This window comes from Microbacterium sp. CIAB417 (assembly GCF_022788845.1).
Genome location: NZ_JAHZUT010000004.1, coordinates 562378 through 730051, shown reverse-complemented (window position 1 = coordinate 730051; position 167674 = coordinate 562378). Strand labels below are relative to the sequence as shown.

Annotated in this window: 143 protein-coding genes (1 of these 143 cut by a window edge); 56 read left to right on the top strand and 87 right to left on the bottom strand. The window is 69.7% G+C overall.

Translation table 11 applies throughout. The features are described 5' to 3' along the window. Positions 1-200: 200 nt before the first annotated feature. The 3 genes from KYX17_RS20845 to KYX17_RS20835 form a co-directional block, all read right to left on the bottom strand. Positions 201-770, bottom strand: a complete 570-nt coding sequence (locus tag KYX17_RS20845) for a DNA-3-methyladenine glycosylase I (RefSeq protein WP_243229180.1) — start codon at positions 768-770, stop codon at positions 201-203. 34 nt (positions 771-804) lie between these two features. Continuing rightward, positions 805-2859, bottom strand: a complete 2055-nt coding sequence (locus KYX17_RS20840; protein ID WP_243229178.1) for an acyl-CoA dehydrogenase — start codon at positions 2857-2859, stop codon at positions 805-807. Between the two features lie 144 nt (positions 2860-3003). Further along, positions 3004-4437, bottom strand: coding sequence for an MFS transporter (locus KYX17_RS20835; protein WP_243229176.1), 1434 nt, complete (start codon positions 4435-4437; stop codon positions 3004-3006). A gap of 87 nt (positions 4438-4524) precedes the next feature. Here KYX17_RS20835 and KYX17_RS20830 point away from each other — a divergent pair, with 87 nt between their 5' ends. Next, positions 4525-4941 carry an OsmC family protein gene (locus KYX17_RS20830; protein WP_243229174.1) on the top strand — a complete coding sequence of 139 codons (417 nt, stop codon included), beginning with the start codon at positions 4525-4527 and terminating at the stop codon, positions 4939-4941. On the opposite strand, the gene KYX17_RS20825 is transcribed toward KYX17_RS20830, so the two are convergent. The 6 genes from KYX17_RS20825 to KYX17_RS20800 all read right to left on the bottom strand — a co-directional run bounded on the left by KYX17_RS20825 (position 4934) and on the right by KYX17_RS20800 (position 14078). Continuing rightward, positions 4934-5932, bottom strand: a complete 999-nt coding sequence (locus KYX17_RS20825; RefSeq protein ID WP_243229173.1) for an HTTM domain-containing protein — start codon at positions 5930-5932, stop codon at positions 4934-4936. The genes KYX17_RS20830 and KYX17_RS20825 overlap by 8 nt on opposite strands. Further along, complete coding sequence (locus KYX17_RS20820) at positions 5919-6713, bottom strand: DUF5819 family protein (protein WP_243229171.1); 795 nt, start codon at positions 6711-6713, stop codon at positions 5919-5921. Before KYX17_RS20820 ends, KYX17_RS20825 begins: the two co-directional genes overlap by 14 nt. Positions 6714-6810: 97 nt before the next feature. After that, complete coding sequence (locus KYX17_RS20815; protein ID WP_243229169.1) at positions 6811-9903, bottom strand: choice-of-anchor G family protein; 3093 nt, start codon at positions 9901-9903, stop codon at positions 6811-6813. A 237-nt stretch (positions 9904-10140) separates the two neighbouring features. After that, positions 10141-10950 (bottom strand): histidine phosphatase family protein, encoded by an 810-nt coding sequence (locus KYX17_RS20810; RefSeq protein WP_243229167.1) that lies wholly within the window; start codon positions 10948-10950, stop codon positions 10141-10143. Between the two features lie 48 nt (positions 10951-10998). Further along, entirely contained in the window at positions 10999-12780 is a 1782-nt protein-coding gene (locus tag KYX17_RS20805; protein WP_243229165.1) for a glycoside hydrolase family 3 N-terminal domain-containing protein, read from the bottom strand. Then, complete coding sequence (locus KYX17_RS20800; protein ID WP_243229163.1) at positions 12780-14078, bottom strand: MFS transporter; 1299 nt, start codon at positions 14076-14078, stop codon at positions 12780-12782. The genes KYX17_RS20805 and KYX17_RS20800 overlap by 1 nt, the downstream gene beginning before the upstream one ends. Positions 14079-14219: 141 nt before the next feature. Between KYX17_RS20800 and KYX17_RS20795 the strand changes: the two genes are divergently transcribed. After that, positions 14220-15500 carry a TetR/AcrR family transcriptional regulator gene (locus KYX17_RS20795; protein WP_243229162.1) on the top strand — a complete coding sequence of 427 codons (1281 nt, stop codon included), beginning with the start codon at positions 14220-14222 and terminating at the stop codon, positions 15498-15500. 330 nt (positions 15501-15830) lie between these two features. Here the strand turns inward: KYX17_RS20795 and recQ are convergent, their stop codons facing one another. Further along, positions 15831-17825, bottom strand: a complete 1995-nt coding sequence (recQ, locus tag KYX17_RS20790; RefSeq protein ID WP_243229160.1) for a DNA helicase RecQ — start codon at positions 17823-17825, stop codon at positions 15831-15833. An 85-nt stretch (positions 17826-17910) separates the two neighbouring features. Between recQ and KYX17_RS20785 the strand changes: the two genes are divergently transcribed. Next, positions 17911-18213, top strand: a complete 303-nt coding sequence (locus KYX17_RS20785; protein ID WP_243229158.1) for a GNAT family N-acetyltransferase — start codon at positions 17911-17913, stop codon at positions 18211-18213. Then, complete coding sequence (locus KYX17_RS20780) at positions 18210-19118, top strand: pirin family protein (RefSeq protein ID WP_243229156.1); 909 nt, start codon at positions 18210-18212, stop codon at positions 19116-19118. The genes KYX17_RS20785 and KYX17_RS20780 overlap by 4 nt, the downstream gene beginning before the upstream one ends. A gap of 89 nt (positions 19119-19207) precedes the next feature. On the opposite strand, the gene KYX17_RS20775 is transcribed toward KYX17_RS20780, so the two are convergent. The 7 genes from KYX17_RS20775 to KYX17_RS20745 form a co-directional block, all read right to left on the bottom strand. Continuing rightward, entirely contained in the window at positions 19208-22240 is a 3033-nt protein-coding gene (locus tag KYX17_RS20775) for a S8 family serine peptidase (protein WP_243229154.1), read from the bottom strand. Positions 22241-22331: 91 nt separating this feature from the next. Next, the gene (locus KYX17_RS20770; RefSeq protein ID WP_243229153.1) at positions 22332-23789 is read right to left on the bottom strand and encodes a cation acetate symporter; all 1458 of its coding nucleotides are present in this window, start codon (positions 23787-23789) and stop codon (positions 22332-22334) included. Continuing rightward, positions 23786-24172 (bottom strand): heavy metal transporter, encoded by a 387-nt coding sequence (locus KYX17_RS20765; protein WP_243229151.1) that lies wholly within the window; start codon positions 24170-24172, stop codon positions 23786-23788. The genes KYX17_RS20770 and KYX17_RS20765 overlap by 4 nt, the downstream gene beginning before the upstream one ends. Beyond that, complete coding sequence (locus KYX17_RS20760; protein WP_243229149.1) at positions 24169-24888, bottom strand: LytTR family DNA-binding domain-containing protein; 720 nt, start codon at positions 24886-24888, stop codon at positions 24169-24171. The genes KYX17_RS20765 and KYX17_RS20760 overlap by 4 nt, the downstream gene beginning before the upstream one ends. 4 nt (positions 24889-24892) lie before the next feature. Further along, on the bottom strand, positions 24893-26080 hold the full coding sequence (locus tag KYX17_RS20755; RefSeq protein WP_243229147.1) for a sensor histidine kinase: 1188 nt from the start codon (positions 26078-26080) through the stop codon (positions 24893-24895). A gap of 36 nt (positions 26081-26116) precedes the next feature. Beyond that, complete coding sequence (locus KYX17_RS20750) at positions 26117-26320, bottom strand: YbdD/YjiX family protein (RefSeq protein WP_374208977.1); 204 nt, start codon at positions 26318-26320, stop codon at positions 26117-26119. Positions 26321-26363: 43 nt separating this feature from the next. Further along, complete coding sequence (locus tag KYX17_RS20745) at positions 26364-28646, bottom strand: carbon starvation CstA family protein (RefSeq protein ID WP_243229143.1); 2283 nt, start codon at positions 28644-28646, stop codon at positions 26364-26366. A 149-nt stretch (positions 28647-28795) separates the two neighbouring features. Here KYX17_RS20745 and KYX17_RS20740 point away from each other — a divergent pair, with 149 nt between their 5' ends. The 5 genes from KYX17_RS20740 (at position 28796) to KYX17_RS20720 (ending at position 33520) form a co-directional block, all read left to right on the top strand. Then, complete coding sequence (locus KYX17_RS20740) at positions 28796-29341, top strand: ECF transporter S component (RefSeq protein WP_243229141.1); 546 nt, start codon at positions 28796-28798, stop codon at positions 29339-29341. Positions 29342-29409: 68 nt separating this feature from the next. After that, positions 29410-31242: an ABC transporter ATP-binding protein gene (locus KYX17_RS20735; protein WP_243229140.1), complete on the top strand. Its 1833-nt coding sequence runs from the start codon at positions 29410-29412 to the stop codon at positions 31240-31242. Then, the gene (locus KYX17_RS20730) at positions 31239-32072 is read left to right on the top strand and encodes an energy-coupling factor transporter transmembrane component T (protein WP_243229137.1); all 834 of its coding nucleotides are present in this window, start codon (positions 31239-31241) and stop codon (positions 32070-32072) included. Before KYX17_RS20735 ends, KYX17_RS20730 begins: the two co-directional genes overlap by 4 nt. A 9-nt stretch (positions 32073-32081) precedes the next feature. Next, entirely contained in the window at positions 32082-32957 is an 876-nt protein-coding gene (locus KYX17_RS20725) for a siderophore-interacting protein (RefSeq protein WP_243229135.1), read from the top strand. After that, entirely contained in the window at positions 32954-33520 is a 567-nt protein-coding gene (locus tag KYX17_RS20720) for an ECF transporter S component (RefSeq protein WP_243229133.1), read from the top strand. Before KYX17_RS20725 ends, KYX17_RS20720 begins: the two co-directional genes overlap by 4 nt. A 41-nt stretch (positions 33521-33561) precedes the next feature. On the opposite strand, the gene KYX17_RS20715 is transcribed toward KYX17_RS20720, so the two are convergent. From KYX17_RS20715 to KYX17_RS20665, 11 genes are all read right to left on the bottom strand, one after another. Beyond that, complete coding sequence (locus tag KYX17_RS20715; RefSeq protein WP_243229131.1) at positions 33562-33927, bottom strand: type II toxin-antitoxin system PemK/MazF family toxin; 366 nt, start codon at positions 33925-33927, stop codon at positions 33562-33564. Then, entirely contained in the window at positions 33924-34145 is a 222-nt protein-coding gene (locus KYX17_RS20710; RefSeq protein WP_243229129.1) for a ribbon-helix-helix domain-containing protein, read from the bottom strand. Before KYX17_RS20710 ends, KYX17_RS20715 begins: the two co-directional genes overlap by 4 nt. Before the next feature lie 90 nt (positions 34146-34235). Further along, a complete protein-coding gene (locus KYX17_RS20705; protein WP_243229127.1) occupies positions 34236-35000 on the bottom strand; it encodes an ABC transporter permease in 765 nt (254 codons plus the stop codon). Then, on the bottom strand, positions 34997-35797 hold the full coding sequence (locus KYX17_RS20700) for an ABC transporter ATP-binding protein (protein ID WP_243229125.1): 801 nt from the start codon (positions 35795-35797) through the stop codon (positions 34997-34999). Before KYX17_RS20700 ends, KYX17_RS20705 begins: the two co-directional genes overlap by 4 nt. After that, a complete protein-coding gene (locus KYX17_RS20695) occupies positions 35794-36165 on the bottom strand; it encodes a DUF1048 domain-containing protein (protein WP_243229124.1) in 372 nt (123 codons plus the stop codon). The genes KYX17_RS20700 and KYX17_RS20695 overlap by 4 nt, the downstream gene beginning before the upstream one ends. 1 nt (position 36166) lies before the next feature. Then, positions 36167-36523, bottom strand: coding sequence for a PadR family transcriptional regulator (locus KYX17_RS20690; protein WP_243229122.1), 357 nt, complete (start codon positions 36521-36523; stop codon positions 36167-36169). A 155-nt stretch (positions 36524-36678) separates the two neighbouring features. Continuing rightward, positions 36679-37143 (bottom strand): hypothetical protein, encoded by a 465-nt coding sequence (locus KYX17_RS20685; protein WP_243229120.1) that lies wholly within the window; start codon positions 37141-37143, stop codon positions 36679-36681. Between the two features lie 101 nt (positions 37144-37244). Beyond that, on the bottom strand, positions 37245-38912 hold the full coding sequence (locus tag KYX17_RS20680; RefSeq protein ID WP_243229118.1) for a helix-turn-helix transcriptional regulator: 1668 nt from the start codon (positions 38910-38912) through the stop codon (positions 37245-37247). 170 nt (positions 38913-39082) lie between these two features. Continuing rightward, entirely contained in the window at positions 39083-45019 is a 5937-nt protein-coding gene (locus KYX17_RS20675; RefSeq protein ID WP_243229117.1) for a hypothetical protein, read from the bottom strand. A gap of 242 nt (positions 45020-45261) precedes the next feature. Next, positions 45262-46425, bottom strand: a complete 1164-nt coding sequence (locus tag KYX17_RS20670; protein WP_243229116.1) for an acyl-CoA dehydrogenase family protein — start codon at positions 46423-46425, stop codon at positions 45262-45264. A gap of 139 nt (positions 46426-46564) precedes the next feature. After that, entirely contained in the window at positions 46565-47485 is a 921-nt protein-coding gene (locus KYX17_RS20665) for a M15 family metallopeptidase (protein WP_243229115.1), read from the bottom strand. A 109-nt stretch (positions 47486-47594) separates the two neighbouring features. Here KYX17_RS20665 and KYX17_RS20660 point away from each other — a divergent pair, with 109 nt between their 5' ends. The 3 genes from KYX17_RS20660 to KYX17_RS20650 are packed head-to-tail and all read left to right on the top strand — an operon-like array spanning position 47595 to position 50355. Further along, positions 47595-48620, top strand: coding sequence for a zinc-binding dehydrogenase (locus tag KYX17_RS20660; protein WP_243229114.1), 1026 nt, complete (start codon positions 47595-47597; stop codon positions 48618-48620). Next, a complete protein-coding gene (locus tag KYX17_RS20655; protein ID WP_243229112.1) occupies positions 48617-49375 on the top strand; it encodes an SDR family oxidoreductase in 759 nt (252 codons plus the stop codon). Before KYX17_RS20660 ends, KYX17_RS20655 begins: the two co-directional genes overlap by 4 nt. Then, positions 49360-50355: an aldo/keto reductase gene (locus tag KYX17_RS20650; protein ID WP_243229110.1), complete on the top strand. Its 996-nt coding sequence runs from the start codon at positions 49360-49362 to the stop codon at positions 50353-50355. The genes KYX17_RS20655 and KYX17_RS20650 overlap by 16 nt, the downstream gene beginning before the upstream one ends. 38 nt (positions 50356-50393) lie before the next feature. Here the strand turns inward: KYX17_RS20650 and KYX17_RS20645 are convergent, their stop codons facing one another. Genes KYX17_RS20645 through KYX17_RS20610 form a run of 8 tightly spaced genes read right to left on the bottom strand, consistent with a single transcriptional unit; the run spans position 50394 to position 59434 of the window. Next, positions 50394-51908, bottom strand: a complete 1515-nt coding sequence (locus tag KYX17_RS20645; RefSeq protein ID WP_243229108.1) for an aldehyde dehydrogenase (NADP(+)) — start codon at positions 51906-51908, stop codon at positions 50394-50396. Further along, on the bottom strand, positions 51905-53083 hold the full coding sequence (locus KYX17_RS20640; RefSeq protein ID WP_243229106.1) for a fumarylacetoacetate hydrolase family protein: 1179 nt from the start codon (positions 53081-53083) through the stop codon (positions 51905-51907). The genes KYX17_RS20645 and KYX17_RS20640 overlap by 4 nt, the downstream gene beginning before the upstream one ends. Positions 53084-53113: 30 nt before the next feature. Further along, positions 53114-53896: an enoyl-CoA hydratase/isomerase family protein gene (locus tag KYX17_RS20635; RefSeq protein ID WP_243229104.1), complete on the bottom strand. Its 783-nt coding sequence runs from the start codon at positions 53894-53896 to the stop codon at positions 53114-53116. After that, complete coding sequence (locus KYX17_RS20630; RefSeq protein ID WP_243229102.1) at positions 53893-55020, bottom strand: hypothetical protein; 1128 nt, start codon at positions 55018-55020, stop codon at positions 53893-53895. Before KYX17_RS20630 ends, KYX17_RS20635 begins: the two co-directional genes overlap by 4 nt. Then, the gene (locus KYX17_RS20625) at positions 55017-56246 is read right to left on the bottom strand and encodes a CaiB/BaiF CoA-transferase family protein (protein ID WP_243229100.1); all 1230 of its coding nucleotides are present in this window, start codon (positions 56244-56246) and stop codon (positions 55017-55019) included. The genes KYX17_RS20630 and KYX17_RS20625 overlap by 4 nt, the downstream gene beginning before the upstream one ends. Positions 56247-56262: 16 nt before the next feature. After that, on the bottom strand, positions 56263-57327 hold the full coding sequence (locus tag KYX17_RS20620) for a Gfo/Idh/MocA family protein (RefSeq protein ID WP_243229098.1): 1065 nt from the start codon (positions 57325-57327) through the stop codon (positions 56263-56265). Then, positions 57324-58280 (bottom strand): MBL fold metallo-hydrolase, encoded by a 957-nt coding sequence (locus KYX17_RS20615; RefSeq protein ID WP_243229096.1) that lies wholly within the window; start codon positions 58278-58280, stop codon positions 57324-57326. Before KYX17_RS20615 ends, KYX17_RS20620 begins: the two co-directional genes overlap by 4 nt. Continuing rightward, positions 58280-59434 (bottom strand): mandelate racemase/muconate lactonizing enzyme family protein, encoded by a 1155-nt coding sequence (locus KYX17_RS20610; protein ID WP_243229095.1) that lies wholly within the window; start codon positions 59432-59434, stop codon positions 58280-58282. Before KYX17_RS20610 ends, KYX17_RS20615 begins: the two co-directional genes overlap by 1 nt. Before the next feature lie 110 nt (positions 59435-59544). On the opposite strand from KYX17_RS20610, the gene KYX17_RS20605 reads away from it, so the two are divergent. The 7 genes from KYX17_RS20605 (at position 59545) to KYX17_RS20575 (ending at position 67861) form a co-directional block, all read left to right on the top strand. Continuing rightward, positions 59545-60294, top strand: coding sequence for a FadR/GntR family transcriptional regulator (locus tag KYX17_RS20605; protein ID WP_243229093.1), 750 nt, complete (start codon positions 59545-59547; stop codon positions 60292-60294). 174 nt (positions 60295-60468) lie between these two features. Then, complete coding sequence (locus KYX17_RS20600; protein ID WP_243229091.1) at positions 60469-61731, top strand: ABC transporter substrate-binding protein; 1263 nt, start codon at positions 60469-60471, stop codon at positions 61729-61731. A 4-nt stretch (positions 61732-61735) separates the two neighbouring features. Further along, the gene (locus KYX17_RS20595) at positions 61736-62692 is read left to right on the top strand and encodes a carbohydrate ABC transporter permease (protein WP_243229089.1); all 957 of its coding nucleotides are present in this window, start codon (positions 61736-61738) and stop codon (positions 62690-62692) included. Then, complete coding sequence (locus KYX17_RS20590; RefSeq protein ID WP_243229087.1) at positions 62692-63519, top strand: carbohydrate ABC transporter permease; 828 nt, start codon at positions 62692-62694, stop codon at positions 63517-63519. Before KYX17_RS20595 ends, KYX17_RS20590 begins: the two co-directional genes overlap by 1 nt. 3 nt (positions 63520-63522) lie before the next feature. Then, positions 63523-65667: a right-handed parallel beta-helix repeat-containing protein gene (locus KYX17_RS20585; RefSeq protein WP_243229085.1), complete on the top strand. Its 2145-nt coding sequence runs from the start codon at positions 63523-63525 to the stop codon at positions 65665-65667. Next, positions 65573-67279, top strand: coding sequence for an Rv2578c family radical SAM protein (locus KYX17_RS20580; protein ID WP_374208975.1), 1707 nt, complete (start codon positions 65573-65575; stop codon positions 67277-67279). Before KYX17_RS20585 ends, KYX17_RS20580 begins: the two co-directional genes overlap by 95 nt. 42 nt (positions 67280-67321) lie before the next feature. Next, positions 67322-67861: a YaeQ family protein gene (locus tag KYX17_RS20575; protein WP_243229081.1), complete on the top strand. Its 540-nt coding sequence runs from the start codon at positions 67322-67324 to the stop codon at positions 67859-67861. Between the two features lie 82 nt (positions 67862-67943). Here the strand turns inward: KYX17_RS20575 and KYX17_RS20570 are convergent, their stop codons facing one another. Then, a complete protein-coding gene (locus KYX17_RS20570) occupies positions 67944-70064 on the bottom strand; it encodes a DEAD/DEAH box helicase (protein ID WP_243229080.1) in 2121 nt (706 codons plus the stop codon). A 235-nt stretch (positions 70065-70299) separates the two neighbouring features. Here KYX17_RS20570 and KYX17_RS20565 point away from each other — a divergent pair, with 235 nt between their 5' ends. Then, complete coding sequence (locus KYX17_RS20565; RefSeq protein WP_243229078.1) at positions 70300-71196, top strand: aldose 1-epimerase family protein; 897 nt, start codon at positions 70300-70302, stop codon at positions 71194-71196. A gap of 125 nt (positions 71197-71321) precedes the next feature. On the opposite strand, the gene KYX17_RS20560 is transcribed toward KYX17_RS20565, so the two are convergent. The 4 genes from KYX17_RS20560 to KYX17_RS20545 form a co-directional block, all read right to left on the bottom strand. After that, positions 71322-74846 carry an efflux RND transporter permease subunit gene (locus KYX17_RS20560; protein ID WP_243229076.1) on the bottom strand — a complete coding sequence of 1175 codons (3525 nt, stop codon included), beginning with the start codon at positions 74844-74846 and terminating at the stop codon, positions 71322-71324. Positions 74847-74930: 84 nt separating this feature from the next. Then, positions 74931-75311 carry a CrcB family protein gene (locus KYX17_RS20555; RefSeq protein ID WP_243229075.1) on the bottom strand — a complete coding sequence of 127 codons (381 nt, stop codon included), beginning with the start codon at positions 75309-75311 and terminating at the stop codon, positions 74931-74933. Continuing rightward, positions 75308-75679, bottom strand: a complete 372-nt coding sequence (locus KYX17_RS20550) for a CrcB family protein (RefSeq protein WP_308220923.1) — start codon at positions 75677-75679, stop codon at positions 75308-75310. Before KYX17_RS20550 ends, KYX17_RS20555 begins: the two co-directional genes overlap by 4 nt. 90 nt (positions 75680-75769) lie before the next feature. Continuing rightward, positions 75770-76549, bottom strand: coding sequence for a MerR family transcriptional regulator (locus KYX17_RS20545; protein WP_243229073.1), 780 nt, complete (start codon positions 76547-76549; stop codon positions 75770-75772). A 157-nt stretch (positions 76550-76706) separates the two neighbouring features. On the opposite strand from KYX17_RS20545, the gene KYX17_RS20540 reads away from it, so the two are divergent. Both KYX17_RS20540 and KYX17_RS20535 read left to right on the top strand, forming a co-directional pair. Beyond that, positions 76707-77546: a DUF4097 family beta strand repeat-containing protein gene (locus tag KYX17_RS20540; RefSeq protein ID WP_243229072.1), complete on the top strand. Its 840-nt coding sequence runs from the start codon at positions 76707-76709 to the stop codon at positions 77544-77546. Then, a complete protein-coding gene (locus tag KYX17_RS20535; RefSeq protein WP_243229070.1) occupies positions 77543-78163 on the top strand; it encodes a PadR family transcriptional regulator in 621 nt (206 codons plus the stop codon). Before KYX17_RS20540 ends, KYX17_RS20535 begins: the two co-directional genes overlap by 4 nt. A gap of 43 nt (positions 78164-78206) precedes the next feature. Here KYX17_RS20535 and KYX17_RS20530 read toward each other — a convergent pair whose 3' ends face one another. Then, positions 78207-78749, bottom strand: a complete 543-nt coding sequence (locus tag KYX17_RS20530) for a universal stress protein (protein WP_243229068.1) — start codon at positions 78747-78749, stop codon at positions 78207-78209. A 147-nt stretch (positions 78750-78896) separates the two neighbouring features. On the opposite strand from KYX17_RS20530, the gene KYX17_RS20525 reads away from it, so the two are divergent. Both KYX17_RS20525 and KYX17_RS20520 read left to right on the top strand, forming a co-directional pair. Then, positions 78897-79088: a DUF3073 domain-containing protein gene (locus KYX17_RS20525; RefSeq protein ID WP_243229067.1), complete on the top strand. Its 192-nt coding sequence runs from the start codon at positions 78897-78899 to the stop codon at positions 79086-79088. 92 nt (positions 79089-79180) lie between these two features. After that, positions 79181-80005, top strand: a complete 825-nt coding sequence (locus KYX17_RS20520) for an MOSC domain-containing protein (RefSeq protein ID WP_243229065.1) — start codon at positions 79181-79183, stop codon at positions 80003-80005. A gap of 51 nt (positions 80006-80056) precedes the next feature. On the opposite strand, the gene KYX17_RS20515 is transcribed toward KYX17_RS20520, so the two are convergent. From KYX17_RS20515 to purM, 3 genes are read right to left on the bottom strand one after another with little or no spacing between them, the layout of a single operon-like run. Beyond that, on the bottom strand, positions 80057-81364 hold the full coding sequence (locus tag KYX17_RS20515; protein WP_243229063.1) for an MFS transporter: 1308 nt from the start codon (positions 81362-81364) through the stop codon (positions 80057-80059). Then, positions 81361-82833 carry an amidophosphoribosyltransferase gene (purF, locus tag KYX17_RS20510; protein ID WP_243229061.1) on the bottom strand — a complete coding sequence of 491 codons (1473 nt, stop codon included), beginning with the start codon at positions 82831-82833 and terminating at the stop codon, positions 81361-81363. The genes KYX17_RS20515 and purF overlap by 4 nt, the downstream gene beginning before the upstream one ends. Before the next feature lie 6 nt (positions 82834-82839). Further along, positions 82840-83955, bottom strand: a complete 1116-nt coding sequence (gene purM / locus KYX17_RS20505; protein WP_243229059.1) for a phosphoribosylformylglycinamidine cyclo-ligase — start codon at positions 83953-83955, stop codon at positions 82840-82842. Between the two features lie 76 nt (positions 83956-84031). Here purM and KYX17_RS20500 point away from each other — a divergent pair, with 76 nt between their 5' ends. Then, on the top strand, positions 84032-84637 hold the full coding sequence (locus tag KYX17_RS20500; RefSeq protein WP_243229057.1) for a zinc-binding alcohol dehydrogenase: 606 nt from the start codon (positions 84032-84034) through the stop codon (positions 84635-84637). A 2-nt stretch (positions 84638-84639) separates the two neighbouring features. On the opposite strand, the gene KYX17_RS20495 is transcribed toward KYX17_RS20500, so the two are convergent. From KYX17_RS20495 to KYX17_RS20485, 3 genes are read right to left on the bottom strand one after another with little or no spacing between them, the layout of a single operon-like run. Further along, positions 84640-84978 carry a potassium transporter Trk gene (locus KYX17_RS20495; protein WP_243229055.1) on the bottom strand — a complete coding sequence of 113 codons (339 nt, stop codon included), beginning with the start codon at positions 84976-84978 and terminating at the stop codon, positions 84640-84642. A gap of 43 nt (positions 84979-85021) precedes the next feature. Next, positions 85022-85390 carry a sterol carrier family protein gene (locus tag KYX17_RS20490; protein WP_243229053.1) on the bottom strand — a complete coding sequence of 123 codons (369 nt, stop codon included), beginning with the start codon at positions 85388-85390 and terminating at the stop codon, positions 85022-85024. Between the two features lie 40 nt (positions 85391-85430). Beyond that, a complete protein-coding gene (locus KYX17_RS20485) occupies positions 85431-87125 on the bottom strand; it encodes a hypothetical protein (RefSeq protein WP_243229052.1) in 1695 nt (564 codons plus the stop codon). Between the two features lie 127 nt (positions 87126-87252). Between KYX17_RS20485 and KYX17_RS20480 the strand changes: the two genes are divergently transcribed. Both KYX17_RS20480 and purD read left to right on the top strand, forming a co-directional pair. After that, positions 87253-87933, top strand: coding sequence for a CoA pyrophosphatase (locus tag KYX17_RS20480; RefSeq protein ID WP_243229050.1), 681 nt, complete (start codon positions 87253-87255; stop codon positions 87931-87933). 60 nt (positions 87934-87993) lie between these two features. Next, positions 87994-89271: a phosphoribosylamine--glycine ligase gene (purD, locus tag KYX17_RS20475; protein WP_243229048.1), complete on the top strand. Its 1278-nt coding sequence runs from the start codon at positions 87994-87996 to the stop codon at positions 89269-89271. A 90-nt stretch (positions 89272-89361) separates the two neighbouring features. On the opposite strand, the gene KYX17_RS20470 is transcribed toward purD, so the two are convergent. From KYX17_RS20470 to KYX17_RS20460, 3 genes are all read right to left on the bottom strand, one after another. Then, positions 89362-89892, bottom strand: a complete 531-nt coding sequence (locus tag KYX17_RS20470) for a GNAT family N-acetyltransferase (RefSeq protein ID WP_243229047.1) — start codon at positions 89890-89892, stop codon at positions 89362-89364. A 170-nt stretch (positions 89893-90062) separates the two neighbouring features. Further along, entirely contained in the window at positions 90063-91559 is a 1497-nt protein-coding gene (locus KYX17_RS20465; RefSeq protein WP_243229046.1) for a DHA2 family efflux MFS transporter permease subunit, read from the bottom strand. Continuing rightward, positions 91556-92179: a PadR family transcriptional regulator gene (locus tag KYX17_RS20460; RefSeq protein WP_243229045.1), complete on the bottom strand. Its 624-nt coding sequence runs from the start codon at positions 92177-92179 to the stop codon at positions 91556-91558. The genes KYX17_RS20465 and KYX17_RS20460 overlap by 4 nt, the downstream gene beginning before the upstream one ends. 80 nt (positions 92180-92259) lie before the next feature. Between KYX17_RS20460 and KYX17_RS20455 the strand changes: the two genes are divergently transcribed. Beyond that, entirely contained in the window at positions 92260-93123 is an 864-nt protein-coding gene (locus KYX17_RS20455) for a phosphoribosylaminoimidazolesuccinocarboxamide synthase (RefSeq protein WP_243229044.1), read from the top strand. Positions 93124-93214: 91 nt separating this feature from the next. Further along, a complete protein-coding gene (locus KYX17_RS20450; RefSeq protein ID WP_243229043.1) occupies positions 93215-94555 on the top strand; it encodes a uracil-xanthine permease family protein in 1341 nt (446 codons plus the stop codon). A 91-nt stretch (positions 94556-94646) separates the two neighbouring features. Here the strand turns inward: KYX17_RS20450 and KYX17_RS20445 are convergent, their stop codons facing one another. The 10 genes from KYX17_RS20445 to KYX17_RS20400 form a co-directional block, all read right to left on the bottom strand. Continuing rightward, on the bottom strand, positions 94647-96197 hold the full coding sequence (locus tag KYX17_RS20445; RefSeq protein ID WP_283818203.1) for an urea amidolyase family protein: 1551 nt from the start codon (positions 96195-96197) through the stop codon (positions 94647-94649). Between the two features lie 79 nt (positions 96198-96276). Then, a complete protein-coding gene (locus tag KYX17_RS20440; RefSeq protein WP_243229040.1) occupies positions 96277-97047 on the bottom strand; it encodes a LamB/YcsF family protein in 771 nt (256 codons plus the stop codon). Then, complete coding sequence (locus tag KYX17_RS20435; RefSeq protein ID WP_243229039.1) at positions 97047-97628, bottom strand: TetR/AcrR family transcriptional regulator; 582 nt, start codon at positions 97626-97628, stop codon at positions 97047-97049. The genes KYX17_RS20440 and KYX17_RS20435 overlap by 1 nt, the downstream gene beginning before the upstream one ends. Positions 97629-97878: 250 nt before the next feature. Beyond that, positions 97879-98505, bottom strand: a complete 627-nt coding sequence (locus KYX17_RS20430; RefSeq protein WP_243229037.1) for a response regulator transcription factor — start codon at positions 98503-98505, stop codon at positions 97879-97881. Further along, positions 98502-99773: a sensor histidine kinase gene (locus tag KYX17_RS20425; protein ID WP_243229036.1), complete on the bottom strand. Its 1272-nt coding sequence runs from the start codon at positions 99771-99773 to the stop codon at positions 98502-98504. Before KYX17_RS20425 ends, KYX17_RS20430 begins: the two co-directional genes overlap by 4 nt. Before the next feature lie 79 nt (positions 99774-99852). Continuing rightward, positions 99853-100851: a LacI family DNA-binding transcriptional regulator gene (locus KYX17_RS20420; protein ID WP_243229034.1), complete on the bottom strand. Its 999-nt coding sequence runs from the start codon at positions 100849-100851 to the stop codon at positions 99853-99855. 71 nt (positions 100852-100922) lie between these two features. Beyond that, the gene (locus KYX17_RS20415; protein WP_374208974.1) at positions 100923-102365 is read right to left on the bottom strand and encodes a glycoside hydrolase family 1 protein; all 1443 of its coding nucleotides are present in this window, start codon (positions 102363-102365) and stop codon (positions 100923-100925) included. After that, positions 102362-103252, bottom strand: coding sequence for a carbohydrate ABC transporter permease (locus KYX17_RS20410; protein ID WP_243229031.1), 891 nt, complete (start codon positions 103250-103252; stop codon positions 102362-102364). Before KYX17_RS20410 ends, KYX17_RS20415 begins: the two co-directional genes overlap by 4 nt. Beyond that, positions 103249-104295 carry a carbohydrate ABC transporter permease gene (locus tag KYX17_RS20405; protein ID WP_243229029.1) on the bottom strand — a complete coding sequence of 349 codons (1047 nt, stop codon included), beginning with the start codon at positions 104293-104295 and terminating at the stop codon, positions 103249-103251. The genes KYX17_RS20410 and KYX17_RS20405 overlap by 4 nt, the downstream gene beginning before the upstream one ends. A 97-nt stretch (positions 104296-104392) precedes the next feature. Continuing rightward, positions 104393-105700 (bottom strand): ABC transporter substrate-binding protein, encoded by a 1308-nt coding sequence (locus tag KYX17_RS20400; RefSeq protein ID WP_243229027.1) that lies wholly within the window; start codon positions 105698-105700, stop codon positions 104393-104395. Positions 105701-105878: 178 nt separating this feature from the next. Here KYX17_RS20400 and KYX17_RS20395 point away from each other — a divergent pair, with 178 nt between their 5' ends. The 3 genes from KYX17_RS20395 (at position 105879) to purQ (ending at position 107434) form a co-directional block, all read left to right on the top strand. After that, a complete protein-coding gene (locus KYX17_RS20395) occupies positions 105879-106409 on the top strand; it encodes an adenine phosphoribosyltransferase (RefSeq protein ID WP_243229026.1) in 531 nt (176 codons plus the stop codon). 72 nt (positions 106410-106481) lie between these two features. Next, on the top strand, positions 106482-106730 hold the full coding sequence (purS, locus tag KYX17_RS20390; protein WP_243229024.1) for a phosphoribosylformylglycinamidine synthase subunit PurS: 249 nt from the start codon (positions 106482-106484) through the stop codon (positions 106728-106730). Beyond that, positions 106727-107434 carry a phosphoribosylformylglycinamidine synthase subunit PurQ gene (purQ, locus tag KYX17_RS20385; RefSeq protein WP_243229022.1) on the top strand — a complete coding sequence of 236 codons (708 nt, stop codon included), beginning with the start codon at positions 106727-106729 and terminating at the stop codon, positions 107432-107434. Before purS ends, purQ begins: the two co-directional genes overlap by 4 nt. A gap of 169 nt (positions 107435-107603) precedes the next feature. Here the strand turns inward: purQ and KYX17_RS20380 are convergent, their stop codons facing one another. Further along, complete coding sequence (locus tag KYX17_RS20380) at positions 107604-108032, bottom strand: DUF1761 domain-containing protein (protein ID WP_243229020.1); 429 nt, start codon at positions 108030-108032, stop codon at positions 107604-107606. 74 nt (positions 108033-108106) lie between these two features. Between KYX17_RS20380 and KYX17_RS20375 the strand changes: the two genes are divergently transcribed. The 10 genes from KYX17_RS20375 to nhaA all read left to right on the top strand — a co-directional run bounded on the left by KYX17_RS20375 (position 108107) and on the right by nhaA (position 119544). Next, entirely contained in the window at positions 108107-109039 is a 933-nt protein-coding gene (locus KYX17_RS20375; RefSeq protein ID WP_243229019.1) for a 2-hydroxyacid dehydrogenase, read from the top strand. Positions 109040-109106: 67 nt separating this feature from the next. Next, positions 109107-110768 carry a glycoside hydrolase family 13 protein gene (locus KYX17_RS20370; RefSeq protein WP_243229017.1) on the top strand — a complete coding sequence of 554 codons (1662 nt, stop codon included), beginning with the start codon at positions 109107-109109 and terminating at the stop codon, positions 110766-110768. A gap of 102 nt (positions 110769-110870) precedes the next feature. Beyond that, complete coding sequence (locus KYX17_RS20365; protein ID WP_243229014.1) at positions 110871-111875, top strand: LacI family DNA-binding transcriptional regulator; 1005 nt, start codon at positions 110871-110873, stop codon at positions 111873-111875. A 68-nt stretch (positions 111876-111943) separates the two neighbouring features. Beyond that, positions 111944-113410 carry a sodium:alanine symporter family protein gene (locus KYX17_RS20360; RefSeq protein ID WP_243229012.1) on the top strand — a complete coding sequence of 489 codons (1467 nt, stop codon included), beginning with the start codon at positions 111944-111946 and terminating at the stop codon, positions 113408-113410. Positions 113411-113551: 141 nt separating this feature from the next. Then, positions 113552-114559: an ACR3 family arsenite efflux transporter gene (gene arsB, locus KYX17_RS20355; RefSeq protein WP_243229220.1), complete on the top strand. Its 1008-nt coding sequence runs from the start codon at positions 113552-113554 to the stop codon at positions 114557-114559. Next, complete coding sequence (locus KYX17_RS20350) at positions 114556-115542, top strand: metalloregulator ArsR/SmtB family transcription factor (protein ID WP_243229010.1); 987 nt, start codon at positions 114556-114558, stop codon at positions 115540-115542. Before arsB ends, KYX17_RS20350 begins: the two co-directional genes overlap by 4 nt. Before the next feature lie 24 nt (positions 115543-115566). Continuing rightward, complete coding sequence (locus KYX17_RS20345) at positions 115567-115974, top strand: arsenate reductase ArsC (protein ID WP_243229008.1); 408 nt, start codon at positions 115567-115569, stop codon at positions 115972-115974. Between the two features lie 117 nt (positions 115975-116091). After that, positions 116092-117456: a TrkH family potassium uptake protein gene (locus KYX17_RS20340; RefSeq protein WP_243229006.1), complete on the top strand. Its 1365-nt coding sequence runs from the start codon at positions 116092-116094 to the stop codon at positions 117454-117456. Positions 117457-117477: 21 nt separating this feature from the next. Further along, positions 117478-118176: a TrkA family potassium uptake protein gene (locus tag KYX17_RS20335; protein WP_243229004.1), complete on the top strand. Its 699-nt coding sequence runs from the start codon at positions 117478-117480 to the stop codon at positions 118174-118176. 81 nt (positions 118177-118257) lie between these two features. Further along, positions 118258-119544 carry a Na+/H+ antiporter NhaA gene (gene nhaA, locus KYX17_RS20330; RefSeq protein WP_243229002.1) on the top strand — a complete coding sequence of 429 codons (1287 nt, stop codon included), beginning with the start codon at positions 118258-118260 and terminating at the stop codon, positions 119542-119544. Between the two features lie 16 nt (positions 119545-119560). On the opposite strand, the gene KYX17_RS20325 is transcribed toward nhaA, so the two are convergent. Both KYX17_RS20325 and KYX17_RS20320 read right to left on the bottom strand, forming a co-directional pair. After that, positions 119561-121093 carry a multicopper oxidase family protein gene (locus KYX17_RS20325; RefSeq protein WP_243229000.1) on the bottom strand — a complete coding sequence of 511 codons (1533 nt, stop codon included), beginning with the start codon at positions 121091-121093 and terminating at the stop codon, positions 119561-119563. Next, entirely contained in the window at positions 121090-121473 is a 384-nt protein-coding gene (locus tag KYX17_RS20320) for a hypothetical protein (protein WP_243228997.1), read from the bottom strand. The genes KYX17_RS20325 and KYX17_RS20320 overlap by 4 nt, the downstream gene beginning before the upstream one ends. Positions 121474-121634: 161 nt before the next feature. Here KYX17_RS20320 and KYX17_RS20315 point away from each other — a divergent pair, with 161 nt between their 5' ends. Then, the gene (locus KYX17_RS20315; protein WP_243228996.1) at positions 121635-122771 is read left to right on the top strand and encodes a sensor histidine kinase; all 1137 of its coding nucleotides are present in this window, start codon (positions 121635-121637) and stop codon (positions 122769-122771) included. After that, positions 122768-123430 (top strand): response regulator transcription factor, encoded by a 663-nt coding sequence (locus KYX17_RS20310; RefSeq protein ID WP_243228994.1) that lies wholly within the window; start codon positions 122768-122770, stop codon positions 123428-123430. The genes KYX17_RS20315 and KYX17_RS20310 overlap by 4 nt, the downstream gene beginning before the upstream one ends. Before the next feature lie 119 nt (positions 123431-123549). On the opposite strand, the gene KYX17_RS20305 is transcribed toward KYX17_RS20310, so the two are convergent. Genes KYX17_RS20305 through fdxA form a run of 4 tightly spaced genes read right to left on the bottom strand, consistent with a single transcriptional unit; the run spans position 123550 to position 126426 of the window. Further along, positions 123550-124176 carry a superoxide dismutase gene (locus tag KYX17_RS20305; RefSeq protein WP_243228992.1) on the bottom strand — a complete coding sequence of 209 codons (627 nt, stop codon included), beginning with the start codon at positions 124174-124176 and terminating at the stop codon, positions 123550-123552. Between the two features lie 29 nt (positions 124177-124205). Next, a complete protein-coding gene (locus tag KYX17_RS20300) occupies positions 124206-124724 on the bottom strand; it encodes a flavin reductase family protein (RefSeq protein ID WP_243228990.1) in 519 nt (172 codons plus the stop codon). Then, positions 124721-126103 carry an FAD-dependent oxidoreductase gene (locus tag KYX17_RS20295; RefSeq protein WP_243228988.1) on the bottom strand — a complete coding sequence of 461 codons (1383 nt, stop codon included), beginning with the start codon at positions 126101-126103 and terminating at the stop codon, positions 124721-124723. Before KYX17_RS20295 ends, KYX17_RS20300 begins: the two co-directional genes overlap by 4 nt. Beyond that, complete coding sequence (gene fdxA / locus KYX17_RS20290) at positions 126100-126426, bottom strand: ferredoxin (RefSeq protein WP_243228986.1); 327 nt, start codon at positions 126424-126426, stop codon at positions 126100-126102. The genes KYX17_RS20295 and fdxA overlap by 4 nt, the downstream gene beginning before the upstream one ends. 69 nt (positions 126427-126495) lie before the next feature. Between fdxA and soxR the strand changes: the two genes are divergently transcribed. After that, positions 126496-126963, top strand: coding sequence for a redox-sensitive transcriptional activator SoxR (gene soxR / locus KYX17_RS20285; protein ID WP_308220921.1), 468 nt, complete (start codon positions 126496-126498; stop codon positions 126961-126963). 270 nt (positions 126964-127233) lie between these two features. Here soxR and KYX17_RS20280 read toward each other — a convergent pair whose 3' ends face one another. Beyond that, positions 127234-128739 (bottom strand): SulP family inorganic anion transporter, encoded by a 1506-nt coding sequence (locus tag KYX17_RS20280; protein WP_243228984.1) that lies wholly within the window; start codon positions 128737-128739, stop codon positions 127234-127236. 92 nt (positions 128740-128831) lie between these two features. Here KYX17_RS20280 and KYX17_RS20275 point away from each other — a divergent pair, with 92 nt between their 5' ends. Further along, entirely contained in the window at positions 128832-129191 is a 360-nt protein-coding gene (locus KYX17_RS20275; protein WP_243228983.1) for a MerR family transcriptional regulator, read from the top strand. A gap of 39 nt (positions 129192-129230) precedes the next feature. Here the strand turns inward: KYX17_RS20275 and KYX17_RS20270 are convergent, their stop codons facing one another. From KYX17_RS20270 to KYX17_RS20245, 6 genes are all read right to left on the bottom strand, one after another. Beyond that, entirely contained in the window at positions 129231-131465 is a 2235-nt protein-coding gene (locus tag KYX17_RS20270; protein ID WP_243228981.1) for a glycoside hydrolase family 3 N-terminal domain-containing protein, read from the bottom strand. After that, entirely contained in the window at positions 131462-132550 is a 1089-nt protein-coding gene (locus KYX17_RS20265) for an ABC transporter permease (protein WP_374208973.1), read from the bottom strand. Before KYX17_RS20265 ends, KYX17_RS20270 begins: the two co-directional genes overlap by 4 nt. A 2-nt stretch (positions 132551-132552) precedes the next feature. After that, a complete protein-coding gene (locus KYX17_RS20260) occupies positions 132553-133632 on the bottom strand; it encodes an ABC transporter permease (RefSeq protein WP_243228979.1) in 1080 nt (359 codons plus the stop codon). Beyond that, positions 133629-134438 (bottom strand): ABC transporter ATP-binding protein, encoded by an 810-nt coding sequence (locus KYX17_RS20255; RefSeq protein ID WP_243228977.1) that lies wholly within the window; start codon positions 134436-134438, stop codon positions 133629-133631. The genes KYX17_RS20260 and KYX17_RS20255 overlap by 4 nt, the downstream gene beginning before the upstream one ends. Then, on the bottom strand, positions 134435-135259 hold the full coding sequence (locus tag KYX17_RS20250; protein WP_243228975.1) for an ABC transporter ATP-binding protein: 825 nt from the start codon (positions 135257-135259) through the stop codon (positions 134435-134437). Before KYX17_RS20250 ends, KYX17_RS20255 begins: the two co-directional genes overlap by 4 nt. Before the next feature lie 68 nt (positions 135260-135327). Continuing rightward, positions 135328-136995, bottom strand: a complete 1668-nt coding sequence (locus KYX17_RS20245) for an ABC transporter substrate-binding protein (RefSeq protein WP_243228973.1) — start codon at positions 136993-136995, stop codon at positions 135328-135330. Positions 136996-137147: 152 nt separating this feature from the next. Here KYX17_RS20245 and KYX17_RS20240 point away from each other — a divergent pair, with 152 nt between their 5' ends. Both KYX17_RS20240 and KYX17_RS20235 read left to right on the top strand, forming a co-directional pair. After that, entirely contained in the window at positions 137148-137795 is a 648-nt protein-coding gene (locus tag KYX17_RS20240) for a TetR/AcrR family transcriptional regulator (protein WP_243228971.1), read from the top strand. Between the two features lie 26 nt (positions 137796-137821). Continuing rightward, positions 137822-139036: an amidohydrolase gene (locus tag KYX17_RS20235; protein WP_243228969.1), complete on the top strand. Its 1215-nt coding sequence runs from the start codon at positions 137822-137824 to the stop codon at positions 139034-139036. Between the two features lie 19 nt (positions 139037-139055). Here the strand turns inward: KYX17_RS20235 and KYX17_RS20230 are convergent, their stop codons facing one another. From KYX17_RS20230 to KYX17_RS20220, 3 genes are all read right to left on the bottom strand, one after another. After that, the gene (locus tag KYX17_RS20230; protein ID WP_243228967.1) at positions 139056-139754 is read right to left on the bottom strand and encodes a GTP pyrophosphokinase family protein; all 699 of its coding nucleotides are present in this window, start codon (positions 139752-139754) and stop codon (positions 139056-139058) included. A gap of 124 nt (positions 139755-139878) precedes the next feature. Continuing rightward, the gene (locus KYX17_RS20225; RefSeq protein ID WP_243228965.1) at positions 139879-142986 is read right to left on the bottom strand and encodes a DUF11 domain-containing protein; all 3108 of its coding nucleotides are present in this window, start codon (positions 142984-142986) and stop codon (positions 139879-139881) included. A gap of 167 nt (positions 142987-143153) precedes the next feature. After that, positions 143154-144260, bottom strand: a complete 1107-nt coding sequence (locus KYX17_RS20220) for a VanZ family protein (RefSeq protein ID WP_243228963.1) — start codon at positions 144258-144260, stop codon at positions 143154-143156. 82 nt (positions 144261-144342) lie between these two features. Between KYX17_RS20220 and KYX17_RS32110 the strand changes: the two genes are divergently transcribed. Genes KYX17_RS32110 through KYX17_RS20190 form a run of 7 tightly spaced genes read left to right on the top strand, consistent with a single transcriptional unit; the run spans position 144343 to position 152219 of the window. Beyond that, positions 144343-144471 (top strand): hypothetical protein, encoded by a 129-nt coding sequence (locus tag KYX17_RS32110; protein ID WP_283818189.1) that lies wholly within the window; start codon positions 144343-144345, stop codon positions 144469-144471. Continuing rightward, complete coding sequence (locus tag KYX17_RS20215) at positions 144468-144557, top strand: potassium-transporting ATPase subunit F (protein ID WP_243228961.1); 90 nt, start codon at positions 144468-144470, stop codon at positions 144555-144557. Before KYX17_RS32110 ends, KYX17_RS20215 begins: the two co-directional genes overlap by 4 nt. Beyond that, on the top strand, positions 144557-146236 hold the full coding sequence (gene kdpA, locus KYX17_RS20210; protein WP_243228959.1) for a potassium-transporting ATPase subunit KdpA: 1680 nt from the start codon (positions 144557-144559) through the stop codon (positions 146234-146236). Before KYX17_RS20215 ends, kdpA begins: the two co-directional genes overlap by 1 nt. Before the next feature lies 1 nt (position 146237). Continuing rightward, positions 146238-148379: a potassium-transporting ATPase subunit KdpB gene (kdpB, locus tag KYX17_RS20205; RefSeq protein ID WP_243228957.1), complete on the top strand. Its 2142-nt coding sequence runs from the start codon at positions 146238-146240 to the stop codon at positions 148377-148379. Between the two features lie 20 nt (positions 148380-148399). Beyond that, positions 148400-149011, top strand: coding sequence for a potassium-transporting ATPase subunit KdpC (gene kdpC, locus KYX17_RS20200; protein WP_243228955.1), 612 nt, complete (start codon positions 148400-148402; stop codon positions 149009-149011). 17 nt (positions 149012-149028) lie between these two features. Further along, complete coding sequence (locus tag KYX17_RS20195) at positions 149029-151551, top strand: ATP-binding protein (protein ID WP_243229215.1); 2523 nt, start codon at positions 149029-149031, stop codon at positions 151549-151551. Next, the gene (locus KYX17_RS20190) at positions 151548-152219 is read left to right on the top strand and encodes a response regulator (protein ID WP_243228953.1); all 672 of its coding nucleotides are present in this window, start codon (positions 151548-151550) and stop codon (positions 152217-152219) included. Before KYX17_RS20195 ends, KYX17_RS20190 begins: the two co-directional genes overlap by 4 nt. A gap of 366 nt (positions 152220-152585) precedes the next feature. On the opposite strand, the gene KYX17_RS20185 is transcribed toward KYX17_RS20190, so the two are convergent. The 5 genes from KYX17_RS20185 to KYX17_RS20165 form a co-directional block, all read right to left on the bottom strand. Further along, positions 152586-154637: an iron ABC transporter permease gene (locus KYX17_RS20185; protein ID WP_308220920.1), complete on the bottom strand. Its 2052-nt coding sequence runs from the start codon at positions 154635-154637 to the stop codon at positions 152586-152588. Continuing rightward, complete coding sequence (locus KYX17_RS20180) at positions 154634-155668, bottom strand: iron-siderophore ABC transporter substrate-binding protein (RefSeq protein WP_243228951.1); 1035 nt, start codon at positions 155666-155668, stop codon at positions 154634-154636. Before KYX17_RS20180 ends, KYX17_RS20185 begins: the two co-directional genes overlap by 4 nt. 8 nt (positions 155669-155676) lie before the next feature. Further along, positions 155677-156537 (bottom strand): ABC transporter ATP-binding protein, encoded by an 861-nt coding sequence (locus KYX17_RS20175; RefSeq protein ID WP_243228949.1) that lies wholly within the window; start codon positions 156535-156537, stop codon positions 155677-155679. Between the two features lie 96 nt (positions 156538-156633). Next, complete coding sequence (locus KYX17_RS20170; protein ID WP_243228947.1) at positions 156634-159462, bottom strand: AAA family ATPase; 2829 nt, start codon at positions 159460-159462, stop codon at positions 156634-156636. A gap of 62 nt (positions 159463-159524) precedes the next feature. Beyond that, positions 159525-159908 carry a hypothetical protein gene (locus tag KYX17_RS20165; RefSeq protein WP_243228945.1) on the bottom strand — a complete coding sequence of 128 codons (384 nt, stop codon included), beginning with the start codon at positions 159906-159908 and terminating at the stop codon, positions 159525-159527. A gap of 143 nt (positions 159909-160051) precedes the next feature. Here KYX17_RS20165 and KYX17_RS20160 point away from each other — a divergent pair, with 143 nt between their 5' ends. Continuing rightward, entirely contained in the window at positions 160052-160726 is a 675-nt protein-coding gene (locus KYX17_RS20160) for a rhamnogalacturonan acetylesterase (protein ID WP_243228943.1), read from the top strand. 10 nt (positions 160727-160736) lie between these two features. On the opposite strand, the gene putP is transcribed toward KYX17_RS20160, so the two are convergent. From putP to KYX17_RS20135, 4 genes are all read right to left on the bottom strand, one after another. After that, positions 160737-162272, bottom strand: a complete 1536-nt coding sequence (putP, locus tag KYX17_RS20155) for a sodium/proline symporter PutP (RefSeq protein WP_243228942.1) — start codon at positions 162270-162272, stop codon at positions 160737-160739. A gap of 198 nt (positions 162273-162470) precedes the next feature. Then, on the bottom strand, positions 162471-165221 hold the full coding sequence (locus KYX17_RS32105) for a glycosyl hydrolase 53 family protein (RefSeq protein WP_283818188.1): 2751 nt from the start codon (positions 165219-165221) through the stop codon (positions 162471-162473). Positions 165222-165251: 30 nt separating this feature from the next. Next, positions 165252-166160 carry a sugar ABC transporter permease gene (locus KYX17_RS20140; protein WP_243229209.1) on the bottom strand — a complete coding sequence of 303 codons (909 nt, stop codon included), beginning with the start codon at positions 166158-166160 and terminating at the stop codon, positions 165252-165254. A 5-nt stretch (positions 166161-166165) separates the two neighbouring features. Continuing rightward, positions 166166-167674 carry the 3' portion of an ABC transporter permease subunit gene (locus KYX17_RS20135; RefSeq protein WP_243228941.1) on the bottom strand. 108 nt of this gene lie beyond the right edge of the window, so only the last 1509 of its 1617 coding nucleotides appear in the window; its start codon lies beyond the right edge, outside the window; its stop codon occupies positions 166166-166168.

Genomic DNA, 167674 nt, shown 5'->3' with positions numbered 1-167674 from the left:
CGCCGCGACCGTGACGGCGGCTGCCGAGGCCAGCGTCTTCGGGCGCGCACGGACCCAGCTCAGCACCTTCATTCGGCTGGTTCCCCCCTGGGACAGTTCGGTCGTCATCGAACGCGGCGCGTTCGCTCTGGGCGCGGACATGCCCCGGCCATCTTAACCAGGGCTCCTGGGAACGCGGATGGGGAGAACTGCCCACCCGATCAGGCGGCGCGCCAGCAACCCTCGACGTGATCGTCGACCATGCCGGACGACTGCATGAGCGCGTACATCGTGGTCGCTCCGACGAAGCGGAAACCGCGCCGACGCAGTTCCTTGCTCATGGCGGTCGATTCGGGTGTCACCGCCGGGACGTCGGCGAACTCCCGCGGGCGCGGTCTCGGCGCCGGGGCGAACGACCACATCAACGCGTCCAGTTCCCCGTCGGCCATGGAGGCCACGAGCCGGGCGTTGCCGATCGTGGCCTCGATCTTGGCGCGGTTGCGGATGATGCCGGCGTCCCCCATCAACCGCTCGACGTCCTCGTCGTCGAACAGCGCGACGCGCTCGGGCTCGAACCCGGCGAACACCTCGCGGAATCGGGGACGCTTGCGCAGGATCGTGATCCAGCTGAGTCCGGCCTGGAACCCCTCGAGCGACATCTTCTCGAAGAGCGCGCGATCGCCGTGCAGCGGCCGCCCCCACTCCTCGTCGTGGTAGCGCTCGTACTCGGCATCCGATCCGACCCAGGCGCAGCGTGTCCGGCCATCGGATCCGGAGATGAGCGAAGTCATCCGCCCACGCTATCGCGCACAGCAGGACCGGGAGTCAGCGCTTCTTCGCCTTCAGCGCCTTCTCGGAGATCGGGGCACGACCGGATGCCTCGAGCTCGGCGTAGTACGCGCGGGCCTCGTCCTGACGCTGCTGCTCTGCGCCGGACGCGATGGGCGCGCGGACGTGCTCAGGCTCGTACCCGAACGCGTCGACCAGGTCCAGCGCATGCGGACGCAGCCGTGCGCAGAGCCGGTCGATGTAGCTCGACACGGCGGCGGCGCGCTGCGTCGAGAGGCGCCCGTTGATGAGGTGCCAGGACAGGTGCTTCTCGATCAGGTGCAGGCCGAACAGGTCCCGCAGCCACGTGAGCACCTGCCGGGTGCCCTGATCGGTGACGCCGTGCACGGCATCCGTGAAGGCCTCCCACTGCAGGAGCTCGCCGTGCGCGCGAGCCGCTTCGATCAGCTCCGCCTGGTTCTCGTTGAACAGCTTCTCGCCGAGCGCCTTGTCCTTGCCGGCCGGACGCAGGCGCCCGGCGATGTCGGCCACCATCTGCTGCACGCGTTCGGTCAGCAGCTGGTGCTGCTGCTCCTCCCGCAGCCCGAGCTCCACCGAGCGCGCCGTCGAACCGAGATCGGCGACGGCCTGCCCGAGCGCGCGCAGTCCCGCGCCGTGGAAGACCTTCCCCGCGGTCTGGCCGACCGCGTACTTGGCGAGCGCCGCGGCATCCTTGCCCTGGAACTGGCGCGCGTAGTCGGTGAGGAGGCGCTTGCCGACCAGTTGCAGCAGCACGTTGTTGTCGCCTTCGAAGGTGACGTAGATGTCGAGGTCAGCACGCAGTCCCACCAGACGGTTCTCGAACATGAACCCGGCTCCGCCGCACGCCTCGCGCGCCTCCTGGAGCGTGTCCAGCGCGTGCCACGTGGACAGCGGCTTGAGGGCGGCGGCGAGGGTCTCGAGGTCCTCCCGGTCGTCCGGGGTGTCGGTGCGCCCGGAGAAGACGCCGTCGAACTTCTGCAGGAACTCGTCATGCGCGAAGATCTGCGCATAGGTCGTCGCAAGACGCGGCAGCAGGCGCCGCTGGTGCTTCCTGTAGTCGAGGAGCACGACCTCCTGCCCGTCGGCGCCGTCGAACTGCCGGCGCTGGGTCGCGTAGGTGATCGCGATCTTGAGCCCCAGTGCGGATGCCCAGGACGACGCTCCGTCCAGGGAGACGCGTCCCTGGACGAGGGTCCCGAGCATCGTGAAGAAGCGGCGCCCGGGGCTGTCGATCGAGCTCGTGTAGGTGCCGTCCGCGGCGACGTCGCCGTACTTGTTCAGCAGGTTGGTGCGCGGGATGCGCACCTGGTCGAAGCTGAGGCGGCCGTTGTCGATGCCGTTGAGTCCGCCCTTGAGGCCGTCGTCCTCACGTCCGATGCCGGGCAGGTCCTGGCCGTCCTCTCCGCGCAGCGGGACGTAGAAGCAGTGGACGCCGTGGTTGACCCCGTTCGTGATGAGCTGGGCGAACACGGTGGCGGCGATGCCGTGCAGCGCCGCGTTGCCGAGGTACTCCTTCGTCGCACCGCGGAACGGCGTGTGGATGACGAACTCCTCGGTGTCCGGGTCGTACGTCGCCGTGGTGCCGACGGCCGCGACATCCGACCCGTGCCCGATCTCGGTCATCGCGAACGCGCCGGGGATCGTCAGGTCCATGACGCCGGGCAGCCACTTCTCGTGATGCTCGGCCGTGCCCAACTGCAGGATGGCCGAACCGAAGAGCCCCCACTGCACTCCCGACTTGATCTGCAGGCTGGGATCCGCGGCGACGAGCTCCTCGAAGCCGGCGATGTTGGCGCCGTTGTCCTCCTCGCCGCCGAACCGCTTGGGGAACGCGCGGTGCACGGCGCGGTTCTCGACGAGCAGGTGCAGCTGGCTCAGCACCCGCTCGCGGTGCTCGTCCTTGCCGAGTTCGTCCTTGCGCCAGAAGGCCGAGTCCTTGATCATCTCGCGGGCATGACGTCGGGTGTCGGCCCACGTTCCGAGCAGCAGCTCGTTCACACCCGGGATGTCGATGCGCGGGGCGTTCTCATCGGTGGGAGCGGTCTGGGGGCGGACGGCGGCGTCGACCATGGATCTTCCTCTCGGAGGCAATCAGGATGCTTCGATGGTAGATCTGCGACAACGACCACGGAACTCGGCTGTGGATTTGGTCCAACCGGGACGCCCCGCGAGGTCGGCAGGCGTTGTCGCGTCCCCACAGATGCCGACGGATGCTCAGTCGAGCGCGTCCTCGGCGTCGACGTCCTTGCCGGTGGGATCCCAGGTGATGACCAGCAGGGCGATGAGACCCGCCAGCGGTGCGAGCGCGACGATCCAGAACACGCCGGTCGACAGCGCCGCAGCCAGCACGGGGAAGAACACCAGCGAGGCGATGGAGAAGACGCGCTTGACGGCCTCGTTGAAACCGACGCCGACGCCGCGCAGTCGCGTCGGGTAGGACAGCGTCGCATAGCTCATCAGGTTCGCGCCGGGTCCGCCGGCCTGGGCGAACACGAAAGCCGCGAGCATAGCGATCGAGATCATCACCAGGGCGCCGGTCGGGATGCCGACGATCGCGAGCGTGATGAGCGACGCCGCCTGGATCGCGAATCCGATGATCGTGAGTCGCCGGGCGCCGAGACGGTTGACCAGGCCGACGCCGAGGATGCCTCCGGCCGCACCGAAGCCGAGATTGATGACGAGAGCCGAAAGGATGGTGACGAGCGGACCCTGCTGGAAGAGCATCGAGATGATCAGCGGCGTGCCGTACGCCACCGCGTTGTACCCGAAGGTCGAGAACACCGACACGCACAGGGCGGCGATCGTGCGCAGCCGGTAGCGGGCGGCGAACAGCTCGCCGTACTGCCGCCAGTGCCCGGTGCGCGCCTTCGTGGTGCGGGTGGTGTCGGCACCCTCGGCGAGCTCGACGTCGAGGCCGTGGTGCGAACGCATGACGTCCACGGCACCGCGCAGGTCTCCCTGGTCGGCCAGCCACTGCGGCGACTCGGCCATGTACTTGCGTCGCACCAGCAGCACGATGATCGCCGGCACGGCACCGAAGCCGACCACGACGCGCCACAGGATGCCGTGCTGCGCGACCGGAAGCAGCAGGAACACCGTAAGCACCAGCAGGTAGCCGAACCCGGTGGCGATGTACCAGGCCGGAGACCACGCGTTCACGCGCTGCGACCGGCTGCCGGAGCCGCGCAGCTTGGAGAACTCAGCGAGGAAGGCCATGGCGACGGGAAGGTCGAGGCCGACGCCGATGCCCATCACGAAGCGGAAGAAGATGAGCACCCATTCGTTCGGTGCGAGGGCGCAGCCGATCGCGGCGACGACGAAGAACGCCATGTCCGCCATGAACAGCTTGTAGCGGCCGAACCGGTCGACCAGCATGCCGCCGAACACGGCACCGACCACCGAGCCCACCATGATGGCGGCGTTCACGATGCCGGTCATCAGCGGGTCCAGGCCGAACTCCTCCTTGACGGCGGTGATGCCGAAGGCGAGGGAGGAGAAGTCGTAGGCGTCCATGAAGATGCCGCCCAGGGCGAGCACGATGATCGCCTTCGTCTTCGTGCCCTGGGATCCCTTCTCCGCGAGCAGCGCGTGCACGTCTCGCGCCGTGCGGATGACCGCGGGCGCGGTGGTCGTCTGGTCGAGGCTCATGATCGCCAACGCTAGGACGCCGTGCGTCGATCGACGTCATCGGGCGTCACGAATCGTCATGCCCGTTCGGCGTCGTACGGTGGGAGCATGAGCGCCGTGTACCGCACCGAGGCCGTCAACCGCACCGGAGCGGACGGGGTCAGCGCCGTCTCCGGTGGACTCGCCGTCGCGGTCTCCTCACCGTTGGGGACCAATCGGGATGCCGAAGCCACCGATCCGGAGCAGCTGCTCGCCCTGGCGTGGGCGACCTGCCTGAACGGCACGGCTCAGGTGATCGTCGCCGGGGCCCGGCGCACGGCGGTGCGCGTGGAGGTCGAACTGCACCCGGCCGTGCCGGGACCGGGCTACGAGTTCCGCGTCGACGGCTACCTGTCGATCGAGGGAGCCTCGGATGCCGAGGCGCACGAGATCCTCGCGGCCGCGCACGCGCGCTGCCCCGTCTCGAAGCTGCTGCGCGACGCCGCGACAGTGCACGTGCACACGGAGGCGTACGCGATCAGCTGATCGGAACTGATGCAGCAGTGTTCGTCTTCGTCGCTCTGCGCCTGCCCCGCCACCGCATGAGGCGCGACCTCATCCAGCCATCCAATCGCACCCAGCTGGAATCGCGGATGAACAGCATGTCGAGGGCGATCATCGCCAGCGAGAACGGCCACAACCCGAGCAGCACCGCGATCCCGAGGTGCATGAACATCAGGGTGAGGAGCACGGCGATGCGGGAGGGGCGCCACAGCAGCGCGAGCGGGAAGAGCGTCTGCGCCCACAGAGCGATGAACGTCGCGACGTAGATGAGCAGCGAGGACTGCCACAGCAGTTCGTTGAACGCGGGGTACGCCATGAACGCATCGATGCGGAGGGAGTAGAAGAGTGCGGTCCCGGCCGGCCAGTCGTCCCCCGTGAGCTTCCATATGCCTGAAACGACATACACGACGATGATCTGAAAGCAGCACAGGATCAGCGCGGCATTGTGAGCACTGTTGACGACGTGTCCCGGCGCCAGAGTGCGGCGTCCTCCCGCGGGCTCTCGCCGGCGCGACGCGAGCCAGGCATCCACGGAGAAGTGGGCGCTGAGGTTCGCGAACACGAGGAAGAGCAGCGTGATCCGGTAGAGGGTGTCCCCTCCGTTGAGGACGTACGGGTTGTTGGACTGCAGTGACACCAGCATGATCAGCATCACCGGCGTCACGAAACGCGTGGCGAAGCCGACCGTGAACAGCAGCACCAGGGCGACGAGAGCGAAGAAGGCCACATCGAACAGCACCGGATCGCTCTTCGAGATCAGCACGTCGAAGGTGATGTAGCCACGCCGGCGCGCCTCGGGATCCACCCAGAACGAAGCCGGACCCCACAGGTACGAGCGGTCGGGGATGCTCGGGACGAGGGTCAGCAGGAGGCCTGCGCCGAAGATGATGCGCAGGATCGAGAAGCTGCGCAGGTTGTGCTGGGTGGCAGTGAGCCATCGCAGCCATCCGTCGAATCGCTCATTCAGCGACATCAGCGGCCTCCTCGAACCAGTCCGCGCCGTGGTAGCGCTCGATGATGCCGCGGTAGGTCTCGACGACCTGCGCGTCGATGGCGACGTCGGACTGACGCCATCCGTATGTGGTGACGGCGGTCTCGAACTGCGCCTCGTCGTCGAAACGATGGGTGAAGTCGTTGGGGCGCTCGCCGACCGTGCGCCATTGCACGCGCTCGATGTCGCGTCCGAATCCCGCGGTCGCGTAGAGCGTGGACAGACGCATCAGCATGTAGTCGAGCCGGAGATAGCGGATCACATCCGGGTCATCCGTTCCGATCTCCTCGATGAGCTGCTCGACGGGGATCGGCTGGAAGCCGTCGCCCTCGACCTCGATGAACGTGTCGCGCACCCGCTCGCGCTGCTCTTCGTCGAGCGCGTTGTAGCGCTTGATGAGCTCCGCGGTCGCGTTCCAGGTCGCCTTCTGGATACGCGAGGGCGCCGTGTTGCCAGTGACGGTGCGCTGCTCGAGCTCGGTGATCGGAACCCAGCCGGACTTGACCAGATCGCCGTTCTCATCGCGCCACTGAGCGCGGATCTCGAGGGTTCGATTCGACTTGAGGATGCCGGGGGCGAACACGCGCCAGGTCTGGCCGAAGTACGGCAGGGCGACGGATCGGACTTCACTGCGCAGCGGTGTGCCGGACGGAGTCAGCACGAGCACGGTCACGACGGCGATGACGAGGGCGATCACGGTGGCGACGATGCCCGAGGCACGCGCGCCCCGGGACAGGTCGGTTCGCGAGGACTTCTTCTGCAACGGATTCCTTCGAGCGGGTGAGCCGGTCGAGCCGGGGACGCCGGAGGTGACCCCGCCGTGCGGCGGGATCACCTCCGGTCATGGGTGACAGGATGCGTCAGGCGGTCAGCTTGCGACGACCGATGACGATGCCCGCGGCGCCGAGAGCGGCCAGGACGATGCCGATCGGGACAGCCAGACCGGTGTCGAGACCGGTTGTGGCGAGTCCGTCGGCGACCACGCGGAACGTGTCGCTGTCAGAGCCGGACTCGGCGCCGGACAGCGTCACGCTGTGCGTTCCGAGGTCGGTTCCTGCAGGGATCTTCCACGTGAACGTCACCGTGCCGTTGCTGTCCGCGACCTGCGTACCGAGAGCCAGCGGGTCCGAGTTCATCGTTCCCGTCACGGTCTCGCCGGGCTGGAATCCGGTGCCGACAGCGGTCTGCGTGTCGCCGACCTCGAGGACCGGAACCTGTGCCGTGACCTCGATCTCGACAGCCGTGCCGTCGTCGGTGGCGTCAGCGTCGGTCGCGTCCGCGTCCGCTGCATCGGCGTCCGTCGCATCGGCGTCCGTCGCATCGGCGTTGACGTCCGTCGCGTCCGCATCGGTCGCGTCGGCATCGGTGGCATCCGTGGCGTCCGCATCCGTGGCGTCCGCGTCCGTCGCGTCAGCGTCGGTCGCGTCAGCGTCGGTCGCGTCAGCATCGGTCGCGTCAGCATCGGTCGCGTCAGCATCCGTCGCATCCGTGGCGTCCGCGTCCGTCGCATCCGTGGCGTCAGCATCCGTCGCGTCAGCATCCGTCGCGTCAGCATCGGTCGCGTCAGCATCCGTGGCATCCGCGTCCGTCGCATCCGTCGCGTCAGCATCCGTCGCGTCAGCATCGGTCGCGTCAGCATCCGTGGCATCCGCGTCCGTCGCATCCGTGGCGTCAGCATCCGTCGCGTCAGCATCGGTCGCGTCAGCATCCGTGGCATCCGCGTCCGTCGCATCCGTGGCGTCAGCGTCGGTCGCGTCAGCATCGGTCGCGTCAGCATCCGTGGCATCCGCGTCCGTCGCATCCGTGGCGTCCGCGTCCGTCGCGTCAGCATCGGTCGCGTCAGCATCCGTGGCATCCGCGTCCGTCGCATCCGTGGCGTCCGCGTCCGTCGCGTCAGCATCCGTCGCATCCGTGGCGTCAGCATCCGTCGCGTCAGCGTCGGTCGCGTCAGCATCGGTCGCGTCAGCATCCGTGGCATCCGTGGCGTCCGCGTCCGTCGCGTCAGCATCGGTCGCATCCGTGGCATCCGTCGCGTCAGCATCCGTGGCATCCGCGTCCGTGACATCAGCATCCGCGTCGGCAGCGGCATCGACCTCGACGATCACGCCGACAGTGTCGGTGCTCCCGCCGTCCTGCGTGGCCGTGATGGTGTGCTCGCCCACGGGAACCGCGGGGAACGTGACGGTCCAGTTGCCATCGACGTCCACGGTGGTCGTCTGGTCGCCGACCCCGGGGATCGACACCGTGATGCTCGCGCCGGGCTCACCGGTGCCAGTGACCTCGAGCGGCGTCGTGGCGTCAGCGGTGTCGACCGTGATCGTGGTTCCGTCGCTCGGCGAGGTGATCGCGACCTCGGCGACCGCCTCGGCACGCACCGTCGCCGAAGCCAGCGACAGCTGGAGCAGAGGAGTCGACGCGGCCGGCAGCAGTGTCAGCTGCAGCGCGCGCTGGGTGAACGAGCCTTCGTCGAAGCCAGCGGCGTCGGTGAAGTCTCCCGGGTTCTCCTGCACGTTCGCGGTAAGGGACAGCAGGTTGTTCGTGACGAGCCCGAACAGCGGCTGGAGTGCCGTGTTCGCCGTCTCGACGATCGGACGGAAGATCGTGTCCAGCGTCCCCTCGTCGGTGATCGCGCCGGACAGCGGCGTGACGAGGGCCGGCAGGATCGTCCCGGTGACCGTCTGGAGGATCGGCTCGAGAAGCGTGCCGACCGGGAGGCCGACGACACTGGTGCCGTCCGTGTCGACGACAGGCGCCTGCGATCCTTCTGCACCGACGAAGTCGCCGAGCGTTCCGGAGAGCTGGATGTCGACGTCACCGATCGATCCGAGCAGGCTGCCGATCTCACCGGTGATCGCGACGTTCACGTCCGCCGCGTGCAGCGCGTCGGTCACCACGTTCACGAGAAGCGCCGGGATCTGGTCGAGCGTGCTGCCGATGGCCCCGTCGAGGGTCGCCTGGACGAGATCGGGGTCGAGCAGCTCGGTGTTGACCGGCAGCCCGTTGAGGGTGCCGTCGTAATCCCCGCCCTGCGTGTCAGCCACGAGACGCGCCAGGTCGACGCTCACCGTTCCGGTCGACAGGTCGATCGTCAGGACGCTGTCGTCCGAGGTGAGCGGCTCCGCGAGCGCGGACTGGACGGCGGATTCCAGGTCGAGGTCCACCGTCGCGGTCACACCGAGGTCATCGACCGAGCCGATGCCGAGCAGCAGCGTGTTGAGCGTCTCGACCAGCGGATCCAGCAGCGGATCCACGGTATCGGCGATGACACCGTCAGCACCGGCGAGCGCGTTGATCGGGTCGGAGACCTGACCCAGCGTACCGACGAGCTGGCCGGAGAGACCCGCGAGAGTCGGACTCGTCAGCAGAAGCGTGCCGTTCGCGATCTGGTAGTCACCGGTCGGCTCCCCCGCCTCGGTGGTGGCCAGTGCTGAGATCGCTCCGAGCTCCAGGCGCGCATCGTCGAGCAGCGCGTCGAGGCCGGCCCCCGCGAGGATCGGGCCGAGATCGACGTACGCATTCTCGGACGGATCGCCGGTGCCGACGGCGATGCTGCCGTCGGCGTTGACCAGGCCGGCGGACGCGAGCGGAGCCGCGCCCTCGGCCGTGCTCGCGAACTGTCCGAGCGCACCCACACCCACGATGCCGTTCTCGCCGAACAGCTGCAGTCCGTCTCCGAGATCGATGTCCAGAGCATTCAGGATCTCGGCCGACAGCGGGTGATTCACCTCACCCGGAGCACTCGGGTCGGCGCTATAGGCGCCGGCCAGTTCGACGACAGAGTTCAGGTCGAGCGCGGAGGTGTTCCCCGTGATCAACCGGCCTTCTGCCTCGGAGTTGTCGGACTCAGCACCGAACGCCGCAGTGGCGCCGAGCACGTGTCCGACGATCAGCGCACCGACTGCGCCGACCGCCAAGGCTCTGCGCTTGCGCAGAGCTCTCCCCTTGTTTTCCATATACAGCCCTCCCGTGATGCGGATCTCTCCGCGCCACAAGACCCTCCCCAGGCGTCGACACCTCGTCGACAAGGCTCGTGTTCACGAGTCAGTATTTCGGTATGTCGGCTGAGAAGTCCAGACGACATGTCGAAGTGATGACATTTGTGACGGAAGCCGCGAAGACCGAAAGAGGGCGTGATCCGCGAATTCCCGCGGATCACGCCCTCAGATGAACGCTCGGAGAATTTCTCCGGTTCAGTCTCCCGCCCCGGCCTCGACGTAGCTCAGATCGTTGACGGTCTCGACCGTCCATTCGCCGTCCTCGTACACGAGCTCGCTGACAGCGGCGTTCTCGATCCCCGCGGTCACCCCGCTCAGGTCGGCGCCCAACGTCCCGAGTGCGACCATGATCGTGATCCCACTGGAGACGACGAGCACGTTCCCGCCGCCGTCCTCGGCCGTGGACTCCGCGATGTCCTCGAGCGCGGCAACCGCCCTTTCGCCGACCTCGGCCGCCGTCTCGGCCGTCAGATCCGAGCCGTCGGATCCCGCCGCGATCGCGTCGAGCGCCTCGAGGAACGCCCCGTCGCCGAGCATGGATCCCGCATCGCTGTACCCGAGCTCGGATGCCGCGAACGACCACATCTCCTCGTTCGCGGCCCCCTCGAACCGGCCGAAGGACACCTCCCGGAGACGTTCGTCCCGTATCGGATCGAGGTCGGAGCCCGCTGTTTCCAGGGCGATGGTCGCCGTGCTGAAGTGCCTCACCATGTCGGCCGAGTAGGCGGCCGTGAACTCCACGCCCGCCTCGGCCAGCCCCTCGCCGAGATCCGCCGCCACCTCCTCACCGGCGCCGACGAGCGGACTGTCGGACCAGCCCTGCACGCGATCCAGCTCGTTGAGCATGGTCTCTCCGTGCCGGGTCAGATAGATCGTCACCGTGTCGGCTCCCGCCTGCTCCTCCGGCTCAGACGGAGCGCTGGATGAGCAGGCGGCGAGCGACGCGGCGAGGACGAGTGTCGTCGCCACGGTGACGGAGCGCGGTGAATGCAGGCGTGCGGACATCAGGGATTCTCCTTCGAATCATCACATGCAGAAAACGGAATACGATCGTCAGATGACCAGACCGTGCCCGAACCGGAACAGCGGGTCGGCCGTGTCGAACGGCACGTCGGGCCGCGACGCCTCCACGGCCGCCATGGATCGCGGGAGGTCGAACGGCAGCCGCCCCCGAGCCTCGGCTGCGCCGGTGAGCACGTCCAGCAGCGCCGCCGCGGAGGCACCCCAGTTCACCGTCACCGCGGCGGCCGCCTCCGCGATCTCGGTGAGGATCGCCGGACGGTCGACGAGCACGTCGACGACGGTCGGGACCGCCGCCGCGACGGCGCGAACGTGCGCGATGACGTCATCGCCGAAGGCGAGAGAGCCCGCGTGGAAGAAGTTCTCGAACGCCGTCTCCCGTTGCTCGTAGGGAGCCTTCAGACGCAGGATCGCCACATCCGCCTCCTCCGGGCTCGAGGCGACCTCGCCGTACTGCGCGGCGGTCTCCGGCTCGATCCCCTCCACGTACACCTTCCGCCCCGAGGCGACCGGCAGCGTGCCGTCGTTCGTCAGCACGGTGACGGACGCGCGCTGCGCGGCCTCACCGGCGGCACGGAAGTCCGACCGGCCGACGATCTCGTCGGCGGCGTCCTCGTCCACGTACGGATTCTCGAACAGTCCGAGTTCGAACTTCTCGCGCAGGATGCGCGCGGCCGACACGTCCAGGCGCTCCTCGGAGACCGCCCCGTCCGCGACGAGTTCGAGCAGCAGGTCCGGGCAGGCTTCCCCGCCGAACTGGTCGGCCCCGGCATCCAGGATCTTCCGCATCCTCTCCTTCGGAGACAGATGCTCGACACCCCAGGCGCGCGCCGGGTGGGGATCGCCGAAGATCTCGGCATCCGTGATGAGCCCCCAGTCCGTGCAGACCAGACCGTCGAAGCCGAAGCGCTCCCGCAGGAGCCCGGTGATGACCGACTTGTTGAACCCGAATCCGACCTCCTCGTACTCGGTGCCCACCGGCATCCCGTAGTACGGCATGATCTGCCGCGTGCCCGCCTCGAAGGCCGCTGCGAAGGGCTTCAGGTGCAGCTCGAACCGCCCGCCCGGATAGACCTGCTCGCGACCGTAGGCGAAGTGCGGATCCTCGCCGTCCTTCTGCGGGCCGCCGCCCGGGAAGTGCTTCGTCATGGTCGAGACGGATCCCGGTCCGAACGACTGCCCCTGGAAGCCGCGGATGTACGCCGCGCCGAGGCGCCCGGCCAGCTCGGCGTCCTCGCCGAACGTCGCGGTCTGGCGCGCCCAGCGCGGTTCGGTCGCGAGATCCACCTGAGGATGCAGCGCCACGCGCAGCCCCACGGCGGTGTACTCCTGACGGGCGATGTCGCCGAAGCGCTCGACGAGCTCCTCGTCGCGGATCGCCGCGAGACCGAGCGTCTCGGGCCACTGCGAGAAGGGCCCCGCCATGATCGCCGCGCCGGGATTGTCGCTGAACGAGTGACGCGGATCAGTCGACAGCGTCACGGGGATGCCGAGCCGGGTGGATGCCGCGAGCCGCTGGATCTCGTTCTGCCAGGCGGCGATCTCACGGCCGGTCGGCGCAGCGCCCAGCAGATTGAAGTGCGTCATCTTCCGGCCTTCGACGAACTCCCGCGCCGACGGCAGACCGAAGGCGGCGTTCGGCTCGTCGACGTCCGCGATCGCGATCATGGTGTGGAAGAAGAGCCCGACCTTCTCCTCGATCGTCATGGCGTCCAGCAGGAGACTCACGCGCTCGTCGACCGGCAGGCTCGCGTCGAGCCAGGGGCGGTCGGTCACAGCAGCCGTCTCGGCCGTCCGGTTCGCGACATCCGTCATCACTTGACTCCCTTGATCCGATAGACGAGGACGGCACCGGCCAGCGCCACTAGGGCGCCGAAGAGGTACCAGACCGTGTAGCCGCCGAGCGGCGTCGCCGCACCGATCGCGATGATCGCGGGGGCGATGGCGGGCGCGATCGACTGCGGCAGCGCGTTCGCCATGTTCAGCACGCCGAGGTCCTTCGCGGTGTCATCCGGGTTCGGGAGCACCTGCGTCGCCAGCGCGAGATCGACCGACAGGAAGGACCCGGCGCCGAAGCCGATGATGGCCTGCGCGATGATCACGACCGCGATGCTCGGCGCGGTCGCGAGCAGCACCAGTCCGAATACCATGACCACACCCGCGACGGCGACGAACGGGCGGCGCTTGCCGAACCGGTCGGACAGGATTCCGGCGATCGGGGACGAGACGACCATGGCCAGGGTCGACGCGATGTTGGCGAAGAGGATCGTGGTGACGGCCTCCTGCTCCCCCAGCGCGAACTTCGCCTGGAGGTAGTACGGCAGGTAGGTGGCGATGCCCGCGTAGCCGAACATGACGAAGAACTTCGTCAGCCACGTCCACCCGAAGTCGGGGTTCTTGCGCGGGTTGAACACGAACGAGCTGAAGAACATGCCGATCGTGAACCGCTCGGCGGGCTTCTGCTCGAGCCGGCGATCCTTCAGGACCAGCACGAACACGATCGCGAGGATCGTGGCGATCGCACCGGGGACGACGAAGCGCTCGAAGTCGCCGGGCAGGAAGTTGACGATGAAGCTTCCCGCGAGGATGCCCAGCGGGGTCGCGATCCCGACGACGCCGGACACCTTGCCGCGGCTCGCCACCGGCGACTGGTCCGGGATGGTCGCGTTCGCCGCGGCGAGCACGGCGTTCATGGCGCCCTGCACGAGGCACCAGGCCAGCAGCACGACCCAGACGGACGTCGCTGCACCGATGATGACGAAGCCGCCGAGCCCCACCAGGGACCCGCCGAGGATCCACGGCCGGCGCATGCCCCAGCGCGACGTCGTGCGGTCGGAGAGACGCCCGACCAGGGGGTTGCAGATCAGGGCGAAGAAGGCGCCGACGCCGAGGACGAGTCCGAGGTTGGCGTCCGCGTTCGCGGCATCCAGGTGCTGGATCTTGAACGCCATGGCGACCATCACCGGCGTCAGCAGCGCCAGATAGACGCCGAAGTTCACTCCGGCCAGGGCCGGCGTGTAGCCGCGCGGAGTCTTCGCCGGCGTTGTCCCCGGCGCCTTGAATCCGGTCGTTCCGACGGCCGCGGCGCTCGCGGCGGATGACATCTCTGTCATGGGAAATAGGTCCTCTCGGGTGTGCCGCTTGTCCTCTGCGACGCGGCTGCATCCATGAGAATACATCAAACCCGACCGTTTGGTAACTGAAAGCAGTCTGATTGGTAACTGCACCTCGGTAGACTGCCGGAGGAGGACCGGATGATCGTCGCTGTACCGAAGCCTCGCCAGGCGAGCACGGCGCAGACGCGCGCCCGGATCGTGCACGCCGCGCGAGAGATGTTCATCGCGTACGGCTACCGATCGACCTCGTTGCGCAGCATCGCCGTGACGGCGGGCGTGAGCCATCCGGGGCTGCTCAAGCACTTCGCGTCCAAGGACGAGCTGCTGGCCACAGTCGTGGACGGCCTCGAGGACGCCAACGTCGAGTTGTACGACGGGGTCGTCGCGGCGAGCGAGCCCGGCGCGCTGCCGTTCGTCGAGATCGCGCGGCAGAACGAACGCACCCGCGGGTACCTGGCCCTGTTCGCCGCCCTGACCGGGGAGGCGTCGACGCCGTCGCATCCCGCCCACGACTTGATGCGTGCCCGGTACGCCCGCGTCACGGCGATGTCGACGGAGGTGATGGAGGACGCCGTCCTGCACGGAACCGTCTCGGACGATCGCGACCCTCACGGCGAGGCGATCCGGACGGCCGCGGCCTGGGACGGGCTGCAGTTGATCGAGCAGTACCTCCCCGACCGTGTCGACGTCGTGACGATGCTCGAGGAGCGCGAGGCGTCCTGGGCGCTGCCGGTGGGATGGCGCGATCCCGAGGGGGAGACCCCGGATGCCGAGGCCGGCGTCTTCCGGCCGATGGTCGACATCGTGCCCGCCGAGGACGAGATCGGCTACGCCTCGGGACGACGCAAGCGCGCGAAGATCCTCGCCGACGCGATGGCACTGTTCGCCGCCGAGGGCTACGGGGACACCAGCCTGCGGGAGATCGCCGAGAAGGTGGGCGTGTCCAAGTCGACGCTCATGCACCATTACCCGACGAAGGAGGCGCTGCTCGGCGCCGTCCTCGCCGAACGCGATCGGACCATCCAGTCGCGCGCGTCCTACGTCCCGGCGGACACGGCGACGGCGGAGCTTCTCAGCCTGCCCGCCGGCGCCGCCGACAACGCCGCCACCGCGCCGGGGCTCATCGAGGTGTACGCGGTGCTGTCGTGCGAGGCCGTGCCCGCCTCGCACCCTGCGCACGGCCACTTCCAGGCGCGCTTCACCCACGTGATCGACCGGTTCGCCGAGCTCTTCCGCGGCGCCCAGCGCGAAGGATCGATGCCGGCGCACCGGGATCCCGAGCACGAGGCGATCTGGCTCGCCGCCCTGTGGGACGGGTTGCAGTACCAGTGGCTGTACGACCGGGATGCCGTGGACGTCGCCGAGCATCTCGCCGCGCACCTGGCGGACGTATTGCCGGGGCGCCATCCCGCTCGTTGAGCGAGGACGACACAGTCGAGACGTTGGCCCGTTTCGACTCGCTCCGCTCGCTCAACGAACGACGGGAAAGGGAAGGCGCCCCCCCGCTCGTTGAGCGAGGACGACGCAGTCGACCGAGTCGAAACGGGCTCACGACTGATGCACTCCGGATGGAGCGCGTTTCGACTCGCTCCGCTCGCTCAACGAACGACGGGAAAGGGAAGGGGCGAGCCGCCACCACCCCGCTCGTTGAGCGAGGACGACGAAGTCGACCGAGTCGAAACGCACCCACGCGGCCCGGACGCGAGCCCGTTTCGACTCGCTCCGCTCGCTCAACGAACGGCGGGGGCGTCAGGCGGCGGCGATCACGGCGAGGACCGCGTCCCCGTAGGCCTCGCGCTTCTTGGCTCCGATGCCGGTGATGCCGTCGAGATCCGCGAGCGATGCCGGCCGGTGCTCGGCGAGCGCGCGCAGCGTCGCGTCGCCGAAGACGATGTACGCCGGCACGCCCTGCTCGCGCGCGGTCTCGGCACGCCACGAGCGCAACGCCTCGAACAGCCCGCGGTCGCCTTCGCCGAGCGTGTCGGCCGCCGACGCCTTGCGCGCGCGACCGGCGCCGCTCACGCGCCCCATCGTGTCCTTGCGCAGCGGGACCGGGGTCTCGCCGCGGAGGACGCCGGCCGCGGCATCCCCCGGGGCGAGCGTGCCGTAGTCGCCCTGAGCCACGAGAATGCCGCGCGCGAGAAGCTGACGGACCACGCTGCGCCAGTCCTGATCGGAGAGGTCCGCCCCGATGCCGTAGGTCGCGAGCTGATCGTGACCGAACTTGCGGACCCGGTCGTTCGACGATCCCCGCAGGATGTCGATGAGGTGACCAGCTCCGAAGGCCTGATTGCGCTCGCGCTTGAGCCGTACGACCGTCGAGAGCAGCTTCTGCGCCGGGATCAGGCCGTCGAACGTCTCCGGCTGCTCGAGGCACGTGTCGCAGTTGCCGCAGGGCTGCGAATCCTGGCCGAAGTAGCCCAGGAGGTTCTGCCGGCGACACTGGACCGTCTCGCACAGCGCGAGCATGGCGTCGAGATGCTGCCCCATCCGCATCTTGAAGGTGCGGTCACCGGGACTCTGATCGATGAGCCGGCGCTGCTGGACGACGTCGCCGAGGCCGTAGGCCATCCACGCGACGGATGCCTCTCCGTCACGGCCAGCGCGGCCGGTCTCCTGGTAGTAGCCCTCGACGGACTTGGGCAGGTCGATGTGCGCGACGAAGCGGACGTCGGGCTTGTCGATGCCCATTCCGAACGCGATGGTCGCGACCATCACGACGCCGTCCTCGCGCAGGAACCGCGCCTGATTCGCCGCACGCACCTCGGCCGGCAGACCCGCGTGGTACGGCAGCGCGTCGAATCCCTGCGCGGCCAGATAATCGGCGGTCTGCTCGACCGACTTGCGGCTGAGCGCGTACACGATGCCCGCGGCGTTCTCGGGCTGCGACCGGATGAACGCCACCAGCTGCTTGCGCGGGTCGATCTTGGGGACGATGCGGTACTGGATGTTGGGGCGGTCGAAGCTCGCTACGAAGTGCGCCGCGCCGTCCAGGTGCAGTCGCTCGGTGATCTCCTGATGCGTGGCCCGCGTCGCGGTCGCGGTGAGCGCCATCCGCGGCACACCGGGGAACCGCTCGCCCAGGTCACCGAGGGCGAGGTAGTCGGGACGGAAGTCGTGGCCCCACTGGGAGACGCAGTGCGCCTCGTCGATCGCGATGACGCTCAGCGTCCCGCGCTGCAGAAGGGCGGTCGTGGCCGGACTCGAAAGCCGTTCGGGGGCGACGTAGACGAGATCGAGCTCGCCAGCGACGTACGCCCGCTCGACCTCGCGCCGCTCGTCGATCGACTGCGTGGAGTTCAGGTAGGCGGCCCTGACACCGTTGGCCCGCAGCGCGTCGACCTGATCGTGCATGAGCGCGATGAGCGGGCTGATCACGAGCCCGGTGCCCTCGCGCACCAGCGCGGGCACCTGATACGTGATCGACTTGCCGCCGCCGGTCGGCATGAGGACGACGGCGTCTCCGCCGGAGATCACCTGATCGACGATCGCCGCCTGGTCGCCCCGGAAGGCGTCGTACCCGAAGACCGTGTGCAACGCCTCCAGCGCTGTCGGATAGCGGCTCGGAGTCGCGGCCGGAGCGGGCGCCGGCACGGCAGTCGCGGGCCCGGGCCCCCAATCGAGCGGGGGCTCCCAGCCGTCCGCGGGCGGCTCCCAGTCCATGGGCTCCGGCGGGTACGCGTTGTCCCACGGCTCGTCCGGGAAGGGCAGGTCCTCGTACGGGTCACGGGGATTCTGCGGCATCCCCCCAGCGTAACCGTCGGCGCCGACACTCGCCCGGGTCCTCCACAGGCGTCCTAGTCTGGACGCAGACGGAAAAGGAGCCGCGATGACCGACACCGCAGTCACCCGCAACGACGAGGCCTCCCGCTACGAGATCCGCCTCGGCGACACGCTCGCCGGGTTCGCCGAGTTCGAGCGCCGCCCCGGAGAAATCCGTTTCACCCACACCGAGGTCGACCCCGCCTTCCAGGGCAAGGGGCTGGCCGGCGTCCTCGCGTCCGCCGCGCTCGCGGATGCCTCGGCATCCGGCGACACCATCGTGCCGTACTGCCCCTACATCGCGAAGTACCTCGAGACGCACGAGGTCGCGGGCGCCGAGATCCGCTGGCCGCAGGTGCCGGGAGCATGATCGGACGACGCCGCATCCCGCTCGAGCCGCGCGAGGTGCCGCTCGGAGGAGTCCGTGCCATGAACGTGCTGCGGACCCTCCCTCACAAGGACCTGCCCACGGTCGGCGCATGGTGCTTCCTCGATCGCTTCGGTCCGGGGCCGGTGCGCATGCGCGTCGAGCCGCACCCGCACATCGGGCTGCAGACCGTGACCTGGCCACTCGTCGGCGACATGCGTCATCGGGACTCGGTCGACAGCGACGTGACGCTGCGCCGCGGTCAGCTCAACCTCATGACCGCTGGAGACGGCATCTCGCATTCGGAGTACTCGCTCGGCGAGGATCCGATCCCGCTCGACGCTCTGCAGTTCTGGGTCGTCCTTCCGGAGTCCGCACGGCACGGCCCCGGCGGGTTCGAGCAGCACACCGAGCTGCCGACCGCCCCTCTGGACGAGGGGGCCGTGGCGACCGTGGTCCTCGGCGAATTCGCCGGGGTACGATCCCCGGCGACCGTGCACACGCCGATCGTGGGCACCGAGATCTCGGTGCCTGCGGGAGCCCGCGCCACACTGCCGCTGAGGCCGGAATGGGAGCATGCCGTCGTGCTCGTCGAGGGCGATGCGGCGCTCGACGGCGAGACGCTCGACCACAACGGCATGCTCTATCTCGGCGACTCGCAGGAAGCCGTCCGCGTCACGAGCGAAGAGGGAGCGCTGCTCTTCCTTCTCGGCGGCGAGCCGTTCGAGGAGGATCTCGTGATGTGGTGGAACTTCGCCGCGCGCACGCATGACGAGATCGTCGAGGCCCGTGAGGACTGGGAGTCCGGCTCCGGGCGGTTCGGCCACGTCATCGCGCACGGCGACGAGCGCATCCCGGCTCCCGAACTGCCCCACGTGCGGCTGATGCCGCGGCGTCGCCGGATCTGACCGCGCGGCTTCCGCGGGAACGTCCGGATCGATGCGGCATCCCCGGAGGGACACTCGCACCGATCCGGACGTCGGATCGGATGCAGCGGCTACTGCGCGTCGACCGTCACGATCGTCCGCACCGCCGAGTCGCCGTACTGCACGACCCCGAGATACTCGGTGCCCGCCGTGAGACCCGACCACGACAGGTCGTAGCTCGTCGGCTCACCGCGCACGGCATCCAGCGGGTTCGGCGTCGCCGTGAACGCTCCCTCGCCCTCCGGCTGCACGTTGGCGTAGGTCATGTCCCACGTCATCGGGCCGGTCGTGGAGTACATGTTGGCGACGACGAGGTACGTCCCTGCCGTGGGGGCCGGGATCGTCACCCGCTCGTCCGCGGACGCCGTCGCCGACTGCCACACCTGGTAGTAGCGCAGGTCCTCGGGGCTGACGACGCGGTACACCGTCAGATCCAGGTCGCTGCCCTCGTCGTCCGACGAGTCCAGGTCGAAGCGCGACAGGGTCGTGCCCTCCGGCACGTCGACGATCCAGGACACGTCCTTGTTCGCGTCGCCGGAGTTCTCGTCGCCCGAGTGCCCCTCGACGGGGTTGGCCTCGTCGACGAGGAGCTGGAACGGCGTGAGGCCGGCCAACGCGAGAGGCAGCTCGCCGGTGAGGCCCGGTGTGACCTCGACGGTCGCGCTGCCCTCGACTCCGGTGCCGGAGACCTCGGCCGGAGCATCCGCCGTGACCGGGAACACCGCGATCGGCGACCGGACCTCTCGGTCCTCGCCCGTCCAGGTGAGCGAACCGGTGGCCCATTCCTCGACCGGGGCGTCGACGTTGTCGATCGTGACCGTGAAGGTCGCCGTCTCCCCCGCCGCGCCGAACGTCAGCGTCGACGGCTCGACGGTGATGTCGAGACCCGGCACCTCCGCGGACGCGGTGTACGTGCCGGGTCCGGTCGAGGTGACCGTGCGGGTCACCGTCTGCTCGCTCGTGAGCGTGCCGATCGAGATCGACGCGAGGTTCAGGTCGCTGCCGTCGATCGGGTCGATGCCGTCGAACTCCGCGAGCTGCTTGCCCTCGAGGAAAGCGGCCCAGTCGGACGGCCCGTTCAGGTACAGCATCCCCGGCTCGAAGAACCGGGTCGACTCGACCTGACCGGCTCCCTGCGCGAAGGGATCGGTGATCTCGGCGCCGGATGCATCCACCGTGTTCGAGGCGGTCGTCATCATCGCCGACTTGATCTCCGCCGGAGCGGTGTCCGGCCGCTCTGACAGGTAGAGCGCACCGAGGCCTGCGATGTGCGGTGCGGCCATGGACGTGCCGGACAGGATGCCGAAGGTCGGCTCCGCCTTCCGGGCGTTGTGCGTCGCCGCGAGGATCGCGACGCCGGGGGCCGCGATGTCGGGCTTGATGACGTCCGAACCGTCGGCGTTCATAGGACCACGGCTCGAGAAGCCGGCGATCTGCGGCGTCGGCGTCACGTCGTCGGTGGTGTTCTCCCCCACGAGCGTGATGGGCCGGTCTGTGCCGCCCTGGACGTACGCCAGCACCGCCTCGCGGTGGGCGGCGGCCAGGTGGACGGTCGGCACGACGTGGAAGTCGTTGTCGAGGGAGTCCGCTCCGCCCGGCACGTTCACGAGCACCATGCCGATGCCTCCGGCATCCTTCACGACCTGCGACTTCTCGGCGCGCGCGTTCTCACCGCGGTCGCACACCACGATGCGTCCCGCGACCGCGGCAGGGTCCAGGCTGCCCGGAAGGCACAACGCGGCGCCGTCGGCCGCTGCGGCGTCGCCGGCGTAGGTCGACGGCCCGGTGACGCTCTCGCCGAACGGGACGGACACGCTGGCGCCCGCTTCGGCGAAGCCCTCGAACGCGACCGTGCCCTCCCACGTGGGGATCGTCGATGCGGCCACCGTGGTGTACCAGGGCGATGCGTGGTCCGCGGTCGCGGCATCCGGGCCGTCGTTGCCGGCGCTCACCGAGACGAAGACGCCCGCCGCGGCCGCGTTGAAGAACGAGATGTCGTCCGGCGCGAGCACGGTCGTGGCCGAGCCGCCGCCGATCGAGTAGTTGATCACGTCGACGCCATCGGCCACGGCCTGGTCGATGGCTGCGATCAGGTCGCTCAGGGCGCAGATGTCGTCCGTGGTCACCAGGGGATCCGGACCCACGTAGCAGGCCTTGTAGGCGGCGACCTTGGCCGCCGGCGCGACCCCGGAGACCGTTCCGAAGTCGATGCCCTCGACGGATGCCTCGACACCGAACTCGCCCGCGGCCGTACTGGCGGTGTGCGAGCCGTGTCCGTCACCGTCGCGGGGCGACAGGTAGTCGTACTGGAAATCGAATCCGGCTGCTTCCGCACCGGCGGAGAAGTACTGTCCGCCGACGAGCTTGGTGGAGTACGCGTGCTTGTTCCAGTCCTGACCCTCGACGATCGCACTGCGGAACGTCGCTCCGTCGGACTTGTCGAAGTAGACGTAGGAGCCGTCCGTGTAGGGCTGCCCCTTGCTCTTCTTGTGGTCCTTCTTCTTCAGCTTGTCGCCGTCGAAGGAGGGATGCTCCGGGGCGATGCCGGTGTCGATGACTCCGACGACGACGCCCTCGCCGGCGTGCTCCACGCCGCCGGTCTCCTCCCACACGCCGCCCTTGCCCTTGCGGTCGTCGCCGAGCCCGAGGAACTCGGTGGACGTCACGGCGTCCGGATGCCGGATCTCGTCGGCGAAGACGCCGAACACGTCCTTCGATGCGCGCAGCTTGTCGACCTGTTCACCGGTGAGATCGGCGCTGAACCCGTTGAGCGTGACCTGATAGGTCGTGTCCGGCGTCACACCGGCGTCCTGCGCGAGCTTGCGCTGCTCGTTCTTCAGGTGCGCGATGTACTTCTGCGAGTTCGCGGAGCGCGCGTCGAGCTGCTCGCCGGTGTCGGGCTTGGTGCTGCGCAGACCCTTGACCTCACCGGTGTACGTCGCGAGGGGATCGCCCTTCATCACCACGATGTAGTGGCCCGGCGTTCCTTCGACGGGTGCGGGATGCGTCACCTCCTCCGTCGCGTGCACTGCGGTGGCTGTGGATCCGACGAACAGGACGGCCAGGGTTGCGGCCGCTGCCAGTCGGAGACGGGTTCGTCCCATGTCTCTCTCCCGACGGTCGACGGTGCGACGTCGTTGCCGCACCGTCGATCACGGTAGTGCGAACCGCAGTCCGCGCACCATGGACGAATGGCTACACTCGCTCCGGCGTGTGCAGCCGGTCCAGGTAGCGGTCGGCGCGGGGCGGAGCACCGCGCGTGTCGAGCAGCGACACGGTCACCGTGACGGCCGTGGCGAGGGGAACGGCCCACGCCGCCGGCTGTGCCAGCAGCGGCGCCGCCGCGCCCACGCCGTTCACGGCCCCGTGCACGAGGAACGCGAGGGCGCACGACGCGCCGCCGGTCACCATGCCCGCGACGGCACCGCGCGCCGTCAGGCGGCGCCACCACACACCGAGCAGGACCACCGGCGAGAGACAGGATGCCGCGAACACGAAGACGATCCCGACGCTCGAGCCGAGCCCCGCCGGGATCGTCAGCAGCGCGAACGCCAGCGGCACGGCGCTGCACAGGAGTGCGGAGAGCCGGAAGGAACGCACGGACCCGGAGAAGACGTCCTGGCTCACGACGCCGGCAAGCGACACCACGAGCCCGGCCGAGGTCGCGAGGAAGGCGGCGAACGCACCCGCGACGATCAGGGCGGTCAGCAGTTCGCCGACCGGCCCCGGCAGCACGCGCGACGGCAGCACGAGCGCCGCGGTGTCGGCGATGCCCGGCAGCGCGAGATCAGGAGCCGCGATGCGCGCCAGCAGCCCCATGGCGCTGGAGACGGCGTAGAACGCGCTGACCATGACGATGACGAGGACCGTCGTGTGCCGAGCCGACACGCCGGTCGGACTCGTGTAGAAGCGTACGAGCACATGCGGCAGGCCCATGGTTCCCAGAAGCAGCGCCACCATCAGGGACACGGTCTCGTACGCGTCGAAGCCGGCTGGGCCCGCCTCGGCGGGGAACACCATGGCCGGGTCGATGTCGTGCGGTCCGCCGGTGAGCGCGAACGCGATGACGAACACGGGGATGAGCAGCGCCACCAGCTTCAGCCAGTACTGGAACGCCTGGACGTAGGTGATGGCCCGCATCCCGCCGGCGGCGACCGAGACCGCGACGAGGACGGCGATCGACACCTCGCCCACCCACTGCGGCAGTCCCGCCACCACGACGAGCGTGATGCCCGCGCCGTGCAGCTGCGGCACGATGTAGAGCCATCCGATGATGAGGACGGCGAGACTCGTGACCCGCCGGGCCCTGCGGGAGTCCAGCCGGGCCTCGACGAAGTCGGGGATCGTGTAGGCACCGCTGCGACGGAGCGGCGCCGCGGCGAACACGAGCACGAGCAGGTACCCGGCCGCATAACCGATCGGAAACCAGAAGCCGCGGGACCCGTCCAGCAGGACGAGCCCAGAGAGGCCCAGGAACGTTCCGGCCGAGAGGTACTCGCCGCTGATCGCCGATGCGTTCCAGACCGGCCGCACGGTCCGTGAGGCCACGAAGAAGTCGCTCGTCGTGCGGGACACCCGTAGCCCGTACACGCCGATCAGAAGGGTCGCGATCACGACCGCCGCGATGCCGATCACATCCAGCACGGGATTCATCCGCGCTCCCGCAGGGCGCGATACCGCCGTTCGTTGCGCGCGGCCCCGCGCGCGTACAGGATGCCGAAGGTCACGATGATCGGATAGAACGCAAATGCGTGCAGCAGCCACGACAACGGCAACCCCGCCAGGACGATGCCGTCGATCTCGGGGACGAGAGCGAGCACGAGGGTGAGCGCGGTAGCCACGACGACGAACCCCGCCACCGTCCCCAGCGCGAGCCTGAGCTGGCTGACGCGCAGCGCCCTGGCGTACACCGCGTCCGCATCGTCCGCAGCTGTGCCGGGGAGCGCGATCCCGCGGGTCGCCGCCGATCGCGGCGCGCGCACGGGCGCGGACGGGGCCGTGACACGCACGCGTCGAGGTGGCCCCTGCCCCGTCATCGCGTCATCCCCTGGCGGACGAGCGCCTCGCGGACCGCGGACAGCAGCCTCCGGCTGACCGGCAGCACGATCGCGCCGACCGACACCTGCGGCTCGGGTCCGGACAGGCGTGCTTCGGTGACGGCATCCCCTGCGACGAGATACGACCGGTGCACTCGGAGGAACCCGGCATCCGCCCAGCGCTGCTCCAGTTCCGAGATCGGGATGCGGACCAGATGCCCGAACCCGTCGCCGGTGTGCAGACGGGAGTAGTCGCCCTGTGCCTGCACCCAGCGGAAGTCCGACCGATGCACGAAGCGCACGGCGGCCCCGACCGTGACCGACAGGACCTCGTCGGCGGCGGGCGCCGCGGTCTCTCCGAGTTCGAGCACCCGGTCGACCGCGCGGCGGAGGCGTTCCGCCCGCAGCGGCTTGAGCAGATAGTCCGCGGCTCGCAGGTCGAAGGCGTCGACCGCTCGCGCGTCGTCCGCGGTCACGAAGACGATCGCGGGTGGTTCGGAGAGAGCCGACACGGCGCGTGCGAGCTCCATCCCGTCCAGCCCGGGCATGTGGATGTCGAGGAACGCGATGGCGACCGTCCGCTCGGACAGGAGGGCGAGCGCCTGGGCACCGGAGGCCGCCGTGAGGACCTCGCCGATGCGGGGATCCGGCCGGAGGAGATGGACGATCTCGTCCAGCGCAGGACGCTCGTCGTCGGCGACGAGGACGTCGATCATGGCCTCATCCCGCTTCCGCATCGTGCAGCGGCTGAGACTTCGGGATCCGCATCCGCACCAGCGTACCCGCGCCGACGTTCGTCTCCACCACCAGGCCGCCGTCGGGACCGTACAGCTGACGCAGGCGCGTGTCGACGTTGCGCAGGCCGACGTGCGCTCCGTCATCGGCCGCGCCGAGCAGAGTCCGCAGGGCCTCCGGATCCATGCCGACGCCGTCGTCCTCGATCGTGATCTCGGTGTGGGTCATGGCGTCGTTCGCCGAGATGCGGATCGTTCCGCCGCCCTCGCCGGGTTCCAGCCCGTGGCGCACGGCGTTCTCGACGAGCGGCTGCACCGAGAGGAACGGGATCACGGTCGCGAGCGTCTCCGGGGCGATGCGCAGCGTCACCTCGAGCCGGTCGCCGAATCGGGCGCGTTCGAGCGTGAGGTAATGGTGGATGCTGCCGAGCTCCTCCGCGACGGTGGTGAACTCGCCCTGCCGCCGGAACGAGTAGCGGGTGAAGTCGGCGAAGTCGAGCACGAGTTCGCGGGCTCGGTCGGGATCGGCATGGATGAAGGAGGCGATCGCGGTGAGCGCGTTGTAGATGAAGTGCGGCGAGATCTGCGCCCGCAGCGATCGCAGTTCCGCCTCGGCGAGCGCGGTGCGCGAGGCATCGAGCCCGCCCAGCTCGACCTGGGCAGAGCACCACTCGGCGACCTCGGCGGCGGCCCGGACGAGAGCGGCGCGCACCGGCGCGGCGAAGGCCACCACGACGCCGATCACGCGGCCGTCCACCGTGATGGGCGCGCCGACCGCTTCGAGGTCGTCCTCGGCGTCGTCGCGCTTCGGGAACACCTGACGCCGCCCCGTGTCGCGCACTCGCTGCGCGATGCGCACGGCGGCGGACTCCAGCCCGTCCGACGGGCCGTCGAAGGCGACGGCCCCGCTGTCGTCGACGAGGGCCACGGCGGGGCTGCCGAGCAGCACCCGCAGATGCCGCGCCGCGCGCGCGGCGTCCGGCGCGGCCAGCCCGCCGCGCAGATGCCGTGCGGCGAGGCTCGCCTGGTGAAGGGCCTGATACGCGGCCTGCTCCGCCTCGCTGCCGAGTTCCGCACCGCTGCGGGCGAGTCGCCGGGCCAGCAGGAGCAGCACGGTCAGGACGACGCCGCCGACCACGCCCAGCAGGGCCGCGAGGACGACGGCGTCGGTCATGGAAACAGCCTAGGCTCGGCGCCGGCGCGAGTGCGCTCAGCAGCAGCGGGCACCGGGATTGCGGTCCTGATCGTCCATCTTCTGCCGCCAGAACTGCCGCTCGGTCAACGGCTCCTCTCCCGGGTGCCGCCGACGCTGATGGGCGACGTACGTCGCGTAGGCGCTGTCGCCCATCAGGTTCGTGACGTACCAGCGGATGCCGCGGCCGACCCGCCCGATGAACGCGAGGACCGCGGTCATCGGGCGGGGTGCGGCACCCGCCGGCGTCAGGGAGTCGGCCATGTCAGTGCCGCACCGCCCTGCGCTCCTCCGCGAGGATCGGCTCCCACTGCTTCTCGAGCTCCCGTTCGGCGGCCGTGGGGATGAAGCCGGCCGGCGCGTATCGCCGCGAGGCCACCGGTGCGTCCTCGGTGTTCTCTCCGCCGCCGTTGATGATCGCCTTGACCGCGACGGTGATCGCCACGACCATCACGATGATCGTCAGCACCACGAAGATGATCGACAGCGTGCCCTGCACGGCCGTGTTGCGGATGACCGCGTCCACGACCTCGGGTGCTCCGAGTGAGTCGTCACCGGCATCCCGCGCCGCGACGTACTTGAAGTGGTTCGCCCAGTACCCGATCGCCGGAACGGGCGAGAAGATCTTGTACATCGAGGCCGTGATCGTGATGACCGCCGTGAAGGCGAGCGGAAGCGCGATGATCCACAGCCACTTCACGTAGCTCCTGCCGCGCTTCGCGACGATCGCCAGCACCACGGCGAGCGCGATCGCCGCCAGAAGCTGGTTGGCGATGCCGAACAGCGGGAAGAAGGTGTTGATGCCGCCCAGCGGGTCGGTGACGCCGAGGATGAGGATCCAGCCCCACCCGGCGACCATGATCGCCGTGCAGATCCACACGCCGGGACGCCAGGACACGTCCCGGAACTTCGGAACCCAGGCCCCGATCGTGTCCTGCAGCATGAAGCGCGCCACACGCGTTCCCGCGTCGACGGCGGTGAGGATGAACAGCGCCTCGAACATGATCGCGAAGTGGTACCAGAACGCCATCAGCGCCTGACCCCCGAGCGCCTCCTGCATGATGGTCGCGAGACCGAGGGCGAGCGTCGGCGCACCGCCGGTGCGTGACACCACGGACTCCTCACCGACACCGGCCGCCGTGTTCGTCAGCATCTCGGGGGTGATGTTCACTCCGGTCAGGCCGAGCGAGTTGACGAAGGCCACCGCTCCCTCCACGGTGCCGCCGGTGAGCGCGGCAGGGGCGTTCATCGCGAAGTAGATGCCCTGGTCGATCGAGATCGCCGCGACCAGCGCCATGATCGCCACGAAGGACTCCATCAGCATGCCGCCGTAGCCGATGAAGCGCGTCTGACGCTCCTTCTCGACGAGCTTGGGCGTCGTGCCGGACGAGATCAGCGCGTGGAAGCCGGAGAGGGCACCGCACGCGATCGTGACGAACAGGAACGGGAACAGCGGACCGGAGAACACCGGCCCGAGGCCGTTCTCCCCGAAGATCGTGACCGCCGGGACCGAGATCTCCGGACGCACGAGGACGATCGCGCCGGCGAGCATGACGATCACGCCGATCTTCATGAAGGTCGACAGGTAGTCGCGCGGTGCGAGCAGCAGCCACACCGGCAGGATCGCCGCGATGAAGCCGTACACGATGATGCCCCACGCGATCACCTCACGGTCGAGGTGGAACATCGCGACGCCCCAGTCGGTGCTCGCGACCCAGCCGCCGGCGATGATCGCGCCGATGAGCAGCACGAAGCCGATGATCGAGACCTCGGTGACCTTGCCGGGGCGCAGGAACCGCAGATAGACGCCCATGAACAGCGCGATCGGGATCGTCATCGCGACCGAGAACACGCCCCACGGGCTCTCTCCCAGAGCGTTCACCACGACGAGCGCGAGGATCGCCACGATGATGAGCATGATCAGCAGAGACGCGATGATCGCGGCGGATCCGCCGATCTTGCCGAGCTCCTGACGCGCCATCTGACCGATGGTCCGGCCGCCTCGGCGCATCGAGAAGAACAGCACCGTGTAGTCCTGGACCGCACCGGCGAGCACGACGCCGACGATGATCCAGATCGTGCCGGGCAGGTAGCCCATCTGGGCCGCGAGGACGGGACCGACGAGCGGACCGGCGCCGGCGATGGCGGCGAAGTGGTGACCGTAGAGCACGCGGCGGTCGGTGGGGACGTAGTCCTTGCCGTCCTGCTTGACCTCCGCGGGGGTCGCCCGCTTGTCGTTGGGGCGGGTGATGTACCGCTCGATCACCTTCGAATAGAAGCGGTAGCCGATGAAGTAGGTGCAGACCGCGGCGAACACGAACCAGATCGCGTTCACGGTCTCGCCGCGGACGATGGCGAGCATCGTCCACGCGACGGCTCCGAGCAGCGCGATGGCCGCCCAGAGCACGATCTTCGGCCAGGTCCAGCGGGCCGCCTTGGCGTCCTGCTCCTCGGTGAGCGAGACCGGCGGGAGGGACGGATCGGTGATGATCTCGGGTTCGTCGTCGACGACGCCCGTGCCGCTGGATCGCGGCTGGGATGCAGACATGGTTCTCCTCGGGGGTGCGCGTCTTTGCGTGACCCCACGCTAGGAGCACGGCGGATGCCGCGGCATCCGTGATCCGGTCGGCTGCGACGAGCGGTGCCGGCCGAGCGACGAGCGGCGCCGAGGAGACCTGCCGCCGATAGGCTGGATCGGTGCCGAAGAGTTCCGCCCTGCCCACGCGCGTGCTGCTGGTCTGCGCCGCGATCGGGGTCGCGACCGGCATCCTGGGCGGCGTCGCCGGCCTCATCACTCCCGTGGTGCTGATCACGGCTCCGTGGGCGTACGGGCTCGTGCTCGGATCGCACGTGATGCCGGGGATCATCGCGCAGGAGGTGCTGCGCCGCCCGTTCGTCGCTCTCATCACGCATGTGTTCGCGGCTCTGATCTCGAGCGCGTTCAACCCGGCCTGGGCACTGCGCTTCCTCGGCACCGCTCTGCTGTTCGGCGCCATCCAGGAGGGAGTGGCCGCGCTCACGCGCTATCGCTCCTGGGGCCCGTGGCGGTTCTTCCTCTCGGCCGTCGTGATCGGGGCCATCGTCGCGGTGGTGGTGTTCTTTGCCGTCGATCTGGGCGCGATGGCCGGGTGGGCGCAGATCGCCTATCTCGTCATCAGCGTCTTGGGTCCGGTCGCCTGGACCGTCGTGGGACTGGGCATCGGCGATGCCCTGCGACGAGCCGGAGTGGCACAGGTCCGCTGAGCGGATGCGACTCAGGTAAGGCTGGGCTAAGTTAGAGGGGTATCGATCACCGACCCCGGGGTTCCGCCGTGCGCACACCCGCGCCCCTGCTTCGCGTGCGTGACCTCTCGCTCACCCACGCCGGAGCCGCGCACCCTTCGCCGAGCGACATCTCCTTCGACGTCCGGCGCGGCGAGGTCGTCATCGTCCTCGGTCCGAGCGGCTCGGGGAAGTCGACGCTCACCCTCGCACTGAACGGGCTGATCCCGCAGTCCGTGCCGGCCGAGATCACCGGCACCGTCGAGGTCGGCGGACGCCCCACGTCCTCCACTCCGGTGGCCGAACTCAGCACGGACGTCGCGATGGTGTTCCAGGACCCGGATGCCCAGCTCGTCACGGGCACCCTGCTCGACGAGGTCGCCTTCGCCCTGGAGAATCTGCTGCTGCCCGTGCCCGAGGTGCTGTCGAGGGCGGAGGACGCGCTGCGACGCGTCGGATTGTGGGAGCGCCGGGGATGGAACCCCGACCGGCTCTCCGGCGGCGGGCGTCAACGGCTCGCGATCGCCTGCGCCCTGGCGATGGGCTCTGCGCTCATCGTCCTGGACGAGCCGACGGCGAACCTCGATCCCCAGGGCATCGACGACGTGTACGACGCCCTCGGCGATCTCGTGGCGACCGGCGACCGTGCGGTCGTGCTCGTCGAGCACAACCTGGACGCCGCGATGCGCTTCGCGACGCGCGTGCTCGTTCTCGATCGCGCCGGCGCGCTCGTGTTCGACGGCCCGGTCGAAGAGGTGCTGCGTCAGCACACCGAGGAACTGGTCGCCATGGGCGTCTGGCTTCCGGCAGCCACGCTGGCGGGCAGGATGCTGCGCGAGCGCGGCGTGCTCGACGTGGGTGCCCCGCTGCCGCTGACGCCGGAGGAGCTCGCGGCGGCGGTGCCGGTGTCCTCGGTGGGCGAGGGACGGGGTGCTGACGGAGTGGAGGGGGTGCTTGCGGTGGGAAGCCGCGTTTCGACTCGCTCCGCTCGCTCAACGAGCGACGGGGGCGTTTCGACTCGCTCCGCTCGCTCAACGAGCGAAAGAGGGGAGGCCCGCTCGGCGAGCGAAGGAGAGGAGGCCGGCTCAACGAACGAAGGGGGCGACGCGGACTCGATCATCCGGGCGCGTGGTCTGACCGTCCGCCGCGGGGCCGCCGAGATCCTGCATGGCGTCGATCTCGACATCCCCACTGGGTCGCTCACAGCGATCGTCGGCGCGAACGGCGCCGGCAAGACCACCCTCATCCAGTCGCTGGCCGGTGTGGTGCCGCCCCCGAGGCGGCAGGTCGACGTCGACGAGCTGGATCCCGCGACCGCCTCTCCGCGCGACCTCGCCGCGCGGATCGGATTCGTGTTCCAGAATCCGGAGCACCAGTTCATCGCGCACACCGTCTTCGACGAGCTCGCGCACGGACTGCGGCTGCGCCGGGCCCCGGACGCCGAGATCTCCGCACGCGTCGGAGCGATGCTCGAACGCTTCGGCCTCGAGCACAAGGCGGACGTGCATCCGTTCCTGCTCTCCGGCGGGGAGAAGCGACGGCTGTCCGTCGGCACGGCGCTGATCTCCCGACCGCGTGTGCTCGCTCTCGACGAGCCCACGTTCGGCCAGGACCGCGCCCGCGCCGCCGAGCTGCTGGGCCTGCTCGCCGACCTGCGCGACGCGGGGACGACGATCGTCATCGTGACGCACGACCTGCAGCTCGTCGCCGACCATGCCACGCACACCGTGATCCTCGCCGACGGGCGTGTCCATGCCGCGGGGCGGACAGCCGACCTGTTCGCCACGGACGGCCTGTTCGAGAACGCCGGCCTGCGCCTGCCGGCGTTGCAGCGCGCCCTCCCGGCCGACCTGCGGCGACTCGTCACCGAGGGGGCACGATGACCGCGACGACAGCCCCCACGCCGGCCATCGACCCGTACGCCGCGGTGGCTCCGGCATCCGCTCGGTTCTTCCTGCACCACCTCAACCCCCTCTCCAAGATCGCCGGGGTGCTGCCGGCGATGCTCCTGCTCGTCTTCGTGCGGGACCTCGCCACCCCGGCATCCTTCCTGCTGCTCGGCTACGCCCTCATCGTCTTCGGCGCACGGATCACGCGGCGCAGCGCCCTGCTGCTGTTCCTCGCAGTGCCCGCCGGCATCGTCCTGATCGGGGTCGGCTTCTCACTCTGGGTGGATGCCGCAGGCGTGGACACCACGGCCCCCGTGCTGCGGATCGGCGCCTGGACACTGTACGCCGGCGCGCTCGAGGTCGGCTTCGCGACCGCCCTCCGGCTGGGCGCGATCCTGGCCCTCGCGCTCATCGGCGGACTCACCACCACGGGACCGGACCTCGTGCGCGCAAGCGTCCAGCACCTGCACGTGCCGTACCGGATCGGCTACACCGCCCTCGCGGCCTATCGCTTCGTGCCCCGCTTCGGGCACGAGCTCGCCGTCATCCGGGCCGCGCACCGGGTGCGCGGACACCACGGCGGCCGTGGACCATTCGCGCGCATCGCCCGTGCATGGGGCTACGTCGTCCCCCTGCTCGCCGGCGCGATCCGGCACGCCGAGCGCGTCGCCCTCGCGATGGACTCCCGCGCCTTCGGAGCCCATCCCACCCGCACCGAGCGGCACCTCGTCCCGTTCCGCGCGCGCGACGTCGTCTTCATCGCCGCGGTCCTCGCGGCATCCGCGGTGCTCTTCATCGCGTTCTTCCCCTGGCAGCTGAACTGAGAGGAATCCATGGCCTACTCCAAGATGGTCAAGCCCGCGAGCGCGGAGCTCATCCACCTCACCGTGCTGCGCACGCAGCGCCTCGCCCCGCATTGGATCCGCGTGACCCTCGGGGGCGGCGAGATCGGCGGCTTCACGCCGATGGGCTACGACCAGTGGTTCCGGCTCTTCCTGCCGATCGGCGGCGAGGCAGGCCTCGAACGCGTGCCCGCCAAGGCCAACAAGGCGCTCGGCTACCTGAAGTTCCTGCGCATCCCGGACGGCGAGCGCCCCGTCATGCGCAACTACACCGTGCGCGCCTACCGTCCGGCGACGCCGGAGTCGGATGCCGAGATCGACGTGGACTTCGTCCTGCACGGTTCGGCCGCCGACGGCACGGCGGGCCCTGCATCCCGCTGGGCGGAGACCTGCCGTCCCGGCGAGAGCGTGCTGATCATCGACGAGGGGCTGACGTTCAACCCCGAGCGCGGAACCGACCGCGTCCTGCTCGTCGGCGACGAGACCGCCCTTCCGGCCATCGCCGGGATCAGCGCCTCTCTTCCCGCCTCAGCCACCGGCACGGCGATCATCGAGGTGCCGTCCGACGAGGACGCGCTCGAGTTCCCGCGTCCGCCCGGGCTCGAGGTCGTCTGGATCATCCGTCCTCACGGCACCGCTCCAGGTGAACTCGCGCTGGCGACCCTGCGCGACACCGACCTGCCGAGCGTCCCGTTCCACGCCTACGGAGCCGGCGAGCAGGCACTCGCCTCCGGCGTGCGCAAGCAGCTCGTCGGCGAACGCGGCGTCGACAAGGGTCAGGTCAGCTTCTGCGGGTACTGGAAGATCGGTGCCGCGTCGCCCGCCTCCAAGGCGGCGCGCGAACAGGCCGCGGAGCCGCTGGCATGACGGGCCAGGACGCCGCGTCGCCGGCGGAGCGGCGACGGTTTCCGACGGCGCTGCTGCTGACCTGCGCGGCACTCGGCGTCGCCGGCGGCCTGGTGCTCGCTCCCGCGAACTGGATCTCGACCGCGCTGAGCGGAGGGCTGCCGTTCGCGAGCATGGCGCTGGCGGGGTTCTGGCTGCTGCCGTCGGTGATCGCGCTGCGACTGCTGCGGCGCCCGCTGGTGGGGATGCTCGTCGCGCTCGTCGCCGGGCTCGTGCTCGTGCCCTTCTCCGGCTACGGGTTCTCGGCGATCCTCACCAACCTGTGGTGGGCCGCCTTCACGGAGCTGCCGTTCCTGTTCGTCGCGTGGCGCTATTGGGGCACGTGGATGCACTATCTCGGCGCCGTGGTCGCCGGCGTCGTCTATCCGATCTCGGCGTGGGCGTGGTTCGACCTCGGCGCCCTGTCGATATGGGCTCAGGGAGGGTTCTTCGCGATCACGATCGTCAGCTGCGTCGCCGCGACCGCTCTCGGGATCGTCATCGCCGATCGGCTCCAGGCCGCGGGCGTCGGCCGGCGCCGCTGAAGCGGGCTGGACCGCGCCGTCCGGACGGGCGCAGGCGACGGCTACAGCGCCAGATGGATCCGGAGAGCCTCGTCCAGCGCGCCCATGAGCTCGGCAGGCACCCATCCCACAGGGCGCACGATCCGCGAGACCGCGATCGTGCGCACCTGTTCGGCCTGCGCCTTGACATCACGCTCGAGACCGGTGTCTTCCGACGGCAGTCGGACCTGGAACGGGAACACTCTGGCGAGGTTCGAGGTGAGCGGCACGACCGTCACCGTCGCGCGGTCTGTTCGCGCTGCGACCGCGTTCGCTGTGTTGTTGCTGACTATCACGGCCGGACGGGTCTTCCTCGCCTCGGATCCGACGCCCGGGTCGAGGGACGCCAGTACGATCTGGCCGCGCCGGAGGAGGATCGACGCGGTCATGCGCTGGCGAGTCCGTCGTCCGACGCGAGGTCCCAGGCCTCGTCGTATCCCTCCGCATAGGCTTCGGCATAGGCGTCCGCGAGTCGGCTCTCGCGCAGCATCCGCACCGCGTCCTGGACGGCGGCCGAGCGCGAGGGGTATCGCCCCTCGCGAGTCTCGGTGTCGAGGAATGCGAGATCGACCTCATTGAGACTGAGGCTGATCTTGGTGTGGGTCATGCCGTGATCCTACCCACATGCTACCAATTCTGCTACCGGCGCACGAACGACCGGCCATCCCGAAGGACGGCCGGTCGTTTCCGTGAGTGCTCAGCGCAGCTTCTTGCGGTAGACGGCTACCGCCCCGAAGTAGGCGACCACCAGGATGCCGACGAGCCATGCCAGCGCGACCCAGATGTCGGACCCGACCGGCTGCTCGGCGAACAGCGCCCGGATCGTGTTGACGATCGAGGTGACGGGCTGGTTCTCCGCGAACCAGGCGACCGGCCCCGGCATGGTGTCCGTGGGGACGAACGCCGAGCTGATGAACGGAAGGAAGATCAGCGGGTAGCTGAACGCGCTCGCACCGTCCACCGTCTTGGCCGACAGACCGGCGATCACAGCCACCCAGGTCAACGCCAGGGTGAACAGCACGAGGATTCCCGCCACGCCCAGCCACGCCGCGAAGGACGCCCCGGTGCGGAAGCCCATGAGCAGCGCCACGCCGATCACGATCGCGATCGAGACGAGGTTCGACACCAGCGACGTGAGCACGTGGGCCCACAGGACGCTGGATCGGCCGATCGGCATGGACTGGAACCGCTCGAAGATGCCGCCCTGCATGTCCAGGAACAGCCGGTACGCGGTGTAGGCGATGCCCGAGGCGACCGTGATCAGCAGGATGCCGGGGAGCATGTAGTTGATGTACGACTCATCGGAGCCGGTGTTGATGGCACCGCCGAACACGTACGTGAACAGCAGCATCAGCGCGACGGGCGTGACCGCCGTGGTGATGATGGTGTCGGGGCTGCGCAGGATGTGGCGCAGCGAGCGACCGGTCAGGACGCCGGTGTCGCTCAGGACGTGCGTGGTCATGACGCGCTCCCTTCCGTGGATGCCGCCGAGGCGGAGTCGGTCTCGCCGGTCTCTCCGACGAGGGCGAGGAAGACCTCCTCGAGGGTGGGCTGCTTCTCGACGTACTCGACGGTGGCCGCGGGAAGCAGGCGCTTGAGCTCGTCGAGCGTGCCGTTCTGGATGATCGTGCCCTTGTGCAGGATCGCGATGCGGTCGGCGAGCTGTTCGGCCTCGTCGAGATACTGGGTGGTCAGCAGCACGGTGGTGCCGCCCTTCGCGAGCTGGCGCACCGTGTCCCAGACCTCGATGCGCGACTGCGGGTCCAGGCCCGTGGTCGGCTCGTCGAGGAAGATGATCGGCGGGTTGCCGACCAGGCTCATGGCGATGTCCAGTCGCCGGCGCATCCCGCCGGAGTACTCGCCCGCCTTGCGTCCGCCGGCATCCGTGAGCGAGAACCGCGCGAGCATGTCGTCGGCGATCGCTCCGGGATTCTTGAGGTGACGGAGCTTCGCGATGAGCACGAGGTTCTCGCGTCCGGTGAGCACCTCGTCGACGGCCGCGAACTGCCCCGTGAGGCTGATCGACTCGCGGACGTCGTTCGGTGCCGACGCGACGTCGAAGCCCTGGACGGATGCGGTTCCGGCATCCGCCTTGAGCAGCGTCGAGAGGATGCGCACCAGCGTCGTCTTGCCGGCTCCGTTCGAGCCGAGCAGGGCGAAGATGCTGCCGGAGGCGACGTCGAAGTCGACGCCGCGGAGCACCTCGAGGTCCTTGAAGGACTTGCGGATGCCGCGCACCTGGATGGATGCGGTGGTCATGATCGGGTCTCCTTTCCGATGGCCTCGTCGAACGCCTTGTTCAGACGAGCGCGCTCCTTGTCGATCCATTCCTTGCCGCGGTAGGACTTGGCGAACGTCTCGGTGAAGTCCACCGGGTCGTCGCCGACGATGTCCCGGACCGGCGTGCCGTCGACGGCCGCCCGCTCCCAGAGGTCGGCGAGGTCGGTGAACATCGTCATCATCGTGTCGCCGTCGACGATGCCGCCGTAGTACAGGAAGTACCGGTGCATCGCGGTGGCCGCGGTGCGGTAGGGCTCCGGCAGAGCCTCGATCCGCGCCTTGTCCTGCCGGTACTGCTTCTTCTGCTCGAGCGATCCGGTGAGCGCTTCGATCCACTTCGCTGCCATTTCAGTTCCCTTCGGTCGTGCTGCTGTCGTTGCTGTCGATGTGGTGGAGCTGTTCGATGCGGTCTGCGAGGAAGCTCCAGGTCCTCCAGAACTCGGCGAGCTGGTCCCGCCCCTGCGCATTCAGCGAATACACCTTGCGCGGCGGGCCCTTCTCGGACGGGACCTTCTCCACGTCCACGAGGCCCTTCTGCTCGATGCGCACGAGCAGCGCGTACACGGTGCCTTCGGCGATGTCCGAGAAGCCGCGGTCCCGCAGCCACGAGGTGATCTCGTAGCCGTAGGCCGACCTCTCCGCGAGGATCGCGAGGACGATGCCCTCGAGGGTGCCCTTGAGCATCTCCGTCATCTGGCTTGCCATGCGATCACCTCCTTCTACTCAGTGATGTTGACTACCAGTAGAAAGTAACACTGAGTACCGGTACTTGGCAACACTGAATAGCAAAAGAGTTCCACCAGCGCCGTGCGGACGCGAAGAAGCCCCGGTCGGAGGACCACAGGGCTCGTGAAGGGGGCTCAGCGGGAGCGCACGCCGACTCTGCGGAGCCCTGCGCTCAGCGCGACCGCAGCGCCGGCCGCCGCGCCTTCGCCGAGGACGCGCGCGGCCAGAGTCGCGGTGAGGATGAAGGGTGTCAGATGAGCCGAGGAGAAGACGGGCAGCGAGACCACGAACAGGGCTGCGGCCGCGCACGCCGCGGCGGCTGCGAGGCGCCCCCGGCTCGGGACGCCGCGTCGTCGGAGGACGAGGTCGAACACGCTCGATCCGACGACGAGCACGATCAGCACGAGCGGGCCGACGGCACTGAACGGCCAGATGAGCACCCCGGCGATACCCGACGTGATGGTCGCCGTCCATGGCGTTCCTGTGAGCACCCGAGCCAGGAACGGCATGAGACTGTGGACGGCGGCGAGAAGCGCATACGCCGGCGGGAACACCGCGGCGGCTCCGGGCGAGAGCGCCGAGAGGGAAGCGGACAACACGGTCTGGACGGCGGCGAGCGCACCGCAGACCATAAGCGTCCGGGTCGTGAGGCCCGTGCCGCCTGATCGCGGAGCGGTACCTCCGCCCGACATCCGGTCCGTCACCGATCGACCGGCGGCGAGAGGAGGTGGTGGTGGAAGGCGGCCGCGAGCGCCTCCTCCCTGTTGCGCGCCCCGAGCTTCTTGTAGAGACGCTTCAGGTGGCTCTTGACGGTGTTGACGGAGACGAAGAGCTCCCCCGCGATCTCGCTGAGCACCCCGGATCGCGACAGGGCGTTGAGCACGGCCTGCTCACGTCCTGTGAGCTGCGGTCCGTCGGTGTGCGCCAGCAGCGGCTGAGGCGCCCACCTCCTGGTCAGGTCGTGAGCGCCTTCTGCCGTGAGGGCATCCGCGAGCACCAGGGCGTCCTGGGGCGGAACGAGCTGGATCGCGATCCGCTGGTCGGTCTGGCGCATCATCGCGATGAGCTGCTGCAGGACGGCACCGGTCCGACGATCACGACCGGTGCGAAGGCCGGCCGCCGCCTCGATCGCGAGGGCTTCGAGATGAGTGCGGGCGCTCTGCGGCGACCCGGCGATCGACCTCAGCTCCTTGAGCGCTTCTCCGGTGCGATCCGTCGCCAGGGCCAGGCGCGCCCGGTCGACGTGGTCCTGCGGCCGCTTGCCGGCATCGGTGCGCAGGATCCTCTCGGCAGCGGTGTAGTTGCCCAGCGCGACATGCAGAAGGCTTCGCGTCGAGGAGAGCCGCTGTCGCACGGCTCGCGGGTCGCCGTCCCCCTGGCGGAGCGCGGAGTACTCTTCGAGCTCCGCGAGCCCGAGCGAGGGATCACCGCCGAGCAGTCTCGCCAGCCCCTGCACGCGCACGATCGCGGTCCAATGCTCGATGCTCCGGCGGTCGTGCTCCATCGTGTCGAGGTGCGTCTGCGCTCCGGTCGTGTCGGCGTCCTCCAGGGCGAGCATCGCCTCGGCGAGTCGATAGAACGTACCCGGGTACATCCGCCGCTGCTCGTCGGTCCAGGGCTCGCCCCGCGCCAGGAGCACGAACTCGCGGGCTTCCGCGAGATTGCCGCTGAGCGCATGGATGCCGGCGGACATCGACAGGTTCCCGAAGCTCGACCGGTCGGAGGTACCGGCTTCGGCATACCCCCGCGCGAACACGCGCAACGCCTCGTCCTCCTGGTCGCCGTAGAAGAGACTGATCCCCAGTTGGGAGTAGACCCGCGGAAGGTAGCCGATGAGCGCGGCCCGCTCCTCGCGCATGCCGTCCAGGGTCTTCACTCCGGCCCTGGCCGAGCTGACCGACAGAGCATGCTTGCCGATCAGCCGCAGCGCCGAGCTCTCGCTCGCGAGGACCAGTGCCCGCTCCGCCGGTGACAGACGGGTGGGAAGCGAGCGCACGCCGGTCGCGGCGAGACCGAAGTAGTGGACGGCCTTGGATCGCCGGAAGCCGTCGCCGTTGATGGCGAGTCCGAGCGCCATCGCCAGGAGCGGGTGGGACATGAGCTGCGCGGCGCTGAGGCCTTCGAGGGCGTCGATCACGTGCGAGCGGTGGACGTCCTTGAGCAGATCGAACCAGCCGACCCGGAGCACGTCGACCGCCAGATCGAGATCGCCTCGCTCGATCGCCACGATCAGCGCTTCACCGAAGGCCCCTACCCGCATCAAAGTGAGAATGTGCTCGCCGGCGTGCTCGGGCAGGCTGTCGAGCAGTTCCCGTGAGGGTGCATAGGTCTCGTTCGACGTGTCCGAGGGTGGGTCTGCGATCGTCATGTCTCTTGGGGGGTCGGTGGTTTTCGGCCACCCCCAGGCTGACCTCTCTCTGATGCTAGTCGGCGCCGCGACCACGGCGGACCGGCTGGCGCGATCTGCGCCAGGTCTGGCACGTTCTGCCGGAGCGCGTCACCTCCGCATGCTGCGGGGGCGACGCGCTCCGGCACGGGTCAGTCGACGACCAGGGTCTCCCGCTCACGACGACGGATACCGAGCAACAGCGCTCCGCCGATCAGGAGCACGCCGGCCAGACCGGCGACGCCCCAGGCGATCGCTCCACCGGTGACCGCGAGCGGCGGTGCCGGAGGCACCTCGTGCGTGGTGGCGCAGGCACCGTCCGGATCGCAGATCGCCCGCTCGTCGGGGCTCGTGACCACGTTGCGGAGCTCGGCCGGACCGGCAGCGGTGACCGTGACGGAGTAGGTGATCGTTGCCGTCTCGCCCTGCGCGAGGTCTCCCGTCCAGGTCAGCGTGTTCCCGTCGCGGGAGACGTTTCCCGCCGACGCTTCGGCATCGTCGTTCCAGCGGGCGTCGTCGAGCACCTCGGTGAGGTCATCGGTGACGATCGCGTCCGTCACAGCACCGTCACCGCGCTGGGTCACGGCGACCGTGTACGTCACGGTCTCGCCGGCGCTCACCTCGGTTCCGGATGCCGGATCGGAGGTCTTGGAATACACGTACCCGCCGGTCTTGTGAACCGTGCGGCATCCCTCCGTGCCATCCTCCGCCGTCACGCACTCGCCCCCCGGCGACGGAGACGTCACGACGTTCGCCAGGGTCGTGTTACCCGCACCCGTCACCGTCACGGAATACGTGATCGTCACGGATTCACCGGGAGCCAGATCTCCGTTCCAGGTGAGCGTCGGCCCGTCGACTGCGGCCGTTCCGGCCGTGGCCGCCACGTCGCCGTTGTAGTCGGCGTCGTCGATCACGTCGGACAGGTCGTCGACCAGCGAACCCGCGACAGCGGCCGGGCCCTGCTGCTGGACCGTCACCGTGTAGGTCACGACATCTCCCGCCTGCACGTCGCTGTTGTGGATCGGGTCCGCCATCTTCGAGAAGGTGAACCGACCCGTCTGATGCGTGGTCGTGCAATCCGGGTTCTCATCCGCGGCCGGCACGCACTCGCCGTTCTCACCCGGCGTCACGACGTTCGTGAGCGTCATGTCGCCCTCGCCCGTCACGGTCACCGAGTAGGTGATCGTCGCCGTCGCGCCGACGGCCAGGTCGCCCGACCAGCTCAGTGCCGTGCTGTCGGCATCGAACGCCGCCTCGCCGGCGGACGCCGCGAGGTCGTCGTTCCAGGTGGCGTCGTCCAGCACCGCGGACAGGTCATCGTCGAACGAGGCATCCGCGACCGCTCCGGCACCGCGCTGGGCCACCGTGACGGTGTAGGTGATGGTGTCGCCGACGGCGACATCAGATCCCGGAGCGGCGACCGCGGTCTTCGACACGGAGTAGTCGCCGGTCCGGTGCGTGGTCGTGCACCCGTCCTCCGCACATCCGTCGCTGGTCACGACGTTGGTGAGTTCGGTGTCCCCGGCGCCGGTCACCGTCACCGAGTAGGTCACGGTGACGACGTCATCCACCCCGAGATCGCCGGACCAGGAGAGGATCGGTGCGCTGAAGTCGACATCGCCCGCGGACGCCGCGAGGTCGTCGTTCCAGGTCGCGTCGTCCAGCACCGCGGACAGGTCGTCGGTGAACGAGGCGCCCTCGACGGCCGCCTCCCCGACCTGGCTGACCGTGACCGTGTAGTCGATCGTGTCGCCGATCTGCACGTCGGAACCGGATGCGGGATCCGACGTCTTCTCGGTCTCGTACCGGCCCGTGAGGTGCTCGGTCGCGCAGTCGCCCGCGGTCTCGCAGCCCGGAGACTGCACCGTGTTGCCGATGAGCGTGTCGCCGGCCGCCGTCACCGTCACCGAGTAGGTCACCGTCGCGACGTCGCCGGGGCCGAGGTCTCCCGTCCAGGCGATGATCCCGTTCTCGTACGTGAACTCACCTGCGGATGCGGCAATGTCATTGTTGAATGTGGCGTCATCGAGCACGTTGGCCAGGTCGTCGTTGAAGAACTGACCGACCACGCGCCCCTCGCCCGACTGGGTCACGGTCACCGTGTACGTGATCACATCGCCGACCTGCACGGCCGAACCGGATGCCGGATCCGCCGTCTTCACGGTCGTGTACGTCGCGGTGTAGTGATCGGTGCTGCACGCGCCCTCCGAGGCGCAGCCTTCGCTGCTGACCACGTTGCGCAGATGCGTGTCGCCCTCACCCGTGACGGTCACCGTGTAGGTGATCGTCACGACGTCGTCTACCGCGAGGTCGCCCGACCATGTCAGCGACGCCGTGGCGGCATCGAAGTCCGCCGTGCCGGCCGAAGCACCCAGATCGCCGTTCCACGTCGCGTCGTCCAGCACTCCCGACAGATCATCGACCAGCGACGCACCGTCGAACGACGCTTCACCGATCTGCGTCACCGTCACGGTGTACTCGATCGTGTCGCCGATCTCGACGTTCGATCCGTCAGCGGGATCGGAGGACTTCTCCACGGAATAGTCCGCGATGAGGTGCTCCGTGCTGCACGCGTCCACGCAACCCGGGCTCGCGACCTGATTGCCGACGGTGTAGTCGCCGTCCGCCGCGAGGGCTGCCGAGTCCTTCACCGTCACGGAGTACGTCACCGTCGCGACCTCGCCGACCGGCACCGTGCCGGTCCACGACAGCACGCCGTCGGTGACGGATGCCGTGCCGATCGATGCCGACACGTCGCCGTTGTACACGGCGTCGTCCAGCACCGCCGACAGGTCGTCGCTGAACTGCGCGACGGCAGGAACGTCGCCCTGCTGGGTCACGGTCACGGTGTAGGTGATCGTGTCGCCGGGCTCCACCGTCTCACCCGAGGCCGGGTCGGACGACTTCTCCGTCTCGTAGTTCACGACCTGCACACCGGCCGGATCGCAGAGGATGGTCGGGGCCGCGGCGTCCGGCGGCGTGTCTGCCGTGCCGCACGCCGTGTTCACGACGGTGCCCCCGCCGGTCATCGTGACCGTGTACTCGTGCACGTCCTGCTCGCCGCGCGCCAACTCCTCGACGACGAAGGAACCCTCGGGGAAGAGGTCGTCCGTGATCTCGAGGTTGGTCAGCGTCCCCTGACCGATGTTCTCCACCACGATCCGGTACGAGACCTCGTCACCGACCCGGTAGGTCGGGAACTCCGCGGTGCTGTTGGCGTCCACCCACTCGCCGTCGACATCCTGCACGTACTTCTTCAGGTCGACGCCGTAGCAGTTGGCGATCTGCATGACCGCGGAAGACAGCATCGGCAGGGCCGTGTGCTCCGCCCACGAGCTGGCCGTGTTCACCAGGATCTGGCCCGGCTTGTTGTCGTCCTCGGCGGGAGCCTGACAGCTCGATCCCGCGGGAGTCTCGAACCCGATGCGGACGATCTGGCTCGCGCCCGGAGCGAGCTCCGGTCCGACGATGCGGATCGCCGTCGGATGATCGACGGGAGTCGTCGACCACCCGACCGTGTTGCCGCTGACCGACCCCGGCGTCCCGCCGTTCGACGCATCACGCGGGTCCGTGCTGAGATCGGCGAGCGGTGCCGTCGAGTAGTACACCGTCGCTCCCGCCGGCGCATCGACGCCCGTCACGGTGTACGTGCCGTCGATGTCCGTCCCGCGTCCGTCTCCGACAGCGGGCAGGATGTCGATCGTGTCGGTGAAGTCGCTCGCGACCGGGTCCTGGGAGTTGATCGTCAGCACCCACGCCGAGCTGTCGCCGTCGAAGGACAGCACGTTGGCTTCGGCGGACTTGCCGAACATCGTGGCGGATGCGCTCGGGACGGTGACCGTCGCCGTGGCGGTGCGACCCGGCGTGGTGGCCGGTCGATTGTCGCCGGGCACGTTGATCACCGCGGTGTTGACGAGGTTCGTGCCGGGCGCGATCACGCTGTCGGCGGGGCGCTGCGCCTGGTATCTGATGTTCTGGAACACGTTGGCCTCGACCCCGTTGAAGTTCCAGGTCAGGGTGCGACCGTCCGCGCTCACGCTCGTGGGGGCCGGCTCACCGGACCCGGCGACGTACTCCATCCCGGCGGGGAGGGTGTCCACGACCGAGAACGACACCGGAGGCGGACTCGTGACGAGGTTCTGCGCCTGTGCCCGCAACGAGTACGTCACCGGCACCCCCGGTTCGGCCGTCGTGCTCGAGACCGCCTTCTCCAGCAGCCCCATCGGACCCTGCAGCCGGAAAGCGTCTCGATACCCCTGCATATTAGGGCCGTAGGTGCTCCCCGGAAGGTTGACCCCGCCCGGCGTCGTGCTGATGTTCACCCAGTTGTTGAGGTTCGGATAGCCGGGCCAGGTGGTCGCCGGGTTGTTCGGCGAGTTGAAAGCACCGGCCGTCCACCCCTCACCGCTTGTCGGGGCGTCCTCGTCGATGGGGCCGAGTGCTCGCACGAAGGCGTAGCCCTGGGCAGTCCGCTGCCGGTCAACGGTCGGGTCCCAGGTCATCTTGACAGCAGTGACCCCTGCCGGGAGCTGCATCAGGATGCCGCTCCCGATGCGCGGGTCGGTCAACTGACCGTCCGGCGGCACGACCTCGATCCACTTCGAGCTCGGGGCGGCTTCACCGCACGTCTCCGTCTTGGTGTCGATGGGGGCGGTCGTGTAGTAGAACCGCGCCGTCGTGTAGTGGAGGTATCCCTGGCCGGCATCCCAGCCACCGCCGTCGAACCAGGTTGGCACGAACACCGGGTTCTGGCTCATCGTGCACAGACCCGCCAACTGCGCCCCTCCGGCCCCTTGATAGCCGTTCCACATCGCCGAGTTGGCCTGCATGTACAAGGGCAACCGGTCGATGGTGCCGTCCGCGATGGCTGCGTAATAATCGTCCAGGTCGTCGATGCCCGGCTGGGGCAGCTCGACGCCCGCGCCGGTACCGGGACTGACCCACAGGTTCGTGTCCCACGCCGAGCGAGAGGCGGCGACGTCTCCGGCCCAGTGGTTGGTGAAGCCGCCCGGGGGCACGAGAGTCGTGTTCGAGGAGTTGTTCGCCGCGTCCCCGTCGGAGCGCGTGGTGCCGTCGGCGAATGTGAACACACCCGGCGCGGCGGTGAACGTGACGTTGGTCACCTGCGTGACAGGGGCCGGAATGCTGAACCGCACGGTGCCCGAGGCGATGTAGGCGCCGTTGCCGGGCAGGGGCTGCCCCAGGCTGTCCTTGGTGGGCGTGTTGACCAGCGTGTAGTCCAGGTCCGACAAGGACACCGTGTAACTGGTGCCGGATCCGCTCACCGCACAGGACGGGAAATTGGTGCGGTCACTCTGCGCGGGATCGGAGTAGGGCTGCCCCGTTGCCGGGGAGCTGGTGCCGATCGGCGCACAGCCCTCCCACTGCAGCCCGTTGAGCGCGCCCGCGACGTTCGTGCCGAGCGTGACGGGGAACGAGTACGTCGCGGGTCCGGGCACGCTGCCCGCCGCGAGGATCAGCGAGTAGTTCATCGACACGAACGTGCGATCGCCACCCGTTCGACTCGGCCCGGTGCCGCCCTGGTATGCCTGCCCAGGTGCGGAGTTCAGCGAGAGGTCCATGCCGTATGTGTAGGTGATGGGAAGCGGCCCGGGATCGGCGGGACCGGCCTCATCGACGGCCGTGTCCGATGTCGCCGTGCCGACGACCGTCAGCTCCCCGCCATCCGCGGAAGAAGCTCGCAGAGGGGTCTGGATGACGGTCGAGGTGCCTTCCTCAACCGTCCCGAGGTTGCACAGCAGCGTCGTCCCGTCTTCCGAGATCTCCGAGACCGGCGTGACGTCGCGGACCAGACAGACCGACGGGATGCTGGTGAAGACGCCGTTGCCGGCGGTCAGCGTCGCACGGACGTTCTCGACCGGCTCGTTCGAGAAGGGGTCGCTCGAGTCGTTCGTGTTGACCCGCCACTCGGCCCTGACCGGCTGTCCGAACGGCGCCTCGGTCGGCGCGGGATCTCCGGCCCAGGTCGCGGTGATCTCATGCGTCGACTGCGGCGCCGCGGTCGCCGCCATCGCTGGGAACAGCGACAACGTCAGCGACGAGATCACGGCGGCGACGCCCAGTCCCATCGCCCTCCGCGAGGAGCCGAGCAGAGTGCGCTCGCTCTCATTCCTCCGGCGTCTTTCGGGCAACCACGATCGTCCCACGAATATCCCCTCCCACACTGCGGACAGAGCAGTCCAGGACCATTCCTATGCGGTTTCGATGCCCGCCGGAGCCGATTTCACCCCGACTTCACCCCGGGCGACCGCCTGTGGGCATGACGAAGGCCGCCCGCATCCGATGCGGACGGCCTTCTCGGGTCAGCGCGTCAGCGCTTCCCGGCGATCTGACGGCTCACGATGTCGCGCATGATCTCGTTCGTACCGCCGTAGATGCGGTGCACCCGGGCATCCAGGAAGGCGCGCGCGATCGGATACTCGGTGATGTAGCCGTAGCCTCCGTGCAGCTGGACGCCGATGTCGAGAACCTCCCACTCGCGCTCGGTCGCCCAGAACTTGATCTTCGCGGCCTCTTCGGCCGAGAGCTTCTTGTCCTTGTACGCCAGCAGCGCGCGGTCGATGTACGCCCAGAGCGCGTCGACCGTCGCGGACATGTCGGCGATCTTGAAGCGCGTGTTCTGGAAGTCGATGACGCGCTCCCCGAACGCCTCACGATCCTTCGTGTAGGCGACGGTCCAGTCGAAGGCGGCCTGGGCGGCCGCCGCGCCGGCGACCGCGATCGACAGGCGCTCGAGAGGGAGGTTCATCATCAGCTGGATGAACCCCTGTCCCTCCTGGCCGCTGATCAGGTTCTCGTCGGGGACGAACACGTCGCTGAACGAGAGCTCGGCGGTGTCGTGGCCGTGGAAGCCCATCTTGTTGAGCTTCTTGCCGTGGTCGAAGCCCTCCATGCCGTTCTCGATCAGCACGAGGCTGAAGGCGTCGGGGCGGTTGCCCTCGCCGGTCTTGACGAACGTGACGACGAGGTCGGCGGTCTTCCCGGAGGAGATGAACGTCTTCGCCCCGTTGACGATGTAGCCGCCGTCGACCTTCTTCGCGGTGGTCTTGATGCCCCGCAGGTCGCTTCCGGCGCCCGGCTCGGTCATGGCGAGCGCGCCGATGATCTCACCGGTCGCCATGCGCGGCAGCCACTTCTCCTTCTGCTCCTGCGTGCCCATGTGCACCAGGTACGGCACGGCCAGATCGTCCTGGATGCCGAAGGCGCCGGCGAGGGAACCGGCACCGGCCGCGATGATCTCCTCGTTCACGATGGCGCGGAACCGGTAGTCCTGCAGCATCCCCGCGCCGCCGAACTCCTCGGGAACGCTCAGCCCGATGATTCCGGCCTCTCCGGCAGCGAGCATCGTCTCGCGGTCGACCTCGCCCGCGGCATCCCACCGCTCGATGGCCTCATTCGTGACGTAGCGCTTCACGAAGTCCTTCACGAGATCCCGGAATGCCTCGTGGTCCTCTTCGTAGATGTCGCGTTCCATGCCGTCCTCCCGAACGTGTCGTGCGTCGTTGCTGCCGCGATTCTATGCCGACGCCCGATGCCGCCCCAGCCGATTGTGGAATGCGTTCCCACATTCAGTGAGACCGGGTACCGCCGTTGTGGGGTGGGACCAGATGCGCTCAGCCGGCGTAGTCGGGGGCGGCGGGGAGCCCGAAGAACTCCTCGAGCGTCGTGTATCCGCCGGCGTGATACGCGGCGGCGAGCTCCGGACCGATGTAGCGCAGGTGCCAGGGCTCCGGCGAATACCCGGTGACCGAGGTCTCGCCGTCGAGGTAGCGGACGATGTACCCGTACTCCCAGGCGTGCTCGCTCACCCAGTCGCTCTCGCGCGTTCCGCCGAAGTCGTGGATGCCGCCGCACCCGTTGCCGCAGGACACGACGTCCAGCGCGAGACCGGTCTGATGCTCGCTGTATCCGGGACGCGCGGAGACCTCGTCGGCGGCGTTCTGGCCGGTGGCTGCGACGTGCTGCCGGTAGGTGTTCTGCTGCATGCCGTACGACCGGTACCCGTTGTTCATTCCGAGGCGGCCGGCGCCGGCATCCGACAGCGCTCCGGCGAGCGCGTCGATCGCCTCCGTGGCCTCGGCGCGCATCGAACCCGCCGTCGTCGTGGTCTGCAGAGCCGTGTCTACCAGACCCGTCGGCGTGAAGTCCGCGTCGAGCGGTCGAGCCTTGTTGACCACCACCCAGATCCGATCGGGGTCGGTGAGCGAGATGCACGGCGCGTTCCCGGCGGCGACCGCCGCACGGAAAGCCTCGCCGCCGCCGAACGCCGCGATCGTCGCCGCGTCGTCGCCCGAGGCCACGGCATCCTGCACGGCCGCCTCCGCACACGGGTCGACGGCGACTGTCGCCTCGACGTCCACCGGAGGCAGGTGGAGCGCGACGGCGGGGACGGGCTGCTCGACGGGCGCGGGAGCCGGGACGTCCGCCAGCGCCCACAGCGCCCCGATCGCCGTCACCGCGACGCCGATGGGCAGCGCGATGGCCAGGGTCCGGGGTCGCGGTGCGGCGTGTCGGGGTGCCGTCGCCTCGCTCATCCGTCCATTCTCTCCTGCCCGGCTGAGCGCTGACCCGCCGGCCAGGAACCCAATTGATCATTCATCATACGTCCTAGTAATCTGGAGCTTCACGAGTGAGGAGCATTCAGTGCTGACTGCGAACTATGTGGGCGACCGCACCATCGACATCCGCGAGGCCGAGCCCGAACCGCCTGCCCGAGGCGAAGTGCAGATCGCTGTCGCCTACACCGGTTTGTGCGGCACCGATCTGCACATCCTGCATGGGCACATGGATGCCCGTGTCCGGACGCCGCTCGTCTTCGGTCACGAGATGAGCGGAATCGTCTCCGCTCTCGGCGACGGCGTCTCGGGATGGTCCGTCGGCGACAAGGTCACGGTCATGCCCCTCGCCTGGGACGGCACGTGCCCTGCCTGCGTCGCCGGCAACCAGCACATCTGCCAGAACCTGGACTTCATCGGAATCGACTCCCCCGGATCGCTCCAGGGGCGATGGAACGTCCCCGCCGCCGCCCTCGTCGCGGTCCCGAGTGCTGTGCCGCTGGATCATGCCGCCCTGGTGGAACCCGTGGCCGTCGCGGTGCACGACGTGCGACGCTCGGAGCTCACGGCGGGCCAGAAGGCCGTCGTCATCGGTGGCGGTCCGATCGGCACTCTGATCGCGACGGTCGCCCGGCACGCCGGCGCTGACGTCACTCTGATCGAGATCGACGGCGAACGCCGTGCACAGGCGGAGGGTCTCGGATTCACGACCCTCGACCCGTCGACCGTCGACCAGGTCGCGTGGGTCGACGAGTGGACGGGTGGGGCGGGAGCCGACGTCGTGTTCGAAGTGTCCGGCGCAGCGGCGGCCGTGCGCGGCATGACCGCGCTGGCCAAGGTGCGCGGGACGATCGTGGTCGTCGCGATCCATCCGACGCCGCGTGAGGTCGACCTGCAGCGCGTCTTCTGGCGCGAACTCCGCCTTCTCGGGGCGCGCGTCTACCAGCGCGACGACTTCGAGGCAGCCATCGAGCTGATCGCCGCAGGGGTGATCCCGACCGATCTCGTGATCAGCCGGGTCGTGCCGCTCACGGAGACCGCGGCCGCGTTCGCCGAGCTCGAGGCCGGACGGGCGATGAAGATCCTCGTCGACGTGCAGGCGGGCACCCGATGAGCGGGCCTTTCGACCTGACAGGTCGTCTCGCCGTCGTGACCGGCGCGAACCGCGGCATCGGCTTCGGCATCGCCACCGCTCTCGCGGACGCCGGCGCTGACATCATCGCGGTGAGCTCTCGCATCCCGGATTCCGGCAGCGAGATCGAGGCGGAGGTGAGAGCGAGGGGGCGCGAGTTCCGGGCGGTCCGGTGCGACCTCGCGGACGCCGACGCCGTCGCCGCCCTCGGCGCCGAGCTGCGCACGAGCGACGTGGACATCCTCGTGAACAACGCCGGGACCATCCTGCGCGCCCCGGCCGCCGAGCATCCGATGGAGTGGTTCGAACGCGTCCTCCGGATCAACCTCACGAGCCAGTTCGCGCTCGCGCAGGCCGTCGGAGGACGGATGCTCGAGCGCGGACGCGGGAAGATCGTGTTCACGGCGTCGCTGCTCAGCTTCCAGGGCGGGATCAACGTGCCCGGTTATGCCGCGGCCAAATCGGGGCTGACCGGGGTCGTCAAGGCGCTGTCGAACGAGTGGGCAGGGCGCGGGGTCAACGTCAACGCCATCGCCCCCGGATACATCGCGACCGACAACACGCAGGCCCTGAGGGACGACCCTGAGCGCTCGCGAGCCATCCTCGACAGGATCCCCGCCGGACGATGGGGCGAGGCATCCGACCTCGGCGGAGCCGCGGTGTTCCTGTCGTCCCGCGCCTCCGACTACGTCGACGGCGTCGTGCTGCCGGTCGACGGCGGATGGCTGGGCCGCTGATGCAGGCCACGGCCCTCCGAACCGGTACCAGGCTCACGCGATTCGGGCTCGGCGGGGCCCAGCTCGGCAACCTCGGACGCGTCACGACGGACGCGCAGGCGCACTCGGCGGTGGAGGAGGCCTGGAACCGCGGCGTGCGCCTGTTCGACACCGCACCCCACTACGGGCTCGGATACTCCGAGCGGCGGCTCGGCGCACTGCTGGCGGACCGGACGCGCCACGACTACGTGCTGTCGACGAAGGCCGGTCGCACTCTCGTCCCGCAGGATCACGCCACGGGGCAGCTCGATGACGGCGGATTCGCCGTGCCGGCCGCCTTCCGTCGCGCCTTCGACTTCTCGCGCGACGCGATTCTGCGCGGAGTCGAGCAGAGCCTGGAGCGGCTCGGCCTCGACCGTCTCGACATCGTGTACCTGCACGATCCCGACGAGCACTGGGAGCAGGCGTCGAGTGACGGAATCGGCGCTCTCGTCGAGCTGCGTGACCAGGGCGTCGTCGCCGCGATCGGCGTCGGCATGAACCAGTCCGCGATGCCGGCGCGCTTCGTGAGGGAGACGGACATCGACGTCGTGATGCTCGCGGGACGATACACCCTGCTCGAGCAGCCCGCACTGGACGACCTGCTTCCTGCGGCGCTCGAACACGGCGTCGGGATCGTGAACGTCGGCGTGTACAACTCCGGGCTGCTCTCGCGCCCCCGTGTGGCGCCCGACGCGACCTACGACTACGCGCCCGCCCCTCGGGACCTGATCGAGCGCGCCAACGCGATCGCCGTGGTCTGCGAGCAGTTCGGCAGCGACCTGCCCACCGCGGCGATGCAGTTCAGCCTGCGGCATCCGGCCGTCACGTCCGTGGTTCTCGGATGCCGCGACGGCCGGCAGGTCGCGTCCAACGTCGACCGCCTCGAGGCGGACGTCCCCGACGCCCTGTGGGAGGCGCTCATCGAGCGGCGTCTGCTTCCCGAGGGCGTCTTCGGCTGACCGGCAGGTGCGGGGGTGACCCGCCGGACTCGCCCCCCTCAGCGGGAGGCGAGTTCCAGCGCCCCGTCCACGCGGCGGGGGATGTCGACCGGGCCGTCGCGCAGCTCGTCCGGGAGCACGTCGGAGGGGGCATCCTGCCACGCCAGCGGCCGCAGGAACCGGCGGATGGCTGTCACGCCGACCGAGGTGTGCTGGGTATTGGTCGCCGGCCACGGCCCGCCGTGGTTCATCGCCCACGACACTCGCACGCCGGTCGGGTAGCCGTCGTACACGATCCGTCCGACGAGCTCTCCGACGGCCTCGGTGAGCGCACGCCGGAGCTCCCCCTCCCCGGTCTCGGAGTGGATGGTCGCGGTCAGAGAACGCGGCACGGCCCCCAGCGCCTCGCGGACCTCCCCGATGCCGTCGTAGCGGATGAGCACGACGAGCGGCCCGAACGCCTCTTCGGCCACGGCCGCCGTCACGTCCGCAGCATCGATCTCGAGCACCGCGGGCGTCACCGAGAATCCCTCGGCCCCCACCCTCGGCTCGACGAGACTGCGGGCCCCGCCCTCGGCGATGAGCCGGGTGCGGATCTCGTCGAACGCGCCGTGGATGCGCGCGTTCAGCAGAGTCTGCTCCGCGGCGCTCTCCGCCCGATCGACGATGTCCGCCACGAGGGCGTCGCCGGCCGCTCCCTGCGGCACGAACGCGATCCCTGGTTTGGTGCACAGCTGACCCGCCGAGCCGGTGACCGAGCCGTACAGCCCCTCGCCGATCGCAGCGGTGCGCTGCACGGCGGCGCCGGGACTGACGATCAGCGGGTTGAGACTCGACAGCTCTCCGTAGAACGGGATCGGCGTCTCGCGCTCGTCGATGATCCCCTGCAGGATCCTGCCCGTGGACAGCGACCCGGTGAAGCCGACTGCGGCGATGCGCGGATCCGCGACGAGAGTCGCGCCCGCCTGCTGCCCGTAGACGATGCCGAGGGTTCCGGCGGGCACTCCGTACGCCGCTGCGGCGCGCTCGAGCGCGTCGAACGAACGCTGCGAGGTGACCAGGTGCGATCCGTGTGCCTTGATGACCACCGGGTTGCCCGCGGCGAGCGCGGACGCCGTGTCGCCCCCGACGACCGAGAACGCGAAGGGGAAGTTGCTCGCTCCGAACACGGCGACCGGCCCCATCGGGACGAGCATGCGCCGCACGTCGGGCGCGGGACCGAGCGGAGTGTCGCCGGCGTGATCGATGACGGCTTCGAGGTAGCCGCCGTCCTCCACGGCGTCGGCGAACAGTCGGAACTGGAACGCGCTGCGGCTCAGCTCGCCGTTCAGGCGCGCTTCGCTCAGGCCGGTCTCCGACATCGCGGCTCCGACGAGCACCACCCGGTCCGCCTCGAGGCCGTCCGCCAGCGCACGCAGCAGCCCGGCCCGCCAGGAACGCGGTCGGGTGCGCAGGTCCGCGAACGCCTCGGCCGCGGCAGCGGTGATCGCTGCGACACCGGCGTCGTCGGTCGCCGTGATGCGCGTGGGCGTGCTGGCTCCGGTGCGCGGGTCGACGGTCGACAGTGTCGTCATGCGTTCTTCCTTCCGATCAGGTCGCGCTCGGCGAGGTTGGCGATGAGCGCTCCGATGCCGAAATCCCACGGCGCGATCTGTTCGCTGTGCCGTACGCGGTTCACGAGCGCACCGAGTCTCGGCGAGGCGATCCGCACCACGTCGCCGACGTGATGCGTGAAGCCGTGACCCGGTTCATCCCGATCGTCGGTCGGCGCGAACATCGTTCCCAAGTACAGCACGAAGCCGTCCGGATATGCATGGTGCGCACCGCTTGCCTGCCGGACGAGGTCGGCGGGGTCGCGGCTGATCTGCTCCATGTGCGAGCTCGCCTCCATTCGGAATCCGTCCAGGCCGCGCACGGACAGAGTGACGGTCTCCGTGCGCACGTCATCGAGACCGAAACCGGCGTCGAAGAGGCGGATGAACGGGCCGAGCGAAGCCGAGGCGTTGTTGTCCTTCGCCCGACCGAGCAGCAGGGCCGATCGGCCTTCGATGTCCCGGAGGTTGACGTCGTTCCCGAGAGTCGCCCCGACGATCGCTCCTGTCGACGAGACGACCAGGACCACCTCGGGCTCGGGGTTGTTCCACTGCGACTCGCTGAGGACGCCGACATCGCCGCCGGCGCCGATCGTGGCGAGCACGGGAGCCTTCGTGAAGATCTCGGCATCCGGGCCGATCCCGACCTCGAGGTACTGGCTCCACAGCCCCGCGTCGATGAGGACGTCCTTCAGGCGCAGAGCCTCGGCAGAGCCGGGAACGAGATCTCGCACGTCACCGCCGAGCGCGCCCAGGATCGTCTCGCGGATCCCCGAGGCGTCTTCGGCCTCACCGCGTGCCCGTTCCTCGATGATGCGCTCGAGCATCGAGACGGGAAACGTGACACCCGACGCCTTCACGACCTGGAGATCGATCGGAGACAGCAACCACGGCCTGCCGGTGTCGCGGTCATCGGGCGCCGTGTTCGCCCAGACATCCTCGAAAGCGCCGATCGCCCTGCCCGCGGCAGCGCGGACGGCGGTCGCCGGTTCCGCGGACTCGGTGAGCTCGCGCATCGTGGCGAACCTCGCCGACAGGTCGTACAGAACCCCGTCGCGGAGCGCGACGACGGCGGGTCCCTCCGGCAGCTGTACGCGGCCGACCAGCAGCGCGGCCGCCGCATCGATCGGCAGGATGTCCTGGAAGTCCTCGGTCATGATGCTCTCCTGTCTGTCCGTGAGCGTCCGTCAGCGTCCGCGGAAGGCGCCGGGACGCTTCTCCGCGAAGGCCGCGCGGCCTTCGACCGCGTCCTCCGTCGCGAAGGCGATGCCCTGCATCTCCCTTTCATAGGCGATCGCCTGGTCCTGCGGCAGGTTCCACGCCGCGCGCAGGTTCGCCTTCGCGGTCTCCGCCGCGATCGGGGGCCGGGCGGCGATGGTCGCGGCCAGCTCCTGCGCGCGTGCGAGCAGCGCGTCGGAGGAGACCACCTCGCTCACGAGACCCCAGGCCAGCGCGCGCTGCGCATCGATCGGATCACCGGTCATCAGCATGTACGCCGCATTGCTCGCTCCCACCGAACCTGCCAGCAGCGCGGACATCCCTCCCCCGCCGATCCAGCCGAGCTTGATCTCGGGGGCGGCGAAACTCGCGCTCTCGGCCGCGACGCGGATGTCGCAGGTCAGCGCGGCCTCCAGGCCGCCGCCGAACGCATAGCCGTTGACCGCGGCGATGACCGGCTTGCGCAACGCGCGCAGCGCATCGCAGTAGTCGCGCCGGTTGCGGAACTCCCAGGGCGTCGCGTACTGATCGAGCGTCGAGATGTCGCTGCCCGCGCTGAAGGCGCGCCCCGTACCGGTGTAGACGACGGCTCGGATGCCGGGGTCCTCGTTCAGCGCCCCGACGATGCCGACGAGCGAATCGCTCATCGCCTGTGTGACGGCGTTCAGCTTCTCGGGACGGTTCAGCCGCACCGTGGCGACCTGCCCGTCCGTCTCGACGACGATGAGGTCCGTGTCGGAGGAGATCGTCATGCGGGTTCCTTCTGTTCGAGCGGGATGGGCGTGCTCTGCAGCAGCGCGAAGCGCTCCTCGATCTCGTCGAGCGCGTCGTCCGGACGCCGCGCTCCCGCCAGGACGGCACGGACCGCCGCAGAGGCCAGGGACTGGAAGGGGATGTATCCCGGGAGCCGTGGACGGACCCAGGACGACTCGATGGTCGCGAGCGTCGCGGAGTAGAACCCGTGCGCCGCGGCATCCACCTCGGCATCGGTCCACGCCGCTCGGAGCCCTGGCTGACCGGCGTGCTGCGGGATGAAGCCTCGCTGCACCGGCTCGGAGAGCAGCCAGGCGAGGTGATCGAGCAGCCGCGCCGACGGCTCCGAGCGACGGGTGATGGCGATGCCCGTACCCCCGATCGTCGAGCCGACACGGCCGTCCGAAGCCGGCGGAGCGCCGAACGCGACGGAGTCCGAGCTGTAGTTCACGTAGCCGTAGACGAGCGGGACGAATCCGATGTCCCCGCGGTCGCGCATCCGGTCGAGCAGAGCGATCGGGTTGAGACCGTGCGTCCCTTCGGGGGCCCGCTGACTCAGGGACGTGAGGATGTCGAGCGCGCGAAGGGCGATCGGGCGATCGAACATCGCGCCGGCGTGACCGGGGTCGTCTCCCAGCGAGACGACGACGGAGCACAGGGAGAGGAACGCGTGCGGACCCGCCACGCTGGTCGCCACGAGCCCGCTCTCGGCCAGGTCGACGGCCTCATCCCAGGTCTTCGGGGCGTTCGGCACCAGATCTCTCCTGCGGGCGGAGACCTGCGTCGCGGCATCCAGCGGCAGCGCCCACAATCGGCCCTGCATCCGGTACGAGGAGATGCTCGGCCCGACCGCGCCATCCGCCCATCGCGAGATCTGCGTGGAATCGAACAGCTCGTCGAGCGGGCGCAGACTGCGGGTCGACAGCGCATCGCCGAGGTGCGGATGGTCGAGGACCAGCAGGTCGTACCGCTGCGCCAGCTCATCGATCGGCGCGGACTCGAATCCTTCCAGGGACTGGACCTCCCACCGAAGCGTGTCGCCGTCTCCGAGGTCGCCGGAGGCGGCTTCGAGCGCACGACGTCCTCGTGGGTGGTCCCAGGTGAGCCCGATGTAGTCGGTCACGCGCTCACCGGGGTCCCCGCCGTCTGTGCGACGACTCCGGAGTCCAGCAGTGCACGGACCCGGTCCGCCCCGATGCCGAGCTCGGCGAGGATCTCACCGGTGTGCTCTCCGACGAGCGGCGCACCACGATCGATGCGCGCCGGAGTCTTCGTGAACCGGTACGGGAAGCCCGGCGTCTTCACCCGCCCCTCGGTGGGGTGGTCGTACTCGACGAACGTGCCGTTGTGGATGACCTGAGGATCGTTCACCAGCTCCTCGTACCCGTATACCGGCCCGACCCACATTCCCGCAGGCAGCAACGTGTCCAGCCAGTGCTGCGTCGTCCGCTCGCGCAGGTGCCCCGCGACGGCCGCGTACAGCTCGTCCCGGTGCGTCCAGCCGTGCTCCTCCGGGTCGAGTCCGGCGAACGACGGCTCTTCGAGAACCTCGCCGAGCTTCTCGAGATCCGCGAATCCGAGCGCGAGGTAGCCGTCCGAGGTCGCGAACACGCCGTACGGAGCCCGGATGTAGACGTGCGCGTTCGGCTCGGAACCGCGCTTCTGCGGCACTCCTCCCACCGTGTACACGCTGAGCTCCTGCATCTGGAGGGTCGTGAGGGCGTCGAGCATGTTGACGGTGACGAGCTGCCCTTCGCCGGTGCGCTCGCGGTGCAGCAGAGCCGCCAGCACGGCCTCGAACGCCGTGGATGCCGTCACGGCGTCCGCCAGGTACTGGCCGGCCGGGGACGGCGGCTCGCCTTCGCGCCCGGCCGAGAGCATGGCCCCGCTCATGGCCTGCAGGATGAGGTCCTGACCGGGACGGTCCTTGTAGGGTCCGTCCTCGCCGTAGCCCGACATCGAGACGTACACGAGCGACGGGTTGATCGCCGACAGCGTCTCGTAGTCGAGCCCGAGCCGGGCCGCGACCCCGGGGCGGTAGTTCTGCAGGAAGACGTCGGCGCCGGCGATGAGCTCGCGCACGACCTCCTTGCCCGCCTCGGACTTCAGATCGACCGCGAGCGATCGCTTGTTGCGGTTGAGCGACAGGAAGGAGACGTTGATCTCGTTGCCCTTAGCACCTCCGGCCGCGGCGAAGCGCTGCCACTCGCCGGCGGTCGGCTCGACCTTGATGACGTCGGCGCCCAGATCGCCCAGCCGCTGGGCGGCGAAGGGGCCGGCCATCGCGATCGAGCAGTCGATGACGCGATAGCCGTCGAGGATGCCGCGGGGAGTCGGGGATTCTGTCATGTCCTACCTCGGTTGTTCAGACGGGAGTGTCCACGCCGCCCGCCGCGGACGAGCGCAGCAGGGCGTCGATGAGTTCGACGGAGCGCGCGCCGACCGCGGCGTCGGAGTTGTTCTCGCTGTGCGCCCCGGTGATGAGCTCGATGAATCGCGCGGGCGGGACCAGGCACTCGTACTCGCCCTCGTCCGGAGCGATCGCGAGGTCCTCGCGATGCCCGTCGTAGCGGCTCAGAGTCACCCGCTCCCTCTCCACGTCGATCATGAGAACGCCGTCGGTGCCGAACAGCCGGATGTCGACCTGATACTTGTCGCCGTCGGCGAGGGTCGCGGCCCCGGACAGGGAACCGAGAGCGCCGTTCTCGAACCGGATGACCCCCGCGTCGAACAGGTCGACCGGGGCGCCGGCGGCGATCACCCGGCCGGCGACGGATGCCGCGCGCAGGCCCGTCAGCCAGAACAGCAGCGCCGAGGAATGGGTGATCTGCCCGTGGGCATATCCGCCGCCGTGCTCCGGGCTCGACCAGGTCGTCGGATCCGGTGCGGTGTCGGAGTTCCAGCGCTCGAGCATGTGGGTCGGGTCGGAGCCGAACAGTCCGCGCGTCGGCGAGGCCATATGACACAGTGCGTACTGGATCTCGCCGATGGCGCCGGCCTCCAGCATCCGCTTGGCCGCGACGGTGAACGGCTTGTAGTTCCAGCCGTACGGGACCAGGAACACCGTGCCGGCCTGTTCCGCGCGGGCGACGAGATCCCAGGCCTCGTCCGCTCGCAGGGTCATCGGCTTCTCGCACAGCACGTGCAGCCCGCGCTCCAGCGCCCGCGCGGCGAGCGGATGGTGGAGGTCGTGCGGCGTGGAGATGACGACGGCGTCGATGTCGGCTGCCAGCAGCTCCTCGGCGTCCTCGGTGGCGAAATCGAAGCCGAACTGCGTCCGCACCCCTTCCAGGCCGGGGCCACGGCCGCAGACGCCGACGAGCTCGACGTCCTCCCGAGCGGCGAAGATCGGGAAGTGGTTGCTCGTCGCCCACCAGCCGGCGCCGATCGCGCCGAGCCGCACGGGGCGCGAGGTGATCGTGGTCGTCATGCGCTGCGCCTCCAGGTCCGGATGCCGTCGCGTTCGCCCTCGAGGACGAGACCGCGCTCGACGAGTCGCTCCAGGTTGCCGGTCATGGGGAAGATGAGGTACTCGGCAGCGGGCTCCGGCCACGGGCCGAGGTCCGGAGCCGCGCGATGGATGAGCTCGAGAGAGGTGAGCTCCTCCCCATCGGCGAGCACGTCGGCGATCACGCGGTCGATGCGCTCGGTGTACGCGAGCGACCGGCCGAGGAACGCCGCGACGGCGGCGCCTTCGTAGACCGGGTAGTGCGCGGTGAGCAGGAGGTCGGCGTCGAGCTCCTGGAGACGCCGGATGGTGTCGACGTAGGCGACGGTGTCCCGGTAGGTCGGAGGGAACGCCGGGTTCCCGTCGGCGGTGGGGACGGTCTCTCCGAGCACGGCGTCCGAGATGAGCAGCGTGCGGTTCGCGCCATCCCACAGGGCGAGGTGCCCCGGGGAGTGCCCCGGGACGGAGAGGACCTCGATCGTTCGGTCGCCGAGGTCGATGCGCTCACCGCCGTCGAGCGCGCGCTCCACGGCGACCAGCCCGGTGGAGCGTCGGACCTCCGCGGTCGTCTCCGGCGGGTCGTCGAACCGGTCCTTCGCGGCGAACTCGCCGTAGCGGCCCGTGATCAGGAGTTCGATGTCCTCGGTCATCGGCACATCGGCGCGCCCGGCGAGGAACTCGGCGTCGGGCGCTGCGGCCTTCAGCGCGGCGTTCCCGCCCGTGTGATCGAAGTCGCAGTGCGAACTGATCACCCAGCGCAACCGGTTCCGGTCGAATCCGATCCCGTCGAGATATGGCAGCAGAGTCCCGGTCACGGACTCCGCGACGCCGGTGTCGAACAGCAGACCGCCTTCCGGACCCGTGAGCAGGTACATGGCGATGAAACGCTCGCCCAGCGGCGCCTGGATACGGTGGATGCCGGGACGGATCTGCATCATTCCCCCCAGGTCCCGGTGTCGACCAGGCGCAGGCCTGCGCGCGGCGAACGCACGTGCGGCCCGGCCGGCTCCTGCCAGTCCCCGGAGCGCCGTGCCGATTCGATGGCGCGCTCGTCGACCTGGATCCCGACGCCGGGGAGATCGCCGAGGACGACGCCTCCGTCGGCGAACTCCTGGTCCAGCGTGAGCCCCAGGGGGGAACCCAGGTCCTGGACCTCCGCGGAGAGGTGGTTGGGCACGGCCGCCGCGGCGGCGGTGACGGCGTGGTTGGCGGTGAGGCCGACGGGGCTGACGGGCAGATCCCTGCTGTGCGCGGCGATGGCGACGCGCAGGAAGTGCGTGATGCCCCACACGGCGCCGGCCTGGACGATGTCCGCGCCTCCGGCGTCCAGCAGCGGGCGGTACTGTTCGAGTCCCGTCAGGTTCTCCCCCGTCGCGATGGACGCCTTGACCGCACCGCTCAGTCGGGCGTGCCCCGGCGCGTCCCATCGACGCAGCGGCTCCTCGATCCACGTCAGATCGATGTGCTCCTCGAGGGCGCTGACGTACCGCACCGCCTGCTTCAGGTTCCACGACTCGTTCGCGTCGAGCATCAGAGCCGGCGACGAGCCGGGTCCCGAGAGGATCTCGGTGAGGATGCCGAAGCGCCGCAGGTCGGCTTCGAGATTGCGTCCGCCCTTGAGCTTGGCCGCGGTGAACCCTCGCTCGGCGAAGCCGCGGTACTGCGCCGCGAGCTCGTCGTCGGTGAGCGCGGCATCCAGGGCTGACGCGTACCCGGGGACGAACCGGTCGCCGGCGCCGAGGACGCGCCACAAGGGCTCGCCGATCAGCTTGGCCTTGATGTCCCACAGCGCCGTGTCGAGGGCCCCGATGCCCCCGAAGGTCGCGCCGCCATGCGAGGACTTGAAGACCCGCGCCAGCATGGCGTCGTAGAGGGTCGCGACGGCTCGCGGATCCTGCCCCTCCAGAGCAGGGAAGAGGCGCTCGAGGTCGGCGTGCGATCCCATGCCGACTCCCTCGACGCCCTCATCCGTCTCCAGGATCACGATCGGGACGTCGGTGACGCCCGACGCGATGTAGCCGTTGACGTCGCCGACGGGCCGCCCCCAGTCGTGGACGGTGCGCAATGTGCGAAAGCCGGTGATCTTCATGTCGCCCTTGAGTGTGAGATCGAAGAAGTGCTAAACACCATACATCATATGTCTGCCGTTTGGCGAGTGTCTACGCGGCCGCACCCGAGGAGGTCAATAGAGTGGCACCCATGACCATGCCTGCAGAGCGCGACGCGTCAGGCCGCACGCGCACACCGATCGATCGCATCGGCGTGACCGTGCTGAACGAACTCGTCCAGTCGATCGTCACCGGGGAGTTCACCCCCGGCGACGCCCTGCCGCCGGAGAGCGTCATCAGCGTGCAGTTCGGAGTGAGCCGCACCGTCATCCGCGAGACGATGAAGCGCCTGCAGGAAAAGGGCATGGTCACCGTCGCCCAGGGACGAGGCACGCACGTCACGCCGTCGACGAGCTGGAACGTGCTCGATCCGCTGGTGCTGTCGACCATGATCCGCAACGACTCGACGCTCGGCGTCCTGGACGATCTCAGCGTGGTCCGCGGCGCCCTGGAGGCGGCAATGGCCGCCGCCGCCGCGAAGTCCGTCGACGACGAGGGACGCACTCGGTTGCGGGAGAGCCTGGAGGCGATGGCGGAGCGCGTGGAGGATTCGGCTGCGTTCCGCGAGGCGGATGTCCGGTTCCACCTCGCCGTCATGGAACTGTCCGAGAACGGGCTGGCCGAGAACATCTCACGGGTCCTGATCGCGCACGCCGTCGGAAGCGACCGCTTCACGGGACAGGACCCGGCGCACGCCTTCGAGCTGACCCTCGCGGAGCACGAGAAGATCGTCGAGGCGATCTCGGCCGGCGACCCCGAAGCCGCACGCGTCGCCATGAGCGAGCACATCCTCGGATCGTGGGAGCGTCGCCGCCTGCCCTCCGAACGCCACCCGGACTGAACCCGCCCACCGGCGCTCGCCGCCTTCGGACCCCCCGGTGTGCCGCCGAGGTCACGGTTGAACATCAGTCATGTGATGTTTGGTTGACGGAGTTCATAAGACGTAGTACGTTTCCTGTCAACTGACCTGCACCCTCAGGTCCCTGCAGCACCCATCAACGTTGAGAGGATCGCAATGAAGCGAAGGATCGCCATCCCCGCCATGGTCGGCGTGGCCGCACTCGCACTGACCGGATGCGGCGGCGCGTCGCCGACCGGATCGACCGGCGACGCCGGTACGGCCGACAAGCTCGTGGTCTGGAACTGGGGCGACGCCGACGAGGCGGCCGCGGCCTACACCGAAGACGTCAAGGCCGCTTTCGCGGAGGCTCACCCCGATGTCGAGGTCGAGATCGTCAATCAGCCGTTCGACCAGTACTACACGCTGCTCGGCAGCGCCGTCGAAGCGGGCACGGGCCCGGACGTGGCGCTGTTCAACGGTGGAACGCAGCTCAAGAGCCGCGCCTCGACTCTCGTCCCCGTCACCGACGAACTCGCCGATCTTGAGGACAAGCTGGCCGGCTGGCCGGCGTTCCAGGCCGACGGCGAGACCTACTCGGCCCCGATGTTCCTGCAGGGCTTCCCGATCTACTACAACAAGGCGCTCTTCACCGAGGCCGGCCTCGATGCGGACACTCCGCCCACGACGTGGGACGAGCTGACCGCGGCGTGCACGGCCATCCTCGAGAAGACCGACGCTTCGTGCTTCGCGCTCGGGAACAAGGAGGGTCTCGGCATCGAGTTCTTCCTGTCCGGGTTCGGATCCGGTGTCTTCACCCCCGAGGAGTACGACGCCTGGATCGACGGCGAGCGCGACTGGACCAGCGAGCACGCGACCCAGGTCCTGCAGATGTGGGCCGACTCCGCCGCCGACGGCTGGTACAACGACGGCGCCAACTCCACCGCGATGTTCAACGACTCCTTCGACCTGTTCTCCGGCGGCAGCGCCGGCATGGTCATCGGCCTCATGAGCGGCACCGCGCACTGGAAGCAGTTCGACGAGTTCCTCGGCGAAGACCTCGGCTTCATGATGCCGGTCACGGTCAACGACGGCACGGCACTGGCGCTGCCCGCGGAAGGCGGCATCGGCTACGGCATCCTGAACGAGGACAAGAAGGACCTCGGCGTCGACTGGATCAAGGCGACCGTCGACCACGACGCCCTGTCGAACTACTCGCTCGCGGGCGGCCAGATCACGTCCGACACGACGATCGAGCTCGACACGGACATCGCGTCGGCCAACGACATCGTCGCGGAGCTCCCGGGCAGTAAGCCGCTGCTTCACACCGCCCTCGAAGCCGAGACGCTCGACCTGCTGCACCGTCTCGGCCAGCAGCTGCTCGGCGGCGAGGTCACCGTCGAGGACGCGGCAGCCCAGCTGGCAGCGTCGGAGGGCTGATCCCTTGTCGATCGACACCACCTCGACCCGGAGCGTTGTCCTCAAGGACAAGGCTCCGGGCCGCGGGCGCGTCACCACGGACGTCCCGCTGCGCAAGAAGCCGTGGACGTCCGAGCGGATCGCGCCCTACCTCATGGTGCTGCCGGTCATCCTGATCCTCGCGATCTTCCGGGTCTATCCGCTGGTGCTGGGGGTCAACTTCTCCTTCACCGGAGACAAGGAGCTCAACGGCCAGTTCATCGGCCTCGACAACTACATCGCGCTGCTCGGCGACGAGCGCTTCCAGGCCTCCGCGCGCAACGTCCTGGTCGTGCTGCTGTTCGTGCCGATCCAGGTCTTCGTCGCGGGGATCCTCGCGACCCTCGTCTTCCTGAAGGTCCCCGGCCACCGGTTCTACCGCAGCGTGTACTTCCTGCCGGTCGTGCTGTCCCCGATCATCATCGGCGCGATCTTCAACATCATCCTGGCCGCGAACGGCCCGCTCAACGCGGCTCTCGGCGTGGTGAACATCCCGGGCGTCGACTGGCTCGGCCTGCCGTCGACGGCCCTGCCGACGGTGCTGGTCGTCCACATCTGGGCCACGTTCGGCATGGCGTTCACGATCTTCCTCGCCGGCTTCGCGACCCTGGACGCCGAGCTTCTGGATGCCGCGAAGATCGACGGGGCGAGCATGTGGCAGCAGGTCGTGCACGTCATCATCCCCGGACTCAGCCAGACGATCCAGTTCGTGTTCGTCACGACGACGATCGGCATGCTGACGGGCCTGTTCGGCCTGCTGTACACGATGACCGCCGGTGGCCCCGGGACCGCGAGCTACCTGCCCGAGTTCCTCATCTGGAAGCTCAACGGCGAGGCGCGTCCCGCCCTGGCGTCCGCCGCCTCCGTCTTCCTGCTGCTGATCGTGCTCGTCATCGGCCTGATCCAGATCCGCGTGCTCCGCCGCGCCACGAAGGAGTCCTGATGCGCAGGGAACGCGCCGCCCGGTGGGCGCTCGCCGTGCCGATGATGCTGCTGGCCATCGCGACCATCTATCCGATGGTCTTCGGCCTGAACGTGTCGCTGAAGACGCGCAAGGACTATGTCCTCGACCGACTCGGCATCACGCAGACCTTCAACGTCCAGAACTACATCGACGCCTGGGTGAATGCGGACATGGGCCGCTACTTCCTGAACACGATCATCGTGACCGTGGCGTCCGTTGTCCTTCTGCTCGTGCTCGCGTCGATGTGCGGCTACGCCCTGAGCCACCTCACCTTCCGCGGCAGCAAGCTGGCCTTCCTCATCATCCTCGCGATGATGATGATCCCGTTCCAGGTCATCATGGTGCCGACGATCAAGGTGCTCAGCGACATGGGTCTGATCAACACGTTCCCGGGCCTGATCATCGCCTACGTCGCCCAGTTCCTGCCGTTCACGGTGTACTTCATGACGGCGTACTACTCCGGCATCCCGAAGGAGCTGACCGAGGCCGCCCGAGTCGACGGGAACGGCCTGTTCGGAGCCTGGTGGCGGATCATGGTCCCGGTGGGCAAGCCCGCCCTGATCTCGATGGGCATCCTCAACTCCCTGTTCGTGTGGAACGACATCCTCATCGCGCTGCTCATCATGCAGTCGCCTCAGAACCGGACGGTCATGGTCGGGGTCAGTGCTCTGCGCGGCCAGTACCCGGACAACGTGCCGACGTACATCGCCGGCGTGCTGCTCGCCGTGCTGCCGATCATCGTCGTCTACCTGATCTTCCAGCGTCAGATCACCGCCGGCGTGACCGCGGGCGCCACGAAGGGCTGAGCGATGAGCACGGACAGGATCGAGGTGCATGTCGCGCCCGACGGCTCACCGTACGCCGACGGGTCGCGCGGTTACCCCGCGAACGACCTCGAGCACGGGCTGCGCCTGGTGCGTGCGCGTCGGGAGCCGGGACAGCGCGCGGTCATCTGGATGAGCGGCGGCGAGTATCCCCACGCCGAGCCCGTCGTGTTCACGGGCGGTGACTCCTTCACGTCCGTCGTGGCGCGGGACGCCGACGACCCGCCGCTGCTGCGGGGATCGGTCCGCATCAGCGGGTGGCGGCCCGTCAGCGTGAACGGCGTGCAGGCCTGGGCCGCGCCGGCTCCTCGCACCGGGGGACGCCGCCTGTACGTCGGGGGCGTCGCCGCACCACGCCCTCGCTTTCCGCGCGATGGGTTCCTGCGCGTCGAGGAACAGGACGGACTCGATCCGGCCGGAAGCTTCGTCGGCACTCTTTTCGACGGCGCCGCGTCGTTCCGCTACGTCGACGGCGACATCCCCGAGCTGGCACAGCCCGAGGCCGTGGAGGTCGTGGTGCCCCATTACTGGGTCCAGGAGCGCATGCCGATCACCGCGATCGACCGCGAGACGCGCACCGTCACGAGTTCGCTGCGCAGCATCTTCGCGCTCCGGGACGACGCGGCGGCCCTGTTCGCCCGGTACTACCTGGACAACGTCGCGGAGAGCTTCGGCGAGGTTCCGGGCGAGTGGTACCTGGACGCCACCGGTGCACTCGCCGGGGCGAGCGGGCCGCACGTGCTCTACCTGCCGCTCGAGGGTCAGGACATGACCGACCTCGATGTGCGGATGCCGGTGACCGACGCGTTCGTCGAGCTCGCCGGGACCGCACAGGATCCCGTGCGGGAGGTGCGGTTCGAGGGCATCCGCTTCGCCGAGGCGGATTTCGCGTCCGTGCCGCCGGCCATGCCGCCGTTCGGCGTGCGAGAAGACCCGCAACTGCCGGCCGACGGTCGGTATGCGGCCGATGTTCAGGCCGCGAGCACCGTGCCGGCGGCTCTGCGGTTCACGCATGCGCGCTCCTGTGCGCTCATCGGCGGGGCAGTCGAACGCGTCGGCGGATACGCTCTCAGCCTCGGGGCGGGATCCCGCGGCACCCTCGTGAGCGGAGTCCGCTTCACCGATCTCGGCGCGGGCGCCGTGCGATCCGGCGGAGGGATCGATGCCCTCGGCCCGGACTACAACCAGGCGAACGAGGTCTCGGACTGCCTCATCGAGCGCGGCGGTCAGGTGTACCCGAACACGGTCGCCGTCCTGTTCCAGCACGGCTCCCACAACGTGATCGCGCACAACGAGATCCGCGACTTCTTCTATTCCGGCATCTCCGTCGGGTGGATGTGGGACTACCTGCACAGTCCATCCGAAGGCAACCGCATCGAGGGCAATCACATCCACGACCTCGGCAAGGGGCTGCTCAACGACATGGGCGGCGTCTACCTGCTCGGCATCGCGCCGGGAACGGTCGTTCGCGGAAACCATATCCACGATGTCGAATGCGCGAACTACGGCGGCTGGGGGATCTACCTCGATGAGGGTTCGTCGCACGTGGTGATCGAGCAGAACGTCGTCCACGACGTCTCGAGCCAGTCATACCACCAGCACTACGGCCGTGAGGTGATGATCCGCGACAACATCTGGGCGTACGGCCGGAGCGGGCAGGTGTCCATCACACGCCCCGAGGAGCACGTGTCCTTCACCTTCCACCGCAACATCGTCGTGAGCGAGGGCATGCCCGCCTTCGTCGGCTATCCGGATCATCGCGACATCAGGAACTTCGGGATCGACAGCGACCTGAACCTGTTCTGGGATGCGACGCCGATACCGGGCGCGGAGCGCGCGGCGAACGCCGCGCGCGAGACCCGGGCGGACGGCTCCGTCGGTTTCGAGATCGTCGAGCCGCTGGATGACGAGTGGGCGCGACTCGGCCACGATCGTCATTCGGTGACCGCCGATCCGCTGTTCCTGGACGCCGAGTCCCGCGACCTCCGCGTGCGACCCGGTTCCCCCGTCGACGCGCTGGGCATCCGGGTCCCCGATGTCTCGACGGCCGGGCCCCGCCCGACGCGCGAGCGACGACACCCGCTGGCCGCGCCGACGCTTCCCGACCCGTTCCGCCCTATCGAGGGATAGAACTCTTCTTCGAAGGCGACTTGACATCACATCGGTCCTTTGTTCGAATGAAGGCATGCGATGGCAAGGGCAGACGATCGACGAGGTGGACGACTCCGCCCTGCCAGGGCTCGAGAACCGCAGCGGCATCGTCCGTTCCGTGACGACCCCCGAGTTCGCAGGCATGACCTTCCACGAGGTGCTCGCGAAGTCTGCGCTGAACAAGGTGCCGGGTCCGTCGCGCATGCCCTTCTCGTGGACGATCAACCCGTACCGCGGATGCAGTCATGCCTGCGTGTACTGCCTTTCTCCGGACACCTTGATCCTGTGCGCCGACGGAAGGCAGCGTCCCCTGAGCGAACTCGAGATCGGGGACGAGATTTTCGGCACGGTCGTGCAAGGCATGTACCGCCGATATGTCCGCACGATCGTCAAGGCGAAATGGCACACACGGAAGACCGCGTATCGCGTCAACCTGGCTGACGGTACGCAGATCGTCGCGAGCGGGGATCACCGCTTCCTCACGGATCGAGGCTGGAAGCACGTGACGAGTGGTGAAACCGGACAGCGTCCTCATCTGACGACGAACAATCGACTGCTCGGATTTGGCACTGGCCCCATCTTGGCGCTCGACACAGGGACCGCGGGAGAGCTCTCGATCGAGAACACGGCGGTCAAGACGGCTTCGGACCTGCGTGTGGTGAGCATCACCCCGCTCGAAGGCGAACGCGACCTGATCGACATCACGACAGGCACGGGTGACTTCATCGCAAACGGAGTGATCAGCCACAACTGCTTCGCCCGCGGCACACACCAGTACCTCGATCTCGACGGCGGCTCGGACTTCGATACGCAGATCGTCGTCAAGACCAATGTCGTCGAGGTGCTCCGACGCGAGCTGCGCCGGGGCAGCTGGCAGCACGAGACCGTGGCCCTGGGGACCAACACCGACCCGTACCAGCGGGCTGAGGGGCGGTACCGTCTGATGCCCGGCATCATCGAGGCGCTGGCCGAGTCGGGGACTCCGATGTCGCTCCTCACGAAGGGGACGCTCGTGCGCCGCGACATCCCGCTCCTGGTCGCTGCGTCCACACACGTGCCCGTCGACATCCAGATGTCCATCGCGATGTACGACGACGATCTGCAGAAGAAGATCGAACCCGGAACCCCTTCGACGCAGGCGCGCCTGGACACGGTCCGGGCGCTCACGGATGCCGGATTCCGCGTGACGGTCTTCCTCATGCCGATCATGCCGCACATGACGGACTCGGTCGCCGCCATCGACGCCGCACTGGCGCGCATCAGGGAATCCGGTGCGGCGCGCGTCATCTACGGCGCCCTGCACCTGCGCCCCGGGGTGAAGCCGTGGTTCATGCAGTGGCTCGGCGAGCACCGACCCGACCTCGTCTCGTCCTACCGCGGGCTCTACCCCGGAGTCTCCGCCGAGGCGCCCAAGGCGTACCGGCAATGGCTCGCGAAGCGCATCCGGCCGCTCATCCGGATGCATCGACTCGACGGACGCGACGAGGACGATCTGTATGCCGCGAGCCCGCGCGGCGCGCGTGCCCTTCCACCTCGGCCGGGAGCACCGGCGCCCCCGGCGTCCGCTCCGGCGCAGCCGATGCTCTTCTGACGCGCACATCGCACGAACCGGCGACGCGTAGGCTCGAGAGCTATGGCGATCGGCGCGATGATCCACACCTTCACCGTCCAGTTGGCGGACATGGACCGCGGGGTGTATGACGATCTGACGCTCCGGGTGGCGAAGCATCCCTCCGAGACGGACGCCTACATGCTGACGCGCGTCCTCGCCTACTGCCTGGAGCACACCGAGGGCATCGCGTTCAGCGAGGGCCTCTCCTCCACCGACAAGCCCGCGATCGTCGTGCGCGATCTCACCGGCAGCATCACGGCGTGGATCGAGATCGGCGCCCCGGATGCCGAGCGCATGCACTTCGGCAGCCGCGCGGCCTCCCGCACCGTCGTCTACACGCACCGCGATCCGATCAAGGTCGTCGCCGCCTGGGAGGGCAAGCGCATCCACGACGCCGACGCGATCCGCGTGTACGGCTTCGATCCCGGATTCATCGACGCCGGCACGCAAGCGCTCGAACGGCGAAACGCCGCCACGCTCACCGTCACCGAGGCGCAGCTCTACCTCGACCTCAACGGCACGCCTCTGGAGTCGACGCTGCACGAGCACCGGATCGTCTGACCGCACCCGCGAGACTTGGGCTGCGGCGTGAGACTTGGCGCAGTGAGCCAAGTCTCACGCCGCAAAGGACGTCTCGCGAGTGTCAGGCGGTCAGATCCGCCGCGGTCGGCACGCGACCGGCGATCTCCTCGATGACCTCGTCACCGACGCGCGCCTGTTCGAACGGCGCGTCGATCTCGGCGCGGTCCAGGAGCTCGGACATCCGGCGCTGACGCTGGCGGGTGATGAGCGTCACGACGCGACCCGACCGGCCGGCGCGGCCGGTGCGGCCGGAACGGTGCAGGTAGGTCTTGTACTCGTCCGGAGCATCGGCCTGGACGACCAGATCGATGTCATCGACGTGGATGCCGCGGGCCGCGACGTCCGTGGCGACGAGCACCTGCACCTTGCCCGAGGTGAGCCGAGCGAGGTTGCGCGTACGCTTCGCCTGGTTCAGGTCGCCGTGCAGCGAGACGGCCGGGATCCCGGCATCCTCGAACTGCTCGGCGAGCATCTCGGCGTACGCCCGGGTGCGCGCGAAGACGAGCGTCTGACCGTCGCGATCGACGAGCGAAGCGAGGATCTCGGCCTTGTCGCGGTGGTCGATCACGAGCACGCGGTGCTCGATCGTGCCGGTGTCCTGGTTCTCGCCGGCGACCTCGAAGACGGCAGGGTCCACGAGGAACTCGTCGACGAGCGCGGCGACCTCACGGTCGAGCGTCGCCGAGAACAGCAGCTTCTGGCTGCCGTCGGCGGTGCGGCGGAGGATCCGCTGCACCGGCTCGACGAACCCGAGCTCGCACATGTGGTCGGCCTCGTCGAGCACCGCGATGCGGCAGTCGGAGAGGTCGAGCTTGCCCTGGTTGATGAGGTCCTCGATGCGCCCGGGAGTGCCGATCACGATGTCGACGCCCTTCTTCAGCGCCCCGACCTGGCGGGCCTGCGGCACACCGCCGTAGATCTGAGTCGTGAAGAGTCCGACGCTGCGCGCAATCGGCTGGATGGTGCGGTCGATCTGCAGCGCCAGTTCGCGGGTGGGCGCGAGAATGATCGCCCGCGGGGCACGGCCGAACTCGCGCCGCTTGCCCTTCTGGGACGTGAGGATGCTCTCGACGAGCGGGGCGCCGAACGCAATCGTCTTCCCGGAGCCGGTGCGACCGCGCCCCAGGACGTCACGGCCCTCGAGCACCGCGGGGATGCTGGCCGCCTGGATCGGGAACGGCGTCTCCGCGCCCATGTTCGCCAGGGTCTCGACGATGTTCGAACCCAGCCCGAGGTCCGCGAACGTCACGTTCTCGACCTCGGTCGCCTGCACGGTCTTCGCCTCGAGCCGCTCGTGGACGACGTCCTCGGTGGGCTGGAAGGAGGCCGCCGGCTTGGCGTTCCAGTCGTCGCGACCGGGACGGTGCTCACCGCGACGATCGTCGCGACGCGGGCGGTCCTCGTCGTAGCGCTTCGGGCGATCCTCGTCGTAGCGCGAACGCTGCGGTGCGCGCTCGCGGCGCGGGCGGCCCTCGACGTCGCGACGCCGACGGGCGTCGTTCCGGTCGGACTCGTAGCGCGGGCGATCGCCGTAGCCGTCGCGGCGAGGCCGATCGCCGTCACGGCGCGAACGGTCCTGATCGCGGTCGCTGCCGTACCGCGGACGATCTCCCTCGTACCGCGGACGGTCTCCGCCGCGCGCGCCGTCGTAACGCGGGCGGTCGGCGTCGCGGCCTGCCCGCCCGGTGCCACGGTCGTCGCGGGCATCGCGCCGCGGTCGCTCGCCGTCGTAGCGCGAGCGATCCTGACCGCGATCCCCGCCGTACCGCGCACGGTCTGCGCCGCGGTCGCTGCTGTACCGCGGACGGTCGGCGTCGAAACGACGGCCACCGCCGCCGGATCCTGCCCGCTCGCCCGTCGCCCGCTCCCCGCGGTGATGCGGAGCCTCCCGGCGTCCGCCCTCCGCGCGACCGCGGATCGAACGCGCCTCATCACGGCCGGCGCGCTCCTGCTCGGTCCAGCGACGCTTGGGAGCTCCGGACGCGGGCTCGGGCCGATAGCCGCGATGCTTCGGGCTCCGGCTCCCCGGTCCGGAGGGCCGGTAGGAGGAGCGCTCGTCCCCGGCATCCGAGCGCGAACCGCGCCCCTCGCCGTGGCGGTCGTGGAACGGGGTCTTCTTGGCGTAGCGCGGCTCGAAGTTCCGCGCGGGCCGGCCGCCCTTGGGCTTGTGGTTCTTGGGCATGGGTGTGTCCTTCAGTTCTCTGCACGAGAACAGCAGCCTGCGCGCACGCAGACGATACCCGGACATCCGTCGGCCGGGGCCATTCATGTGATGGTTCATGCGCGTCGATCGACGCTCACCATCGGCCCCTGGACTCACACTTCACACAAAAACGCCCGCGCCGCTGCGCGGCTGTCCGAAGCCGACCCCTCCAGAGTATCGCGCCCGGCTGAGAAGTCACCCGTACGATGTCGTGGTGACTTCTCTCTCCCCCACCGGCACTCAGATCCATCTGCAGCGGGGCGCGGTCACCGCGCAGATCGCGCAGGTCGGAGCATCCCTGCGATCCCTGACCGTCGGAGGCACCGGCCTCGTCCCGCCGTACCCTCTCGGGGAGCCGACGCCGGCGTGTTCGGGTGTCGTGCTCGCGCCGTGGCCGAACCGGGTCAGAGACGGCGTCTGGGACGACGACGGCACCACCCGCCGACTCGCGATCACGGAGCCGAAGCTGGACAACGCCAGTCACGGACTGCTGCGCTTCACCGCGTACGAGGTCGTGCAGAACGGCTCGCAGGCATCGCTGCGCGCGACGATCGTGCCGCAGACCGGCTGGCCGTACGAGATCGGAACGACGGTCACGTACACGCTCACCGAGACCGGCATCGCGGTCGAGCACGTGCTGGAGAACCGTTCGGATGCCGCGGCCCCCGTCGCCCTGGGCACCCATCCGTTCGTGACGATCGACGACGTGGATCCGCGAGAGCTCGTGCTCACGGTCCCCGCGCGGACGCAGTTCGAGGTGGACGACCGGATGCTCCCGACCGGGACGTCGCCGGCACCGGCGGAGCTGCGCGACGGCGTCCGCCTGGGTGACATCGTCCTCGACACCGGTTTCGCGGATCTCGCGAGAGACGCCGACGGGCGCGTGCGTCACACGCTCACTGCTCCCGACGGCCGTCGGGTCACGCTCTGGCAGGGCGACGGCTTCGACTACGTCCAGGTGTACACGACCACGTCCTACCCGGGGCAGCAGCTCGCCGTCGCGATCGAGCCGATGTCGGCGCCGGCGGACGCGCTCAACAGCGGCCTCGGCATCCGACGACTGCTCCCCGGCGAGAGCTGGACCCTGCACTGGGGCATCGAACTGGGCTGACCGCGCCCGGCGCGGTCCCGCCGACGGCGATCCGGGATCCGGACGATCGCTCGAGATCCGGATGCTCCGGCGCCGTTCGTCCGGATCTCGCGCGGTTCTCCGGGTCTCGGGAGCCGAGCAGGCGGTCAGCGCAGCGGGTTCGCCGGCGGGAGACCGGTGTGACGCTCCCGCAGCTCACGTCGGGTCCGCGCGTGTTCGCTCTGGTCGACGGACGCGGCCACGGCCGATGCCGCGGCGGCGGCAGCAGCGGCCGCGGCGGCAGCGGCGGAGGCGGCGGCAGCAGCGGCGACCGCGGACGTGTTCGAGGAGTGCTCCGGCTCGGCGTCATAGGCCGTCAGCCGATGCGCAGGAGAAGCCGACCGCTCCATGTCCGTCGACCGCGATGCCTCCGTCGGCGCTCCAGCTCCCTGATGGCGGTCCGCCGCACGCTGTCCGGACGGCTCGGCAGGCGCCTCCTGCTCCGTAACCGGAGCTTCGGCGCCCGCGCCCACGAACGACCAGGCCCGTGCCTGGGCATCCGCCGCGGCACCGTTCTCGGGCGCGTCGGTCCGCGGACCGGATCCCGGCGCCGGGTCCGCGGGACCGCCGTCGCCGTCGCGTCCGGCGCGCTTCGCCGCCCGTCGCTCCTTCGCCCCCTCGACGAGGTTGTAGAGCGTGGGCAGCACGATGAGCGTCAGCACGGTGGACGACACCAGCCCGCCGATCACCACGATCGCGAGCGGCTGCGAGATGAACCCGCCGTGACCCGTGATGCCGAGAGCCATCGGAGTGAGGGCGAAGATCGTCGCGAGCGCCGTCATGAGGATCGGGCGCAGACGCTTCTCGCCACCCGCCATGACGGCGTCGTGCGCCGAGAGCCCCTTCTCGCGGTACTGGTTCACGAGGTCGACGAGCACGATGGCGTTCGTCACGACGATGCCGATGAGCATCAGCACGCCGATCAGCGAGGCGACGCCGAGCGGGATGCCGGTCACGATCTGCAGCAGGATCGCACCGGTCGCCGCGAACGGCACCGAGACCAGCAGCAGCAGCGGCTGGCGCAGCGACTTGAACGTCGCGACCATCACGACGTACACGATCAGGATCGCGGCCAGCATGGCCAGTCCGAGCTGCGAGAACGAGTCGGCCTGCTGCTCGGCGACGCCGCCGACCTCGGCATCCGCGCCATCGGGCAGATCGACGTCCTCGAGGGCTGCGGTCACCGACGCGGTCGCGACCGCGAGGTCGTCGGATGCCGGGGGCACCGTCACGGTGGCGGTGCGTCGCCCCTGTTCGGTCGTGATCGACGTGGGGCCCTCGCGTTCCTCGACGGTCGCGACGTCCTGCAGCTCGATCATGCCGGCGGGCGTCGGGATCGCCAGCTCGCGCAGCGCGGCCACGGTCGTGGGCGGCTCGGGGTCGGCCAGGTAGATCGTCAGCGCGGTGCCGTCCAGCTCGATGGACCCGATCTGCTGCGGCTGCATCGCGCCGGACACGATGGATCCGACCGCGACCTCGCTGAGCCCGGCCTGGGCCGCGGCCTCACGGTCCACGACCACGGCGATGTACGGCAGCGAGGCGGCGAGGTTGTCCGTCACGGTTCCGATGCCGTCTCGTCCGTCGAGCTCGGCGGTGACGGCATCCGTCGCCTCCTGCAGCGCCTCGGCGCTCGGAGCCGTGATGTCCACCTCGATGTCCGTGCTGCCGAAACCGGCCGAAGCCGCCACGGTCACCTCGCCGACGTTCTCGAGATCGTCGACGGCGTCCTGCACGACGGAGCGCAGCGCCGCCTGGTCGGCGTCGGGATCGGTCTGGATCGAGTACGTGATCCCGGCGCTGCCGGAGAAGGCGTCGCGCAGCGAGGATCCGCTGGATCCGATCGAGACCTGCACCGTCTCGATGCCGTCGACATCCATCAGGGCGTCCTCGACCATGGCCGCGGCCTCGTCCTGCGCCTGCAGGCTCGCGGTCGGGCCCAGATCCTGGGTGACGGTCATCGTGTTCTGCCCCGAATCGCTGAGGAAGTTGATCTTCATCAGCGGGGCGGCGGCGAGCGTGCCGGCCAGGACCAGCACGGCGAGGAGCACCGTGATGCCGGAGTGCTTGAGCGTCCAGCTGAGGATCGGCCGGTACGCCTTCTGCAGAGGCGTCGGCGGCGCATCGGGGTGCTCGGGGTCGATCTCCTCGCCGTTCTCGTCGAGCAGCGGCTTGCCGGGACGGAGGAACCAGTACGCCAGCACGGGCACGATCGTCAGGGCGACGAGGAGGGAGGCGGCCATCGCGATGGTCACCGTCATCGCGAACGGCCGGAAGAGCTCCCCGACCATGTCGCCGACGAAGACGATCGGCAGGAACACGGCGACAGTGGTGATGGTGGATGCCGTGATGGCGCCGGCCACCTCGCGCACGGCGAGAACGATGGCGCTCATCTTGTCGGCGTCGCCGACGTAATGGCGTTTGATGTTCTCGATCACGACGATCGAGTCGTCGACCACGCGCCCGATCGCGATCGTCAGGGCGCCGAGGGTGAGGATGTTCAGGGTGTACCCGAACGCCTGCAGGCCGATGAAGGTGACCAGCACGCTGGTGGGGATCGAGATCGCCGTCACGAGCGTGGAGCGGACCGACAGCAGGAAGACGAGGATCACGATCACCGCGAAGGCGAGGCCGAGCAGTCCCTCGGTCGCGAGAGTCTCGATGGACTGCTGGATGAACGGCGCCTGATCGAACACGACCGTGAACTCGGCATCCGGGAACGCGTCAGAGATCTCGTCCAGCGCGGCGATCACGCCCTGCGACACCTCGACGGTGTTGGCGGAGGGGAGCTTGGTGATCGAGATGGTGATGGCGTCCTCGCCGTCCACCCGCGAGATCGAGGTCACCGGGTCGGAGCCGAGGCCGACGGTCGCGACGTCGCCGATCGTGGCGTCGGATCCCACGAGCGGGAGCGCGGCGATCTCGTCGACCGTGGACAGCTTCGCGCCCGTCTGCACGGTCAGCGTCTCGTCGCCCTCGGTGATCTCGCCGCCCGGGAAGAGCACGCCGTTCTGCTCGAGGGCCGAGCTGATCGCCTGCGTGCTGAGCCCTCGCTCGGCCAGCGCGGCGTCATCCGGGGTGATCGTGACCCGCTGGCCGATGCCGCCGACGATCTCGGCGGCGTTCACGCCGTCGACGTCCTCGAGATCGGGGATCGCGACGTTCTCGAGATCGGCCTGAGCGGTCTGGGCGTCGTCGAATCCGGTGACGGCGATCTGGATCACGGGGAGGTCGTCGATCGAGACCGACAGCACCTGCGGTTCGACCTCGTCGGGCAGCTGCGAGGAGATCCGGTTGATCGCCTGCTGCATCTTCTGCTCGGCGGTCGCGAGGTTCTCGCCGTAGGCGAAGGTCGCCTGCACGATCGAGGCGTTCGTGGTGCTCGTCGCGGTCGTCGATTCGAGTCCCGGAACCCCCTGGATCGCGGTCTCGATCGGCGTGGAGACGTCGTTCTCGACGACCTCAGGCGAAGCGCCGGGGTAACTGGTCATGACGATCAGCGCCGGCAGCTCGAGCGAGGGGATCAGCTCCTGCTTGAGGTTGTTCAGCGCGAGTCCGCCGAACACGGCTGCGACGATCGTGACGAGGGCGATGAGCGCGCGGTTGCGCAGACTGAGGACGGCGAGCTTCGACAAGGCGGCTGACTCTCGGTAGAAAAGCGCGACAGGGGTGCGGGCGTCAGTATTCCACAGCCGGCATGCAGCATCCTGTGAACCCGTTCACAGGTTCAGGCCGATCCAGAGCCCGAGGATCGCGGCGAGCACGGATGCCCCGAACGTGCCGACCAGATGAAGCGCGGATGCCGCGCGGGCCCTGTCGCGCCAGAGGCCGATGCTGTCCAGCACGGCGGTGCTGAAGGTCGTGTATCCGCCGAGGAATCCGGCTCCGAAGACGAAGGCGGCGTCCGGGAGCAGCGCGGTCACGAACCCCAGGACGAACGACCCCGTGACGTTCACGACGAGGATCCCCCAGCCGAAGGCAGGTGCGGCGGACGGGCGGCCGCGGCGCAGCGCGGCCGCCACGCCGACGTCGACGAGGTAGCGCACGGCGGCGCCGAGTCCCCCGGCGCAGGCCGCCAGCGCGAACACGAGCGCGCTCACACCGGCCTCCGTGGCGTGCCCAGACGGATGCCGGCGAGCGCGGCGAGGACACCGAGGACGAGCGTCATCAGGGCGTAGAGGGCTGCGAGCAGCGGTGCCGCCGTCCACAGCTGGACGGTTCCCACGGCGAAGGCGCTGTAGGTGGTGAAGCCGCCGAGGACGCCGGTCCCCAGCAGGATCCGCAGATCGGCGGAGGCGGGGAGCCGCGCCGACAGGATGCCGATGAGGAACGCGCCGAGGATGTTCACCGCGAGGGTGGAGGTCGGGATGCCCGCGGCATCCGGGATCGCCAGGCCGATGGCGAGCCGCGCTGCCGTGCCCAGCGCACCTCCGAGCGCCACGAGCAGGGCGCGGCGCACATGGATCACGCTCGCCACTGTATCCGGCCGCTTCGGCCCGTCGGTGTCACCCTGTCCGCCGGAGATCGACGGACAGGGTGAACACGAATGAGGATCGGCCTACAGATTCGCCTCCGCGTAGATGCGGAGCGCGTCGCGGACGAACTCGGCGCCGGCGGTGCCGCCGTCGGAGGTGGCGTAGTTCGCGCCGAAGCGCGGGTCGGCCACGTACATCTCGCCGAGCCCGATCACGTAGCCCTTGACGTCGCCGTCGGGCCGTGCGGCCGGAGTCCCGGGGACGCCGGTCAGCCACTGCACGTGGCGTCTCGCGATGGCCTGCGCCTCGTCGGAGGCGGGATCGATGCCGCGCTCGGCGGCGGCGATCCAGTCGCGTCCGAGGTCGGACACGAGCTGCTGCCATTCGGCGCGCTCGGCGTCGGTCATCCCGCGCCACCAGCGGTCGCTGTCGACGTAGGCCTTGGTTCCCCAGCGCTGCTCGACCTCTTCCTTGTACTGGGTGTGGTCGAAGCCGTCGAACATGTTCTCTGCCATGAGTTCTTCACCTCCTCTCAATGCGGCGATGGTGGATTCGACCGACGCGATCTGACGCGTCAGTCGGGTCTGCTCCTCGCGCAGGAGCGCGAGGTGGGTCTCGAGCGCGGATGCCTCGGCGCGCTCGCGGGAGAGCACCTCGGCGATCTGCGGCAGCCCGAGTCCGAGCTCGCGCAGCAGCAGGATCCGCTGCAGCCGGACGAGCGCCTGCTCGTCGTAGTGGCGGTACCCGTTGTGCGCGATGCGGGTCGGCGGGAGCAGCCCGATGTCGTCGTAGTGACGCAGCGTCCTGCTCGTCGTGCCCGCGAGGCGGGCGATCTCCTGGATCGACCAGTCCCGTGTGACCACGGCATCCTCCTTCCGTTCTCGATATCTCGACGATAGAAGTTGACGTTGCGTCAATGTCAACTCCGCTTCTGCCGGAGTTCTTGACAATCTCGAGATATATCGTGTTACTCTTCTGGCACGCGATATATCTCGATATCGCCGAACAGGAGAGACGAACATGACCGAGAAGTGGCTCATCGCCCCCGGCGACGAACGCGTCATCGACATCGCCCAGGCGTCCCGGCTCAAGGTCGGCCTCGTCGGCGGCCAGGTCGATGTCATCGCCCACGACGAACCCGGCATCCGCATCGAGGTGCACGGCGTCACGACCAAGGACCTGCGCATCGAATCCGATGGCACGCAGATCGAGATCGATCACCCCCAGCTCGGCTGGGACAACTTCCTCGAGGTCTTCCGCAACTTCGGGTCCGGCGGCCCCAAGGCCGAGGTCAGCGTCGCGGTCCCCCGCGGCATCGCGCTGACGCTCGGAGTCGTCAGCGCCGGTGCACTCGTGTCCGGCCTCGCGAACGACGCGAAGCTGAACACGGTGTCCGGCGACATCATCGTCGACACGCACACGGGCGACCTGTCGGTGAACTCGGTGTCCGGTGATGTGCAGATCCGCGAGCTGACCGGAGCCCTCAGCGCCAACAGCGTGTCGGGCGATGTCGCGGTGACCGGTTCCGTCCGCAAGGCCACCATCGACACCGTGTCCGGCGCGATGTGGGTGGATGCCGCGGGCAACGTCAACACGATCAACCTCAACACGGTGGCCGGCGACAGCACCATCCGTCTCGAGGAGACGCTGCCGGCGAACTACGTGATGCGCTCCATGAGCGGTCGCGTCCTGATCGACGGCATCGATCGCGGTTCGTCCGGCCCGACCAACTACACCGGATCGGCCGGAGAGCTGGCCGGCAGCTTCGTGGACATCCGCGCCAATTCCGTCTCCGGCGACATCACCGTGCTGCGCCAGCCCGTGCGCACCGTCGCCGACGACGCGGAGTGGGAAGCATGAGCCCCGCGGTCTTCTCCCACGGCGACCTGCGCCTGTATCTGCTGTCGCTGCTCGCGGAATCCCCGCAGCACGGGTACGGCATCATCCAGGCGTTGACCGACCGGACGGGAGGCACGTACACCCCGAGCGCCGGCACCATCTATCCCCGGCTCGCGAAGCTCGAGGAGGAGGGGCTGGTCACCAAGACCGTCGACGGCCGCACCACGATCTACGCGATCACGGACGCCGGCCGCGCCGAACTCGCCTCCCGCGAGGACGACCTGGCGGGCATCGAGAACGATCTCGCGGATTCCGTCCGCCTGATCGCCAACGAGGTGCGCCAGAGCGTCCAGGAGGCGATGAAGAGCCTGCGCGCGGATCTCGCCGCTGCGGCCAAGGACGAGCGTCAGGGCTCCAAGGACCGCTCGCGCTCCACCGGTCCCGATGACGTCCGCGTCACGAGCCGGGAACAGCTGCAGCGCGCAGATGCCGCGGTCAACGGCTTCCGCGGTCGCATCCGGGCGGACCTGCGCACGCACGTCGCCCGCGGCGGCGCGCTTCCGGCGACCGTCGTCGACGAGCTCGAGCGGGCCCTGGATGCCGCAGCCAAGGATGTGACCCGGGCCCTCGCGGAGTGAGGCGTCGTCCTCCCCCGCGCGTCGCACGGGGGAGGACGCTCGTCTATTCGGTCCAGATCTCGGCCTGGTCGTCGGGCACCGGCTCCTCGAGCGGGACGACGAGGATCGAGCGGTGCTGGCGGTGCGCGAGACGCGCCGCCACGGATCCCGTGAAGAACTCCCGGATCGACTCGCCGATGCCGCGCTTGCGCGTGCCGATCACGATGAGCTGGGCGTCGAGCTTGCCGGCGAGCTGCTTGATCGCAAGAGCGGGGTCGCCGACGAGCTGGCGCGCCGTCCAGGTCAGCCCCGTCCCCTCGAGCGCCTTGGTCGCGGCCTCCTGGACGTGCTCGAACTCGGCTGCACCGGTCTCGATGTTCATGTCGATGGGAGCGGAATGCACGTAGCCGTCGGGGTCCTCGTACGTGACGAAGCGCGTGACGTCGACGTGGACGACCACCAGCGGCGCGCTCAGAAGAGTCGCGTAGCGGACGGCCTCCTGCAGCACGCGCGCGGGCTGATCCGGCTGAACGCCGACGATCACGGCCTTCTGCAACTCGCTGTTCTGGACGGCTTCCTCGGACGACGCGGAACCGGCATCTGACATGCGGATCGCCCCCTTCCCCTGGTCTCGATCGGCCAGTCGCTCTGGCCCTCGTGCTATCCTGAATGCTACTCTTACCGGCCGTCAGCCGGTGTCGTGAATGCGCGGGCCGCAGCTGCCCGCAGCTTAGATCGTGAGGGGGTCTCGCGCATGGGCCGTGGCCGTCAGAAGGCGAAGCACACAAAGATCGCCCGCGAACTCAAGGCGTACAGTCCGTCGGTGAACTACTCTGCGCTGGAGCGCGAGCTGGGTCATCCGAGCGACTCGGAGGACGACGCCTACGTCGACAAGTGGGCCGACCAGTACGCGGACGAAGACGAAGACGAGCTCGAAAGGGCTTGACGCCCGGGTTCGCTCCTCGATGACCCCGTCGCACCGCGGCGGGGTCATCGTCATGCCCGGATGCCCGGGGCAGGCGTGACAGGATGACAGACATGCCTCGCGTCGTCGCCCTCTTCCGTCACCCCGTCAAGGGGTTCACCCCCGAGGCTCGCGACGAACTGGTCGTGCAGCCGGACGGACGCATCGCCGGCGATCGGGTTCTCGCCTTCCGGTTCGCGGACGCCACGACCCCCGAGGATCGCGACGGCCTGGACTCCTGGCCGAAGTCGAAGGGACTCGCGCTGGAGTCGTTCCCCACGCTCGCCGAGCTCCGGCTCACGTACGACGACACGGCGCGACGGGTGCGGATCATGCGCGGGGACGCACTGCTGGCGCAGGCCGGCCTGGACGAGGACGGTCGCCGCGAGCTGTCGGAGGCCGTCACCGCCTTCGTCATGGAATCCGCCGAGGCGAAGCGCCTGCGTCGCCCGGGGCGGCTGCCGATCGTGCTGGTGGGCGACGGAGAGCGCTCGCGATTCCAGGACCGCGCTCGCGGTTACGTGTCGGTGCACAGCACCGCGAGCGTCGCGGCGCTCGGCGCCGCCCTCGAGCAGGAGATCGACGATCGCCGCTTCCGCTCCAACATCGTGATCGACGGTGTCGAGGCCTGGGACGAATTGGACTGGACGGGAGACGTGCGGATCGGAGACGTGCGATTCACGCCGGCAGGACCGATCGTGCGATGCCTCGCGACGCACGCCAACCCCGATACCGGCGTCCGCGACGCCAGAGTCCTCACCACGCTGACGTCGCGCATCGGCCAGGCGGAGCCGACGCTCGGGCGCCTCCTGCTGCTGCCGGGTGTGAGCGGAGACGTCGACGACCGCTCCGGCCGGGGCGGCGTCATCCGCGTCGGCGACGAGGTCGTGTTCGACTGATCGTCGCCGTGCAGCGCCTTCGGTCGCTGAGAACGCCCGGAGACACGCGGCTCACCAGCGTCCGTGCCGCAGCTCCCACTCGTCCTCGACGGTTCGGCGGCGGCCGGCGACGATGCCGAACGGGATCGAGAGCACGAGGACCGCGATGATCACGAGCAGCGGCGCCGTCCACGCATCCGTCGCGTCGTGCAGGATGCCGACGGCGAACGGGAACGCCGCCGCCATCACGTAGCCGGCGCTCTGCACGAAGCTCGACAGCGCCACAGCGCTCTCCGGGGTGCGCGCCCGGATGCTGATGAGCACGAGAGCCAACGGGAACATCGCCCCGACGATGCCGAACAACGTGATCCACAGCCAGACCAGGACGGGCCCCGGCCAGAGCAGGAGACCCACGATGCCGACGATCCCGCTCACCGCGGACACGAGGAACAGCGGCCTCGTCGCCTGGAACCGCACCACCAGCACCGGCACGAGCAGCGAGGACGGCAGGCCCATGAACGCGAACAGCGACAGCAGCAGGCCCGCCGTGGCGGCCGAGACCCCGGTGAGATCGGTGACGATCGAGGGCAGCCAGGCGAAGGAGACGTACGCCATGGTCGAGGAGGTGCCGAACACGATCGCGAGGGCCCAGGCGAGCGGCAGCCGCGCGAGCCGTCCGAAGATGCGCGAACTGGTCGGTGCGACCGCGATCGGTCCGGTGGACAGCGTCGCGGGATCGATCTCGGGATCAGCCGGCTGACGCATCACGGGCAGGGCTGAGGCCGTCGCGGCCGCGGTCCTGTCCCTCACCAGCATGATGATCCAGGGGATGACTCCGGCGATCGCGAACACGCCCCACATGCCGAGCGAGAGCCGCCAGCTCGCGGCATCCGCCACCGGCACGGCGACGAGCGGCGGCAGGAACGTCGACAGCGACATCGACGTCGTGTACAGCGTCATCATCACCCCGAGGCGATCAGGGAAGTGCTTCTTCACCAGCGGCGGGAGCAGGATGTTGCCCATGCCGACTCCGGCGAAGATCAGCGCCGTCGCGAGCAGCAGCGTCACGGCATCCACCGAGAAGCCGCGCAGCACGAGTCCGGCGGCGATCGCGGTGAGCGCGATGACCGTGACCCGCTCGAGGCCGAGCCGACGTTCGAGTAGGGGTGTCGCCAGCCCGAAGAGCGCGAAGCACACCGGAGGCGCCGTGCCGATCAGGCCGAGCACGGTCGACGAGAGCGTGAAGTCCGCGGCGATGTGGTCGATCAGCGGTGAGAGCGAGGCGACCGCCGAGCGCAGCGAGAACGCGCACAGCAGGATGCCGAGGACTGCGAGCGCCCGTCCCCGCCAGAGCGGACGAGCACTCACGTCCGCCGTCACGACGTCTGGGTGCTTTCCACCCAGCCGAGATACTCCTCCGACACCGTTCCGGTGACGTAGTTCCCGTCGAACGGGCTGAGGTCGAGCTCGGAGACCGCGGACCCCTCGGTGATCGCGGCCTTGAGGTCCTCCACCTCCTGGTAGACGAGATGGTCGCAGCCCAGCTCGGCCGCGATCTCCGGGATCGTCCGCCCGTACGCCACGAGCTCATGACGCGACGGCATGTTGATGCCGTACACGTGCGGATGCCGGATGGGCGGCGCGGCCGACGCGAAGGTCACCGACAGCGCCCCGGCGTCCCGGGCCATCTGGATGATCTGCTGGCTGGTGGTGCCCCGGACGATCGAGTCGTCGATGAGCAGGACGTTCTTGCCCTGGAACTCGGTCGACATCGCGTTGAGCTTCTGCCGCACGCTCTTCTTGCGCACCGCCTGCCCGGGCATGATGAAGGTCCGGCCCACATAGCGGTTCTTGTAGAAGCCCTCGCGGTACTCGATGCCGAGCTTCCGTGCGACCTCCATGGCCGCCGGACGCGAGGAGTCCGGAATCGGCATGACGACGTCGATCTCGTCGAGCGGGACGTGCTTGGCGATCGTGTCCGCGAGGCGGTCGCCCATGCGCAGTCGCGACTCGTAGACCGAGATGCCGTTCATGATCGAGTCCGGCCGTGCGAGGTAGACGTACTCGAACGCGCAAGGGGTCAGCTGCGTGGACGTCGCGCACTGGCGCGTGAACAGCTCGCCCTCGTTCGTGATGAACACGGCTTCGCCGGGCTCGACGTCGCGGACGACCTCGTAGTCGCCGTTCTCGAGCACGAGCGATTCGCTCGCGACGACCCACTCGTCGCGCCCCTCGCGTCCCTCGACGGTCGACGGTCGGCGTCCGAGGATGAGCGGTCGGATGCCGAACGGATCGCGGAACGCGAGCAGACCGTATCCGGCGATCACGGCGATCACGGCGTATGCGCCCTCGATGCGCTCATGGGTGCGAGTGACCGCCTCGAAGATCCGCTCGGGCTCGAGGTCCACGGGGGACGTGGTCTCCTGCAGCTCGCCGGCGAGGACGTTCAGCAGCAGCTCGGTGTCGCTCGAGGAGTTCAGGTGCCGGCGATAGCGGCGGGCCATGTCGGCGGTCAGCTCACGCGTGTTGGTCAGGTTGCCGTTGTGGATGAGGATGATGCCGTACGGCGCGTTCACGTAGAACGGCTGGGCCTCCTCCTCGCTGGACGCCGTGCCCTTGGTGGCGTACCGGACGTGGCCGAGGCCGACGTTGCCGAGCAGGGACCGCATGTCACGGGTGCGGAAGGCCTCGCGCACCATGCCGGAGGCCTTCGCCATGTGCATGACGCCGCTGGTCTCGGCCGTCGCGATGCCGGTGGCGTCCTGTCCGCGATGCTGCAGCAGCAGGAGCGCGTCGTAGATGTCCTGGTTGACCGGGGCGTTCCCGACCATGCCGACGATTCCGCACATGGGGTGTTACTTCGCTCCGTCCGCGTAGGCGCCGATCAGGCGCACCGCTCCGCCGTCGACGCCCTTGGCGCCCTCTTCGAACACTCCGGCGGGACGCGCGCCCGTCGAGACGGTCGCGACCTGCCAGGCGGGGATGCCTTCCGTGGCGAGCGCGCTGATCGCGGCATCCTTCTTCTCCGCCTGGACGACCGCGAGGAACCCGATGCCGAGGTTCCAGGTGCCCTCCGCCGACTCGAGCGTCGAGCCGGCGATGTCGCTGAGCACACGGAAGACCGGGCTCGGCGACCACGTCGAACGATCGACCTCGGCCCAGCTGCCCTGCGGCAGGACGCGGGCGAGGTTCGCGGCGATGCCGCCGCCCGTGACGTGGCTGAGCGCGTGCACTCCGCCGTCGAGCGTCGAGATCAGCCGCAGCAGCGGCTGCGTGTACAGGCGGGTGGGCTCCAGGAGCACCTCACCCCAGGTCGCTCCGAAGTCGGCCGCGTTGTCGCCGTAGCCGATGCCGGCTCCGGCGACGATGTGGCGGACCAGGGAATAGCCGTTGGAGTGCAGCCCGCTCGACTCGAGCGCGAGCACGACGTCGCCGTCCTGGACGCGCTCCGCGCCGAGCACGGCATCCGCCTCGACGACGCCTGTCGCGGCGCCGGCGACGTCGTAGTCGCGCGGGCCGAGCAGACCGGGGTGCTCGGCGGTCTCGCCGCCGACGAGCGCGGTGCCGGTGGCGGCAGCGCCCTCAGCGATGCCGCGCACGATGTCGGCGATGCGCTCCGGGACGACCTTGCCGCACGCGATGTAGTCGGTCATGAACAGCGGTGCGGCCCCCACCACGACGATGTCGTCGACGACCATGCCGACCAGGTCCTGCCCGATCGTGTCGTGCTTGTCGATCGCCTGCGCGATGGCGACCTTCGTCCCGACCCCGTCGGTGCTGGTCGCGAGCAGCGGCTTGCGGTAGCTCAGCAGTGCCGAGGCGTCGAACAGGCCCGCGAAACCGCCGACCCCGCCGAGGACCTCGGGGCCGTGCGTCGCGCGCACGGACGACTTCATCAGCTCGACGGCCAGATCACCGGCCGCGGTGTCGACGCCGGCTTCGGTGTAGGGGTTGGTGGGAGAGGCAGCCACCCGACAAGACTACCGCCGCCGACACGGCCCCAGATCCGCGGATGCCCCGGCCGCGGTGTCCTCCTACGATGGGGCTATGTCCGACAAGCCGCAGTGGCTGATTCGCGAGGATGCGAGCGTTCCGGTGCTCGTCGCGCTCGCCCTGCGCCAGGAGCTGGGCGTTCGGGCTCCCGAGGACCTGCCGGCCCTGCGCGACCTGGTCGTGCGGGCACCGGATGCCGCGGATGCCACGCCGGAGCTCGAAGAGCAGTGGCGGGACTACTGGGACATGACTGTCGAGCCGCGGGCGCATCCGGCATCCGTTCCGCTGGAGCTCGTCGACGGCTTCGACACGCTGGTCGCGCTTCCACAGGCGGGCGCCGACGAGCTGCGCGCGGCTATCGCCCCGTACGCCGCGTCCTCGCTGCAGTACGCGCGCGCCGCGCACCGCCGGTACTCCGACACCATGCGCAACGCGGCGGGCGGGGACGCGTACCGCGCGTACGCGTCGGCGATCGCCGAGTTCGAGCGCGAGATCGGGCGGCGCGCCCACTCGTTCGAGCTGAACGTGCAGGTGCTGCCGTTCACCCAGCGCGGGATCTGGTGGATCGGCGCGCTCACCGTCGCCGTGACCGACGGCCTGCGCCGAGATGTCGTGGCCTTCGACACCGCGATCCGGCCGGTGATCGCCGAACTGGCCTGAGTTCAGGACCCGTTCGCGGCGTCCCCCGCCGGATCGCCGGTGACCGTCTCATGGTCGACGCGGACGACGCGGTCGTGCCGGCGGGCGACGCGCTCGAGGACCAGTGCGACGACGCCGCCGAGGGCGAGGCCGATCGGGACGGTCCACAGCAGCGCGAAGCCGAACACCTGGCCCGGCGGGTAGACGATGCCGAGCGCCTCGGACTCCTCGTAGCTGCCGACCATCGTGACGATGCCCGCGGCGATGACCCCCAGCACGATGCCCAGGCCCATGAACACGCCGAAGCGCGGCACGCGGCGGACGGTCGCCTCGGTCGTCTCGTGGGAATCGGAGGTGGTCATGTCTCCATTGTCCCACCGTCGGCGGAGGCTCGCGCCCGCAGCGTCACGGCCGCAACGGGAGCAGGTCGGCCAGATCGGCGCGGATGCCGGACGCGCTCACCCGCCCGGATGCCGCCGCATCCGCCCAGGCTTCGGCGCCGGTCGCGACCGCGATCCAGGTCGACGCGTCCATCTCCACGACGTTGGGCGGAGTCCCCCGGGTGTGGCGGGGACCCTGCACGACCTGGACGGCACCGAACGGCGGGACGCGCACCTCGACGCTGTTGCCCGGCGCCTTCTCCTCGAGCAGCTGGAGGAGATATCGCACGGCGGTGGCGAGATCGGTGCGCGACGGCTTGGTCCCGGCATCCTGGGCGGTCCCGACCGCGGCGAGAGCCGTCCGCCCCGCCGCCATGTCGATCTTCCGCGCCATGGGCTCAGCCTAATCCGGGCTGTTACTGCGGCGTTCACCCTCAGGACGACGGGTCGATGAGCCGCACGAAGCGGACGACGAGGTCGTCGGCCGCGTCGTCCAGCGCGATGCGCAGGCGCGTAGCCTCGGCTCCGACCGCCCCGGCAGGCAACGCGATCGTGGCCGTGCGCCACCGGCCGGAACCCGTGCGCTCCACCGCGACGGTGTCCCCGGCATCCGTCTCGACGCGGAACGAGCCCGTCCCCTCGTCCAGGAACGTGACCTTGAGCACGGCACCGCCCTCGACGGCTCCGGCGAAGCGCTCGTCGACGGAGAACACGAAACCGGTATCGCCGCCCCCGACGTCCGTGGACAGCCCCTCGTGCGCGGTGCCGTTCTCGGCCTCGACATCGCCGGTGTGCACGTCGACGTCCGTGCGATGCGCCACGGACCCCGTCTCGTCCACCTGCACGAGCCAGCGCTCCAGGTTGCGCACCCACGGCTGCGCGTCCCACTCCCCGGGGAAGTCCTCGTCGATCCAGAAGGTGTCCTCGGCGTCGCGCAGCGCCGCCCAGGCGTCGGAGGACGTCTCGGCGGTCTGCCCGAGCGAGAGGCGCACCCAGTCCCAGTGCTCGGCGTACTCTGTCAGGTACGCATCGTCCGGCACGACGTACATCCAGTTCATCCGCAGCTGCAGCGCCTTGAGATTCGCCTGCCGCACGGCGTAGTACGGATCGGTCGTGGCGTACCCGCAGTCGTCGAAGCACTCGTGCTCGGTCGCGACGATCCGGTCCCCGGCGTGGATCGGCAGCGATTCGTCGACGACGAGATGACCGTCCGACTGGACGTGCGAGCCGTAGGACGGCGCTTCGGAGAGATGGAAGTTCGACACCTCGGTGATGCCGTTGCGGATCCCGAGACCGGCGTCCACGGCATCCGCCGCGAGGAGGTCGTCGGCCGCGCCGAACGGCCCCCAGGGGTAGTCCTCACCGGTGAAGACGAGCTTGTTCGCGTGGTCGCCGAACAGGTCGGCGAGGTCCGGCCATGCCTGCGAATACCACGCGAGATAGGCGTCGGCGTCGAGGTCGCCGGCTGCCACGGCATCCGAGACGATGTCGTAGTCGAACTCGGCCCAGTCGAATGCTCCGGGGACGTAGACGAACCGCAGACGCGGGTCGGCGGCCAGCCCTTCGTCGACGAACAGCCTCTCGTAGGCGTTCAGCAGGTGCCCCCAGACGCACTCGTCCCAGATCGGCAGATGCTCCTGGCCGTCCTCGTCCGGACCGTAGGTCGTGACCCCGCAATCCTCGGCGACCCACGCGGGCGCCCAGCCCTCGGCGCTCGCGAACAGGCGCATCCAGAAGTCCCCGGGCTCCGCGAGCTGCTCGTCGAGACGGGCGAGCTCCATGCCCTGGGCCTCTCCGGTCGCGGTGCGGTCCACGACCCCGCTCTCGACGGGCTGCAGCTGCGCCCAGGTCACGTCGACGGAGTGCACGAGCACGAGGTCGTCCTCGCTGGTCTCCTCGGAGAAGAAGCCGGAGTTCGCCGCCGGAAGCGCCGAGGCCGGCAGGGTCCAGTCGTCGCCGTCGACGACGGTGACGCCGCGCGGCCCGGGTTCCACGAACGCCGCTCGCGGACCGGCGTCGGGAGTCGTGTGCAGCCGCGCGCCGGTCGGCAGCGGTTCCGCGGCCGGTGCGCAGCCGGCGAGGACGATCGCCAGGGCCGCGGCAGCGGCCGACGTTCCTCGTCGCTTCACGTCGTCTCCTGTCCGAGGGGTCGCGAGACTTGGTCTGCGGAGCGAGACTTTGCTCGGCAACGCAAGTCTCGCTCCGTAGACCAAGTCTCACGGATCCGATCGCGCCGCCACGTCATAGGCTCGAGGAATGACCGATCCGCAGCATCCGGAGGGCGCACGCTCCGAGCTGCTGCGCGCCACCGCCGCACATGGCTGGGGCGGCCCGTTCCCGCAGCTGGCGGATCCGGATGCCGCGCGCGAGGCGGCGGTGCTGATCCTGTTCGGCGTGCTCGACGGCATCCCGGCGCCGACGCCCGACGCGGCCGTCGCGCGCGATCTCGACGTGCTGCTGCAGCGACGGGCTCCCACGCTGTCGTCGCATCCGGGTCAGGTGTCCTTCCCCGGCGGCGGCCGGGAGCAGGGCGATGCGGATGCCGCGGCCACCGCGCTCCGGGAGGCGGAGGAGGAGACCGGTCTCGACCCCGCCGGCGTCGAGGTGCTCGCGACGCTGCCCGAGATCCCGCTCGCCGCGAGCAATCACCGCGTCACGCCGGTGCTGGGCTGGTGGCGACGGCCCTCGCGCGTGGCCGCGGTCGATCACGCCGAGACCGTCGAGGTGTTCCGCGTGCCGGTGGCGCAGCTGCTGGATCCGGCGACGCGCTTCACCTCCGTGATCGAACGACGCGGGATGCGCTTCAGCGGACCGGCGTTCGACATCGACGGGACGATCGTGTGGGGGTTCACCGCGATGGTCCTGGACGGGTTGTTCGAGGCCTGCGGATGGAACGTGCCCTGGGACCGGACGGTCGAGCGCCCGGTCGAGGTCTGACGCGGGGAGCCCACCGTCTCCGACCGAAACCCGCTGGCTCAGCCTCGGTAGTCTGGAGGGGTGAAGATCCTCGTCCTCGGTTCCGGTGCCCGTGAGCACGCGATCATCCTCGCCCTGCGCGCGGAGGACGCGGAGCATGAGATCTTCGCCGCGCCCGGCAACGCCGGCATCGCGCAGGATGCGGAGCTGGTCGCAGTGGACCCGCTCGACGGCGCCGCCGTCACCTCCTTCGCCAACGAGAAGGCCATCGACCTCGTCGTCGTCGGCCCCGAGGCTCCGCTCGTGGCGGGGGTCGCGGATGTCCTGCGCGAACGCGGCATCCCCGTGTTCGGCCCCGGGAAGGCCGCGGCGCAGCTGGAGGGGTCCAAGGCGTTCGCCAAGCGGATCATGGATGCCGCAGGCGTCCCGACCGGACGCGCCGTGCGCGCGGCCACATCGGCGGAGGTCGAGGAGGCGTTCGACGCGTTCGGCGCCCCGCACGTCGTCAAGGCCGACGGCCTCGCCGCGGGCAAGGGCGTCATCGTGACCAGCGACCGCGCCGAGGCTCTGGCGCACGCTGCGCACTATCTTCCCGAGGGCCCCGTGCTCGTCGAGGAGTTCCTCTCCGGACAGGAGGTCTCCCTTTTCTTCCTCAGCGACGGGGACACCGTCCGCGCGCTGAGCCCGGCGCAGGACTTCAAGCGCGCGTTCGACGGCGACGAGGGCCCGAACACGGGCGGCATGGGCGCCTACACTCCCCTGCCCTGGCTCGCCGAGCAGTTCGGCAGCGAGGAGGAGTTCGTCGCACTCGTCACCGAGCAGGTCGCCCTTCCGGTCATCCGCCGCCTGGATGCCGAGGGCACGCCGTTCATCGGCCTGCTGTACGCGGGGCTCATCCTCACCGAGTCCGGTGTGCGCGTGATCGAGTTCAACGCCCGCTTCGGGGATCCGGAGACGCAGGTCGTGCTCCCGCGCCTTCGCACGCCGCTGTCCGAGCTGCTTTTCGCCGCGGCATCCGGGACCCTCGAGGACCAGCCGCAGCCCGAGTTCAGCGACGACGTCGCGATCACGGTCGTGCTCGCGAGCGAGGGCTACCCCGAGGCGCCGCAGACCGGCCGCCCGATCGAGGGGCTTGCCGAGGCCGCCGCGGTGGAAGGCGTGCGGATCGTGCACGCGGCGACGGCGGGGCCCGACGCTCCCGGCGGAGATCTGCTGGCCACGGGCGGTCGTGTGCTGAACGTCGTGGCGACGGCATCCGATTTCGCCACCGCGCGCGCGAAGGCGTACGACGCGATCGGGCGGATCACGCTCGAGGGCGCTCACTTCCGCACCGACATCGCCTCCCGCGTCGCCGAGTAGCCCGCCCGCCGCGGGCGGATTCTGCGACACTTCTCGACTTCTGCGACAGAAACTTCCTGGCGCATTCGCGGACAAGTGTCGCGGGACGCGTCAGAGCTCGATCCAGTAGCGGCGCAGCCGCGGGTGACCGGCATCCGACGCGTCGATGATGTCCTCCAGCTCACCGCCGGCGCCCTCGATCGTGCGGTACGACCCGGGATTGTCGTCGTCGCACGTCAGCATGACCCGCTCGTATCCGTCGGCCCGCGCGATGGCGAGCACCTGCCGCAGAGCGGCCTTGACGATCCCCTCACGACGGCGCGACGGGATCACCGAGTAGCCGATGTGCCCGCCGACCCGGCGGAGCCAGTCGTTGAGCTCACGGCGGAACGCGATGAATCCGACGACCTGATCGGCCTCGACGATCCAGAAGAAGTCGCAGGGCACGTGTCCGTCGGGGAGCTCGGCCGCGGGGTCGGCGTAGAGCCGCGCCTTCTCGACGAACGCCTCGCACGCGGCCCGGTCGGGCACGAGGCCCTTCTCGTAGCCGCCGCCGTCGATGTGCGCGCCGTCGAACTCGGCGACCGCCGCCGCCCAGCTCTCGAAGAGGTCGGTGGTGGGACGGGCGAGCTCGATCGTCATCGCCCCAGCACACCAGACGCGGCACGCGGGAGCAAACCGATTCCCCCGGGTTCTGCCACACCTCTCGGCATCCGCGACAGGAAGTTCCTGGCGCATTTGCGCAAAGGTGTGGCAGAACCCGGTGGGAGGGCCCGGAAGGGGCGGGCCGGGAGGAGCGGGAGCGGGATGCCTCAGGTGCGCCGGCGCCGCAGGAACAGCACCGCCACGACGCCCAGCAGGATGGCCGCCGCCGGCAGCAGCATGGTCTGCGCCATCGCGTCGGCGAACGGTGCCGCGACGGCATCCGGCATCGGGCCCTCGCCGAAGCCGCCGGTGGCATCGGACGCACCGGGGAGATTCGCCTCGAGCCGGTTCTGCATGAAGGCGGCGATCGCGGCAGAGCCCAGCACGGAACCCACGGTCCGCGTCGTGTTGTAGATGCCGGAGCCCGCGCCCGCCTGACGGGGCGGCAGGTCGCGCGTCGCCGTCGTGGCGAGCGGACCCCACATTCCCGCGTTGCCGAAACCGAGGATGGCGGAGGGGATCAGCAACCAGCCGATCGGGATGTCGGTGTTCATCATGAAGGCGAACAGGAACAGCGAGATCGACACCAGCAGCAGGCCGGGCACGAGCATGAGGCGCGGGTCGATCCGATCCAGCAGCCGGCCCGCGAACGGAGAGACGATGCCGGCCGCGAGCGCCATCGGGATCAGCAGCAGAGCGGATTCGGTCGGAGTCAGGCCGCGGGCGAGCTGCAGGAAGAACATCAGTGGAAGCCCCTGTGCCGTCACGGTGAAGCCGACGACGGCGATCGCGACGTTCGACCAGGCGAAGTTGCGGTTGCGGAACAGCTCCAGCGGCACGAGCGGCTCGTTCTTCGTGCGCGACTGGTACCAGAGGAAGAGCACCAGCACCACGACACCGGTGATGATCAGGCTCGGCACGGAGATCGGCCCCCAGATCGTGCCCCAGTCGTACGCCTCGGCCTCCTGCAGCCCGAAGACGATGAGGAACAGCGCGATCGCACTGAGGAATACGCCGGGGACGTCGAAGCGGTGCTGATGCGTCTGCAGCTTCGGCACGAGGATCCAAGCGAGGATGAACCCGACGACGCCGACCGGCAGGTTGATGAAGAAGATCCATTCCCAGCCGAGACCGTCCACGAGGAACCCTCCGGCCAGCGGCCCGACGAGCATGGCGACGCCGGAGGCCGCACCCCACAGTCCCATCGCCGCACCGCGGCGCTCGGGCGGGAAGGTCCGGGTGATCACCGCCATGGTCTGCGGCGTCAGCAGCGCCGCCCCGAGTCCCTGCACCGCGCGCGCCCAGATCAGACCGTCGAGCGTGGTCGACAGCCCGCACCACAGCGACGCGAGCGTGAACACGGCGAGCCCGATGAGGTAGATGTTCCTCGGCCCGAAGCGGTCGCCGAGCCGACCCGTGACCAGCAGCGGCACCGCGTACGCCAGCAGATAGGCGCTCGTGACCCAGACGACCCGGTCGAGGTTGTTCGACGTCGGATCCAGCGCCTCCTTGATCGCGGGGTTGGCCACCCCGACGATCGTCGTGTCGACGAGGATCATGAAGAATCCGATGACCATCGCCCAGAGGGCGGGCCACGGACTGCGGGGGCGGTGCCCGGTGGCGTAGGTCCCGGTCGAGGGCCCGGAAGCGGGAGTGTCTGTCATCGTCGTGCGGCCTTTCGCTGAGCGCGGTAGCGGTCCGAGTCCTCGAATCCGGCGGGACCCCAGGGAATCTCGTCGGCCTCGAGCCGGTCGATCAGGGAGCGCATCCACTCGAGCTCGGCGTGCAGCAGCACTTGCTGCCGCTCGATCTCGAGGAGGAACTGCAGGGGAACGCCTCTCGCGCGCGCGTCGTCGATCCCGTACGCGTGCAGGGCGTGCTCCTCTTCGAGCGCGACCTGACGGATGCGCAGCAGGTCGACGACCTCCTGACGATCGAGGTTGTGGGCCTCGGCGAGCGCGACGCGGAACGTGGTCGAGAGCTCGGCGCTCGAAAGCTCGCGCCGCACCCAGTCGCGCACGACCTCGCCGCCCCGGGGCGTGAGCGTGTAGGTGGTGCGCTCGGGGCGATTGCCCTCGCGATCCACGCCGACCTCGGCGATGAGGTCCTGCTCCAGCAATCGCGCCACCGAATGGTAGAGCGTGCCGTTCGTGATCTTCAGCAGCCGGTCGTCACGGCGCTGCCGGAGCAGCCGCACCATCTCGTACGGGTGCATGTCGTCCTCGCTGAGCAGCGCGAGGATCATCACGCCCATCGGCGTGATCTTCGTCACCGGCTCTGCCATGGATGCTCCACTTCAAATAGTCCACATGGACTATACCCCAGCGCGGCGGTCGCCTCCGCATCGTCTGCGAAGATGGGCGGGTGAGCGAAGCGATCAAGATCCCCGGCTGGCGGCACATCTACTCGGGCAAGGTCCGCGACCTGTACGCGTCGGAGGATGCCGCGGACCCGCGCATCCTCGTCGTCGCCAGCGATCGCGTGAGCGCGTTCGACTTCGTGCTCTCCCCCGGCATCCCGCAGAAGGGCGCCCTGCTCACCCGCCTCAGCCGCTGGTGGTTCGAGCAGCTCGACGATGTTCCGAACCACATCGCCGACGGCGAGATCCCCGCCGTCGTCGCCGACCGTGCCATGCTCGCCCAGTCGCTCGAGATGCTTCCGATCGAAGGCGTCGTGCGCGGGTACATCACCGGCTCCGGGTGGCTCGAGTACCAGCAGAGCGGCACGATCTGCGGCATCCCCCTGCCCGCCGGACTCGAGAACGGCGACCGCCTTCCCGAGCCGCTGTTCACCCCGGCGTACAAGGCTCCCCTGGGCGAGCACGACGAGAACATCACGTTCGACCGCGTGATCGAGCTCGTCGGCGAGGAGCGGGCGGTGCAGCTGCGCGACACGTCGCTGAGCCTGTACACCCGAGCCGCCGCGATCGCCGAGGCCAAGGGCCTGATCCTCGCGGACACGAAGTTCGAGTTCGGCACGGATGCCGACGGCACGCTGCGTCTCGCCGACGAGGTCCTCACGAGCGACTCCTCCCGCTACTGGGACGCCGAGGCCTGGGAGAACGGCACGACCCCGGCCGAGCGGATGGCCAGCTTCGACAAGCAGATCGTCCGCGACTGGCTGGCATCGAACTGGGACAGGCAGGGGGAGCCCCCGGCACTGCCCGAGGAGATCGTTCAGCGCACGGCCGATCGCTACCGCGAACTCATCGACCGCCTGACCGCCTGACCACCTGAGGGCCTGGGCGCTCAGCGAACGCCCAGGAATCGGTAATGTTGCCCCAGCATCCCTCGACATTCCCGAGCCCTGAGGAGCCCCCATGCCCGTGTGGAAGATCCACGGCGACGGCCGCACCGTCGAACCCGGTCAGGTCGTCAAGCCCGAAGAACGGCTGAGCTGGCCCGCGACCATCGCGATCGGCGCCCAGCACGTCGTCGCCATGTTCGGCGCGACGTTCCTGGTGCCGATCCTCACCGGCTTCCCGGTCACCACGACCCTGCTGTTCTCGGGCGTCGGCACGCTGCTCTTCCTTCTGCTGACCCGCAACCGCCTTCCCAGCTACCTCGGCTCCTCGTTCGCGTTCATCGCCCCGATCACGGCGCTGAACGCCGGACAGGCGCTCGAGACGCCGGAGCAGATCACCCAGGCGCTGGTGGGCGTGGCCGCAGCGGGCATCCTTCTCGCCGCGATCGGATTCCTGGTCCAGGCGGTCGGAACCGGCTGGATCGACAAGCTCATGCCACCCGTGGTGGCGGGATCCATCGTGGCGCTGATCGGCTTCAACCTGGCCCCCGCAGCATGGAACAACTTCCAGGCGCAGCCGGAGCTGGCCACCGTGACGCTGGTCGCGGTCGTGCTGTTCAGCGTCCTGTTCCGCGGGTTCCTCGGCCGCATCTCGATCTTCCTCGGCGTCATCGTCGGGTACATCGTCGCCGCGGCCACGGGGCAGCTGAAGTTCGAGGGCATCGAGGACGTCGCCTGGATCGGCCTGCCGGACTTCCACCTCGCCGCCATCACGGATCCGGCGGCGTGGGCGCTGGTGCCCATGTTCCTGCCCGTCGTCCTCGTGCTGATCGCCGAGAACGTCGGTCATGTCCGGGGCGTCGCGACCATGACCGAGGACCCGTCGATCAACCGCCACACCGGCCGGGCGCTGGTCGCAGACGGCCTCGCCACGACGATCGCCGGCGGCTTCGGCGGATCGGGCACCACCACGTACGGCGAGAACATCGGCGTCATGGCGGCCACGCGCGTGTACTCGACCGCCGCCTACTGGGTGGCCGGCATCGTCGCGATCCTGCTGGCGTTCTCCCCCAAGATCGGCTTCGTGTTCAACACGATCCCGCAGGGCGTGCTCGGTGGGGTGACCACCGCGCTGTACGGCCTCATCGGCGTCATCGGCATCAAGATCTGGGTGGACAACCGGGTGGACTTCTCCCGACCGGTGAACCAGTACACGGTGGCGGTGTCGTTCGTGATCGCCATCGCCGGCTTCGCGATGGGCTGGGGCAACTTCCAGCTCGGCGCGATCGTGCTGGGCACGGTCGCCGCGCTGCTCATCTACCACCTCGGCAACGCGATCGCCCGCTGGCGGAAGACGGGCGCCGACGACGGCGGACCCATCCCGGCCGTGGGCCCGCTCGGCGGCGACCCGGAGTAGGCGCCGGCCACGGCATCCGGCGACCGCCCGAGCGGACGATGCCTTCCGGGTCTCCGGGACGGATGCGCCGCCAGGCCGGCACGGGACGCGATCAGACCGCGCGGAACCGGATGCGGGCACCAGGCGGCAGCTGACCAGACGTGTCCAGCGCGGCATCCGTGAGCGCGGCGATGATCGGATACCCGCCCGTGACCGGATGATCGGGCCCGAACAGCACCGGCTGCCCATCCGGCGGCACCTGGAGAGCGCCCGCCACGGCGCCTTCGCTGGGCAGCTCGCCGGTGATCGCGCGCTCCAGCGGCCGATCCCCCTGCAGCCGGACGCCGACCCGGTCCGATCGCGGCGTCACCAGCCAGTCCTGGCTCACGAGCGCGTCGAGCGCCGCCGGCGTGAACCAGTCGTCGCGCGGTCCGAGGGTGATCGGGAGCTCGACGACCTCGCCTGTCGCCGGCAGCGCGCGCGGCGAGACGCCCTCCTCCACAGACCCGGCGACGTCCCGGCCGACCCCGACGACGTCGCCGGCGACCAGCGGCGCCGGCCCCAGCCCGGCCAGTGTGTCCGTGGCCCGACTGCCCAGAACGGATGCCGCGGCCACCCCGCCCCGCACCCCGATGACGTACCGGATGCCGCGTTCCGGATGCCCGAGATGCAGCTCGTCGCCTTCGGACGTGGCGAATGGGACGCCGTGCGCGATCGGCCGCGCCCCGCCGTCGGCCGTCACGAGTTCGAGTTCACCCTCGGCTCCGGTGATGACGGCGACGCCGGAACCGTGCAGGCGCAGCACCGCCGATCCGACGCACTCCAGAACCGCGGCGGTCGGCGCGTTTCCGACCGCGCGGTTCGCGTCATGCAGCGCGCGCCGGTCCGCTGCGCCGGACGAGGACACGCCGAGCGCCGCGAAGCCGGTCCGTCCGGCGTCCTGAACGAGCAGCTGGAGCGCCGGACGCACGACCTCGACGCAGGGCGTGCGGGGCCGGGGATCATCGGCCTCGGCCCGTCTCGGCGTGCGCACGCCGCCCCCGGATCGGACGACCTCCCGGTCCGCCCGCTCGAACCGCACCCCGGTGCCCGGTGACAGCAGCGCCGGCGGATCGCGGTCGATGTCCCACATCACGGTGTCCGTGCGGCCGATCAGCTGCCAGCCGCCCGGGGACTCCCGCGGATACACACCGCTGAACACGCCGGCGAGCCCGACCGACCCGGCGGGCACGCGCGTGCGCGGCGTGGAACGACGAGGAACGTCGAAGAGCGGATCACCGCTGACCGCGTACCCGAACCCGGGCGCGAAGCCCGAGAACGCGACCGTCCACTCGGCTGCGAGATGCCGGCGCACGAGCTCTTCCGGTGACACCGAAAGCATCCGCGCGGTCTCCTCGAGGTCCTCGCCGTCGTAGCGCACGGGCAGGACGACTTCTCTCGTCGGCGACGGCGGCTCGGCATCCGCCGTTCCGGATGCCACGGCGGCGGCGATCGCATCCGCGGACGTGCGCAGCGGATCGAAGCGCACGAGCACGGTACGCGCGCCGGGGACACGCTCGACGATGCCCGGAATGTCGCCCAGTCGGACGTTCACCCGCATCGCCTCGGCGAGATCGGCGGCTTCGATGAGCATCGCGCGATCGGATGCCGTGAGCACACGCATCAGCACCGGCCCTGTCCAGGTCGCGCTCTCTGCTGCTCTGACCGCCCGGGAGCAGCAGGATCCGCGACTCGAACAGCCGTCACCTCCGCGCCTCGACGAACGGGGCGATCATCACGCCGGATTCCGACAGTCGCCTCCGGATCTCGGCGGCCATCGCGACCGCACCAGGGCTGTCGCCGTGCACGCAGATCGACTGGGCGGAGACGGCGACGTCCGTGCCGTCGACCGCACGGATCAGCCCGTCGGCGGCCAGGCGCGTCATGCGCTCGGCGACGGCTGACGGGTCGTGCAGCACGGCGCCCTCCTGGCTGCGAGGGACCAGCCGGCCGTCCGGAAGGTACGCGCGGTCGGCGAAGGCCTCGGTGGCGACGGTCAGCCCGGCCCGTTCGGCGACGTCGAGCACGACCCCGCCGGCGAGACCCAGCAGCACCAGTCGGGGATCGACGGCGCGGATCGCCGCGACGACATCTCGCGCCTGCCGGTCGTCGCGGGCGATCGTGTTGTACAGCGCGCCGTGCGGCTTCACATACGAGACCCGGCCGCCGACAGCGGAGGCGAGTCCGATCAGCGCGCCGAGCTGATACTCCACGTGCGCCTGCAGCGTCGCCGAATCCAGGTCGACCGGCACGCGCCCGAAGTTCTCCTCATCGCGGTATCCCGGGTGCGCTCCGATCACCACGCCGCGGCTCACGGCGGCGGCGAGCGTCTCGCGGATCCCCTCCGGGCTTCCGGCGTGGAAACCGCACGACACGTTCGCACTCGTGACGATCTCGAGCATGCCCGCGTCGTCGCTGACGATGCGGTCGGGGACGTTCTCACCGACATCGGAGTTCAGATCGATGATCGCCATCACGCCTCCAGCCCGTATCTCTTGAGCACCCAGCCTCGCGCGGCATCGAGCGGGAAGAACTCACCGAACGCCGAGTACTTCAGGGCGACGCCCTCGAGCAGGGTGCGCAGCATGACCTCTTCGAGCGCGGGGTCGGCCGCACCGCGCTCCGCGAAGATCGCGCGGACCGCCTGTTCGGCCCCGGCCGCGCCGTCCGCATTGCGCGCGGCCGCCTCGGCGAAGAACCGCAGCTGCGCCGGATCCTGCTGCATCGTCATGACCGCGCGGTGCAGCAGGCGGTGGGCGGATGCTGCGGCGAGTGCGCCCTCGATGATGGCGCGCAGACGATCGTCCGCACTGCCTTCGCCCATCGGGAAGCCGATCAGCAGACGGAACCAGCGATCGACCACTTCGCCGACCAGCTGGTCCTTGCCGCCGAAGTGATAGTTGACCAGCCCCTGGGCGACGCCCGCTCGCCCGGTGATCTCGGCGATCGTCGCACCGTGGACTCCGCGTTCGGCGAAGACCTCGATCGCGGCCGTCAGGATGCTCTCGCGAGCGCGCTCGCGCGCACGGCGGTTCTGCTCCTCGGAGCGCGCCATGCGGCATCCTCCCGACGCATTTCCTGAAACCTGCGGCCACCCGCTATGGTACTGACTGAATGAGCATTCAGTCATTCAACACGGAGATGGAGCTCGTCGGGGAGCTCGCGAGGCGCTCCCGCCGCTCGTGCCGGAGGGACACCGCGGGTCGCGCCCCGCACATCTCCGCCCCCACTCCTCATGGGGAGGGTGCTCGATCTCGGTCGGGGGGCCGAGATCGAGTGCACCGGGCGGGTCTGCCGGGCTCGGGTCAGCGTCGGATGATCCGCTGCTCGATCGCCGCGGCGACAGCGCCCGCCCGCGTGTCGACGCCGAGCTTGGTGTAAATGTGCGACAGATGCGACTTCACGGTCGCCTCGGACACGAACAGCGCCTTCGCCATCTCTCGGTTGCCCTGCCCGTCTGCGAGCAGCTCGAGCACCTCGACCTCGCGCTCGGTCATGCGCGGCTCAGGCGACGCCGCACGACGCATGAGCGTCGCCGCGACGGAGGGAGCGAGCGCGGGCTCGCCCTTCGCGACGGCCCGGATGCCGGCGAAAAGCTCGGCAGGGGGCGCGTCCTTGAGCAGGTAGCCGCGCGCCCCGGCATCCAGAGCCCGCAGGATGTCGGACTCGGTGTCGTAGGTCGTCAGCACGAGGACCGCGGGGGCATGCTCTCCCGCGGAGAGTCGCCGCGTCGCCTCGATGCCTCCCACGCCGTCGCCGAGACTGAGGTCCATGAGAACGACGTCCGGGCGCTCCGCGGCGACCCGCTCGACGGCCGAGGCCGCGTCCCCCGCCTCGCCGACCACGTCGAAGTCCTCGCTGGACTCGAGGAGCGCGCGCAGGCCCGCACGCACGACCGGATGATCGTCGACCAGCACCAGGCGCAGCGTCATGGTGTCTCCTTCTCCGCGGCAACCGTCGCCGCGGACTCGCCGAACACGGATGAGTCCGAACCGGCGGACAGCGCGGACGCGGGGAACACCGCCGACACGGTCGTCCCCTCCCCCGGAGCCGATTCGATCTCGAGGCTTCCGCCCACGGCGGCGATCCGCTCCTCGATGCCCGCGAGGCCCCTTCCGCGACCGGCGGATCGGCGCTGCCGGACCCGCTCCCTCCGAGCGGCCGGCCGCGCATCGAAGCCGATGCCGTCGTCACGGATGTCGAGGCGCAGCTCGTCGGGCTGGGCGGTGAGGCTCACCACCGTCCGCGAGGCCTGCGCATGCTCGGCGACATTGGCGAGCGCACCACGGACGGTGCGGATCACGGCGGCGGCAACCGGCAGCGGCACGTCGCCGAGCGCACCGTGACTCCGGAACGAGGCGTCGACGCCGACCGCCTCGGTCACGAGCCGCTCGATCGCCGCCGGCAGGGAGCCGGCGACGCCGTCGAGCTCGGACGGAGCCAGATCACGCACGACGCGGCGGACCTCGTCGAGTCCCGCGCGGGCCGTGTCGGCCGCCGTGCGGACCTGCGCGCGCGCCGCGTCCGGCCGACGGTCCCACTGCTGCTCGGCCGCCTGCAGGAGCAGATGGATGCTGGACAGGTTCTGGCCCACGGAGTCGTGGATCTCGCGCGACAGACGCGCACGTTCGGCGAGCGCTCCGGCGCGGTTCTCGGCGGCGGCGAGCTCGGACTGCGTCGTGGTGAGCTCGTCCACCAGCTGCTCGCGCGCCCGCGCCTCGCGATCCAGCGCGCGGTACGCGACGACCGTCGCGAAGGCGATGCCGAGCGGGCCCGCGATCAGCGTCGGATCCGCCTCCTCGGCGATCCTCAGCTCCGCGGCGACCACCACGGCCGTCATCGCGGCCACGACGCCGGCGGCCGGCCAGAACGGCAGGATCTGCAGCACGGCGAAGGCGAGCGGGACCGCGCACCACGCGAACGACGGCGCCGTGAGCGTGAGCAGGATCCACAGGGCCGCGACCACCAGCGTCCAGACCGCCGGCCAGGCTCCCTTCCGCGGCACGACCGGGCGCAGAAGGGCGACGGCCGCGAGCAGCGCCGCACCGGCGAGGATGTACGGCATCGCCACGGCATCCTCATGGCGCAGGGCGTAACGCACCGCGCACACCACGATCATCCCGAGCAGCACGACCTGCAGCGCGCGCCCGAAGCGCACGGGCGCCAGGATGCCGCGCACACCCTGCTCCGGAGAACTCATGCGCCTCAGCCTAAGGACAGGCGCACGCCGCCCACATCATCCGTTCGGCTATCGTCGCCGTTGCGCCCGTGCCATCGCTCTAGGCCGAGCCGCGCACCACAAGCTCGGTGGGGAGCATCGTCGTCCGCTCCGGCGTGCCGCCGGAGAGACGCGCCAGCAGCACCGCGGCCATCGACTCCCCCTGCTTGTACATCGGCTGACGGATCGTCGTCAGCGGCGGATCCGTCGTCAGCGCCACCGAGGAGTCGTCGAACCCGACCACGGCGACGTCATCCGGCACCCGCAGTCCCGCGCGGCGCAGCGCGGCCATCGCTCCCCGGGCCATGAGGTCGCTCGCCGCGAAGAGCGCATCGGGCGTCCCCGCCGCGAGGATGCGCCGCGCGGCCTCAGCCCCGCTCGATTCGCTGTAGTCGCCCTCCTCCTCGGCGAACGGCGCGAGGCCGGCATCCGCCAGCGCATCGCGGTAGCCCTGCACGCGGTCCCCCGCGGCGAGCATGGTCAGCGGGCCCGTGATCGTCGCGATCCGGCTGCGCCCGATGTCGATGAGGTGCTGCGTCGCGAGCCGAGCGCTGGCCACGTTGTCGACGTCGACGACGTAATCGGAATCGCGACGATGGATCGGACGGCCGCCGAACACGACGGGAACGGCGTCGGCGATGCGATCGACGTACGCGTCACTGGTGTGGTGCGACACGATCAGCGCCCCGTCCACGCCTCCGTTGCGCACGAAGCTGGTCATCTTGTCGCCCGGGTCGTCGCTCGCGATGAGGAGGTTGAGCAGGTAGTCGGATCCCCCGAGGGCTCCCGTGATGCCCGCCACGATCGCGGCGAAGAACGGGTCTCCGAAGAAGCGGGTGGTGTCCTCGGGCACGATGAGCGCGATGGCGTGCGTCTGCCGCGAGGCCAGCGACCTGGCCGCACGATTGGGCACGTAGTTCAGCTCGTCGATGGCGCGCCGGACGGCCTCGAGCGCCTCGGGGCTCACCGCCGTCGAGCCGTTCACGACCCGGGACACCGTCGAGCGCGACACCCCGGCCGCCGCCGCCACCTCTTCGATCGTCGCCCGTGACGCCGTCATCGCCCGCTCATTCCCATCGCCCTATTCTCACCGGTCGACGCCGTCGCGGAGCGCACGAACCTCCGGGCGGCTCAGAGCGATCGTGCGGCGATGATGCGGGCGTACTCCCGCCCCGAGTCCTTCAGGCTCCGCTCCTGCGTGTCGTAGTCGACGCGGACGATGCCGAACCGCTTGTCGTAGCCCCACGCCCACTCGTAGTTGTCGAACAGCGACCAGTAGAAGTAGCCGCGCACGTCGACGCCGGCGTCCGCGGCATCCAGCACCGCGCCCAGGTGCAGGCGCAGGAACTCGGTGCGCTCGGCATCGTGGACGCGCGTCTCGCCGCTCTCGATGACGGCGACGTCGTCGTAGGCGGCACCGTTCTCGGTCATGTACAGCACGACGCCGGCGGGCTCGGCGTACTCCGTCCACACGCGCTGCAGCAGCCGGGTCAGCCCCTCCGGCTGCACCTCCCAGTTCTGCGCCGTGCGCGGCAGCCCGCGCTCGACCGAGTGGATGCCGGCATCCGACGGATAGGGGCTGCGCCCCGGGCGCTGCGTGGCGGGTCCGCCCGAGACCGGAGGGACCTCCGGAGCGGTTCCGGACACGTAGTCGCCGTGGTAGTAGTTCACGCCCTGCGTGTCGATGCGCTCCGAGATCGTCTCGAGGTCGCCGTCCAGGATCGCCGCCTCGAAGCGCTCGATCGCCTCGGCATCCACGGCGCGGATGTCCTCGACGATGTCCGCCGGATACGACGCGCGGTAGATCGGATCGAGGAACCACCGGTTGAACTGGCCGTCGACCCGGCGGGCGGCATCGACGTCGGCCGGGTCCGCCGGATCCACCGCGTCGGCGACGGTGTGGTTGAGGGTGATCCCGAGGTTCAAGGAGGCGTCGCGCCCGCGCAGTTCGCGCACCGTCGCGCCGTGCGCGAGCAGGAGGTGATGCGAGGCGAGCAGCCCCTCGGCGATGCTGGTGTGCCCGGGGGCGTGCTCGCCGCCGGTGTACGACAGGAACGACGAGCACCACGGCTCGTTCAACGTCGTCCACACCTTCACGCGGTCGCCGAGCGCGTCATGCATCGTGCCCGCGTACTCGAGGAAGCGCTCGACCGTGTCGCGGCTCGTCCAGCCCCCGGCATCCTGCAGCGCCTGCGGCATGTCCCAGTGGTAGAGCGTGAGCCAGGGCAGGATGCCGGCGCCGAGCAGCTCGTCCACCAGGCGCTCGTAGAAGTCGACCCCCTTCGGGTTGACCGCGCCGCCGTCCGGACGCACGCGCGACCACGACGTGGAGAACCGGTACGTCTGCAGGCCGATCCGCTTCATGAGCGCGACGTCCTCGGCGTAGCGGTGGTAGTGGTCGCACGCCACGTCCCCGTCGTCTCCGCCGATCACGGCCCCGGGCACCCGGGCGAACGCGTCCCAGATCGACGCGGTGCGCCCGTCCTCGAACGCGGCGCCCTCGATCTGGTACGCGGCGGTGGCTGCGCCGAAGAGGAAGTCGTCCGGGAACGGCCGTGTCGTCATAGCGGTCATCCTTTCACCGCGCCCGCCATGATGCCACTGACCAGCTGCTTGCCCGCCACCACGAAGAGGATGAGCAGGGGCAGCGTCGCGAGCACCGCGCCGGCGAGCACGATCGAGTAGTCGATGTAGTACCCGGACTGCAGCTGGCTCAGCGCCGTCTGCAGGGTCGGATTCTGGGGCGAGAGCACGATGAGCGGCCAGAGGTAGTCGGTCCAGGCCGTCATGAATGTGAACAGCCCGAGGATCGCCATGGCCGGCCGCGCGGCCGGCAGACCCACCGTGAGGAACGTGCGGAACTGGTTGGCGCCGTCCATGCGTGCGGCCTCGATCAGTTCGTCCGGGATGACGTCGACGAGATACTGCCGCATGAAGAACACGCCGAACGCCGTGACGAGTGTGGGCACGATGACGGCGCCGATCGACCCGGTCCAGCCGAGCTCGCGCATGAGCATGAACAACGGGATGATGCCGAGCTGCGTGGGGATCGCCATGGTGGCGATGACGAACACCATCAGCCCGTCGCGGCCCCGGAACCGCAGCTTCGCGAACGCGTAGCCGGCGAGCGTCGAGAACGTCACGACCGAGACGGTGATGATCGTCGAGATGATCACGGAGTTGCCCAGCGCCAGCCAGAACGGGATGGCGTCGAACACCTTCGCGGCGTTGGTGAAGAAGTTGCCGCCCGGGATCAGGGGCAGAGTCTCGCCGCGGGTCGAGTTGTCTCCCGAGGCGACCACGACCGACCACCACAGCGGGTAGACGCTGCCGATGATGAAGGCGGCGAGGAGGCCGTACGTGAGGAAGCCGGGCCGGCTGCCGATGCCTGCGATGCCCGAGCTCGTTCCGCGCCGGCGGCGGATGCGCTCGGGAACGCTCATGGCCTGGGTGGCGGTCATCGGGCGTCCTCCTTCGTGGGCGCCTGGGCCGCTGCGCGACGGGCGGCGCGATTGCGCTTCGGGGCGTCGCCCGAGGCGATCCCTCGGGAGATGAGGAAGTTGATCACGCCGATCCCGACGATCAGCAGGAACAGCAGGATGGCGATCGCGGACGCCTCGCCGAGGTCGCGGCGGAAGAACGCCATCTCCCACAGGAACAGCACGGTGGTCTGGAACTGCCGGTCGCTTCCGCCGATGCCGCCGGCGGTGGAGACGTCGAACAGGCGCGGCTCCGCGAAGATCTGGAGGCCGCCGATCGTCGCGGTGATGATGACGAAGATGAGGGTCGGCCGGATCGTCGGGATCGTGATCGAGAAGAACCGACGGGCGGCTCCCGCGCCGTCCAGGGCGGCGGACTCGTACAGGTCCCGCGGCACGGCCTGCATCGCGGCGAGCAGGATCAGGGCGTTGTACCCGGTCCAGCGGAAGTTGACCATGATCGCGATCGCGATGTGCGACAGGAACGTGTTGTGCTTCCACTCCTGGTCGGCGATCCCGATGAGGTTCAGCAGGTTGTTGGCGAGGCCATCGGCCTCGTTGAACACGCTGGAGAAGATGATGGCGACCGCGACGGGGGTGACGACGAACGGGATGAGCACGCTCATCCGCCAGAACGTCGGCGCGCGCAGACCGCGATCGAGGAGGTACGCGATGACGAGAGCCACGCACAGTTGCGGGATCGCCGACAGCAGGAAGATGCTCAGCGTGTTGACGATCGAGTTCCAGAACATCGGATCGCCGAGGATCTCGGCGAAGTTTCCGAACCCGACGAACGGCCCCTCGCCCTTGAGCAGGTCCCACTCGTGCACGGCGACGTACACCGTGTAGACGAGCGGGAACAGCCCGATCAGGCCGAACAGCAGGAAGAACGGCGACACGTAGAGATACGGCGACGCGTTCTGGTCGAACCGCGAGAGGCGGTGGCGCCAGGGGCGTTTCGTCCCCGAGTCCGTGCGAGCGGATGCCGGGGCGACGCGCTCCTCGGGCGGAGCGGTGAGAGTCATTTCTATCCCGTCGAAAGTGGGCGTCTCCGGTCGCAGTCCCTGCGGCTCTGGCGGCGCCGAGGCGGCAGGGACTGCGACCGGAAGGAACGACTGAGGGTCAGCCGACCAGTTCGTTCAGCAGGGACAGGGCCTGATCCCACGCGCCCTGGGTGTCGGTCTCACCGCGGTCGAGCGAGCTCAGCGCCGGGCCGAACACGTTCTCCTGGATGACCGAGTCATCCGGTCCCTTGAACTGGGCGACGACGCCCTTCGCGCGCTCGGCGAGGATCGCCCCGGTGGGGGCGTCGTTGAACAGCTCGTTCGGGGTGGCCTCGGCGGCGAGGGTCTCCTGCGCCTCGACGGTCGAGGGGAAGTTGCCCGCGGCGGCGGACTGCTTCACCTGCTGCTCGGGCTGGGTCAGCCAGTCGGCGAGGGCCGCGGCCTCCTCCTTGTGCTCCGACGTCTCCGGGATCGACAGCCAGGCGCCGCCCCAGTTGGCCGCACCGCCGGGGAAGACGTCGGCGAAGTCCCAGCCGGTGGAGGCGTCTCCGCCGCCGGCTTCGAGCTGACCGGCGATCGTGCCCAGCATCCAGCCGGGGCAGACGAACGTCGCGAAGGTGCCGTCGACGAACGACTTGCCGCCGTTCCAGTCCCAGGCCGTCTGCGCGGCGGACTGGCCGCCCTCGGTCGCCGCGCCCAGCAGCTCGAACCGCTCCTTGAGCAGGTCGTTGCCCTCGACGTTCAGCTCGCCGTCCGCGGTGTAATAGCCCTCGTCGAGCTGGTTGACCATGGAGTTCCAGACGAAACCGGAGTGGTCGTACCAGGCCTTGCCGGTCTTGTCGGTGTACTCCTGGCCGACGGCGAAGTAGTTCTCCCAGTCGCCGTTCAGCAGTTCGGCGACGGACTCGCGGTCGCTCGGAAGACCGGCGGCCTCGAACGCGGGGCCGTTGTAGCAGATGCCGGTGGGCCCGACGTCGGTGCCGTAGCCGATCACACGGCCCTCGGCATCCGTGGCCTGGGCGTACTTCCAGTCCAGCCAGTCGTCCTTGCGGTCCTCGATGCCGTGGTCGCGCAGGTCGACGAACGTGTCCGAGACCTCCATGATCGCGCCGAGCCAGCCCTCCTCGATCGCGACGATGTCGCTGAGGCCGGAGCCGGCGGCGATCTTGGTGAATGCGTCCGTGCGAGCGTTGCCACCGGTGTCGATGTTGTTCGCCTCGATCGTGATGTTCGGGTGCAGGTCTTCGTACTCGTCGTACAGGTCCTCGTAGCCGAACGTGCCGAACGTGGTGATCGTCAGCGTGATCTCCTCGTCCGAGCTCCCCTCGGCGGCGTCGCCGGAGCCGGTGCAGCCGGCGAGGGCGAGAGCCGAGACGGAGGCCAGGGATGCCGTCACCAGCATCCGGCGTCGTGCGCGTGTGTTCACGGGTCACTCCTTTGTGCGGAATCTGTTGCAGTGGGTCGTGCGTGTGTGATGCGGTCGTGCTTCGGGCAGTCGTGGGAGCGCTCCCACGAGCTGAGCAGTCACTCTATGGGAGCGCTCCCACGTGTGTCAAGCACATCGCCCTCTCGGATGGCTCAGCGAGGCGGAGTACCCTTGGCCGGTGCCCTCCACCCCGCTGTCGCCCGCACTCGTCCGTGCCGAATCCCTGATCCGCAGCATCCCGGACTACCCGGAACCCGGCGTCGTCTTCCGCGACATCACGCCGCTGCTGGCGGATGCCGAGGCGTTGCGCGTCACGACCGAGGCGATCCTCGAGCCCTTCGCCGGGCAGTTCGACGTCGTCGCCGGAATCGAGGCGCGCGGGTTCATCCTCGCCGGCGCCGCCGCGATCGCCGCCGGCACCGGACTGATCCCGATCCGCAAGGCGGGCAAGCTGCCCCGCCCCGCGGCATCCGTCGACTACGCCCTCGAGTACGGGACCGCGACGATCGAGATGCACGACGACCTGCCGACCGGGTCCCGCGTGCTGCTGATCGACGACGTGCTCGCCACGGGCGGCACGCTCGCCGCCGGACGCCAGCTCGTGGAGCGGCTCGGCAGCCGCGTCGCCGGCATCTCGGTGCTGTTCGAGATCGACGGCCTGGGCGGCCGCGAGTTGATCGGCGACCTGCACACCGTCTTCCACTCCTGACCCTCGCGCGTCGCGGCATCGCGGGGCCAGTAGACTGGGCCTGCCCGCCTTCCCGCGACTTTTGGAGCCCGAATGCCCACCATCGTCGTCGACGTCATGCCCAAGTCCGAACTGCTCGACCCGCAGGGGAAGGCCGTCTCCGGGGCGTTCGCGCGCATCGGCGTCGAGGGCTTCAGCGACGTCCGCATCGGCAAGCGCTTCGAGCTCACGGTCGAGGGCGAGGTCACCGACGAGCTGCTCGCCGAGGCGAAGCGCGTGGCGGACGAGGTCCTCTCGAACTCCGTGATCGAGGACGTCGTCGGCATCGAGGTCGTCGAATGAGCATCCGGATCGGGGTGGTGACGTTCCCCGGTTCGCTGGATGACCGCGACGCGCAGCGCGCTGTCCGCCTCGCCGGCGCCGAGCCGGTCGCCCTGTGGCACGGCTCCCACGACCTCGAAGGCGTGGACGCGCTCGTCCTTCCCGGCGGGTTCAGCTACGGCGACTACCTGCGTGCCGGCGCGATCGCCGCGCTCTCGCCGATCATGACGGAGGTCAGGGATGCCGCGGCGAAGGGGCTTCCCGTGCTCGGGATCTGCAACGGATTCCAGATGCTCGTCGAGTCGCACCTGCTGCCGGGCGGGTTGATCCGCAACGACCACCAGCATTTCGTGCGCCGCGACCAGAAGCTGACCGTGGAGAACGCCGACACCGCCTGGACCAACGCGTTCCGCACCGGCCAGGAGATCGTCATCCCGCTGAAGAACGGCGACGGCGGCTACATCGCCTCGGAGGAGACGCTCGACCGTCTGGAGGGCGAAGGCCTCGTCGCGTTCCGCTATGCCGGCGTCAACCCCAACGGGTCGCTGCGCGACATCGCGGGCGTGACGAACGAGGCGGGCAACGTGGTGGGCCTCATGCCGCACCCCGAGCACGCCACCGAGCCGGGCTTCGGCCCCGACACCGTCGCCGCCATGCGCAGCGGCGTGGACGGTCTGGACTTCTTCACGAGCGCGATCGCTGCGGTCGCCCGCGTCGCCGCGTAGGGAACCCCGACCGTTCGTCGAACCAGGACGGCAGAGCTCACCCCTCGTTCGTTGAGCGAGGACGGCGGAGCCGACCGAGACGAAACGCGGTGGAAGCCGATCAGCAGTAGCCGCGTTTCGGCTCGCTTCGCTCGCTCAACGAGCGAGATGGGCGCGAGCGAAAGGAACGTCAGCCGAGCGGCGGCGGCCACACCCCGATGATGAGCGCCATGACGGCGACGGTGACGAGCTCGTGCGCGATGTTCAGCGTCGTGAGCTGAGTCGGTCTCCCCTCGAACGCATCGTGCGTGATGAATCGCGCACCCGTGAATCCGCCCCAGAGCAGGATCGCGGTGACGAAGGTGGCGGCGAAGAACGACCCCTCGTAGAAGTGCCAGGCGATCGCCGAGGCTCCGGCGAGCACCCACGCCGTGCCGAAGCTCACCAGTACGGTCGCCACCATCGGCCACAGCGGACCCCGTGAGGGATTGTCCAGATCCACGTGCGCGAGCTTCGCCCAGCGCCGGCCGAAGACGCCCGGCGCGTACCAGACGGCGCCGACGACCATGCTCGACACCGTCGCCAGCAGCACGGCCCAGTAGTTGATCTCGGGAATCATCGGACGTCCTCTCGTCGGGAGACAATCCGAACGCTACTCCGCGCCCGGCGCGCACGCGAGGATAGGCTCGAGGGGTGAGCCTCGTCGTCACCGTCCCCACCGATCGCCTCGCCGCCGACATCGCCCCCGTCCCCGACGGTGTGGAGGTGCTGATCTGGGACATGCAGTCCCCCGCGCCCCGAGAGCGTCTCGACATCGTCGTCCCGCCGTACATGAATGCCGGCGAGGCGCTCGGCGCGCTCGAGGGCGTCGAGGTCGGGCTCGTGCAGGGGCAGATGATCGGTTACGAGAGCATCATCGACATCCTGCCCGAAGGCCAGCGCTTCGCGAACGCCGCCACGGTGCACGAGACCGCGACGGGCGAGCAGGCGCTCGCACTGACCCTCGCCGCGCAACGGCACATCCCGGAATTCGTGCGCTCGCAGGATCGCGGCGCCTGGGAGCGACTGTGGTCCCCCGGTCTCGCCGATCGCCGTGTGCTGCTGCTGGGCTTCGGCGGCGTCGGCCAGGCCATCGCCGAGCGGCTGGCCGGCTTCGAGGCCCGGCTGACCGTGGTGGCCCGGACGGCGCGCACCGTCGAGCACGATCGGCTGGGCACCGTGGAGGTGCACGCGATCGACGAGCTGCCGGCACTGCTTCCGGATGCCGAGATCGTCATCCTCGGCCTGCCGGACACCTCCGACACGCGTCACCTCATCGACGACGCGGCTCTGTCGGCCCTGCCCGACGGCGCCCTGGTCGTGAACGTCGGACGCGGCGTCCTCATCGACACGGACGCGCTCGTGGACCACGCGACCCGCGGCCGGATCCGGGCGGCGCTCGACGTCGTCGATCCGGAGCCGCTGCCCGCCGGGCATCCGCTCTGGACCGCCCCCGGCGTCCTGATCGCACCGCATGTCGGCGGGTCCTCCGACGCCATGCATCCGCGCATCGCGCGCGTCGTCCGCACGCAGATCGAGCGGCTGCTCGCCGGCGAGCCTCCGATCAACGTCGTCCTCAACGCCTGACGCCCTGTCCGCGCCGGTCCGACCGCGGCGCTCGCGGAACTGTAAGCGCTTGCAGTAGGCTCATCGCATGACTCAGCTCGAACAGTCCGCCGCCCCCGGTTCCGAGTGGTGGCGCAGCGCCGTCATCTATCAGATCTACCCGCGATCCTTTGCGGACGCGTCGGGCGACGGCATCGGCGACCTCCCCGGCATCACGAGCCGCCTCGATTCCCTCCAGCAGCTCGGCATCGATGCGATCTGGCTGAGCCCCTTCATGACCAGCCCGCAGAAGGATGCCGGTTACGACGTCGCCGACTACCGCGACGTCGACCCGATCTTCGGCACGCTCGCCGACTTCGACACGATGCTCGCCGAGGCGCACGCCCGCGGCATCCGGGTCATCGTCGACCTCGTCCCGAACCACTCCTCCGATCAGCACGCCTGGTTCCAGGCCGCGCTGAAGGCCGGCCCCGGCAGCCCGGAGCGCGCACGGTACGTGTTCCGCGACGGCCGCGGCGAGAACGGCGAACTGCCCCCGAACAACTGGGAGAGCGTGTTCGGCGGCGGCATGTGGGAACGCATCACCGAGGCCGACGGCACGCCGGGCCAGTGGTACCTGCACATCTTCGACCCAACCCAGCCCGACTTCGACTGGACCAACGAGGAGGTCAAGGAGGAGTTCCGCTCCATCCTGCGCTTCTGGCTCGACCGGGGCGTGGACGGCTTCCGCGTCGACGTCGCGCACGGCATGGCCAAGCAGGCGGGTCTGCCGGACTACGCCCCCGTCCCCGACGCCGACTCGATGGGCGGCGGCGAGGAGAACGTCCCGTACTGGGGCCAGGACGAGGTGCACGACATCTACCGCGACTGGCATCAGGTGCTCGCCGAGTACGACGGCGACCGCGCGCTGTGCGGTGAGGCGTGGCTGCCGACGCTGAAGAAGACCGCGCTCTGGGTGCGTCCGGACGAGATGCACCAGACGTTCAACTTCCCGTACCTCATGACCCCGTGGGACGCGAAGGAGCTCGGCGCCGTCATCCGCGAATCGCTCGAGGAGTTCGGCAAGGTCGGCGCTCCCAGCACCTGGGTGCTCTCGAACCACGACGTCGTCCGCCACGCGACCCGACTGGCGTTCACCGACGAAAACCCGCAGGGCGAGGGCATCGGCCCGCTCACGCCGAACAAGCCGGACACGGCCGTCGGCCTCGCCCGCGGACGCGCGGCCACCACGGTCATGCTGGCGCTCCCCGGCTCGTCGTACCTGTACCAGGGCGAGGAGCTCGGCCTCCCCGAGGCGATGGAGATCCCGGACGAGTTCCGTCAGGACCCCACCTGGTTCCGCACCGAGGGCAAGCGCTACGGCCGGGACGGGTGCCGCGTGCCGCTGCCCTGGGAGGCCGACGCCCCCGCGTTCGGCTTCAACGACACCGGCGCCTCGTGGCTGCCGCAGCCGACGGAATGGGGCGCGTACGCGCGGGCCACGGAGGAGAACGACCCGACCTCGACGCTCTCCCTGTACAAGCAGTTGCTGCGTCTGCGTCGCGAGCACGAGCTCGGCTCCGGGACGCTGGTCTGGGAGGACCTGGACCCGGATGCCGTGGCCTTCCGTCGCGGGGACCTGCATGTCGCGGTGAACCTCGGCACGGAGTCGATCGAGCTGCCGGCCGGCGCGACCTTCGTCGTGCAGAGCCGACCGTTCGAGGGCGCGGCACTGCCCGTCGACACCGCCGTCTGGTACACCCTGTCCTGAGCTCCCTCCCCGCGAGACTTGGTTTGCGGAGTGAGACCGACCCACCCTGGCCAAGCCTCACCCCGCAAACCAAGTCTCGCGATCCCGAATGAAAGAACCACGATGACGAGCATCGACGAGGTGGCGAAGCTGGCGGGGGTCTCCACCGCCACGGTCTCGCGTGCGCTCAGCGGGCGGGGGCATGTCTCGGCCGCGTCCCGGGAGCGCGTGCTGACCGCCGCGAACGCGCTGGGTTACGTCGTCTCCTCTCGTGCGTCCTCCCTCGCCTCCGGACGCACGCGCAACGTGGGCGTGGTCGTGCCGTTCCTGGACCGGTGGTTCTTCAGCACCGTGCTGTCCGGTGTCTCCAGCGCCCTCATGCGCCAGGGCTACGACATCACGCTGTACAACATCACGGCCGACCGCGACGTGCGCCGCGAGGTGTTCACCACCGCTCTGCGACGTCAGCGCGTCGACGCCATCATCGCGGTCTCCATCGAGCTCGATGAGGACGAGACCAGCCAGCTGCTGAGCCTGGGCCTGCCCGTGATCGCGATCGGCGGCCCGAACCCGCGGCTGGACACCCTCACGGTCGACGATGTCGCCGTCGCCCAGCTCGCCACCGAGCATCTGCTGAGCCTCGGGCACCGCGACATCGCGCACATCGGAGCGAACCCGGAGTTCGACCTCGACTTCCACATCCCGACCCAGCGGCGTCAGGGGTTCGAGAAGGCGCTGGCGGATGCGGGCATCCCGCTCAACCCCGCCTTCCTGGAGCCCGCCGACTTCACGGTCGAGGGCGGCTATCGGGCGGCCAAGCAGCTGCTCGGCCGCCCCGGCCCGCGCCCGACCGCGGTGTTCGCCGCATCCGATGAGATGGCGATCGGGGCGATCCTCGCCGCGCGCGACCTCGGCTTCCGTGTCCCGGAGGACCTTTCGATCGTGGGCATCGACGGGCACGAGCTCGGCGAGTTCTTCCGCCTGACGACCGTGGACCAGTTCCCCATCGGCCAGGGCGAGCGCGCCGCCGACACGGTGCTGGCACGGCTCGAGGATGCCGAGCCCGCCGCCTCCCACGGCGCGCTGCCGTACGAGCTCATCGTCCGGGGCACGACCTCCCGGATCTGAACGCGGGCGCCGGTGCGATCTCGCGCGGCCTCTGGCCGTCGGATGCCGCGGACCGACATACTGGGCCGATGGACGCGCTCAACGACTTCGTGCTCTCCGCCGGCGACACCCTGTGGACCTGGATCGTCTTCCCCGTGCTCGCCGTGCTCGGGGTGTACTTCACGCTGCGTTCCGGCGTGGTGCAGTTCCGGCTGATCCCCGAGATGTTCCGAACGCTCACCAACCGCACCCCACGGGACGCATCCGGCGAACCCCAGTCCGTCTCGGCGTTCCAGGCGTTCACGATATCGGCGGCCTCGCGCGTCGGTGTCGGAAACATCGCCGGCGTCGGCACCGCGATCGCGATCGGCGGTCCCGGTGCGGTGTTCTGGATGTGGACGATGGCGTTCATCGGCGGTGCCTCCAGCTTCATCGAGTCGACCCTCGGACAGACCTACAAGGTCCGCGACAAGGACGGCTTCCGCGGCGGACCGGCGTATTACATGCAGCACGGTCTGAAGGCCCGCTGGATGGGGATCCTGTTCGCGGTCGTGCTGATCCTGTGCTTCCCGCTGTCGTTCAACTCGCTCCAGGCGAACACGATCAGCGCCACGCTCTCCGGCAGCTTCGGCGGCGAGGTCGGCTGGATCCCGTGGGTGGTGGGCGCGGTTCTCGCCGTCCTCACGTCCCTCGTGGTCTTCGGCGGGGTCCGCCGGATCGCCTCGGTGTCCCAGGCGGTGGTCCCCCTGATGGCTCTGCTGTACCTGATCCTGGGCCTGGTGATCGTCGGCATCCACATCGACCGGCTGCCCGAGGTGTTCGCGTCCATCTACACCCAGGCCTGGGGCACGCAGGAGGTAGCCGGCGGAACGATCGGCGCCATCATCATGGTGGGCGCGAAGCGCGGCATGTTCTCGAACGAGGCGGGTCTGGGCTCCGCGCCGAACGCAGGCGCGACCGCTGCCGTCACGCACCCGGTCAAGCAGGGGCTGGTCCAGACGCTCGGGGTCTACTTCGACACGTTCCTCGTGTGCTCCATCACCGCCTTCATCGTGCTCGTCTCGACCCCGGACCTCATGAACGCCGAGCGGGGCATCGTGCTCACCCAGAACGCTCTCGTGAGCGCGCTCGGCCCCTGGTCGAACGTCCTGCTGAGCGTGATCGTGTTCCTGCTGGCGTTCAGCTCGATCCTCGGCAACTACTACTACGGCGAGGCGAACATCGAGTTCCTGAACACCAAACCGGTCGTCTTGACCACGTTCCGCGTCGTCGTCGTCGCGGTGGTCTTCCTCGGATCGATCGCCTCGGCCGACCTCATCTGGAACACGGCGGACGGGATCATGGGGATCATGGCGCTGATCAATCTCATCGCCATCGCGCTCCTGTCGGGCGTCGCGTTCAAGCTGCTGAAGGACTATTCGCAACAGCGCCGCGAAGGCCTGGATCCTGTGTTCACGAGGGCGAGGATGCCGGAGGTCACCGGCATCCAGTGCTGGGAGGACGAGCTGTCGGTGACCGGGCCGATCGATCTGCCCGCGAGATCACGCCGCAGCTGACGCCCCGCGCTTGCCTCCTATATTGATCTCTGTCAATATAGACGCGGATCAATACAGGAGGCGCCCGTGACCGTCACCGCACCCGCCGTCAGACGACTGCCCACGCTCGACCGCTTGCTGCCGCTCTGGATCGGACTCGCGATGGTCGCCGGCCTCCTGCTGGCGCGCTTCGTCCCAGGACTCCCCGGCCTGCTGGCGGCCTTCGAAGTCGGCGGGATCTCGATCCCGATCGCGATCGGGCTGCTCGTGATGATGTATCCGGTGCTCGCGAAGGTCCGCTACGACAGGGTCGCCGCCGTCACCGGAGACAAGAGGCTCCTCGTCTCCTCCCTGGTGCTGAACTGGCTGGTCGGTCCCGCGCTGATGTTCGCGCTCGCATGGACGTTCCTGCCCGACCTACCCGAGTACCGCACCGGGCTCATCATCGTCGGACTCGCCCGCTGCATCGCCATGGTCGTCATCTGGAACGACCTCGCGTGCGGCGACAGGGAGGCCGCCGCGGTGCTGGTCGCGATCAACTCCGTGTTTCAGGTCGTCGCGTTCTCGCTGCTGGGCTGGTTCTACCTCACCGTCCTCCCCGGCTGGCTCGGCCTGGACGCCCAGGGACTGCAGGTCTCGGTCTGGCAGATCGCCCTCAATGTGCTGATCTTCCTCGGCATCCCTCTGGTCGCCGGTTTCGCCTCGCGCTACCTCGGCGAGCGCCTCAAGGGCCGCGAATGGTACGAGGAGGCCTTCCTCCCCCGCGTCGGACCGTGGGCGCTGTACGGCCTGCTGTTCACCATCGTGCTGCTGTTCGCGCTGCAGGGCGATCAGATCGCGCAGCACCCCTGGGACGTCGCCCGCATCGCCGCGCCGTTGCTGGCGTACTTCGCGATCATGTGGGCAGCAGGTCTCTTCACGGGCAAGGCGCTCGGGCTCGGCTACGCCCGCTCCACGACGCTGGCGTTCACGGCCGCGGGCAACAACTTCGAGCTCGCGATCGCCGTCGCGATCGGAACATTCGGCGCGACATCGGGTGAGGCGCTGGCGGGCGTCGTCGGCCCGCTCATCGAGGTGCCCGTGCTCGTCGGGCTCGTCTACGTCTCGCTGTGGACGGCGAGGCGCTGGTTCCCCACCGATCCGCACACCGCAGAGAGGATGCCGTCGTGAACGTCGCGCTGATCGTCCAGGACACCTGCAGTCCCGTCGCCGCCCATGCCATCGGCGCGGATGCCGCGGCCTCCGTCGCATCCACGCTGAAGGCTCTGTCGGATCCGCTGCGACTGCGGATGCTGTCGGCCATCGCCTCCGACCCCCGCGGTGAGTCGTGCGTGTGCGATCTCGCCGAACTCGCCGAGGTATCGCAGCCGACCGTCTCGCATCATCTCAAGGTGCTCAAGGAGGTCGACGTCCTGACGTCGGAGCGCCGGGGCACCTGGGTCTGGTACCGGATCAACCCGGACCGCCGCGCTGCGGTCACCGCGCTTCTGGACTCGTTCGCTCCCGCGACCGTGGCACCCTGGAGCGACGTCCGCGACGATTCGGGCGGTCCCGACTTCGACGAGCGGATCACGCATCTTGCGGATGAGCTCTCCTCCGAGGTCCCCGACCTGGACCCGGACGTCGTCCTCACCATCGTGCGCGAGTCGTATACGTCGCTCGCCCGCACCGCCCGAGTGCACTCCGCGCTCGTGCCGCTGACCGAGCGCTTCGCTCGTCAGCGCCTGGCGGATCTCACCCGCGACCGCGAAGTGTCGGTGCCGCAGGTGCTGTTCGTCTGCGTCGCCAATGCCGGACGTTCGCAGCTCGCCGCAGCACTGGTGAACCAGATGGCGGGCGGAAGAGTGGTCGCGCGTTCCGCAGGGTCCAACCCCGCGGAGGTCATCCACCCCCACGTGCGCTCGATCCTCGAGAAGATCGAGGGCGATCGCGCCGCGGAGCGCTTCCCCAAGCCGCTCACCGACGATGCCGTCCGCGCCGCGGATGTCGTCATCACGATGGGATGCGGCGACGTCTGCCCGATCATCCCCGGCGTCCGCTACGACGACTGGGCCGTCGGGGACCCCGCGCTCGCCTCCGCCGACGGCGTCGCCGCCATCCGCGATGACATCGCGAACCGGGTGCGCGCACTCGTCGACGACCTCACCCACTGACCATCCCCTCGATCAGGAGAAACGATGACCGAAGCGACCGCCAAGCCGTCCGTCCTCTTCGTCTGCGTGCACAACGCCGGGCGCTCCCAGATGGCCGCAGGATTCCTGCGCGACTTCGCGGGCGATCGCGTCGAGGTGCACTCGGCCGGGTCCATCCCGGCCGAGCAGATCAACCCGGTCGCGATCGAGGCGATGGCGGAGCTCGGCATCGACATCACGGCCGAATCCCCCAAGATCCTCACGACCGAGGCCGTGCGGGACTCGGACGTCGTGATCACGATGGGATGCGGCGACGCGTGCCCGATCTTCCCCGGCAAGCGCTATGAGGACTGGGAGCTCGACGACCCGGCCGGTCAGGGCATCGAGGCCGTGCGCCCGATCAGGGACGAGATCCGCGCGCGCATCCGGGCGCTGGCGGCCGAGCTCGTGTGAGCCTCCGGCGGCGACGGGCGCGCGTATCGATGCCGTGGGGATTCCGTCAGGATCGTCCCGCATGGATTCCGTTAGGAACGCGATCTCCGCCTTCCCGCTCGCGTAGTGTGCCCTGTTGTGGCTCACACGGTCCCCCTTCCGCACACGCGTCGGACGAAGCGGCACCTGGCTCCGGCACAGGCGATCGCGACGGGTTTCGGCACGGTCATCGCGCTCGGCACCCTGCTGCTGATGCTGCCGATCTCCTCGGCGAAGGGCACCTGGACCGGCATCGTCGACGCGCTGTTCACCTCGACGTCCGCCGTGTGCGTGACCGGGCTCATCGTCGTGGACACGGCCGTGCACTGGAGCGGTTTCGGCAAGGTCGTGATCCTGCTGCTCATCCAGCTCGGCGGACTCGGCATCATGCTGTTCGCTGCACTGATCGGCCTGGCGCTGGCGCGCAAGCTTTCGGTGCGCTCACGCGTCATCACGGGCACCGAGACCAAGACGAGCAGCAGCGGAGACGTGAAACGCGTCGCCACCGGCATCCTGCTCACCACACTGACGATCGAGGCCGTCGTCGCCGTCCTGCTCTTCGTCCGATTCCTCACCGCCTATGGCTACGATCCCGGGAAGGCGGCGTGGCATGCCGTCTTCCATTCGGTGTCCTCGTTCAACAACGCCGGCTTCGCGCTGTACACCGACAGCCTGATGGGGTTCGTCTCCGACCCGTGGATCTGTCTGCCGATCTGCGCGGCGATCATCCTCGGGGGTCTCGGATTCCCGGTGCTCCGGCAGCTGCGCAAGGAGTTCCGACGCCCGCTGCACTGGACCATGAACACGCGCATCGTCCTGTCGGCGACGGCCGCGCTGCTCGTCCTCGGCACGGCATACGTCGTCGTCATCGAATGGGACAACCCCGGCACTCTCGGCGCGCTCGACCCCGCGTCCCGCATCCTGGCCGGCTTCTTCCACGCCGTGCAGGCGCGCACGGCCGGCTTCAACTCCGTCGACATCGCGCAGATGCACGACGAGACCTGGCTCGGCACCGACGTGCTCATGTTCATCGGCGGCGGCCCCGCCGGCACCGCAGGCGGGATCAAGGTCACCACGTTCGCCGTGCTGTTCTTCATCATGCTCACGGAGTTGCGCGGCGGAACGGCGGTGAACGTGTTCGGCAAACGGCTCTCGCGCGCCGTCCACCGCGAGGCGATCACCGTGGTCCTCGTCGCCCTCGGTGCGGTGATGGCCGGTGTCATCGCGATTCTGGCGATGACCGATCTCGACCTGGACCGCGTGCTGTTCGAGGCCGTCTCCGCGTTCGGCACGGTCGGCATGTCGACCGGGATCACGGCCGACCTGCCCGTCGCCGCGCAGCTGATCCTCGTCGCACTCATGTTCCTCGGCCGCCTGGGTCCCCTGACGCTCGGGTCCGCGCTGGCGCTGCGCGAGCGGACCACAGCATACGAACTCCCCAAGGAACGTCCCGCGATCGGCTGAGCGCGGATTCGAAAGGAAACCATGAGCAGATTCCTCTCCTTCGGACAGCAGGATGCCCGCAGGATCGCCGAGGCCGACTCGGTCGCCGTGATCGGGCTCGGCCGATTCGGCACCTCGCTCGCGCTCGAACTGATGGAGTCCGGCACCGACGTGCTGGGAATCGACGAGGACGAGGCGGTCGTGCAATCTCTCAACGGCGCACTCACCCAGGTCGTCCGCGCAGACGCCACGCGACTGGAGGTGCTCGAGCAGCTCGCGATCGGAGAGTTCGACCGCGTGGTGGTCTCGATCGGCAATGACATCACCGCCTCGATCCTCACGGCCTCCCTCCTGCTGCAGCTGGACGTGCCGGTGATCTGGGCCAAGGCGGTCGACGAGCGGCACGGTGCCGTTCTCGAGCAGCTCGGCGTGCACAAGGTCGTCTACCCGGAGAAGGACATGGGGCGTCGCGTCGCGCACCTCGTCCGCGGAGCCGCCGCGGACTACCTCGAGATCGACAAGGGGTACGCCGTGGTCAAGACGGTCGCACCGCACATCCTGCACGGGATCACCCTCACCGAGGGGGCCGTGCGCCACACGCACGGCGTGACGATCGCCGCGTATCGCACCGCGGGCGGCGAGTGGCGCAACGCTCAGGCCGACACCGTCCTCGCCGACGGCGACGTCGTCCTCGTGGTCGGCCCCACCCGGGAGGTGGAGCGCTTCGCTCAGCTCCGGTGAGCGCGACGGGCTCCGCTAGAATGGGAAGCGGAGAGTCGGGAAGCCTGGTCGACGGCCACGTCCTCGACCCGAAAGGCGCTCATGTCGCGCACTCCCGCTCGCATCCGCACCATCTTCCCCTTCGCCTCTCGAGCGGAATCGCGCCGCATCGGCGAGATCCTGCGCACCGAGACGGTCGGTGGTCTTCTGCTGGTGGCATTCGCCGCTGCAGCGCTCATCTGGGCGAACTCTCCGTGGGCGGAGACCTATTTCGCGATCCGCGACGTCGAGATCGGCTACGAGCCGTGGCATCTGAAGCTCTCGCTGGGCGCGTGGGCGGCCGACGGGCTGCTCGCGATCTTCTTCTTCCTCGTCGGCCTCGAGCTCAAGCGCGAGTTCGTCGCGGGCGACCTGCGTTCGCCCAGCACCGCGATCGTGCCGGTCGTGGCCGCCATCGGCGGGGTCGCGGTTCCCGCGCTGCTGTACGTGACGATCGTGGGCGCGACCTCCAGCGAGGCGCGGGGCTGGGCGATCCCCACGGCGACGGACATCGCCTTCGCCGTGGCGGTCCTCGCCCTGATCGGCTCGCATCTGCCGAGCGCGCTGCGGATCTTCCTGCTGACCCTCGCGGTGGTGGACGATCTCATCGCCATCGGGATCATCGCCCTGTTCTACACCAAGTCCATCGACCTCGTCCCGCTGCTGCTGTCGCTTCTCACGATCGCCGCGTACGGAACCGTCGCACAGCTGTCGCGCCGCATGTTCCATGCCAAGCCCGCAGCGGCCTGGCTGATCCTGCTCCCGATCGGGTTCGTCGCCTGGGCTCTCATGCACGCGTCCGGGATCCACGCGACGATCGCCGGCGTCCTGCTCGGGTTCACGATCCCCGTCCTGCACAAGAAGGCGGACCGGACGGACGATGCCGGTCCCGGTCTCGCCGAGATCTTCGAGCACCGCTTCCGCCCGCTGTCCGCCGGTTTCGCCGTGCCGGTGTTCGCGTTCTTCTCGGCCGGAGTCGCGATCGGCGGAGCGGACGGCTTCGCATCGGCGTTCACGGACCCGGTGCTGATCGCCGTCGTCGTCGGTCTCGTGGTGGGCAAGCCGCTCGGCATCACCGCAGCGACCTGGCTGATCACGCGGATCCGCCGCATCAACCTCGACCCGTCGCTGCGATGGATCGACATCGCCGGGGTCGGTGTGCTCGCCGGCATCGGATTCACGGTCTCGCTGCTCGTCCTGGAGCTCAGCTTCGGTGCGGGAAGCCCGCACTACGACCACGGCAAGGTCGCGGTGCTGACGGCGTCCGTCGTGGCCGCGCTCCTCGCCGCGGTCGTGCTCGGCCTGCGCAATCGTCGGTACCGGGCGGCCCAGGCTGCGGCCGAGGACTGAGCACCCGGCCGCCGCGTCAGTGAGCGTGCTCGCCGGGTGAGCCGGAGCCGCCCTGCGGGCCGTGCTCGTCGTGATCCCGTGCGCGCACCTGCTCCTCCTGACCGCGCTCGATCACGACGAACTGCCCTATCATGCCCTCGTCCTCGTGCAGCAGCATGTGGCAGTGGTACATGTACGGCATCTCGGGATCGGCGTAGTCGTCGAACCGCAGCAGCAGACGGTACACCGTGTTCGGCTGCAGGTAGATCGTGTCCTTGCGTCCGGCGAGCTCGTCGGGGGGTTCGCGCCCGTCGACGGACAGCACCCGGAACTGCACATCGTGGACGTGGAAGCTGTGCGGGATCGCCTGCGTGCTGCGGACCTCCCAGATCTCGGTGTCGCCCACGTAGGCCACCTCGTCGATGCGGGACATGTCCATCTCCTCGCCGTTGATGGATCGCGTGTTCAGCGTGAAGGAGCGGGTGACGGATGCCGCGGATTCGTGCAGCTCGTCCGACGCGGCGTCTCTCGCCGCCGGCCAGGACGGCTCCTCCGAGGGAGTGAGCTCATCGGCGGCACGGAACTCGAGGACGTCGAACTCGTCGTTGCCGCCCGAGGTCGCCGGCACCAGAACTCCGCCCAGGTCGGTCACGACCGACCGCAGGCGCACGGTCTCTCCCGGCTCGAAGGAGACGACGACCTCGGCCCGTTCCCCGGGCGCGAGCCGCAGGGCGTCCCGCTCGATCGGGGCGTCGAGCAGCCCGCCGTCGCTCGCCACCATCGTCAGGGGCCGATCGTCGAAGGCGAACGTGTACGTGCGCGCGGTCGACCCGTTCAACAGCCGCAGTCGGACCCGCTCGGTGGTGACATCGTGAAAGGCGCCGATCGTGCCGTTGACCATCACGGTGTCCCCGAGCATCCCGGGTTCCGCGCCGTCCTGCCGCAGCACCAGCTGACCGCGGTCGTCGAACTCCTTGTCCTGCACGATGAGCGGCAGGTCGTCGACACCGTACTCCCGGGGCAGATCGGCGGCGAGGCTCGCGTCGTCGTCGAGGAGGAACATGCCGGCGAGGCCGAGGTAGACATGCTTCTCGGTCTCCCCATGGGGATGCGGGTGGTACCAGAGCGTCGCCGCCGGCTGATCGATCGTCCAGGTCGGGCGCCAGGTCTCGCCCTGCTCGATCATCTGGTGCGGCCCGCCGTCCATGGCGGCCGGAAGATGCATGCCGTGCCAGTGCACGCTGGTCCGCTCCGGGAGGCGATTGTCGACCTCCACTGCGACGCGCTCACCGCGTTGCGCCCGCAGCGTCGGCCCGAGGAACGACCCGTCGAAGCCCCACGTCGTGGTCGGCTCGTCGACGCCGGCGAAGGATGTGGACGCCTCCTGCGCGGTGAGGTGGAAGGTCCGCACGCCGTCCTCGACGCTCGACGGCGCCAGCGGCGGGATCGCCAGCTCGGTCACGAACTCCTGGTCTGCGACGGTGGTCGTCGAGAACCCCGCACACCCGGCGAGCGCCGCGAGGGACGCGGCGGCCACCGCCAGCCCGGCCGTCGCACGGCGGATCCTCATGCCGCCGCCTTGCGGATCTGCTGGATTCCGAGGGCGACGAGCCCGGCGACGGTGCCCCAGAACATGTCGATGGCGAGCCCGGCGAACAGCGTCCAGATCGGACGGTCGAACCCGCCGAGGAGGACGGCGGCACCGAGGGCGATGACGCCGTGGATCAGGCCGGTGAGCGCGAGCACGAGCACGGGGCGAGGCACGCGTCCGAAGCCGACCACGCCGATCCAGGTCGCGGCGATCACCGCGATGATCGTGAGAGCGCGCGGCGCCCCCTGAGGGATGCCGACCAACTCGGCCAGCGGCCACAGCAGCGAGAGCGACGCGAGCCCGATGATGAGCAGCCAGGGCAGGCCTGGGCGGGAGGTGTCTGATGTGTTCTCTGTCATGCCTCCAGCCTCGGCGGGGACCGGGCTGGGCACATCGGCCCCGGATCGTCACCGAACACCGCCCCGACGCGATCTCTCCGACGACCGGAGTCGCCCCGAGGCGACTCCGGCATCGCCCACAGCGGATCGCGGGATGGCGAGCGTGCTCCTACGCTGGGGTCATGCGCACGGACGTCGACCCCCGGCTGACCGACGCCGCACTCGCGCTCGCTGTCGCCCTCGTCCTCGCGGTCGTCATCGCGGCGGATCCGGCGGGCCGCGCCTCGGCCCCCGCCTACGGCTTCGCGGTGTTCTTCGGCGCTCTGCTGCTGGTGCGCCGGCGTGCGCCCCGCCTGGTGCTGGTGCTGACCCTCATCGCGGTGTTCGGCTACTACATCCTCGATCTGCCGCCCGTGGGGATGGTGCTGCCGGCGACCGGCGCTCTGTTCTCCGCCGCTGAGCAGCGCCGCACGCCCTGGGCCGTCGGCGCGGCGGCCGTGCTGCTGGCGGTCGCGACCTTCTTCCGCCTGATCGACGACGCGCCGGAGGCCGGCCTGAACGGCTACACGTTCGTCACGGAGGTCGCACTCGCGGCCGCGGCGATCGCGCTGGGCGCGGCCGTGCGGCTGACCCGCGAGGCGCGGGAGCGCACGGCGCGCATCGCGGAGCTCACGGCGGCCGAGCAGCAGCGCGCCGCCGACGCCCGGCTTCAGGAGGAGCGCCTGCGCATGGCGCGGGACCTGCACGACACGATCGGCCACACGCTGTCGGTGGCCGCGTTGCATGCCGGCGTGGCGACGGAGGCCGAGGACGCGGCGGCATCGCGTCGGGCCCTCGGGCGCGTCCGTCAGGCGACGTCGGATGCCCTGCGCGAGCTGCGGCGCACCGTGAAGATCCTGCGTTCGGATCGGGCTCCGGACCAGGCCCCGGTGCTGGGCCTCGCCGCGGTGGATCCGCTCCTGACCGTGGCACGGGATTCCGGACTGCGCGTCGTCACCGAGATGGCGGTCCCCTCCGACGCGCTCGCCCCATCCGTGGATGCCGCGGCCTACCGCATCGTCCAGGAGTCCGTGACGAACATCCTCCGCCACGCCGACGCCCGCACGCTGCGGTTGCGCGCGCGGGTGGTCGACGGCATCCTGAGCCTCGAGATCAGCGACGACGGCTCCCTCGGGCGCGAGCCGGTCGGGGAGGGATCGGGGATCCGCGGGATGCGGGAGCGCGCCGAGCTCTTGGGCGGACGCCTGACGGCGCGACCGGCGCCGGGCGGTTTCCTGGTCGAGGCGCGGATACCCGTGGACGGAGAGGAGACGCGATGACCGGGATCCGCGTGGTGATCGTCGACGACCAGGAGCTGGTGCGCGCCGGGTTGCGCCCGCTCGCGGAGCGCGACGGCGACATCCGGGTCGTGGACGAGGCCCCCGACGGCCGGTCGGGGCTCTCCCGCGTGCGCGAGCACCGCCCGGACGTGGTGCTGATGGACATCAGGATGCCGATGATGGACGGACTCGAGGCAACCAGGGCGATCGTGTCCGATCCGGCACTCGACGGCGTGCGCGTGCTGATCCTCACCACCTTCGACGAGGACGAGCACGTGCACGAGGCCGTTCGCGCGGGGGCCGCTGGTTACCTGCTCAAGGACGTCTCCCCCGAGGATCTCCGCTCGGCGATCCGGACGGTCGCCGCCGGAGACGCCCTGCTCTCCCCCGCGGTGACCGCGACGGTCATGCGCGCGGCGGCCGGCGCGGCCAGGACGCCGGATCGCTCTCGGCTGGACGGTCTCACCGAGCGGGAGATCGACGTCCTGACCCTCGTCGGCCGGGGACGCACCAACGACGAGATCGCGGCCGACCTGTTCCTGAGCCCCGCGACGACGCGCACGTACGTCAGCCGGCTCCTCGGCCGGCTGCACGCCCGCGACCGAGCGGCGCTCGTGATCCTGGCCTACGAGACGGGCCTGGTGCGCCCCGCCGGCTGACGCCGCGGCTGCCGCCGCGCCGGCCTCGCAGATCGACGCGGATCTCGCAGGCTTCCCGTGGATTCCTGCGAGATCCGCGCGTTTCTGCGAGACGCGCGCGTGCCGGCATCCGTCCCGGTTCAGGCCGGCGTGATGAGTCCCGGCGTCGCGCTGCGGGCCTTCTCGAAGCGCTGCTGCACGTCGGCCCAGTTCACGATCTCCCAGAACGCCTTCACGTAGTCGGCGCGCACGTTGCGGTAGTCGAGGTAGTACGCGTGCTCCCAGACGTCCAGCTGCAGCAGCGGGGTCACGCCGAGAGGCGCGTTGCCCTGCTGGTCGAAGAGCTGGAAGATCACGGGACGCTGTCCGACGCCGTCCCACGCCAGCACCGACCAACCCGATCCCTGCACGCCCAGCGCGGTGGCGGTGAAGTGCGCACGGAACGCGTCGATCGACCCGAATCCGTCCTCGAGCGCGGCGGCCAGCTCGCCCTCCGGGGCGTCGCCGCCGTCCGGGGACATGTTCTGCCAGAACACCGAGTGGTTGATGTGGCCGCCGAGGTTGAACGCGAGGTCCTTCTCGAGCTTGTTGATGCCGGCGAGGTCACCGGACTCGCGCGCGGCGGCGAGCTGCTCGAGCGCCGTGTTCGCGCCGGTCACGTACGCCTGATGGTGCTTGGAGTGGTGCAGCTCCATGATCTTGGCGGAGATGTGCGGCTCGAGCGCCGCGTAGTCGTAGGGCAGCTCGGGGAGGGTGTAGACGGACATCTTTCTTCCTTTCGACGTTTCGGACGGGTTCAGGCGGCGGGGACGGGGTGGAAGCGGCGATCGAAGTACACGACGGGTCGTCCGAGAGGACCGGTGATGACGTCGAGCACCTCGGCGATGACGACCGTCGACGATCCCACCGGCACGGTGTGCAGAGCACGGCTGCGCAGAGCGGCGCGGGCGGTCGGCAGGTGGGGCTCGCCGGTGGCGAGAGCGCCCCAGCCCTGCTCCGGGGTGAACCGTTCGGCGCCGCTGGTCGCGAAGCTCTGCGCCAGGTCGGCGTGCTCGTCGTCGATGAGATGGACGACGAAGGTGTCCGCGGCGAGCAGGGCGCCGGCGGTTCCGGTCGCCCGCGTCACCGAGAACATGATGGCTGCGGGGTCCACGGCGACCGAGGCGACGCTCGATGCCGTGAGGCCCACCGGCCCGGTGTCGGTCATCGCGGTGATGATCGCGACGCCGGCAGGATGGGTGCGGAAAGCCGCCTTCAGTCCCTCTCCGACGGGCGTCGGGACGGGAGCGGTCGCGGGGTGCTGCAGGGTGGTCATCGGGCGTTCTCCGTGCTGTTCTCGTGCGGACCGGCGGGTGCGATGTCGCGGCCTCGGGCGTGGGCGATCATGTCGTCGCGGTCCACGAGCTTGGTGCGTTCGCGGCCGCGGGCGGCGCCCGCACGGCGCTCCGCCTCGTCGATGCGCAACCATCCCGCCCAGTCCACGATTCCCTCGAGGGGCGCGAGCGGGTCGGATGCCGCCACGACCGGCTCCGCGGAGGCGAGGTCGTCGACGAGGTGCTGCACCGTCTGCGCGGCGTCCGATTTCGTCGAGCCGATCAGTCCGACCGGGCCGCGCTTGATCCAGCCGGTGGCGTACAGGCGCGGGATCGCGGCGCCGTCGGGGCCGACGACCCGGCCCTCCCTGTTCGGGATGATGCCGCGGTCGACGTCGAACGGCGCTCCGGGAACCGGCGACGAGCGGTAGCCGATCGCCCGGTACACCGCGCCCACCTCGTGCCGGACGAGCTCGCCGGTCGCCTGCATGCGTCCGAGCGGGTCGGACACGGTGCGCTCCATCTCGAGGCCGGTCACGTCCTGCTCTCCGAGGATGCGGACCGGCCTCTGCCGGAAGTGCAGGTGGATGCGGCGGGAGGCCCTCAGCTCAGCACGGGGCCGCTCGGCCCATTCGCGCAGGGTCCGCAGGATGATGCGGCGCTGCGAGAACTGCTCCAGCATCAGCTCGGCGTGCTCGTCGAGCTCGAGCTCGGCCGGATCGACGAGGACGTCGACGTCGCGCTGCTCACCGAGCTCGCGCAGCTCCAGGGCCGAGAAACGGACGTCGGCAGGGCCGCGGCGGGCGAACAGGTGGATGTCGCGCACCGGATTGCTCGCCAGCGCGTCGAGCACGTGATCCGGCGTGTCCGTGCGGTGGAGGTCCGCCGCGTGCTTGGCGAGGATGCGCGTGACGTCCAGGGCCACGTTGCCGGCGCCGAGCACGGCGATCGATTCGGCCGCCAGCGGCCAGGTCCGCGGGACGTCGGGATGAGCGTCGTACCAGGCGACGAGATCGGCGGCGCCGAAGGAACCGGGCAGGTCCGCCCCGGGGATGTCGAGCGACACGTCGAGGTCGGCGCCGGTGGCGAGGATCACCCCGTCGTAAGCGGCGCGCAGCTCCTCCACCGTGACGTCGGCGCCCACGTCGATGCCGCCGAGCAGCCGGATCGACGGATGCTCCAGCACCTCGTGCAGGGCGTCCGTGATCTTGCGGATGCGCGGGTGATCGGGGGCCACGCCGTAGCGCACGAGCCCGTACGGAGCAGGGAGCTTCTCGATAAGGTCGACACGGGCGCCGGGCACGCGGCCGAGCAGGATGTCCGCGGCGTAGATCCCCGCGGGTCCGGCTCCGACGATCGCGATCCGGGGAGACGGAGTCATTCGAGTCCCTCCTGCGGCGGGAGGGCGGCGATGAGCGGGTGGTCGAAGTCATAGGCGCCAGCCTTGGCGGCGCCGCCGGGGGATCCGATCTCGTCGAAGAACTCGACGTTGGCCTTGTAGTAGTCCGCCCATTCCTCGGGCAGGTCGTCCTCGTAGTAGATCGCCTCCACCGGGCACACCGGCTCGCAGGCCCCGCAGTCCACGCACTCGTCCGGATGGATGTACAGGGAGCGCTCACCCTCGTAGATGCAGTCCACCGGGCACTCGTCGATGCACGCCCGATCCTTCACATCCACGCACGGCAACGCGATCACATACGTCATCCGGTCCTCCCTCGATCCCTCTCACCGTAAAACCTCAAGTATGCTTGAGGTCAAATCGAGGAGGTCGCGGTGGTCGAGAAGAGCGCGGGTCACGCCCCGGACGAGCTGCTGACGGTCGGCGAGATGAGCCGACGCACAGGGGTCGCGGTGTCGGCTCTGCACTTCTACGAGCAGCTCGGGCTGATCGCCTCCACCCGCACCCCGGGCAACCAGCGGCGGTACGCACGGCACATGCTGCGGCGCGTCTCGCTCATCACCGTCGCCAAGCGCCTCGGCATCCCGCTGTCGGATGTCCAGGAGGCGTTCGCGGACGTGCCGATGACCGTGACGCCGAGCCATGCGGACTGGCAGCGCGCGTCGCGGCGCTGGAAGCGGGACCTCGAGCGGCGTCGGGAGGGCATCGAGCGGCTGGAGCGGGAGTTGACCGGATGCATCGGATGCGGCTGCCTGTCGATGAAGGCCTGCGGGCTGCTGAACCCCGACGACGCGCTCGGCGCCTCCGGCGCCGGTCCCCGCCGCCTCGATGACGAGGACTGACCGACCGCACCCCGTCTCCACCAGGCCCGCTCCCCCGCCCTCCCGCCCTTCCCGTCCTTCCCCCGTCCTTCCCCCGTCCCGGCCCCTCCCCGCGCTCCCCGGTACCCGCGGTGAGACCTCTCGTTAGTAACGAGACCTCTCGTCATTCACGTGAACAACGAGAGGTCTCGACGACAAGGAGAGGTCAGCGGTGGACAGGGAGGGGTCCGCGCCAGCGGGGAACACGATCACGCGGACGAGATACACGGCCACGTCCGCGGGGAAGCCCGGTCAGGCGGGCGGGAAGCCGCCGGTCAGGCGGCCGTGGAAACGGCCGGTGGCCTCGTTCATGCCCTCGAACTCCACCGACTTGCCGTGCTGAGCGTACTTCGTCTCGATGGTGTCGAGCGCGGCGACGGTCGAGGCGTCCCACACGTGCGAGCGCGACAGATCGATCACGACCCGATCAGGGTCCTCGGCGTACTCGAACTGCGTGGTGAGGTCGTTGCTGGAGGCGAAGAACAGCTCCCCGTCCACGACGTAGTGCGCGGCATCCGGTCCCGCGGTGCGCGTGACCGTGACGACGTGCGCCACCCGACGCACGAACAGGACGGAGGCGACGAACACGCCCACGACGACGCCGATCGCCAGGTTGTGCGTGAGGACGACCACGACGACCGTGGCGAGCATGACGAACGTCTCGCTCTTCGGCATCCGCCGGAGGGTCGACGGGCGGATGCTGTGCCAGTCGAACGTGCCGACCGAGACCATCACCATGACGGCGACGAGCGCGGCCATCGGGATGATCGCCACGAAGTCGCCGAGCGCCACGACGAGGATCAGCAGGAACACCCCGGCGAGGAACGTCGAGATGCGGGTGCGCGCTCCGGACGCCTTGACGTTGATCATCGTCTGGCCGATCATGGCGCAGCCGCCCATGCCGCCGAACAGACCGGACAGGACGTTGGCGACACCCTGCCCCCACGCCTCGCGGGTCTTGCGGGAATGCGTGTCCGTGATCTCGTCGACGAGCTTCGCCGTCATGAGCGATTCCATGAGTCCGACCAGGGCCATGGCGAGCGCGAACGGCGCGATGAGCGTGAACGTCTCCCAGGTCAGCGGCACGTTCGGGATGAACAGCTCGGGAAGGCTCCGAGGCAGTTCGCCCTCGTCTCCCACCGTCGGCACGTTCAGCGCGAAGACCACCACGACCGCCGTGACGAGGATGATCGAGACCAGCGGAGCCGGGATGACCTTCGTCAGGCGGGGCATGAAGACCATGATGAGGATGCCGCCGGTGACGAGCGGATACACGAGCCACGGCACGTCGACGAGGTGCGGCAGCTGAGCGCTGAAGATGAGGATGGCGAGGGCGTTGACGAATCCGACCATGACGCTGCGCGGAATGAAGCGCATCAGCTTCGCGACGCCGAGGACGGCGAGGAGGATCTGGAACACGCCCGCCAGCATGACCGTCGCGATGAAGTAGTCCATGCCGTATTCGCGGGCGACCGGGGCGATGACCAGCGCCACGGCCCCGGTGGCGGCGCTGATCATGGCGGGGCGCCCGCCGACGAAGGCGATCGTGACGGCCATGATGAACGAGGAGAACAGGCCGACCTTCGGGTCGACGCCGGCGATGATCGAGAAGGAGATCGCCTCGGGGATGAGCGCGAGCCCGACCACGAGGCCCGCCAGCGCCTCGCGAGTGAGCAGGCGCGGACTCTTCAGCACCGACAGGACCGAGGGGTTGTCGCGATAACGGGCGCGGTCGTCGGGCACGACGGTCGTGGACATGGGACTCCCCGGGACGGTGTGAAAGCATGGGTCCGCCGCGAACACGCGCGGTACGGCAACCCTAACGTAACGTGAGGGTTGGGAGGAAACGGATGCCGGAGACGATGCACATCGGCGAACTCGCCGAACGCACCGGAATGTCGTTGCGCACGCTCCGCCACTACGACGAGATCGGGCTGCTCACGCCGTCCGGACGCTCGGACGGCGGGTTCCGGCTCTACACGGACGACGACCTGCGACGCCTGCTCGTCATCCGGCGCATGAAGCCGCTCGGGTACTCGCTCGAGCAGATGGGCGATCTGCTCCGGGTCATCGACGCCGCCGACGGCGATGACACCGAAGCGCGCACCGTGCTGCAGGACTTCCGCGTCGACGCCGTCGAGCGCCGCGACCGGCTGGCGCGCCAGCTGGAGATGGCCGACGAGTTCCTCGCCCAGCTCGACGCGATCTGACCCGCGGGGCGCGGACCGCGCCCTCCCGGCAGCCCGCCCTCAGCCGAGTGTGAAGGGGGCTTCGAGCAGCGTCTCCTCGCGCGAGGAGGGACCGACCAGCAGGCGGAACTCTCCGGGTTCCACGATGCGGTCGCCGGCGGCGTCCACGATCGTGCACGCGGCGACGGGCACCTCCAGGCGCACCCGAGCGGACTCCCCCGGCGCGAGGTCGATCTGGCGGTAGGCTTTCAGCTCGCGATCCGCCCAGCTGACGCTCGTGACCTCGTCTCTCACATACGCCTGCACGGTCTCGCGCGTAGGGCGCTCGCCGGTGTTGGCGACCGTCACCTCCGCGACGACCGTGTCGCCCACCACGGACGCGGACAGATCCGCGTACGCCACCGTCGTGTAGGACAGTCCTTCGCCGAACGCCCATGCCGGCGCCTGCGTCAGGTCCGCGTAGCGGTCGCCGTGCTGTCCGCGGATCTGGTTGTAGTACGTCGGCTGCTGCCCGACATGCCGCGCGAACGAGATCGGCAGACGCCCGGAGGGCTCGATGGCCCCGGTGATCAGCTCGGCGAGCGCCCGCCCGCCCTGCATCCCCGGGTTGGCGGCCCAGATGACGGCCGCCGCGCGCGCCGCGCTCGGCGGCAGCACCAGCGGCTTCGAGGCCAGCAGCACGACCACCACGGGCTTCCCCGTCGCGATGAGCGCATCGAGGAGGGCGATCTGCCCGCCGATCAGCTCCAGCGTCGCCGTCGAGCGCGCCTCGCCGTACAGCCCACGGCAGTCGCCCACGACGGCGACGGTGAGGTCGGAGTCGGATGCCGCGGCCACAGCCTCGGCGATCATGGCGTCGTCGGCCGCGGCGGGATGCACGATCGGCGGCCGGGGCTGTCCGTCCGGGAACGTCGCTCCGCGGGAGTCCGGGCCGAGCGTCCCGATGTCGGCACCGCGGGCGAAGGTCACGGTCCAGGGCGCGATCTCGCGCATCCCGTCGAGCACGGTCGTGATCATCTCGCGCGGCTGTCCGTCCAGCCACCCGGCCTGCCCGGAGCCGCCCGCCCAGTCACCGAGCTGCTCCTGGGCCTCGTCCGCGAGCGGACCCACGACCGCGACGCGCGTCATCGTGCTCGGCGCCACGGGCAGCGTGCCGTCGTTCTCGAGCAGCACGAGCGAGCGTCGCGCGACCTCGAGGTTCAGCTCGGCATGCGCGGTGCCGCCCACCACCGCCTCGAGCCCCTCTCGCGGCATCCGAGCGTCCTCGAAGAGCCCGAGCTCGAACTTCAGGGTCAGGATGCGGGCGACGGCGGTGTCGAAGTCGCCGGGATCCAGGAGCCCGCGGTCCACGGCATCCAGCGCGCCCTCGAAGAAGCCGGGCGTCGTCATGATCATGTCGTTGCCCGCCTTCACCGCGGCGGCCGCCGCGTGGGTGTGGTCGGGCTGGATCCGCTGCTCCCAGATCATGCGGCCGACGTTGTCCCAGTCGGTGATGAGGGTTCCGGTGTACCCCCACTCCCCCCTCAGCACGTCGCTGAGCAGCCAGTCGTTCACGGTGATCGGCACGCCGTCCGTGGTCTGGTACCCCAGCATGAAGGTGCGGCAGCCCTCCTTGGCGACCCGCTCGAACGGCGGCAGGAACCAGCTGCGCAGCTTCCGGCGGGAGATGTCGGCCTCGGACGCGTCCCGTCCGCCCTGGGTCTCGGAATAGCCGGCGAAGTGCTTGGCCGTCGCGAGGATGGCCGTCGGATCGGCCAGGCCCTCGCCCTGGTAGCCGCGCACCATGGCGCTGGCGAGTTCGCCGATGAGGAACGGGTCCTCGCCGAAGGTCTCGTTCACCCGTCCCCAGCGCAGGTCCCTGGCGATGCAGAGCACCGGCGAGAAGGTCCAGTGGACACCGGTGGCCGCGACCTCGACGGCCGTGGCCCTGGCCACCCGCTCCACGAGCTCCGCGTCCCAGGACGCCGCCATGCCGAGCTGCGTCGGATAGATCGTGGCACCGGGCCAGAACGAGTGCCCGTGGATGCAGTCCTCGCCGACGAGCAGCGGGATGCCCAGCCGGGTCTGCAGCGTCAGCTCGCGCGCGCGGAGGATGCGCTCCGGGGAGGTGTGCAGGATCGAGCCGACGTGGCGCCGCAGGATGTGGTCGTCCAGGTCGTCGCGGGCGTCGAGCTGCAGCATCTGGCCGACCTTCTCCTCCAGCGTCATCCGGCCGAGGAGGTCGGCGACGCGCTCGGGGACCGACAGCGACGGGTTCTGGTACGGCAGGGAATCGATGAGCGTCTGCGATGTCATTTCTCGGTGTTCTTCGGTCTCTTCGTGGTCGTGGTGCTGCTCGTGTCCGCCGCGGCGGGAGCGCTGGGGCGGACGGCCGTGACGGCGTCGTTGACGTTCAGCCCCTTCTTCTTCATTGCGCGGGCGCGTTCGCCGGCGGAGCGCAGCCGCGGGTTGACGTACTCGTCGATCCCGAAGTTGATCAGGGCCAGGGCTACGCCGATCAGCGCGATGCACAGGCCCGGGGGCAGGTACCACCACCACTGGTTCTGCCGGAACGCGCCCTGCGCCGACGCCCAGTTCAGGATCGTGCCCCAGTTGTAGGTGGTGACCGGGATGACGCCGATGTACGACAGCGTCGTGAGCGCGAGGATGGCGGCGGTGACGGTGCCGACGAAGCTCGCGGCGATCAGCGCCATGAGGTTCGGCAGCATCTCGATCGTGATGATGCGGCGCAGCGGCTCCCCGTTGGCCCTGGCGGCCTGGATGAAGTCGCGGTTGCGCAGCGACATCGTCTGCGCGCGCAGCACGCGCGCCCCCCACGCCCATCCGGTGAGACCGAGCACGGCGGCGATCACCCACAGCGGGGGCTCCTCGAACATGGACGCCACGATGATGATGAGCGGGAGCCCGGGGATGACGAGGAACACGTTGGTCAGCGCTGACAGCGACTCGCTCTTCCATCCGCGGATGTAGCCTGCGATCACGCCGACCGTGATCGCGATGACGGTGGCGATCGCCGCGGCGAGGAAGCCGACGACGATCACGCCGCGCGTGCCGTGGATGACCTGACTCAGGACGTCCTCGCCGATGTGGGTCGTGCCGAGCCAGTGATCCGCTGAGGGCGGCTCGAACCGGCGGGTGTTGTCGACCTGCGTGGGCGAATAGGGCGCCAGCACGTCGGCGAAGACCGCGATCAGGACGAAGAACGCGATGATCGCGAGTCCCGTGAGCGACTTGCCGTTGCGGAACATCGCGAAGGCGTCGCCGAGCTTCGCCCAGAACGACTCGGGTCGATCCTGCGCGGGCGCGGCCGTGCGCAGCGCCAGCGTGTCCGGCGCCGCCGGAGCGGACTGGGGGTCTGTGGTGCGAGCGGGAGCGTTCATTCTCAGGCCTCCGTCTGGCGCGTGCGCGGGTCGAGGAATGCGTAGGCGACGTCGGCGAGGATGTTCGCCACGAGGACCGACAGCGTGATCACGAGGAAGACGCCCTGCATGAGCGCGTAGTCCTTGGCGTTGGTGGCGTCCAGCAGCAGCTTGCCGACGCCGGGGTAGCTGAACACCATCTCCATCACGATCGTGCCGCCGACGATGAAGCCGATCGACAGCGCGAAGCTCTGGATCTGCGGGAGCACGGCGTTGCGGGCCGCATAGCTCCAGAGCACGCGCTGGTTCGTCATGCCCTTGGCCTGCGCGACGGTGATGTAGTCCTCGTCGAGCACGGTGAGCATCATGTTGCGCATCCCGAGCATCCAGCCGCCGAGCGAGGCGATGATGATCGTCACCGCCGGCAGGGTCCCGTGGTGGATCACCTCCCCGATGAACTCGAACGACCACTCCGGCGTCGTTCCCACCCCGTACGCCTTGCCGATCGGGAACCACTCCAGGTTCACCGAGAACACGGCGATGGCGAGCAGGCCGAGCCAGAAGTACGGGATCGTCCCGAGGAACGTGGTGATCGGGATGAGCACGTCCGCGCGGCTGCCGCGGCGCCACCCGACGACGGCACCGCCGATCGTGCCGATGGCGAAAGAGATGATGGTCGCGAAGCCGACCAGGCCGATCGTCCACGGCAGCGCCTGGGAGATCACCTCCGTCACGGGACGCAGGCCGTGCAGCAGCGAGACGCCGAGATCGCCGCGCAGCAGCAGACCCCAGTAGTCCAGGTACTGCTGGAACAGTGTCTTGTCGGTGTCCAGACCGAGCAGGGAGCGCAGCGCGTCCGCGGCCTCCGGGGACACGTTGCGGTTGCGCGCGAGGTACTGGTCGACCGCGTCGCCCTTCATCATGCGCGGCAGGAAGAAGTTGATCGTGAGCGCCGCCCACAGCGTGAACAGGTAGAACGCGGCACGGCTGCCGATGAAGCGCCAGGGGACGCGGGCGTATCCCGAGACGACCCGGGTGGCGGTGGTGCCGGTGGCGACGGCATCCGTCTCCGGCTGGTCCAGACGGGGTGCGGTGACGGTCACGGGGTACCTCCCAGGATGCCGGATGCCGAGGCGAAGTGCTTCTCGGGGTCGGGTGAGGCCGCGCGCAGCTCCTGCGTGTAGGGATCCTGCGGACGGAGAATGACGTCGTCGGCGGGGCCGTGCTCGACGACCCGCCCCTGATTGAGGACGATGATCTCGTCGCTGAAGTGCCGCGCGGTCGCGAGGTCGTGCGTGATGTAGAGCACCCCGAGCCCCTCCTCGCGCTGCAGGTCGGCGAGCAGGTTCAGGACGCCGAGGCGGATCGACACGTCCAGCATCGACACCGGCTCGTCCGCGACGAGCAGCGACGGCCGGGAGGCGAGGGCCCGCGCGATCGCCACGCGCTGACGCTGCCCGCCGGACAGCTCGTGCGGGCGCCGGTCGATGACGGCATCCGGGATCAGGCGCACGCGTTCGAGCAGCCGGCGCACCTCGGCATCCTGCTGCGCCTTCGGGACCACGCCGTCCAGGCGCAGCGGACGCTCGATGTGGTAGCCGATCGAGTGGTACGGGTTCAGCGAGGCGAACGGGTCCTGGAAGACCATGCGCAGCCGCTGGCGGTACGCGCGCAGCCCCTTGCCGCGGCGCGGGATGGGCGCCCCGTCGAGCAGGACCTCCCCGTGCGTCGGGGTCTCGAGCTGGGTGAGGATCTTCGCGATCGTGGACTTGCCGCTGCCGGACTGGCCCACGAGGCCGATCGTCTGCCCGGAGCGGAGAGTGAAGCTGACGTCGTCGAGGGCCTTGATCTGCCCGGCGCCGCGGACGTTGTAGATCTTCGTGACGTGCGAGAAGTCGAGCACGGTCATCGCGCCACCATCCCCTTCTCTCCGGTGAGCCGAGGGAAGGACGCCAGCAGCGTCCGCGTGTAGTCGTCCTGCGGGTCGGTCCAGATCCGCTCGGCCGTGCCGAGCTCGACGATCTCGCCGTCGCGCATGATCGCGATGCGGTCGCTGATCTCCAGCAGCAGCGGCAGGTCGTGGGTGATGAAGATCACCGAGAAGCCGAACTCGTGCCGCAGCTGCGAGATCTGCCGCAGGATCTCCCGCTGCACCAGCACGTCCAGCGCGGTGGTCGGCTCGTCCATGACCATGAGCTGCGGGCGCAGGGCGAGCGCCATCGCGATCATCACGCGCTGGCGCATCCCGCCGGACAGCTCATGCGGGAACGACCGGCTGCGCTGTGCGCCGACCTTGACGATCTCGAGCAGCTCGGCCGCCGCGGCCCGGCGCTGACGGGCGCCGAGGTCGGGGCGATGGATCTCGAAGACGTCCTCGAGCTGCGAGCCGATCGTCGCGACGGGGTTCAGCGCGTTCATCGCGCCCTGGAACACCATCGACACCTTGTCCCAGCGGAAGCGGCGCATCTGCTCGGCGTCCAGGGCGTTGATGTCGATGTCGCCCTCGGCGGCGTCGTGGAAGACGACGGAGCCGCCGGTGATCACGGCGGGGGCGCGCAGCAGCCGCTGCACGCCGTAGGCGAGCGTCGTCTTGCCGCATCCGGATTCCCCGGCGAGACCGAGGATCTCGCCGCGCTGCAGCTCCAGGGTCACGTTCTTGACCGCGGCGACGGGGGGTTCGACGTCGTACACGACGGAGAAGTCGCGCACGGTGAGGAGGGGGTCTGGCATGGTTTCCTTTCCGCCGTCGGCCCGTCGAGCGAGGACGCGGGCGCCGCTCGCTCGACGGGCCGGAGGGGTCACTTGGCGGTGAGGTTGGTCAGCACCTGGACGATGCCCGGCTGCGTGGGGTCAGCCGACGCGTACTGGTCCTCCTCGGTCGGGAAGCCCTCGTAGTTGCGGGTGTTGTACTGACCCAGCAGCGGGTGTGCGCCGAGCGGGATGGCGGGGACGTTCTCGACGAACGCCTTCTGCAGCACCGCGCTCGCGGCGTCGCGCTCCTCCTGCGTGGCGGCGTTGGCGTAGGTGTTCAGCGCTTCGGTGACGTCGGGGTCCTCGAAGCGGCCGAAGTTGAACTGCGCCTTGCCGTCGACGATCCACTTCGGGTCCATCGTGGAGGTGTACAGGCCGTACGCGTTGCCGGTGTCCTCGAGCCAGTGGATGATCGCCTGGAACGTGCCCTCCTGACGCGCGGCGTCCCAGCCGCCCCAGTCGGGCTGGTCGACCTTGACCTCGATGCCGAGGCCGGCGTCGAGCTCCTCGGCGATCAGCGCCTGCTCGGTGTTCCAGTCGCTCCAGCCCGCCGGGACCGAGATCGAGAAGGTGACGGGTGCGCCGTCGGGGTCGATGAGCTTCTCGTCCTCCCAGGTGTAACCGGCGTCGGTGAGGATCTGGCGCGCCTTGTCGATGTCGACGGAGTACTCGACGTCCTGGTACTCGTCGATGATCTCGTCGGAGAGCAGCTCGCCGAGGCCCGTGACGTTCCAGACCGCCTCACTGGCGCCCTCGCGGGAGACGTCGACGTACGCCTGACGGTCGATCGTCCACGCCAGCGCCTGGCGCAGCGCCGGGTCGTCGAACGGCTCGGTCTGCAGGTTGAGGAACACGGTGGCCGCGCCGGCGGTCGGAGACACCAGGAAGTGGTTCTCCTCGTCCGCCGCGAGATAGCTGTCCTCGATCTGCGGGATGAACGCCTGCGCCCAGTCGGCCTCGCCGGACACGAGCGCCGTCGTCAGCGCGGCGTTGTCGCCGTACGAGACGTAGTGCAGTTCGGGGACGGCGAGCTCGCCGCCCCAGTAGTCCTCGTTCGCGGTCAGGGTGACGGACTCGGTGGTCCAGCTGTCGAGCACGTAGGGTCCCGTGCCGACCGCGAGCCCCTCGCCGGTGAGCGGGTCGGTGTTCGGGTCCTCGATGTTCTCCCAGATGTGCTTCGGCACGATCGGCGTGTGCAGCACTCGGGCCTGGGAGGTGTACTTGGAGTTGCCGAAGGTCAGCGTGATCGTGTCGCCGTCGACCGTGGCGCCCTGGTAGTTCAGTCCCGAGGAGTCGGTGAGCTTGCCGTTGAGGAACTGATCGAACGTGAACACGATGTCCTCACCCGTGAACGGCTCGCCGTCGCTCCACGTCACGTCCGCACGCGGGACGACGGTGAGCTCGGTGTAGTCCTCGTTCCATTCGACGGACTCCGCGAGCCACGGGGTGGTCCCCAGGTCGCCGGTCGGGTTGACGAGGGCGAGCGGCTCGAAGATGACCTTGGCGTAGCCGTACTTCGAGGCCGACGAGTCCCCGAGGTAGGGGTTGTGCGACTCCGTCGTGATCGCCCCGTCGGGCTTGGCGATCGTGAGGGCGACGCTGCCGGCGCCGGCGTCACCGCCGTCGTCGCCACCGCCCGACGAGCATCCGGCGAGCACCGTGGTGCCGAGGGCGGCGACCGCGGCGGCCGCGATCAGGGACTTTCTGAGCTTCATTGCTTCTCCTAGGGCACGGTCTTTGTGCGGAACCACCGGTCGTCTGCACGCGGTGGCGGGGGTACCGAAACTTACTGGCGAGAAAGTAAGTTGATGCGAGGTTACTCATCAGTAAGTAACATGGCAAGTCACAGAACAGCAACGGAGGCACCGTGGCCAGCAGCAGTGAGGATGCCGTGCGCACCCGCCCCGCCACGCGCGCGAAGCGCGAGCAGATCCTCAAGGCGGCCGTCGAGATCTTCGGCAACAAGGGATCGACCAACGGCACGCTCGCCGACGTCGCCGAGCAGGTGGGCATCACGCACGCCGGCGTCCTGCATCACTTCGGCTCCAAGCAGAAGCTGCTGCTCGAAGTGCTCGCCTACCGCGATCAGGCGGATGTCGAGGACCTCGAGGAGAAGCACATCCCCGGAGGCCCCGAGCTGTTCCTGCACCTCGTGCGCACGGCGTTCGCGAACGAGAAGCGGCCCGGCATCGTCCAGGCGTACACCGTGCTCTCCTCCGAGAGCGTGACCGATGAGCATCCCGGCCGGGAGTACTTCGAGGAGCGGTACACGACGCTGCGTCGCGAGATCTCCGAGGCGTTCGCCGAGCTGTGCGCGCAGCAGGGCGTCACGGAGCCGGAGACGGTGGCCGCGGCGTCCGCGGCGATCCTGGCGGTCATGGACGGTCTGCAGCTGCAGTGGCTGCTGCACCCCGACGTGGTCGAGCTGGGCGGCGCGAGCGAGTTCGCGATCCGCTCGATCGTGAACGCCGTGCTCGAACCAGGACCGGAGCTGGCCTCCTACCGGCAGGTGTGAGCGACGGGCCCGGCTAGGGTGAGGGCATGACCATCGACCTCGAGGCCCTCTACACGGACCTGCACCGGCACCCCGAGCTGTCCTTCCAGGAGACCCGCACCGCCGGCATCGCAGCCCAGCACCTCCGCGACCTCGGACTCGAGGTCGAGGAGAACCTAGGCGTGACCGGCGTCGTCGGTCTGCTGTCGAACGGAGAGGGACCCACCGTCTGGTTGCGCGCCGACATGGACGCGCTGCCCGTCGAGGAGCAGACCGGCCTCGCCTACGCCAGCACCGCGACCGGCGTGGACCCCGAGGGCGCGACCGTGCCCGTCATGCACGCCTGCGGGCACGACATGCACGTCACCGCGATGATCGGCGCCGTCGAGCAGCTCGTCGCGAGCCGTGCGGACTGGTCGGGCACGGTCGTCGTGCTGATCCAGCCCGCCGAGGAGTACGGCGCGGGTGCCAGGGCGATGCTCGACGCCGGCGTCCTCGACCGCTATCCCCGGCCGGACGTCGTGCTGGGACAGCACGTCACGCCGCTCCCGGCCGGCGTCGTCGGCGTGCGCAGCGGCACCCAGATGGCGGCGTCCGACGGGCTGAGCGTGACGCTGCACGGCCGCGGCGGTCACGGCTCGCGCCCGCACGCCACGATCGACCCCGTGGTGATGGCGGCGGCGACCGTCATGCGTCTGCAGACCATCGCCTCGCGCGAGATCGACCCGCAGGGGGTCGGCGTCGTCACCGTCGGCGCGATCCACGCGGGCCTGAAGAACAACATCATCCCGGCGGAGGCGAAGCTCGAGCTCAGCCTCCGCTACCCCGACGACGCGTCGCGCGAGAAGGTGCTCGCCAGCGTCGAACGCATCGTGCGGGCCGAGTCGCTGGCGTCGGGCGCCGAACGCGAGCCGGACATCCGCACCCTGCACACGCTGCCGGCCACGATCAACGACGCCGAGGCCACGGAGCGCGTGACGAACGCGTTGCGCCGGGTGCTCGGCGAGGCGAGCGTGATCGACCCCGGCATGTTCACCGGAAGCGAGGACGTCTCGTGGTTCGCGCGCGACGCCGGAGCACCGCTGGTGTTCTGGTTCTGGGGCGGAGCCGACCCTGCAGCGTTCGCCGAGGCCGCGGCTGCGGGACGCCTGGCCGAGGACATCCCCACCAACCACTCCCCGTTCTACGCCCCGGAGATCCACCCCACGCTCGAGGTCGGCGTGACGGCGATGACGACGGCCGCACGCGAGTTCCTGGACTGAGCAGGGACTGCCGCGCCCCTCAGACCTCGACGACGCGCGGCGGGGGCGGCGGGGCGAGCTGACGGCTGGTCGATCCGTGCGCCTCGCGGTGCAGCCGCTCCATGCGAAGATCCAGTTCGGCGGCGGCCTCGGCCGCGTCGGTCAGGCTGTCGACGAGGTGCGAGGGAACCTGGCTGGAGAACTTGTAATAGATCTTGTGCTCCAGGCTCGCCCAGAAGTCCATGGCGATGGTGCGGAACTGCACCTCGACGGGGACCGACAGTGCGCCGGTGGACAGGAACACCGGCACCTCGAGGATGACGTGCAGGCTCTTGTAGCCGTTCGGCTTCGGGTTGGCGATGTAGTCCTTCACGACGCGCACGGTGATGTCGTCCTGAGCGGTCAGCAGGTCGAACAGCCGGTAGACGTCCGCGACGAAGCTGCAGGTGACGCGGACGCCGGCGATGTCGGTGATCTCCTGACGGATCCTCGCGAAGTCGGGTTCGTCGATGCCCTTGCGGGCGATCTTCTCGACGATGCTGTCGGGTGACTTCAGTCGGCTCGTGACGTGCTCGATCGGGTTGTACGAGTGATCGTGAGTGAACTCGTCCCGCAGGATCGAGATCTTGGTCTCGACCTCGCGCATCCCGAACTCGTACTCCCGGAGGAACCGCTGGAACTCATCGCGGAGCTCCTTGGTCTGGCGGATGGTGTCCTCGGTGACGTCAACGGTCGTCATGCCCTCGACGTTACAAGTCCGTGATCGGAAAGGGCTGTGCGTTCGCGATGAGCCGACGACGGGAGCGCCCCCGCGCTGCGACGATGTCGCAGCGCGGGGGCGCCTCATCTCAGGTCAGCGCCGTTCAGTCGCTGAACATCGCGCGGCGTCGCCGCACGACCAGGAGCGCGCCGCCGCCGACGAGCAGCAGCATGCCGGTCGCCGCGATGCCCCACGCGAGGTCACCACCGGTGGTCGCCAGCGGAGTCCCCGGCGTGTCCACCGTGACCGTCGACGGGTCCGACGCGAACGGCTCGCCGCCGGGAGTCAGGCCACCCGCCGTCGCCGTGTTGCTGATCGATCCCGCGTCCAGATCGGCCTGAGTCACGGTGTAGGTGGCCGTGCAGGTCACCTGTGCACCGGGCGCGAGCGATTCCGCTCCTGCCGGGCACGCGATCGCGGACAGTGCACCCGTTCCCGTGAACTCCTCCTCGTCGACAGTGATGTCGCTGAGGGTGAGGTTGCCTGTGTTCGTCACGAGGAACGAGTACGTGATCGACTGCCCGACGGTGTTCGCGCGCTCGACGCTCGCCGTCTTCACGACGTCCAGGCCGGGGGCGGGAACGCTCGGAACCGTGACCTCGGACTCCGGCGAGACCGGCGCTTCGCCGGTCGGCGGAGTTCCGGTCGCGGTGGCCGTGTTCGTCACCGTCCCGGCGTCGACGTCAGCCTGGACGACGGTGTACGTGGCCGTGCAGGTGATCTGGCCTGCGGGAGCGAGGCGCGACGCGTCGTCCGGGCAGACGATCTCGGACAGGTCGCCGGCGCCGGAGAACTCGCCCTCCGTCACCACGACATCCGCCAGGGTCACGTTGCCGGTGTTCGTGACCAGGAAGGAGTACGTGATCTCCTGCCCGACCGCGATGTCCGCGTGCGCGGCCTCGTCGGCCGACTTGACGACCGTGATCGCCGGGTTCGCCGGAATGTCCACGGTCACGTCGTCCGACGGGGAGACCGGAGGCGGCGTCACCGGGTTCGGCGGGGTGCCCGTCGCGGTCGCCGCGTTCGTGATCGAACCGGCATCCACATCCTCCTGCGTCACGTCATACGTCGCCGTGCACGTCACCGACGCACCCGGAGCCAGAGAAGACGCACCCGCCGGACACACGACATCCGACAGCTCGCCCGTACCGGAGAACTCACCCTCCGACACCACGACATCCGTCAGCGTCACGTTCCCCGTGTTCGTCACCAGGAACGAATACTCGATCGTCTCGCCCGCAGCCGTGATCGTCTCGACATCCGCTTCCTTGTCGATCGTCAGCGCCGGCGCAGCCGGGACATCCACGGTGACCTCGTCCGACGGGGAGACCGGAGGCGGCGTCACCGGGTTCGGCGGGGTGCCCGTCGCGGTCGCCGCGTTCGTGATCGAACCGGCATCCACATCCTCCTGCGTCAGGTCATACGTCGCCGTGCACGTCACCGACGCACCCGGAGCCAGAGAAGACGCACCCGCCGGACACACGACATCCGACAGCTCGCCCGTACCGGAGAACTCACCCTCCGACACCACGACATCCGTCAGCGTCACGTTCCCCGTGTTCGTCACCAGGAACGAATACTCGATCGTCTCGCCCGCAGCCGTGATCGTCTCGACATCCGCTTCCTTGTCGATCGTCAGCGCCGGAGCGGGCTCCTCGGAGGGAATCGTCACTTCGGACTCGGGAGAGACCGGTGGTTCGCCGTTCGGCGGCGTGCCCGTGGCGGTCGCCGCGTTCGTGATCGACCCCGCGTCGACATCCTCCTGCGTCACCTCATACGTCGCCGTGCACGTAACCGACGCACCCGGAGCCAGGGAAGACGCACCCACCGGACACACGACATCCGACAGTTCGCCCGTACCGGAGAACTCACCCTCCGACACCACGACATCCGTCAGCGTCACATTTCCCGTGTTCGTCACGACGAACGAATATGTGACGTTCTGCCCGAGGACGAACTCCTCCTCGGACGTCGGCGTCGCCGACTTGACGACGCGGATCGCCGGCTCCTGCTCGACGAACTCGACGGTGGTGTCCGCCGGGTCGTTCAGGCCCGTGCTCGTGATGTTGTCCGGGCCGTTCGTGAACGTGCCGGCGACGGGCGACGTGACGTTCACGGTGACGGTGCAGGATTCCATGCCTGCCGTCAGGTCGCCGGAGGCCGTGATCGTCGTGCCGCCGACAGGGGCATCCACGACGCCGGCAGGGCACGTGGTGGCGGCTGAGCCGTCAGCGATGGTCAGGCCGGTCGGGAGCTCATCCACGAAGGACCACCCGTTCTTCGCGGCCAGATCATCGGTGTTCGTGACGGTCAGGGTGAGAGTGGAGACCTCCTCCGCGACGAGGGAGGCCGGGCTGAAGGACTTGTCCAGCTGCGGCGTGACGTCGAGGATGCGGATGTTGTCGAAGGCCGCGTCGTTACCGGTGCCCGAGCCGTTCGCGTTCGTCATGCGGATTCCGAGGCTGGAGCCGTCGAACAGCACCGAACCGTTCGACGTATAGGTCCCGACGCTCACAGCACGCGTCGGGAGCGCCCCGACCGCCGGCGCGGTGACGGTGGTGCCCGACGAGCAGGCGTTCAGCACGCCTCCCACGTTCGTCGCCGCCCCCTCGTCGTCCAGGAAGGAGAACTGGTACTGCGGCGCGGACACCTGGCAGTTCACCGCAGCGGTGTCGACGCTGAAGGTCAGGAACCGGCCGGAGGCCGACGCGAGCGCGATGTTGTCGACCGTCTGGAACTCGATCGCGCCGGCGCCGGGGTTGCCTTCGGTGTACGCCGCGACGACGTCGTTGGTGTTGGGATCGCCGGCGCCGCCGTGCACGCCCAGGGCGTAGGCCAGCTGCCGCAGGTTCGAGGAGTTACCTGCAGAAGCGCAGTTCCCCAGGTCGGTGAAGGGGATGGCGAAGTTGACGATGGTGCCGTTGCAGGCTGTCAGCCACACCGCATCAGCGGTGTAGGTCTGCCCGTTCGCCCCGGTGTAGGCGCTCAGAAGCTGCGGGGTCGTGCCGGGGCCGTTCTCGAAGTCCTCCTCGAAGACCACAGTGTTCGCCTGAGGAACCCCCGGAGTCCCCGGTTCTGCCTGGGCGGCGGTCGTAACGCTCAACAGCGAAGCGCCTGCCAGGGCGGCGACGCCGAGAGCGGCGATGATGGAGCGGCCTGGCGATCGTCGCCGGGACCACGAGCGCAGGCGCGCTCGACGATTACTGGACATGGTTCCCCCTCCGGAACACGTGACAGTGGAATGATGCGCGTCCAGGGTTCGCATGGGGCACACCCGAGGCAACGCTCAGCCAGTTAACAGGAAAACCGACATATTGGCGACACCCACATGCGCACTCTTCCGACGGATCGTGGAAATAACCTCGCCCCGCCAGCGGGTCACGATCGTGGGACGGATGCCCCGGCATCCGCCCTCGCATCGGTGAGCTCCTGAGCCGACACCAGCCCGGGCAGGCCGCGCCCGGACCGGGTGATGAGGACCATGAACACGCTGACGAACGCGAGGATCGGGGTGAGCAGACCCCAGACCAGTCCCAGCACGGCGATCCCCGCGATGCCGGCCAGCCAGCGCAGCAGCCGCGCCAACGGATGCGGAACGGGCCCGCCTCGGTACTGCAGCTGCACGGCCGAGTCGCCCGGTGAGCGCCCCGTGGCGAGGATCACGACGAGCCAGATCGCCGCGGCGACGAGCGTGCCCGCCCCCGAGGCCCCGGCGCCCTCGACGACGGGGACCGCGACCCGGCGCATCGCCGACAGCTCCCATCCGCCGGCGAGGATCACGCGCGCCGCCGTCACCATGACGTCCACGCTCGCCGAGACCAGGAGAAACGCGATGCCGTCGCACGCCATCGCCAGCAGCCGGCGCGCCCGGGTGACGGGGCGGGGCCGTCCGGCATCCGGAGCGACCGCGAGGCCGCGCAGGCGGCGCGGGACCATGAGCGCCAGGACCGACCCGATCGCAGCGCCGGCGGTGTTCGTCATCAGGTCCCCGTCGTCGAACACCCGGTACGCGCACGAGTAGATGCCCCACACGCCGGTGAGCTGGGTGGTCTCGATCACGAGCGAGACGCCGAAGCCGGCCAGCAGCGCCACGACGATCCCGCGGCCGCCGAGCACGCGGAGGAAGAAGCCGAGCGGGATGAACAGGACGACGTTGAGCGCGATCTGCAGGAAGGTCGGGTCGGCGAGCAGGGCCGTGCCCTGACCGAGCAGCGGCCGGAGGTCGCGGACCTCGCGCAGAAGCGCGAGCGGGTCCAGCTCGCGCCCCGCGCACACCTCGATCCGGCGCCCGGAGGGCAGCGGCAGGAGCGTGTACGTCCAGATCGCCCAGAAGTACACCAGCGCGGAGGCCCACACGAGCAGTCGCCCGGGGCTGAGATGACCCCGACGGCGGTAACTGAGGGAGACGAACGGCACGAACAGCACGAAGCCGACGACGACGCCGAGGAGGATCGCGACGATCGCGGAGGCGGTGGTCCCTGGCACCTCGCGATCCTATCCAGACGCCTCGGACGCGCGCTGACCGTCAGCATCGCGCATGGGTCCGGCGCCCCGGCGTAGGGAAAGCGTGAGGATCGACGTGCGGCGCAGTGGGAGCGGGTTGCATCGAGACGTGCTCGACATCATCCACATCGCGCTGACTCTCGCGCTCTTCGCCCTCGTCGCCCTCATCGCGAAGGGGGTGGAGCGCGCATGATCGTCTTCGAGATCGCCGCTCTCGCCCTCGCGGTCGCGGCCGTCGTCTACCTGGTCGTCGCCCTCGTCGCACCGGAGCGGTTCTGATGACCGCGACGATCTGGTTCGGCGTGCTCCAGGCCGCCACGCTCATCGCGGTCCTCGTGCTGCTGTACCGCCCGCTCGGCGACTACATCGCGCGGGCGTACTCGTCGCCGCGGGACCTGCGCGTCGAACGCGGGGCGTATCGGCTCATCGGCGTCGACCCCGGGTCGGAGCAGACCTCGCGCGCCTACGGCCGCAGCGTGCTGATCTTCTCGGCCGCGGGCCTGCTCCTCGTCTACGCCCTGCAGCGGTTCCAGGCCCTCCTCCCGCAGTCGCTCGGTCTCCCGGCCGTCCCGGAGGGGCTGGCGTTCAACACCGCGGCGTCGTTCGTCGCCAACACCAACTGGCAGTCGTACTCCCCGGAGCAGACCATGGGCTACACGGTGCAGCTCGCCGGCCTCACCGTGCAGAACTTCGTTTCCGCGGCCGTCGGGCTCGCCGTCGCGGTCGCGCTGATCCGCTGTTTCGCCCGCCGAGGCTCGGCCACGATCGGCAACTTCTGGGTCGACCTGATCCGCGGGCTCGGACGCATCCTGCTGCCGATGGCCGCGCTCAGCGCGCTCGCCCTCATCGCCGGCGGCGTCGTGCAGAACTTCGCCGGCCTCACCGAGATCACGACGGTCACCGGCTCCGGGCAGGTCCTCCCGGGCGGTCCGGTGGCCTCGCAGGAGGCGATCAAGCTCCTCGGCACCAACGGCGGCGGCTTCTTCAACGCCAATTCCGCGCATCCCTTCGAGAATCCCGCAGGCTGGACGAACCTCCTCGAGATCGTCCTCATCCTGTGCATCCCGTTCTCCCTGCCACAGGCGTTCGGGCGCATGGTGGGCGATCACCGGCAGGGCTACGCGATCGCCGCCGTCATGGGCGCCATCTTCCTCGTGTCGACGTTCACGCTCTCCGCCCTCGAACTCGCCGGACGGGGCAGCGCTCCCGAGCTCGCCGGAGCCGCCATGGAGGGCAAGGAGCAGCGTTTCGGAATCCTCGGCTCGACGCTGTTCGGCAGCGCCTCGACGCTGACCTCCACGGGCGCCGTGAACTCGATGCACGACTCCTACACGGCGCTGGGCGGCATGATGCCGATGCTGAACATGATGCTCGGCGAGGTCGCCCCCGGCGGCGTCGGGTCGGGGCTCTACGGGATGCTCGTGCTCGCGATCATCGCCGTCTTCATCGGCGGCCTGCTCGTGGGACGCACGCCCGAGTACCTCGGCAAGCGCATCGGCCCGCGCGAGATCACGCTCGCCAGCCTGTACATCCTCGTCACCCCCGCCCTCGTGCTGCTCGGCACCGCGGCGAGCTTCGCCATCCCCGGCATCCGCGACGACGTCACCGGCACCAGCATCCTGAATCCCGGCGTGCACGGCATGAGCGAGGTGCTCTACGCCTTCACCTCGGCGGCGAACAACAACGGATCGGCGTTCGCCGGGCTGACGGCGAACACCCCGTGGTTCAACACGGCGCTCGGCATCGCGATGCTGCTCGGGCGCTTCATCCCGATCGTCCTGGTGCTGGCGCTGGCGGGATCCCTCGCCGCCCAGGAGCGCGTCCCGGCGACCACGGGGACGCTGCCCACGCATCGCCCGCAGTTCGTCGGCCTCCTGTCGATCGTCGCCGTCGTCATCACCGCACTGACCTATTTCCCGGTCCTCACCCTGGGACCCCTCGCCGAAGGACTCGTCTGACATGGCACTCATGACCGAAGAACCCGAGATGCAGGATGCCGCGGCATCCGTCCCCTCCTCCCCTCGTCGCTCGTTCGGCTGGGGCCCGCTCGTCCACGCCCTCCCCGGTGCGCTGCGCAGGCTCAACCCGGCCGCGCTGGTCCGCAACCCCGTCATGCTGCTCGTGTGGGTCGGGGCCGCGTTCACGACGGTGCTCGCGATCGCCGAGCCGTTCCTCGGCGGACCGGGCGAGTCCGGAGGCACGCCGGTACCCGCCGGCTTCACGTGGGGCATCGCCGCATGGCTGTGGCTGACGGTGGTGTTCGCGAACCTGGCCGAGTCGGTCGCCGAGGGGCGGGGCAAGGCCCAGGCGGCCACCCTGCGCCGGACCCGCACGTCGACGCTCGCCCGGCGCGTCACCGCGTACGATCCGCAGACGGATGCCGCGGCGGAACGCGTCACGACCGTCGAGGTCTCCTCCGCCGACCTGCTCCGCGACGACGTCGTCATCGTCGAGGCCGGGGAGCTGATCCCCGGGGACGGCGACATCCTGGCAGGGATCGCGACGGTCGACGAGTCGGCGATCACGGGCGAGAGCGCTCCGGTGATCCGCGAGTCCGGCGGCGACCGCAGCGCGGTCACCGGCGGCACGCGCGTGCTGTCCGACCGGATCGTCGTGCGCATCACCTCGAAGCCGGGCGAGACGTTCGTCGATCGGATGATCGCGCTCGTCGAGGGCGCGAACCGTCAGCGCACCCCCAACGAGATCGCCCTGAACATCCTGCTCGCGAGCCTGTCGATCGTGTTCGTGCTCGTGGTGATGACGCTGAATCCGATCGCGTCCTACGCGGCCTCGCCGGTCAGCATCCCCGTGCTCATCGCGCTGCTCGTCTGCCTCATCCCCACCACGATCGGCGCCCTGCTCTCCGCCATCGGGATCGCGGGAATGGACCGGCTGGTGCAGCGCAACGTGCTCGCCATGTCCGGACGCGCGGTCGAGGCGGCCGGCGACGTCACGACCCTGCTGCTCGACAAGACCGGGACCATCACCTACGGCAACCGTCGTGCCGACGACGTCCTGCCTCTCGCCGGTGTCGGGGCCGAGGAGCTGCTGCGCACGGCCGCGCTGTCCTCGCTCGCCGACCCGACCCCGGAGGGAGCGTCGATCGTCGAGCTGGCCGGCGCACGCGGCATCCACGTCACCACCCCAGACGGAGCCGTCGTCGTCCCGTTCACGGCGCAGACCAGGATGAGCGGGCTGGATCTCGCCGACGGCACCGAGATCCGCAAGGGCGCCGGCTCCGCCGTGACGGCGTGGCTGGGGCGCGAAGCGGCGGATGCCGAGCTCACGGGCCTCGTCGACGGCGTCGCGCTGAGCGGCGGAACCCCGCTGGTGGTCGCCGTCCGCACCGCCACCGGGGACGGACGGATTCTGGGCGTCGTGCACCTGAAGGACATCGTCAAGGACGGTCTGCGCGAGCGCTTCGACGAACTGCGCTCGATGGGCATCCGAACGGTGATGATCACGGGGGACAACCCGCTGACCGCCGCCGCGATCGCGAAGGAGGCCGGCGTCGACGACTATCTCGCCGAGGCGACCCCGGAGGACAAGCTCGCACTCATCCGCAAGGAGCAGTCGGGCGGCCGTCTCGTCGCCATGACCGGCGACGGCACGAACGACGCTCCCGCGCTCGCTCAGGCCGACGTCGGCGTCGCGATGAACACCGGGACCTCGGCCGCCAAGGAGGCCGGCAACATGGTCGACCTCGACTCGGACCCGACCAAGCTCATCGACATCGTCCGCATCGGCAAGCAGCTGCTGATCACGCGCGGGGCCCTGACGACCTTCTCGCTCGCGAACGACATCGCGAAGTACTTCGCGATCATCCCTGCGATGTTCATGGGCGTGTTCCCTGGGCTCGCGGCGCTGAACATCATGCAGCTGCACTCCCCGGCGTCCGCCGTCACCAGCGCCATCGTGTTCAACGCGGTCGTGATCGTCTTCCTCATCCCGCTCGCCCTGCGCGGTGTGCGGTACCGGCCGGCGAGCGCGGCGCGGATCCTGCAGCGCAACCTGCTCGTCTACGGCGTCGGCGGAGCGATCGCCCCGTTCCTCGGCATCAAGCTCATCGACCTCGTCGTCAGCCTCATCCCCGGCTTCTGAACCTCCCCGAAAGGCATCCCATGTCGCAGTTCCGCACCACCGCCCGCACGGCCGGCGTCGCCGTCCGCGCGATGCTCGTGCTCACCCTCGTGCTCGGCGTCGGCTACACGCTCGTCATCACCGGCCTCGGGCAGGTGCTGATGCCGTGGCAGGCGAACGGGTCTCCCGTCGCGGACGATCAGGGCACCGTCGTCGGCAGCGCCCTGATCGGCCAGGCGTACACGGACGCGGACGGCGAGGCGCTGCCGGAGTACTTCCAGCCCCGCCCCTCCGCCGCCGGCGACGGGTACGACGCCCGCGCGTCGAGCGGCAGCAACCTGGGACCCGAGAACCCGGACCTCGTCGCCGCGATCGACGAGCGCCGCAACGAGATCGCGGCGCGCGAGGGCGTGGATCCGGATGCCGTGCCCGCCGACGCCGTCACGGCCTCGGGGTCCGGTCTCGACCCGCACATCAGCGTCGCGTACGCGCTGCTGCAGGTGCCGCGGATCGCCGAGGAGCGCGATGCGTCCGAGGAGGAGATCCGCGCCCTCGTGGAGTCTAGGATTCAAGGGCGGGACCTGGGGTTCCTCGGCGAGGAGCGCATCAACGTCGTGGAACTGAATCTCGCACTCGACCAGCGGGAGGGCTGATGACGCCAGAGCGCGCGGTGCGTCGCGGCCGCCTCCGGGTCCTGCTCGGGGCGGCCCCCGGCGTCGGCAAGACCTACGAGATGCTCGCCGAGGGGAATCGTCTGCGCCAGGACGGCGCGGACGTGGTCGTCGCCGTCGTGGAGACGCACGGGCGCGCCGCCACCGAAGCGCAGGTCGCTGATCTCGAGTGCGTGCCGCGCCGCGTCGAGCGGCACCGCGGCGTCGAGCTCACCGAGATGGACGTCGACGCCGTCCTCGCCCGCGCGCCCGAACTCGCCCTCGTCGACGAGTTCGCCCACACCAATGCGCCCGGCTCGCGCAACACCAAGCGCTGGCAGGACGTCGATGAGCTGCTGGATGCCGGGATCGATGTCATCACGACCGTGAACGTCCAGCACATCGAGTCGCTGAACGCCGTCGTCGAGAAGATCACCGGAATCGCCCAGCAGGAGACGATCCCGGATGCCGTGGTGCGCGGCGCCGACGAGATCGAGGTGGTGGACCTCGCCCCGCAGACGCTGCGCGATCGCCTGTCGGCCGGACTCGTCTACCCCGCCGAGCGCATCGACGCGGCGCTGTCCAACTACTTCCGGCTCGGCAACCTGACGGCGCTGCGCGAGCTCGCCCTGCTGTGGCTGGCGGACGAGGTCGACAGCGCACTGCGCAGCTACCGCGCCGAGAAGGGCATCCAGGGCAGCTGGCAGGCGCGCGAGCGCGTTGTCGTTGCCCTCACCGGCGGGCCGGAGGGCGAGACGCTGCTGCGCCGCGGAGCGCGGATCGCGGCACGATCGGCCGGCGGCGAGCTGCTCGCGGCGCACGTCTCGGCGCAGGACGGATTGCGCCGAGAGGCTCCGGGGGCCCTGGCGGCGCAGCGGTCGCTCGTGGAGTCGCTCGGCGGCAGCTATCACCAGATCGTGTCCGACGACATCCCGGAAGCCCTGGTCGACTTCGCGCACAGCGTCGACGCCACCCAGCTCGTCATCGGCGTGAGCCGGCGCGGACGCCTGCTCACCGCGCTGACCGGTCCCGGGGTGGGCACGGAGGTGATCCGCCGCTCCGGCGACATCGACGTGCACATCGTCACGCACGCAGCCGCAGGAGGGCGTCCTGCGCTCCCGCGCATCACCGGCGGAGCGCTGGGGTGGCGGCGCCAGGTGCTGGGATTCGCGGTCGCGCTCATCGCGGGGCCGCTGCTGTCGTGGCTGCTGTTCTCGCTGCGCAGTCCCGAGTCGATCACGTCCGAGGTGCTGTCGTACCAATTGCTGGTCGTCGTGGTCGCCCTGATCGGCGGACTGCGCCCCGCCGTCTTCTCGGCGGTGCTGTCCGGCGTCACGCTGGACTTCCTCTTCGTAGCCCCGCTGTACACCGTGACCGTGGCGCACCCGCTGCACGCGATCGCCCTGGGACTGTACGTGATCATCGCGGTGCTCGTGAGCCTCATCGTCGACCGGGCAGCCCGCGAGGCGCGCACCGCGCGTCGCGCGACAGCCGAGGCCGAACTGCTGGCCACGGTGGCCGGCAACGTGCTGCGCGGCGACAGCGCGGCCCTCGCCTTGGTCAGCCGTGCGCGCGAGGCGTTCGGCCTCAGCGGAGTGCGCCTGCTCGCCGCGGACGGAACTGTCATCGCGCGGGACGGCGAGCCGCTGCGCGACGGCCGCTCCACGACGATCCCGGTGGGATCCGCGGCGGACGGCGGCCCGCGCGCCGTCCTGGAGCTGCACGGGGACCCGCTCGACGGCGCCGCGCGCCGGCTGCTCGACGTCATCGTCGCGCAGCTGTCGGCCGCGATCGAGCACACCGACCTCAGCGCGACAGCGCGCGAGGCCGAGGCGCTGGCCGAGACCGATCAGGTGCGCAGCGCCCTGCTCTCGGCGCTCAGTCACGATCTGAGGCGCCCTCTCGCGGCCGCCGTCGCCGCGGTCGGAGGGTTGCGTGCCGCCGGATCCCTGTCGGCGGACGATCGGGCCGAGCTCCTCGCGACGGCCGATGAGAGCCTGACCACGCTGTCGACGCTGGTCACGGATCTGCTCGACGTCACCCGCGTCCAGGCCGGGGTGCTGGCCGTCTCCGCGACGCAGGTGGATGCGGCCGGCGGCGTCCTGGCCGCGCTCGACGAGCTCTCCCTCGGTCCCGAGGACGTCGAGCTCGCCCTGGACGCGGAGCTGCCGCCGTTGCGGGCCGATCCGGTGCTGCTGCAGCGCGTGCTCGTGAACCTGCTGGCCAACGCGCTGCGTCACTCTCCGCCGGGCTCCCGGGTCCTCGTCTCGACGAGCAGGCTCGGCGATCGCGCGGAGATCCGGATCGTCGACCGCGGCCCTGGAGTGCCCGCCGACCGTCAGGACGGCATGTTCCAGCCGTTCCAGCGCCTCGGCGACGTCGACAACACCACCGGACTCGGGCTCGGACTCGCCCTGTCGCGCGGCTTCACCGAGGGGATGGCGGGTACGCTCACGCCGGAGGACACCCCCGGCGGCGGCCTGACGATGGTGGTGTCCCTGCCCCTGGCCGTCCCGGCCGACGCGGAGGAGGACGCGGAGTGAAGCTGCTCATCGCCGACGACGATCCGCAGCTCGTGCGCGCGCTGCGGATCACCCTGGCCGCGCACGGGTACGACGTCGTCGCCGCTCCCGACGGTGCGGCCGCGATCACCGCCGCGGCGCAGACGCATCCGGACATCATCCTGCTGGACCTCGGGATGCCACGGCTGGACGGCATCGAGGTGATCCACGCGCTGCGCGGTTGGACGAACGCGCCGATCATCGTGGTGTCCGGGCGGACCGGATCGGCGGACAAGGTCGAGGCGCTGGATGCCGGGGCCGACGACTACGTCACCAAGCCGTTCCAGATCGATGAGCTGCTCGCGCGGCTGCGCGCGCTGTCGCGTCGATCGGTCCCGACGGGCGGAGAGGCCACGGTCTCGTTCGGCGACGTCGTGGTGGACCTTTCGGCCAAGGCGGTGACCCGCGACGGCGAGCGCGTGCACCTCACCCCGACCGAGTGGCGGATGCTGGAGCATCTGTCCCGGCATCCGGGAGTGCTCGTGACCCGGCAGGAGCTGCTCAAGGAGATCTGGGGCAGCGAGCAGGTCTCGGACTCGGGATATCTGCGGCTGTACATGTCGCAGCTGCGCCGGAAGCTCGAGCGGGAGCCCGGTTCCCCCGCGCATCTGCTCACCGAGTCCGGCATGGGCTACCGCCTCGTGCTGTAACCCAACCCGCTCGTTGAGCGAGCCCCCTCCCTCGCTCGTTGAGCGAGCCCCCATCCTCGCTCGTTGGGCCCCCGCCCTCGTTCGTTGAGCGCACCCCTCCCCCGTTCGTTGAGCGAGCGGAGCGAGTCGAAACGCGGTCCCACCGCAGAACCTCAGCCCCTCACCCGTTTCGACTCGGGCGGCTCCGCCGTCCTCGCTCAACGAACGAAAGGAGTCCGCCCCACCCCCCGCTCGTTGAGCGCACCCCTCCCTCGCTCGTTGAGCGAGCGAAGCGAGTCGAAACGCGGTCTCACCGACGAGCCTCAGAGGGACGCGGCTGCGGCCTCCTCGCTCAACGAGCGAGCGGAGCGCAACGAGCGGGGAGCGTCAGGCGTCGCGCGAGCGCCAGAGCAGCCAGACGAAGTACGGCGCCCCCAGCAGCGCGACCACGAGACCCGCCGGCAGCTGCTCCGGGGCGATGACCGTGCGACCGATCGTGTCCGCCGCCCCCACGAGCAGGGCGCCCAGCAGCACGGAGACCGGGAGGACCCGCGCGTGCCTAGCGCCCACCAGGGCTCGAGCGGCGTGCGGAGCGACGAGACCGACGAACCCGATCACGCCGACCGCCGTCACGCTGAGCGCGGCGAGCACCGCGGCCGTCACGAGAAGTACGAGCCGCGTGCGCTCGAGTCCGATCCCGACCAGTCGCGGCGTGTCCTCGTCGAGGGCCAGAACGTCCTCCTCCCGCCGCAGCGCGAACGCCAGCGGGATCGCGATCAGCAGGACGACGGCGATCGGGATGATCTGCTCCCAGACGCGTCCGTACGTCGTGCCCGACAGCCACGTGTAGATCTTCGGCGTGTCCCACGGGTTGGCGCGCAGCAGCACGAACGTCGTGAGCGCGACCGTTCCGTACGAGACGCCGATGCCGATGAGAATGAAGCGGTCGGCGTTGAGCCCGCGACGCCACGCGAGCAGGTACACGAGAGCGAACGCCAGCAGCGCCCCCACGACCGCGGCGACGATCATCCCGGCCGTCGACGCGACAGCGCTGGTCACGACGATCACGGCTCCGAGGCCAGCGCCTCCCGTGACGCCGAGGATGCCGGGGTCGGCGAGCGGGTTCCGGCTGACGGCCTGGATGAGCGCGCCCGACAGCGCCAGCGCCGCCCCCGCGCACACCGCCGCCGCGATGCGCGGAGCACGCTCGGACAGCGCGAACGCGATCTGCGGCGGGGCCTCGCCCTGCAGCCAGAGCGCGACGTCCCCCGTCCGCAGCAGGCTGGTGCCGAGCAGGAGCCCGGCGACGACGATCCCCGCCACCCCCACGGACGACAGCACGAGGACGATCCAGTAGCGCCTGCTGCTGCGCACCCCGAAGCGCACCTTCGGGGGCTCCCGGGTGGGACCGGCATCCCGCAGTCGGCGAGCCATGAGGACGAGGATGACCGCCCCGAGAAGCGTCGTCGCGACACCGGTCGGGATGCTGATCGCCGCTTCCGCACCGAGGATCGCGCGCAGGACGGCATCCGCGAGGATCACGACCAGCGCGCCGATCAGCCCGGAGGCGGGGAGGAGGAAGACGTGGCGGGTGAGCCCCGGGATCACGCGCGTGAGCAGGCGCGCGAGCACCGGCGCGCACAATCCGACGAATCCGAGGGGCCCGGCAAGGGTCACCGAGACCGCGGTGAGCGCCACCGCGAAGAGGATGCCGACCGCGCGGGTCGACCGGATCGGCACGCCCAGCGACGAGGCGGTGTCATCGCCCAGGGCGAGCACGTCGAACCGCCGCCCCATGAGGATGGCGATCGCCAGCACGAGCGCCACGACCGGTGCCGCCTGCAGGAAGGCATCCAGGTTGAGCTGTGTGAGCGATCCGCTCCCCCAGGCCAGCAGGCCGTCGGTCTCCTCGGAGAACAGGATGAGAAGCGTCGAGGTCCCCGCCTGGAAGGCCATCGCGAGGGCCGAGCCGGCGAGGACGAGCCGGGTGGTCGAGGATGCCGCACCGCCGGCGAGTCCGAGGACGATCACGGCGCCGACGAGCCCGCCGGCGAACGCCACAGTCCCGGACGCCCACGTCGGCACCGCGATGCCGAACGCCGCGACGACGGTCACGGCGAGGTAGGAGCCGGCCGTGACGCCGAGCGTATCCGGCGAGGCGAGCGAGTTGCGCGAGAGGGACTGCAGCAGGGTCCCGGCGACGCCGAGCGCGATGCCCACGGTGACGCCCGCCGCGAGCCGCGGGATGCGCGAGCCCCACAGGACGGTCTCATCGGCGAAGACAGTGCCGCTGGTCCCCTGGGTCAGGTGCCACAGCGACACGAGGACGAGCAGGACGGCGAGCGCGATCAGCGCCGCGACGGGCCCGAGACGCGCGGCGCGCCGACCAGGGGCGGCGACCGCCTCCACCGGGGTGCCGCGCGTCTCGGCGAGGGTCACTGGCTCAGAGCCGCGACGTACGCGTCGATGATCTGCTGGGCCGAGCGCGGGCCGCCGAAGGTCCAGATGCCGGTCGGGAAGCTGTAGACGCGGTCCTCGGCGACGGCCGGGATCGACTCCCAGACGGGGTTGCTCTCCAGCGCGGCCATGAAGCCGTCTTCGGCCTCCTCCTCCGTGCCGGTGTGCAGGAGGTTCGCCTCTCCGACCGCGAGCATGCCCTCGATGTCGGTCTGGCCGAGGCCGTAGGCCGCGTCGACCTCGCCGGTCCACGCATTGGTGAGGCCCAGCTCCTCGCCGAGCTCGCCGATGAGCGAGCCCTGGCCGAACGGACGGATGGCCACGTTGCCGCCGTCGACCCATCCGTCGAAGAACACGAAGTCGGTCGTCGGGAGGTCGGCGTCGGCCAGCGCGCCCTTGGCGTCGGCGAGGTAGGCGTCGAATTCGTCCTTGACGACCTCCGCGCGCTCCTCGCGCCCGGTGGCCTGGGCGATGAGGTCGAACGTGGCGAGCATCTTCGCGATCGGGTCGGCGGCGTCGGCGCCGATGGTCGCGAGCACGGGAACGCCGTACGCCTCGAGCTGGCCGATGACCTCGTCATCAGCGCTGGACGCCTCGACGATCACCAAGTCGGGGTCGGTGGCGAACAGCGCCTCGAGGTTCGGCTCCTGGCGCGTGCCCACGTCGACGACGCCCTCGGGAAGCACCTCGGCGGTGTCCCACGTCGAGTAGCCCTCGGCGTCCGCGACGGCGACGGGGGTGACGCAGAGCGTGAGGGTGTCCTCGATCTGCTGCCATTCGAGCACGGCGACGCGCTCGGCCGGCTTGTCGAGCTCGACGGTGCGGCCGTAGTCGTCGGTCAGGGTGACCGGGTCGGTCGAGGTCGTCGTCTCGTCGGTCGAGCAGTCGGCGCTGGCGACGGTCTCGGGAGCCGCGGAGTCCTGGGGTGCGACCTCTGTGGTGCCGCAGCCGGACAGCGCGATCGCGAGGACGCCGAGCGCCGCGAGGGACGCGAGGGGAGCCTTCTTCATCATTCCTCTGTTCACATCGTCGGGGCGGCGACGACGACGGCATCGGATGCCCGGCGACGCCGCTCTTGGTGGCGCCCGCGCGGGTACACGCGGACGTGGCCTGTCTCGGCGTCGACGACGGTGTCGATGCGCAGTCCGTAGGCCTCGGAGAGGTTCTCGGAGGTGAGCACGTCTTCCGGGGAACCCGCGGCGCGCACGCGGCCGCGGTGGATGAGCACGACCTCGTCGGCCACGGCGGCGGCGTGGTCGAGGTCGTGCAGCACGACACCGAGCGCAGTGCCGCGATCGGCGAGGTCGCGCACGAGCTCGAGCGTCTCGATCTGGTAGCGCAGATCCAGGTGGTTGGTCGGCTCGTCGAGGAGCAGGATGCCGGTGTCCTGAGCGAGGCAGGTCGCCAGCCAGACGCGCTGCAGTTCGCCGCCCGACAGCTCGTCGACCGCGCGATGCGCCATGTCGGACAGTCCGGTCAGTGCCAGAGCGGCGTCGATGGCGGCGCGATCCGCATCGGACACCCCGGAGAAGCGGCCGCGGTGCGGGTGGCGTCCGAACGCGACGACATCGCGGATCTCGAGACCGGACGGGTGCGGCCGGGACTGCGACAGCATGGCGACCGTGCGGGCGAACTCGCGGGCGTGGAGAGTGCGCGACTCGGCGTCGCCGACGTGGACGGTGCCGGCATCGACCGGGTGGAGCCGGGCGAGCGAGCGGAGCACCGTGGACTTGCCGCTGCCGTTGGGACCGATGAGCGCCGTGACCGCACCGGGTCGCAGCTGCAGGGAGACGTCGTGGACGACGCGGTCCTTGCGATACCCGAGGGCCAGGTTCTCGCCGCGCAGTGCGGTGGCGGGGCTGCGGGTTTCGGGTGAAGTCACGTTAGGAGAGCCTAACCTATTGACGCTGGGCACGCCAAGCCCGCTGTCCGCGCTCACTCAGCGCGAGAGCGCGGAACGTCGGGGCAGGACGACGCGTCAGCGGTGCGCGAGGACCAGGGCGGCTTCGGTGCGGGTGGCGACGCCGAGTTTGCGCAGAATCGCCGAGACGTGCACGCTCGCGGTCTTCGTGCTGATGAACAGCCGCTCGCCGATCTGCCGATTGCTCATCCCTTCCGCGACGAGCTCCAGCACCTGGCGCTCGCGCGCGGTCAGCTCGGAGTCCTCCCCCGCGGCGCCGTGCGCGCTCACGCGACCGGCGAGCTCGGTCGCGGAGCGCTGGAGCCGGTCGTGTCCGATCTCGGCCGCGATGGCCTCGGCATCCGACAGCCGACGGGAGGCCGTGGCGCGGTCGCCTTGCGCCAGCAGCGCCCTCGCGGACTCCAGGAGGACCGCGACGCGCAGGATCGCGGGCATGTCGGCGGCGTCCGTGGCGATCCGCGCCTGTTCCAGGGCGTCCGCCCGACCGTCGAGGAGCGCGCCGATCACGACCGTCCAGTCGGGATCGCGCAGCGCGTCCGGCTGCGCATCCCACGCGCGGCGGATGGCGGCGGCTGCGGCGTCCGCCGGCGCACCCGCGGCCCGCGCCTCGGCGACCGCCCACGCCCCCTCGAGCAGAAGCCGACGTCCGTTCGCCAGGGCGACGCCGTCATCGTCGACCATCGCGCGGATGACCTCGGCCGCTCCTGTCCAGTCGCCCGTGGCGACGGCGAGAGCGAAGTCGGCCTCGACGGCGTAGTACCAGACCTGTCGCTCGAGCGGCGCGGCCCGCAGGAGCGCCGGCATCCACTCGGCACGGATCTGCTCGGCCTCCTCGACGCGCCCCCGCCACGCCAGGGCACGGATGCGGGAGGTCGACAGGTACAGCCCGGAACGTTGCACGATGTGCCGGTCGGGGACGGTCGCGAGCATGCGCTCTGCCCGGCCGATGTCGCCGAGCGCGAGCAGCGGCTCGACCATGTTCTGCGTGAGCACGCCGCCCGAGCTGCGCAGCACCCCCAGTTCTCTCACGCGCTGCAGGCCGTCCTCGGCGACGCGCAGCGCCTCGGTGTAGTGACCGCGCAGCGTCAGCGAGTCCGAGTAGTTCACTCGGAACTGCACTCCGGCACGTCCGTCGCGACCGAGGCCCTGGGCGGCGTCGAACGCCTGCTGCCCGAAACCCACTTCGCCCAGCAGCATGAGCGAGCAGGCCCGGAGATTCAGCGCGATCGAACGCTCGCTCTCATCGCCTGCGGACGCCGCAGCCCGTTCGGCCGCCGTGGCCGCGATGACCGACGCGGTCGAGCGGCCCGCCAGCATGTGACGGCTCGCGATGCCGTTGAGGACCGTCGCCCGCAGGTGGCCGTCCGCGATGCCGTGCGCGTCGAGCAGGGCGAGCGCGCGTTCGTAGTCCTCGAGCGGCCCCGGGCGGCCGAGGTTCGCGAGGAACTGCGCATGGTCGCGCACCAGCCGGACGTGCTGTACGGGGTCGACGGTCGACTCGTCGAGCTCGTCGAGCCCGAGCCGCGCGACCGCCAGCGCGCGTTCGTCGTCGCCCGCGTTGCGCAGGATCGATCCCAGCATCACGAGCAGCGGGACCCGGCCGATGCCTGCGGCCTCCGCGGCGTCGGGCACCTGCTCCCACAACTCGAGCACCAGTTCACCGAACCGGGCGGCGCTCGCGAACGCGTAGCCCGCCTTGGCCTGCCGCATGGCGGCGACGGCGGCGGCCAGGGCGCGCCGCGGATCCTGAGCCAGACGCCAGTGATAGGCGAGAGCGGCGTGGTTGCGGCTGCCGTGCTCTTCGAGCGCCTCAGCGAACGAGCGGTGCAGCCGGGCCCGTTCACCGGGCAGCAGGTCATCGTGCACGGCCTCGCGCAGCAGCGCGTGACGGAAGCGATAGTGTTCATCGTCCACGACGAGGATGCCGCCCACCGTCGCCTCGCGGATGGCGGCGTCGAGACGGACGTCGTCGAGACCGCTCAGTCGCGCAAGCAGCGGGTGGGACAGCGCGCGCTCGGCTCCGGAGGCGAGCCTCACGACCGCGCGGGCGTCATCGCCGAGTCGGTCGAAGCGGGTGAGCAGCAGGCCGGTCAGCCCCTCGGGCAGCGGCGCCTCCGAGCAGCAGGCCAGCTCCTCGATGAAGAACGGCACGCCCTCGGCGCGCTCGTGCATGCGCTCGAGCGCGGCGTCGCTCAGCGGGCGGCCGGACAGCTGCTCGGCGAGAAGTCGTGAGGTCTCGGCATCCAGCCGCCGCAGCGGCAGGCGCTCGACGAGCCGCGCGCGCGTGACCTCGGCGATGAACCGGCTCGTCGCGTCGCCGCGACGGACGTCCTCGCTGCGACACGTGAGCACGAAGAGGATGCGCCCGTGATCGATCGTGCGCAGCAGGAAGTTCAGCAGCGCGAGCGTCGAGTCGTCGGCCCAGTGCAGATCCTCGACCACGATGATCTGCGGCCGGCGCACCGCGGCGGCCTCGATGAGTGTCGCGATCGCGTCGCGCAGCGCCTCGGGGCTCGTCCGCTCGCGGCGGATCTCCTCGGTGGCGAGTTCGGGCAGCAGCATCCGCAGCGCCTCACGCCCGGCGCCGACCGCCGCGAGTGCCTCCTCGGGTCCCAGCACCGAGACGAGCGAGCGCAGGATTCCGATCAGCGGCCCGAACGGCGTGCGCACGGAGCCGAGGTCGAGGAACCACCCGACGTGCACATCGGCCCGCGTTCCAGCCGACGCCTCGAACTCTCGCAGCAGCCGCGACTTGCCGATGCCGGCTTCGCCCTCGACGAGCATCGCCGCCGGTTCGCCGCCGACGGCGCGGTCGAACGCGCGCACCAGGTCGGCGAGATCGGCGTCGCGGCCGACCATCGCCGATGCGGGCGTGGCGAGTGGCATGTCCTCATCGTGCCACTCTCCACGGACATCGGCGGCCCGATCCGTCACGCCGGCGTCCGGCGTCACCGGACGGGCGCCGCGAGCAGGTCGGCGGGGCTGTCGCCTGCGGCGGTGGCCGGCGCGACCGGCATCGTTGCCGCGGAGACGTGACCGCTGCCCCGCTCCGGCTCCGACCTGCTCCGGTCGGGACCGTGGACTCCGGGCGGGGCCGGCGCGACCGCGGCGCCGTCCGCCGTGCGGGCACGCGGTGCGGATGCGGGGTCGTCGCCCGCGGCCGCGACACCTGCGGGCACCGAGCGCGTCCTCCGCAGCCGGGCGAACCAGCCGCGACGCGGCGCCGACTGCGCGTCCAGGCGCTCGAGGACGGCCCGGCGGCGCTCGATCTCGCGGTCGAGGCGGGCGCGGTCGTCGACCAGAGTGGTGATCATGAGGAAGGGCTCGTACATGGTGACTCCTCGATTGGGATGTCTCCACGCTCCGCTCTAAGGCACCCGTCCGGCATCGGGCGAATGCCCTATTTCCAGCGTCCGTTCCGGCGAGGACCTCAGCTCCCCTCGCGGGAAAGCGTTTCCCGTGCCAGACTCTCCCCGTGACCTACCACCTCGCCGGCGACTCGACCGTCGCGCCCATGAAGCCGCACGAGACCCCGCTCACCGGTTGGGGCCAGTTCCTCGAAGAGGCTTCAGGGCGCCCGACACGCAACCACGCCTTCGGGGGCGCGACGACCGAGTCGTTCATCGCCACAGGCTCGTGGGATCGCCTCCTCACCGACGTGCGCCCCGGCGACACGGTCGTCATCCAGTTCGGGCACAACGACCAGAAGAATCCCGACCTGCTCGCCTCCCGCGGCGGCTACCAGGAGCGGCTGCGCCGCTTCGTGTCCGACGTCCGCGAGCGGGGCGCCTCGGCCGTGCTCTGCACCTCGTGCGCGCGGCGGTGGTTCGACGACGGTCGGGTCGTGCCCACCCACGGCGACTACCCGAACGCGGTGCGCGACCTCGCCCACGAGCTCGACGTCCCGCTGATCGACCTGAGCGTCTTCACCACTTGGCTCTACGAGGACCTCGGCGAGGAGGGATCCACGCGTCTGCTGTCGCACTACGCCCCCGGCGAGACGACGGCTTGGCCGGACGGACTCGTCGACGACACCCATTTCCGCGTCGAAGGAGCGCGGAAGATCGCGGCGTTCGTCGCGGCATCCCTGCGCGCGATCGAGCGGCTCGACGGCGACCTGCCCGCCCGCGGCGGCGCTCTCGTGCACTGAACCGGCGCGGTCAGGGAGTCTGCCGGTCGCCCCTCGCCCCGCGGCCGATCCCGTTCACGATCAGCAGGGCGCCGGTGTCGCTGAACTCCTGAAGGATCTCCTGTTGGCGCTCCGAATCGGCGCGATGCGTGAACAGGCTCACCACCACGGCCGCGACGGTCGCGCACACGAAGGCCGGAAGTAGCTCGTACATCTCCGGCCAGACCGCGTCCCACACGAACACCCCGGCGGCACCGACGAACATGCCCGCCAGCGCGCCCCAGTTCGTCAGGCGCCGCCAGAACAGGCTCAGCAGGATCAGCGGCCCGAAGGCCGCGCCGAATCCCGCCCATGCGAACGAGACGAGCCCGAGGATCGTGTCGTCGGGGATGATCGCCAGGATCGCCGCCACGATCGCCACGACGAGGACGGCCGCGCGGCCCAGCAGCACCATGCGCTTGCCGTCCGGCGGGGTCTTGCGCATGACCTTGTAGAGGTCCTCGACGAGCGCCGAGGAGCACACGATCAGCTGGCTCGAGATCGTGGACATGATCGCGGCGAGCACGGCCGCGAGCACCAGTCCGGCGACGAACGGATGCAGCAGCGTCTGCGACATCACGAGCACGACCGTCTCGGGGTTGGCCAGGTCGATGCCCTGGTGCGCCATGTACGCGATGCCGACGAAACCGGAGAACACGGCGCCGACGAGCGAGACGATCATCCACGACATCCCGATCCGGCGGGCGCTCTTCGCCTCGCGCGGGCTGCGCAGCGCCATGAACCGGACGATGATGTGCGGCTGACCGAAGTAGCCCAGTCCCCAGGCGAGCGACGAGATGATCGCGAGGACGGTGCCTCCGGTCAGGGCCGTGCCGCCGATGAGGGACACGTGGTCGGGGGCGAGCTCCTCCACGTAGGCACCCACCTCGCCGAAGCCGCCGACGGCGATCACCGCGGCGATCGGCACGACGATGAGGGCGACGACCATCATGAGTCCCTGCACGACGTCCGTGAAGGAGGCGCCCAGGAACCCGCCGAACAGCGTGTACAGCAGCGTGACCCCGGCGACGAGCGCCATGCCGAGCAGATAGTCCGAGTTGAACGAGCTCTCGAAGAACACTCCCCCGGCGACCATGCCCGAGGAGATGTAGAGGGTGAAGAACACCAGGATGACGAGGCCCGCGAGGATGCGCAGCAGGCGCGAGCCGTCACGGAGCCGGTTCTCGAAGAAACTCGGCACGGTGATCGAGTTGCGCGAGACCTGGGTGTAGGCGCGCAGCCGCGGCGCGACGAGCAGCCAGTTCAGGTACGCCCCGATGGTCAGGCCGATCGCGATCCACGCCTCGATGAGCCCGGACAGGTAGATCGCGCCCGGTAGACCCATGACCAGCCAGCCCGACATGTCGGACGCTCCCGCGCTCAGGGCCGCCACCCACGGCGGCAGATTGCGGCCGCCGAGCATGTAGTCCTCGTGGTCGGCGGTGCGCCGGAAGGCCACCCAGCCGATGAGCAGCATCGCTGCGAAGTACAGGCCCAATGCGATGAAGATGAACACCTGGTCGGACATCGTCGTCCCTTCCGTCGTGCGGTTGGTCCGATCCTGTCATCCGCGGATGCCGAGGACCACCCCCTCGCCGGCGGATCGCGCTCCGCGTCTCCGCCGAGATCCGGAGAATCGCGCGAGATCCGGACGTTTTACCGCCGGATGTCCGGATCTCGCGGGATCCTCCGGATCCAGCCGTGCGGATGCCGCAGCGCCCGCCGCTCAGCCCCGGACGCGCACCGTGAGCGGCTTGCCCTCCGTGACCCCGGCCGCGTTCACGAACTCGACCGTGTAGGTGTGCGTCCCGACGGCGCGACCGATGAGCGGCACCGATACGCGCTGCGCCGCCGGCGTGTCCGCCACCAGCTCCCCCGCCGTCAGCAGCTCGCCGTCCTCGTACAGGCGGTATGCGGTCGCATTCGTCCCCCACCACAGGTTCGCGGTGACCGTGTAGTCGCCGTCGCCGTCGCCGTTGTCCGCGGAGAGCACCGGCGCTCCCGGCGCGGCATCCGTCACCTCGACCCTCACCGACCTCACCGCCGTGGCGCCCCGGGAGTTGACGAGCTCCCCGGTGTACTCGTAGACGCCGTTCGACCTGCCGCGCACGTCGATGCGCGCCGTCTGCGCCGCCCGCCCGTCGTACGTCAGAGGCACGGTGGCGATCAGGGCGCCGTTCTCGAACAGTCGCAGTTTCGTGGCGTTCTCGCCCCACCACAGGTTCATCGTGACGGTGTAGTCGCCGTCGCGCAGACCGGTGTCGTGGCCGTTGTCGTGCGAGAGGACCGCGCGCGCCGGCGCTGCGGTCGCGTCGTCGCGCAGCACCAGTTCGTCGAGCGCGCGGTTGAGCGCCTCGAGAGCACCGGCGACCGCGTCCGCGCTCGGCGATGAGGCGCTCAGCACGATGTCCGCGCGCGCGATCGATGCGGCGAGACCCGCCGTGGACGACTCGACGTAGTCATCCGGATCGACGGATGCCGCGGCATCCCGCTGCGTCTTCAGCTGCGTGGTGTCGGCACCGGGCTCCGGCATCCGCACCAGTTCGACGTCGTCCAGGGTGCCCCAGGCGCCGGCCGGAAGGTCCGCCGCGATCCGCACGGTCGCCGTGCCGTCCTCGCCCACCTGCACCGCCGGGGTGGTCGGCGTGGACCACACCCTCCAGCCGTCGAGGCCGAACGCGACGGGCTCGGCGGCCAGCTCGGACGTCGACAGCGCGAGCGTCACGCGCCCGTCCTCGCCTTCGCCGTCGCCCTGCAGCGCGGCCCTGGCGACGTAGGCTCCCTCCGCGAGTCCCGTTACGGTCTGGGTCAGCTCGAACGAGTAGGCGGCATCCGCGAAGAAGTGGGCCGAGCGGGTTCCGGAGTGCGGGTCGTCCCCCGAATGCAGCGTCAGTCCGGTGCCCGAGGTCGACCACGCGGTCGCGTCGGCGTCTTCGAAGCCGGGATCGGCCAGGAGGTTCCGCGCGACGATCGTGACGGTCGCGGAGGCGTCGAGACCGCCGCTCGTCGTCCCCGCGATCGCGTACTCTCCGACGCCCTCGATGTACTGCACCGCGTCGGACCACGTCACCGTCTGCCACTCCGAGGTGCCGTCGGTGTAGCGGACCTCGACCTCCTCGGGCAGCACGACGTCCGCTCCCTCGGTGAGCCGCAGGGCGACCGGAGCCACGGACTCGACCTCACGCGGCGAGACGGCTCCGGTGCGGACGTACGAGAAGATGTTCAGCGCATCCGATGCCGTGCCGTCGAACGCGAACAGCGCCTGGTTGTCCCACGCCGAGCCGCCGAACCACTGTCCGGCATCGTGCGGATCGTATTCGCCGGCGTGGCTCGACGCCCAGCCGGAGCCGTCGCGCTCCCACAGCACGCGGTTCGCCTCCAGCTCGGACGGCGGGCCGACGGGGAGCCAGGCCGGTTCCCAGTAGAAGACGCCGAGCGCGGCGTCTCCGACGTCCGCGACCGCCTGCACGACATCGCGCATCGCGGTGGCCTGGCCCTGGACGCTGAGCGCGTACTGCGTCGCCTCCGCGGGAAGATCGATCACGTTGCCGTGTCCGTCGCCGTCCTCGAGCGTGTAGGCCCACGACGTCTCGGCCACCATGACCTGCTTGCCGTAGGTGTCGGCGACGTGCGCGAGCACGGCCGTGAGGTTCTCGGGCGTACCGTGCCAGAACGGGTAGTAGGACGAGGCGAAGACGTCGTAGTCCACGTCCCGACTGTCCAGCTGTGCCGCCACGTTCGCATAGAAGCCGGCCCGCTCGGGGTTCGTGAAGTGCAGCGCGACCAGAGCATCCGGAGCCTCCGCCCGGACGGCGGCCGATCCGGCGGCGAAGACCGCCGCCATGTCGTCCCATCCGGTCACGCCCGCCACGCCGTTGTTCGTCTCGTTGCCGATCTGCACCATCCGCAGGTCGACGCCCGCCTCGATCATGCGCTTCACTGCGTCGCGCGTGAACGCTCCGACCTCGACGGCAGTCGCCTCGGCATCCAGCCCGGCCCAGGCCTTCGGGGCCTGCTGCTTGGCGGGGTCGGCCCAGAAGTCCGAGTAGTGGAAGTCGACGAGCACGCCGAGCCCGGCATCCGTCGCCCTCGTCGCGATCTCGACGGCACGGTCCACGTCCACGTTCCCGCCGCCGTAGCCGTTGCCCGCGGCGTCGAACGGGTCGTTCCACACCCGCACGCGCACATCGGTGATACCGGCGTCCGCGAGGATGCCGAACAGGTCGCCGGCCGTACCCTGGGCGTCGCGGAAGACCACGCCGGACTCCTCGAGAGAGAGCACGGAGGAGACGTCGACGCCGCCGATGAACTCCGCGGGGAGGTTCTCGACGCGCGGCACGGTGATCGAGGCCGCGACCGGTCCGCTGGCGGCCGCTGACGAAGCAGCGGACGCCGCTGACGGGGCGAGGCCGATCAGGCCGAGAGCGGTGGCGACGACGAGCGACGCCGAGAGCAGGGAACGTGTGCGACGGTGCATGACGGCCTTTCGACGGGAGAGGAAACGGGATCAGCCCTTGACGGACCCCTGGGTGAGTCCGCCGACGATGTACTTCTGCAGGGAGAAGAACAGGGCGAGCACGGGGAGCGCGGCGACCACAACGCCGGCCGCGAACAGACCCCAGCGGGAGGTCAGCTGGTTGGACACCCACTGGTACATGCCGACCGCCAGGGTCCAGTTGTCCTCGCTGGTGAGGATGATCTTCGACAGGATGAAGTCGCCGAACGCCGCGAGGAACGCGAGCAGCGCCACCACGGCGAGGATCGGCACGACCAGCGGCATGATGAGCTTCCAGAAGATCTGCGCGTGCGTGGCGCCGTCGATCTTCGCGGACTCGTCGATCTCCACCGGGATCGTGTTGAAGAACCCGTACATGAGGAACGTGTTCGCCCCGAGCGCGCCGCCCAGGTACACGCAGATCAGGGCGATCTTCGAGTTGATGCCGAGTGCGGGGACGACCTCGCCGATCGTCAGCAGCATGAGGAAGATCGCGATGAAGGCGAGCGCCTGCGGGAACATCTGCAGCACGAGCAGCGTCGTGAGGCTCGCGCGCCGGCCGGAGAAGCGGAATCGCGAGAACGCGTAGGCCGCGGCCGCACCCATCAGCACCGATCCGATCGCCGTCACACCGCCGATGAGCAGCGTGTTGCCGAACCACATCCAGTACTGCGACTGGCCCAGGGCGATGTAGTTGGCGGGGTCCACCGCCGAGAACAGCGCGCTCGACGCCGCGAGGCTGCCGTTCGGGTTCAGCGAGGAGGACAGCACGTACACGAGCGGGAACGCCGCGAAGAAGAGCACGACGACGGCGAGGAGGTACTTCCAGCCGACCTCGCCCCACCACCGGCGCCGTCGGGCGCCTGCCCGGGATGCCGCCGCGTCCCCACGTGAACCCGTCACGACTGCTCTGGTCTGCATGGACATCACTGGTACTCCTCGAGCTTGCGGGTCTGGCGGAAACTCAGCGCCGAGATCACACCGACCACGATGAAGGCGATGATGGAGAGCGCGCTGGCGAGGCCGTAGTCGCTGGCGCCGCCCGAGACGCCGGACACGTCGTAGATGGCGGAGACCAGGATGTCGGTGGACCCGAGCGCGTAGGGGGCGCCCGCGATCGCCGGGCCGCCGTTGTTGAACGTGTAGATGACCGTGAAGTTGTTGAACGCGACCGCGAACGAGGCGATCAGCAGCGGCGCGGTCGACACCAGCAGCAGCGGCAGGACGATCGCGCGGAAGCGCTGCCACTTGTTCGCGCCGTCGATCTCGGCGGCCTCGAGCGTGTCCGACGGCAGCGACTGCAGCGCGCCGGTGCACACCAGGAACCAGTAGGGATAGCTCAGCCACACGTTGACGAAGATCACGGCGGCCCGCGTGAGCCACGGGTCGCCCAGCCAGTTGATCTGCTGGCCGAAGAAGAACAGGTCGTTGATGACGCCGAACTCGGCGTTGAACATGCCGCGGAACAGCAGCGCGGCCATGAACGCGGGGAACGCGTAGGGCAGGATGAACAACGCCCGCAGCACCCGACGGCCCTTCACCCGCGGGTCGTTGTAGACGATCGCGAGGCCCAGGCCCACCGCGAAGCTCAGCACGACGGACAGGATCGCGAACGCGAACGTCCACACCGTCACGCTGCCGAGCGTGGAGGCCAGGGCCGGGTCGGTGAACAGGCGGAGGAAGTTCTCGAAACCGACGTTCACGTACCAGCCCGCGGGGAGTGCTGTGCCGTCCTCGGCGACGAAGCTGCCGCGGTCGGTCGCGGTGTACACCGTGCCGGTCGTCGTGTCGGTGATCGTCTGCGCCTCGGCATCCCACACCAGGGTGGACTCGTAGACCGCGCCGGACGAGCCGTCGCGGGTGCGCACCGAGCCGTCGTTGGGGTCGTCAGAGACGGGCACGCGCAGCTCGGCGATCTCGGCCTGCAGGGCCGTGTCGCTGAGCACCGTGGCACGGGGGACGACGGTCCACCCCGGCACCTCCTCGGGGGCGCCGCCGCTTCCGAGCGACGCTCCGGATGCCTCGGACAGCGGCTCGAGGGCGGAGCCGACCTGCACGTCGCCGTCCTCGTCGACGATCGCGAAGCCGAGCTCGCCGCCCCGCTCGACGACGGACAGCGGGTAGGTGGGCGAGCCCTCGACGCGGCGCTCCCCCTGGATGAGGGCGGCCTCGACGGCCTGCTCCTGCGTGCCGATGTGTCCGGTGCCGTAGTTCGTGAAGGCGATGTAGGCGGTGTACCCGAAGATGAACACCTGGAAGACGAGGAGGAACACGAGCCCCGGGAGCAGATACTTCAGCGGCAGAGCCTTCTTGGTGAAGTACACCCAGTCCGCGATGACCACGAGCACGACGATCGCGCCCAGCACGATCCAGGACTCCACGCGCCACGCGGCGATGGCCGTCACGATGCCGAACGCGTTGATCAGCGCCATCAG

What these genes read in the sequence shown, in the direction of transcription:
- KYX17_RS20405 (WP_243229029.1), bottom strand. Translation starts at nt 104,295, where the DNA reads ATGACTCTCACCGCTCCGCCCGAGGAGCGCGTCGCCCCGGCATCCGCT.
- putP (WP_243228942.1), bottom strand. Translation starts at nt 162,272, where the DNA reads ATGTCCGACCAGGTGTTCATCTTCATCGCATTGGGCCTGTACTTCGCA.
- nhaA (WP_243229002.1), top strand. Translation starts at nt 118,258, where the DNA reads ATGTCGCGCACTCCCGCTCGCATCCGCACCATCTTCCCCTTCGCCTCT.
- KYX17_RS20750 (WP_374208977.1), bottom strand. Translation starts at nt 26,320, where the DNA reads ATGACCGCGGTCCTCGCGTTCATCGGGCGGGTCGGCCGCGGCATCCGC.
- KYX17_RS20605 (WP_243229093.1), top strand. Translation starts at nt 59,545, where the DNA reads ATGACCATGCCTGCAGAGCGCGACGCGTCAGGCCGCACGCGCACACCG.
- KYX17_RS20490 (WP_243229053.1), bottom strand. Translation starts at nt 85,390, where the DNA reads ATGGCGCGGAAGATCGACATGGCGGCGGGGCGGACGGCTCTCGCCGCG.
- KYX17_RS20230 (WP_243228967.1), bottom strand. Translation starts at nt 139,754, where the DNA reads ATGACGACCGTTGACGTCACCGAGGACACCATCCGCCAGACCAAGGAG.
- KYX17_RS20715 (WP_243229131.1), bottom strand. Translation starts at nt 33,927, where the DNA reads ATGACCGCGTCGATCCTCCTCCGGCGCGGCCAGATCGTACTGGCGTCC.
- KYX17_RS20470 (WP_243229047.1), bottom strand. Translation starts at nt 89,892, where the DNA reads ATGACGATCGAGCTCGCCCGTCCCACCACCGACCTCTTCGAGAGCTGG.
- KYX17_RS20265 (WP_374208973.1), bottom strand. Translation starts at nt 132,550, where the DNA reads ATGAACGCTCCCGCTCGCACCACAGACCCCCAGTCCGCTCCGGCGGCG.
- KYX17_RS20295 (WP_243228988.1), bottom strand. Translation starts at nt 126,103, where the DNA reads ATGACTCCGTCTCCCCGGATCGCGATCGTCGGAGCCGGACCCGCGGGG.
- KYX17_RS20275 (WP_243228983.1), top strand. Translation starts at nt 128,832, where the DNA reads ATGCCGGAGACGATGCACATCGGCGAACTCGCCGAACGCACCGGAATG.
- KYX17_RS20495 (WP_243229055.1), bottom strand. Translation starts at nt 84,978, where the DNA reads ATGACCACCTCCGATTCCCACGAGACGACCGAGGCGACCGTCCGCCGC.
- KYX17_RS20540 (WP_243229072.1), top strand. Translation starts at nt 76,707, where the DNA reads ATGACCGAGAAGTGGCTCATCGCCCCCGGCGACGAACGCGTCATCGAC.
- KYX17_RS20620 (WP_243229098.1), bottom strand. Translation starts at nt 57,327, where the DNA reads ATGACGACCACGATCACCTCGCGCCCCGTGCGGCTCGGCGCGATCGGC.
- KYX17_RS20335 (WP_243229004.1), top strand. Translation starts at nt 117,478, where the DNA reads ATGAGCAGATTCCTCTCCTTCGGACAGCAGGATGCCCGCAGGATCGCC.
- KYX17_RS20780 (WP_243229156.1), top strand. Translation starts at nt 18,210, where the DNA reads ATGATCGGACGACGCCGCATCCCGCTCGAGCCGCGCGAGGTGCCGCTC.
- fdxA (WP_243228986.1), bottom strand. Translation starts at nt 126,426, where the DNA reads ATGACGTATGTGATCGCGTTGCCGTGCGTGGATGTGAAGGATCGGGCG.
- KYX17_RS20460 (WP_243229045.1), bottom strand. Translation starts at nt 92,179, where the DNA reads ATGGCAGAGCCGGTGACGAAGATCACGCCGATGGGCGTGATGATCCTC.
- KYX17_RS20730 (WP_243229137.1), top strand. Translation starts at nt 31,239, where the DNA reads ATGACCGCGACGACAGCCCCCACGCCGGCCATCGACCCGTACGCCGCG.
- KYX17_RS20280 (WP_243228984.1), bottom strand. Translation starts at nt 128,739, where the DNA reads ATGTCCACGACCGTCGTGCCCGACGACCGCGCCCGTTATCGCGACAAC.
- KYX17_RS20170 (WP_243228947.1), bottom strand. Translation starts at nt 159,462, where the DNA reads ATGCCACTCGCCACGCCCGCATCGGCGATGGTCGGCCGCGACGCCGAT.
- KYX17_RS20425 (WP_243229036.1), bottom strand. Translation starts at nt 99,773, where the DNA reads ATGAGTTCTCCGGAGCAGGGTGTGCGCGGCATCCTGGCGCCCGTGCGC.
- KYX17_RS20430 (WP_243229037.1), bottom strand. Translation starts at nt 98,505, where the DNA reads ATGACGCTGCGCCTGGTGCTGGTCGACGATCATCCGGTCGTGCGTGCG.
- KYX17_RS20585 (WP_243229085.1), top strand. Translation starts at nt 63,523, where the DNA reads ATGAGCACGGACAGGATCGAGGTGCATGTCGCGCCCGACGGCTCACCG.
- KYX17_RS32105 (WP_283818188.1), bottom strand. Translation starts at nt 165,221, where the DNA reads ATGCACCGTCGCACACGTTCCCTGCTCTCGGCGTCGCTCGTCGTCGCC.
- KYX17_RS20270 (WP_243228981.1), bottom strand. Translation starts at nt 131,465, where the DNA reads ATGACATCGCAGACGCTCATCGATTCCCTGCCGTACCAGAACCCGTCG.
- KYX17_RS20380 (WP_243229020.1), bottom strand. Translation starts at nt 108,032, where the DNA reads ATGATTCCCGAGATCAACTACTGGGCCGTGCTGCTGGCGACGGTGTCG.
- KYX17_RS20305 (WP_243228992.1), bottom strand. Translation starts at nt 124,176, where the DNA reads ATGTCCGTCTACACCCTCCCCGAGCTGCCCTACGACTACGCGGCGCTC.
- KYX17_RS20640 (WP_243229106.1), bottom strand. Translation starts at nt 53,083, where the DNA reads ATGACCGAGGACTTCCAGGACATCCTGCCGATCGATGCGGCGGCCGCG.
- KYX17_RS20700 (WP_243229125.1), bottom strand. Translation starts at nt 35,797, where the DNA reads ATGACCACCGCATCCATCCAGGTGCGCGGCATCCGCAAGTCCTTCAAG.
- KYX17_RS20250 (WP_243228975.1), bottom strand. Translation starts at nt 135,259, where the DNA reads ATGCCAGACCCCCTCCTCACCGTGCGCGACTTCTCCGTCGTGTACGAC.
- KYX17_RS20775 (WP_243229154.1), bottom strand. Translation starts at nt 22,240, where the DNA reads ATGGGACGAACCCGTCTCCGACTGGCAGCGGCCGCAACCCTGGCCGTC.
- KYX17_RS20665 (WP_243229115.1), bottom strand. Translation starts at nt 47,485, where the DNA reads ATGAGCGAGGCGACGGCACCCCGACACGCCGCACCGCGACCCCGGACC.
- KYX17_RS20655 (WP_243229112.1), top strand. Translation starts at nt 48,617, where the DNA reads ATGAGCGGGCCTTTCGACCTGACAGGTCGTCTCGCCGTCGTGACCGGC.
- KYX17_RS20635 (WP_243229104.1), bottom strand. Translation starts at nt 53,896, where the DNA reads ATGACGATCTCCTCCGACACGGACCTCATCGTCGTCGAGACGGACGGG.
- kdpC (WP_243228955.1), top strand. Translation starts at nt 148,400, where the DNA reads ATGTCGCAGTTCCGCACCACCGCCCGCACGGCCGGCGTCGCCGTCCGC.
- KYX17_RS20615 (WP_243229096.1), bottom strand. Translation starts at nt 58,280, where the DNA reads ATGCAGATCCGTCCCGGCATCCACCGTATCCAGGCGCCGCTGGGCGAG.
- arsB (WP_243229220.1), top strand. Translation starts at nt 113,552, where the DNA reads ATGGTCGCCGGCCTCCTGCTGGCGCGCTTCGTCCCAGGACTCCCCGGC.
- KYX17_RS20675 (WP_243229117.1), bottom strand. Translation starts at nt 45,019, where the DNA reads ATGGGACTGGGCGTCGCCGCCGTGATCTCGTCGCTGACGTTGTCGCTG.
- KYX17_RS20480 (WP_243229050.1), top strand. Translation starts at nt 87,253, where the DNA reads ATGACCGATCCGCAGCATCCGGAGGGCGCACGCTCCGAGCTGCTGCGC.
- KYX17_RS20830 (WP_243229174.1), top strand. Translation starts at nt 4,525, where the DNA reads ATGAGCGCCGTGTACCGCACCGAGGCCGTCAACCGCACCGGAGCGGAC.
- KYX17_RS20785 (WP_243229158.1), top strand. Translation starts at nt 17,911, where the DNA reads ATGACCGACACCGCAGTCACCCGCAACGACGAGGCCTCCCGCTACGAG.
- KYX17_RS20345 (WP_243229008.1), top strand. Translation starts at nt 115,567, where the DNA reads ATGACCGAAGCGACCGCCAAGCCGTCCGTCCTCTTCGTCTGCGTGCAC.
- KYX17_RS20440 (WP_243229040.1), bottom strand. Translation starts at nt 97,047, where the DNA reads ATGGCGATCATCGATCTGAACTCCGATGTCGGTGAGAACGTCCCCGAC.
- KYX17_RS20535 (WP_243229070.1), top strand. Translation starts at nt 77,543, where the DNA reads ATGAGCCCCGCGGTCTTCTCCCACGGCGACCTGCGCCTGTATCTGCTG.
- KYX17_RS20800 (WP_243229163.1), bottom strand. Translation starts at nt 14,078, where the DNA reads ATGACAGAGATGTCATCCGCCGCGAGCGCCGCGGCCGTCGGAACGACC.
- KYX17_RS20705 (WP_243229127.1), bottom strand. Translation starts at nt 35,000, where the DNA reads ATGACCACGCACGTCCTGAGCGACACCGGCGTCCTGACCGGTCGCTCG.
- KYX17_RS20725 (WP_243229135.1), top strand. Translation starts at nt 32,082, where the DNA reads ATGGCCTACTCCAAGATGGTCAAGCCCGCGAGCGCGGAGCTCATCCAC.
- KYX17_RS20590 (WP_243229087.1), top strand. Translation starts at nt 62,692, where the DNA reads ATGCGCAGGGAACGCGCCGCCCGGTGGGCGCTCGCCGTGCCGATGATG.
- KYX17_RS20795 (WP_243229162.1), top strand. Translation starts at nt 14,220, where the DNA reads ATGATCGTCGCTGTACCGAAGCCTCGCCAGGCGAGCACGGCGCAGACG.
- KYX17_RS20245 (WP_243228973.1), bottom strand. Translation starts at nt 136,995, where the DNA reads ATGAAGCTCAGAAAGTCCCTGATCGCGGCCGCCGCGGTCGCCGCCCTC.
- KYX17_RS20415 (WP_374208974.1), bottom strand. Translation starts at nt 102,365, where the DNA reads ATGACCGCTATGACGACACGGCCGTTCCCGGACGACTTCCTCTTCGGC.
- KYX17_RS20310 (WP_243228994.1), top strand. Translation starts at nt 122,768, where the DNA reads ATGACCGGGATCCGCGTGGTGATCGTCGACGACCAGGAGCTGGTGCGC.
- KYX17_RS20445 (WP_283818203.1), bottom strand. Translation starts at nt 96,197, where the DNA reads ATGCGTGTGCTCACGGCATCCGATCGCGCGATGCTCATCGAAGCCGCC.
- KYX17_RS20500 (WP_243229057.1), top strand. Translation starts at nt 84,032, where the DNA reads ATGTCCGACAAGCCGCAGTGGCTGATTCGCGAGGATGCGAGCGTTCCG.
- KYX17_RS20525 (WP_243229067.1), top strand. Translation starts at nt 78,897, where the DNA reads ATGGGCCGTGGCCGTCAGAAGGCGAAGCACACAAAGATCGCCCGCGAA.
- KYX17_RS20845 (WP_243229180.1), bottom strand. Translation starts at nt 770, where the DNA reads ATGACTTCGCTCATCTCCGGATCCGATGGCCGGACACGCTGCGCCTGG.
- recQ (WP_243229160.1), bottom strand. Translation starts at nt 17,825, where the DNA reads ATGCCGCAGAATCCCCGTGACCCGTACGAGGACCTGCCCTTCCCGGAC.
- KYX17_RS20690 (WP_243229122.1), bottom strand. Translation starts at nt 36,523, where the DNA reads ATGGCAAGCCAGATGACGGAGATGCTCAAGGGCACCCTCGAGGGCATC.
- KYX17_RS20710 (WP_243229129.1), bottom strand. Translation starts at nt 34,145, where the DNA reads ATGACCCACACCAAGATCAGCCTCAGTCTCAATGAGGTCGATCTCGCA.
- KYX17_RS20825 (WP_243229173.1), bottom strand. Translation starts at nt 5,932, where the DNA reads ATGTCGCTGAATGAGCGATTCGACGGATGGCTGCGATGGCTCACTGCC.
- KYX17_RS20320 (WP_243228997.1), bottom strand. Translation starts at nt 121,473, where the DNA reads ATGACAGAGAACACATCAGACACCTCCCGCCCAGGCCTGCCCTGGCTG.
- KYX17_RS20370 (WP_243229017.1), top strand. Translation starts at nt 109,107, where the DNA reads ATGACTCAGCTCGAACAGTCCGCCGCCCCCGGTTCCGAGTGGTGGCGC.
- KYX17_RS20810 (WP_243229167.1), bottom strand. Translation starts at nt 10,950, where the DNA reads ATGTCCGCACGCCTGCATTCACCGCGCTCCGTCACCGTGGCGACGACA.
- KYX17_RS20670 (WP_243229116.1), bottom strand. Translation starts at nt 46,425, where the DNA reads ATGGAACGCGACATCTACGAAGAGGACCACGAGGCATTCCGGGATCTC.
- KYX17_RS20625 (WP_243229100.1), bottom strand. Translation starts at nt 56,246, where the DNA reads ATGACAGAATCCCCGACTCCCCGCGGCATCCTCGACGGCTATCGCGTC.
- KYX17_RS20255 (WP_243228977.1), bottom strand. Translation starts at nt 134,438, where the DNA reads ATGACCGTGCTCGACTTCTCGCACGTCACGAAGATCTACAACGTCCGC.
- KYX17_RS20215 (WP_243228961.1), top strand. Translation starts at nt 144,468, where the DNA reads ATGATCGTCTTCGAGATCGCCGCTCTCGCCCTCGCGGTCGCGGCCGTC.
- KYX17_RS20610 (WP_243229095.1), bottom strand. Translation starts at nt 59,434, where the DNA reads ATGAAGATCACCGGCTTTCGCACATTGCGCACCGTCCACGACTGGGGG.
- KYX17_RS20600 (WP_243229091.1), top strand. Translation starts at nt 60,469, where the DNA reads ATGAAGCGAAGGATCGCCATCCCCGCCATGGTCGGCGTGGCCGCACTC.
- KYX17_RS20360 (WP_243229012.1), top strand. Translation starts at nt 111,944, where the DNA reads ATGGACGCGCTCAACGACTTCGTGCTCTCCGCCGGCGACACCCTGTGG.
- KYX17_RS20650 (WP_243229110.1), top strand. Translation starts at nt 49,360, where the DNA reads ATGGCTGGGCCGCTGATGCAGGCCACGGCCCTCCGAACCGGTACCAGG.
- KYX17_RS20835 (WP_243229176.1), bottom strand. Translation starts at nt 4,437, where the DNA reads ATGAGCCTCGACCAGACGACCACCGCGCCCGCGGTCATCCGCACGGCG.
- KYX17_RS20580 (WP_374208975.1), top strand. Translation starts at nt 65,573, where the DNA reads ATGTCTCGACGGCCGGGCCCCGCCCGACGCGCGAGCGACGACACCCGC.
- KYX17_RS20420 (WP_243229034.1), bottom strand. Translation starts at nt 100,851, where the DNA reads ATGACGGCGTCACGGGCGACGATCGAAGAGGTGGCGGCGGCGGCCGGG.
- KYX17_RS20165 (WP_243228945.1), bottom strand. Translation starts at nt 159,908, where the DNA reads ATGTACGAGCCCTTCCTCATGATCACCACTCTGGTCGACGACCGCGCC.
- KYX17_RS20325 (WP_243229000.1), bottom strand. Translation starts at nt 121,093, where the DNA reads ATGAGGATCCGCCGTGCGACGGCCGGGCTGGCGGTGGCCGCCGCGTCC.
- KYX17_RS20315 (WP_243228996.1), top strand. Translation starts at nt 121,635, where the DNA reads ATGCGCACGGACGTCGACCCCCGGCTGACCGACGCCGCACTCGCGCTC.
- KYX17_RS20760 (WP_243229149.1), bottom strand. Translation starts at nt 24,888, where the DNA reads ATGATCGACGTCCTCGTCGCCGACGACGAGCGTCCTGCGCTGGACGAG.
- KYX17_RS20225 (WP_243228965.1), bottom strand. Translation starts at nt 142,986, where the DNA reads ATGTCCAGTAATCGTCGAGCGCGCCTGCGCTCGTGGTCCCGGCGACGA.
- KYX17_RS20765 (WP_243229151.1), bottom strand. Translation starts at nt 24,172, where the DNA reads ATGACGGGGCAGGGGCCACCTCGACGCGTGCGTGTCACGGCCCCGTCC.
- KYX17_RS20410 (WP_243229031.1), bottom strand. Translation starts at nt 103,252, where the DNA reads ATGACCGCCACCCAGGCCATGAGCGTTCCCGAGCGCATCCGCCGCCGG.
- KYX17_RS20695 (WP_243229124.1), bottom strand. Translation starts at nt 36,165, where the DNA reads ATGGCAGCGAAGTGGATCGAAGCGCTCACCGGATCGCTCGAGCAGAAG.
- kdpA (WP_243228959.1), top strand. Translation starts at nt 144,557, where the DNA reads ATGACCGCGACGATCTGGTTCGGCGTGCTCCAGGCCGCCACGCTCATC.
- KYX17_RS20755 (WP_243229147.1), bottom strand. Translation starts at nt 26,080, where the DNA reads ATGACCGACGCCGTCGTCCTCGCGGCCCTGCTGGGCGTGGTCGGCGGC.
- KYX17_RS20435 (WP_243229039.1), bottom strand. Translation starts at nt 97,628, where the DNA reads ATGGCGCGCTCCGAGGAGCAGAACCGCCGTGCGCGCGAGCGCGCTCGC.
- KYX17_RS20815 (WP_243229169.1), bottom strand. Translation starts at nt 9,903, where the DNA reads ATGGAAAACAAGGGGAGAGCTCTGCGCAAGCGCAGAGCCTTGGCGGTC.
- KYX17_RS20680 (WP_243229118.1), bottom strand. Translation starts at nt 38,912, where the DNA reads ATGACGATCGCAGACCCACCCTCGGACACGTCGAACGAGACCTATGCA.
- KYX17_RS20570 (WP_243229080.1), bottom strand. Translation starts at nt 70,064, where the DNA reads ATGCCCAAGAACCACAAGCCCAAGGGCGGCCGGCCCGCGCGGAACTTC.
- KYX17_RS20465 (WP_243229046.1), bottom strand. Translation starts at nt 91,559, where the DNA reads ATGACAGACACTCCCGCTTCCGGGCCCTCGACCGGGACCTACGCCACC.
- KYX17_RS20530 (WP_243229068.1), bottom strand. Translation starts at nt 78,749, where the DNA reads ATGTCAGATGCCGGTTCCGCGTCGTCCGAGGAAGCCGTCCAGAACAGC.
- KYX17_RS20745 (WP_243229143.1), bottom strand. Translation starts at nt 28,646, where the DNA reads ATGTCTGCATCCCAGCCGCGATCCAGCGGCACGGGCGTCGTCGACGAC.
- KYX17_RS20140 (WP_243229209.1), bottom strand. Translation starts at nt 166,160, where the DNA reads ATGCAGACCAGAGCAGTCGTGACGGGTTCACGTGGGGACGCGGCGGCA.
- kdpB (WP_243228957.1), top strand. Translation starts at nt 146,238, where the DNA reads ATGGCACTCATGACCGAAGAACCCGAGATGCAGGATGCCGCGGCATCC.
- KYX17_RS20645 (WP_243229108.1), bottom strand. Translation starts at nt 51,908, where the DNA reads ATGACGACACTGTCGACCGTCGACCCGCGCACCGGAGCCAGCACGCCC.
- KYX17_RS20520 (WP_243229065.1), top strand. Translation starts at nt 79,181, where the DNA reads ATGCCTCGCGTCGTCGCCCTCTTCCGTCACCCCGTCAAGGGGTTCACC.
- purF (WP_243229061.1), bottom strand. Translation starts at nt 82,833, where the DNA reads ATGTGCGGAATCGTCGGCATGGTCGGGAACGCCCCGGTCAACCAGGAC.
- KYX17_RS20300 (WP_243228990.1), bottom strand. Translation starts at nt 124,724, where the DNA reads ATGACCACCCTGCAGCACCCCGCGACCGCTCCCGTCCCGACGCCCGTC.
- purQ (WP_243229022.1), top strand. Translation starts at nt 106,727, where the DNA reads ATGAGCATCCGGATCGGGGTGGTGACGTTCCCCGGTTCGCTGGATGAC.
- KYX17_RS20770 (WP_243229153.1), bottom strand. Translation starts at nt 23,789, where the DNA reads ATGAATCCCGTGCTGGATGTGATCGGCATCGCGGCGGTCGTGATCGCG.
- purS (WP_243229024.1), top strand. Translation starts at nt 106,482, where the DNA reads ATGCCCACCATCGTCGTCGACGTCATGCCCAAGTCCGAACTGCTCGAC.
- KYX17_RS20365 (WP_243229014.1), top strand. Translation starts at nt 110,871, where the DNA reads ATGACGAGCATCGACGAGGTGGCGAAGCTGGCGGGGGTCTCCACCGCC.
- KYX17_RS20575 (WP_243229081.1), top strand. Translation starts at nt 67,322, where the DNA reads ATGGCGATCGGCGCGATGATCCACACCTTCACCGTCCAGTTGGCGGAC.
- KYX17_RS20450 (WP_243229043.1), top strand. Translation starts at nt 93,215, where the DNA reads ATGCCCGTGTGGAAGATCCACGGCGACGGCCGCACCGTCGAACCCGGT.
- KYX17_RS20235 (WP_243228969.1), top strand. Translation starts at nt 137,822, where the DNA reads ATGACCATCGACCTCGAGGCCCTCTACACGGACCTGCACCGGCACCCC.
- KYX17_RS20180 (WP_243228951.1), bottom strand. Translation starts at nt 155,668, where the DNA reads ATGATGAAGAAGGCTCCCCTCGCGTCCCTCGCGGCGCTCGGCGTCCTC.
- KYX17_RS20840 (WP_243229178.1), bottom strand. Translation starts at nt 2,859, where the DNA reads ATGGTCGACGCCGCCGTCCGCCCCCAGACCGCTCCCACCGATGAGAAC.
- KYX17_RS20805 (WP_243229165.1), bottom strand. Translation starts at nt 12,780, where the DNA reads ATGACGGATGTCGCGAACCGGACGGCCGAGACGGCTGCTGTGACCGAC.
- KYX17_RS20720 (WP_243229133.1), top strand. Translation starts at nt 32,954, where the DNA reads ATGACGGGCCAGGACGCCGCGTCGCCGGCGGAGCGGCGACGGTTTCCG.